Raw genomic sequence first — 214,896 nt, 5'->3', positions numbered from 1 at the left:
TGGCCGGCTTCAAATCGGAATGCTGGCCGGAATGAAATCGGAATGGGTGGCCGGCTTCGTTTCGGAATCAATGGCCGGCTTCATCGGAATACGCATCCAAGCAGCAACGGTAGCCTTCCCACCGCCGTATTCAGTCGGAAGGTCAACTTCCGGATAGAGGTGAGCCAAGCGCTCCAACGCCCTCTCGCGCATCCATTCGCCATAGTATTTGACGTCCTCTGCGAGCCCCTCGGCATTGCGATAGAACTGCCGGTCCTTGGCGCCCGGATGGATGGGCTGCCGGTCCTTGAACTTGGGCGGGATCTCGATCATCGCCTTGCCGATCATCACCGCGACCGGGTTCAAGTCCGAACCGTAAGCGGGCAGACCGAGACGCTGCGCCTCCAGCGGGATCGACCCACCGCCCGAGAACGGATCATAGACCGGCGGCAACTCGCCGCCGCAGCTCCTGCGAATTTCAGCGCGGGCGCGCTCGAGCACTTCCTCGTTGGTCGAGTTCTCCCACTTCACCAGGTCCTCGATGATGGCGAACAACCGCTTGCGTTCGGCCTCCTGCGCCTCGGGCGTGGGGAAGTTTTTCGGGTCGCTTGACGGATCATCCACGAGTTGGGCGAACAGCACGGCCCGGCACGCAGCCAGCGGTCGCCGCGCCCACCACAGATGTAGGGTGCTGGGGTGCCCATGCCGGATCGACTTTTCGCGCACCGACGCCGCATTGATCGCCTCCAGAGGGATCGCGACTTCAATGAGCTTTTTCTTGTACTTATTCTCGGACATCGGATTCTTTCTTACTTAAGTCGCGCGAGTATCGAGGTGTGATGGCAGCCAACCGACCAGAACATGCTGGTCTTCGTCCAACCACGTGAAATAGAGCCTGAAACAGAAGCGCTCTTCGCGGCTGTTGCCCTTTTTGAGATGGCGATCGAGCAGGAGCCGACTTTTGCCCCATCGCACCAGGTAGGTGTCACCATGTTCACCCCAGCCTGCGCCTGCGAAAGACGGTTGCTCGTCGATCCCCAAATGCATGCACTTCGCGTCATAGGCCGCTTTAGCGGCGTCACCGCCGTCCCGACGCATCGGCACGTAGAAGTCCCGTAGCAACAGCAGAGATTGATAGATCAGAGGGACATCGTCCAACTGCGACTTCTTTATCCCTTGGAATGCCCGGCTATGGAGCTCGACTGAACCCGACAGATGCTCACGACACCAAACCTCGAAGCCATCGAGGGTGTCCGGAAGTTCTGGTTCAGGCTGCGCGGATTGAGCCAGACGACTTTCGAGCAAGGAAATCCGATGCCGCAAAAACAGATTGCTCTGGCGCTGCTGCTCGGCTTGCTGTTGTGCTTCCTCACGCTCCTGATCAGCAAGAACAATATAGCTCTCTTGCTCTTCCTTGATCTGCTCAAGCGACGAGGTCAGATCACGAATTTCCTGTTCGGCGAGTGCCAACAGGTCGCGGTCCGACTCACCCTCGATGCGCGCGGTTTGACGTCGCAGTTCGCCCGCAACCCGCTTCGCTTCCAGGAACGGTGGCAATTGCCGCTGGCTGTCACCTCCACTTACCGTGCGGTTCAGCGTTTGGTTGATTAGGAATGCACTGTAGGCCTGTGGGCCACCTGCCCAATTGGCAATCCTGTTGGGCAAACCGAGAGGGTGCGCTGCCGCCTCGTCGAGCGCGGGATCAAAGCCTGGTCGATATGTCCTCACCGCCTGCCGGTAAACGGACAGAGCCTTGCCCACCTGATCGGTCAGCCGAAAACTCGCAGCTTGGGAGACTATCGCAACGTGTGCAGCTCCCGCGAGACGACGCGCAACGTCACGAGCTGGGATGATCGTATCCGCCCAGTTGGTAGAATTCTCTGGCAGCGAAAACACGATGACGTCGCTTCGACGCTGCCCATTCCAAAGCAACTTGCAAAGTTCATCCGCGTCATCCTCCGATTCGACCAGCATCGGTTCAGCGGAAATATTGATGCCATCGAGCCAAGCTCGACCCGATTCCACGACCTCCCTCACAAAACTGGGAACGGAAGCGTCGAACTCAACAAATTGCCCACGTGACACGCATTGCAGCCTCGTACCGAAAAGCACTCGCCCGTCGGCTTGTGGCGCCAAGGCGATTTCGGTCGTCCATGTGCGTTGCGGGACATTCTTGTCCGCATCATCGATGCGCGCAGCCCAATAGCGCGGCGTATCGATTGATATGGCTTCAGTTCGCTGCGACCCAATATCATCGATCACGAAGGATTTTCCGTCGTGGGCGGGTCCTGGTAGCGCTCGCCCTGAACGCCGCTCCATCCATCCGAGTATGGATTGCATCAGATCATTGAATGCTGAAGAATTTGATCCAGCATCGACCAGCAACGTACACTGGCTTACTGGCTGGATTGCCGGTCGCGGCAACCGGCTAGCAGTTAATCGCTGCAGCAATGACTCCCCCATGATCCTCTCCCCGGTAAGTTTCATCTTGGAGCTTCCGCACGTTCGAGCAGCCGCGGCAGGTGAAACTGGATTGCGGTTTCAAGGAACGACGGTTCCCGTTCCACAAGCGGGCCACGCACATAGCGTGGCGCGTGGGCGAAGCCTGCGTTGACGGAGACGATTGCCAGAATGAACTTCTCCGGCTCGTGTAGCGAAGTAATGACCTCCTGGCGCGTGACCATCACGCTGTCCGCGCCGTCGATGCGCCCCTTGACCTCGATGAAGCGTAGATGCCCCGACCTCGGATCATGGGACGCGATGTCGTAGCCGATCTTCTGGGCGGAGACGTCGGCCGGCTCGTTGCCCAGCGCGCGCTCGGCCGCCATGACAGCGGCCATCGCCGCAAGCTCGATCTCGCGGCGCGCGGCCGGGTCTTCCGCAAAATGGTTCGGAATGCTCGGCGCCTGGCGTTGTTGCAGCAGACCCCGGGGGATGACGACCATGCCGCCCCGCACACGCGGGGGCTGCGACGAAATGAAACGCTCCCGCTCAAGCTGGTCCATGCGGCGCTTCTGCCGATCCGCCAGGTCTTCGGCCCGGCGCTGCGCGTTCTGCCAGTTCACCCGCGTCTTCTTGCCAGCGCGCTCCTCCTCCTTCAGCTCGAAGGCGCGAGAGTCCCAGTAATTGATCTCCTTTTTGAGGCGGGCGCGCACCTCCTGCTCGACCTTCTCGATCTCGGGCAGACGCCGAGCCTTGACCTCAGCGACATGACCCTGGGCCAATTCGACTGTCGCAAACCGGATCGCGGCTTTCTCCAGATCAGTGGTCAGCCAACTCTCGTCCAGAAGGTCGCGCACGATGGCGACCTCTTCCGGCTTGGCCGGCCGCAAGTTCAAATGCGGCGCGATGCCGGCGTTGACGGTGTTCCCGGCCTTGTCGATCGCGGCGAACTGGAGGCGCTGCGAGATCACATGCGGTTTGCCTGCGCTGGTGACGCGCCCGTCCTGGACCGTATGCTCCAGCAGGAAAATCGCCGACAGCGCATCACCCGCATCGGTGTCGTCCACAAGGATCGCGCCCTGCCGCATGATCTGCTCATACTGCTCGCGGATCAGGCTGATCACGGCGTCGAGCAGCGGGTGGCCTGGACAAACGAAGGCGGCAACCGGCTGCTGGTTGATCTTGTCCTTCTCGAAGCAGATGCGCTCGTACTGTGTCTGGAGCGGCGCGCCGGTTCCGATCTGACGATCCCGCTCGCGGATGCGCACCGGGACATGCGTGACCTCCCAACGCCCTTCCTCCCGGCGTTTGATCTTGCCACCCAGATGCTGGAACGCTTCGACGAAGAAGCTCTGGATGTGGTGGGGCTGTAGGCGCAGCGCCTCGGCGCGCTCCATTTCGAGCCGCAATTCCTCGACCCTCGCTTCCGGCATGGTGTCGTTGGTCAGGGCGCGGCGGCGTAGCAGCTCGAGCAAGTGCGCCTGATCGACCGCACCATCGACCTGCTGGAAAAGACGCGCTTTCACGTCCTCCTGCTCGCCATACTGGATCGCCTCGAACAACAGATCCTTCAGCGCCACGCCGTCGAACAATTCGCCGAGCACGTCATAGACACGGCCACCCAGCGCCTCGCGCGCAGCTTCCAGTTTCTCCAGCAGCCGCGCGTAAACCTCGCCTTCGCGCGTATCGGCCGCGACGAGATTCCAGAGGTGGCAGACCTCCATCTGGCCGATGCGGTGGATGCGGCCGAACCGCTGCTCGATCTTGTTCGGGTTCCACGGCAGGTCGTAATTGACCATGAGATGGCCGCGCTGGAGGTTCACGCCTTCGCCTGCCGCGTCGTTGGCGATCAGGACCAGCATGTCCTTGTCCTGCATGAAGCGCTCGACGACCTTTCGCCGCTCTTCACGCGACACGCCGCCGTGGATCACCTCGACGGCCTCGGGGTTGCCAAGCCGCGCCCGGACCTTGTCGAGCAGGTAGTGCAGCGTGTCCTTGGGCTCGGTGAAGATGATCAGCTTGCGGCGATTGCCGGCCGCGTCGATCATCAAATCGTCGTCGAGGATACGATTGAGCTGACTCCACTTCGTGTCCACGCCCGAGCGTAGAACGCCGAGCGCCATCGTCTCCAGCCCCTTCAGGGTCTCGACTTCCAGGGCGAGTTGCTCGACCGTCTCGGCCGTCGTCGCGCCTGTCGAGATCAGGTCCTCAAGCTCGTCGATCTCCTCCTGGCCATACTCCTCGATGTTCCGCAGCATGTCGGCGTTGATCGCGGATTCCGATGCGCCGGCCCGGCGGCCCTTGGCGGCAAGGCGCGCTTCGCCCAGCTCGTTTTCCAGCCGCTCGCGGCGGCGCTTGAGGGACTGGTAGATGGCGGCCGGAGACGAGGCGAGACGCCGCTGAAGAATCTGCAAGGCGAAACCGACATTGTTGCGCTTCTTCCCATCGCCCTCGGCGAAGCGCTGCACGCGGTTCATCTCGGTGCGCACATACTCGGTGACAGCGGTATAGAGTGCGGCCTCCCCTTCCGAGAGCTGATACTTGACCGTGCGCGCCCGCCGCTCGGGGAACAGCGGCCGACCATCGAACTTGAGCAGTTCCTCCTTGGTCAACCGCCGCATCATGTCTTCGGTGTCGGCATAGTGGACACCGTCGCGGAACCGGCCCTCGAACCGATCGCCATCGAGGAGCGCCATGAAGAGCTGGAAATCCTCTTCCTTGCCGTTGTGCGGCGTCGCCGACATCAACAGCAGATGGCGGCAGACCTGGCCGAGCTTCTGGCCGACCTGATAGCGCCGCGTATATTTGACCTCCCCGCCGAAATAGGTGGCCGACATGCGGTGAGCTTCGTCGCAGATAATCAGGTCCCATTCGCGCGCGCTCATGAGCTTCTCCTGAAGCTCCTCGTTGCGCGCCAACACGTCGAGACGCACGATCAGCCGATCCCGATCGCTGAATGGATTGCCCGACCGCGAGTTCTCGATCATGTCGCGGGAAAGGATGTCGAACTCGAGATTGAACTTCTGGCCGAGTTCGTCCTGCCACTGCTCAACCAGGCTGCCCGGCGCAACGACGAGGCAGCGTTCCAGATCGCTGCGGGCGATCAGTTCCTTCATCAGCAACCCAGCCATAATGGTCTTGCCGGCGCCGGGATCATCGGCAAGGAGGAAGCGCAGCGGCTGGCGCGGCAGCATCTCGCCATAGACCGCCGAGATCTGGTGCGGCAGCGGATCGACCAGACTCGTGTGAATCGCCAGATACGGGTCAAAATAATGCGCCAGCTTGATGCGGTTGGCTTCCGTCACCAGGCGCAGCAACGCGCCGTCAGCATCGAACGACCACGGTCGGCCGTTCTGCTCGACCTCGAGGCGGTGCTCATCGTCGCGGTAAAGAACAGCCTCGGCCACAGCGCCGTTATGATCGCGGAAAACGACATTGATCGCCTGGTCGCCGATCCAGTCGACCGAAATCACATGCACAGGCTGCGCCGAAGCGACACCGCGCACGGACGCGCCGTTCTTTACCTCCTCAAGCCTTGCCGCCATTGCTCGGCTCCCCCCAGTCCTTCATAGCTGAAGCTCCGCCTTCTCAAGCGCCGCTTCAGTTTCCTTGCGGTTTATTGTTACGATGTGCTGTGTATGTGCGCTCTGTTTCGCAGCGTCACCAAGCAAACCCAGGCGCTTCAAAACATAAAAGAGCATGGCGTAGCGAACCGAGAGCACGCCATTTCCCTGGTCCAGCCCATAATCCTTGGCGACGACCTTCTTCTGGCTCGCCGTAAGCCCCGGATGGGGGCCGATGATGACATCGAAATAATTGTTCCAGAGCCAATCCCGATCCCCGGCCTCGCCGGGCTCGCCCTTCACACCGACGTCGAGGATGCGCGGCAGCAGGAAATCCTTAAACTTGTGTTCGAGGTGGCAATAGGCCCGCGCGTGCCAGCGGAAACCATCGTACCCGAAGGCATGCGGCGTGATCCGCCGCCAAGTGGGTTCAGGCCGCAACTTGTTCATCGACTGGTAGAAGACGTCGACTGAGGCGCCCTCCCGGCTCGCGTCGAGAACCTTCCGCAGAACCTTGATGTCGATGTCCCGCCTGGGGGTCAGCGCCACATCGGCGCTGGGAAGCGCCGCGATCCACGAGTCGCTCGCGGGCACAGCCCCTTCGGCAACCGAGCGTAGCTGCGACAGATAGATGTAGGGGTCCGGCTCAAGGAACCGCAGCACGAATTTTTCGGCGGCGACGTAGCGCTTGGCGCGGGTGTCGTACTCCATGTTGCCGGGCGCCCGCTCCTGATAGAGCGTCAAATCCTTGGAAGCCTGCGGAACCGACACGCCGAACACCTCGACAAGGTCGGCCCGGTTGATCGAGCCCTCCCAGAACAGCCGAAACTCGATGAACTCGAGTCGGCGTCCCACCCCCCACTTCAGCGCTGTCGCGGCTTCCGCCATGTGCCTTGCCTCGCCATAATGAGGATAAAAACTATATGGACAACCCATCGCAGTCCGTGTAATTAGTATTCCCATAAGGGGGATTCGTCAATGGTCTATCGGTCACAACCATCGGTGCAAAGCGTGCAGCGGCACAGCTTGATGGATCGGACCTCTGGCGCAGCGCACACCCGCGCCCGCGAGCTTCTCGTCCTCCCCCGCCTCGACACCACGCCGTCGAAATCGGCATGGATCGGTCTCGTCGATCTATCGCTCGCCGATCTTCCCAGCCTCGATGTCTCGCATCTGCCCGCCAGCCTCACGGCCGCGCGCACGGGAGTGGACAACGCCCAGACACGCGCGATCTTCGCCGCCGAAGCTGAAATCATCGCTGCTGCGCAGACGCGGCTGACCTGGCTTGCACCCAGCCGCGATGAAAGCGCCGCCGGGACCGTGCTCCGGGAAGAGGAGGCGTCCCTCTGGACCGGCTCGGCTGACGACCAGCCCCCCGAACTGGACGTCGTCGCCCCGGTGCAAGGAGGCCGGGAGCGCGGACTGATCCTCCACAAGCTCATCGAAGAGGTGCTGACCGGGGAAACCCCGGAAGCCGAGGCGGCGCTGATTGAGCGGGCGGCCGATCTCATCCGCTCGCTTGGCCGGTCGCCTGTCTCCGATCCAGCCACAGGGCTGTCGGCCGACGAACTGGCGGCCTGTGTCGCTCGCACTTTGGCCCTGCCTGACATCGCGGCCTTGCGACCCGGTCTCCTGGCCGAATTTCCCGTCTATGCCGCCCAGGCGAATGACGGCTTGGAAACCGCGACGGCCGGGATCGCCGACGCGCTGACAGTTGGAAAAGGTGGCCAGCCAGTCGTGGTGGTCGACTGGAAGAGCGACGTGAACCCCGACGCTCAGACGCTCGATCATTATCATGCGCAGGTGCGCGCCTATCTGAACATGACGGGCGCCGAGCGCGGACTGATCGTGCTGATGACGAGGGGAACGGTGATTGCCGTCTCGCCTTCGCCGCAGACCGTGTCGGCCTGACGGAAGGCGACCCGATGGCCTCCCGCACGCGTTCCAACGGCCCCAACCAGGACGACCTTTTCAATCCCGAGGTCGAACTGCTCTTGCCGGCTCGGCTTGTCATCGACGGCAAGGTGCTGGGGAGCCCGGTTCGTCAGTTGGCCGTTCCTGCGCGCCGGGTGCGTTGCCGGCTTCGCCCCTTCGCTATCCGCCGTGTCAAAGGTTACGAGACAACCCTGGAATCCGGCGAAATTCTAAAGGTCATCAGCGCAAAGACGGCCACGCCGCTGGAGGCCGATCTCATTCTGCTCGTGCCCGGCGCAACGGAGCCGGAACAGATCGTCGAAGCACTCGAACTGGGTGCAGGCCGGTGGATGAATGCTTTGCCGATCGGCATCGACACGCTGGATCGTTCCGCGCGCGTCGAGCGGCTCCAGGCGGTTTCTGCCTCCTGGATCGACGCCATTCATTTGCGCGAAGGACGGGCTGCGGCCGATGGTGTGCCGGCGCAGCCTGGCTTGCGGCGGCCCCAGATCGGCGCGCTTCATGCCGCGCTTGCTCATGCGACGCGATCGACGGACCCTGCCACCATCGTCATGCCGACGGGTACGGGCAAGACCGAGACTATGCTGGCGCTCAACGCCAACCGGCGGTTCGAGCGCCTGCTGGTGGTGGTCCCCACCGATGCTCTACGCGAGCAGATCGCAGGCAAGTTCGAGACCTTCGGCGTCCTGAAACAGCAGAAATGTCTCGATGAGACCGCAGCCTTTCCGTTGGTCATGCGGCTCTCGCACATTCCGGCGAGCGAAGCCGAAGTCGATGAAATCTTCGACAGCGCCAATGTCGTCGTCACCACGATGCAGATCGCGGGCCGCGCCGAGGCGCCGGTGCAGGAACGGATGGCGGCCCGTGCCTCCGCACTTTTTATCGACGAGGCGCATCACATCGGGGCACGGACGTGGAAGTCCTTTCGCGGGCTCTTCGCCGAGCACGAGCCGCCCATTCCGGTAATCCAGTTTACCGCCACTCCGTTTCGTGAGGATGGCGGCCGCGTCGATGGGGAGTTCATCTACACCTACCCGCTGAAGAAGGCGCAGCAGGAAGGCTATTTCAAGCCGATCCGCTTCGAGGCCGTATTCGGGCTGGATCAAGCCGACGCCGACCGGGCAATCATCGACAAGCTCGGCGAAGTGCTCGCCTCGGACGTGGACGCCAGCCTCAACCATCTGGCGATGGCCCGTTGCAGCACCATCGAACGCGCCAAACACCTGCATAGCCTCTATGCGGCGGCCTATCCGGACTACCGGCCTGTCATCGTCCACAGCCAGCAATCGCTGAAGGAGCGGCGCGAAAATCTGGCAGCGTTACGCCGCTTTGAGAGCCGGATCATCGTATGCGTCGATATGCTCGGCGAGGGCTTCGACCTGCCCGAGCTGAAGATCGCTGCTTTGCACGATCATCACAAGAGCGTGGCGGTGACAATCCAGTTCGTCGGCCGCTTCACCCGCCAGGATCCGACCCTGGGTGATGCGACGGTGATCGCCAATACCGGCATCGACGATGTCGATCGCGCGCTGGCCAAGCTCTACGCCGAGGACGCCGACTGGAACGCGCTGGTGGAGGCGCTCAGTTCGGCAACGATCGAACGGCAGGTTCGCCGCGCCGAGATGTTCAAAGGCTTTTCGGGGGATCTAAGCGACATTCCGCTCCAGACCCTCGAGCCGAAAATGAACGCGGTCCTCTACCGAACGTCCTGTGACGCCTGGGATCCGTTCCGTGCGGAGGAACTCTACAATCCCGGCGTCTATCTCGGTATGAAACTGAACCCGCATCAACGGGTCGCGATCTTCGTGACTCGGGCTGAGGAACAGGCGCGCTGGACCTCGGCGCAGCAGGCAGTGAACGTCACCTGGGATCTGCACATGCTCCACTGGGATCAGGCCAGTGGCCTGCTCTATATCAGCAGTTCCGCCAAGGGACCGTTCGACCGCCTGGCAAAGGCGGTTTGCGGCGATACGACGCGCCGCGTGGAAGGCGAGGAGGTGTTCCGCAGCCTCCACGGTTTCAAGCGACTCATCCTGCGCAACCTCGGCCTCACCCACCATCAGGGGCGCGGCGTCCGCTATTCGATGTATATGGGCGTGGACGTCGCCGACGGCCTCGACAGCGCAAAATCCCAGTCGCGGATCAAGAACAACATCTTCGCCACCGGCTTTCTCGACGGCGTGCCGGCCTCACGCGGCTGCTCGGCGAAGGGCAAGTTCTGGTCCAGCGCCAAGGTCCATGACCTGACCGACTGGGTGGACTGGTGTCAGGATGTCGGCCGCACGGTGAACGATCCCAGCATCACGACCGACGGCGTCTTCAAAAGCGCGATGCGCCCCCACCAGATCAGCCAGCGCCCGGCTGTTCCGCCTGTGGCGATCCATTGGCCTGAATCTTTGATCACCCAGTTCGAGGAGCGGATCGAGATCTCGTTCGGCGATGAGCCCGTAACCTTCGCGGAATGTGATATCGAGTTGCTCGATAACGCTCGTTCGGGACCACTGCGCTTCGCCGTGCGGAGCGATGAGCACGCGGCCGAGTTCGAGATCGTCTTCAGCGACGGGCATGCCCGCTACCCCCAGCGCGCCGGCCCCAAGGCGACGATCAAGATAGGCAGCAAGGTGCAGACGCTTTCGGAATCCTTCGGTGAGGATTCGCCACAGATCGACTTCGGCGATGGCTCGCTGCTCATCTACAGCCATCTCTACACCCTGCCCGAAGGCGAAACGATCGAGCCATACCCGTCCGACAAGATCGAAGCCTGGGATTGGTCGAAGGCCAATATCCGCGTCGAGTCGCAAGGCACGAGCAAGCGCCCAGACTCAGTCCAACGTCTCGTCATCGACGCGCTGTTGGCGGACCCCGATCCCTATGATGTGATCTTCGACGATGATGGCAAAGGCGAGATCGCTGATGTCGTGGCGCTGCGAATAACCGACAGCGTCGTTTCCGTGACCCTGTATCACTGCAAGTATTCGGGCGCGGATACACCAGGCGCGCGACTCAGCGACCTCTACGAGGTTTGCGGCCAGGCTCAGAAGTCTGCTCGGTGGCGCGACCGGCCAGGCCGCATGCTTCAACACATGTTGAGGCGCGAAAAGATACGCCGGGACCGTGGTCTCAGCTCTCGGATTGAACAAGGCTCAGCCGCCGCGATCAAGAAACTCAAGGTCGGGTGGCAAGATCACCGCTTCGAGTTCGACGTCCGCATGGTGCAACCTGGACTATCCCGGCAAGCAATCGGTGAAGAAGGCTTGCACCTGCTTGCGGGAGTCGAGACCTATTTGCTCGAAACCCGCGCCATGAGGCTGAAAATTATTGGTAGTGAATGATGCCGTAGGGCATCGGCAATATTGTTGAGATGTAAGTTTTTATCACGCCGTGGGGGCAGGCTTCGTGTCATCTTTTGGGTTCACCTTTTTGTCGCGCAAGGCGCTGGGCCAGGCTGAGCAGATGATGTTCGGCGGCGCAGCGGGGGTGCGCGATGAGGTCGGATTCCTCATCGTCCACCAGCGCTATGCCGATCACTTCTTCCCCGGCACGTCGGTTCTGCACACACGGCTGCGCTACGCGCTTCTCATCCCCTGGCTTTACCAAAGCCTTCGGACGAAGCGCCCTGTCCCCAAGGACTTTGGCCAAGCCTTCTCCGATCTCGAACATGAGCTGACCGGCCGCCTCAAATATATCGATGGGGTGGGCGGTGAGAAAGATGGCGTGATCGGAGGCGAAGTCTTCCCCCGCGTGATCAGCCAGCCGCCAGCCTATGTCTATTGGACGGCTCTCGCTAAATGGGGACTGATCAGCGCCCGCCCTGATGGCCGGCCGTGGAGCCGCCCGGATATGGCGAAGCTCCTGGCAGCCTCCGGCAAACGCGCCCTCCATGACGATGACGGGAAGCCCTTCGAGACAGTGGCCTGGCCAATCTCGGGGTTGATCGATGCCCCCGGCGACTGGGATGGCGGAGGAAAGCTTACACTCGACCTTTTGCCGCCGGAGCAGATCTATCTCGCAACCAAGCTGCGCGCCGTTCGCTCGCCGACTGATCCGGGCGAGCCATCGCTCTTGTCGAAGCTGGTCGGAAAGCCTCTCGGCGAGGCCGATCACTGCTGGGACAGCGAAATTCTCGCACTTGCCGGTAAGGAGGCCGCCATGCTGAAGCGGGCCGGCCAGGCGGCGGCGCTGTCCGCGATTGGCAGGGCAATTTATGCGGCTCAGGTCGAGACACTCAAGGAAACACGCGACAAGCGACCACAGCCAAATTTGCACCGCGCCGCGCTGAAAGACGCAGTCGAGCAATGGGGCTGGCTGGCCGCCCGGCTGGATATGGACCTGTTTCTCGCCGAAATCGGGCACCTCCCGCCTGCGGTTGAGGGCGTTTTGAAAGAAACTTCGGCCTGGGTTCGGGCAAATAGCAAGGATCCGATGCCGCTGCTCGACGTGTATGCGCGGGCGGAGGTCAGCAGGAAGGATGATCGCGCGCGTCTCGCCAGCAACCAGTTCGGCGTCGATCGGCGCATGGAATGGCAAGGCGAGCGCCATGGTCGCGCAGAGCCGCTCCATTATCGCTGGGGGAATGTGAAACGGCTCCTGCGTGACCTGGAAGCTGTTGCATGAGCGATCGGCAAGCTTGGCACGGCCAACCCTACCTCGACGAACTGCGGCCCGGGCGATTGGAGACGGTCAAGCTCGCGTTGTTCGCGACCTACTCGGTCGACCTGTCTGCGGTCGCCGCGGCGTTGCTCGCCCTGATTGGTCGTAACAATGACAAGGGCAGTGGAACGGCCGTCGATTTTGCCGAAGCGATCGACAGGCTGCGCGATCACGTCAAGATCATCATCCAGCGCGGGCGGATCGCGCGCCCGGTCGCTCTCCCCCGGATCGCGGGCATCCTCGATCAGTTCATCGTTGAGCAACCCTACGATGAACACGAGCGTAGCTGGCATCCGAAGATTGCTTTGGTTGCCTATAACTGCCCCAAAGGGGAAACCCGCTGGAAGCTCTGGATTGGCAGCCGGAACCTCACGCGATCTCAGGATCTCGACGCCGGCGTTTTGCTGGACGGCAGCGAAAAGCGCGCGAAGGGGCGGGTTCGGCTCCCTGGCGTCGGTGCTCTCGGGAGCACTCTCGCACGCTGCGCATCGCGCGAGGATGCCGATGACATCTCGGAGCAACTGGAGGCGATCTGGTGGGATGCGCCAGACGGTTTTCGCCTACTCGGCCTCCTAAATGGGCTGGATGAAGGTGTTCCCTTGCCAGCGGGGCCGCCATCCGGCGCGGTCGATGGCATAACGATCATCAGCCCGTTCCTGTCGCCCGACTTTCTGAAAAAGGCGGGTAACTGGGGGGCGGCTGGTTCCAGGACGCTGATTTCGTCGATGCCGGCTCTCGCCGAAATAGCCAGCCGATCCAGAACCTCGCTGACGGATTTCTCGAAAATCCTGGCCTATGCGGCGCCCGACGTGCTTGCTGACGAGTCCACGCTCGCTCTGCCCGGCACCGAACCTGTGGCCGAAGATGATGTGGAGCCGGCGCCCCTTGCGCTCCATGCAAAGATCTTCTGCTTCCACTCGGGCGAGAAGACCATCTTGAGGGTCGGGAGCGCCAATGCGACCGAAAGGGCGTGGTCGGGGCGCAACTCGGAAATCATGGTCGAACTCGAGGCGGGCGAAGCGTTCGCTTCCGGCCTGGCGTTCCTGGTCGGTAAAGCGACGCCTGTCACCATAGAGGAACTCGCCGCCACGGACCTGCGCAGCACAAGTGCCGCCGATGCTCTGGAAGAGTCGCGCAAGATGCTCATGGCCTCCTGGGATCCGGTTCTGCGCCGCGATGGGGATTGCTTCTCTATCGACGCGCGAGCGGTTCCTTCGCTCGCCTACCCCGACCATGTGCTGCATGCCGGATCTGCAAATGGCGATCTGCTGCCTTGGCCGACCGATGCCTTCAACCTCGGTCTTGGATCGATCCCGTTGTCACTCCAGTCTGCCTTCATTCAGGTCCGGATAAGCGGCCCAGACGGCGCTTTACGATGGATGCAGCGCGTCACCGTCGATCCGCCTCTCGAAGAGCAGCGGGATCTAGCCGCGCTGGCCAGCCACATGGGGCTTCGCGCGTTTCATGACTGGATGCGTGCGATGCTCGGCGGCGACACGCTTCCGGTCGGTGGCGGTGCATGGGATGAAGATGTCGGATCGCGGGGCAACCGCCCCCAAAGCCTGGGTTATGACCGCCTCACATTGGAGGATATTCTCACGGCTTGGGCACGCGACCGAAAAGCCTTCGGCCGGGTCGATCGCCATTTTGCGCCCTATGTGGATGCGCTTCTCGCCCACGGCGAAAATCTGAGCGAAGCGGAGAGAGCTGACTTGAACGAACTCGCTCAGATCTGGGCCATCGCGCGCACCCGGCTTGCCTCATGAGCGCAAGATCGAAACCCTTCCAGGCCGCGACGGTCAGGGCTGCAACTGTCGCCCTGTCGGGAGGCAACCCGCTGCGCCGGTTCCTTGTCGCGGACGAAGTCGGCCTCGGGAAAACCGTCGTCGCCCGAGACACACTTGCGGCGCTGGCGAGCACAGCGCGCAAGTTTACCGTCTACTATATTACGAGCGGGCTCAAAGTCGCGGACCAGAACAAGGTCGAACTGCTGCGCTTCCTCGAGAAGGACGAAGCCAAGGACGCACTCTCCGTCATCGACCGCGTCGGTCTCATTCCGTTCGAGGAAAAGCGCAAGGGAAAGCTGCGGCTTTATGCCTTTACGCCGACCACATCATTCTCCAGCTCGCAGCGCCTTTACGGCGGAAAGGCAGTCGAGCGCGCGTTCATCAAGCTCCTGTTGGACGAACTATACCCCGGCCTGACCGCCGCCTTTCCTGAAGGCTATGTCGAATATGGCGCAACGTCCGGCTGGCGATGGGCGTGCGAGGAGGCTCAGGGCAAATTCGACAATGTCTCCGCCCTCTTCAAGGCGGCCTATGGCCGAGCGTTGCGCGCGGAATTTGGCAAGCCGGCCCGCGAAAACATTCTGCACGCGATCGATACGAGCAAACATGGTCAGAGCTTGGGCCGGATGCGGAAGGCGCTCGCTCAAGCCGCTCTGGATTCCGCCCCGCCCGATCTCGTAATTTTCGACGAGTTCCAATGCTATCGCGAACTGCTCAATGCAGGTGCCGATAATCCCCTGGCGCGTCAACTGCTGGCGGGAACAGATGGCGGGACGCCGCCGCCGATCCTCCTCCTGTCCGCCACGCCCTACCGTTTCTATGCCGAGCGCTGGGAAAGCGGCGCTGGGGCTGCCCCTCATGTCGAATTTTTCGAGATTATCGAATTTCTGGGCGGGTCGGCTGTACGCGCCGAGGCCGAATCCCAATTTCGTCGTTTTGGCGATCTGTTGCATTTGATCGGCCACCTGCCGCCCGATAGCCGCACGGCGGCGATCGAAGAGGCCCAAGCGCTCAAGCACCATCTCGAGGCGCTTCTCACTCCACTCATGTCGCGGACCGAGCGTCCGGTTTCCGACCATGCCGGAGAGCCTGCGCCGCCGTCCGTAAGGATCGAGCCCCACGATCTCGACGTCTATCGCCATTTCACCGACCATGTGTCGCCCAAGCTCGCAGGTAGCGCGATCGCCTACTGGCTGTCAGTGCCACTCCCTGCGCAAGCGTTGGGGGACCGATACCAGATTTCTCGCGACATAGATTTTCCGGCCACGCGTAGCGTCCCCCGGCTCGGAGTCACCAATTGCTTCAAGCCGCCCAAAGAGGGTTGGGGAAGCGCCAAGCTCCGTGCCCTCAACGGCCTTGTGCCAACGGAGGCCCTTGCCCTCCCGTGGGTGTTGCCGTCGCTGACTTGGTGGGCGCCTTCCGGGCCATGGGCAAAGGTAACGCAATCGCCCAAGATGCTGATCTTCAGCCGGTTCAGGGCCACACCGCAAAGCCTGGCAGCCCTTGTCAGCCTTGAGGTCGAGCGCAAATGCGTGGCGAAAAGCAATCTTCCCTACGCTGCCGCGTGGAAGAAACGCCACCTGAACCCGAAGCCGAACCAAGGCCCCACGCTCGCCCTGTTTCACCCGAGCCCTTTCCTGATCCGCGCTGTCGATCCCCTAGATGTGAAGGGCAAGGCTGCGATCAAGCAGATCCGGGCCAGGGCGCGGCAGCAGATCATTCAGGCGCTGCCCCCGTCCATCGCGCCGGAGGCTCCGAATGCGCGAAGCAACCGACGGCGCAAACCGGCGTGGGCGATCCTCGCGGCCATTGAGCGCGCGCAAAAGGCGCCGCTGGCTCGGGAGTTCGCGGCGGTCCAGAAGAACTGGGGTCGAGTCGCCCCGAAGGATGCAACACTTCAAACCTTGCTCAAGCAGCGCCAAGAGGCCGAGGCGATCACCTGGCTAAGCCGGTGGGAGATGGACGCTCTGGTGGATATGGCTCTCGGCGCCCCTGGCGTCGTGACGGGCCGAGCACTCTATCGCCACCTTCCTGAGCTTTTCGATTACCAGGAGCAGCATTTCGCGCGGCTTGTGCGCTTCTGCTGGACGAGGCTGCGCACCTATCTGGATCGCCCCGTTTTCTGGTCGATCTTGCCCGGTGACGACGCCACGCAGAAATATCAGAGTGCGTGCGTTGATGGCTGCCTGGAAGCCGTCCTCGACGAACATTTCTGGCTGCGCAAATCCAAGGTCAATCCTGATGGACTGATCGAGGATCTGTCGGCGGCGCTCGCAGCGAACGTGGGCACTTTCGGGTTCAAGGGCGCGAAGAAAAAGGACAAGATCCGTATCCGTTGTCACGCTGCGGTGCCGTTTGGGGGCACTGAGACAGAGACGCATCGGCAGGATCATGACGTCAATGAACCGCCACCGGCGCGCTCTGAGGAAATCCGCAGCGCGTTCAATACGCCGTTCTGGCCCCATGTCCTGGCAACGACCTCTGTCGGACAGGAAGGCCTCGACTTCCATAGCTGGTGCGACCGGCTGGGCCACTGGGATCTTTGTTCCAGCCCGGTTGACCTGGAGCAACGAGAAGGTCGCGTCCAGCGCTTCGGCGGACTGACTGTCCGACAACCGCTCGCCCGAAAACTAGGCGAGCAAGCGTTGGCGCAGGCACGCGGCCAAGCATCGTCGCCGTGGGATATTATCGCGCGCGACGCCGACAAGGCGTTCGCGGACGACAAAACCGGCCTCAGCCCCTGGTGGGCGATGAAAGGTGCGGAACTGAAGCGACATTTGTTCGCGCTTCCCCAAAGTCGCGATATTGATCGATTCGCAAAGTTGAGGACGCAGAGGCTGCTCTATCGCCTTGCTTTGGGGCAGCCGGACCAGGAGGATCTTGTTGATCTCCTGACCCATCACGACGTGGAAACGACGCGGTCGCTGCAAGCATTGACCCTCGATCTGTCGGCATTCTCACGACAGAAGCACCGCGATGAATAACGTGCGTGCCGGCCGGCGCGTCCGGCACGCACGTCCTGCTCATGCGGGGCAAGCGCCCCCTCATGCGGCTGGCTATATGTGGACCAGCCTGGTGGGCTTCATGCGGGTTCGCCGCCATTCCCACCACCATGCTTGATCCGCCCCACGGTGCGGCTTCTCCCATGGTCCCCGCGCTTATCGGGTTCGGGTCCCCATATCTGACTCAGGCGCCCGGCGTTTCCGCGATCGGGCCGAGCGTGTCGATCTCGGCGATCTTCTGAAACTCGCCGAGATAGTCCTGTTGATGGGTCGCCAGCCAGCGAACCACCCGGTTGTTCGCCAGTAGCTTGGCGACATAGCCGCGGGCGACGGTCAGATGCAGATTGTCGATGCCGTAGGTTTCCTCGACAGACTTCACCTGGGTCTGGAGCGCGGCCAACTCGCGTTCCATGCGGGCGATCTGCTGGCCCGAGGGCGTTGGCTTGCCTCCCCCTTTTCCTTTGCGGGCGGCGGCGAGTTGGTTCTCGGACGTCGCCGCACGCAGCGCGCGTGCAAACATGACCGTGAAGTTGTTCTGACCGATCATCAGGTCTGCGGCTTCGATCTGCCTGACCGACGTCATCTGGCGCAGGATGTCGAACACCTTCATCGAGCAGGGCGTATCCTTCAACATCTCGGCCGCCTCGGGGCTGATCCCTTCCAGAAGCCGGAAACGCCGCAGCACAGACTCGACCTGAAGGTTCAAGGCTGCGGCGATGTCGGTCGATGACACGCCCCGGTCCATTGCCCGCACGATCATCCGATGCTCCTGGATCGGCGGGATGCGATTGACGCGCTTGTTGTAGGTGTAGGTGTCGTCGTCAGCCGCAAGCAGGCACTCGACCTCGGAGATGCCGAGTTCCTTCAGCGCCTCAAGCCGCAGATGACCATCGAGGAGAAACCAGGTTCCGACATTCTTTTCGTCTGCCATGACGACGGGCGCTTCGATCAGACCGATCGCTTTGATCGAACTCAGCACCTGCGAATAGGATCGGCTCTCCCTGGCGCCGGGCGGCAACGTCTTCAGCGGAACGATCGCCGCGACGGGGATCGTCAGAAAATCGCGGTCGAAGCCAAAATGGATACGACCGTCATCCCGATCCTTCGGTTCTTCAGTCATGATCGTCTCCCGACACACGGGCCTTGAGCGCGCGTGGCATGGTCGCCAGCCCCTCCGCCCTCAACAGATTGATGAAGCCGTCATTGCCGAGCAGATCCTTCAGCGCCTCGACGACGAACAGCAGCCGGGTCTGGGTGAAGTCCGACTTTTTGACCAGCAGACGCTGCTTTTCCGCCTCCCGCTGATAGACCTGCATGAGATCGGCGGCCGTCATCCGACGGACGCCGGTGCCCTTTCGGCCCAACCGCCCGACAGGCAATCCACCCTTGCGCTGGCTGCGCATCCGCATTTCCAGCAGACGTCGAACCGCGGCGAGTTTCTTGCCCCGAAGCTTGCCGGTCTCGTAGGCGTCGAGGAGCAGGTTCTGCGCCTCTTCCGTTTCGGCTTTGGAAATCTCCATTGCCAAGGTGATCGGAATGAGCCCGGTTTCTACGGCGGACACCAGCCGTTCCTCGCCACGCTCGAGTAGCGACGCGATCATGTTCACCCAGGATGCCCCGACACCGATCTTCTCCGCGATGGCAGCGTCATTGTAACCGCGAGATCGTAGCGCGCCGATCTCCTTCATGAGATCGATGGGCCGCGGCGTGCGCCGGGCGATATTCTCGACCAGGCTCATGACGAGGCACTCGCTTTCGCTGGCCTCGATCACCACGGCCGGAATCTCGGTCTGACCAAGCATCTGGAAGGCTTCCAACCGGCCCTCACCACAGACGAGATCATATCTCGGCCCGCCTGCGCCATCGCGGCGGCTCACCGTGATCGGCCTCTTCAAGCCGATGGCTTCGATGTTGTTCACGATCTCCCGATGCTGGCGCTTGTTGCGTGCGCGAGGGTTCAGAACCGTGATCCGGGAGATAGGGATCATTTCGATCTTGTTCGGTCGAACAGCAGGCATCAGGCGGCCTCCCCAAAAGGAACAGGCGCGGCGATGTCATAGAGAAGCTCAAGGTCGTCGAAGCGGTAGGCATCGAGCGCGAGCGCATTCTCCTCTCCTAGCCGCAGCTTTTCGGAGAGCATGTCAATGCGGGGGAACAGATTGGACTTGTAACGGTTTTGTGCCGGTCACTTGAGAGTTTAAGGCTCGTTCAAGGAGACCGACGAGATGATCAAGCATAGTGAAGAGTTCAAGCAGGAGGCGGTGCGTATTGCGCTGACAAGCGGGTTGCCGCGCGAACGGGTCGCATCGGATCTGGGGGTCGGCAAGTCGACGCTGAACAAATGGGTTTCGCATTATCGTCCGTCTGACCTTGTGGCAGCGCCGCAGGCAGATCTGGCGCGAGAGAATGAACGGCTTCGCCTTGAGAACCGTGTGCTCCGGGAGGAGAGGGAAGTCCTAAAAAAGGCCACTCAGTTCTTCGCGAGCCAAAGGCCGTGAGGTTCGCCTTTGTGCACAGCTGGCGGCATCGTTGGCCGGTGGAGTTGATGTGCCGTGTCTTGCACGTCAGCGAACGTGGCTATCGGTCCTGGCGTTCGCGTCCGATCAGTCGCCGGGAGCGGACGGACATGAAGGTGCTGGCGCATATCCGGGAGCAATATAGCCTGAGCCTTGGCAGCTACGGTCGCCCGAGAATGACGATGGAGTTGAAGGAAGCTGGGCTCAACGTCGGCGAACGCCGCGTCGGGCGGTTGATGCGGATCAACGGGATCAAACCCGTTCGCACACGCAGGCACAAGGTTACGACAGACAGCCATCATCGCTTTGGTGTCGCGGCAAATTGGCTGGACGGCGATTTTGCCGCCGACGCCCCCAACCGTAAATGGGCGGGCGACATCACCTATGTCTGGACGTCGGAAGGCTGGCTCTACCTCGCCGTTATTCTCGACCTGCATAGCCGCCGGGTCGTTGGCTGGGCTGTCAGCGACAGAATGAAGAAGGATCTGGCGATCAGGGCGCTGGATATGGCGGTGCGGCTGCGTCAGCCGCCTGAGGGCTGCATTTTCCACTCCGATCGCGGTAGCCAATATTGCTCCTACGCCTATCAAAAGAAGCTGCAGGCCTATGGCCTGCATCCATCAATGAGCGGCAAGGGTAATTGCTACGACAACTCCGCCGTCGAGACCTTCTTTAAATCCCTGAAGGCAGAAATGATCTGGCGGCGGCGCTGGCCAACCCGGCGGCAAGCTGAAGCTGCCATCTTCCAGTACATCAACGGCTTCTACAATTCCCGGCGGCGCCATTCATACCTGGGGGGCATCAGCCCGCTCGCATTTGAGGCCAAGGTGGCATAATGAGATAGGTGACCGGCGCAAAACCGTTACAAGTCCAGAACGCCCGGTAGATTTCGCGAACCAGATCGACTTCCTCGGCCGGGCCGAGTGTCAGAATCACGCGGTCAGTCTGGAGACTCTTCTGCTCGCCGCGTTCAAGACACCCCTTGATAGCGCCGTGCTCATCGATGAGCGTTCGCCGTAGTCCAAAACCCGCCGGGCCTCCCTGACGATACCCTTTCTCGATCAGGCGCCCCTGGCCGGCGAAAACCTTGACGGAAAGCTCACGGCTATATTCCCCGGCCATGGCGCTCTTCACGCCCTTGATGATGGCCGCGATCGGGCTTCCGTCATTCTCGAACTGTTCGGCGCAGTATTGGACACGAACGCCGGCGCGCTTGCAGATATATTCGTAGTAGGCGCTTTCGTCGGTGTCCTGGAAGCGCCCCCAGCGGCTCACGTCGTAGACGAGAATCATCTCAAAGTCGGCGCGGCCTTCCACGACGTCCGCGATCAGCCGCTTGAACGCATCACGACCATCGACGCTGAGCCCGCTCTTTCCTTCGTCGGCGTAGGTACAGACGATCTCGATTCCGCGCGCCTCGGCATAGTGCTTGATCGCGTCGGATTGGTTTTCCGTCGAATACTTCTGATGATCCGTCGACATGCGGACGTATTCGGCAGCCCGAAGAGGACGTTCGGGCTGCTCTGACCGATCATTATCGTAGTCTCTCCGGCTCATCACATTACGCCTCACGAACTTGCCTGCGGCGGTCCGGGCGACCTACCGCCGCAGCGCATGACGGGCCTCTGCCGTCACTCCGCACTGGAACAGTTTAGCTGCGGAGAAAACGGAAGATGTTGCCGAAAACGGGCAGGAAATTACCCCTATGGACAGGCGTTCTTGGCGGACGCGAAGTCTATGCGCGGACCATCGCTGAGCTGCTACGCAAAGAGCATGGCGACAGTCGCCGCGCGATTAAGCAGCTCATGCGCCAGACGGACGCAAGCGAGCGAACCGTCAAGCACTGGCTCTCAGGCCAGCACGGGCCGGACAGCGTCTATTTCCTGCGGCTGGTGGTCTCGTCCCCAGTCATCAGGGCCTTCGTTCTCGGCCTGATTGATGGGCCGGCAGCCATCCCGCTGACCGGGCCAGTGGATCGCATTTCCCTGGTCAGAGCGCGCGAAGCCTATGCCGCCGGGGAAGCCGCAGGGGGACGATCGGCAACGGGCGCGCGGAAAAATGTCCCTGAACGTGTCCCTGAACGCGACCCTATAAATGTCCCTGATCGGGCCGAACTCAACGAGCGGCAGCACTGGTTTCTCGACCGAGTCGCGGCAGGTCGAAGTGACGCACGGGATATTGTGGCAATGTGGGCGGTTAGCCTGAAAACCGCGCGTCGGGACATCGCCGCGCTCAAGGTGGCTGGTCTCATATGCTACGTCGGCTCACGCCGGAAGGGCCGGTATCGACGATCATCCAAATGAACCGATTGGAGGTCTGGCTGGGCGCGGCGATGGCCGCGCCTTATCCGATATGCACGCCAGAGCGCGATACTGTTCTACGCCCCTCAATCCGGGCTTTCTTTCAACGTCGTCTATCGACTTCTATCCGTCGAACCCAATGGCTGACGGAGTCCTCTGATGAAATCACAAGAACCTCTCGCCGTGACACGGACCATCCGGCGCCATGAGCTTCGGCAAATCGTCCCGTTGGCCGACACGACCATCTACGACATGGAGCAGCGCGGTGAATTTCCGCAGCGCTTCTATCTTACGTCTCGCTGCGTGGTCTGGGACCTCGCCGAAGTAGAAGCCTGGCTCGAGGAGCGCCGCCGCGCCTCGCGCGCGAAAACCGTGAAACGCGCACCCATGCCCGATGTCCAGCTTCGCAAGACCCGCCCCATCAAACATCCGGCTCGGGCGTAAGCAGGTCCATTGTCGGCGGATAAAGGGTAGGCGTGTATTTCTCCCCCACGACCCAAGCGTCCACGATGTTGGACCATTCCTGAATCATGTGCCGGCGCTGATGCTCATATTCCGCCTTGTTGTAGATGCCCCGTGAGGATCGGCCATCCTCGTGCGCCAAGCACTTCTCGATCCAGTCGCTGTTGAAGCCCAGTTCGTTCAGCAGAGTCGAGCCGGTGCGTCGGAGATCGTGAACCGTAAAGGACTCCAGCGGCATTCCTTCCTTCTTGGCCCGCACCACCACCGCCGTCGTGACCCGATTGAACGTGGCCCGCGACATCGGCGCGTCAGCATCGTAGCGCGACGGCAGGACGTATTTCGAGTTACCGGCGCAGGTCTTGAGAGCGATGAAGATGTCGAGCATTTGCTGCGATAGATAGACGTTGTGCGCCTTCGAGCGCTTCATTCGCTCCTTGGGGATCGACCAGACGGCGTTCTCAAAATCGACCTCGTCCCAGACTGCATCCTGCAATTCGCTCTTTCGCACCATCGAGAGCAGAATCAGCTTTATCCCGAGACGGATCGTCGGCAGCGTCGGGACATGCTCAAGCTGTCCGAGCATGATGCGGATCTCCGCAGGAGATAGCGACCTGTCCTTCGGCACGAAGGTCGCGATCGACGATGGGCCAACCTCGTCGGCCGGGTTGGCGACCTTCTCCCCGTGCAGGATGGCGAAGGCGAAAACCAACTTCACAATGTCTCTGACGTGGACCGCTGTTGCCGGCGCCCCGCGTTCCTTTACCTTCGCGCACAACCCGCGCAGATCCTCTGGCAGGATCTCGGTTAGCAGTCGATTGCGAAACGCCGGGAGGATGTCGCGCTCGAAGATCGACCGCCGCATCGCGCGTGTACTGTCCGCCATCCTCGCTTCCTGAAGCCAGCGTTCACCGAACTGGCCGAAGCTCTTGGCTTCCTTGATCCTCCGCTTCTCGCGCTGCTTTTCCTGCGCCGGCGAGCGACCCTCGGAAATGGCGCGCTTGGCATCAATCAGCTTCTCACGCGCCCGGGCCAGAGACAGACCCGCCGGGCCATAACGACCCAACGTCAAGGTCTCCCGACGGCCGTTGAGCCGGTAGTCCAAGCGGAACACGATTGAACCCGAAGGTTGGACCACGACGTACATACCGTCACGATCCACAACCTTGTATAATTTATCTTTTGGTTTCAGTGCCTTGATAGCGGTGTCGGTCAGCATCTGCACCCTCCAGACCGGTCAAAAAATGCAGGAGAGCAACCAATTATACCGTCAGGCCAAAATTGCGCCACCTGACAGGATTTTATTTAGCACTTACAGTTGCTTAGGCCAAAAAATATACCGTCAGAAGCTCTCTTGCCCCTGACGGTATATGCGTTTTTCGGTTGAGACAAGACGCGCCATACCGCCGGCCATACCGTCAAACGGGAGGCTAACCCGGCGATAGATGCTGAAAGTCTCGGAGAGATTTTTTCAGCTTTTTCATTGTCTTATGTCGTATTATAGCGCAATTTCGGATACGCTCGGAGGGGCAAAAATTATTCCCACTCGATCGTGCCCGGCGGCTTGCTGGTCACGTCGTAGACGACGCGGTTGATGCCGCGGACCTCGTTGATGATGCGGGTCGCCGCACGGCCGAGGAAATTCATGTCGTAGTGGTAGAAGTCGGCGGTCATGCCGTCCACCGAGGTCACGGCGCGCAGCGCGCAGACGAACTCGTAGGTGCGCCCGTCGCCCATGACGCCGACCGTCTGGACCGGCAGCAGCACGGCGAACGCCTGCCAGATCTTGTCATAGAGGCCGGCCTTGCGGATCTCGTCGAGATAGATGGCGTCGGCTTCGCGGAGAATCTCCAGCTTGTCGCGGGTGATGCCGCCCGGGCAGCGGATGGCAAGTCCTGGACCCGGGAAGGGGTGGCGGCCGATGAAGCTCTCCGGCAGGCCGAGCTCGCGGCCGAGCACGCGCACCTCGTCCTTGAACAGCTCTCGCAGCGGTTCGACGAGCTGCATGTTCATGCGCTCGGGCAGACCGCCGACATTGTGATGCGACTTGATGGTCACAGAAGGCCCGCCGGTGAAGGAGACACTTTCGATGACGTCGGGATAGAGCGTGCCCTGGGCTAGGAACTCCGCACCGCCGAGCTTCTTGGCCTCGTCTTCGAACACTTCGATGAAGAGGCGACCAATGATCTTGCGCTTGGTTTCCGGGTCGGAAACGCCCTCCAGCTCGCCGACGAAGCGATCGACCGCATCGACGTGGATCAGGTGCAGGTTGTAGTGCTCGCGGAACATGGCAACGACATCGGCCGCCTCGTTCTTGCGCATCAGGCCGTGGTCGACGAGGATGCAGGTCAGTTGCTCGCCGACCGCTTCATGGATCAGGAGCGCCGCGACGGAGCTGTCGACGCCGCCCGACAGCGCGCAGATGACGCGCTTGTCGCCGACCTGCTCGCGGATGGCTTCCACTGCGCGGGCGCGATAAGCGGACATCGACCAGTCGCCCTTGATGCCGGCGATCTTGTGCACGAAGTTGGACAGGAGCTTGGCGCCGTCAGGCGTGTGCACCACTTCCGGGTGGAACATCGTGGTGTAGTAGCGCTTCGCCTCGTTGACGCAGATGGCGAAGGGGGCGTTCTCGGAGGTGCCGATGATCTCGAAGCCTTCGGGCGCCACGGTGACGCGGTCGCCATGGCTCATCCAGACCGGATACTTCTTGCCGACTTCCCAGAAGCCTTCGAACAGCGGGCTGTCCTTCAGGATCTCGACGTCGGCGCGGCCGAATTCGCGGGCGTGGCCGCCCTCGACCTTGCCGCCCAGCTGGGTCGCCAGTGTCTGCTGCCCGTAGCAGATGGCGAGGATCGGCAGGCCGGAATCGAAAGCCACCTGCGGCGCGCGCGGGCTGCCCTGGTCCAGAACCGATGCCGGACCGCCGGAGAAGATGATCGCCTTCGGCTTCATCCGGTGGAAGGCCTCTTCGGCCGACTGAAACGGGATGATCTCGCAATAGACGCCTGCTTCGCGCACGCGCCGGCCGATGAGCTGCGTCACCTGGCTGCCGAAATCGATGATGAGAACGCTGTCGGGATGAGCTGTCTGGGTCATGGCGAGCCTTTAATGAAATTTGCCGCACTGCGCAACGGGGATCGCGGCAGATTCCGGGCTCAGAGCGCGATCGTGCCGTCGGCGATCGCCTGCTCCAGCCGCCCGACCGCATCCGCCAGCTTTTCGTCGACGACATGCAGGTATTCCGTCCAGTCGCCGACATGCTTCAGTTCCGCTTTTCCGTCGGAAATTCCCCGCAAGCCGATGAGCGGAACCTCGAAGGCGTTGCAGGCGCGCAGGATCGCAAAGGTCTCCATATCCACCATGTCGGCATCGATCGCCTGATAGGCAGCGCCAGAAACGATGTTTGCTCCCGTCGAAAGCCGCGCTTCGGCGATGCCGGGCACACGCAGCGCCAGCGGTACGGCGATCGGCAGATCGAGAAAAGGCGTCGCACCCTTGGCAAAGCCGAGCGGGGAGGCGTCCATGTCGCGATAGGACACGCTCGTCGCCTGATAGATCCCGGCCTGCTCCAGCGTCGCCGAACCCGCCGAACCGAGCGAGACGACGAGGTCCGGCAGGCTGTCGCGCGCCTGCAGATGCGCAAGCGCGCAGGTCAGTTGCACGGCGGCCTCGACCGGGCCGACGCCCGTCATCAGCGGCGATATCCGGCTTCTGAGGTGCTCGCCGTATTCCGCATCGACGGCCATCACGTAGAGCAGGCTCTTGTCTGCGACTTGTTTCAGTTCGTAGCTCATCCCGCGACATCCTGGCGTCCGCGCACCACCATCATGGTGCCGGTCATCGAGGCGATCAGCTTCGCCGGTCCGTCGGTGATGGAATAGGCCCGTCCGTCGGCAACGATGATATTCGAGCCGGGCTTCGTCACCTCGCCGCGAAACAGGAACCAGTCGCCGCGCCCCGGAGACATCAGGTTGACCTTGAACTCGATCGTCAGGATCGAGGCGTCGGCGTCGATCACAGTGTAGGCGGCGTAGCCGCAGGCGGAATCGAGGGCGGCGGAGATGACGCCGGCATGCAGGAAACCGTGCTGCTGGGTCAGCTTTTCGTCGAACGGCAGTTCGATCTCCACCGTTCCGTGCTCGACGCGGGTCAGTTGCGCCCCGATCAGCCCCATGGCGCGCTGACGCCCGAAGCTTCTGGTGATGCGTTCGCGGAAATCCGCCGGCGGAAGGTCTGTCATGAGGCTCGTCTTGCTTCAGCGGGCTTGTCGCAAAAGTCCGCGCCCGTTTTCGGTCGAAACCCTCGCACGCGCGCCCGCGCGCTGCAAGACGTCAATTGAGCGCCACGATCGCGCCGTTGAGGACGGCTGCAAACGACGTCCAGGCGAGATAGGGAAGGAACAGAAGGGCCGAAGGCCGATCCTGCTTCCAGCTGGACAGAATGTAGAGCAGGACGCTCACCACAAGCCCGATGACGACGATGAGCGCCAGCGCGGGCTCGCGGAGGCCGAAGAACAGTGGCGACCAGGCGAAGTTCAAGGCGAGCGCGGCCCACCATATCCGCATGGCCGAGGTCTTACGGAAACCGATGAAGGTACGCGCACCCGCGACGGCAATCATCGCATAGAGCAGCGTCCAGACCGGCCCAAAGACCCAGTCCGGTGGATTGAAGGCGGGCTTTGCCAGGGATCGATACCAGGCGTCAGGCAGGTTGAAGAGGCCGATGAGCAGGCCGCCGCCGACGACGAGCACGAGAAAGGAGAGGTAGGTCAAGGCTTTGCTGTTCATGGCGCTCAGTTAGGGCGCGGTCTCCCCCGTGTCCAGTCTGCCGGTGCGCGCCATTGCACGGATCGCAAGCCGCCCTACATCTTTTCCATGGATCACGCGATCGAGATCAGGCCGGGACGCACCGCCGACGTCTTCGCGATCGGTAGGGTGCTGGTGGAAACCTGGAGGGCGACCTTTCGGGGCTTGCTTGACGATGCTTTCCTTCAGGGCATGTCGCCGGCCGAGCAGGCCGTTCGCCATATGGGCCGCCGGAACGCGGTGGGCGTCGGCCATTTCGTGGCGATCGAGAGAAAAACCGGCAATCTGGTCGGCTTCGTCAACTATGGTCCGGCCCGTTATGCGACGCCGACCCCCGTAGGCGAGATCTACGCGCTCTATGTGTTGCCGGCCTACCAGGGCCGAGGCGTCGGCGTCGAACTCGTGCGCAGCGTGGCCCGTTACATGGTCGAGGGTGGCGCAATGACGCTCTGCGCGTGGGTGCTCGCCACCAATCCCAACCGGCTCTTCTACGAGCGTCTCGGCGCGTCTGCCGTCGAAACCGGCACCATCACGCTCGGCGGACATCGCTACGAACAGGTCGCCTATGCCTGGCGCGATCTGCACATCCTGATCGCCCGCGACGCCGGGGCAGCCTGAAGCCCGTCCGATCAAGACGCGTCGTCTCCGCGGCGGAGCGGCCGGCCACGCCCGAGACACGACAAAGACACGACAGCTTCAAAGCTTTCCGAAGCGGACGATGTGCTGGTCCCAGGAAAGACCAGCCCTCTGGTCGTCAAAGCGACCGTCATAGGAGGAGACGGTAAAGCCGCGCCTGGAAGCCGCGATGCCGGCCGCATCGGCAATGCGGTCCTCGCGGATGACGCGGCCTGTGGCTGCGTCGATCGTCACGGCCGTGCCGCCCTTGGGCGATGTCAGGCCGACGAGCCCCTGGCTCCGGTTGACCGCGATCGCGCCGACATAGTTGGCGAGCCCATGCGTGGTTTCTGCGGGAAGTTCCAGGAAGGTGATGTCCTCGCCCTTGGCGAAGTGCCCGGCGAGCGGCGGCAGATCGTTGCGCGGCCCCTCGTACTGGCAGGCGAACCAGACGCGCCCCCTGCCGTCGATATCGACATGCCGGGTCGAGAGTTGGCGCAACGCCGGAGGCATCGCATGGCGCTCGATCAGCATGCCGGTGGCGGCATCGATCAATGCCAGCGACGGTTCCATATGGTCGAGGTTCAGCTTGGTGCGGCCGAAATCCGGATGCGTCTCGATGCCGCCATTGGCCACGACCAGCATGCGCCCGTCGTCGGAGACGGTCATGTCGTGCGTGCCTATGCCGTGGGTGTCGAATTCGCCGACGCGGCGGTAGCGGTCGGTTGCGTCGTAAAGCCCGATCACGCCGCGGCTCCCGTCGAAGTCGTTCTCGCTGGCATAGAGGAGGCGTCCGTCCGGTGAAAAGCTGCCGTGCCCGAAGAAATGCCGTCCCTCGCCGGCATGGATCGTCACCGGCTCCGCCTGCCGGCGCGTATCGAAGATCAGGGCGAAGGTGCCCGGGCGCCTTGCGAAGGCTGCGGTATGGCCGCTCTCAGCGCTATAGGCCATGCCGTGGCTTCGCGCGGGAAGCGACACCGTGTCGATGATCGTCCCGTCCTCGGAGAGCGTGGCAACGCCGAAACCGCCATCGCGCGCCATGAAGCCGGAGGCGAACACGGCGTCGCTGCGCTCGAGCGCGTATAGCGCCGAGGGGGCGAGCGTCGCCGTCCAGGCGGCGCCCGCCATCTTCATGAAGCTGCGGCGGTCGAGAAGCGGTGTGCGCATGCTTTCCTCTGTCGTTCGGCGCGGGTCAAAGCCATCCCCGATGCTTGAAATAGAGATACGGCAGCAGGCTGGAAAGCACCATCAGTGCCAGCGCGCCCGGATAGCCCAGATCCCATTGCAATTCCGGCATCATCTGGAAGTTCATGCCGTAGATCGAGGCGACCAGCGTCGGCGGCAGAAACACCACGGATGCGACCGAGAAGATCTTGATGATTTGGTTCTGCTCCAGGTTGATCAGCCCCAGAGTTGCGTCCAGCAGGAAGTTTATCTTGTTGGACAGGAACTCCGCATGCTCGCCAAGCGAGGCGGCGTCACGCTGGATGAGCTTCAGGCGCTGCCGCGTTTCCTTCGGCGCACGCCGGCCGCCACGATCTTCAACCGCGGTGTGATAGGCGATCAGCCGGCCGATGCTGACGAGGCTTTCGCGAACGGCGGTCAAAAGGTCGCCCTTCAGCCCGATCCGGTCGATCAGCGACTGCAGATCGCGTGTCGTCTTCGTCGCGCTGGCGCTCTTCTTACGAAAGACCTCCCGCGAAATCCCGTCGATTTCGAGGCCGGCATGCTCCAGCGCGTCCGCGGTCCGGTCGATCATCGCTTCGATCAGACCCAGCATTGCCGCCTCGCCGGAGCTGCAGGGCGCTCCGTTCGGCTTCTGGCTGCGGGCGGTGAAGGTGGAGAACGGCCGCGGGCTGGCATGCCGGACGGTCACGAGCGTCGGCCCCTTGAGGATGAACGTCACCGGCACCTTGGCGGGCACCTCGCTGTCGAGCGCGGCGACGGCGGTCATCGTCATGAATTGCGCGCCCGCCTCCTGATAGAGGCGATCGGACAGTTCGATCTCCTGCATCTCGTCCCGTGTGGGGATCTCGATGCCGAGATTGTGCTCCACGAGGCGCGTTTCCTCGCCTGTGGGGCTCAGCAGATCGCACCAGATGGCGGGCTGCAATTCTGCGTCGCCGAAGGTATCGACGCGAACGAGGTGGTTGTCGCGATTTTGGAAGATGGACAGCATAGCAGGCTCCATGCGGCGAGTCGGACGACCGCCGGAGCCCTTTGGATCAGGACCTGACGATCGAGAGTTCTGCGACTCGACTTCGACTGTCGGGGTTCATCGGGTTGGTCCTTTTGTCACGTGCCGCAAGTGTCCGGCACGAAAGCCATCTGCGCCTTTGGGGCGCCGTTGTCAAAACCTTTCGCTCAGTCGCCGTCCGAGAAGGAGAAGCCGGCGCCGAGCCCGATCGCGCCGCCGAAATCGTTGCTGAGCCGGAGCACGAGATCGCGCGCATTGATGATCAGGAAGTCGATCTTCTTGCGCTCGGTCGGTTCCGTGACAGCCTTTTCGATGTCGCTGTCGATCTTCGGCGCTGTCCGCTCCAGAGATTTCATCACGAACTCGACCGATCCTGCGATCGAGGCCTCGCCGGGATCCAGCAGCTCTTCCATTCCGGACCTGCGAAAAAGCGTATTCAGCCCGTCCAGATTGCCTTCGATCGATTTCCAGGTGTTGCCGGAGCGCCAGTAGACGGCCGATTTCGGCCGCGGCGGCGTGTCCTCGCCTTTGTAGAAGGATTCGATGCGCTGGTCGCGAATGGTCTCCGCTCCGTGGACGAGAACGCCGAGCAGCGCTGTGATCGCCTCCTTGCCGTCGCGGAAGACCGGGTTGTCGGGGCCGGGATGCTTCCAGTCCTTCTGGACGCCGTCCGGCTTTTCCCACTCGGCGCTGAGCGCGTTTGCCGTGGCGGCGATGTTCTCGGCCACCGCCGCACCGAAACGGCAGCGGAAGCTGTCCTTGCCCGTGTCGAGCGCGTCTGATCCCGTGCCGTAGAGGACGTATTCCAGCGCTCCCAGGCCTTGGACCGCAACGCTCTTTCCGGGAAGCGCGGCAGCGTCGGTGTCCTTTTCGTCCGCCTTTGCAAGGAGCGATTGCACCTGCTTTAGCCCCGTGCTCTTGCGGTCGGGGTAGAAGAGGATGCGTTCGAACCTGTTCTGCTGCAGCACCGGCCCATCGCGAACGATCTCGATGAACGACCATTTCGCGACCGTATCGTCGAAGGCAGCATGCGCCGCAGCCCGGGTGTCGGGCGAGGGGGCCGCGCAGTAGGCTGCAACGGCCTGCGAAAGCCTCGTTGCGGATGTGCTGAGGTCGCGATAGCCGGGGCGGATCACCTCGTCCACCGCGCGTTCCATCACCGGCAGGATCGCCGCATCGGTCAGCTCGGCCGGGGGGATCGGATTGGCGTCCTGCGCCAAGGCTGGCAGCGAGAAGGCTGCGGCAGCAAGACCGAGAAGGGCGCTACGGAGGCGGGGGGCGCGAAGGGGCAGCATCAAAGAGACTCCAGGAATGTAAGCAGAGCGTCACGATCGGCCTTTTCGAGGTCGATGAAGCGTTCGCGGGCGGCCTGCGCCTCGCCGCCGTGCCAGAGGATCGCCTCCGTCAGGTTGCGGGCGCGTCCGTCGTGCAGGAAGAAGGTGTGGCCGCTGACGGTCTTCGTCAGGCCGATACCCCATAGCGGCGGCGTGCGCCACTCCCGGCCGTTCGCCAATCCGACCGTTTGGCCGTCGGCGAGCCCATCGCCCATGTCGTGCAGGAGAAAATCGGAATAAGGCCAGATCAGCTGGAACGCCTGCGCCGTGTCGCGGGCATCGCGACGGGTGACAAATTTCGGCGTGTGGCAGGCAATGCAGCCAATGTCGTAGAACGCCTTCTTGCCCGCAAGCGTCGGCGCGAAGCTCGCCTTGCGGCGGGCGGGAACGGCCAGGTTCTCGGAGTAGAAGGTGACGAGGTCCAGCACCGGGTCGGGCGCCTCGGTGTCGCCCAACCGCTTCTGCACGCCGTCCGGCATGGCGAGGCAGGCCGTCTGTGCCGGTGTGCAGTCGCCCTGGGCGGCGGGTGCCAGCGGGTTGGAAATGCCGATGTCGCCGGCGAAAGCTTCGGCGCTCTGCTTGCGCACGCTGGCGTTCTGCGCTTTCCAGCCGAAGCGGCCGAGCACCAGCCTTCCGCTTTCCTTGTCGCGCACCAGCGCCGCCTTGCCGCTGATGCCGTCGCCGTCACCGTCGTCGGGATCGGCGAGCGCCATGATGTCGGCCTCGTGGATCGCCTCGATCAGCCCAAGCCCGATCATCGGCGGCGTCATGCGCGGCGACAGAGTCGTGGTGGGATCCATCGCGCCGTAGCCGAGATCGGTCACGGAGTAATGCGGCCGGCGCAGCGATACCTTTTCTCCGCCCTTCAGCGTTACGGTCTCTTCGGTGTATTCCACTTGCATCCGCCCTTCGGCGGCAAGCCCCGGAACGGCAAAGTCCTGAAGCTGGCCGCCGTAGACCGGGTCAGGGAAGTTCAGAACCTTCAACGCATCGAGCTGCGCGCGTTCGGCATCGTCAGCGGGCGGCCGGGCCAGCCGGAAGAACGTCGTGCTCGTTGTCGCGCCGGGCTCTGGCGGGCGCCCGCGCCCGTCCTTGAGGTGGCAGTTCTGGCAGGCGCGCGAATTGAACAGAGGGCCGAGGCCGTCGGACGCATGCGTGGAGGAGGGGGAGGACACCCAGACCTTCCGAAACAGCGCGTTTCCGAGCTTGAAGCCCTCTTCCTGCTGAAAGGTGAGATTTTCGGAAAAATGCGAGAAGCTGTCGGCGTTGATGGCCGCGGTCGACGTCGCCGCGCCGCCCGACATAGCCTCGTAGCGTTCGGCTTTCGAGAAATTCCGCGTCGGTCGGGTGATTGTCGCCACCCGCGCCTTGTCGGCTTCGGACAGGTCGGCGCGCCCTCCCGATCCCGGCAACTCGTCGAAGCCGACGGCTGCACCGGCTGCGAGCGACAGCAGCAGCGCGCCGAGGACGGCATGCGGGCGGTTGAAGGGTGCGGCGCTCATTTTGGGATCGGGCCGCACCTATGGGATGCGGCCCGCCTTTTGCATCTTATTGGAAGACGGCGTTAGGATTGTCCAGGCTGTCGGAACCTTCAAGCTCAATCTGGCCGAGGTCCAGCGCCGAGATCACGCGCTCGATCGTCTTCGTCTGGTTCACGAGACCGTCGATGGCGGCCTGCACGACGGCGTTGCCTTCCGCGTTGCCCTCGCCGATCATCTGGTCGTAGGCCTCGACTGTTTCGGCCCGCTTCACCATCGCCTGCATCGCGGCAATCGTCGTGTCGAGCTGCGCCTTCATTTCCTTGTCGAGCGCCGGGTCCTTCGCGGCAACCAGTTCGGAGAGCGACGGACCGGTCATCTTCGTGCCGTCAGCACGCACGTACTCACCGGTATAGGCGCTCTGGATCCCGAGCGCGTCATAGTAGTGAGAGTTGTGGGTGTTGTCGGAGAAGCAATCGTGCTCTTCCTCCGGATCGTGCAGCAGCAGGCCGAGCTTCATCCGCTCGCCGGCGAGTTCGCCATAGGAGAGCGATCCCATGCCGGTCAGGATGGCGCTGACGCCGCTCTTCGGATCGGCGCTGACGGCCTTGGTGGCCTCGCCCTCCGGGGCCCACTTGTCGACCATCTCCTGCAGGTCGGCGACAAGAAGCTCCGTTGCCGACTTCAGGTAGGCGGCGCGGCGGTCACAATTGCCGCCTGTGCAGTTCTTCGTATCGAAGTCGGTTGCCGGTCGGTTGCCGGCGCCCGGCCCGTTGCCGTTCAGGTCCTGGCCCCAGAGCAGGAATTCGACGGCGTGGTAGCCGGTGGCGACTTTCGCCTCCACGCCACCTGCTTCCTGCAGCGTTCCTGCCAGGAATTCGGGCGTCAGGTTGGTGGCGTCCACGTCCTTGCCGTCGATCTTGATCTTCGGGTTGGCGATCACGTTGGCAACGAACAGCGCGTTTTCGTCGCTTTCCGTGCCGTAGTTGGCGTCGACATAGTCGATCAGGCCTTCGTCGAGCGGCCAGGCGTTGACCTTGCCTTCCCATTCGTCGACGACGGCGTTGCCAAAGCGGTAGACTTCCGTCTGCTGGTAGGGAACGCGTGCCTTGATCCAGGCCTCGCGTGCTGCCTTCAGCGTTTCGTCTTTCGGGTCTGCGATCAACGCATCGACGGCGGTCGAAAGCGCCTTGGCCGTCGCAAGCGCGTCGGAGAACTTGGCATGGGCGACATCGACATAGTGCTTGACGACGGCGGCATCGTCGGTTGCGGCAAACGCCGGCTGGAAGGCGAGTGCGGAGGTCGCCGTCAAAAGCGCCAGCACTGCCGTGCGGAGGAAGGACGTCTTCATGTTTTCTCCTGGGGTCCCGTTAAAGGTCTGGTTCCTTCCCGGCGCCCCTCCCCGTGCGGGCGAACGATGTGCCGGGACCTCGCCCGTGGCCGGGCGATGGATAGTATCAGGTGGACTTCTATTCGCTCAAAAATAAACTTGTGTCAAAGTGTATAGTTTAGAACAATTCAACACTCGCTCAGTGCTGCGCATGAGACGCGCAGCGCCTCATGGAACGCAGTATAGATGCGGGGGAATCGTTCAGGCCTTGCGGCCCATGGCGCAGAAGAAGAAGCCGTCCGTTTCGGTCGAGGCCGGGGTAAGGGTGACCGTCTTCATGTCGGCGGACCACGGTTGCGGCTTGTCGGTGCCGAACAGCTCTTCCCAGGCGCCCGCCGCCGACAGGATCTCGAATTCCGGGTTGTCCTCGCAGAAGCTGTAGACCTGGTTTTCGTTCTCCTCAGGCAGAACCGAACACGTCACATAGACAAGGGTGCCGCCCGGGCGAACGAAGGTCGCTGCACTTGCCAGCGCCTCCTCCTGCTGGGCCAGTCTTTCCTCGAGGTTCTTCTCGGTCAACCGCCATTTCGTGTCTGGCCGCCGGCGCCAGGTGCCGGTGCCGGTGCATGGCGCATCGACAAGGACACGGTCGAAGCGTTCGGCAAACGGCGCAAGCGAGGCGAGGTCCTCGTGAACCTGGACGTTGCGGGTGCCGGCGCGCTTCAGCCGCTCGATGATCGGCGCCAAGCGCTTGCGGTCGGCGTCGTAGGCGTGCACCTGGCCCTTGTTGTTCATCGCCGCCGACATGGCGAGCGTCTTGCCGCCGCCGCCGGCGCAATAGTCCAGCACCTGCTCGCCCTCCCGGGCGAGGACGAGATCGGCGACGATCTGCGAGCCCTCGTCTTGGACTTCGAACCAGCCTTTCTGGAAGGAAAGTTCGGCGGTGACGTTCGGCAATCTCGACGGGCCTTCGCCGGCCGGAATGCGGATACCCTGACGCGCGATCCTGGCAGGCTCTGCCCCGCTGCGCTCCAGTGCCCTCAGGACTTTCTCCCGGGTGGCCTTCAAGGTGTTGACGCGCAGATCGAGGGTCGGGCGCCCGGTGAGGGCCTTCGCCTCTTCGAGCCAGTCCTCGGAGAAGTTTTCCTCGAACGAGGGCTGGACCCATTCTGGAATGTCGCCCTGTACGTGCAGCGGCGCATTCTCGAGCCTGCGGCTCGCAAAGGCCTTCAGGCGGTCGGCGGGAAGTTCGGGAGCGAATTTGTCGCCTTCCAGCTCGCGCGCAAGGCTTTCCGGCGTCAGGCCCCATTGCCGCAGCATCACGCCGAGGCCGAGCGAGGCAGCGCTGTCGTCATCCATCAGGTAGGCGTGCGACAGCTTCATCCGGAGCGCGTCGTAGACGATGTTGCCGATCGCCGCCCGGTCGCCGGAGCCGGCGAAACGATGGGCGAGGCCCCAGTCCTTCAGCGCATCGGCGACGGGACGCTTGCGCGCCTCGATATCCGCCAAAACCTCGATGGCTCCCGAAAGCCGTCCGCCCAATCGCATTGCTCAACTCCGTTTTGCCGCCGTGGTAGCGGCGAAGCGCGGCGAGAGCAAGCCGTGGGCGCCGAATTGTGCCGGAACCATCTTTACGGCGTAACCGCACCGGGTGCGCGGCCACGCCGTCATTCAGTCGACCGGGTCGCCGGAGGCGAAGCCGGTCTGACTGTCAGCTTGCGCTGACGATCTGATAACAGACGCTCGCGTGTCCCGCACCGATCATGCCGATCTGCGAGGCGGCCGCCTTGGAAAGATCGAGGACGCGGCCGCGTATGAAGGGACCACGGTCGTTGATGCGAACGACGACGCTGCGGCCGTTTTTGGCGTTGGTGACCTTGACCTTCGTGCCGAAGCGCAGGGTCTTGTGGGCGGCGGTAAGCTTGGCCGGATTCATGCGCTCGCCGGAGGCGGTCTTCGAGGTGAGCGCGTACCAGGATGCACGGCCACAGCCGGCAGCCTCCGCCGTGGATGCGAAGGTAACGGGCGCAGCGATAATCAATGCGGCGAGTGCCACAGTAGAGGACTTGATAGACATGTTGACCCCTCAGTGCTGGTGTCCAGTATCTTCTGACAGGTCTGTCTATTGGGGCGAAAAATGGCGAAAAATGGCCTCGGCCCGTCCGGACTACTTGCCGATGATCTTCGAGAGAATTTGCATAGAATGCTGTCTATCCTTCCGGATTTCGACAACGGTTCCTAAAATGCCTTTAGAATCAGTGCGAATCTCGAAGTGTTGACAAAAGTGGAATTTCCTGCCGACCTCGGCCGAGAAAACTGGAAAAAAGTTGCACATCAGCCGAATTTGGTACGCCAATCCGAAACTTTTTTCTGGTTTGCTCTATCCTTGGTTGCAAAAAAGAGGCCAAACTTGGGCGGGTCAAAGCACTTTTCGGTAATCGTCTGTTAACGAAGTCGTTGGTTCAGCCGCGCCAGCTGTCGTCGTTGCGCATCTGGGCAAGCGACATGCGGTAGTCGGGATAGCGGAAGCGGAAGCCGAGTGCCCGCATCCTGGCATTGGAGACGCGCTTGTTCTCGCCGTAGAAGGAGCGGGCCATGGGCGAAAGCTCGGCCGTCTCGACGGGAACCTCGGGGGGGATTTCCACCCCCAGCAGGCGCGCGGCCTCGGCCACCACGTCCTGCGGCGGACCGGGCTTGTTGTCTGTAATGTTGAACACACCCGAATGCCCGTGCTCGGCCAGAAACAACGCCGCCGCGCCAATATCTTCCACGCGGATGCGGTTGAACACCTGGTCCTTCTTCACCAGTCGCCGCGCCGTGCCCTCCGCGACGTTCCGAAGCGCGTTTCGCCCCGGGCCGTAGATGCCGGCAAGGCGCAGGATCGCGACCGGGACCCCGCTTGCCTGCGAATATGCGAGCCAGCGGTTTTCTGCGTCCACGCGCTCGATCGAGCGGGCGGAGACGGGGTGCAGAGGCGTGTCCTCGTCCACCCACGCGCCCTTGTGATCGCCGTAGACGCCCACGGTGGAAAGATAGCCCGCCCACAGCAGCTTTGGCATCAGCTCGCCGATCGGCGGGACGCCGTCACGAAACAGTGGATCTCCGCTCTTGCCAGGCGCAATCGACTGCACGAGGTGCGTGGTCTCGCCCATGGCCTGGAACAGTGTGTCGGAGATCGCCTCGCCGTCGTAGATTATGGCGTCCATCCCTAGGGCGGCGAGGGCGTCCGCCTTCTCTTTGGAACGCGTTGTGCCGGTCGCGCCATATCCTGCGGCCTGGAAAGCCTGCGCGATCGCACGGCCGGAGAAGCCTGCTCCCAACACCAGAAGACGCATGATCAGACCTCCGTCGCTGCCTCGTATTCCGCCCGTACCTCCGGGTCGGTCTCGTCGGCTGCTCTTCTAGCAAACTTCTCGAAGCTGTCTCTAGCCAGCAATTGCCGAAGCGCCCAGACGGCCATGCCGCGGACGGTCGGGGAGGGGTCGCTTGCCAACGTCGCGCATATCGGTGCGAGCGCGGCATCGCCGCTGTTGCCCGCCGCGATCAGGACGTTGCGCACGAAGCGGTCGCGGCCGATGCGCTTGACGGGAGATCCGGAAAAGCGTGTCCGGAAGGCGGCATCGTCGAGCGTCAGAAGCTCGGCAAGCTTCGGCGCGCGCAGGTCGTCGCGCGCGTGAAACTTCATTTCCGCCGCAACGGCTGCGAACTTGTTCCAGGGGCAGGCGGCGAGGCAGTCGTCGCATCCGTAGATGCGGTTTCCGAGCAGGGGGCGCAGTTCGCGTTCTATCGTCCCCTTGTGCTCGATGGTCAGGTAGGAGATACAGCGGCGGGCGTCGATCCTGTAGGGTGCGGGAAAGGCGCTTGTCGGACAGGCATCCAGGCATGCCCGGCAGGAGCCGCAATGGTCGCGCTCCGGGTCGTCGGCGATGAGCTCGGCGGTGGTGAACATACTGCCGAGGAAGAGCCAGGAGCCGAAATCGCGGCTTACGAGGTTCGTGTGCTTGCCCTGCCAGCCAAGTCCTGCCTGCATGGCAAGCGGCTTTTCCATCACAGGCGCGGTATCGACGAACACCTTAACGTCCTCGCCGGCGCGTGCGGCAAAGCGGGTGGCGACCTCTTTCAGCTTGCCCTTTATGACGTCGTGGTAGTCTCGGTTCTTCGCATACACCGAGATTGCCGCACTGTTCTTCATCGCGAGCACATCGCGCGGGTCCTCGTCGGGCCCGTAGTTCATCCCGAACAGCACGACTGAACGCACCTCGCTCCAGAGCGCGCGGGGATCGGCGCGGCGATCACGCGTCTCCGCCATCCAGTCCATCGTGCCGTGATACCCGGCGGCGAGAAAGTCATCGAGGCGGGCAGGCGCGTCGGGAATGGAATCCGGGCGCGCCACGCGACAGACGTCGAAGCCCTTGTCGGCCGCCTCGGCAAGGAGGAAGGCCTTGAGCTTGTTGCGCTGCCGCTCGATCCGGTCCGCGCTGGTCGCCGCGCCGGCCATGGCCATCGTCGCCCTAGAAGTCGAGGTCCGCGTAGTGCGAGACCGGGGTTACGCCGCGCACGCGCTCGGCAAGCAGCGGCCGGAACGACGGGCGCGACTTGATGCGCTGGTACCAGTCCTTTGCCTGCGGAGCATCCTGCCAGTTGATCTCGCCCATATAGTCGAGCACCGAGACGGCTGCTGCGGCCGCAAGATCGGCGTAGCTCAGCCGGTCGCCGGCGAGATAGGTACGCGAACCGGCAAGCCAGGACAGATACTTCATGTGCTGGCGGACGTTGGCGCGCGAATTGCGCAGGATCTTGCTGTCCGGCGGCCCGCCGCCTTGGTCTGGCGTCATCTGCAGCTTGAAGATCCGCTCACGCACGAGCGGCCTGGTCACATCCTGCTCCATCTTCTGCAGAAACCATTCCACCAGGCGGCGGATCTCGGCCCGCTGGAACGGGTCCTCCGCCAGAAGCCGCCTGTCGCGCTTCAGCACGCCGTGCGTCTCGTCCACATACTCGGAAATGACCGTGGCGCCACAGAGCGCGCGCATGCTGTCGTCGACATAGACGGGCAGCGTCCCTGCCGGGTTCAAAGTCAGGAAGTCGCGCCGGTTTTCCCAGGGCTGCTCCTCGGCGAGATCGGTCTGATATCCGTATTCGGACAGAACCAGCCGGATGAAACGGGAGGAGGAGGACATCGGGTGATGATAGAGGGTCGGCATAAGGCTTTTCTTTTGATGATTGTCGGAGGAAGCGGACCGGCCATCGGCCGGGAAATGCGATTGCGCTGTTCACGACTCCTGACACAAAGCTATAGGAAGATGACAACGCAAACACAAGCGAATCAGTTTTTGATGATCGCTCGCGACATCATCTCTTCAAGGATTTTCCATGGCCGACCAGTCGATTGTCAGCGCCCTCGTTCTCGGAGTGATCGAAGGCCTGACAGAGTTCATACCCGTGTCCTCGACAGCCCACGTCCTGCTCGCAGGCCACTTCATGGGCTTCAAGTCCCCGGGGAACACCTTCGCCGTCCTGATCCAGCTCGGCGCTATCCTGGCGATCCTTGCCGTCTATGCGGCCAAACTCATCCACATCGCACTGGCCCTGCCGACCAGCGCCCAGGCGAGGCGCTTCGTATTCTGCGTCCTGCTTGCCTTCCTGCCGGCCGCGGTCATCGGTGTCTTTGCCCATGATTTCATCAAGACGGTCCTGTTCGAGACGCCGCAGCTCATCTGCATCGTGCTGATCCTCGGGGGTATCGTGCTCTACGTCATCGATCGGCTGCCGTTGAAGCCGCGCTATAAGGACGTGATGGACTATCCGCCGTCGCTGGCGCTCAAGATCGGCTTCTTCCAGTGCCTCGCCATGATTCCCGGCACCTCCCGTTCGGGCGCCACGATCGCCGGTGCACTCCTGATGGGCGCCGACAAGCGCTCGGCTGCGGAGTTCTCGTTCTTCCTCGCCATGCCGACGATGCTCGGCGCGTTCACGCTCGACCTTTACAAGAACCGCGATGCACTGAGCTTCGATGACGGCATCGTGATCGGCATCGGCTTCGTTGCCGCATTCTTCTCAGCGCTGCTTGTCGTCCGCTCGCTGCTGGACTTCGTCTCGCGCCGCGGTTTCGCGCCCTTTGCGATCTGGCGCATCGTCATCGGTGTCGCTGGCCTTATCGGCCTGGCGCTCTGGGGGTAGGGGATTTCGCGAACCCGACCGGTTCGCGACGATGCAGGCGCCTTCGGGCGCAGATATCAGGGGCCGGGCGTTCGTCGTCCGGCCTTTCTTCGTTCAACGCTGGATCGACGAGGTCGTGCAGGGGTCGACGCCATAGGCCGGGGCGCAGCCGTGCTTGCCGGCGGCGACGGTGCTCGGTGCCATGAAGGAGCCTGCCAGGATCACCAGCGCCGCGCAGCCGAAGAAAAGTGCAATTGCCTTGCCCATGTCGAAGAAGTCCTTGAGGAAAGATGTACGCGGGTCTCGCCGGTCCGGCCCCTTGCGCGAGGCGGTGTGTATTCGCCGCCCTGCGAAACATCAATAACCGAACATGTTGAATGCCACGTAAATGCTGTGCTGATTTTCGACAGTGCGGCACAACTGCAACGCTTGGTCCCGGCACTGCGCGCTGCCGTTCACAGAGCCTGCGCGAATGTCCCTCGGACAGCTTCTGACGTCCAAGGAAAACGCCGCCCTATGCCGGGCGGCGGTCATCGTTTGCGCGATGCGCTTGATATGCTGGAAGGCCTCAGGCGGTTCCGCGCGTGAACTGGCCCTGCGGGCGGTACCGGACCAGATAGGACGGCAGGATCGCCTCGGCGAGCACCGGCGCTATGCCGAGCGCCTGGAGGGTACGCCCTTCCTTCTTCGCCTCGTCGGAGACGATGTTGTCCGAACGCAGCAACCGCACCTGGTCCGGCGTCAGCGGCGGCTCGACGAAGGGGACGAGCGAGGCGAACGAGCCGATCATCGAGGCGATGCCGAAGGGCAGCGAGACGAAAGGACGCTTGCGGTCGATGACGTCGAGCATCAGTTCCAGACACTGGCGGAAGGTCAGGATTTCCGGGCCGCCCAGTTCGTAGGTCGCGCCCCTGGTGGCGTGTCCGTCGACGGAGCGCGCCACGGCTTCGGCCACGTCGGCGACGTAGACCGGCTGGAACTTCGTGTGGCCGCCGCCGATCAGCGGCAGGACGGGTGCGAAGCGCGACATGTTGGCGAACTTGTTGAAGAAGCCGTCTTCCGGTCCGAAGACGATCGACGGACGCAGGATCACGGCTTCCGGCAGCACCTCGCGGATACCCAGTTCGCCACGGCCCTTGGACCGGGCGTAGTCGGAAGCCGAGTTGGCGTCAGCGCCGATTGCCGAGATGTGCGTCAGCGTGGCGCCGCGGGCGCGGGCTGCCTCGGCAACGGCGCGTGCGCCGAAATCCTGCAAGGCGTCGAAGCGCTGGCGTCCCTTCTCGAACAGGATGCCGACGCAGTTGACGACGTGGTCGGCATCGTGAACCGCGCGGTCGATCGAGTCGCGGTAGCGCAGGTTCGTCTGAACGAAGGAGATCTGCCCGAGCCCGCCGATCGGCTGCAGGAAACCCGCCAGATCCGGCCGCCGCACGGCAACGCGGATGCGGTAGCCGCGCCTTGCGAGCGCACGCACCACATGACGGCCGACAAATCCGGAACCACCGAATACGGTGACCTGCGGCGGAAGGTTGGAGAGGGTCATGCGGGAAGCTCCTGGAATAGGCGAAGGTAGGTGAGGCCTACATAGCCCAAACCACCGGGGAGGTGAAGGCTTGTCTGCACGTGCCTGGCTGCAACTTGCGCGCCTTAGCTGTCAGTGCGTCAGACCCCTTCGACGACCACCATCTCCGCGTCCGCGACTTCCTGGCGGATGGCGGCGGCGACTTGATATTCGGGGGAGTTGTAGCAGTCGATCGCCGCCTGCAGCGAAGGGAATTCGATCACGACGTTGCGGGCGCGAACCTGTCCTTCAAGCTTCTCGAAGGCGCCGCCGCGGGCGAGGAAATTGGCGCCGTACCTTTCGAAGGCCGGCTTGGCGGCCGCCACATAGTCCTTATAGCGTTCGGCGTCGCGAACATCCACGCGTGCGATCCAGTATCCCTTGGCCATTTTGTCTCTCCCTTGATTATGCTTTGAGCGCGTCCGTCATCTCGGCCAGGATGGCCTCTGCTGCCGCGCGCGGATCGGCGGCCTTGACGATCGGCCGCGCCACGACGAGATGGCTCGATCCGGCCTTCAGGGCTTCTGCCGGCGTCATCACCCGCTTCTGGTCTCCCTTCTCCGCACCGGCCGGGCGAATGCCCGGCGTGACGATCGCCATGCCCGGACCGACAATGCCGCGCACGGCGGCAGCCTCCTCGGCCGAGCAGACGATGCCGCCCATACCGGCGGCGCGCGCCTGTTCGGCCCGGCGCCGCACCAGTGCCTGCGGGGTGTCGTTGTATCCCGCCTCGATCAGGTCTTCAGCATCCATGGAGGTCAGCACGGTGACGCCGAGCAGGCACAGGCCGGAGCCGGCTGCCGCCTCCACCGCTGCGCGCATCGCCTTCGGATAGGCGTGCAGCGTCAGCATCGACATGCCCATCTTCGCGATGTTCTCGACGCCCTTCGCTACCGTGTTGTCGATGTCCAGCAGTTTCATGTCGAGGAAGACCTTCTTGCCGTCCCTGGCAAGATCGCGGGCGAACTCGAGCCCGCCTGCGAAGACCAGCTGGTAGCCGATCTTGTAGAAGACCACGCTGTCGCTGAGCGCGCGGACCTTCTCCTCGGCCTCCGCCACGGTCGGAACATCCAGCCCGACGATCAGTCGTTCGCGCGCTTCCATCCCTAAAACCCCTTCCATGTTTCCATCGCTGTCCAGTCGCATGCGCCGGAGCGATCTTCAAGCCGGAAGGCGAAAAGATTGCCGCCGTCACCGGGCTGGTCGTGACGCCGGGCGATCGGCAGGCCGAAAAGATGGCACTTGAGCAGCGTTCCCACGCCGCCATGCCCGACAAAGGCGATCGGCCCTGCGGTGCCGTGGTCGTTCAGGATGGCCTCCACCCGGGCGACGATCCGTGCCTGCGCGTCGACGGCCCGCTCCCAGCCGCGAAAGCTCTCCGTCGGATGGGCGAAGAACCAGTCGGCAGCCTCCTGGAAGCGCTCTGGTGGGAGAAAGCCGGTGGCGGAGCGGTCGTTCTCGCCCATTCCGTCCACCACCTCGACGGTGAGGCCGCTCGCCTGCGCAAGGATTTCAGCCGTCTCGACCGCCTTCGTCTCGTCACTGGAGATGATACGTTTCAGCGTGCGTGCCCAATCGGCTTGCGCCGCCTGGGTCGCGCGCTCGCGCCCTTTCGCGGAAAGACCCCATCGCGGGACCGGCACGTCCGGTTCTATCCGCACCTGCGGATGGGTGATGTAGAGCGCCAGCATCGGCCTCGCTCAGTGTGACTTGCGATAGGTCCACAGCTGCGCCGGCGGGATGTTGCGCACGACGAAATCGAGATGGCTGATCTGGTATCGGTCCGGCATGGCGGTGACGGGCGACACCGGTCCATAGGAAATCTGCACGACGGGTCTTCCCGCCGGGATGCGCCGCAACAGGTCCTCGATCAGCGAAACGCGCCGGTGCATGGGGAAGTTAAGCAGGGGCACGGCCGAGATCACGCTGTCGAACTGCTGGTCCTTGAGCGCGCCAAGCGTCCGGTCGAGGTCGAAGGCATCGCCGTTGATGAAGTGCACGCCGTCGAAGCGTTCCACCAGGTGATTGTAGAAATCGTTCGAGTATTCGATCGAGACGATCTTGTCGGGCGCCACGCCCCTTTCCAGGATCGCCTTGGTAATCGCTCCCGTTCCGGGACCGAGTTCCAGCACCGGCAGGCCGGAATGCGGGTTGATGACACCGGCCATGCGCCGCGCGGTGAACGAAGACGTCGGGATGATGGATCCGACGGCGCGCGTGTTGCTGATCCAACCCTTGAAGAAGCGGATCTCCTCGTCAAATTTCTTGCCGAGCCGTTCCTTCACCTTCACCCGCAAACTCATTTTGTTTCCCCGGTTGTGGCCGTCAAGGAACTGCTCCGCCACCCCTGCAGCGCAGATGCCTCGAACCGTGTCGATTCTCTGCGCCACTATGTGTGGCTATTTGCGTCAAAAACAAGTCTGATCGCGCCGGATCAACAGTTTGACTTGTAAAGAAAAAGGCGAGCCTTTCGACCCGCCTTCAAGCATTCAGCCTCGATGCGCCTCAAACGCGCATCGGCATCAGCACATAGAGGGCATCGTCGCCCGCAAGATCGCGCACCAATGTCGGTGAACCCGGATCGGCCAGCATGAACACCGCTTCCTCGCCGGAAAGCTGCGAGGTGATGTCGAGCAGGTATTTCGCGTTGAAGCCGATCTCGAGCGGGTCGCTGTCGTAGCCGACTGGCAATTCCTCGGTGGCGCTGCCTGAATCGGGGTTGTTAACCGTCAGTGTCATCTGGCCGTCGCCGATCGCGAGCTTCACCGCGCGTCCGCGTTCGGAGGAGATGGTGGACACGCGATCGACCGCCTGTGCGAAGGACTGGCAGTCGATCTTCAGTTCCTTGTCGTTGTTGGTCGGAATGACGCGCTGGTAGTCGGGGAACGTGCCGTCGATCAGCTTGGACGTGAGCACGACGGAGCCGAGCGTGAAGCGGATCTTCGCGTCCGAAACCTCGATGGTGACGATGAGTTCCGGATTGTCGACCAGCTTCTGCAGTTCGCCGACGGTCTTGCGCGGGATAATGATGCCCGGCATGCCTTCCGACCCCGAAGGTGCCTCCACGTCGGCGCGCGCCAGCCGGTGACCGTCGGTTGCGACGGCGCGCAGCTTCAGTTTGCCGGCGCTTTCGATCGTGTGCATGAAGATGCCGTTGAGGTAGTAGCGGGTCTCTTCCGTCGAGATCGCAAACTGCGTTCTGTCGATCAGCATCTTCAGGTCTGTCGCCTTCAGGCGGAAGGTGTGGCTGAAGCTGCCGGCCGTCAGGTCGGGGAAATCGGACTGCGGCAGGCACTGCAGCGAGAACTTCGAGCGGCCGGAGGCGACCGTCATCGCGCCGCCGTCCGGCGTGTTGGCCAGCAGCACTTCGGAGCCGTCGGGCAGCTTGCGGACAATGTCATAGAGCAGATGTGCCGGAACGGTCGTGGCACCCGCCTGCTCGATCTGCGCGGGCGTCGCTTCGGTGATTTCCAGGTCGAGGTCGGTCGCCTTCATCTCAAGGCCCGCGCCTTCGGAACGCAGCAGCACGTTCGAAAGGATCGGTATCGTGTTGCGGCGTTCGACCACGCGATGGACATGGTTGAGCGACTTCAGGAGATTGGACCGTTCGATTGTGATGCGCATTGGAGTACCGCTTTCGACCGCTCTGCCCGCCGGTCATGCCGGCGCGACGTCTTCTTGTTTGCCGGCTGGCGCCGGAAGGATGTGGACGGGCAAATTGGCAGATTTATCCGTCCAATTGCAAGAGGCATGGCGATTGCCATAGGGGATAGAACCGTCCCCCACCGTTCCCGCGCCCTTGCGGCCCGTCCCGGTCTCGCCCATAAGGAAGCTAGCCCGCCTCGACCGGGACGAAAAGCAGGAACATGACGTCTCGCATGCATGAACAGCCGCAGAGGGAGGCAGCGCCGGCTGCCCGTCACTATCGCGTCCACGGCGCGCTCGTGCCCGCGCGGCCGCTCGAGCCTGCGCTCTATCTGGTTGCGACCCCGATCGGCAATCTCGGCGACATCACGCTGCGGGCGCTGGAGACCATTGCCGGCGCCGATGTACTGGCTTGCGAGGACACCCGCGTCACGCGCGTTCTGCTCGACCGCTACGGCATTGTGACGCGTCCTTACGCCTATCACGAGCATAATGCCGACGAGGTCGGCCCGAAGCTCATCGCCGCGTTGGACGAAGGGCGCTCGGTGGCGCTGGTCTCCGACGCCGGCACGCCGCTCGTCTCCGATCCCGGTTATCGCCTCGGCCAGCTCGCGCTTGCCGCCGGCCATAAGGTCGTGCCGATCCCCGGTCCGTCGGCCCCGCTTGCAGCGCTCGTCGGCTCGGGCCTGCCCAACGATGCTTTCCTGTTTGCGGGCTTCCTGCCGGTGAAGGACAAGTCGCGCCGCGATCGCCTGGGCGAACTCGGCCGCGTGCCGTCGACGCTGATCTTCTTTGAATCGCCGCACCGGATCGGGGCGACGCTCGCCGCTGCCGCGGATGTTCTCGGCGGCGCGAGACAGGCCTGCATCTGCCGCGAACTGACCAAGACGTTCGAAGAATTCCGCCGCGGCTCGCTTGAAGACCTTGCCGCCCACTATGCGGAGAACCCCCAGGTGAAGGGCGAGATCGTGCTCGTCATCGCGCCGCCGGCGGAAGAGCCGCCGCCGGAAGCAGCCGACGTCGATGCACTGCTTGCCGGGCTCATGGCCGACATGCCGGCCGGGAAGGCGGCGACCGAGGCCGCGCGCCAGACGGGACTGCCCCGGCGCGACCTCTACCAGCGCCTGCTCGAACTGAAGGCCGAGCATGGGCGATGAGGCGGGCAGAAAGCTCCGCCGCAAGGCCTTTCGCCGCGGGCATCTCGCGGAATACATCGCCGCCCTCTACCTGATCGCCAGGGGGTATCGCATCATGGCGATCCGCCACCGAACCAGGCTTGGCGAGATAGACATCATCGCGCGAAAGGGCGACCTGGTCGCCTGCGTCGAGGTCAAGGCGCGGGCGAGCGAGGAAAGCGCGATCTTCGCGGTGACGGCCGCATCCCAGCATCGCATCCGCGCGGCAAGCGACATCTGGCTGTCGCGCCAGCCCGACGCACATCGCCTGTCGATCCGCTACGATATCGTCGCCGTCCTGCCGTGGCGTCTGCCCCGCCATCTGCCGGGAGCCTTTTGAAGTAAAAACGAAATCAGTTCGAAAGGTATGTGAAATGTAATCGAACTGACATACTCCTGTTAAGCGATCGTCACGGAAGGGCAATAGGCACTCGCACACCGATGCAACCGGTGGAGAGGATCCTTCCATGATCAAGCAGTTTTCGCTCGCAGCAATTTCGATCGCCCTGACCGCGACCTCGTCGCTCGCCGCGACCAACATCACCTGGTGGCACGGCATGGCCGGCCGCAATGGCGAGGTCATCAACGAGGTGGCCCAGAAGTTCAACGCCGCGCAGACCGCCTGCGCGCTGACGCCCGTCTCCAAAGGCACCTACGAGGAGGCTCTTGCCTCCGGCATCGCCGCCTTCCGCTCCGGCGAGCAGCCGAACATCCTGCAGGTTTTTGACGCCGGCGCGGCCACCATCATCAACGCCAAGGGCGCCGTTGTGCCGGCCGAGGACCTGATCAAGGAAGCGGGCTATGATTTCGACCGCAACGCCTTCATCGAGGGTGTTCGCTACTTCTACGCCGACAGCGACGGCAAGTTCGTCGGCATGCCGTTCAATTCCTCCGCGCCGATCATGTACATCAACGACGAGGCGTTGAAGAAGGCCGGCGTCGAGGCGCCGAAGACCTGGGAAGAGTTCGAGGCAGCCGCGCCGAAGCTGAAGGAAGCCGGCTACATCCCGCTGGTCCAGGCGCAGCTGACCTGGCAGTTCACCGAAAACTTCTTCTCCCGCAACAACATCCAGTTCGCCACCAACAACAACGGCTACGACAGCGTCGTCGACACCAAGCTCAAGGTCACAGACCCGAACCTCGTGATGATGTTCGACAAGCTGAAGTCCTGGGCCGACGAGGGGTATTTCGCCTATTACGGCGCCGGCTGGAACGACAACCAGAAGCCGTTCGAAGAGAACAAGGTCGCCCTCTGGATCGGTTCGTCAGGCTCCTTCGGCGGCCTGCAGAAGACGGCCCAGATGCCGTTCTCGGCCACCTTCCTGCCCTATTGGGGTTCGATCGCCGGCGCCGGCACAAATTCCTTCATCGGCGGTGCGGCCCTCTTCGCCATGGCCGGCAAGCCGGCCGAGGAGAACAAGTGCGTTGCCGACTTCTTCCAGTTCCTGACCTCGCCGGAAATCCAGAAGTTCTACCACCAGGCCACCGGCTACGTCGCGATCACCACCGCCGCCTACGAGCTGACCAAGTCGGAAGGCTACTATGAGAAGACCCCGGTCGCCGAAGTCGGCATCAAGCAGCTGATGCTGCCGGCCGGCGAGTGGTCGAAGGGCTACCGTCTCGGCTTCTATCCGCAGATCCGCGAGATCATGGAGCGCGAATACGGCCGCATCTTCTCCGGCGAGACCACGGTGAAGGACGCCTTCGACACGATCGAGCGCGAGGGCAACGAACTGCTCGCCCGCTTCGCCAAGACGGCGGGTTGAGGCAGCGCCGCTGCCGGCTGGCGGTGCGCCAATGATGGAGTGCATCGGCGTGAACGCTGCAAGCCCACGCGTCATGCGGCCCCCCTCATCCGGCCTGCCGGCCACCTTCTCCCCGCAAGCGGGGAGAAGGACCACTCGCCGCAACGTCTTCATCTCCCTCGCCCCGCTTGCGGGGAGAGGGCTGGGGTGAGGGGCTCTCATCCAAGAGGCGCCCATTGCCCCATCCGCTCGAAGGTTTTCATGAAGCGCGTCCAGTTCTCCTCGCCGCTGCTGCCCTATCTGTTCCTGGCGCCGCAGTTGGCCGTGATCGTCATCTTCTTCTACTGGCCGTCGGTGCGGGCGATCCAGTCCTCCTTCTATCTGGAGGACCCCTTCGGCTTCGGCTCGACCTTCGTCGGTTTCGACAACTATCTGGGCGTGCTGCTCAGTCCCGAATATCTGTCCATCGCGCGCTTCACGGCTCTCTTTACCGCGCTCGTCACCTTCTTTTCGCTGGCGCTCGGCCTGCTGCTCGCCGTCAAGGCGGATGCGGTGATCCGCGGCAATGCCGCCTACAAGACGCTGCTGATCTCCGTCTATGCCATCGCCCCGCCGGTCGCCGGCCTGATCGGCATGATGTTCTTCGACCAGCACATCGGCCCCTTCGTCAAGATCGCCGCCTTTTTCGGCTGGGAGATGAAGGTGGGCCTCAGCTATTTTGACACCGCCTTTGCCATGATCTTCGTCGCCGTCTGGAAGCAGATCCCCTACAATTTCATCTTCTTCCTCTCCGGCCTGCAGGCGCTGCCGGCGTCCGTGCGCGAGGCGGCCGCCATCGATTGCCGCTCCGGCATCAAGCGTTTCTGGACAGTGATCTTCCCGCTACTCGCGCCGACCGCCTTCTTCCTGCTGATCATCAACGTCACCTACGCGCTGTTCGACACCTTCGGCGTCATCGACGTGATGGTGAAGGACAAGGCGGCGAACAACCCGATCACGCTGGTCTACAAGGTCTACATGGACGGCTTTCGCGGCAACGACATCGGCGGCTCGTCGGCCCAGTCGGTGATCCTGATGATCGTCGTCTTCGTGCTCACCGTGCTGCAGTTCCGCTTCATCGAGCGGCGCATCCACTACACCTGAGGCGCCCATGCACCGAACCCGCATCCTCGACCATGCCGTCCTGATCCTCGGCGCCCTGTTCCTGACGCTTCCGGTGGTCGTCGCCTTCATGACCTCGACGCACGAGGCGGCCGCGATCCACTCCACGGGGCTGATGCTCTCGCCCGGCGGCCATCTCGTCGAGACCTACGAGACGGTGCTGACGCGAAAGGGCGGCTTCACCGGCCAGGTGACCGGCGCGCGGATGATGATGAATTCCTTCATTCTCGGCATCGGCTTCGCGGTCGGAAAGATCGCGCTTTCGATGCTCGCCGCCTATGCGATCGTCTATTTCCGCTTCCGGTTTGCAACGCTCGCCTTCTGGGTGATCTTCACCACGCTGCTTTTGCCGCTCGAAGTCCGCATCATGCCCTCCTACGAGGTAATGAGCAGCCTCGGCCTGATCAACAGCTATACCGGCCTGATCGTCCCGCTGCTCGCATCCGCGACCGGCACCTTCTATTTCCGCCAGTTCTTCAAGTCGGTGCCGGAGGAGTTGCTGGAGGCCGCCCGCATCGACGGCGCCGGGCCGTTCAAGTTCTTTATCGACGTGCTCGTGCCGCTGTCGAAGACGATGATCGCGGCGATCTTCATCATCATGTTCGTCTATGGCTGGAACCAGTATCTCTGGCCGATGCTGATGACCACCGACGAGCGCTTCTTCACCCTGATGCGCGGCATCAAGCAGATCCTCCAGGTCTGGATCGGCTCGCAGATCCCCGACTACAACGAGGCCTTTGCACTGGCGGTCCTCGCCATGCTGCCGCCGGTCCTCATGGTGGTGCTCTTTCAGAGCTGGTTCATCAAGGGCCTCACCGAAAGCGACAAGTAAGGATAAGTCGATGGCAACGATCGAGATCGACAAGGTATCGAAGGTCTATCATGGCAACGTGCCGGCGGTGAGCGAGGTCGATATCAAGATCACCGACGGCGAGTTCATCGTCCTGGTCGGCCCCTCCGGCTGCGGCAAGTCGACTCTCTTGCGCATGGTGGCGGGGTTGGAGAACATCTCCAGCGGCACAGTGCGTATCGGCGGCCGCATCGTCAACGACGTCGAGCCGGCCGACCGCGACATCGCCATGGTGTTCCAGAACTACGCGCTCTACCCGCACATGACCGTGCGTGAGAACCTCGCCTACGGGCTGAAGAACCGCCGCACGCCCAAGCCGGAGATCGAGGCGCGTGTCGCCGAGGCCGCCCGCATGCTGGAGCTCGGCCCCTATCTCGACCGCAAGCCGCGCGCGCTCTCCGGCGGCCAGCGCCAGCGTGTCGCCATGGGCCGCGCCATCGTCCGCCACCCCTCCGCCTTCCTGTTCGACGAGCCCCTGTCCAACCTCGACGCCAAGCTGCGCGTGTCCATGCGCGGCGAGATCAAGCGCCTGCAGCGCCGCGTCGGCACCACCTCGCTGTACGTTACCCACGACCAGCTGGAGGCGATGACGCTGGCCGACCGGCTCGTCGTCCTCAACGGCGGCCGGATCGAGCAGATCGGCCGGCCGCTCGACGTCTACCACGCGCCCGCCTCCACCTTCGTCGCAAGCTTCATCGGCTCGCCGGCGATGAACCTCGTTCAGGGTGAACTGCACGGCAGCAAGCTTGCGATCGGGCCTGCACTGATCGACCTTGGCGACACGCTGCCCACACAAGGCGCCGTCACCGTCGGCTTCCGTGCCGAGGACCTGCAGGCGGTCGGCGCCCCCGTCGACGCAAGCGCCCAGATCGGCTCCGCCACGATGCCGCTGCGCGTCGACTATGTCGAGGAGCTGGGTTCGCAGCGCCTCGTGCATGGCACGCTCGGCGATCAAACCATCACGGTCGCGATGTCCTCCGACGCGCCGCTGACCAGTGAGATGCAGGTCGCGGTTCCGCTCGGCCGGCTGCACTTCTTTGATGCCGAGAGCGGACGCCGCCTTGTCTGGTCGTCGGTCGAGCCGAACCGCTCGACCACGGCCGCAGACCTTCTGGAGACCGCCCGATGATCCGCACGACCGTTCCGGCACTCGTGGGCGTGCCCGAAGAGGCGCGCTTGCAGGTCGCTGCCCTGCCGCGCACCGTCGAAGCCCATGACGACAAGATGGCGTCGCTGCCCTTCATGAACGCGATCGAGACCGGTGGCAGTGCCGTTTCCGCCGGCCCGCTCGCCCTTCCCTTCGAGGTCGGCGCCTGGAACCTGGAACGCTGCCTGTTTCCCGAAGCGACCGCAGGCCTGCTCCGGCGGGCGACGCCGGCACCCGTCGTGCTCGTCTCGGAAATGGACAGCGGCATGGCCCGCACCGGCCAGCGCAACACCACGGCTGAACTCGCCGGCCATCTTGGCATGGCCTATGCCTACGGCGTCGAGTTCCTCGAGCTTGGCCTCGGTTCGCAGACCGAGCGAGATTTCTGCCGGGACGATTTCAATCTGCACGGCTTCCACGGCAACGGCCTGATGGCAGCCGTGCCGCTGACGCAGCCCTTCATGCTTCGCCTCGAAGGCGGGCGGCTGTGGTTCGTCGACGGCGGCGACCAGCCGCGGCTCGGAGAGCGCATGGCGATCGGCGCGATCATCGAGACGGAAGCCGGCCCCTTCGTCGCCGTTTCCGTTCATCTCGAAAGCGCTGCCACTGCCGCCTATCGCGAACGCCAGGTGGTGGCCCTGATCGACGCTCTGGATCACGCCTTTCCCGGCCTGCCGGTCCTGATTGGCGGCGATCTCAACACCGGCAACCACACGGGCGGCGACTTCGAGGCCGAGGGCCTGTTCCGGGAGGCCGCCCTCCGCGGCTTCTCCCGCCACGGCGGCCCGCTGGACCAGATGACCACCCGGCCGAGCCTGATCACCCGGTGGCCGGACCGGGCGATGAAGCTCGACTGGTTCCTGGCCCGCGGCCTGGTCATTGGCGGGGCCTGGATCGTCCCCTCGCTCGACGAGACCGGGCGGCCGCTCTCCGACCACGACCTCATCGTCTGCACCGTCGAGGGGTTCGCATAGGTCTTGCTCGCTCTTCGCGGCCGCCTTTGGTGATCTCTGCCCGGTCGCTGCCGTGCGGGACGCGGTCGGGCGTCGGCCTGCGGGCGGGCGCGCGATCGATGCGGTGTCCTTGCAGGGGGCTATCGGAAGCCAGTTACGAGAACACCTTCCGTCCCGTCACGCCAAATCCGCACGATTGCTAAAATTGTAGCAAGCGCATGAACCCACCTCGAACCTTCTTGTCCTATGGTCGCGCGAATGGCGGAGAGGGGACTTCGATGGTTCTGAAACTGATGCTCGCAAGCGCGATCGGCATGGCGGTACGCACGATTCCGGCAAGGGCGCTGCCTCCGAGGCCGTTGATCGCGGCCTCCATGGACGAGATGGAGATGGTGGACGCGCCGATCGAGCCGTCCTGGATCCTCGAGGGCGCTCCGCGCGCGCGTCTCGCCCTGCATTCGCGCGGCCACGACGACCAGTCGACAACCGCGGTCTGGGATTGCACCGCCGGCGCCTTTCGCTGGTATTTCGGCTGGGATGAGACGGTGATGATCCTGAACGGCGAGGTGCACGTCACCACCGAGGACGGCGTCGAGCGGACGCTGCGCGCCGGCGACATCGCCTATTTCGCCGGCAAGACCTGGGCAACCTGGCGCGTCGATGACTATGTCCGCAAGATCGCCTTCTGCCGCAAGCCGTTCCCTGCGCCCGTGGCTGCCGCATTCCGCCTGCGCGACATGATGCGCCCCGGTGCCGCACGCGGCGGCCTCGCCGCCTGAGCGCCTGTCGACGGCGGGCGATCCGACCTGCCGGATCTGCGCGGATGGCGCGTTCCTGCCCTGAGCGAGCGCTGCCCTCGTAGACCGCGCGCGGGGTCATCTGCGAAAGTGGGTCAAAGACGTGTCTGCATGCCATGCCCGCCCGTTGCGTTTGCCGGGCCGCAGCCCTAAATGTGACGGGCAAATTCCTGAGGGCAATTACATGGCGAAGATCAAGAACGTCGCGGTCCAGATGGACCATGTGTCCACCGTCAATATCGCGGGCGATTCCACCTTCGCGATGAGCCTGGAAGCCCAGGCGCGCGGCTACAATCTCTTCCACTACACGCCTGAAAAGCTCAGCCTGCGCGACGGCAAGGTCTTTGCCACCGTCGAGCCGATGACCCTTCGCGACATCAAGGGCGATCACTACGAGCTCGGCGAGCCCGAGCGTATCGACCTCTCCACCATGGACGTGGTGCTGCTGCGCCAGGATCCGCCTTTCGACATGGCCTACATCACCTCCACCCACCTTCTGGAGCGCATCCATCCGAAGACGCTGGTGGTCAACGATCCGGCCTGGGTACGCAACTCGCCCGAGAAGATCTTCGTCACCGAATTTGCCGACCTGATGCCGGCAACGCTGATCACCCGCGACCCGGCGGAAATTCGCCGTTTTCGCGAGGAGATGGGCGATATCATCCTCAAGCCGCTCTACGGCAACGGCGGTGCCGGCGTTTTCCACTCCACCCGCGACGACCGCAATCTCTCCTCCCTCCTGGAAATGTTCGGCCAGATGTTCCGCGAGCCCTTCATTGCGCAGCAGTACCTGCCGGACGTGCGCAAGGGCGACAAGCGCATCATCCTCGTCGACGGCGAGCCGGTCGGCGCGATCAACCGCGTTCCCGCCGAGCACGACAGCCGCTCCAACATGCATGTCGGCGGCCGCGCCGAGGCGACCGCGCTGACGAAGCGCGAGGAGGAAATCTGCGCCCGCATCGGGCCTGCCCTGAAGGCTCGCGGCTTCCTGCTCGTCGGCATCGACGTCATCGGCGACTACATGACCGAGATCAACGTCACCTCGCCGACCGGCATCCGCGAGGTGAAGAAGTTCGGCGGCGCCGACATCGCAAGCCTGCTGTGGGACGCGATCGAAACCAAGCGGTAGGCAATCGCGCCGATATTCCAAGCGGCGGTCGCGCCCGAGCGTTCAGCCGGCGCCCGCAATGCCGGGCGCAGGTACGGATGATGGACAAGGGTCGACCATCGTTCCTGCGTTCCGCTTCCTTCCGTTGATACCCGCGCGTGCACATGTGCCCGTGGACATCATCCGTCGGCGGGCAGGGGCCCCGTGACGCAGAAGGAAACGGACCGTGTGTTCTCCCATTGCAACCTGATGCAGCCTGAGCGGGAAAAATACGCGCGTTTGTTCGATAATTGTTCTTGTTATATTCCGCGTCCCGTGTAATCGTGTCAACCGCAACTTGAAGATTGGTTGTGGTGGGCGGATGCAATTGTGGGAAGCCGCAAGCTCGCTTCCCGTCATGCGCACTTCTTTCGCCAGCACGTTCGGCGGCATGAGGCCGCCGCAGGGGGCATTCATGGTGGCACGGGTCAGTACGGTTGCATTTCAGGGCATCGACGGCGTTCCCGTCGATGTCCAGGTGATGGTGGCGCCCGGCAAGGTCGGCATGCAGATCGTCGGCCTTCCGGACAAGGCGGTGGCGGAAAGCCGCGAACGAGTCCAGGCCGCCCTTCATGCCTCGGGGCTGTCGCTGCCGGCCAAGCGCGTGACGGTTAATCTCGCGCCTGCCGACCTGCCGAAGGAGGGCAGCCACTTTGATCTCCCCATCGCCCTGGGCCTGATGGCTGCGCTCGGCGCCATTCCCGCCGATGCCCTGGAGGGCTATGTCGTGATCGGCGAACTCAATCTCGACGGCACGATTGCCGCCATCGCCGGAGCGCTGCCGGCCGCGATCGGCGCCAACGCCCTCGGCAAGGGATTGATATGCCCCGCCGACAGCGGCGCGGAAGCGGCGTGGGCGGGGAGCGAGCTCGACATCCTCGCGCCGCGAAGCCTGATCGCGCTGGCGAACCATTTTCGCGGCACCCAGGTGCTGTCGCGTCCCGAACCCGCAATTCGCGCAGCGCCCGCGAACCTGCCCGATCTCGCTGACATCAAGGGCCAGGAAAGCGCCAAGCGTGCGCTGGAGGTCGCCGCCGCCGGCGGACACAACCTCTTGATGGTGGGGCCCCCGGGATCCGGCAAGTCGATGCTCGCTGCGCGCCTGCCGTCGATACTGCCGCCACTGGCGCCTGCCGAACTTCTCGAAGTCTCGATGATCCATTCCATCGCCGGCCAGCTGGCCGGCGGGCGTCTGTCCGACCGCCGCCCCTATCGCGCGCCGCACCATTCGGCGACCATGGCAGCTCTCGTCGGCGGCGGTTTTCGCGCTCGCCCCGGCGAGGCGTCGCTGGCCCATCACGGCGTTCTGTTCCTTGACGAGTTCCCGGAGTTTTCTCCTCAGGTTCTGGATGCGTTGCGCCAGCCGCTCGAAACCGGCGAATGCGTCATTGCGCGTGCCAATCATCGGGTCAGCTATCCCGCCGCAATCCAGCTGGTCGCTGCGATGAACCCGTGCCGTTGCGGCATGGCGGGCGAGCCGGGGCAGACCTGCGCGCGCGGTCCGCGCTGCATGGCCGACTACCAGTCCCGTATCTCCGCGCCGTTGATGGACCGTATCGACATCCGCATCGATGTGCCGGCTGTCTCGGCGAGCGATCTGATCCGGCCGATGGCGGCGGAGGCCAGTGCCGCGGTGGCCGCACGCGTGGCGCGGGCGCGTGAGGCGCAGCGTGACCGGTTTCTAGCCCTCGGCCACTCCGGGATTTCCACAAATGCCCGGGCGTCGACCGCGCTGATCGAGCGTATCGTCGAACCCGATCCCGGCGGTCTGCAATTGCTGCGGGACGCGGCCGAAAAGATGCGCTTTTCCGCCCGCGGCTATCATCGTGTGCTCAAGGTCGCCCGCACGCTCGCCGATCTCGACGGCAAGGATATCGTCGGCCGCATACATCTCGCCGAAGCGATTTCCTACCGGATTGCAGGGGAGCGTCTGGCCGCGGCGGCCTGAGCGCGAACAACACGCGTCTCGATCCGATCGTCGATCCGCGGGGGCCGTGCGTAGGCCACAAGCCCATCTCCTGAGCCGCGCACGGCTTTGCAGAGTTGCGCCATTCCCCCGCGCGACCGCTCGCTGCGGCGGTAGCGACACTTGAGAGGCGGCGCCGAGCGGGAAAGACGGGGCGCATCCTGGGCGGAGCGCCCGTCTCACGGCAAGCTCGGCGGCTTGGGATCAGCCGCCCAGACCCTCGAACAGTGCGGTTGAGAGATAACGTTCGGCAAAGGAGGGAATGATGACGACGATGGTCTTTCCCGTATTCTCGGGGCGGCTGCCCACCTTGATGGCCGCGGTCAGTGCCGCACCGGAGGAGATGCCGACCGGCACCCCTTCGAGCCGCGCCACCAGCCGGGCGTTCTCGAATGCCTCGTCGTTGCTGACGGTGACGACCTCGTCGTAGATCTTGGTATCGAGGATCGCCGGCGCAAAGCCGGCGCCGATTCCCTGGATCTTGTGCGGTCCGGGATTGCCGCCGGAAAGGACCGGGCTGTCTGCGGGCTCGACCGCGACCACCTTGAGGCCCGGCTTCTTCTGCTTCAGCACCTGACCGGCGCCGGTGATCGTGCCGCCGGTACCGATGCCGGAAACGAGGATGTCGACCTGGCCCTCGGTATCGTTCCAGATCTCCTCGGCCGTCGTCTTGCGGTGAATTTCCGGATTGGCAGGATTTTCGAACTGCTGCGGAATGACGGCATCGGGAAGCGTCGATGCCAGCTCTTCCGCCTTGGCGATTGCCCCCTTCATGCCTTTCGGCCCTTCGGTGAGTACGAGTTCTGCACCCAGCAGCGCCAGCATCTTGCGGCGCTCGATCGACATTGTCTCCGGCATGGTGAGGATCAGCTTGTAACCCTTTGCGGCCGCGGCAAAGGCGAGCGCGATGCCGGTGTTACCCGATGTCGGCTCGATCAGCGTGGTCTTGCCGGGGGTGATTTTGCTCTGTGCCTCCAGCGCCTCGATCATGGCGACGCCGATGCGGTCCTTCACCGAGGCGATCGGGTTGAAGAATTCCAGCTTTGCCAGAAGATTGGCCTTGACGCCCTTCTCCCTTGCGAGCTTGTCGAGGCGCACGATCGGCGTATCGCCGATCGTCTCGGTTATGGAGGCGTAGACGCGGCCGCGGCCGGGCTTGCGGGTCTCAGGCATTTCAATCTCCCTTCAAATCTGCATTGAGGGGAGAATAGGTTTCGACGGCAGCCGAGACCAGTGGGGGATCACCCATGTGTGGCCGACGGAGTGGAAAAAACGCTTCGCAATCCGGTTGAATGGAAATCTTTATTTCAAGCAGCGCGCGTTGCGATGTAGGCCGCGGTGCTGGCAAGGATGCCCGCTGCCACGCGGTTCAACGTACGTAGCGCGCTCGGCTTCTTCAAAAGCGTGCGCGCCCGCGAGGCCAGCGCCATGTAAGGGATCAGCACGACGAGAAGCACGACGAAGGTCGCCCCCAGCAGCAGCCCATAGTCGTTCAGGCCGATCGCGCCGAGATCGATGAGCGTCGGCACGAGCGCCACGTAGAATAGCATCGTCTTCGGATTGCCCAGCGTGACCAGCAGCCCGGAAAGAAACGACATCGCGACGTTCGATGAGCGGCGTGCCTGGATTTCCTGCGGCACGAGGCCCGTGGTCCAGAGCTTCCACGCGATATAGCCGAGATAGAGTGCGCCCGCGATCTTGATGACCATGAAGGCGGTCGTAAACGTCTGTGCGATGAAGGCGAGCCCCAGGATCACCGCCGTGAGGTAGATCATGTCGCCGAGGATCAGCCCCAGTCCCATGAAGAACGTCTCTCGGAAGCCCGAGCCGAGCGCGCGGGCAACGATCGCGGTGATGCCCGGGCCGGGGATCACCGCAGCAATGAAGAGGGCTCCGCTATAGGCAAGAAGGGCGGCAAGGGTCATGTCTGGATCTCTCTTCTGTGTTCTCTCTACGCCTCGGCAGATGGGCTTTCAAGCGCCCGGCAGGGAGCGCGTTTGGCGGCAAAGAAAATCGGGCGCGGCCGGCATGCCGGACAAGGCGCGCGACAGGCCGAAGGCCGTTGAAGATTGCGCCCTTCGCTCTAGCTTTGGTGCGGTCGTCAACCGCCGAAGAGCGGCCCGATTTCGATTTCCCGACGAGCGCCAAGTGCACGTTGCGTCGGTTCATTGCCTTATCTGTCCCAACAAGGAGAGCCCGCATGTCTTCCTCCTCTGCCGAAAAACGCAGGATTGCACCACTCAAGACCCCCTCCGGTTTGCCCTCGAATGCGATCACCGATATCTCGGCCGCGCTCACCACCCTCCTTGCCGACATGTTCGCATTGTACCTCAAGACGAAAAATTTCCACTGGCACGTCTCAGGCCCCCACTTTCGTGATTACCACCTGCTGCTGGACGAACAGGCCGAGCAGATCTTCGCGACGACGGACGACATTGCCGAGCGGGCCCGCAAGATTGGCGGAACAACCCTGCGTTCCATCGGCCATGCGGCACGGCTGCAGCGGATCCCCGACAATGACGCCGACTACGTGACGCCCGGGGACATGCTGGCCGAACTGCTGGAGGACAACAAGCACCTGGTCTCCCTCCTACGTGAAACGCACGACCTGTGCGACGAGCACAACGACGTCGCCACCGCCAGCCTCCTGGAAAACTGGATCGACGAGGCCGAGCGCCGCACCTGGTTCCTGTTCGAGACGACCCGACAGGCGAAGTGAAGAATCCGGTTAACGTCCGGCGTGTTGCCGGACGTTACCCGCCCAGGCGTAGGAATGGATCGGGCCGCACGCCGGCCGGCCAAGCGCCACGCCCGCCGCAGGATGACTGCGGAGCCTGCAAACTGTACCGGCTGCGGGACATGCCGGGGTCCGTTCCACATCTTAAAGTGGATGGTCCAGGAGATGCCGCAATGCGTGGAATGCGGCAAGGTCACCGGTGGCGACCGTTTCAAGGCGCGCATCTTTGCACGCATGGAAGAACTTCGACGGGCTTTTGGCTGGCAGTGCAGAGCGCGCGAAGACCAGCAGGTCGACGGTCGTGCCGACCTCGGCAAAGCGGCGGCTGCCGGGGGCTTAGCCCTTAAATGCGGCTCAGAACTCTGCCATGGGCGAAAGCCGGCAAGGACCATTCGGGGAAAGGCCGGGCTGGCTGCGCAGCATGAAGCGCAGATCGCCGTCTTCGGGAATGCCTTCGCCCTGCCAGCCAAGCTGATCCGGGGCGAACAGAACTTCGACCCTTTCCGGCTGCCTTCCAATGGCCTGCAGGATCTCGCAAAGCGATGGCATGCTGGCAGCCACCACGTCGTGCAGCGTGAAAACGGTGCCCTCTGCGTTTTCGCTCCAGGCAACGACGGCCGAATGCTGCGGCAGGAGGCTGAACGTCACGCCCTGCACGAGCACGGTGTTGAGCAGGAACGTCTGCATGTTCCGGATCACGGCAAGTCGCTGCGAGACCGCAGCGCGGCTTTCCAGTAGGCCGCGAACAAGGGAAACGTCGTCGGCATCGTTCATGTCGAGCGTGCGGAAGGACGGCGATGCCGCGCTCACGGCCGGCGCACCCCCGGCAAAGCGATGTTCCGGCAGGATCCCGAAACCGTAGGGTTCGTAGAGCTGCGGCTTGTCGGTGTAGAGCAAGATCGCTTCGAAGCCCTGCGCGTCGCAGCGCTGCAGCACGCGGCGGACGAGATCGCGGAAGAGGCCACGACCACGATATTGCGGCAGCACTGCACCGGATTGCAGCGCGGCCGCTTTCACCGGGCGCCCATCGATCACGAGCGGCATCGAAAAGGCGGAAAAATTCGCCACGCACCGCGCGCTTTCGTCGAACCAGGCCGACGACATCAGTGTCTGGTCAGGTCCGCCCAGCCGGTCGAGCGGGCTGACATCGACGCCGAAGACGTCGACAAGCAGCGCCTTCACCGCCGCCCAGCCGGCGGGATCGCCGAAATAGTCCTCGCGAAAGATCAGCCCGGCCCGATCGTCAGTCATCTGCCGGTTGTTCCTTAGACCCCGGTCGAACCGAAGCCGCCCGCACCCCGCTCGGTCGCGCCCGCCTCCGTCACCTCGCGCACCTGCGCCTGCACGACCGGCGCGATCACCATCTGGGCGATGCGCATGCCGCGATCGATGACGAAATCCGCCGCACCGAGGTTGACCAGCAGCACCTTCACTTCGCCGCGATAGTCGCTATCGATCGTGCCGGGCGTATTCAGGCAGGTAATGCCGTGCTTGAAGGCGAGGCCGGAGCGTGGGCGGATCTGTGCCTCGTAGCCCTCCGGTATCTCGAAGATGAAGCCGGTCGGCACCAGCGCGCGGCTGCCCGGGGCAAGCACCAGCGTCTCGCCGGTCTCGACCGCGGCGCGCAGGTCCATGCCGGCAGCGCCGGCCGTTTCGTACGCCGGCAGATCGAGGCCGGCGCCATGCGGCAGGCGGACGAGGTTCAGGGTCGGGTGGGGAGCGTGTCGGATGTTCATCCCCCATTTGCGGATCGGCTGCTGTCCGGGTCAAACGCGAATTGAAAGTTTTCCACGGAACCGTTACATAGCGCGCGATCAACAGGATTTTCACGACATGGCAGAAAGTCTCGCCGAGGCGGTCTCCCGCCGCCGCACCTTTGCTATTATCGCCCACCCGGACGCGGGCAAGACGACGCTGACCGAAAAGCTGCTGCTGTTCGGCGGCGCGATCCAGCTCGCCGGCGAGGTCAAGGCCAAGAAGGACCGCATCCAGACCCGCTCGGACTGGATGAAGATCGAGCGCGAGCGCGGCATCTCGGTCGTGACCTCGGTGATGACGTTCGAATATGAAGGCAATGTCTTCAACATTCTCGACACGCCCGGCCACGAGGACTTCGCCGACGACACCTACCGCACGCTGACGGCGGTCGACGCGGCTGTCATGGTCATCGACGCGGCAAAGGGTATCGAGCCGCGGACGCTGAAGCTGTTCGAGGTCTGCCGCATGCGCGACATCCCGATCATCACCTTCGTCAACAAGATGGACCGCGAGAGCCGCGATCCCTTCGAGATCCTGGACGAGGTCGAGGAGAAGCTGGCGCTCGATTGCGCGCCGGTGACCTGGCCGATCGGCCGCTCGAAGACCTTCTGCGGCTCCTACCACCTCTCCACCAACGAGGTGCGCGGCTCGGATACGCAAGAACGCCTGACCCGCGTCAACGATCCGGAGACGGCCTCGCATCGGCTGCCGGAAAACGAGCGCGCGGCGTTTGTCGACGAGCTTTCCCTGGCGATCGAGGCCTGCAAGCCGTTCGATAAGAAGGCTTTCCTCGAAGGCCACCTGACACCCGTTTTCTTCGGCTCGGCCTTGCGCAATTTCGGCGTGCGCGACCTCATCAATGCGCTCGGTGCCTTTGCCCCGCCGCCGCGCGACCAGGTTGCCGACACCCGCACCGTGCATGCTGCCGAAGACAAGATGACTGCCTTCGTGTTCAAGATCCAGGCGAACATGGACCCGAACCACCGCGACCGCATCGCCTTCGCCCGCGTCTGCTCCGGCAAGCTGGAGCGCGGCATGAAGGCGCGGCTGTCGCGCACTGGAAAGCAGCTTGGTCTCACCGCGCCGCAGTTCTTCTTCGCCTCGCAGCGCCAGCTTGCCGATACGGCCTATGCCGGCGACGTGGTCGGCATTCCGAACCACGGCACGCTGCGCATCGGCGATACGCTGACCGAGGGCGAGGCGCTGGTCTTCGAGGGCGTACCGAACTTCTCGCCGGAAATCCTGCGCCGCGTCCGCCTCGAGGACGCGATGAAGGCGAAGAAGCTGAAGGAAGCCCTGCAGCAGATGGCCGAAGAGGGCGTCGTGCAGCTGTTTTCACCGGAGGACGGTTCGCCTGCGATCGTCGGCGTTGTCGGCGCGCTGCAGCTCGACGTGCTGAAGGAGCGCCTGCAGGCGGAATACGGTCTGCCGGTGTCTTTCGAGATGTCGCGCTTCTCCGTCTGCCGCTGGATCTCGGCCGACAGTCCCGTTGACCTGGACAAGTTCGTCACCGCGCGGCGTGGCGACATCGCCCGCGATCTCGACGGCGACCCGGTGTTCCTGGCGCAGGACGCGTTCTCGCTGCGCTACGAGGCCGAGCGCTATCCGGCGATAAAGATGGCAGCGATCAAGGAGTATCACGTCGCCAAGGCGGCGTGAGGCCCCTCATCGCCGCCTTTGTCGGCTGCTCCGGCGTAGTCGAAGGAAGAAGATCGTGGACGCCCGCGTGGTATTTGATCCACGCGGGTGTTTTCATGCCGAGAGCCGCCAGCGACAGCCGCTGCAGCGGTTCCGCGTGCGCCATCCCGCGCAGCATCAGCCATGCGCCGGCGGCTATCAGAACGACGCCAGCGGCGCGGCCCATGCGGTCGCCGCCGGGCAGAAGCTTCTCCGCCAGCACGAAGATTGCGATCACGGCGATCCACAGGATGTTCATCACCCCGCCGACGAACAGCAGCAGCATCAGCGGCCAGCAGCAGCCGACGCAGTAGGCGCCGTGGCGCATGCCCATGAGAAACGCACCGGCCGCATCGCGCCTGAAGCCGCCGGCGGCCTGCAGGAAGGCGGCCGGCGCGCGGCACTTGCCGAGGCATGCGCTCTTCAGCGGTGTCCATTGGTAGAGCCCGGCCGTGATCAGAAGGGCTGCGCTGAGAAGGGGGCTCGCGCTGTCCAGCATCGGCGTGATCAGCACCGCCTGCTCCAATATCCACTGTGCCAGCGTCGCTGCGAGCGAAAACAGGAACCAGACTGCAAGATAGCCGGCGCAGAACACGCCGGTTGCCGCAAAGGGGGCCCCCTTCGCGCTCGCATGGCGCCCCACCCGGGCATAGAGGAGAATCATCGGCGCGGCTGACGGCAGCATCATACCGACCATCATCACGAACCACATGGCGACCACGAGCACCGTATTGTCCGAGTTCCATCCCGCCGGCGCCACGTCGGAGGTCTGCATACCCGACATGTCCATCCCCGGCATATCCTCCATTCCCGGCATGCCTTCCATGGTGCCCGCGCCGTTCACCGGCACGTGGGCCGCGCCCATGGATCGGGCGAGCGAGAGCAGGTAGAGCCAGGCTAGCACCGTCATGACAACCAGGCACACGGCGACGATTGCCCGGTCGCGCTTGAGCAGCCTTTCGAGTGCTGGGTCTCCCATGATGTTTCAGCCGTGGACGACGCCGGCGCCGGTCATGTGCAGCCTGCTGAAATGGGCGTGGCTGTCGGCAAGCGAGAGCTCGATCGGTCCCTTCGTCTCCGCCCAGCCGCGCCCCACCTCGCATGTGTCGTATTCGAACCCGTGCGGCAGGGTGATGCGGGCGCGGTGGTCTTCTCCCGTCACGGGATTGCGGATGGGCTCGCCACGCGTATCCATCCATCCGGGGATGACGATCCGGGCGGTGCGAGCGTCGATGTCCAGATCGAAGTCGATCCGGCTGAAAACCGGGTCGTGTACCGTAGCGAAGGTGGTGGCGAAGACGGCGAAGAAGGTCGCGCCCGGATCGGTGTCCTCTCCGCTCATGATGCGCAAGAGCGCTTCGCGCTGTTGCGGCGTCGCCCGCTCGTCGACGATCGGCACGCATTGGCCGCCGCCCTCGTGGATCGCGCCGGGCCATGCGACGATCATGGCGATCCGCAACCCGTCGAGCCGGGTTTCGCCGTGAAAACCATCTTCGATGTCGATCGCACCGACCGCATAACAAGTGCCGTGCGTCGGCAGCGCGTTGAACTGGCACGGGCATCCGTAGGCGCAATTGCAGTGAATGAACTCGCGTCCCTGAAGCTTCCACTCGACGTTCGCCATGACGCCCTCCGAAGCCGTATTTAATTGATTGCTAATTAAATACCCGCATCTTCACCTTGTCCAGCCAAGTCCGGGTCTCCCGCCATCCCGAAAAGCTGTTGAAGCACACGACAGGCGCCGGCAAAGCCCTCGCCGGGCAAGTACGCCTGAGAGGGGATGTCGCGCGGTGCTCCCGTCGTGACTGGAGGAGCGAACATGGTTTCCGGAAATTTACTTTCGTTAACGCATTTTTACCCATTTTCGATGATTCTGACACCAGCACATGCATGCATTCGTCCCTTCGGCCGCTATGGCCGGCAGCCAAGCGAGTTGAGCCTATGTGCCGTTGGGCAGCCTATCGCGGTGAACCGCTTTTCCTGGAGGAAATCGTCTCCTCGCCGGCGCATTCGCTGATCGTGCAGTCGCATTGCGCCACCCGCGCCAAGACGGCGACGAACGGCGACGGCTTCGGCATCGCTTGGTATGGCGAACGCCCGGAGCCAGGCCGCTACCGCGATATCCTTCCGGCCTGGTCGGACTGCAATCTCAAGAGCATTGCGCGGCAGATCCGCTCAAGACTGTTCCTCGCCCATGTCCGTGCGGCAACCGGCGGCGGCACGCGCCGCGACAATTGCCATCCTTTCGTCCATGGGGTCTGGTCGTTCATGCACAACGGCCAGATCGCCGATTTCGAACATCTGCGCCGGCCGATGGAGACGATGCTCGACAACGATCTCTATGCGGCCCGCACCGGGGCTACGGATTCGGAACTTCTGTTTCTGCTCGCCCTGCAGTTCGGCCTCGCTCACGATCCCCTGACCGCCATCGCAGAGGCGATTTCCTTCGTCGAGCGGCTGGCGCAGCATCTGGAGCGTAAGGTGCTGGTGCGCTTCACGGCCGCCCTTTCCGATGGAAAGACCCTCTACGCGATCCGTTACGCCACCGATGATCGCGCGCCCACGCTCTACGCCGCGCCAATGGGCGGGACGGGTGGCTATTGCCTTGTCTCCGAGCCGCTGAACGACGACACCGAGGCGTGGGTGGAGATTCCGGACGGAAGCGCTGTGGTGCTCGGCGAGGACGGCGTCGACGTCCGACTGTTTTCGCCAGCCGCCCGCCTGGCGCCAAAGACGGCGCAACGGCGACCGGACCTTGCTGTCGTGGGTTGAGCGGGAAGAGGTGAGCCTTTAGGCGAGGGCGCTAGCGAAGCTCCGTCAGCCGTGTTGCAATAAGGTTCGCCAGCCTTTCGGCGACCTCTTGCTTCGACAGCTCGGGCCATGCGTCGATGCCGTCGCTGCTGACGATCTTCACGTTGTTGCGGTCGCCGCCCATGATGCCGGTAGCAGGCGACACGTCGTTGGCGACGATGAGGTCGGCGCCCTTGCGCTTCAGCTTGTCGCGGGCATTCGCCTCGAGGTTCTGGGTCTCAGCGGCAAAGCCGACGACGAGCCTGGGCCGCGCCGCATGGTGGCCGATCGTCTTCAGGATGTCGGGATTTTCTGCCAGTTGCAGCGGCGGCGGCGCCTCGCCGGGCTTCTTCTTGATCTTCTCGCCCGCCGATGCCGCCACGCGCCAGTCGGCGACGGCTGCGACCATCACGGCGATGTCGGCGGGCAGGGCCGCGACAACCGCGTCCAGCATCTCCTCGGCGCGTTCGACGTGGACGACGCGGACGCCTGATGGGTCGGCGATTTCCACCGGACCGGAGACGAGCGTGACCTCGGCCCCGAGCTTCGCAAGGGCTGCTGCGATCGCATGGCCCTGCTTGCCCGAGGAACGGTTGGCGATGTAGCGCACGGGGTCGATCGGCTCGTGCGTCGGTCCTGACGTGACGATCGCGCGCCTGCCTGAAAGCGGCAAAGGCTGGCCGCCTGCGCGGGCATCAAGGAGCCCTTCGACGGCTGCCACGATCTCCAGCGGTTCGGCCATGCGGCCAAGTCCCGCCTCACCGCCTTCGGCCATCTCTCCGGCCTTGGGGCCGACGAAGCGGATGCCGTCGCCGGCAAGCGTTTCGGCATTGCGCAAGGTTGCGGGATGGGACCACATTTTCGGGTTCATCGCCGGCGCGATCAACACCGGCCGGTCGGCGGCGAGCAGCACTGTCGAGGCGAGGTCGTCGGCCAGGCCGTTTGCCATTTTCGCCATCAGGTCGGCAGTTGCCGGCGCGACCAGCACCAGATCGCAGTCCCGTGCCAGCCGGATGTGGCCGACGTCCTGCTCGTCCTCGCGCGAAAAGAGATCGGTGAAGACGTGGCCGGACGAAAGCGCGCCGACCGCAAGCGGCGTCACGAACTGCTGCGCGCCGGCGGTCATGACCGGAATGACCCTGGCGCCGCGCTCGCGCAGGCGGCGGATCAGGTCGAGGCTCTTGTAGGCCGCGATCCCGCCAGAGATGATCAGAAGAATGCGCGTGTCCTTCAGGGTCATCGGCCGTTCCTGTCCTTCAATCGTTCGCCTGCAGCACGATGGGCAGGCGTCACCGTTCCTATCGCCTAAGTCGGCCTTTTCCAAGCACAAGCGCGTCGCCCGAAAGGATAGCCGCGTTTTCGACCGCCGGCGTCACGTGCCCTCGTCGGGAATGTTCAGCACGTGGCCGCAGGCCTTGCAGTGGACCGCGTCTGCGTCATGGCGCTTCAGGCCGCATTGCGGGCAGGGAAAGGGCACCTTGTGCGGCTTGACGATCGTCTGAGCCAGTCGAACGAACAGCGAGATGCCGATGATCATGGTGACGATCGAGGTCAGCTTGCCGAGCGTGCCGGGGAGCGTGATGTCGCCGAAGCCGGTGGTGGTGACAGTGGCGACGGTGAAATACAGCGCATCGACGAAGCCGCTGACGTTCTCGCCATAGAAGAAGGTCGAATAGACGAAGCCGGTGACGAGGAACAGGAAGACCAGGAAATTGACGCAGGCCTGGATCGTATCCTCGTAGTCGGAAAGGCCCTGACGGCGAAGGAGCAGCGAGAACAGCCGGCTCTGGCTGATCGACCAGATGCGCAATGCCCGCAGGAAGGCGAAGTTGGCGAGCTGGTTGGGAAAGAGCAGGGTGGCCAGGATGACGAGGTCGATCCAGGTCATCGGCCGGGCCAGCCAATAGCGCAGGTTTGGCGCCACCAGCATGCGTGCCACGGTCTCTAAGGTGATGATCGCGGCCACGACGTAGTCGACCAGGAGATAGGCATTGCCGGCGCGCAGATAGGGGCCGGCGATGAAGAAGACGATGATGGCGAGGTCGATGACCATCATCGCCAGCTGGAAGGCGAGCGCGCGCGGATCGCTGCCGAAATAAAGGCCGCGCAGGTGCCGGCGCAGCGCCTGCATCGTCGTTACGGGCCCTGCACTGTCGTCTCGCTCTGCCATTTGCTGCAATTTAAGGCGCGCGTTCTCCGGGTCAAGCGGCACAGGCGCGCTGGCCGGTGCGCCCGGCGGAAGTCGCCCCGGTGGGATGTTCCGCCGCCGGCATTGCCGCCCCGCCCGGACGCAAACTGCTAGCCGGGCCGGGCGGCGTGTTACTGCGCGCGGTGCTGCAGCACGTCGTCGAGCATGTTGTTGAGGCCGCCGCGGATGCGCTCGAGATCGAGGTTCTGCTTCAACGCCTCCCTGCGCTTGATGCCGTCGAGCGTCGATTCCATCACGTTGGCGGGATTGAAGCTCGGCGGGAAGGAGCGAGGCGGGAAGTCCTTGAACGTCGCCACGAACGTGAAGACGTCGTCCATCATCCCATAGGCGCTGCCGACGTGGTTGAGCTGCCAATCCCAGAACGTATTGGAGGTGATGTCGGCGCGTTCGAACGGATCCTGATAGAGGTTGAAGATCTTCTGCAGCCGCAGCGTGGTGAAGGGTTCCGCCCAGACCCCCATGGTCCCTTCCTTGCGCTGCTCGGAGAAGACGTACTTGTAGTCGCCGTGCCGCATGGCTACCAGCAGCCCGTCGTCGTCGGAATAGAAGAACTTGTCGCGGGCGCTCTTGACGCCGTTGTTGACGGTCGCCGTCCCGCGTACGGTGCGCAGGAACGTCGACTGGTCGTAGCCGTCCAGGTGTACCTTGTAGTTCAGTCCGTTGGCGGTATAACCCGCCTTCAGCTTTTCGACGATCTGCGGCTCGCCGGCGATCGCGCAGAGCGTCGGCACCCAGTCGTTGTGACTCATCAGTTCGTTCGTCACCGTCCCCGGCTCGATGACGCCCGGCCAGCGCACGAAGCATGGTACGCGGAAGGCGCCTTCCCAGTTGGTGTTCTTCTCCGAGCGGAACCAGGTCATCGCGCCGTCCGGCCAGGTGTTCATGTGCGGGCCGTTGTCGGTGGTGTAGAGGACGAGGGTGTCGTTCGTCACCCCCATGTCGTCCAGCGCCTGCAGCAGCGTGCCGACCGTGTCGTCATGCTCCATCATGCCGTCGATGTATTCGCTGTCGCCGTGCTGGTAGCGGCCGCGGTGGCTGTCGCGCACATGGGTGCGCAGGTGCATCCGCGTGGAATTGAACCAGCAGAAGAAGGGCTGGCCGGCGGTCTGCTGCCGCTTCATGAAATCGATCGCTGCCGCAGAGGTCTCGTCGTCGATCGTCTCCATGCGTTTCTTCGTAAGCGCGCCGGTGTCCTCGATCGTCTGCTTGCCGACGCGGCCGAAGCGCGGATCCTCGGTCGGATCGTCGACGTCGGTCGCCTTGCAGCGCAAGACGCCGCGCGGGCCGAACTTGGCCAGGTAAGCGGGGTCTTTCGGATAGTCCGGCAGTTCCGGCTCCTCCTCGGCGTTGAGGTGATAGAGATTGCCGAAGAATTCGTCGAAGCCGTTCACCGTCGGCAATGTCTCGTTGCGGTCGCCCACATGGTTCTTGCCGAACTGTCCGGTTGCATAGCCGAGGTTCTTCAGCAGCCCGCCGATCGAGGGATCGAGCTGGCTCATGCCCATCGGCGCGCCGGGAAAGCCGACCTTTGTCAGGCCGGTGCGGATGCCGTGCTGTCCGGTCAGGAAGGCCGCCCGGCCCGCCGTGCAGGATTGTTCGGCATAGTAGTGGAGGAACATCAGACCCTCGCTGGCGACGCGGTCGATATTCGGCGTGGGGTAGCCCATCAGGCCGTGCGTGTAGGCGCTGATGTTGGCGATCCCGATGTCGTCGCCGAAGATGACGAGGATGTTGGGCTTGCCGGATGCCGTGGACGGCTGCTGTTGATCCTGTGATTGCGTTTGGGCATTCGCCGCCGAAGGCACCACCAGAGATGCGGCGGTCAGTGCGCTCCCCGCAAGCAGAAGGTCGCGGCGGCTGAGTGCGCGCTCGCTATTGGGTCTGTCGTCGTGATCATTTCGCTGCATAGTCACGTGCTCCATTTCATGATGGGAATCAGTCATGATGCATGCGTGCTGCTGGATCGGTTCTCCTCCCGTCGACGATCGGTTTCGCGTGGCATTAGTCCGCGTAATTGCCGACGATGCAACCGGAATATCGGTTGAACCATTTTGGCACACGCGGAAGGCACCGCGCGTTGCGGTGCAGCGCGGAAGGAGCAAAAAGCGTAAGTTTTTACTAACCTAACGACCAGGCGATGTAGGTCAACGCCGCCGCGATTATCCAAAGTGCCACGCGGCCGGATCGGCCGTGCCGCGCCTCGGACCTGCCGATCGCCTCTGCGGTGGCCTCGTCGAACCGGAACCCCTTGTCCGCCATCGTCGCAAGATCGAGCGAGAGCTTTTCCGCCTTGGCGGCGATCTCCGGTGCGGCCTCGGCAAGACGGAGCGCCGCATGTGCGCCCTCGCGCAGGTCGGCGAGGATGCGCTTCGGCCCGAGATTGTCGCGGATCCAGCCGCCGACGACGGGTTCGGACGCCTTCCACATGTTGAAGCGGGGGTTCAGCGTGCGCGCCACCCCTTCCACGACGACCATCGTCTTCTGCAGCATGACGAGTTCGGTGCGTGTCTCCATGTCGAACAACTCCGTCACCTCGAACAGGAGCGTCAGGAGCTTCGCCATCGAGATCGTCTCGGCCGGCTGGCCATGGATCGGCTCGCCGATGGCGCGGATCGCCTGGGCGAAGCTTGCGACGTCATGGTGCGAGGGGACGTAGCCGGCCTCGAAGTGGACGTTCGCCACGCGCACATAGTCGCGTGTGATGAAGCCGAAGAGTATTTCGGCGAGGAAGCGGCGCTCCTTGCGCCCCAGCCTGCCCACAATGCCCATGTCGACGGCGACGATGTGTCCCTGCGGATCGACGAACAGGTTGCCCTGGTGCATGTCGGCATGGAAGAAGCCGTCGCGCAGCGTATGGCGCAGGAACGACTGTATCAGCGTGTCGGCGAGTGCGTTCAGGTCGTGGCCTGCCGCACGCAGGCCCTCGATGTCCGACATCTTCACGCCGTCGATCCACTCCATGGTGACGACGTCACGGCCGGTGCGCTCCCAGTCGACCTTTGGCACGCGGAAGCCTGGGTCGTTCGCCGTATTCTCCCCGAGTTCGGAGAGGGCGGCGGCCTCCAGCCGCAGGTCCATCTCCACCTTGGTGGTCTGCTCCAGCGTGCGCGTCACTTCCACCGGTTTCAGCCGGCGCGTATGCGGCAGCAATCGCTCCTGCAGGTGCGAGGCGGCATACATGGCCTGGAGGTCATGGACGAAGCGCTGGCGCACGCCAGGGCGGATCACCTTGACGGCGACGCGGCGCTCGCCATCCTTGTCGCGGACGACGGCGGGATGCACTTGGGCGATGGAGGCGGCGGCGATAGGTTCGCCAAAGCTTACATAGAGGTCGCCGATCGAACGCCCCAGCGAGCCCTCGACGGTCACCTTCGCCGCAGCCATCGTGAAGGTTGCCATGCGGTCCTGCAGGGAGGAAAGATCGTCGGCGATCGCCACCCCCACGACATCGGGCCGGGTGGCGAGAAACTGACCCATTTTCACGTAGGACGGGCCGAGCCGCTCGATCGCATGGGCGAGGCGGGCGCTCCGGCCTTCGTCGGGCTTGCGCCTCCGGGCGAAAAGCCCGGCGACGCGGGCGAGAAAGCGCGCGGAGGCCGGCAGATCCTGCAGCGGCAGTTCGGTGACGACGCCCTCGCGCACAAGGACCCATCCGACGCGGGCAAGCCGGAGATAGGCAGCGGGGCTGCTCATGCACGTGCACCGCGGGCGTGCGGGGCGCCAGTGAGAGCGGACGATCTCATGCCAACGGCCGCAGCATCACGCAGGGCGCGCTGGCACACGATCGCGGTATTGAAGCAAGCCTGCATGCGTCAGAGCTTCCAGCCGGAATGCAGTGCCGCGATGCCACCGGTATAGTTGGTAAAGCTGACGCGGGAAAATCCGGCCGTGCGGATCATCTCGGCGAAATCGGCCTGGTTGGGAAACTTGCGAATCGATTCGACCAGGTACTGGTAAGGCTCGGCCTCGCCGGTGACCATCTTGCCGAACTGCGGGATCGCCTTGAACGACCAGGCGTCGTAGAACCGATCCAGCAGCGGCATCTCAACCTCCGAGAACTCCAGCACGAGCAGCCTGCCGCCGCGCTTCAGCACCCGGTAGGCTTCCGACAGCGCCACGTCGATGCGGGGCACGTTACGGATGCCGAAGGCGATCGTATAGGCGTCGAAGGTGTTGTTCTCGAACGGCAGTTCCTCGGCATTGGCCTCGACGAAGTCGAGATTGGCGGAAAGCCCTTTCTTCGCGGCCCGGTCGGCGCCGACGGCCAGCATCGAGCCGTTGATGTCGAGTACGGTGGCGTGCGCCAGCCGGTTCGACGCCTCGACGATGCGGAACGCGATGTCTCCGGTGCCGCCGGCAACGTCCAGCGTGCGGTAGGCGGCGTCCTTGCGCGGGTTGAGGGCTGCAATCATCGCATCCTTCCAGGCCCGGTGCAGGCCGGCAGACATGATGTCGTTCATGATGTCGTAGCGCTTGGCCACCTTGTGGAAGACGTCGTTGACGAGCGCCTGCTTTTCGCCCTCGGCCACCTTCCGGAAGCCGTAGGAGGTTTCCATGCCGCCATTGGCCGAGGTGCGGTCCCGATCGCTCATCATCGTTTCTCCTGCTTTTGCGCGTTGGGGCGCGTGCCGCCCCTTTCGCGCCGCGATTGCAGCACAGAACCCGTAGCGGCATCCCGCCCCGACCTGCGGCATCGTCGCGCTGGTATATAGGATAAAGATGGGCAATAGGGAATTGCCAGCCCGCGGCAAATCCGCCGCAGGGTTAAATCGCACGCGTGAAACAGCATCAGGAGTTTGTGATGCCGGAATTGCCGGAGGTGGAAACGGTCAGGCGCGGACTGGCGCCGGTGATGGAGGGTGCTGTGATCGACCGCGCCGAATTGCGCCGCCCGGACCTGCGCTTCCCCTTTCCCGCCCGTTTCGCAGAGGCGCTTTCGGGCAAGCGCGTCGTCGCACTCGGTCGGCGCGCAAAGTACCTGCTGATCGATCTGGACGGCGGTGACGTCGTCATCGCCCACCTTGGCATGTCCGGCTCGTTCCGGGTTGTGGGGGCGGGGGAAGAGGTCGCGCCCGGTGACTTCCATATGCCGCGGGGAAAGGACGAGCGGCACGACCACGTGGTGCTGCATCTTCAGACCCCGAACGGTGCGTGCCGCGTCGTCTATAATGACCCGCGCCGCTTCGGCTTCATGGACCTTGCCCGCCGCGAAAGCCTTGCCGAGCATCCCTATCTTCGCGAACTCGGCATCGAGCCTACTGGCAACGCTCTCGATCCCGCCTATCTCGGCGCGCGATTCCGTGGCCGAAGCCAGCCGTTGAAGGCCGCCCTGCTGGACCAGAAGACGATTGCCGGCCTCGGCAACATCTATGTATGCGAGGCCTTATGGCGCTCGCATCTCTCGCCGGAGCGGGCGGCAGGCAGTCTCGTGACAGCGGCGGGAAAGCCAAGAAAGGAACTCGTGTTGCTGACGGAGGCGATCCGCACGGTGATCGCCGAAGCGATCGAGGCGGGCGGCTCGACACTGCGCGATCACATCCGAGCAGATGGCTCGCTCGGCTATTTCCAGCATTCCTTTTCCGTCTACGACCGCGAAGGCGGGGCATGCCGCACGCCGGGCTGCGCCGGCACGATCGGCCGTCTTGTCCAGTCTGGCCGTTCGACCTTCCACTGCACCGTGTGCCAGAAGTAGATGATGCGGCAAGGCCGACATCAGGCACGGCTATCTGGCTATAGCTCCTTGGCCTGGAGGCGCCGCCCGGGGCAGGGTGGCTCAAGTGCCGCATTTTGAATCGGTTCGGCGCATTTCGCGTCCCGATTTCTTCAATTTGCGCGTTGACGGGCCGGCCAATTCCCGCTATACGCCGCCCCACAGTTTGGAAAGCCGCTTCCAAGGTTTTCCGAGATTGCTCCCGAATTGCTCAGATGACAGGTCGCAGTGACCCGGCACGGCGAAGGCGGAGTTCGCGTCCGGTTTCTGAAGAGAGGCATCCATGGCCAATACCACTTCGGCGAAAAAGGCGACCCGCAAGATCGCTCGCCGCACCGATATCAACAAGGCTCGCCGTTCGCGCGTTCGTACCTTCGTTCGCAAGGTCGAAGAGGCGCTGGCAGCAGGCGACGCCGCAGCAGCGGCTGCAGCCCTCAAGGCCGCACAGCCCGAACTGATGCGCGCTGCGACCAAGGGCGTTCTTCACGCCAACACCGCGTCCCGCAAGGTTTCGCGACTCGCTCATCGCGTAAAGACGCTCTCTGCCTGATTTGACGGCACGAGCTATGCAATTTTGATGGAGCCCGGCGGTTGCGCCGGGCTTTTTCTTTGCCTTTTTGTCGCCGCTATGGTTAACGTGCAAAGCTGCGCCCATGTCAAAGGCATGACAGGAAAAATCATTTAAAATCAGTTATTTATAAAAGGATGGCCGCGGAGTTGTCGCCATCGCTGGGAGCAATTGGGGCGCCCTTGGAGTCAAGAAAATTATTATTTTTCTCGATTCGCGCGCGCGTTGAAACGACCCCAAAAACAAAGCCATTGATTCATAACGGATTCTTCCGCAGTCCCCCATTTCCGAGGCAAATTGCACAGTGTGAGTCAACGGCTGCGTCTTAATCTCGTGTAAAATTCGCCATTGATCTTACCGGGTGATCCTGCCTAAATGCCTTCCACAGGGGGCGCACACATAAGTGCATACGAGACACCGAACATCAGCCTTACGGGCCGGTGGGAAAGAGTTTCGGCCCTGTGCGGAGCGCATAGCTCCGTTTCATCTGAAATCCGAAGCAGTCGACTGGCCGCCGCAAGGCAAGGGCCGGAGCGGTGAAACTTTCGCCGTTGTTCGACTGCATCCTGCGGAGGCCGCGAGGACGGCGCCGAAGGAAATCGGAGAGGAAGTGAAAGGCAGAAGACGGTCGCGCGATCTGTACGAGGAGTTCGCGTTGTCCGGGCGGCAGGAAGTTGGAGCGGTCGAAAGGCAGGTTCCGGCAGATGGCCCGTTGTGCTGGTCGCGTTCGGAGTGGGGCGTGCGACCGGCAAGGCCGAGATCGTATCGCCGATGGCTCCGGTGATGCGGCCTGGGACGAATGAACATGGGCCCGGCATGACGTGCCGGTGCGTCGAATGAACTTGAAAGGCGGCAAAATGCAAGCAAACACGGCCACGTCTGTCGGTGCATATGCGAATGGGGAAAGCGTACTCAAGGCAGTCCCGGCAAGCAGTGAGAAGCCAGGGGACAAATCCGAGACCAAGCATGACGCCCTCTTTGAACGGGTCAGCACGCGCCTCAAGGCGCAGGTCGGCCAGGACGTCTTTGCGAGCTGGTTCGGCCGGCTCAAGCTCCATTCCTATTCCAAGACCGTCGTCCGGCTCTCAGTGCCGACGACCTTCCTGAAATCCTGGATCAACAACCGCTACCTCGAGCTCATCACCTCGCTGTTCCAGCAGGAAGAGCCAGAGATCCTGAAGGTTGAAATCCTGGTTCGTACGGCGACCCGCGGCGCCCGGCCCGTGGGCGTCGAGGAAACGGCGGCGATCGCCGATGCGGCCCCGGTCGCCCAGGCCCGCCGCTCGACGGGTCCGCAGCCGATCGCACAGGCCGTCAGCGGTCTGACGCCGCCGGCGCCGCTGCGTCAGCCGGCGCAGACGCCGCTCTTCGGTTCGCCGCTCGACGCGCGCTATACCTTCGACAGCTTCGTCGAGGGCTCGTCCAACCGTGTGGCGCTTGCCGCGGCCAAGACGATCGCGGAGGCGGGTGCCGGTGCGGTGCGTTTCAATCCGCTGTTCATCCATTCCAGCGTCGGCCTAGGCAAGACGCACCTGCTGCAGGCAATCGCCAATGCAGCCCTTTCCAGCGCGCGCAGCCCGCGCGTGGTCTATCTGACGGCCGAATACTTCATGTGGCGGTTTGCCACGGCCATCCGCGACAACGATGCGCTGTCGCTGAAGGAGACGCTGCGCAACATCGATCTGCTCGTCATCGACGACATGCAGTTTCTGCAGGGTAACTCGATCCAGAACGAGTTCTGCCATCTGCTCAACATGCTGCTCGATTCCGCCAAGCAAGTCGTGGTCGCTGCAGACCGCGCGCCCTGGGAGCTGGAATCGCTCGATCCGCGCGTCCGCTCCCGTCTTCAGGGCGGCGTGGCGATCGAGATGGAAGGACCGGACTACGAAATGCGTCTCGAGATCCTGCAGCGTCGCCTCGAGGTTGCCAAGCAGGAGGACGGCTCGCTCGACATTCCCGCGGAGATCCTCAGTCACGTCGCGCGCAACATCACCGCCAGCGGTCGCGAACTGGAGGGCGCCTTCAATCAGCTGCTGTTCCGGCGTACCTTCGAGCCGCAGCTGACGGTGGAACGGGTTGACGAGCTGCTCGCCCATCTCGTGGGTGCCGGCGAACCCCGCCGCGTACGTATCGAGGATATCCAGCGCGTCGTCGCAAAGCACTACAACGTCTCGCGCCAGGAACTGGTCTCCAGCCGCCGCACGCGCGTTGTCGTCATGCCGCGCCAGATCGCCATGTATCTGTCCAAAACCCTGACGCCGCGCTCCTTCCCGGAGATCGGGCGTCGGTTCGGCGGACGCGACCATACCACCGTGTTGCACGCCGTGCGCAAGATCGAGGATCTGGTCGCCTCCGATACAAAGCTCAGCCACGAGATTGAGCTTTTGAAGCGCCTGATCAACGAATAGCTGGCATACGCGCCTGGGGGTGCGGCCCTTGAGCCCGGGAGCGCGAGGCCCCGGGCTCTTTTTTTGTGCGGTTGCTGAGCTGGCTATGGATGCGGCCGAAGCTTGCGAATCCGGCTTTCTCGGGTGGTTCGCCGGGGCGAAGGCAGCACGCGTCGGCTTCGGTCAGGGAGACCGTCATGCCTGTCTGTCGATCACAATCGCGGCCGCCTTTCAGGTGTGGACAGCAGGAGGGCATCGGGGTCGGCGGCTACCCCCTCCTGAAGAGCCGGTTCAATCCGGTCGCGAGAAACATCGCCGTCACGACCGGCCGGCACATGGGGCCGGTGGTCGAAGGCAGCGTCTGTTTCAGGCTGGTGTGAGCGTTGCTGCTTGCTGGAACGATCTCGGCCTCAGCAGGCGAGATCCGCCACAACGGCGTCGAGGATCAGCATGCCGGCGGGCGTGCAGCGCAGGCGGGAATTGCCGAGGCGCTCGAGGAAGCCGTGGTCGATGAGGAATTGCTCGCGCGCCGGATCGGGGTCATGGCCCGAAAGCGCCTGCCAGCGGGCGAGATCCACCCCCTCGGTGAGGCGCAGCCCCATCAGGAGCAGTTCGTCGGCCTGTTCCGACAACTCCAGCACCGCCTGATCCACCATGCCGTGCGCATTTTCCTCCACGAGCGAGAGCCAGGTCTCCGGATGGCGCTCGGTGGCCGTCGCTATCTTGGCTCCACCGGTCGACAACCGGCCATGGGCACCGGGGCCGATGCCGACATAGTCGCCGTAGCGCCAGTAGGTGAGGTTGTGCCGGCTTTCGGCGCCGGGGCGGGCATGGTTGGACACCTCGTAGGCGGGCATGCCCTCGCGCGCCGTGATCTCCTGCGTCGCCTCGTAGAGGACGGCCGACTGTTCGCCGTCGGGAACGATCAGTTTGCCGGCCTTGTGCAGCCCGTAGAACGGCGTCCCCTCCTCGATCGTCAGCTGGTAGAGGGAGAGGTGGTCGACGGCATAGGATACAGCCTGCTTCAGCTCGGCATCCCATTCTGCCACCGTCTGGTTCGGCCGGGCATAGATCAGGTCGAAGGACATGCGCGGGAAGATCTCGCGCGCCAGACCGATCGCCTTCAGCGCGTCTTCGACGTCGTGCAGCCGGCCGAGGAATTTCAGATCGCGGTCGTTCAGGGCCTGGACGCCGAGCGAGACGCGGTTGACACCGGCCCCGCGATAGCCGCGGAAGCGCTCGGCCTCGACGCTGGAGGGGTTGGCCTCCATGGTGATCTCGATACCGTCGGGCATATGCCACTGGCGCGCGATCCCCGACAGGATCGCGTCGACCGTCGACGGTCGCATCAGGGAAGGTGTGCCGCCGCCCATGAAGACGCTTGTGACCGTGCGCGGGCCGGTCAGCCGCCGCATCGTCTCCATCTCCTTCAGGAAGGCGGAGACGAACCGGTCCTGGTCGACCGGCTGATGGCGGACATGACTGTTGAAGTCGCAATAGGGGCATTTGGCGGCACAGAACGGCCAGTGCACATAGACGCCGAAGCCGGGGTCCAGCGGATCGTCCGCAATCGGCTGTCTCGGTGCGAAAGGGGTGACCGCCGTCATCTGCTGCTCTACGCTTCCAGGCAGGTTTCGACGAAACGCTTGAAGGCGCGGGCGCGGTGCGACAACGCCTGGGCCTCGCCGGGCTTCCAGCCGTGCTTTTCCTCAGCACTCATCTCGCCAAACGTGACCGTGTGGCCTTCCGGCTGGAAGATCGGATCATAGCCGAAGCCCTGGCTGCCACGCGGCGGCCAGACGACGGTACCGTCGATCTCGCCGCGGAACATCTCGGTATGCCCGTCCGGCCAGGCAAGGCAGAGGACGGATACGAAGCGGGCGGTGCGATCGGCCGGTGCCGTAGCCCCTTTCTCGCCCAGCGCGTTTTCGACTTTCTCCATCGCCATGGCGAAGTCGCGGCTGCCGTCTTCCTTTTCTGCCCAGTTGGCGGTGTAGACGCCGGGTGCGCCGCCGAGCGCATCGATGACGATTCCCGAATCGTCCGAGAGGGCAGGCATGCCGGCAGCCTTGGCCGACGCCAGCGCCTTGATAGCCGCGTTCTCCTCGAATGTCGTGCCCGTCTCGTCCGGTTCGACGAAGTTCAGGTCGGCGGCCGACCTGGCCTCGAAACCGAGCGGGCCGATCAGATCGCGGATTTCGCGGATCTTGCCGGCATTGTGGCTGGCCACGACGATCGTACGGGTATCGAGCTTGCGCATGTCTGTTCCTGTCAGGTCGGGTCGCCAGGGTTGAGGCCCCAGAGGCCGGGTTCGGCGCATTCGAGGCTGTTTCCGGCGGGATCACGGAAATAGATGGAGCGGGCGCCATTCGGCCAGCGGAAATCCGCCTCGATGGCGACATCTGCTTCTTTCAGCTTTTCCACCCAGAAATCAAGCGCCGTGGCCGATGCGCGAAAACAGACATGGCCTTGTCCCGTCATTCCGTGCACGGGCACGGGAAAAGCCTGCGGGGGCGGCGGCACCACGGTCTCCTTCGGATTGAAGATCAGAAGGACGCCGGGCCCGCAGCGGAAGAAGACATGGCGGTTCGCCTGTCGCGTGATTTTCTCAAGGCCAAGCAGGCCGCCATAGAAGGCTTCGGCCGCGTCGAGGTTCTCTGCGTAGAGCGCGGTCTCGAGGATGCCGGCGAGGAGGTTGTCCGGATCGGCCATCTATGTTTCTCCCGCCTCGCGTCTTTCCGGGGAGGCTGAGAGGTGCCGCCGGCGCCTCTCTGCCTCCAAGGGAAAGGGTGCCCGAAGGGCAGGTGAGGGGCAAGGGAGAAGTTCCGCGGCCCTGCGGCATCTCACCCCCGGGTGGGGGCAAGATGCCGCAGGGTCAAGGCAAGAGAGATGCGCTCCGCATGCGCCGCAATCCTCTGGACCCTCACCGCCTCAGCGCTTCTGCCCTCGCGAAGAGGAACTGGGGCCGGCCTCTCAGGCGACTGCCTGCTTCTGCATCTCGACAAGCTCGGCGATGCCGGTCTTGGCAAGACCCATCAGGCTGGCGAACTCTTCTTCCGTGAAGGGCTTGCCCTCGGCCGTGCCTTGGATCTCGACGATGCCGCCCGAGCCGGTGATGACGAAGTTTGCATCGGTTTCGGCAGCCGAATCCTCGAGGTAGTCGAGGTCGATCACCGCCTGGTCGGCAAAGATGCCGCAGGAGATGGCGGCGATATGGTCCTTCAGCACCTTGTCGACCTTGATCATGCTGCGCGTCTCCATCCATTTCAGGCAGTCGTGCAGGGCGATCCAGGCGCCGGTGATCGATGCCGTGCGTGTGCCGCCGTCCGCCTGGATGACGTCGCAGTCGATGGTGATCTGGCGCTCGCCGAGCGCGGTCAGATCGACGATTGCGCGCAGCGACCGGCCGATCAGGCGCTGGATCTCCTGGGTGCGCCCGCCCTGCTTGCCGGCTGCCGCCTCGCGCCTCATGCGCTCGCCGGTGGCGCGCGGCAGCATGCCGTACTCGGCCGTTACCCAGCCTTTGCCGCTGTTGCGCAGCCACGGCGGCGTCTTTTCCTCAAGGCTTGCGGTGCACAGCACATGCGTGTCGCCAAATTTTACCAGACAGGAACCCTCCGCATGCTTGGAAAAATTGCGCTCGAAGGTGACCTTGCGCATCTGGTCGGTCTTTCTGCCTGACGGCCGCATCGCGTACTCCGTTGTTCATCTTTGAGGTCTGCGGTGCTTCTAGCGCATAAGACCGAGAATCGAAATCGATTTCGCGGGCGCTCTTCCACCGCGCTTGCAGGCGAATGTGCTTGTGCGGCACGGTGGGCAGCCCCTATATTGAGGTCAATGAGAAGGTTTGTTCGATCGGCATGGTACTGAGGACTCCCGCGGACACGGACGTATATGCGGCGCTGGACGAGCGCGCCGGCGAGATTTTCCGCCGGATCGTCGAGAGCTATCTGGAGCACGGCGAGCCGCTCGGCTCGCGCAATCTCTCCCGCATCCTGCCGATGTCGCTGTCGCCGGCTTCGGTTCGCAACGTCATGAGCGACCTCGAGGCGCTTGGCCTGATCTATTCTCCGCATGTCAGCGCCGGCCGTCTGCCGACGCAACTGGGCCTACGCTTTTTCGTCGATGCCTTCATGCAGGTCGGCAAGGTCTCCGAGGAGGATCGGGCGTCGATCGACCGGCATGTCCATCGTCCCAGCCACGGCCAGAGCGTCGAGACGATGATGGCCGAGGCGAGCCGCATGCTGTCGGGCATGTCGCGCGGCGCCGGCATCGTCATCACGGCGAAGAACGATACGGTGCTCAAGCACGTGGAGTTCATCCGGCTGGAACCGACCAAGGCGCTGGTCGTGCTCGTCGGCGACCATGACCAGGTGGAGAACCGCATCATCGAGCTGCCAGCGGGAACGACCAACTCGCAGTTGACCGAGGCGGCGAACTTCCTGAACGCCCATCTGGCGGGCAACACGATATTCGAGGCGCGCACCAAGCTCGAAAGGCTGCGCCAGCAGGTGCGCGGCGAGCTGGACGCGCTGTCGCAGGATCTCGTCGAGCGCGGCCTTGCGGTGTGGTCCGGCGGCGATGAGGAGGAAACCAAGCCCACCCGGTTGATCGTTCGCGGCCGCGCAAACCTGCTGGAGGGGCTTGCCGGTGCCGAGGACGTCGATCGGCTTCGGATGCTGTTCGACGACCTGGAAAAGAAGGACAGCCTGATCCAGCTCCTGAACCTCGCCGAAAGCGGGCCGGGCGTCCGCATCTTCATCGGCTCGGAAAACAAGCTGTTTTCGCTTTCGGGCTCGTCGCTGATCGTCGCGCCCTATCGCGACAGCGACGAGCGCATCGTCGGTGCTGTCGGGGTGATTGGCCCGACGCGGCTGAATTATTCGCGGATCGTGCCGATGGTGGACTATACTGCACAGTTGATGTCCCAGCTTTCGCGCTGATGCGCCGCCGACCGGCGGATGAGTTTTCCAATGAGCCTTGATTTTTTCGGTGCGAAGCTCGATATCCGCCTCAACTCCCGTCATTTGCCCGGGCGCCGTTGGGCGGCACGGACCTTGCGGGAACACGTGAGCGCCGCCCAGCCGAGAGGTAGCGGCAGGTCGCTTTGACCCATCAACCCATGCATGGCCGCAGGGCGGGAGCGCTCCGCGACATGTGTGATTTCTCAAGCCGGAGAAACCGATGACCGACGATACGAGCAAGCACGCCCCCGAGGCCCCGAATGACGAGGCCGAAAGCGCCGCTGTGTCGCCCGAAACCAGCCAGACGGAACAGGGCGCCGAAGGCGCGGCCGATCCCGTCGAACTCCTGAAGGCGGAAAATGCCGACCTTCGCGACAGGTATCTGCGCCTGGCGGCCGAGATGGACAATCTGCGCCGGCGTACCGAGCGCGACGTGAAGGATGCGAAGTCTTATGCGATCGCCGGCTTTGCCCGCGACATGCTGGCCGTTTCCGACAACTTGCGCCGCGGCCTGGATGCCATTCCGGCCGAGGCGCGCGAGGCGGCCGATGCCGGCCTCATGGCGCTGATCGAGGGTGTCGAGATGACCGAGCGCTCCATGCTTTCTGCACTCGAGCGTCACGGCGTCCGCAAGCTGGAGCCGATTGGCGAGAAGTTCGATCCGAACTTCCATCAGGCGATGTTCGAGGTGCCCAACACCGAGGTGCCGAATGCGACCGTTCTCCAGGTCGTCCAGGACGGCTACAAGATCGGCGATCGTGTGCTGCGTCCGGCAATGGTCGGCGTGTCCAAGGGTGGCCCGAAGGCCGCCGCCGCAGCGGACAAGCCCGAGCAAGGCTAAGGCACGCTCTATCGGCATTCAAAAAGCCCGGCAGCCACACGCTTGCCGGGCTTTTTCGTCACCGCTAACTGACGCGCTGACCGGAGGTCATCTCGTCTGTCTGGAACGAAGCCCGCCATCGTGCATGAAAAAACCGGCTCGCCACAAGGCTGCCGGTTTTTGCTGTTTCCTTACACGCAGCCGCCGCAAGGCAGGCGGCAGGGTGAGGGCAGAGGCGGATGCACAATAGCGTCAGACAGGGACAAACGCCACGGGCGTTCCCTTGTGCCGGCACGTCGGCCCGAGCCGCGTCAGGCGGCGTTGGACGCCTGTTCCTCGTTCAGGCAGGCATAGATCGCCGTCGCCGAATCCGAGGTCCTGAGCTTTGCCACCATGGCGGGATCGCGCAGCACGCGGGCGATGCGCGACAAGGCCTTGAGATGATCGGCACCCGCTCCTTCGGGCGCCAGCAGCAGGAAAACGAGATCGACCGGCTGGTCGTCCAGGGCCTCGAAGTCCACAGGTGTTTCAAGACGGGCAAAAAGACCGGTGATCTGGTCCAGTTCCTTGAGCTTCCCATGCGGGATGGCGATACCGTTGCCGACCCCCGTCGAGCCGAGACGCTCGCGTTGGAGGATGACGTCGAATATCTCGCGCTCCGGAAGTCCGGTTAATTTCGCCGCTTTTATTGCCAGTTCCTGAAGTAGCTGCTTCTTCGAATTGGCCTTCATAGCCGGGATAATTGCGCTCTGCTGCAGCAAACCTGCCAATGCCATTCTTTTGTCCTCGTGAGCCGCAGTGAAAGGAATGAAGCGGAAAGCGCCCAGCCCCGGGCGCTTTCCCCTGCCACCTTAGCTTTTGATACTGGCTGCATCTATCCAGCCAATATTTCCGTCGTTTCGCCTGTAGACGATATTGAGCTGTTCCTGGCCGACACTACGAAAGAGAAGAACCGGTTCATCCGTCATGTCGAGTGCCATCACGGCACTGGCGACAGACATCGTCTTGAGCGTCTTCGTGCTTTCCGCAACGATGGTCGGCGCATAGTCGGCCGGGAGTTCGTCCGAATCTTCGGGGACGGCGTCCATCACCGTGTAGGCCACTTCCGCATAGGCGTCATGACCATTCCCGTTATGATGATCCTTAAGTTTGCGCTTGTAGCGGCGGAGGCGTTTTTCGATCCGATCGGAAGCCGCATCGAAAGCGACAATCGGATCGTTCGCCTCACCGTTGGCCTGCAGGGCCGCCCCGGTATCGAGGTGAACCTTGCAGTCGGCGCTAAATCGCGAACCGGACTTTTCCACGGTGACCTGGCTCGAATATCCTCCATCGAAATACTTGGTAACCGCCGATCCGATCTGCTCTTCAATTCGCAGTCGGAAGGTTTCACCGATTTCCATATGTTTGCCGGATACACGCACACTCATGGAGTTTCCTCTCTCATTGTGATTTGCGTGTCACAGTCTATTCCAACCGGACCCGTCATCCAAGCACTTCACGCGAGCAACACCCTTTCGCCTGCCGTACCGTGGAAAACGGGGGTTCTGGGACCGGCCTGTCTTCGCTTCGGAATTGGGGCGGGCATCTATCCGTTCCTTTACCGAGAGTCAACAGCGCCGGGTGCAGGACACGCGTCACGTTTTCGTCGGCAGGTATAACGACGCAGGCGAAAAATCGATCCAACCCTGGCATGCCGGGCCGTCGCAGAGTGCCGCGGCGCCCCGCCGCGTGAGGCGGAAAATGCTGTGAGCAGCCGGGCTTAAAGAGGATCGTCACGCCCGGTTCAGGTCGCGTGCACGATTGCGTGAAGTTGCGCTCCTGGCGAGCGATTTGGGTCGAAAGTCTAAAAGCCGGAAGCCTTCGCCAACGCGCGCTTTTCCCGCCGTCTCTGGACGGAGGAGGGGATATTCATCGCCTCGCGGTACTTCGCCACCGTGCGCCGGGCAATGTCGACGCCGCCTTTTTTCAGGATATCGACGATGTCGTCGTCGGAGAGCACGCCGTCGGGCGCTTCCTGGGCGATCATCGTGCGGATGCGGTGGCGCACCGATTCGGCGGAATGCGATTCGCCGCCGCCCGAAGAGCCGATCGATACGGTGAAGAAATACTTCAGCTCGAACAGGCCGCGCGGCGTCAGCATGTACTTGTTCGACGTCACACGGCTGACGGTGGATTCGTGCATCTTGATCGCATCGGCGACCGTCTTCAGGTTCAGCGGCCTGAGGTGATCGACGCCGTGCATCAGGAAGGCGTCCTGCTGGCGTACGATTTCGGTTGCGACCTTCATGATGGTCTTGGCGCGCTGGTCCAGGCTCCGTGTCAGCCAGTTCGCGTTCTGCAGGCATTCGTTGAGAAAGGCATGGTCTTCGCTGGCCCGCTCCGTGCGCCGCGATACGGAGGCGTAGTATTCGTTGTTCACAAGCACGCGCGGCAGGGTCTCCTGGTTGAGCTCGACGTGCCAGCTGCCATCCGGAGCAGCACGGACGATGATATCGGGCACGACCGACTCGGAGACGCCGGGCTGGAAACGGGTGCCTGGCTTCGGGTCCAGCTTGCGAATCTCCGCCAGCATGTCGATGAGGTCCTCCTCGTCGACGCCGCACAGTCGCTTCAGCGTCGCGAAGTCGCGCCGTGCCAGGAGTTCCAGGTTGCCGACCAGTGCGGCCATCGCGGGATCGAAGCGGTTTCGCGCACGCAGCTGGATCGCCAGGCACTCGGCCAGCGAGCGGGCGAACACGCCCGGCGGGTCGAGCTGCTGCAGCGCATCGAGCACCCGCTCGACCTCGGCAAGTGGCTTGCCGAGCTTCAAGGCCGTCTCGGCGATATTGGCCGTCAGATATCCGGCCTCGTCCAGCAGGTCGATCAGGTGGCTTGCGATGAGGCGGTCGACTGGCGAGGCGAGCGTGAAGGGCACCTGTTCGCCCAGATAATCGCGCAGGCTGGTCTGGCCGGCGACGAAGTCGTCGAGATCGTAACCCTCGCCGTCGGCGGCGCCGGGCATCGACTTCCACTGCCCGAGAAGTTCCGGCGCATCGGCCGCGCGCGGCCCTGCATCGTCGGGGAAGACGTTGTCGAGGCTCGCGTCGAGCGTGTCGGAAATGGCCTCGGCCCGGCCGGCCGTCGCGGTATCGTAGAGATCGCTCGCATAGGCGCCGTCGACCGCACCGTCATCGTGGCCGGACCGCTCTTCATTGACGGAATAATAGTCATTGTCCGAGGCCGCTGCCTCGTCGCCGCGCGCTCCGTCGTCGCCTGCGGTGAGCTCGAGAAGCGGATTGCGCTCGACCTCGCTCTCGATGAACTGCGTCAATTCGAGATGCGTCATCTGCAGCAGTTGGATCGACTGCATCAGTTGCGGCGTCATGACCAGAGACTGGCTCTGCCGCAGAAGAAGGCTGGCTGCGAGTGCCATGCGGACGCTTAAACTCCCTGGCGCAACTTCAACGTCGACAGACGCTTAAGGACGCCGCACACAAAAACATGCACCCTCCGGAAATCGAGGTTGATTTTCCCGAGCGGAAGATGCGCAGATTGTTGTTCTACTGCCTCCTCGGAACGTCCTTTTCGGACGTGTGGTGCAGCATACATCCTGGCCGCCGCCCCAAAACCCCCGTCTCGGACAGGTGCGCCAATGCCGGATTTCCAAGCGGCAAGACCGAAATCTTCGCCCTGAATTTCAAGCTGGCCCAAAAATTGCTTTTTTATCCGGTTTGGTCAAGCAGCCGTTGGGCGATAAGGTGAATTTCATTGCCCGCACGGTGCTGGAATTTTGAATTTTTCGTGATTGCGGCCGCGCTTTCGCGCAATTTAGTTGCCCGCCACCCCTGAAATTTGAGTGGCGGGTCCAAAATCAGCAATGTGAGCTTTTGGGCCTAGAGGCTGAAATTGTCGCCAAGATAGAGGCGACGGACGTCGGGATTGGCGACGATGTCGTTAGCGCGGCCATGGGTGAGGACCTCGCCCGCATGGATGATATAGGCGCGGTCGATCAGGCCCAGCGTCTCGCGCACGTTATGGTCGGTGATCAGCACGCCGATCCCGCGCGACGTCAGGTGGCGCACCAGCGCCTGGATGTCGGCAACCGAGATCGGATCGACGCCGGCAAACGGTTCGTCGAGCAGCATGAAGGTTGGATCGGTAGCAAGTGCGCGGGCGATTTCCAGACGTCGGCGCTCGCCGCCGGACAGCGCGATCGCCGCCGATTTCCGCAGGTGCGAGATCGAAAATTCGGCAAGCAGGCTATCGAGCTTGCGCTCCCGGCGCGCCTTGTCGCGGTCGTGCACTTCGAGCACGGCGCGGATATTCTGCTCCACCGTCAGGCCGCGGAAGATAGACGCCTCCTGCGGCAGGTAACCGACGCCGAGGCGGGCGCGGCGATACATCGGCATCGTCGTCACGTCGTTGCCGTTCAGCTCGATCGTGCCCTCGTCCACCGGCACGAGCCCGGTGATCATGTAGAAACATGTGGTCTTGCCGGCGCCGTTGGGCCCCAGCAGGCCGACCGCTTCGCCCCTGCGCACGACGAGCGACACGCCATTGACGACGCGCCGGCCGCCATAGGTCTTCGTAAGGTTGCGGGCGATCAGCGTGCCCTCGTAGCGGGACGTGTCGGCGGTCCGCTTGATGACCGGTTCGGCCTTCTTCACGCGGCGCGACATGCGGGATATGGAAACGAGGGACACGGGCGTCGTCAGTTCGTGGTTTTGCGGGACTTGGGGTCGAGCTGGATCATCACCCGGCCGCCGCAGGCGTCGAGCTTGGCCTCACCGGTGCGCATCAGCACGGTCAGCTGGCATCCCACGAAGACGTTCTTGCCTTCCGAAAGCACGACCTTGTCACCCTTGAGGACAAAAACTTCGTCTACGAGGTTGAACGTGCCGGTGTCGGCGGTCGCTTCCTGCGTTCCGGACTGGAGGAACACCTTTTCGGAAACGTCGATTTTCTCGATGTTGGCGTCGCCGCTCGAGATCGAGCCGCCGCCCTCGGCGCTGTAGTGCACGACCATATTGCCGGCCTGCAGGGTCGTCGTCCCCTGGACGACCTTGACGTTGCCAGTGAACTGGGCGGTGTTCGACTGCTGCTGGATTTCCAGCTTGTCGCTCTGAATCTGGATTGGCTGGTCGTTGGACAGCTGAAGCCCCTTCAGCTGGCTCTTCGTTTCCTGCGCTCCCGCCCCTGTGGCAACCAGCAGAAAGCCGGCGGCGAGAAGCGGGAGAATGGCATGTCTTTGCGCGGGTTCAGAAAATGCGGACATCGTGGCCCTACTTCTCTCGGTTGCGGATGGCGGCGGGATCGACATTCACGACGACGTCTCCCTCGAAGACGACCGTCCGCCCTTTATCTGTCATTCGCAGCGACTGCGCAACAATCGAAGCTTCCTTCGATTGGATGGTCACGGGCTGCTGGGTGGCCATGCGGCCGGCGTTGATGTCGAGATGGGCGTCGCGGAAGGCCGCCTCCAGCCCGGTATTGAGGCGGATGGTGAAGGGTGCGGTCATGTCGAGTATGTTGCGGCCGCGATCGTAGATGCCGGTGACTGCGTCGACCTGCGCGATCATCGTTTCGTTGACCGGCATCTGTGCCCGGATGTTCTCCAACTGGATGATGTCCGGATTCTTCATGTCCTGCAGCGCCCGGTCGGCCTTCATCGAATAGCTGATACCGTCGCGGTTTCGGCCGGCGATTGCGGGGTTCTTCATCACCACCTTGCCGTCCTCGATCGTGGCGCTCTCGACGTCGAGCTGATCGGGTATGTAGGTGCTGATGATGGACACGATCGCGAAGATGGCCGCGATCAGCAGGCCGGCGATTGGAAGGGCGATCTTAAGGAAGCGCACGCGCGCGGAATGCCGCGCCGCCAGACGGTAGGCTTCCGTCGACCGGGCATTCGGTTCGGCATGCATGTCTGCGACTGTTGTCAGCATGTACCTTGTTCGAAGTTCTCGGGCCTGCGGGCCCGCGCCGGCTCAGCCGCCTGTTCCCTGCACCACATTAACGCGCCCCATATGGCGATTATTCCTGAACAAACAATGGATGTCCAAATTTTGGTATAGATGATTTGCCATTTGCCCGGGTAATGCCATATCGATGAGGCACTTGGCAAATGGCCTTGATGCCGTTCGCCACGCTGAATGACCGCACGGGAACCTCGCGATGGACCAGTCTGCCATAGCCGACCGCCGCCAACTGCGCCGGAAACTGACCTTCTGGCGTGTTGCCGCAGTACTTATCGCCGCCATCGCCGCCTTTGCAGCGATAGCATCCAGCTATCCGGCGGCTTCCGGCCAGAATCACGTCGCCCGCGTCTCCATCAGCGGAATCATCCAGGACGACCGTGAACTTCTGGAGCGTCTGGACCGCATCGCCCGGAACGAACACGCCAAGGCGCTCGTCGTCTCCATCACGTCGCCGGGCGGCACGACCTACGGCGGCGAGACGATCTTCAAGGCGCTGCGCCGGGTTGCGGAGAAGAAGCCGGTCGTCTCCGACGTGCGCACCCTTGCCGCCTCTGCCGGCTACATGGTCGCAGCCGCAGGTGACCGGATCGTCGCCGGCGAGAGCTCGATCACCGGCTCTATCGGCGTTATCTTCCAATACCCGCAGGTCAAGGACCTGATGGACAAGGTTGGTGTGTCGCTCGACGAGATCAAGTCGGCGCCGCTCAAGGCCGAGCCCTCGCCCTTCCATCCTCCCAGCGAAGACGCCAAGGCGATGGTCCGGCGCATGGTGGAGGACAGCTTTGCCTGGTTTGTCGATCTCGTCGCCGACCGTCGCAAGTTGCCGCGCGAAGACGTGCTCAAGCTTGCCGACGGCAGCATCTACACCGGTCGCCAGGCGCTTCAGGTCAAGCTTGTCGATGCGCTTGGCGGTGACCCGGAGATCCGCGACTATCTGGAAACGCGCGATGTGGCGCGCACCTTGCCGGTCGTCGACTATGAGCCCCCGCGCCGCACCAGTCTGTTTGGCATCGGCATCGATTCCGCGGACCTTTTGAAGGGCATCTTCGACCTCGGTACCGGCAGTACGGACGCTCTCAAGAAGCTGGGCGGCGAAAAGTTGTTCCTTGACGGTCTTGTTTCGGTTTGGCAGGTTGGACGTGATTGAAAAGACAAGAGTTTTGAGGGGGCAACAGTGATCAAGTCTGAATTGGTACAGATCGTCGCCGCTCGTAATCCGCATCTTTATCATCGTGACGTCGAGAATATCGTCAATGCCGTGCTGGACGAGATTTCCGATGCTCTTGCTGCCGGAAACCGGGTGGAACTGCGCGGCTTCGGCGCCTTTTCCGTCAAGAACCGGCCGTCGCGTTCCGGGCGCAATCCGCGCACGGGCGACAGTGTCTTCGTCGAGGAAAAGTGGGTGCCCTTTTTCAAGACCGGCAAGGAGCTGCGCGAGCGGCTGAACCCCGACCATCTCGATGACGGCGACGCCGACTGACGCACGGTCGCCGACCGGCAGTAAGGCCGCCGATCTGATTCGGCGGCCGTGCCGTTCCCGCTATTTTTGCGGTTCCAGACGCAGCACCCCGCGTGCGCTCTTGGAATTGCTCCAGAGCCAATCCATCGCGTGAGGCGGCCATGCTGAAGAAAATCGTCAATCTCGTCGTGCTCGTGCCGATCGGCATCATCCTGATCGTGCTGTCGGTGGCAAATCGCCAGCCGGTGCGTATGGCGTTGAACCCGTTCCGGCCCGAGGACACGCTGCTGTCGATGACGGCGCCGTTCTTCGTCTTCCTGTTTCTCTCGCTGATCCTCGGCATGATCCTCGGCGCCGTCGCCACCTGGGTCAGCCAGCACAAGTACCGCAAGCGCGCCCGCGTCGAGGCGACCGAAGCCGTCAAGTGGCAGACGGAAGCCGACAAGCAGAAGGCGCGCGCCGAAACGCTCGCCGCTCAGTCGCTGCTGTCGGCGCCGAAATAGGGCCGGGATCTGCGTGGGGCTGGACGGGCGCTGCAATGCGCTTTTGCCCCTCATCCGCCTGCCAGGCGGGGGCAAGGGTGTGAGCCTCACCGTTCCTTATCCCTCTCCCCGCGTGCGGGGAAAGGGTTAGGGCGAGGGCTATCCCCGGAGCGCTGGGAATGAGGTTGGGGGCAGGCTGTCGACACAGGCGAAGTGCGGGAAAAACCTGTAGACCTCAGGCGTTATGCCCGCCGTTGAGCCGTTGTGTCAGATCGGCGAAAAACTGCGAGGCAAGTTTCTTCGAAGTGGAATCGATCAGGCGTGCGCCGAGCTGGGCCAGCTTGCCGCCGATCTCGGCGCGCACGGTGTAGGACAGCAGCGTTTCACTTCCCTCCTCGGTCAGCGTGACGTCCGCGCCGCCCCTGGCAAAACCGGCGATCCCGCCCTTGCCTTCACCCGCGATCGTGTAGCTTTCCGGCGGGTTGAGGTTGGACAGGGTCACTTCGCCGTTGAAGGTGGCGGAGACGGGGCCGACCTTGATCTTCACCGTGGCTTCGAGCTCGGTGGGCGACTTCATCGTCAGTGACTGGCAGCCCGGAATGCAGGCCTTCAAGGTCTCCGGGTCGTTCAGCGCGGCCCATACGGCCTCCCGCGGTGCGGCTATTCGCTCCTCACCTGTCATGTCCATGGCGTCCCTCCTCCTCGACTGCGCAAAGGATTTATCGCAGATCGGAAACCGCTTTGCCAAGTAGGGCAGGGGTGCTATTTGGTCTCGCTTTCGTGCGGATCTTCGTCCGCTTCCTTGAGATCAAGAAACCGGACCGCGACGTGAAGGACAAGAACCGCCGGCAGAAGAAGGGACCCGCCGCGACAGGGCCGGCACGGCCTGGCGAACGCTCGCGCGCATCGGCGCCGCGCACCGGCCAGTCTCGCGAGGGCCAGTCTCGCGAGGGCCAGTCTCCGAAGGGCCAGGCTCCCAAAGACCCCAAAGGCCAGTCTTTCAAGGGCCAGTCTCGCTCCGAACCGAAGGCCGGCGCAACGCACGCAGGCGCTTCCCGCTCCTCTGGTCCAGCCTCGAAGGCCGCCGTATCCCGCGAGATGCAGCCGCGACCGGTCAAGGTGGAGCCGCAGCCGGCCGAGCCGCTGCGCAAGATCGCCGCGCACACCGGCGAAAAGCCGGCCGAGCGGGTCCCGGTCATCCTCGAAACGGCCGGCACGAACGACTATCGCCTGATCGACAGCGGTACCGGCGAGAAGCTTGAACAGTACGGCCCCTACCGCATCGTGCGGCCGGAAGCGCAGGCGCTATGGCCACGTAGTCTGCCGGCGCAGGTCTGGGACAATGCCGATGCCGTCTTTACCGGAGACACTGACGAGGACGGCATGGGGCGCTGGCGCTTTCCGGGCGCGGCACTCGGCGAGACCTGGCCGATGCGGCTTCTGGATACCGACTTCCACGGCCGCTTCACCGCCTTCCGCCACGTCGGCGTGTTCCCCGAGCAGCTTGCGCACTGGAGCTGGATGAAGGCGCGGATCGAGGCGGCCGGCCGGCCGCTGAAGGTGCTGAATCTGTTCGGCTACACCGGCGTCGCATCGCTTGTCGCCGCCCGCGCCGGCGCCGAAGTTACCCATGTGGACGCCTCGAAGAAAGCGATCGGCTGGGCACGCGAGAACCAGGCGCTCGGCCGCGCAGAAAAACTGCCGATCCGCTGGATCTGCGAGGACGCCATGAAGTTCATCCTGCGCGAGGAGCGTCGCGGGAGCCGCTACGACATCATCCTGGCGGATCCGCCGAAGTTCGGTCGCGGACCGAACGGCGAGGTGTGGCAGCTCTTCGAGGGGCTCCCGCTGATGCTGGACATCTGCCGCGAGATTCTCGCGCCAAAAGAGTCTGCCCTTGTGCTGACGGCCTATTCGATCAGGGCGAGCTTCTATTCGATCCACGAGCTGGTGCGCGAGACGATGCGCGGCCGCGGAGGGCTGGTCGAATCCGGCGAGCTTGTCATCCGCGAAGGCGGCCTCGACGGAAGCGTTCGCGGCCGCGCCCTATCCACATCCCTCTTCAGCCGATGGACGTCCGCATGAGTGAGCACCGCGAACACGATGATGGAAAGGGCCGCGAAAAGGGGCCCCATCGCGTTGGCCAGGTCAAGGAAGTGACCAGCCTCGCAAATCCGATCGTCAAGGACATCAAGGCGCTTGCGCAGAAGAAGACGCGCGACGAGACCAGGACCTTCATCGCCGAAGGGCTGAAGCTCGTCATCGACGCGCTCGAACTCGGCTGGACGATCCGCACGCTCGTCTATGCCAAGGCGGCCAAGGGCAAGTCCCAGGTGGAACAGGTCGCCGCCCGCACTTTCGCCAAGGGCGGCCTTGTCCTTGAGGTCAGCGAGAAGGTCATGTCGGCGATCACCCGGCGCGACAATCCGCAGATGGTGATAGGCGTGTTCGAACAGCGCTACCGGCCGCTGAAGGAACTGCGCCCCGGCAGGGGCGAAACCTATGTGGCGCTGGATCGCGTTCGTGATCCCGGCAATCTCGGCACGATCATCCGGACCGCCGATGCGGCCGGAGCCTCCGGCGTCATCCTCGTCGGCGACACGACCGACCCGTTCTCGCTGGAGACCGTGCGGGCGACGATGGGATCGGTCTTTGCCGTGCCCGTGACGAAGACCTCGCTTGCTGATTTTCTGCGCTGGAAGAAGGATGCCGGCGTCCAGGTCGTGGCGACCCACCTCGCCGGCGCTGTCGACTATCGGACCATCGATTATGCCAAAAAGCCCGTGGTTCTGCTGATGGGCAACGAGCAGGCGGGCATTCCCGACGAGCTGGCGCGGGAGGCGGATGCGCTCGCCCGCATTCCCCAGGCAGGTCGTGCCGATTCCCTGAACCTGGCGATCGCCACCGGCATCATGCTGTTCGAGGCGCGGCGCCATCTCCTGTCTCTGGAAGCATCCGAATGACCGATCGCGTCCCGCTGTTTTCGAGGCCCGTCCCGGTGGTCGTCTTCATTGTGCTTGCGATCGCGCTCGACCAGGTGGTCAAGCTGATGGTCGAGGCATGGCTGCCGATGGAGCAGGCGGTCCACGTCGTACCGATGCTGGCGCTTTACCGCACCTACAACTTCGGCGTCGCCTTCTCGATGCTGTCGGGCATGGAGGACTGGTTCATCGTCGGCCTGCGGCTCGTCGTCGTCGCGTTCGTCAGCTGGCTCTGGCGGCAGACGCCCAAGGAACGCGGCCTTGCCCATGCCGGCTACGCGCTGATCATCGCAGGCGCCATCGGCAATCTCATCGATCGCCTGCTGTTCGGCTATGTCATCGACTACATCCTGTTCTACACCGAGACGTGGTCGTTTGCCGTGTTCAACCTGGCCGATACGTTCATCACGCTCGGAGCAGGCTGCATCCTTTTTGACGAGCTGCTCCTGACGCGCCAGCGCAAGAGCGCGCCCGATCGTTAAAATGTGACTGGTTTGCTGAAGCGGATCTGAACGCTTGGCGTGCTATTGCGCACGCATGAGCGAACCAGCCAAGCTACAGGACCGGCTCCGGGCGGAATTCGCTGAGGGGCCTAGACACGAAGGGGATGCGCGCCGGATAAGTGGCGTTGCAGTGGACAGCCCGCGTTCGTCCGCGGCTGCGGCAGACGCACCCACGCCCTTCGATCAGCATTTCGCGTCCGGACTCGTGGCGGGCCTGACTTTGATCTCGGCCTGCCTGGTCCTCGTCTCCGGCATTCTGCAGGAGTTCTACGTGGCCGGCAGCGGCCTGGCGGCCGCCGGCTTCGCAGCCTCGATCCTGCTATGGCGGGGAAGGTTTCGGGCCGAGCACCGTGTTTTGAACCACGCCGAGCGCCACCACGATCGCAATTGGGAGGAGAAGGAGACCGCCGCCGTCACGGCAGCGATCCACGACATCCTGCGCGACATCGTCATGGTGCGTTCGCTCGACGGACGGATCATTCGCGCCAATGCAGTCCTCAGTGATCTGGTCGGCATCGTCGATCCGACCGGACTGTCCTGCAGCGAGCTCGGTCTCGATTTCCGTTCTCAGACGCTGCCCTATCACTACGACGTGGAAATCACGACGCCTGGTGGCATGCGCATCTATGCTTGGCACGACATCACCATTCGCGATCCGGCGACGGGCGATCTCGTGATCCACAGCATCGCCCGCGACGTGACCGAGGAACGCAGGGCGGAGAACGAGCGCGAGATCGCACGCCGCCGCGCCGAGATGGCCAACGAGACAAAGTCGCGCCTGCTGGCCACTGTCAGCCACGAGATCCGCACCCCCTTGTCTGGCATTCTCGGCATGTCACATCTGATCGGCCAGACGCGGCTGACCGCCGAACAGAAGAACTATCTCGCCGGCATACGGCAGTCCGGCCACGCGCTGGTGCAGCTCGTCGACGATCTTCTCGATTTCTCCAGCATCGAGGCCGGGCGCTTCCAGCTGCGGCCCTGCGAGGAACCGGTGCGGCCGCTTCTGGAGAGCGTCGTGGAAATGCTCTCTCCGCGCGCCCATGAGAAGGGCATCGAAATCGGCTCGTTCGTTTCAGTCGAGGTCCCGTCGGTCATGCTGTTCGACGGCCCGCGCCTGCGGCAGGTGCTCTATAACGTGATTGGCAATGCCGTGAAATTCACCTCCAGCGGCGGCGTCTATCTGGAGACCGGGATCGAGGGCGAACAGATCGTGATCCAGGTGAAAGACAGCGGTCCGGGCATGACCGCGGAAGAGCAGGCGCGCGTCTTCGAGGCATTCGAGCAGGCCGGCGGGGCCGCACAGCGCCGCGGCGGAACCGGGCTGGGTCTTGCGATTTCCGCGCGGATCCTGCGCGAGGCGGGTGGGGCGCTGACGCTGTCGAGCGAAGTCGGGCGCGGCTCGACCTTCACCATCCGCATGCCGGCGGCGCTGACGCTGGCGCCGACGAGCCGCCGGGCGGGGCCGCTGCGCGGTTCGACCGTCTTCCTCTATGCGCCTGACGGGCCGGCCTCGAATGCGCTGAAGCGCACCATCGAGACGCTGGGCGGCGCCTGCCGTCACATGTCGGTCCTCAAGGATGCGCTCGAATTCACCCAGAGCACGATCGCATTCCCGCTGACGGACATCATCGTCGACAACCGGCTTTCGGGCGAGTTCCGGCGCGAGCTCGCCCATCTTTCGCCCTTTGCCGATCCGCAGGTCCGGCGCGTCTATCTGGTCAATCCGGAAGAGCGGACCGGCCGGGCCATCGGCAACTGCGAAGGCTATGACGCCTGGCTGATCCGCCCCTTGCGGGAACGTTCGCTTGTCGAGGTGCTGCGCGGGCGCATGAAAGGCATCGAGGTCCGCGACGCCATCAACGACAACCGTCCGATCCTCAAGGAGCCGCCGCAGGAGGAGGAGATCACTGCGCCTGCGGCGCGGGTGCTGCTTGCCGAAGACGATCCGATCAACGCCATGCTGGTGCGGTCCATGTTGTCGAAGGCGGGTTTCGAGGTTCAGGTGGTCGAGGACTTTCCTGCTTTGCTGCAGGCGACGTCAGCAGGCGCCCAGAGCGTGGACGTCATCATCACCGATCTCGGCATGCCGGGAGGCGAGGGGCGCGAGGTCGTGCGCCGTCTCGCCGCCGGAACGGGCTGGCCCCCGGTGATCGTGCTGACGGCCGATCGCCGTCAGGGCTTGCATCAGGAATTGCTGGCCTGCGGCGCCGCTGCCGTACTGGCCAAGCCTGCTGAACCGCCCGCGCTCCTGGCCGAGGTCTCGCGTCTGGCCGCGGCGCGGCAGAGGTAGCGCTGTGCCTTCCGGTTGCGCCTTGGTTTTGCTTGCCCGCGAGGCGGCGTGCCCCTAAGGTCGCAAGGCTCCGGTGTCACTCTCCTGTCGCAGATTCGTGTTTAAAGACACGCACCTGACATGGATGGGAATTGGACGATGACCGTGGAGATCGCTGAACCAAACGTGGTGACCGAAACCGTGCTGTCGACGTGCCGCCTTCCTGCCCGCAGGCCAGCCGAAGTGCTGGGCCGGATCGGCAGCCTCGAGACGAGGCTGGCGGTGACCAACAGCGAGATCGACGCCGCACAGGCCGTGCGTTATCGCGTCTTCGTGGAAGAAATGAACGCGCAAATCGCTCCGGACGCCATGCGCCGGCGGCGCGACATAGATGCCTGGGACATGGTCTGCGATCATCTCCTCGTGCTCGACACCGCGATCGAGGGCGACAGTGAGGAGCAGATCGTCGGAACCTACCGCCTGCTGCGCCAGGACGTGGCGAAGGGGTCGGGCGGATTCTATTCGCAGTCGGAATTCGATGTCGATGCGCTGATCGCCCGCCACGCCGACAAGCAGTTCATGGAGCTCGGGCGGTCCTGCGTGCTTCCCCAGTATCGCACCAAGCGGACGGTGGAATTACTCTGGCAGGGCGCTTGGGCCTATGCCCTCAAGCACGGCATCAGCGCCATGTTCGGCTGCGGTTCGTTCTCGGGTGTCGTGCCGGAAGAACACGCCCTGGCCCTTTCCTTCCTGCACCAGAATGCCCTCGTGCGCGGGGAATGGACCGTCAGCGCGCACGAAGACCAGTATCGCACCATGGACCTGATGCCGAGCGAGGCGGTCAATGCCCGCAAGGCGCTGTTCGCCATGCCGCCGCTGATCAAGGGTTATCTGCGACTCGGCGCAATGATCGGCGACGGCGCCGTCGTCGACCATGCGTTCCGCACCACGGACGTGCTGATCGTGCTGCCGATCGGCAGTATTTCCGGCCGCTACATCAACTACTACGGCGCGGATGCGGGACGGTTCGCAAGCTGAAGGGTCCCACAAGCCGCTCGGCGGAGAGAATTTTTCACTGCGCCGCTGAACGCTTCGACAATGCGGACGATCCCGGACGCAATTTTGCGTCGTGTTGCGAGAAATCGGGGGGCTAGAGCATTTCCGGCGTTTGCTTCGCCGGAAATGCTCAAATGGTCGTTCAGACCCCGGCGTTATACGCCGCCAGCGCCGCCATGTTGACGATGTCGCTGTCCTTTGCGCCCATCGAGACGATCTGGACCGACTTGTCGAGGCCGACGAGCAGCGGGCCGATCACCGTCGAGCCGCCAAGCTCCTGCAGCATCTTCGTCGAGATTGCGGCGGAGTGGAAGGCAGGCATGACCAGCACGTTGCCCGGACCGGAGAGGCGGCAGAACGGGTACTGTTCCATGATCTTGGGGTTCAGCGCCACGTCGGCGGCCATTTCGCCGTCATACTCGAAATCGACGCGCCGCTTGTCGAGGATCTTGACCGCTTCGCGGACGCGCTCGGAGCGTTCGCCCGACGGATTGCCGAAGGTCGAATAGGCCAGCATCGCCACGCGCGGCTCATAGCCGAGCTTGCGGGCGAGGCCTGCTGCTTCCTCGGCGATGTCTGCCAGTTCCTCCGCAGACGGCATGTCGTGTACCGCCGTATCTGCCACGAGCACGGTGCGGCCGCGGCAGAGGGCCAGCGAGGCGCCGATAATGCGGTGGCCGGGCTTGGGGTCGATGCAGCGGCGAACGTCTTCCAGCGCAGTCGAATAGTTACGCGTCAGCCCGGTCACCATCGCATCCGCATCGCCGAGCGCCACCATGCAGGCCGCAAAATGGTTGCGGTCGTTGTTGATCAGGCGCTGGGCGTCGCGGAAGAGGTAGCCCTTCCGCTGGATGCGGGCATACAGGTAGTCCGTATAGGCGTCGTTGCGCTTGGAGATGCGCGCGTTCAGAAGCGCGATGCCGGGGCGGTCGAGGTCGATGCCGGCACGCGCAGCAGTCTCGCGCATGCGGTCCTCGCGGCCGACCAGTATGGCGGTGCCGAGCTGCTGGTTGGCATAGGAGACGGCGGCGCGCATCATCTGTTCCTCCTCGCCTTCGGCGAAGACGACACGCTTGGGATGCCGGCGCACGCGGGCGTAGATGTTCTGAAGCGTCGAGGCGATCGGGTCGCGCCGCGCCTTCAGTTCGCGCGCATAGGCATCAAGGTCGAGCAGCGGCCGGCGGGCAACGCCCGTCTCCATCGCAGCCTGTGCGACGGCAACGGGGATGGCCGAGATAAGCCGCGGGTCGAAGGGGACCGGAATGATGTATTGCGAGCCGAAGCGCGGCCGATTGCCCTGGTAGGCGGCGGCGACGTCGTCCGGCACGTCCTCCTTGGCCAGATTGGCGAGCGCTTCTGCGGCCGCGATCTTCATCGCGTCGTTGATCGTAGTCGCGCGCACGTCCAGCGCGCCGCGGAAGATATAGGGGAAGCCGAGAACGTTGTTGACCTGGTTGGGATAGTCCGAACGTCCCGTTGCCACGATCGCGTCGTCGCGGATGCGGGCCACCTCTTCCGGGGTGATTTCCGGGTCCGGGTTGGCCATCGCGAAGATGATCGGCTGCGGCGCCATCGACTGCACCATCTCGCTGGTCAGCGCGCCCTTCGCCGAAAGGCCGAAGAACACGTCGGCACCGTCCAGCGCTTCCTTCAGCGAGCGCCGGTCGGTCTTGACGGCGTGTGCCGACTTCCACTGGTTCATGCCGTCTTCGCGACCCTGGTAAATCACGCCCTTGGTGTCGCAGAGGATGACGTTCTCCGGGTTGAAGCCCATCGCCTTGATCAGCTCGATACAGGCGATCGCAGCAGCACCCGCGCCGTTGCAGACCAGCTTCGTGGTCTTGAAGTCGCGTCCGGTCAGCGTCAGCGCATTCATCAGTCCGGCCGCGGCGATAATGGCGGTGCCGTGCTGGTCGTCATGGAAGACGGGGATGTCCATCAGCTCGCGCAGGCGCTGCTCGATGATGAAACAATCGGGCGCCTTGATGTCTTCGAGGTTGATGCCGCCGAAGGAGGGGCCGAGATAGCGCACGCAGTTGATGAACTCTTCGACGTTCTCCGTATCGACCTCGAGGTCGATGCTGTCGACGTCGGCGAAGCGCTTGAACAGCACCGACTTGCCTTCCATCACGGGCTTGGAGGCGAGCGCGCCCAGATTGCCGAGGCCGAGGATGGCGGTGCCGTTGGAGATGACAGCGACCATGTTGCCGCGCGAGGTATAGTCATAGGCGCGCGAGGGATCCTCGGCGATCGCCTTGACCGGAGCGGCCACGCCCGGCGAATAGGCCAGCGAAAGGTCGCGCTGCGTCGCCATCGGCTTCGTCGGCGTGATTTCCAGCTTTCCCGGCCGGCCGCGTGCATGGAAATCCAGCGCCTCCTGATCGGTCACGCTTGCAACAGCCCGTTTTGTCTTGCTGGTTTCCGCCATCGGTCCTTCCCACTCCATTCTGGCCAAGCTCCTGTGGGCATCGCGTTCCGCGCGCTCCCAGGGTGTTGTCTTCTATAGCGAGGCGCGGCTAGGGTGACACCTGTTTTTTTGGGATGAACTATCTTTCCGTGGACGACCAAATCCTGCGCAAAAGCGACATACTGACGACAGCCGAACTTGCCAGCGGGGCAAGTCGCGCATCGGCGACGCCGATGATGGAGCAGTATATCGAAATCAAGGCCAATAATCCGGACAGCCTGCTGTTTTACCGGATGGGCGATTTCTACGAGCTGTTTTTCCAGGACGCGGCGGATGCCTCGCGCGCGCTCGGCATCACGCTGACCAAGCGGGGCCAGCACATGGGGCAGGAAATCCCGATGTGCGGCGTGCCGATCCATGCGGCGGACGACTATCTGCAGAAGCTGATCGCGCTCGGCTTCCGCGTTGCCGTCTGCGAGCAGGTGGAGGATCCGGCGGAGGCCAAAAAGCGCGGATCAAAATCGGTCGTCCGCCGCGACGTTGTTCGTCTCGTCACCCCGGGCACGCTGACGGAAGAGAAGCTGCTGTCGCCGTCCGACGCCAACTATCTCATGACGCTGTCGCGCATCCGCGGCGGCGCCGAGCCGGCGCTGGCGCTCGCCTGGATCGATATTTCCACGGGCGTCTTTCGCCTGGCCGAGACGACGCAGCAAAGGCTTCTGGCTGACATCCTGCGCATCGAGCCGCGTGAACTGATCGTTCCGGACACCCTGTTCCATGACCCCGAGTTCCGGCCGGTGGTCGACGTGCTCGGGCGGGTGGTCGTGCCGCAGCCGGCGGTTCTGTTCGACAGCGCCACCGCGGAGGGGCGGATCGCGCGCTATTTCGACGTCGGTACCCTCGATGGCTTCGGCACCTTTTCGCGCGCCGAGCTTTCGGCGGCGTCTGCTGCCATAGCCTATGTTGAAAAGACGCAAATCTCAGAACGCCCGCCGCTCGGGCCGCCGGAGCGCGAAAGCTCAGCCTCCACGCTCTTCATCGATCCTGCCACGCGCGCCAATCTCGAGCTGGTGCGCACGCTTTCCGGCGAACGCAGCGGCACGCTGCTCAAGGCGATCGACCGGACCGTGACCAGCGGCGGCGCGCGGCTGCTCGCCGAACGGCTTATGTCGCCGGTGACCGATCCTGATCCGGTTAACGCGCGGCTGGATTCTATTGCCGCGCTGGCCGATCGTCCCTCCTTTACGTCCGACCTGCGCGACGCATTGAAGCTTCTGCCGGACATGCCCCGCGCCCTGTCCCGGCTGGCGCTCGGCCGCGGCGGCCCGCGCGATCTCGGCGCGCTGCTGCAGGGTATGCGGGCGGCTTCGGCAGTCGCCGGCCTGATGGCGGGCGAGGCGCTCGCCGATGAGCTGGCGGCGGCCCAGCGGGATATCGCAGCGCTTCCGGTCGCGCTGTCGGAACGGCTGAGCGGCATGCTCGCCGATGAGTTGCCGCTCCTGAAGCGCGAAGGCGGCTTCATCCGCGAGGGCGCTGACGCGGAACTCGACGAGATGCGGGCACTGCGCGACCAGTCGCGCCGGGTGATCGCCGGCCTGCAACTGCAATATGCCGAGGAGACCGGCGTCAGGTCGCTGAAGATCAAGCACAACAACGTGCTTGGCTACTTCATCGAGGTTTCGGCCGGCAATGCCGCGGCGCTGACGGAGACGGACGAGGCGAAGGCGCGTTTCATCCACCGGCAGACGATGGCAGGCGCCATGCGCTTTACCACGACCGTGCTTTCCGAGCTGGAGACGAAGATTGCGAACGCCGCCGACCGGGCGCTGTCGATCGAGCTTGCGGCTTTCGACGCCCTGACGGAAGCCGTCGTCGCACAGGCGGATTCCATCAAGGCGGCGGCGCGAGCCCTGTCGGTCATCGACGTTTCGCAAGGGCTTGCAGTGCTGGCCGAGGAACAGGGCTATTGCCGACCGGTGGTCGACCGTTCGAAGATGTTTTCCATCGTTGGCGGGCGCCATCCGGTGGTCGAGCAGGCGCTGCGCAGGCAGGCCGGCAATCCCTTCGTCGCCAACTCTTGCGACCTTTCCCCCGTTGCCGGCAAGGGCGACGGCGCGATCTGGCTGCTGACCGGCCCCAACATGGGCGGTAAGTCGACCTTCCTGCGCCAGAATGCGCTGATCGCCATCCTCGCCCAGATGGGCAGCTACGTTCCCGCCGAAAGCGCCCACATCGGTATCGTCGACCGGCTGTTTTCGCGCGTCGGTGCCTCGGACGACCTCGCCCGCGGCCGGTCGACCTTCATGGTCGAGATGGTCGAGACGGCGGCAATCCTCAACCAGGCGACCGAGCATTCGCTGGTGATCCTCGATGAGATCGGCCGTGGCACCGCCACCTTCGACGGCCTGTCGATTGCCTGGGCCGCAGTCGAGCATCTGCACGAGGCCAACCGCTGCCGCGGCCTCTTCGCCACCCATTTCCACGAGCTGACGGTTCTGTCGGAAAAGCTTGGCCGCCTCTCCAATGCCACCATGCGGGTCAAGGAGTGGGACGGCGAGGTGATCTTCCTGCACGAGGTCGGGCCGGGTGCGGCGGACCGCTCCTACGGCATCCAGGTGGCGCGGCTTGCCGGCCTGCCGGCTTCGGTCGTGGCGCGGGCCAAGGACGTGCTGGCGAAGCTCGAGGATGCCGACCGCAAGAACCCCGCAAGCCAGCTGATAGACGACCTGCCACTGTTCCAGATGGCGGTGCGGCGCGAGGAGACGGCTAAAGCGGCCTCCACCTCGAAGGTGGAGGAAATGCTCACGGGCCTGAACCCCGACGACATGTCGCCCCGCGAAGCGCTTGAAGCGCTCTATGCCCTGAAGAAGGAAGCAGCCGGTCGATAACACGTGACTGTCGCTTGCAGCCAAAAAGGGCTATAGCGCTTCAGCACCGGCGGGTGACGAAGGACAGAAGGGCAGCAGGCGGTCGCAATTTTATGGACAGCAAAGTAACGGTTCCGGCCCATTCCGGCCTGCTCGACGTCGCCACACTCCGGGCAAGGTGCGAATTCATCGCCAGCGCGCATGCCGAATATCGCGACCGCATGCGGGCGGCCCTTCTCGCCGAACTCAAGAGCGCCTATCAGCAGGGGCGGGAGCAGGCCCGCGAGCTTCTGTTTAACGACGGCAGCGGCCTTGCCTGCGCCGCACGGCTTTCCTGGCTGCAGGACCAGATCATCACTGTTCTGCACGATTTCGCGCTGAACCACGTCTTCAGCGCCGCAATGGCTCCGGAGGCCGCCCGCATCACCGTGACCGCCGTCGGCGGCTACGGTCGCGGCACGCTGGCGCCGGGTTCGGATATCGACCTTCTCTTCCTGCTTCCGGCGAGGCCCCAGCCATGGAGCGAGCCGGCGATCGAATTCATGCTTTACGTGCTGTGGGACATGGGCTTCAAGGTCGGCCATGCGACCCGTAGCATCGAGGAATGCATCACGCTCTCAAAGAGCGACATGACGATCCGCACAGCGATCCTCGAGGCGCGTTACCTGTGCGGTTCGCACCTCCTCTTCGACGAGCTGGCCGTGCGCTTCGAGCGCGAGATCATGCGCGGAACCGGCCCCGAGTTCATTGCCGCCAAGCTTGCCGAACGCGACGAGCGCCATCGCAAGGCCGGTGACACGCGCTATCTGGTGGAGCCGAACGTCAAGGAAGGCAAGGGCGGCCTTCGCGACCTGCACACCCTGTTCTGGATAGCCAAATACTACTATCGCATCCGCGACCCCGAGGACCTGATAAAGCTCGGCGTCCTTTCCCGTCACGAATACAAGCTGTTCCAGAAGGCGGACGATTTCCTCTGGGCGGTGCGCTGCCACCTTCATTTCCTCACCGGAAAGGCGGAAGAGCGCCTATCCTTCGACGTCCAATCCGAGATCGCGGCCTGCCTGGGTTACCAGCCGCATCCCGGCCTTTCGGCCGTCGAGCGCTTCATGAAGCACTATTTCCTCGTGGCAAAGGACGTGGGCGACCTGACGCGCATCTTCTGCGCCGCTCTGGAGGACCAGCAGGCCAAAGAGGCGCCGGGCTTCACCGCAGCGATCAGCCGCTTCACCCGGCGCAGCCGCAAGATTGCCGGCACGCTGGATTTCGTCGAGGATCGCGGCCGCATCACGATCGCCAATGCCGATGTGTTCAAGCGCGACCCGGTGAACCTGATCCGGCTTTTCCACATCGCCGACATCAACGAGCTGGAGTTTCATCCCGACGCCCTGAAGCTCGTGACGCGCTCGCTGAGGCTGATCAACAATGCGCTGCGGGAAAACGACGAGGCGAACCGGCTTTTCCTGTCCATCCTCACGTCGCCGCGCGATCCGGCCCTGATCCTCAGGCGGATGAACGAGGCGGGCGTGCTGGGGCGCTTCATCCCCGATTTCGGCAAGATCGTCGCGATGATGCAGTTCAACATGTATCATCACTATACGGTCGACGAGCACCTCATCCGGTCCGTCGGCGTGCTGGCGGCGATCGACCAGGGCCGCGAGACGGAGCTGCATCCGCTGGCCGGCCAGATTATACCGGGGATCGAGGACCGCGTACCGCTCTACGTGGCGGTGCTGCTGCACGACGTCGCCAAGGGCCGGCCGGAGGACCATTCCGTTGCCGGCGCCCGCGTCGCGCGCAAGCTGTGCCAGCGCTTCGGCCTGACGCCGAAGCAGACCGAGCTGGTGGTCTGGCTGATTGAGGAACATCTTGTCATGTCGCTTGTGGCGCAGACACGCGACCTGAACGACCGCAAGACGATCGTCGACTTCGCCGACAAGGTGCGGTCGATGGAGCGGCTGAAGATGCTGCTCGTGCTGACGGTCTGCGATATCCGCGCAGTCGGCCCCGGCGTGTGGAACGGCTGGAAAGGTCAGTTGCTTCGTACCCTTTACTACGAGACCGAGCTTCTGCTGTCTGGCGGCTTTTCGGAAGTGTCGCGCAAGGAGCGCGCCAAGGCTGGCCGTGAACGGCTCTACGAAGCCCTCTCCGACTGGAGCCAGAAGGACCGCAAGGCCTATAGCCGCCTGCACTACGATCCCTATCTGCTCACCGTCTCGCTCGAGGACCAGGTGCGGCATGCGGGCTTCATCCGCGATGCCGACAAGGCGGGGCAGGCGTTGGCGACGATGGTGCGCACCGACTCCTTCCACGCCATAACCGAGATCACGGTGCTGTCGCCGGACCATCCTCGACTTCTGACGGTGATCGCCGGCGCCTGTGCCGCGGCCGGTGCCAACATCGTCGATGCGCAGATCTTCACGACGTCCGACGGGCGCGCGCTGGACACGATCCTCGTCAACCGCGAATTTCCCAACGACGCCGACGAGATGCGCCGCGCCGCCAACATCGGCAAGATGATCGAGGACGTGCTGTCGGGTCGCAAGCGCCTGCCGGAGGTCATTGCCAATCGCACGCGCGGTCGCAAGCGCTCGAAGACCTTTACCGTGCCGCCTGCCGTGACGATCTCCAATACTCTGTCGAACAAGTTCACCGTCATCGAGATCGAGTGCCTCGACCGTCCGGGCCTGCTTTCCGAAGTCACGGCGGTGCTGTCCGACCTTTCGCTGGACATCGCCTCCGCCCACATCACAACCTTCGGCGAGAAGGTGATCGATACGTTCTACGTCAACGACCTGCTTGGCCACAAAATCACTAATGAGAACCGGCAGGGCAACATCGTTGCGCGACTGAAGGCCGTGATGGCCGAAGAGGCGGACGAGGCGCGCGACAGGATGCCGCCGGGCATGGTCGCGCCCTTGGGCGCGCAATCAGGGACCAGGGAATGAGCCTCGTCAGTAAATTCGCCACCGTCGGCGGCGCAACGCTTGGCAGCCGCGTGCTGGGTTTTGCGCGCGAAACGCTGATGGCCGCCGCCCTCGGCACCGGCCCGATGGCCGATGCCTTCTACGCGGCATTCCGCTTTCCCAATCTTTTTCGCAGGCTGTTTGCCGAAGGCGCGTTCAACGCGGCCTTCGTTCCGCTATTTGCCAAGGAGATAGAGGCAGGTGGCATCGACGGCGCCAAGCGTTTTTCCGAAGAGGTGTTCGGTGTCCTCTTCACTGTCCTGATGATCATCACCATCGCCATGGAACTGGCGATGCCGCTGCTGGTTTCATGGATCATCGCACCGGGCTTCGTCGGCGATGCGGAAAAGTTCGATGTGACGGTGGAACTCGCCGTCATCATGTTCCCATACCTGATGTGCATGTCGTTGACGGCGATGCTGTCGGGCATGCTCAATTCGCTGCATCACTATTTCGCCGCCGCGGTCGCGCCCATCTTCCTCAACGTGGTGCTGATCGGCGCCCTCGGTCTCGCCCTGCATTCCGGCGCCTCTCCGCTGGAAACGGCCCGGTATCTCTCCTGGGGCGTGCTTGCCGCGGGCGTCTTGCAGATGGCGGTTCTCTATGCCGGGGTGCTGCATGCGGGCATGCGCATCGGCTTTCGCTGGCCGCGGATCACGCCGAACGTCAAGCGCCTGCTCTGGCTCGCGCTGCCGGCTGCCGTGACGGGCGGCATAACGCAGATCAACCAGATCATCGGACAGATGATCGCCTCCACCAAGGACGGCGCGATCTCGGTCCTCCAGTATGCGGACCGCGTCTACCAGTTGCCGCTCGGCGTCGTCGGCATCGCCGTCGGCGTCGTGCTGCTGCCGGAACTGGCCCGCGCGCTGAAGGCTGGGCACGAGAAGGAAGCGGCCAACCTGCAGAACCGCTCGATGGAATTCGTGCTGTTCCTGACGCTGCCGGCCGCCGGCGCGCTGTGGGTGATATCCGACGAGATCGTGCGCGTCCTCTACGAACGGGGCGCCTTTTCGCCGGAGACGACTTCCGTCGTCGCCGGCACGCTCGCCATCTACGGCCTCGGCCTGCCGGGCTTTGTGATGATCAAGGCGCTCAATCCGGGCTTCTTCGCGCGCGAGGACACCAAGACGCCGATGCGCATCACCATGTGCTCGGTGGTGGTCAACTGCGTCCTCGCCGTCTCGCTCTTTCCCTTCTTCCACGAGCGCGGCATCGCCACGGCGGAGGCGACGTCGGGATGGCTGACGGCGATCTTCCTGTTTGTGACACTGGTGCGCCGGGGGCACTGGCCGCTGGACAAGGCGCTGGCCTGGCGCATCGCCCGGCTTCTGATCGCGACGCTCGTCATGGCCGTCAGCCTGAACTATGCCGCCGATGCCTTGGCTGCCCGGCTCGCGCCGACGGCGTCGCTGCTGGAACAGGTCGCAGCGCTCGGCGCATTGGTGGGGCTGGCCATGGTGATCTATTTCGGCGTGGCCTTTCTTATCGGCGGTGCCGACATCGGCATGATCCGCCGCAACGTCAAGCGCAAGGCCAAGCCCGCGCCGGAGAGCGGAGAATGACCCGCAGGATCGCGCTGGTGACGCTCGTCGTGCCCGACTACGACCGGGCAATCGCCTTCTATTGCGGCGCGCTCCGCTTCGACCTTGTCGAGGATACGCAGCTTCCCGACGGCAAACGCTGGGTGGTCGTGCGTCCGAACGGCGGCGAGGGACCCGGGCTACTTCTGGCCCAGGCGTCCGGCGAGAGGCAGCAGGCGGCCATCGGCAACCAGGCCGGCGGCCGGGTCGGCTTCTTCCTTCACACGGATGACTTCGAACGCGATTTCGCCTCCTTCGTCGCCGCCGGCGTCCGCTTCCTCGAGCAGCCGAGGACCGAGGCTTATGGCAAGGTCGCCGTGTTCGAGGACGTCTTCGGCAACACTTGGGACCTGCTGCAGCCCGCCGGCTGACGCGTACTCAGCGCATCGCAACAACTTTGGCCTTTGCCTGGTGCAGGCGCGCAAGGCCCCGTCCCCGGCCGCTGCAATAGTTCCACCGCCGCTTCGGCCCCACGTCGACATGGACGATGCCGTTGCAATAGGTGCCGATACCGCCGATGCCCGGAGCCGACTTCGCCGCGGCGACAATCCGGCTCACCGAGACGCCGGGGACCCTGATGTCGGCCGCCATGCATTTGCGGTGGTACGAGCCGCGGCGACCGCCCGAGCGATGCCCCGAGGTGACGAGGGGGCGTCGTCCGGTCTGGGCGGCGATGTGCGCGAGGACTGCGTGCAGCCGTCCCGGGAAGCAGCCGTGTCGTACCTTCGACGTCTGCGTCGCATAGGCCAGTGTGATCCGCGCCTTGTCCTTCTTGAAATTCAGCTTCTTTTCGTCGTCGGCCTGCGCATCATCGCTCGTCACGAGCGTCGAGAGCGCGAACAAGCCAGCCAGCAGCATGGAGCATGCTTTCCGCATGATACCTCTCCCTGATCGGACCGGTCAGCAATGCTGATCGGCTAGCCACCATCCCCGGCAGAGAACTGAAATCCTAAAATAGGCTTTTGTGAGGATTTTATTGCTAATATTAGATACCGCTTATGGGGTATGCTGAAAATGCCAGATCGTGTCGGCATTTCACCGGTGGTGTTGCCCATGCCGGTGCTCAATTCCGGCCCTTGATTGTGCCGTGGCCCGCGTGCATAAGCGCCGGCGTGAACCAGTTGCAGCGACCGCTGCTTGGGCCCTCCACCAGCCTCACGAGGACATCATGACCGCGTTCAAGCCGCTCGTCTTTTCCGGCGTCCAGCCGACGGGCAACCTCCATCTCGGAAACTATCTCGGCGCCATACGCAAGTTCGTGGCCCTGCAGGAAAGCAACGACTGCATCTACTGCGTCGTGGACCTGCATTCGATCACCGCTCAGCTCGTTCACGAGGATCTGATCGGCCAGATCCGCTCGATCGCCGCCGCCTTCATCGCCTCTGGCATCGACCCCGAAAAGCACATTGTTTTCAACCAGTCGGCGGTACCGCAGCATGCGGAACTCGCCTGGGTGTTCAATTGCGTCGCCCGCATCGGCTGGATGAACCGGATGACCCAGTTCAAGGACAAGGCCGGCAAGGACCGCGAGAACGCCTCGCTCGGTCTGCTGGCCTATCCGAGCCTGATGGCCGCGGACATCCTCGTCTACCGCGCCACCCATGTGCCGGTCGGCGACGACCAGAAGCAGCATCTGGAGCTCGCCCGCGACATCGCCATGAAGTTCAATCTCGACTTCAAGGAAAAGATCCGCGCCACCGGCACAGGCGTCGACATCGTCGTCGGAGAAGAGCCGGTGCATGCCTATTTCCCGATGGTCGAGCCGATGATCGAGGGCCCGGCGCCGCGCGTCATGTCGCTGCGCGACGGCACGAAGAAAATGTCGAAGTCCGACCCGTCGGATCTGTCCCGCATCAATCTTATGGATGATGCCGAGGCGATCTCGAAGAAGATCCGCAAGGCCAAGACCGATCCGGATGCGCTGCCGAGCGAGGCCGAAGGTCTCAAGGGCCGGCCGGAAGCCGACAATCTCGTCGGCATCTATGCCGCACTTGCCGACACCTCCAAGGCCAACGTTCTGGCGCAGTTCGGCGGTCAGCAGTTCTCTGCCTTCAAGCCCGCCCTCATCGATCTGGCCGTCAGCGTGCTCTCGCCGGTCACGACGGAGATGCGTCGCCTGATGGACGATACCGCCCATATCGACGCGATCCTGCGCAAGGGCGGCGAACGGGCGCGCGCGCGCGCCGAAAAGACGATGGCCGAGGTCGCAGACATCATCGGCTTCCTTCGGTAGGGGCGGCCGGACGCCGGTGCGCTTCGGCCGGAAAGAAGCTTGATCGTCCGCCGGAAGGAGGACGATCAGCCCTGTGGCGACAGGCCGCGCGGGCGGACGTGATGCATCGCGACATCCGCCCTGACCAATTCCCATTGCCGGGATTTGGTATAAGCTGTGGCGTAAACATGGCGAAAGCGAGTGAGCAATGGTATCGACACGACTGTCACGTCTGGAAGGGCATCGCCGCAAGTTCCTGGCGATCGTTGACGAAACGCCCGAATGCCAGCGTGCCACTCACTATGCCGCGGCGCGCGCGAAGAATTCGAATGGCGGCGTGGTTCTGCTCTACATCATCCCGGCGGGCGATTTCCGCGAATGGCTCGGCGTCGAGGAGATCATGCGCGCGGAGGCGCGCGAGGAAGCGGAGGCCGTCGTCGCCAAGGCAGCGCAGAGCATACGGGAAACGCTCGGCATCGAACCCGAGATCGTGATCCGTGAGGGCATCGCGTCCGAGCAGATCAATGCGCAGATCGAGGACGACCGAGACATCGCGATCCTGGTTCTGGCGGCCGGTTCGGCGAAGGAGGGGCCTGGACCGCTCGTCTCTTCGATCGGCGGGCGGGGGGCGGCCTTTCCAATTCCCGTAACCGTCATCCCGGAAAACCTCAGCGACGAGGAGATCGACGCGCTGAGCTGAAGGGTATCGCGCAGCGATGCTTTTTATCCTGCACTTATCCTGCAACGCGGCTTGATGCGGGAGCCGGAAATGCCTATTTTCTTTTGAATAGTTCTAAACAGTTGGCCGCGGAGCCTTGAACCCGACGGTACGGAGACGAGACGATGTTCATTCAGACCGAAACGACGCCGAACCCGGCAACCCTGAAGTTCCTGCCCGGAAAGATCGTGCTGGAAGAGGGCACGGCCGAGTTTCGCGACGCCACCGAAGCGCAGGCCGCTTCGCCGCTCGCTGCACGCCTGTTCGCCGTTCCCGGCGTTACCGGCGTCTTCTTCGGTTACGATTTCATCACGGTGACCAAGGACAGTGCCGACTGGCAGCACCTCAAGCCGGCGATCCTCGGCAACATCATGGAGCATTTCATGTCCGGCCAGCCGATCATGGCGGGTGGGGCGCTCGGCGGCGACGAGAGCGAGGAGGGTGAGTTCTACGATGAGGGCGACGAAGCGATCGTCGCGACGATCAAGGAGCTCTTGGCGACCCGCGTTCGTCCCGCAGTCGCGCAGGACGGCGGCGATATCACCTTCAAGGGCTACCGCGACGGCCGCGTCTATCTCAACATGAAGGGCGCCTGCTCCGGCTGCCCGTCCTCCACCGCCACGCTGAAGCACGGCGTGCAGAACCTGCTGCGCCATTTCGTACCGGAAGTTCAGGAAGTTGAAGCCGTCATGTGAAGACCGGCACCCTTCATGCGGGTGCCCACGATGATCCTGCTGGCCATCGATACGTCCGGCAGCGGCTGCTACGCGGCCATCCATGACAGTGCACGCGACGTCACGCTCGGCATGGCGGGCGAGGATATCGGCCGCGGCCATGCCGAGCGCTTGATGGACTTCGTCGACCAGGCCCTGGCGAATGCCGGGATCGAGATGGGCGCCGTCGAGCGTATTGCCGTCACCGTTGGTCCGGGCTCGTTCACGGGTATCCGCGTCGGCGTTGCTGCCGCGCGCGGGTTGTCGCTCGCGCTCGGCGTCCCCTCCGTCGGCATCTCGACTTTGGCGGCGATCGCCGCCGGATACCGGCAGAGCCACCCGGGCAATCCCGTCTTCGTAGCTGTGGATGCAAAACGCGGCGAGGCTTACTGCCAGGCATTTTCCGCAGACGGCGCGCCGCGCGGCGAGGCGTCCGTTCTGTCGCTGGATGACGCGAAGGCCGCAGCCCTTGCGGCAGGCGGTGCGATCGTCGGTTCGGCAGCTGTCCTGCTCGGTTCGGGCGATGAGGGTGGAGCAAATGATGCTGTCGCCATCGAGATGGTGGCGCGGCTCGGCGCGCTAGCCGATCCCCGGGCCGACAGGCCGAAACCTCTTTACCTGCGCGGCCCGGACGCCAAGCCCCAGGCCGGTTTTGCCATTGCGAGGGCCTGAATTCCGTGTCGCTGACCGATTTTTTCATCCGCAAGCCCGAGTTCGAAATCTTCCCGATCGAATCGGGGGATCGCGGTGTTCTGGCAGGTCTGCACAAGGCACGATTCGCGCGCGCCTGGAGTGACGGCGAGTTTCACGCGCTGTTGTCACAGGAAACCGTCTTTGGCTTCGTGGCCTGGCAGATGAACGCTTCGGGTCGGCCCGCCGGCGGTTTCGTGCTGGCGCGTGCGGCAGCGGGCGAGGCCGAGATCCTTACCATTGGCGTCGATACGCGCTTCGAGCGAACCGGACTTGGCTGGCGTCTGATGCAGGCGGCCCTGCGCGAGGCCCGCATGCGTGGCGCGGACGAAATTTTCCTGGAAGTCGACCAGGGCAATCTGGCAGCGCTTCGGCTCTACGAGAAGCTCGGCTTTGCCAAGGTGGGCGAGCGCAAGGCCTACTATGAGACTGTCGGCGGGCGGTCCACGGCGCTTGTCATGCGGCGCGATCTTCGCTAGTCCCGATGGATGGGATACGCATCGGTGCGTTCCCAGGCATGCGAGACAGGGGAGCCGGCGCGAAATGGGGCAGGTCGAAAAAACGCTGGAAGAGCTCTGCGTCGAGCGCGGCATGCGCATGACCGAGCAGCGCCGCGTGATCGCCCGCGTGCTGGAGAGCTCCGCCGACCATCCGGATGTCGAGGAGCTCTACCGTCGCTCCGCCGAGGTCGATCCTCGCATCTCTATTTCGACGGTCTATCGCACGGTGAAGCTGTTCGAGGACGTCGGGATCATCGAACGCCACGATTTCCGCGATGGCCGTTCGCGGTACGAAACAGTCCCGGAAGAGCATCACGATCACCTGATCGACCTGAAAAGCGGCACGGTGATAGAATTCCACTCGCCCGAAATCGAAGCGTTGCAGGAGAAGATCGCCCGCGAACACGGGTTCAAGCTCGTCGATCACAGACTCGAGCTCTATGGCGTTCCCCTGAAGAAGGAAGACGAGTAGGCCGGCCGTCTGACGGCCGCCTGCTCGCAGGTTCCACTTGATAGCCAAGCTCCGCGTCGCGATCGTGCTGCTCGGTCTGGCGGTGGTCACGCTGATCCTGTTGCCGGCGCAGCTTGTCGGTCTGTGCCTTGACTTGAAGCTTCGCCGCCGCATTCCGCGGCTCTGGCATCGCGCCGCCTGTCGCCTGCTCGGCCTGAGGGTGCGCGTGCACGGCACGCTGGAAAAACGCCGGCCGCTGATGCTGGCGGTCAATCACGCGTCCTGGAAGGACATTCTCGTCCTAGGCTCGGTGGCCGACGTCGTCTACATCGCGAAGTCCGAGGTGCGGGATTGGCCGGTCTTCGGCATCCTCGCCCGCCTGCAGGCGACGATCTTCGTCGTGCGCGAGGAGAAACGGAAGACGGGAGAGCAGGTGGGCGAGATCGCGACGCGGATGGCCGCCGGCGAGATTGTCGTTCTCTTTCCGGAGGGAACCACCTCGGACGGCAACAGGCTATTGCAGGTGAAGACCTCGCTCTTCGGGGCGGCTGCCAGTGCGGCCGCACAGGTGCCGGGAGGGACCGTGCACGTGCAGCCCGTCTCGATCGCCTATACCGGCATTCACGGCATGCCGATGGGGCGCTACCACCGGCCGATTGCCGCATGGCCCGGCGATATCGAGATGCTGCCGCACCTGCTCGGCATCCTTCGCGAGGGGGCCTTCGACGTCGATGTCGATTTCGGCGAGATGATCCCCTACGATGTGAGCGGCAACCGCAAGGCGCTCAGCCGCGAGGTCGAGACGCGCATTCGCGCGATGCTGGGCGACCGGCTGCGCGGGCGAAGGATAGATTGAGGGCGCGGGGCTTCATTCCCGAGCCGTTTTCCACTAAAGAGCCGGCATGAGCGAACAGATTTCCACAAGCGAGACGGCAGGGCAGGCCGCTCCGGCTGCGCGCAACACCCGCAAGGTGTTCGTGAAGACCTACGGCTGTCAGATGAACGTTTACGACAGCGAGCGCATGACCGACGCGCTGTCTAAGGACGGATACGAGGCGACCACGACGCTGGAAGACGCCGACCTCGTGCTTCTCAATACCTGTCACATCCGCGAGAAGGCGGCCGAGAAGGTCTATTCCGAGCTGGGCCGCCTTCGCGACATGAAAAAGGCGCGGGCCAAGGACGGGCGCGAATTCGTCATCGGCGTCACCGGCTGCGTCGCCCAGGCGGAAGGCAGCGAAATCCTTCGCCGGGCGCCGGCCGTGGACCTCGTCATCGGACCGCAGACCTATCACCGCCTTCCCGACGCCCTGAAACGCGCCAAGGCCGGCGAGCGCGTGGTCGACACCGATTATGCGATCGAGGACAAGTTCGAGCACCTTCCCGCACCGAAGAAGGCGCAGACGCGCGCCCGCGGCGTCGCGGCGTTCCTGACGGTGCAGGAGGGCTGCGACAAATTCTGCACCTTCTGCGTGGTGCCTTACACCCGCGGCTCCGAAGTCTCCCGGCCGCTGGCTCAGATCGTGGCCGAGGCCGAGCGTCTGGTCGACGCCGGCGTGCGCGAGATCACGCTGCTTGGTCAGAACGTGAATGCCTGGCACGGCGATGGCGCCGATGGCAGGGCGTTGGGACTCGGCGCGCTGCTCGCCCGGCTTTCGCAGATCGAGGGTTTGGCGCGTATCCGCTACACCACCAGCCATCCGCGCGACATGGACGAGGCGCTGATCGCCGCTCATCGCGACCTGCCTAAGCTGATGCCCTATCTGCACCTGCCGGTGCAGTCCGGCTCCGACCGCATCCTGAAGGCGATGAACCGGCGCCATACGGCCGCCGAATATGTCGCCCTGATCGAACGCATCCGCGCCGTGCAGCCCGATCTCGCCATCTCCGGGGACTTCATCGTCGGATTCCCCGGCGAGACCGACCAGGATTTCGAGGACACGATGGAACTGGTGCGCACGGTCGGCTATGCGCAGGCTTTTTCCTTCAAGTACTCCATCCGTCCGGGCACGCCCGGCGCGGAGATGGACGGACACGTCCCGGAAGGTGTAAAGTCCGAGCGCCTTGAGAGGCTGCAGGCGCTGCTGTTCGAACAGCAGACGGCTTTCGCTGCAGGGTGTGTTGGCAAGGAGATCGAACTTCTGCTGGAGAAGCCGGGCCGCATGCCCGGTCAGCTGGTCGGACGATCCCCCTGGCTGCACCCTGTTAATGTTGATGCAAACGGCTCCGAAATCGGTGACATTATAAGGGTGCGAATCACCGGTGCCGGCCCGAACAGCCTTTTCGCCGAGGCGATTGGTTGACGGGCGGCCAGCAAGGGAGCGTTGCCGCTTGAACGGACACGAATTGATGACGACATCGCCGCGCCAGTCGAAACCACCTGCGACAGACGCAAATCACTTCGTGCTCACCTTCGAAAACAACCGATATGCCAGCGAGCTGTTCGGCCAGTTCGACCAGAACCTGAAGCTTCTGGAGCAGCGGCTGCAGATCGATGCCCGCCCGCGCGGAAATTCGGTGGCAATCACCGGCGACGTGGTGGCGACCAACCAGGCCCGCCGCGCGCTCGACTATCTCTACGGGCGTCTGCAAAGCGGTGGTTCGGTGGAGCTCTCCGACGTCGAGGGGGCGATCCGCATGGCCGTTGCCGCCGACGACCAGCTGCTGCTGCCGACCATGGAGCGCAAGGCCAAGCTGACCATGGCGCAGATTTCCACGCGCAAGAAGACGATCGCCGCGCGCACGCCGATGCAGGATGCCTATATCCGCGCGCTGGAGCGCTCCGAGCTCGTCTTCGGCGTCGGACCCGCCGGCACCGGCAAGACCTACCTCGCCGTCGCCTATGCCGCCCAGCTGCTGGAGCGCGGCGCGGTCGACCGCATCGTGTTGTCGCGGCCCGCCGTCGAGGCCGGCGAGCGGCTCGGCTTTCTTCCCGGCGACATGAAGGAAAAGGTCGATCCCTATCTGCGGCCGCTCTACGATGCGCTCTATGACATGATGCCGGGCGACAAGGTCGAGCGCGCGATTACCGCCGGTGTTATCGAGATCGCCCCACTCGCCTTCATGCGCGGCCGGACGCTCGCGAACGCCGCCGTCATCCTGGACGAGGCCCAGAACACGACATCGATGCAGATGAAGATGTTCCTGACCCGTCTTGGCGAGAATGGCCGCATGATCGTCACCGGCGACCCGAGCCAGATCGACCTGCCGCGCGGCATGAAGTCCGGCCTCGTGGAGGCGTTGCAGATCCTGCGCGGGGTCGAGGGCGTGTCGGTGGTACGCTTCAAGGATGCCGACGTTGTGCGCCACCCGATGGTGGCCCGCATCGTCCGCGCTTACGAATCCCAGACCGCCGTGCAGGACGAAAGCGAGCACATGGACCGCTGAGGCGGTCCATTGCCGACCGAGCGATGACCGAAATCGAAATCCAGATCAGCGTCGAGGAAGGCCCCTGGGCCGACGAAGAGGCGCTGCTTTCCCTGAGCGAGCGCGTGATCGGAGCCGCGGCGCGACATCTCGTGCGCGAAGAGGGCCAGCCTTTTCCGGCCGCCCCGCCAGAGCTGTCTTTGGTCTTCACCGACGATGCCTCGATCCGCGCCGTCAACGCGGAATGGCGTGGACAGGACAAGCCGACCAATGTGCTCTCCTTTCCGGCCTTTCCGGTCGAACCTGGCGACATGCCCGGCCCGATGCTCGGCGATATCATCATGGCGCACGAGACGCTGGCCCGCGAAGCGGTCGAATTGGGCAAGCCTTTCGACGATCACCTGACGCATCTTTTGGTGCATGGATTTCTGCACCTCTTCGGTTATGATCATATGGAAACCGACGAGGCCGAAGAAATGGAGGGGCTGGAGACTCGCATTTTGAGCGAGCTTGGCCTATCTGACCCCTACGGGGATGACCCGGTTTGACAGTTTGGAACGATGAGCGATTTTAAATCACAGCCGCTTTCGGCTGAAGCGAATGAGGCTGATGCCTCGGAACTGGACGACGGGGGCAGTACGCCCAGGCCGGAGCCGCATGCGAATCCGGCAAGGAATCTCTGGTCGCGCGCGATGCGCTTCTTCAGAAGCCCCGACGCCACAAGCCTCCGCCATGATCTTGCCGAGGCCCTGAAGACCTCCGATCCCGAAGGCGATGCCGCCTTCTCGCCCGAAGAAAGGGCGATGTTGCACAACATTCTTCGTTTTCGCGAGGTGCGTGTAGAGGACGTCATGGTCCCGCGCGCTGACATCGAGGCCGTTGAACAGGACGTCACCATCGGCGAACTGATGATGATCTTCGAGGAATCGGGCCATTCGCGCATGCCTGTCTACTACGACAGCCTCGATGATCCCCGCGGTATGGTGCATATCCGCGATCTCCTGGCCTACGTCACCAAGCAGGCGCGCAACAAGCGACGCAATGGGGCAAAGGCGGTAAACGGTTCTCCGGCCGCCCAGGCTGGCGATAAGCCGACCAAGGCGCCGAAGGCGGAATTCGACCTCGCGCGCGTCGATCTCGGAAAGACGGTGGCGGAGGCGGGTATCATCCGGCCGGTCCTCTTCGTTCCTCCGTCGATGCTCGCCTCCGACCTGATGGGGCGCATGCAGGCGGCCCGCACCCAGATGGCGCTGGTGATCGACGAGTATGGCGGCACCGACGGCCTTGCCTCGCTGGAGGACATCGTAGAGATGGTCGTCGGCAACATCGAGGACGAGCACGACGACGACCAGGCGATGATCACGCGCGTTTCCGACGACGTCTTCATTGCCGATGCGCGCGCCGAACTGGAAGAGATCGCCGGAACGATCGGCAGCGACTTCGACGTTCGCGAGCAGCTCGAGGACGTCGATACGCTGGGCGGGCTGATCTTCGGCTCGCTTGGCCGCATTCCTGTCCGCGGCGAGGTCGTCCAGGCGCTGCCGGGCTTCGAGTTCCACGTGCTCGATGCCGATCCCAGGCGCGTCAAGCGGGTGCGCATCACTCGCAAGCGCCCGTCGGCGCCGCGACGTCGTCCGCACAAGGCGGAGGGCGAGGTTCCACCGGCTGAGCATTACCCGGTTCTGACCGAGAACGACGAGACGAAGGGAAACGCCTGATCGCTTCTCCCCCGGTGGCGTCCGTGCCAGCTTGTATCCGGACCTGAAGACCGGCGGGCATGGCAGTCTCATGCATGTGTCTGATCTTCGGCCATGTCTCGCACCGCTTGGCTCGGCACGGTGATCCCTCCTGCACCAACGGGATGGTGGGGCTGTGCCTTCTCGGCTCCGCGCTTGCCCTCTTGCCAGTCTTCCTGCGCCGCGCGACAAGCGGTGCGAATTTTGGAAGACTTGCCGCGCTGATTCGCGGTCGGGTTCGAGAGGGACGGAATGGGGCGACTGGCAGGCAGGGTGATGCTTTTGTCCGGCTGGATGCGTGCGCTGACGGCCTTCGTCGCCGGGCTTTTCGGGGTGCTCGCGCTGCAGCCATACGGATTCTTTGCCGCGCTGTTCGTCTCTTTCACGCTTTTGACCTGGCTGATCGACGGCGCAAGCGGGGATCCCGATGCCGGCTTCGTGCGCCGCCTGGCGCCAGCGTTCCGCATTGGTTGGTGTTTCGGTTTCGGCTATTTCGTCGGCAGTCTTTGGTGGCTTGGAAACGCGATGCTGGTCGATGCCGACGAGTATGCCTGGGCGGTGCCGTTGGCCGTCCTCGGCCTCCCGGCCTTCCTGGCGCTTTACTATGGCTTTGCCGTCGCGCTGGCGCGCCTGTTCTGGTCGGATGGCGTCGGACGGTTGTTCATGCTGGCCGCGGCTTTTGGTATTGCCGAATGGCTTCGCTCGGTCCTGTTTACCGGCTTTCCCTGGAACGCGGTGGCCTATGGGGCCATGCCGATACCGCTGCTGATGCAGGCGGTGCGCCCCATCGGCGTGCTCTGCATGAACGTGCTGGCGGTTTTTGTGTTTGCCGCTCCCGCTTTGTTGTGGACGGGGCGTGGCAAGCGGATCGGCCTTTCGCTGGCCGCTTTCATTCTGGCGTTGCAGGTGGGCTACGGCTTCTACGCTCTACGGGTACTTCCCGAGGCCTCCGACACTGGCGTGACGGTCCGCCTGGTACAACCTTCGATCGACCAGGCGACGAAGTGGGACGATGCCAACCGCACGGCGATTTTCGAGAAGCATCTCGCACTCAGCGCAGCGCCCCCTTCGGGCCAGAAGCGGCCGGATGTCATCGTCTGGCCGGAGACGTCCATACCTTTCATCCTCACCGACAATCCCGATGCGCTCTCGCGCATCGCCGAGGTTCTCGACGACGATCAGGTGCTGATCGCCGGCGCCGTCAGGACAGAGGATGCGGGCGCGGGTCGGGAGCCCCGCTACTACAATTCGATCTATGCGATCGACGGCACGGGCCAGATCCTCGGCGCTGCCGACAAGGTCCACCTGGTGCCGTTCGGCGAGTACATGCCGTTCGAGGATCTGATGAATTCCTGGGGCGTCGCCGCTGTCGCATCGCTTCCGGGCGGCTTCTCGGCGGCGCGCTCGCACGAGTTGCTGAAGCTGCCTTCGGGGCGGTCGTTCTATCCGCTGATCTGCTACGAAGCGATCTTCCCCTACGAAATCGCCCCCACCGCTTTCTCGACCGATGCGCTTCTGAATGTCACCAACGACGCGTGGTTCGGCGACACGCCGGGGCCAAGGCAGCATTTTCACCAGGCGCAGGTCCGCGCGGTGGAGACCGGGCTGCCGCTGATCCGCGCCGCCAATACCGGCATCTCCGCGGTTGTGGACGCGAAGGGGCGTGTCGTATTAGGGCTTCCTTATGATGCGAGCGGATTCGTTGATGCAACTATTCCGGGAAAAAACGCTGCGTTTCATGACAATATGTCACAAAACCTAAGGTTTTGGGCCTTAGTTGCAATCTTTTTTGGAATAGGGGCTATTTCACGCAATGGTTTTATCCGGCGTGCGAATTGACCGAAAACCCCTAAAATTGCATAGTGGCAGTTGCCGGCATCGTTGCCTACTATCAAGTCCGAAGTATTTCGGTTGCAACGTGACGTTAGTGCTTATGATTGATGCCGGGTAGCAAAAGCCATTGCGCGCGTTAGGACAAAGTAACGATGGAAAACAAGAAGAAGCCGAACCCGATCGACATCCATGTCGGTAGCCGGATCCGCCTTCGCCGAACCATGCTTGGTATGAGCCAGGAAAAATTGGGCGAAAATTTGGGGATCACCTTCCAGCAGATCCAGAAATACGAGAAAGGCACGAACCGCGTCGGCGCAAGCCGCCTGCAGAACATTTCCAGCATACTCAACGTGCCGGTTTCGTTCTTCTTCGAAGATGCCCCGGGCGAAAATACCGCCGGCCAGTCCGGCATGGCGGAAGCGTCCAGCTCGAATTACGTGGTCGATTTCCTCTCCTCCTCCGAGGGGCTGCAGTTGAACCGCGCCTTCGTCAAGATCGCCGATCCGAAGGTCCGCCGCAAACTGGTGGATCTCGTCAAGGCGCTCGCCGCCGAGGCGGAAGTGGAATAGCCACCTCGCCTTGCGTTGAAAATCTAGCGCAAGAAAGCGGCTCCTTTTGGAGCCGTTTTTCTTTTGTGCGGCATAAAGGGGAATAATTAGACATAAAGATATGTTTATGTCGTTCTGCGCTTGTTTTTCCCGTCTGAACTGACTAATACGGAAGCGTCTTCATTGAGGGGAATCCCGTATGCGCAGCAACTATCTCTTCACCAGCGAATCCGTGGCCGAGGGACATCCCGACAAGGTCTGCGACCGGATTTCCGACGAGATCGTCGACCTGGTCTATCGTGAGGCCAACAAGACGAATTTCGATCCCTGGACCGTCCGGATTGCCTGCGAAACCCTGGCGACGACCAATCGCGTCGTGATCGCCGGCGAGGTGCGCCTGCCGCCGAGCCTGCTTAAGAAGGACAAGGACGGCAACGACGTCATCAACCCCTCCAAGTTCAAGGCCGCTGCCCGCAAGGCGATCCGTGACATCGGTTACGAGCAGAGCGGCTTCCACTGGAAGAGCGCCAAGATCGACGTGCTGCTGCATGCCCAGTCGGCCGATATCGCCCAGGGCGTCGACAGCGCCGCCGACCAGCAGGGCGACGAGGGTGCCGGTGACCAGGGCATCATGTTCGGCTACGCCTGCCGCGAAACGGCCGAACTGATGCCTGCTCCGATCTATTATTCCCACCGCATCCTCCAGCTCCTCGCCGAGGCGCGCAAGAAGGGTGATGGCGACGTCGCCAAGCTCGGCCCCGACGCCAAGAGCCAGGTGACGGTCAAGTATGTGGACGGCAAGCCGTCCGAGGTCGTATCGATCGTACTGTCGACCCAGCACCTGGATGACAGCTGGGATTCGGCAAAGGTTCGTCAGGTCGTCGAGCCCTACATCCACGAAGCTCTGCACGACATCAAGATCGGGGCGGACTGCAAGTGGTACATCAATCCCACCGGAAAGTTCGTCATCGGCGGACCGGATGGTGATGCGGGCCTCACCGGCCGCAAGATCATCGTGGACACCTACGGTGGCGCTGCCCCGCATGGCGGAGGCGCCTTCTCCGGCAAGGACACGACGAAGGTGGACCGCTCTGCGGCCTATGCCGCGCGCTATCTCGCCAAGAACGTCGTTGCCACCGGGCTGGCCGATCGTTGCACGATCCAGCTGTCCTACGCCATCGGCGTCGCCCAGCCGCTGTCGGTCTATGTCGACCTGCACGGCACGGGCAAGGTGACGGAAGATCAGGTCGAGGCTGCGATCCGCACCGTCATGGACCTGTCGCCCTCCGGCATCCGCCGCCACCTCGACTTGAACAAGCCGATCTACTCCAAAACGGCCGCCTACGGCCACTTCGGCCGCAAGGCCGGGCGCGACGGCTCTTTCTCCTGGGAGAAGCTCGATCTCGTCAAGCCGATCAAGGATGCCTTGAGGGCCGAGACGCTGAAGGCCGCCTGATCGGCCTTTACGGATCGCGCGTGAACACTGTAAAGCGGGTGCCTCGCAAGAGACGCCCGCTTTTATCGTGAGAGATGGAGCCCATGACAGAACAGCCGCATCCGACCCGTGCCACCGAAGCCTTCTTCGGCCGCCGCAAGGGAAAGCCGCTACGCGAGCGGCAGGCGGAAGGCATGGCGACGCTGCTGCCTGCTCTCAAGCTCGACATCGAAACGCCGGTACAGCGGCTGGCGGACCTGTTTCCAGAGCCCGTCGAACGGTTACGGCTGGAGATCGGCTTTGGCGGCGGCGAGCATCTTGTTCACCGAGCGCAGGAGAACCCGACGACCGGGTTCATCGGCGTGGAACCGTTCGTCAACTCCATGGCGAAGCTCCTGTCGCGCGTGGGCGAACTCGGCTTGAACAATGTGCGCGTCTATGACGACGATGCGACCGAGGTTCTGGATTGGTTGCCGGAAGCTTCGCTGGACCAGATCGATCTGCTCTACCCGGACCCCTGGCCGAAGCGGAAGCACTGGAAGCGTCGGTTTGTCTCGGCCGTCAATCTCGACCGTTTCGCGCGGGTGCTGAAGCCAGGCGGGCATTTCTGCTTCGCGTCCGATATCGACACCTACGTCAACTGGACGCTGCTTCATTGTGCAGGCCACCCGGCCCTCGAATGGACGGCCGGGAACGCCTCGGACTGGTTGACGCCCTTTGCCGGCTGGCCGGGCACGCGCTACGAGGCGAAGGCCCGGCGTGAGGGCCGCAGTTCGGCCTATCTCACCTTCCGCCGGGTTTGAACGAGGGCCGGCTCTTCTTCCGAAAGGGAAAGCGGCGGAACACGATGCGCACCGGAGCCTGACGCGTGAGGCGTTTCAGTGCAGGCTGACGGTGCGCAGTTCGTCCTCGGCTGCCTTATAGAAGGTGCTGGAACGGTTGTCCGTCAGAAGGATTGGCGTGCCATCCGCGCCGAACAGAGCCCACAGATCGAGGTTGGGATCGATATCGGGCGCTTCCGGGAAGCAGCGCGACACTTCGTCTGCGCGCATCTTGCGGATGTAGCCGACTTCGCCTGCGCCGAGATGTGCAAGGTCGGTCTTCGATACTTGGGGGGAGATGGTCTTCAGTCCCATGGTTTGCCTCCTGGCAATGTGCCGGATTGGGTGCCGGCCCGCCGGATGCCCGCTGCCATCGTGGCCCGTCGGTGCGTCCGGTTGATCAGTCTGTCGGTGAAGCTCCGGCGGAGGTGCCCGCAGGAACGGCACTTGGCCTAGTCTGGTACGGAAATGTTAATTTTCCTTACCATGCGTTCCGGTTCGGGACGCGCCAGATCGACGGCGAGAAGACCGTTGCGCAGCTCGGCACCCAACACGCGCATTCCGTCCGCAAGGACGAACATGCGTTGGAATTGCCGCGCGGCAATGCCTCGGTAGAGGTAGTCTCTTTCGCCGCTGTCGACTTGCCGGCCGCGAACGATGAGCTGGTTCTCCTCCGTCGTGACCTCGAGCTCTTCTTCGGAGAAGCCTGCCACGGCGAGCGTGATCCGGAGCCGATCGGGAGCGCCGGAAGCGCTGTCGGCGAGAATGCGCTCGATGTTGTAGGGAGGATACCCGTCATTCCCCTTGGCAATCCGTTCAAGGGTCTTTTCCATGGCGTCGAAGCCGAGGAGAAGCGGGCTGGCAAAAGGCGTAATGCGGCTCATTGCGTTAGTCCTTGCTTTCAAGCGACTGTTTCGGGACCCGAATTTCAGCATCCCGACAGAAGGCAATATGGGGATTGCCATACGCACGTGCAAGACGCTTGCAGAGCGCCCCGGGGTAAATATAGTCCCGGTTTCGCCGCGAGAGGCGGTGCAAGAACACGATTCGGAGAAGTGAAGGCCCATGTCGCCGCGAAGAAAGATCATCATAGATACCGACCCGGGCCAGGACGATGCCGCCGCCATCATGCTGGCCTTCGGCAGTCCCGCAGAACTGGATCTGCTCGGCATCACCACCGTTGCCGGAAACGTTCCGCTGAAGCTGACGGCGCGCAATGCGCGTATTCTGTGCGAGTTGTGTGGCCGTCCCGACGTCAAGGTCTTCGCCGGCGCCGACGCGCCGTTGCAGCGCCCGCTGGTCACGGCCGAACACGTCCACGGCAAGACCGGCCTGGATGGTCCCGAACTCGATGAGCCGACCATGCCGCTCCAGGAGCAGCATGCCGTCGATTTCCTGGTGGACACGCTTCGCAGTGAGCCCGCGGGCACGGTGACGCTCTGCGCGCTCGGTCCTTTGACCAATGTCGCGCTTGCACTGCAGAAGGCTCCCGAGATCGCCGGCCGCGTGGCCGAGATCGTCATGATGGGCGGCGGCTTCTTCGAGGGCGGCAACATCACGCCGGCTGCCGAATTCAACATCTATGTCGATCCCGAAGCGGCCGATATTGTCTTCAAGTCCGGCATTCCGATTGTGATGATGCCGCTGGACGTCACCCACAAGGTGCTCACGCTTCGCACCCGGGTGGAAAAACTGAAGGCGATCGGTTCCCGTCCGGCCAAGGCGCTGGTGGCGATGCTGGAGTTCTTCGAGCGGTTCGACGTCGAGAAGTACGGCTCCGACGGCGGCCCGCTGCACGATCCGACGGTGATCGCCTATCTGCTGCGCCCCGAGCTTTTCGGCGGACGCGACTGCAACGTCGAAATCGAGACAGCCTCGCCGCTGACGGCCGGCATGACGGTGGTCGACTGGTGGCAGGTGACTGGGCGCCAGCACAATGCGCGGGTCATGCGCGACATTGATGCAGACGGCTTCTTCGAGCTTTTGACGGAGCGCGTGGCTCGGCTTTGAGCGCAGGGGCATCCGATATGTAAAATGAAAACGGCGCCCGGAAGGGCGCCGTTTCGTTCGTTGCGGGACGCTTGCGCTCAGAATTCTTCCCACTCGTCCTGCGCCAGTGCGGTGTTGCCGACGACTTGCGGGATCGACCGGGAAGGCGCCGGACGCGGTGCCGTTGCGGCGGGTGCCATCGCCTGCGCAGTCCGCTGCGGCTGGGCCGCCATCGCGGTCTGACCCGTGCGGAAGCGGGCGACGAGCGACTGCAGCGTTCGTGCCTCTTCGTTCAGCGCGACGCTGGCCGCGGTGGTTTCCTCCACCATCGCTGCGTTCTGCTGCGTCACCTGGTCCATCTGGTTGACGGCCGAGTTGATCTCCTTCAGGCCGACTGCCTGCTCGGAGGCGGACGAGGAGATCTGGCGGATGAGGCCGTTGATCTGCATGACCTGCTGGGCGATCTTTTCGAGCGCGTTGCCGGCCCGGCCGACGAGGTCCACCCCGTCGCGCACCTGCGTCTCCGAGGCGTTGATGAGGTTCTTGATCTCCTTGGCCGCATTGGCGGAGCGCTGTGCCAGTTCGCGGACCTCCTGGGCGACGACGGCGAAGCCCTTGCCGGCCTCGCCTGCGCGCGCCGCTTCGACGCCGGCATTCAGCGCCAGAAGGTTGGTCTGGAAGGCGATCTCGTCGATCACGCCGATGATGTTTGAGATCTCACCGGAAGACCGCTCGATGCCCTTCATCGCGGCAATGGCCTTCTGAACCACTTCACCGGACTTGGCCGCGTCGTCGCTCGCCGACGAAACGGACTGGGCGGCGACACGGGCATTGTCGGCGCTCGAGTTGACCTGCGAGGTCAGCTCGTCCAGGGCCGCGGCAGTCTCCTCGAGGCTTGCCGCCTGCTGCTCGGTACGGTGCGACAGGTCCGCTGCACCGTTGGAGATCTCGTTGGTGCCGTTGGTGATGCTGTAGACCGAGCTGTTGACGGTCCTGATCGTCTCTTCGAGGCTGCCCATCGCCGAATTGAAATCGCTCTTGAGCTTCGCATATTCGCCGGGGAACTCGCCGGAAAGCCGGTAGGACAGTTCGCCGGAGGAAAGGCGTGCAAGGCCCTCGCCGAGGCGCGAGACGATATCGCGCTGCAGCGCACTGCTTGCCTGGCGCTCCGCTTCCGAACGGCCACGTTCGGTTTCAGTCATCTGCCGCTGTGCGTCGGCCTCGGCTTCAAGGCGCTTCGTATCGGCGAGCTGATGACGGAAACCTTCGAGCGCCTTGGCGACCTCGCCGGTTTCGTCGGTCCGGTCCTGGCCGGAAACCGGCTCGGCATAGTCGCCCCTGCCAAGGCGCGCTACGTCGCCGACGAGGCCGGCGAGTGGCCGCTGGACGTAGTTGCGAACCGCAATCCACAGGCCGAGGAGCACGACGGCGAGGACGATGACGCCGCCCGCGATCATCATGTAGGTCTGGTCCCGCACCGGTGCTCCGATGACCGAACGCGGGACATCGACGAGGACGACCCAGGTTGCGTTCACGTCGGGCAGGGCGACCGGATAGACGATGCGGTCGAAGGGCTCGTTGTCGTCGAAGCTCAGGTCGGCAACGAAGCCGGGCTTGTTCGAAGCGATGGCTTCCTTGACGGTATCCAGGCCTGTGCCCTCATAGTCCTGCATCGCAAGTTCGGGGCGCGGTGGAACCAGCCACTTGCCCGTCTGCGTCAGGAGAAGAACGCGGCCCGATCCGAACGGCTTAATCTGGGCGACGCGCTCGGCGAGCGTCGAAAGCTTGACGTCGGCGCCGGCAACGCCGATCAGCTTGCCGCTCGAATAGACCGGGTAGCCGATGGACGACATCGACGTGCTTTCGCCCGTCGTGCTTTCCTGGTACGGCGGCGTCATGGCGCCCTTGCCGCTCTTTGCGGCGAGCGCATACCAGGCTCCTTCATAGTCCGACTCGAACGGGGTGAACTGGATCGTTCCGGTCTTGTCTTTCGTCCAGTAGGGATTGAACGTCCCGTTCTTGTCGCCGGCGAACTCCTTGTTGCCGACATATTCAGCCGACTTGCCGTCGAAACTGTCTTTCTCCGCGGCGTACCAGCTGCCGTAGGCGGCCGGATTTTGCTCGACGTTGACCTTGAGAAGGTCGATGACCTGCTTGCGGTCGAGCGTTCCGTTCTCATGCGCCTTGCCGATGATGGCGGCGGATGTGCGCGCACTGCTCACCAGTTCGCCGATGGCGCCCGATACGTCCGACGCGATGGACCGCGCCTGACTGTTCGCCTCGTCGAGGATCAGCGACTGAACGCGGTCGCTCGACTGCGAGATCAAAAGATAGTTCGATGCAATGAGAACGAGCGCAATCGTGCCGCCCGTAACTGCGATCAGCTTGGTCGCAAGCGACTTTGGCTGTAGTCTAAACATGCAATCCTCACGAGCTCTGGCAGTCGCCATGGCGCCCATGGAGACGGCGTTCAGTCAAAATGGTGTGGAGGCTCCATCATGGAGAGTGCGGATGCCGACCGGCATCCGGGGCCAGACCCGTTGGATAGGGAGTCTGCGCGTCGATATTCTAGATATCTTCAACATCTTAATGAATTTGTTAAAATGCCTTACTAACTCGCGGAGGGCGCCATGATGAGGCCCCGGGTCCTGTTCGTCGATCGGGCCGATGCCGGTCGCCAGTTGGCGGCCGCACTTTCGGTGCAGCCTATCGATGATCCGGTTGTGCTGGCCGTGCCGAGGGGTGGTGTCGCCGTCGCGGTGGAGGTCGCCCGCGCTCTCGGCGCAAAGCTCGACCTTCTCTTCGTGCGCAAGATCGGCGCGCCGCAGAACCGCGAGGTCGCTATCGGCGCCATTGCAGGGTCGGATGCGCCGCAACTCGTGCTGAACGAGGAACTCGTCGCGTCCTGCGGCGCCAGTCAGGCCTATATCGAAGCGGAAGCCGCCCGGCAGAAGGCGGAGATCGCGCGTCAACGCAAGCGCTATCTTGCCGGCCGGCTGCCGGTGGATCTGAATATGCGACACGTGATCGTCGTCGATGACGGCGTGGCGACCGGCGCAACGCTTGCGGCGGCATTGAAGGCGCTTCGGCTGCAGTCCGTTGCCTCGACAACGCTGGCCATTCCGGTTGCGCCGCCCGAGGCGCTCGAAGCACTCGGCGGCGCGGTAGATCGCATCGTTTGCCTGCACAAGCCCGGTGATTTTTGCGCGGTCGGGCTGTGCTATCGCGATTTTCTGCAGGTCTCTGACGAGGAAGTCATCCGTGCGCTTGCGCCGCCCGATGTTTCCGGCCGGACGACGACCGATGGATCGTAAAAAGGCGGCCCGTCATCGCGAGCCGCCCGATGCCTCTTCACTCCTGGCCGGATCAGCGGACCCAGAGAACCTTGCGCGAGCTTCGCTCGATCAGGACCGGACGCTCGTCGACATAGATGTAGCCGTAGTCCGGACTGTCGGGAACGGCGACAATCTCGACGTCGTCAGGGACCACCGTGCCGGCGGCCACCGGCCCTTCCAGAACGACCGGACCGACCGGGTGGCGCTCGATATAGGTGATGGTTGTTTCCGGTACCGCGGGCGCGATGCTGCCGGTCGTCTGCACGTCTTCAGCATAGATCACCTGCCGGTCACGGGTCCGTACGATGACCGGACGGTTCTCGACATAGACATAGCCGAGATCGGGGTGTTCCGGGATCGGCGTCAGGACGACGTCTTCTCGCAGCCGGGTTTCGGCGGATATGGGACCGTCCAGGACGACCGGTTCCACCGGGTTTTCGATCACGTAGGTGCGTGCTTCTTGCGGAACCGAGGCCGCCGCGCCAAGGGTTGCGCCTGCGACACCGCCGATGGCGGCACCGACAGGGCCGCCGATAAGCGCGCCGGTCAATGCTCCGGTCGCGCCGCCGGTTGCAGCACCTATGGCCGGGTTGGGCTTCTTCTCCTCGGCGTGCGCCATGGCAGTACCTGCGATGACAAGCGCAACACCTGCGATAAGAACCTTCTTCATGCCATTCTCCTTCTGAAACGGTTTCTGAGCCCTTCGGATCACCAAACGTGTTCGGCGCTCCTGTGTTCCCCGATCAGCCCAGGCAAGAAGCTCACGAACTATTACGCAGTGACACTATCGCGCCGCGCGATCTCATAGTCTTCGGTATGTACCTGCAGGCCGTCGGGCGTAACCACGACGATGCCGTAGGCACCCGGCTCATCGACTGATAGCGACGGGTCCGGCGTGTCGAACGGCATTGGCTGCTGGTGGACGGGGCTCTTGAAAATGGAGAACGGAATGCCGCGATGCGAGCCGCCGATCGTTCGGTGCACGTGTCCGGCGAAGATGTGACGCACGTTGCCGTGGCGAAGGATCAGCTCGTAGAAGGCCTGTTCGTTTGTCAGCCGGATCGTGTCCATGCCGGTAAAGCCCGTCTTGTGCGGGGGATGATGCATGAACAGCAGCACGGGCTTGTCCGTCTCCGACAGGCGCCGGTCGAGCCAGCCCAGCCGGCGCTCGCAGAGCAGGCCGGCATGGCTTGCAGGGTATTCGTAGGGCGGGGCGAACAGCGTGTCGAGCAGGATGGCGCGGCAATCGTCGAAATCGATCGACTGCTGGACGAAACCGTTGTCGTCGGCTGCGACATGGTCGAAGATATCAAGGAAACGATCGCGGTTGTCGTGGTTGCCGATGGTGATCGCGGCTGGAGGCGCCAGCGTGCCGAGGAGCGCCTTCAATCGCAGGTAGGAGGCGGTATCAGCGCGATGCGTGAGGTCGCCTGTGAAGACCACCCGGTCGGCGTCCGCGTGATAGCGGTTGACGTGGTCTATTCCTCTGCCGAGGCGCTCGTAAGGATCAAGCCCGATGATGGTGGTGCCCTCGGGCGTCATGTGCAGATCGGTGAAAACGATGAGTTTGGTCATGAAAATCGGCCGTTTGAGAAGGATGCGCGCACTGTTTCCGCGACAATCGCGCCGGTCAAGGCAGAAGGTCGGCCGAACCGGACAAATTGTGTGGGCGGAAAGTGCAAGCTGCGACATCAAACCGATTGGCTTGCCCCGCGCCGTGATGTAGCACCGTCGCCGACGGGCGATGGCGTACGGCAGAGATGCCTGCGTCGCCGCCACAGGCGATTATCCGGTGAAGGAAATGGGAAAAGCGCAGCAACCGTGCATCTTCATGCAACGGTCACGCCGTTTCTCCAACCGCGCCGGCGCGAGGCGGCATCGCCAGCTATCGTCGTCTTCGGCTCGCGCGGTCGGCGCGAGCCGGGTGCGACACATTTCGAAGACGAGTGGAGTCGAAGAGCATGAGATGGAAACGCACGATCCAGTTGCTGGACGTTCATTGCGAGGGCGAGATCGGCAAGGTTGCCATCGGCGGCGTACCTAAGATCCCCGGCAATACGATCGCCGAGCAGCTGCACTACATCAACACCGTGGATGACAGCCTGCGCCGCTTCCTCTGCCTGGAGCCGCGTGCGGCAGCGACCGGCTCGGTGAACCTGCTTCTTCCGGCCAAGCGCCCGGAAGCCGATGCCGGTTTCATCATTCTCCAAGCCGACCAGGCGCATGCATCCTCGGGCTCCAATTCCATCTGCATCACCACGGCACTGCTCGAGAGCGGCATCGTCGAGATGAAGGAGCCGGAAACGGTCGTCGTCCTCGATACCGCCGCGGGCCTGGTCAAGGCCACGGCCACCTGCCGCGACGGTCGCTGCGAGAAGGTAAAGCTGACGATGGTTCCCTCCTTCGTGCAGGAGCTCGACGCCGAGATCGACACGCCGGAGTGGGGGCGTGTGCGCTTTGACATAAGCTATGGCGGCATCTTCTACGCGCTGGTCGACGTCGATCAGATCGGCACGAAGATCGAAAAGGCCAATGCGCGCAAGCTCGTCGATGCCGGCATGGTTCTGAAGGACCTGATCAACCGGCAGATGCCCGTCGTTCATCCGGAGATCCCGGAAATCAACGGCGTGGCCTACGTCATGTTCCGGGATCGGGAGGAAGACGGCACCATCCGCACGGCAACCACGATGTGGCCGGGCCGCGTCGACCGCTCGCCCTGCGGCACTGGCAATTCGGCCAACCTCGCGACCCTGCACGCCCGTGGCAAGGTCAAGGTCGGCGACAGCTTCAAGTCACGCTCCATCATCGGTTCGCAGTTCGAGGTCGGTCTGGAGGCCGAGACCGAGGTGGCCGGCCGCAAGGCGATCATTCCGACGATCACCGGCCGTGGCTGGACCTTCGGCCTGCACCAGATCGCGCTCGATCCCACCGATCCCCTGGCGGACGGCTTCGCCATGACCGACACGTGGGGTCCGCAGGCCGGCGAAATCGTCTGAGGATCGGTGGCCGACAGAGTCAGCGGCTGCCGGTCCCGGCGGCCGCGCCATCCTGGTGCGCGAACTTCGTCTTGAGCGCTGCAACTTCGTAGCCGCCGGAAGCCGCCGTATCGAACCAGAGCGCCGCCTTCCGGGCATCGGCGGGAGCGCCTATGCCGTCGCGATAGGCAAAACCGAGCGCGTAAGCGCCGCCGGGATCGCCAGCTTCCGCCGCACGCCTGTAGAGTGCAAAGGCGCCGCTGGGGTCGCCCTTTTCCTGGAGCATCCGGCCGAGGCGGACCATGGCCGCAGTATGCCCTCGCGTCGCCGCCTCGCGGTAAAGGCCTTGCGCGGCAAGCAGTTGCCCGCCTTGCTCCAGCGCCCGGGCAAGCTGGAAGGTGATGCGCGGCTTGCCGCCGGCCTTGTAGGCTTCGCGGCAGGCGGACAGAGCCATTCCGAGCTTGATGCCACCGTCTTCGACGGGCGCGAAGTCCGTGTTTCGGGTCCTGTCGTCGCGGCTGCCGGCAGCGGCATCGCATTGCGCCTCGATGGGCATGCCATTCCCGCCGGCCTGTGCCTGCGACACCAAGACAGCGCCGGTGAAGAAAAGCGCCATCGCGCCCGTTTTCATTGCATGGACAACATTCTGCAAAGTCCGTCTCCCTTCATGCCCTGAGGATAGACGTCTTTGGGGGGCGTAATTGTTCCGAAGGGGACAGGCGCGGCAACGTCTATGGTAAACGTCGGTGGGCGGGGAGGGTGCGATGTCAGTTGCACGGCAAGGTGTTCCGGTCCGCCGCAGGGCCTTTCTCGCCGCTGCCATCTGGGCGGCTGCGGCCTTTCCCGGACGCACGGCGCGAGCCAGTGCGGTCATCGGTTCGGTCGACGAGGTCCGCGGGAAGGTAAGCCGCAGGAAAGGCGAGGCGCTATCGGCCATTCGCGCCGGTGCCGATATCATGGACCGTGATTTCATCGTCACCGGCGAGGGGAGCTTTGCCGAGATGACGCTGGGTGAGGCGACCAAACTGATGCTTGGAAGCCGGACCGAGTTGCTGGTCGACAGCTTCATCGCTGCCCAGGGTGGCACCATCGAACTCGGCACAGGCGGGATGATCTTCGACCGACCGGATGAGGCGCCGAAGATCGACCTGACCGTACGGACGGCCTTCGGCATGATCGGCGTCCGCGGCACGAAGTTCTTCGCCGGCCCCAATCGCGGTGCGTTCGCCGTTTTCGTCGAACGCGGGCTGGTCCGTTTCGAAGGGGGCGGTGTCGCCCGAGAGGTCGGTGCAGGGCAGGGGATCGATGTGCCGCCGGCGACCGGCATACCGGGCGAGGTGCAGCAATGGGGAGAGGCCCGCATCCGCGAAGCCTATGCCAGCATCGGCGTTCGCTGAGGCGTCGATCTCTAGCCGTCGTCGGCGATCGTGAACAGCGCCAGTGGACCCGCGCCGCGGATCTCATGCACACCAAGCGAGCGCAGGCGTCGCGTGGTTTCGCCTGCCGCCGCGGGGCCGATGCAAATGGCCGTTCCGAAGACCTTGTTGGCTTCCTGCAGACGTGCGGCGATGTTCATCGCCATCCCGTGCGCGGTATAGTCCAGCGTACCGCCGGTGCCCACTTCGCCCAGGATGACGAGACCTGTCTCGATGCCAATGCGCGTCCGGCCGAAACCTTCGGCAGCGAAGTCCGCCCTGCCGCGCATTTCCTCGGTCAGCGCATGGATTTCCCGCGCGCAGTCGATCGCCCGGTCCACATGCCGGTCCAGGTCTTCCGGCGCGTTGAACAGTGCATGCACCGCATCGCCGACCACCTTGTTCACCATCCCGCCGTGGCTGGCCACCAGCGCGTTGACCTCGCGGAAGTAGATGTCGAGCAACGGCACCAGCCTTTGCGGGCCGATACGGCCAGAGAGAGCGGAAAAATCCTCGATGTCCGTGAAGAGCGCAGTCACCTGCCGCTCCTCCGCGGCGACGCGTTCCAGCTTGGGATTGTCGAGATAGCGGGAAACGACGGAGGGCGGGAGATATTGTCCGAAACGGGCGCGAGCCGTCTGTTCGGCGCGGCGGACCTGCGCGAACTGCAGCACGCCGGTGACGAGCAGAACGGTAGTCAGCGCCATCGCAATCGCCGTCGCGTCGAGCAATAATCCGGTTTGTCTATAGACGAAAGCCGCGCCGGCAATCGTGCCGGCGATCGCGATGAGACCGGCGATCGCGGCATATGTCGGACGAAGACGGGTGATGAGGGTTGCGACCCCGATCCCTGCCAGAAACGCGTATCCCGCCTCCCATGGTATCTGGGAGCTCCTGCGATGGGGGATAAAGCCGGTGAGCACAGCGGTCGCCACATCCGCATGGATCTGCATGGAGGGCTCAAGCGGAAGCGACGCGCTGGCTCTCAGGCCGCCGAGCGTCGGAAGGCTGCTCCCCACCAGGACCACCTTGCCGCGGATGCGTTCCGGCAGAGAGACGCCGTTCAGGACGTCGGCGGCGGAGATGGTACGTCGCGCGATGCGACCCGGATGGGCGGCCACGAAACGCAGGTTGCCGTCATCGTCTGGCCATAGCAGTCGCTGGTCCTGGCGGATCCACGGCGGCATGCCGCCGATCACGGAGGCGCCGGCGCCTGCTGCAAGCCGGGCCGCTTCGAGGCCGAGCGCGGGATAGGCCGCATTGCCCAGGATCGCATAGGCCTGGCTGCGCCGCACGACCGCATCGTCGTCGCCGATGAGAAAGGCTGCCGCGGCCGCGGCCGCACGCTCCTGGAAGATCGGGCACGAGGCGTCGGCACCATTGATGAACCACAGCGGCGGAATCGCGATCGGCCGCTGCACCGCCAGTTCGGGCGCCGGGCCTGGTGCTGCACTCGTCTGCTCGCCGATAAGGAAGCCGAGGATCGCAGGCGCACGGCCGAGCGCCTCGGCTAGCGCCCCGTTCGCCGGGTCGCTCAGATCGCAGTCTTTGCTGAAGACGAGGTCGATTGCGACGGCAGCGGGCCGGGCTGTCGCGATCGCCGAGATAAGCGCTGCCGAGTGCGCGCGCGTCCATTCCCCGCTGGCCCACCGTAGCGCCTTGCGATCGATATCGACGACAACGAGGCGGTCGGTTTCCGGGCCGGGAAAGGCCTGCGTTAGCGCGTCGAAGAACAATTCGCGCGGCCGCTCCAGCACGGCTTCGGAAAAGTGGAAGAGGAGGAATGCGCAAACAAGGCTCGTGGCGACGCCGGCCAGAAGCGGCTTGCTGCTAAGCGCTCTGAGCCGGGGCGTCATGGCGGCTACTTGTCTTCGGGCTCCGCGACGGCGAGCAGCCTGCCCGTGTGGCAGAAGATGATGCCGTCCGTACGGCGGATCGCTCCCGCCTCTTCCAGCGCGAGGATGGAGCGGTTGATCTTCGGCCTGCTGGCGCCGACGATGCTGGCGATTTCGGTCTGGCTGAGAGAGAGCTGCAGGTTGGCGCACTCCGGAAGATCGCTGCCATGGATGTTGCGCAGCATGGCGAGAAAGAAGCGCGCGACGCGGGAATCGAGATCGTACAGCGCGATCGTTTCCAGCTGTTCGGTCGTCTCCCTGAGCTTTGTGCAGAGATAATGGATGATCGCCTGGTAGGATTGCGGATTGCGTGACAGGACCTCGAGGAAATCGCGCTTGCTGATCACGTAGCCTTCGGTGGCAACTGCAGCGGTGGCGTCGGCTGAGCGCGGCTGCCCGTCGAGGATCGCCATTTCGCCGAAGATGGAGCCGGCCTCCAGGTGACGTAGGGAAAGCTCCCTGCCTTGGGGCGTGATCAGCGAAATCTTGATGCGACCGGAGATGACCACGATGAGATAGGTCCCGTCGTCGCCGCGCTGGAACAGCACCGTGCCTGCATTCCATTTCCGATAGGTGGCGATATCGGCAATCTCGGCGAGCGTGTCCTTGTTGAAGCCTTCGAAGATCGGAAACGAACGCCAAAAGGCGACACTCCTCGTAACCTCGGTCATCTGTCCGTCCCCGCGCGCCTGGCGCCCCGTGCCTGTCGTCGACGAATTCTTCCTGCACTCCGCCGGTGGTTGCAACCGAAAAGAGTCCGGCAGGGTCTCTGTGCGTTGGTCGGCCGTGCTCGGACGGCGCATCCATCGTGCGCAAAAGGTGAACGATGTGTCCACCCGGTGGCGGACTAGTGTAAACGCAACGTTCTGCTAACAATTAGCGCCAGTGAAACCAACGGCCCAGGAGCCAGCCATGTCTCAGAACCTCGTCGTCCTCGTGGGACGCATTCTTCTTGCCTCAATGTTCATCCTCGCCGGTTACCCGAAGCTGCTCGATCCCTCGGGCACCGCCGGCATGATCGCCGGTGCCGGCCTGCCGGCCGCAACCGCGCTCGCCTACATCGCCGGCCTCTTCGAACTGGTCGCCGGCCTGTTCATTCTTGTCGGCTTCCAGACGAAGATCACCGCGCTGTTGCTCGCCGCATTCTGCGTGTTCACCGCCCTCGTATTCCACAGCGGCCCGATCAACGTTCCTGATTTCCCGGAAGGCGCAAACGGCCTGCTCACCATGTTCAACGGCCTGATGATGATGAAGAACCTGACGATTGCCGGTGGCTTCCTCGTTCTCGCCGCCTTCGGCCCCGGCGCGATCTCGATCGACGCCCGCCGCGGTGCCGTCGCTGCCACCGCCTGATCGACCCGCATAGCCGAAACGTCCTTCGAACCTCCCCGTCCGCGGGGAGTTTTTTTGTTGCGTGTCCGCCAGGTTCGGGTGCCCATCGGCTGGCATCTGGCGCCTTCACCTGCTATGCGCTGCAAAACGGCCAGCAGGGAGAGGCGACAATGTTTTCCAATTCGTTCCCGGAACGCGATACCATGGCGGAGCTGCTCGCCCGCATGCTGTGGGAAATCAAGGCGGTGCACTTCCGGCCGGAGGAGCCCTACAAGCTCGCGTCGGGCATGGCGAGCCCGGTCTACATCGACTGCCGCAAGCTTCTGTCCTATCCGCGCATCCGCTCGGCCGTGATGGAATTCGCCGCCGCCACGATCACGCGCGATGCCGGCTTCGAGCAGTTCGATGTCGTCGCCGGCGGCGAGACTGCGGGCATCCCCTTCGCAGCACTCCTGGCCGATCGTCTGGCTCTGCCGATGGTCTATGTCCGCAAGAAGCCGAAGGGGCATGGCCGGAATGCGCAGATCGAGGGCGAAATGCGGGAAGGCGCGCGCGTGCTCGTCATCGAGGACCTGACGACGGCCGGCGGCTCGATGTTCACCTTCATCGATGCGATCCGGGCCGCAGGCGGCGTCGTCGATCATGGCATGGCCCTGTTCTTCTACGGCATCTTCCCGGAAGCCGAAGCCCGCTTCGCCAACGGCAAGGTCAAGCTCCATCACGTCTCCACCTGGCGCCAGGTTCTGGCCGTCGCGCGGTCGCAGAAGCTGTTCGACGAGGCGACCCTGAGCTCGGTGGAGGCGTTCCTGAATGCGCCCCTGCTCTGGTCGTCGGAGCATGGCGGCGTCAGCGCGTTGCCGACCAGCTGAGCGAAAGCCGCTGGCATTTTCCGCTATGCTCGTTTAAATCGATTGAATGAACGTTCGGAGGAGGCATTCATGATCCTGTGTTGTGGCGAAGCGTTGATCGACATGCTGCCGCGTCAATCGACGCTTGGCGAGGACGCCTACGCGCCCTACGCCGGCGGCGCGATCTTCAATACCGCGATCGCGCTCGGCCGCCTCGGCGTACCCGCCGGCTTTTTTACCGGCCTCTCCGACGACATGATGGGCGACCTGCTGCGTGACACGCTGCGCAGGAGCGACGTCGATTTCAGCTATTGCGCCACGCTTTCCCGACCGACCACCATAGCCTTCGTCAAGCTGGTGGACGGGCATGCAACTTACGCCTTCTATGACGAGAACACTGCAGGCCGGATGATCGGACAGGACGACCTGCCCGTGCTCGGCGAAGAGTGCGAAGCGCTGCACTTCGGCGCGATCAGCCTTATCCCCGAACCTTGCGGCTCCACCTACGAAGCGCTGATGCAGCGCGAGCAGACCGCGCGCGTCATCTCGCTTGACCCGAATATCCGTCCCGGTTTCATCAAGGACAAGGACGCGCATCTGGCCCGTATCCGCCGCATGGCGTCCATGTCAGACATCGTCAAGTTTTCCGACGAGGATCTTGCCTGGTTCGGCCTCGAGGGAGATGAGGAAACGCTGGCGCGGCACTGGCTGCACCAGGGCGCCAAGCTGGTCGTGGTGACCCGCGGCGCGGAGGGGGCGGTGGGTTACACCGAACGCCATAAGGTCACCGTGCCGAGTGAGCGCGTCTCGGTGGTGGACACGGTTGGTGCCGGCGATACTTTCGACGCCGGCATCCTTGCGTCCCTGAAGATGCAGAACCTGTTGACGAAGGCGCAGGTGGCGAGGCTGGACGAGCAGCAGATCGGGAACGCCCTTGCGCTTGGTGCGAAGGCCGCTGCCGTCACTGTCTCGCGCGCCGGCGCAAATCCCCCCTGGGCGAGAGAGATCGGGCTTTAGGCCCGGTCGTTCCGAGACCCGGCTTCTCTCCCCGACAGGCGGGGAGAAAACAAGTCGGAGGTTGGATAGACCTTCTTACTTCGCAGCCTTCAGCAGCGCGGCCACGAGGCCAGCCGTCGAGGAATCGTGCCCGGCGGCACTTTCTTTGCCTTCCACCACCGGCAGCAGGCCGGTCGCCAGCTCCTTGCCGAGCTCCACGCCCCACTGATCGAAGGAGTTGATGTTGAAGAGGGCGCCTTCGACGAAGACGCGGTGCTCGTAGAGCGCGATCAGGCGGCCGAGCGCGAATGGGGTGAGTTCGTCGTAGACCATCGTAATCGACGGGCGGTTGCCCGAAAAGACCCGGTGCGGCGCGATCTTGTCGGCCTTGGCTTCGTCCACGCCCTTGGAGGTCAGCTGCGCCTTTGCTTCGTCGAACGTGCGGCCCTTCATCAGCGCTTCGGACTGGGCCAGGCAGTTGGCGATCAGAAGCTCGTGCTGGTGACGCAGATCCTTCTCGTGGCCGTTGGCGGCGATCATGAATTCGGCCGGGATCAGGTCGGTGCCCTGGTGGATCAGCTGGTAGAAGGCGTGCTGGCCGTTGGTGCCGGGTTCGCCCCAGACGACAGGCCCCGTCTTCCCGTCCACCGGCGTGCTGTCCATTGTTACCGACTTGCCGTTCGATTCCATGTCGAGTTGCTGCAGATAGGCCGGGAAGCGCAGGAGCCGTTGGTCGTAGGGCAGGATTGCGCGAGAGGGGTAGCCGAGCACGTTGCGGTGGTAGAAGCCGATCAGGCCAAGCAGCATGGGAATGTTCTGGCGGAACGGCGCGCTGCGGAAATGGTTGTCGATCGCATGGCCGCCGGCGAGGAACTGGCCAAAGTTTTCCTTGCCAATCGCGATCATCAGCGGCAGCCCGATCGCCGACCAGATCGAGTACCGGCCGCCGACCCAGTCCCAGAAGCCGAACACGCGCTCGCCGGCGATGCCGAAGGCGGCGACCTTGTCGAGTGCGGTGGAGACCGCGCAGAAATGGTGGCCGACGGCTGCTTCGCCCAGCTTGCCGGCGATGAACCTGCGCGCCGTATCGGCGTTGGTCATCGTCTCGATCGTCGTGAAAGTCTTGGAGGCGACGATGAACAGCGTCGTCTCGGCGTCCAGCGTCTTCAGCGTATCGGCGATGTGCGCGCCGTCGATGTTGGAGACGAAATGCAGCCGGGGGCCGTCGTGATAAGGAGCAAGCGCCAGCGTCGCCATCACCGGGCCGAGGTCAGAGCCGCCGATGCCGATGTTGACGACATCGGTGATCTTCTTGCCGGTCGCACCCGCAAGCGCGCCCGAGCGGATACCATCCGCAAAGGCGCCCATAGCCTCCAGCACCGCGTTGACGTCGGGCATCACATCCTTGCCGTCGACAAGGACCGGCACATTGGAGCGGTTTCGCAATGCGGTATGCAGGACGGCGCGATCTTCGGTGATGTTGATTTTCTCGCCCGCAAACATCGCATCGCGCTTCTTCTCGACGCCGCCTTCCTTGGCGAGTGCTTCGAGCCCGTCGAGCACCTTGTCGTTCACCGCGCACTTGGAGAAGTCGAACAGGAAGTCGTCAAGCGAAACGCTGAAGCGGGAGAAGCGTTGCGGGTCGGCGGCGAAGGCGCCGCGAATGTTGGTGGCGTCGGTGTCCGCTACGGTTGCTTTCAGCGTTTCGACAAGCGCGTTCATGGTACTCTCCCTGCATCGCAACATGGCTGGTGCGATAACTAGGCGGTTTGCATGAGGCGAATCAAGGGCAGCCTCTCGCTTTCAGGCGGATGCGGCCGCTTTTCAGACCGTTTTTTAAATCGATTTATATGTCGCCGCTCCGAACTACGGCCGCAACTCCCGGCGGAGGATCTTGCCGACATTGGATTTCGGCAGCTCGTTGCGGAATTCGATGTAGCGCGGGCGCTTGTAGTTGGTCAGGTTGTCTGCGCAATGGGCCCTGACGTCAGCTTCGGTCAGGTTCGGGTCCTTGCGCACGACGAACAGCTTCACGGCCTCGCCGGAATGCTCGTCGGGAACGCCGATCGCAGCGCACTCCAGCACGCCCGCAAGCGTCATCGCCACCTCTTCGACCTCGTTGGGGAAGACGTTGAATCCGGATACCAGGATCATGTCTTTCTTCCGGTCCACGATCTTGATCAGGCCCTGCTCGTTCATGAAGCCGATGTCGCCGGTGCGGAAGAAGCCGTCGGCGGTCATCACCTTGGCGGTCTCGTCGGGACGGTTCCAGTATCCGGCCATCACCTGCGGCCCGCGGATGCAGATTTCACCGATCTCGCCGATCGGCAACGAAGCCCCTTCATCGTTGCGAATGTCCACGTCGGTGGAGGGGATCGGCATGCCGATCGTGCCGGTGAATTCGGATGTGTCCAGCCGGTTTGCGGTCGCAACCGGCGAGGTTTCGGAAAGCCCGTAGCCTTCCGCGATCGGGCAGCCGGTCATTTTTCGCCAGCGTTCGGCGACCGGCCGCTGCACCGACATGCCGCCGCCGAAGGTGAGCGCCAGGTTGGAAAAATCGACTTTCTGAAAATCCGGATTGTTCATCAGCGCGTTGAACAGCGTGTTGAGTCCGGGAAAGACGTTGACCTTGTAAGTGGCCATGTCCTTCACGAGCGAAGGGATGTCGCGCGGGTTGGCGATCAGGATGTTCGTCGCCCCGGTCAGAAGGCCGGCGAGCGAGTTCACCGTCAGTGCGAAGATGTGATAGAGCGGCAGCGCGCAGAGAAAGACCAATTGCTCGGGCCGCTTCTTGCCGATGAAGGCCGTTTCCAGCCACAGGCCCATCTGTTCCATGTTCGACAGCAGGTTGGCGTGCGTGAGCATTGCCCCCTTGGAAACGCCGGTGGTGCCGCCGGTATATTGCAGGAAGGCGATGTCGGTACGGGTAACGTTGGGGGCTGCAAGCGTCTTTCCGGCACCTGCCGCCATCACGGCCTTGAAGGTATGATGGCCCGGCAGCGACCACATGGGCACCAGCTTCTTGATCCGGCGCACCACGAGATTGACCATGTGGCCCTTGAGGCCGAGCATGTCGCCCATGCTGCACACGACGACGTCCTGAACCTGCGTCCTGGCGACGACCTGCTGCACGGTGTGGGCGAAGTTCTCCAGCACGAACAGCACCTTTGCACCGGCATCGTTCAACTGGTGCTCCAGCTCCCGCGGGGTATAGAGCGGGTTGACGTTGACCACGGTGAAGCCGGCACGCAGGATCCCGTAGACGACCACCGGGTTCTGCAAGATGTTCGGCATCATCACCGCCACGCGGTCACCCTTGGAGAGCCCGCGTGACTGCAGCCACGCGCCGATCCTGGCCGATTGCGCTTCGAGGCCGCGAAAGCTCAGGCTCTTGCCCATGCTGATGAAGGCCGGGCGCTCCCCATGGACGGCGCAGAAATGCTCCAGCGCCGCACCGATCGATTCATAGGCCAGCGGAGGAATCTCTGCCGGAAATCCGGAAGGATATGAGGCCAGCCAGATCCTTTCGGGAATGGTGGCGGTCCGACCCTCGACGCTTGCTGACATGAATGCGATTCCTCCCAGTCGTCTGTTCGCCCATGGCCCCATTTATGCGTCCGGGAGCGTTCCTCCAACTTCCCCGACGCCGGCAGCATGATGCCTTTGGACCATGGCTTCAACCCCAATTGCTAGATAACATTGACGTAAACGTCAATATTGTGAATGTCTGTCCGGATTCTGGCCGTGATGCTGCGACACGCTTCGAAGCGGACTGGAAACAGCCGGCCCCGCGTGAGAATATGGATCAGCTGCCCTCGAGGAGTGGCGTCATGGCTCTTTGGTCAAAATCCGCATTCCTGCTTTTCGGCCTGTCGCTTGCGACCGCAGTGCCTGCGGTTGCGATCGATGCCTTGCGCCCGCGCAACGGCCCCGTCGTCGTCGGCCAGGATCCGGTCGATATGTTTGGTGGACGCGACCCCGTGGATGCCCTGCGCAGGCCGCCGCTTTATCGCGGTACGCGCGGCTATGCCACCTATCGCGAAGGCTACTATCGCCACCCCAACGGCTATTGGTATCCGCGCGCCGTGTTCGGCACCGGTGAGATGCTGGGAGACGTGACCGTCGGCCCGCGGGCCCCCGTCTACGGCATGACCGCACAGAGCTGGTGTGCCAACCGTTATCGCAGCTACCGCCTGTCGGACAACACCTACCAGCCGTTCGGCGGCGGACCGCGCGTGATCTGCGTGCCGCGATGACGTCGCCGCCGGTCAGCCGAGGTCGGTCGCTATTATGACGTCCATGGGGATGTCGTGTGCCTGCGGGCGGATCGTGGCGATCTTCTGGCTGCCGTAGCCGACCCCGATCGCAAGCGGCTTTCGCTGCAGTGCCGCCAGCGTACGGTCGAAGAAGCCGCCGCCATAACCGAGCCGGTAGAGGGCAGGGTCGTAGCCGACAAGCGGAGCCACGACGATATCAGGCTCGAGCACCTCTCCCCCGGCGGGTATGGGGATGTCCCATATGCCGCGCGCAAGCGGTTCGCCTGTCCGCCAGCTTCGGAATTGCAACGGTTGCCGCTTTTCAACGACCACCGGAAGAAGCGCCACGCCGCCCGCCTGCCAGAACTCCTCGATCCATGGGCGAAGGTCCGGTTCGCCGCGGAATGGCCAGTAGAGACTGACCCGCCTGCCGTCCATCGCGCCGACCGTCTCGCGCAGGCGCTTGAGGATGACGGAAGACGCCGCAAGCCGACTTTCGGGTGAACCGGACAGGCGTTCGGCGATCAGCCGCGTACGCTCGCTCGTCCGCCAGGCTGCCAATTTGGCAACGCCGTGCGATGTGTACGCGTCAACGCCGGCCATGCCACGGATATGCTCGTCCCGCATCGGGTCCGTTCCCCTTGACGTGCACGAAACCCAAAAAAAAGTCGCACACGCAAGCTTTTCTTTGCGATGACATCAGACACTGTTATCACGATATAAGCCAATGCGTCCCGAGAGTGCGACAAGTGCGGAGCCGCATCGAGAGGAGTTACACGGTGCACGAGCCCCAACTGCGCAATCTTCGTCCGGAACCCCGGCTGCTGGGCGCCGCCCGCGCGTCGGGCGTGGCCCTGATCTCCTCCATCTCCGCCGCCCGCTGGCTGCTGCTGCTCGTCATCGTAGCCGGAATCTATTTCTTCTACGGCTTTGTCGTGCCGGTGCTCGCCGCCCTGGTGATCGCAACGGCCAGCTGGCCGCTGTTCTGCAGGCTTCGCGGAGCGCTCGGCGGGAGGAGGACGCTGGCCGCCGCCATCGCCATCCTGCTGATCCTGACATTCATCGTCGTGCCGATAATGTTTGCGGTCACTTACGCATTCCAGGAGGTGCGCGAGTGGATCGGCTGGGCGGTGGCGATGAACAAGACGGGCGCCCCGGTGCCGGAATGGATCCGGGCGCTGCCTGTCGTCGGCGAGTGGATGGCGAACCGCTGGACACAGCTCCTGGATCACCCCGGCGCAATCGGCGAGCTGAGCCAGATCGTCAGCGGCGCGAACATCGGCAACATCTACCGCGTCGCGCTTGCCGCCGGCGGCGCCGCGTTCCATCTGCTGCTCACCATGCTCTTCATGCTGATCGCTCTGTTCTTCATCTATCGCGACGGAGAGAGCTTCATGCGACAGGTGGATGCGATTGGCGAACGCATCCTGCCGATGCGGTGGGAGCGGATCTCCCGCATCGTTCCAGCCACGATCAGTTCCACCGTGACCGGCATGACGCTGATCGCGATCGGTGAGGGCATCGTGCTCGGCATCGCCTACTGGGTCGCGGGCGTGCCGTCCGCCGTCACGCTGGGCGTGATCACGGGCCTGATGGCGCTCTTTCCCGGCGGCGCGCCCTTGGCGTTTTCGCTCGTGTCGATCTATCTCGTCTCCAGCGGTTCGCCGTTCGCGGGCATAGCACTGTTCTTGTGGGGCTCAATCGAGCTCTTTATTGTCGACAAGACGCTGCGTCCGAAGCTGGTCGGCGGGCCGATCAAGTTGCCTTTCCTGCCGACGTTCTTCGGCCTCATCGGCGGCGTGAAGACGATGGGCTTCCTCGGCCTGTTCATCGGGCCGGTCCTGATGGCGCTTCTGGTCGCCATCTGGCGCGAATGGGTGCGCGAGGTGGAGATGACCGAGGAAAGCCCGATCATCGAGAAGCGGGCGGCCGAGTAAGCCCGAGCGCCTCGAAGGGAAAGGCCTGCAGGATCGGCCTCGTATCGATCTGCACCATAGCGAGATCTGCCGCTTCCAGCGCATCCTCGATCGTCAGGTGAAAGGCGTATTGCGAACGCCCCACGCCCTCGAAATAGTCCACATATTTGAAGATGGGCTCGAAGGCGCTCAGATGCGGACGGCAGGGAACGCCGCAGGCGTCCGCGAAGACCAGACCGTGTAGGGAACTCGATATCACCAGCCGCGCCTGCGCCACCATCGCCGCAACCTCGATGGGAGCTGCCGTCGGCGACACCAGCGTCACGCCCTCGGGCAAATGAGAAAAGCGCTCGGGCAGCAGGCTCTCGTCGTTCAGGTTCGGAATGTAGATGACGTCCGCCTTGCCGTACTTCCTGCTCACCGTCTCGCCGGCCTGCGCGATCTCGTCGCGAAAGAGCTCGGGAAAGAGGAGACCCGGATCTCCGAAAACGGCAGGGACCTCGAACCCGAAGCGTTGGAGCGCGCGCCGCGTCAGCGGGCCGCGCACGGCGGCGACGTGCAGGCTGTCGATCGTCTTCAGACGGCGTGGCCAGCTCTTGCCGTTGATGCCGGCCCCCCATACGACATCACCTTCGCGTGCCTGCTGCAGCACCGAGCCGACCGCCAAGAGTTTCGGCCCATCGCCGGATGGTTGGAGGGCGATATCGGCAAGACCGCTGCGGTCCAGTATGCGCCGCACCAGCAAGGGCGCCAGCTCGTCGCCGAAATTGGTCTGGCCCGCCTCCCGCGGCGTCCAGTGATAGAGGCTCACTGTCTTTCCATCGAATGAGCCGAGGGGCGAAATCCGTGACTTTTCCGACTTCTTGGCAGCGGGTCGGGGAGCGGTCGTCTGGGGGGTGGGTTGAGAGATGCTTTTGTTGCCCTTGAGGAAACTCCCGAAAATCATAGACCGAACCTCGCCTTCAGTCGTTTGTGCAAAGGAAGACCTTTCTTCCTGGCAATGTTGGCAATGTAAAGTTCGCGGTGCTTCGCAGCGATGCGAGGCCATGCGAGAACCGTGGCGCTGTAGTCCAGGATGCGTTCACGCAGCCGCTCGCGCGCCTCCTGTTGCATCGACAGGGCCTTGCGGATCGCCGCGGCGGCCGTCGAACAGTCCCCCGGCGTGTAGACCATGCCGCCGAACTTTCGGCTCATCTCGCCGATCACGCCTTCGTCGGGAGCAACCACGGGAACGCCGAACGTAAACGCCAGCGGCACCACACCGGAGTTCAGCCGGCCGGAGCGCGGAATGAAGACGGCCCGGCAGCTCTTGAACAGGGGCGCGATGAGATTGTCCGGTATCCGCCTGTGCAGCCGGGTAACGCTTTTGTCCGGATTGGGAAGGTTCTTGCGCACTTCGGCCGGAAACGCCTGCGGGGACAGCGCCCCCGCGAAGACCAGGCGCGACGTCGTTACGTTGGCTTTGGCGAACGCTTCGCGTGCCAGCGCTTCCTCGTGGACACTCCGCAGCGCTCCGAACACAAGCAGTCGCTTCTCCTTCGTCAGGAGCGCGGGGGGTAGGCCGGCTTCCGGCGGCTTGAACGTCTTGTAGAAGTCATAGTTGCCATGCGGGATGACGACATGGACTGCCCGCCCGGCCCAGTCATCCCCGGAATGCGCCTGGCGAAACGTATCGCGCGAACGCTTGCCGAGATGGACGAAGACGTCGGTGTGGCGAAAGACCGTGGCGTAGAGCGCCCCTCCGAGTTCGCCGCTGTCTTCGTCGGGGACATGATTGTGAACGGTGTGGACGATCAGCGCGCGGGCGGCGAGCCGCGACAGGGCGACGTCGATGTCTTCTATGGTGATCTCGCGTTCGTCCTTCCAGCCGATCAGCGCATCCGGCCACTGGATATGGACGACATCCCAGTCACAGTTGCCGTGGAAGAGATGAATGGGACCGTGCGCAACGAGCTCGACCATCGGATCTTGCAGCAAAGCCTGCATGAGTTGCAGCACATAAGGATTGCGCGGGTACATCGTGGACATGTCCGCGGGCAGCAGAATTCTGAGTTTCAACCCGGTCCCTCCGAAACATGCCCGCAAAAAGCGATAATGAATTTAGGCGGTTGAACCGAAACGAGAAAAGTATGGTTAAGGATGGAGCAGGCTCAGCAATTGATCTGGGCGGCTCATATGATTGCACCGCCGCTTGCCCGTTCGAATAGGCGGGGCGACCGGGCTCAATCTTAGGTATGCTTCCGGCTACCTCCGAAAACGGTAGCCGTCGCTGATATAGGCCAGCCCCGTCACGGCGCGCCATGGTTTCATCATACACCCGAAGCGTCGAGCATGAAATCGCAACGATGATCGGTTTCGGCCGCGTCGTGCCGAAGGTCGCTCATTCCGCCTCCGGCATGTCCTTGTCGGTGCTGGGAAACGAGGACCGCAGCGCCGTCGCGTCGAAGCGCAGCTGAAGGTCGGGGACCTCATCACGCATCGAGGCGGTAATATCGTGGTAGTGCGACAGGTCGAGTGCGTGCTGTTCGGGCATCTGGACGGAGAGGAAATAGTCGAGGAACTTCGTCCCGTCGCCGCTGATTGCAGCCCCGTCACTGAAGGTGCACCAGCGCGCGGGAATGCCGTAGGCATGCGCCACGATCAGGCCGTGCAGCGAGGTGGAGAGGATCATCTCGCATTCGCAAAGTTCATCGATAAACGCCTCGATCTCTTCATACCCGCAGCGGACGATGGAGATTTCCTTGACGCCGGGCCCGAAATTGCGTTCGCCGCGATGGACTACATGCTGAATGACGCCAAGTCGGTATTTCTTCTCGACCTTGCGGGGCGTGTAGAGCTGCGGCAGCAGCAGGGCTGGATCGCCGAAGACCTCGGGGCATTCGCCGCCGGACTTCAGCACGAGTTCGCGCGTCAGCGGCCCGCGCACGGCGAGATAGCGGGCGTCGGGCGCCAGAACATCCGTCATGCGCGGCGTTCCGGTGCCCCAGACGATGGTACCCGTCGTTGCGAACTTGATCACGCTGCCGATGCAGAGCATGCCCTTGCCGCGCGGCGCATAGCGCGGCGGGATGCCGGTCAGCTTCTCGATCAGATAGGGGTTCAGGATATCGCCGAAATTACCGGGATAGGGTGTCTTCATCCACCAGATACGCTGGCGCTGCGACGGTCTCAGCTTGCGCTCGAACGCGCGCTTCTCCAGGTCGAGGTCGAACTGCAGAGATTTGCCGTGGTCGCGCCACGCCTCGTTGTCGCTGTGGAGCAGTTCGTCGACGGCTTGTCGCGCCTTCTCGAACTTCCGCGCCTGTACCGCGATCGAGATCCGCTTCTGCCGCACATCCATGGAATCCGGGTTCTGTTCGACCGCCTGATCCAGGAAGTCGAGAGCGTCCTCCTTGCGGTTCAGCAGTTTCAGGGTCTCGGCGTAGTGGGCAACGATACGCGTATTGGTGGGGTCGAGCAGGTTTGCTTCCCGGTAGAGCCACAAGGCGCGCTTGAGATCGCCTTCCTTGCGAATGTTCGACGCCACTTCGCTGAGCACGGTCGCCTGGTGGCTGGGCATGCGGCGCGGCACGTCGTGCTGGATCACCTGGCTGCGCCACTCGGTGACGTTGCCGCTGGAGCCGAAGAGAATGGAGGACCGCTCGTTGACGTCGTCTGGCGTACGCGCCACGGTCTCCGGCCGGAGCATGCCGACGCTCAACTGTTCCTCGAACTGAAGCCAGGCTTCCTGCAGCACATAGTCGTCGGTGACATTGCCGGGCGCTTCGGCCTCGATCTTGCCCATCAGTTCGACGAAGCGAACGACCTTTTCGTTGTAGTTGAAGAAGAGGATGCTGGGTGTCCAGAAGCGGGAGTTGGAAAGCGGATCGAAGTCGCGGACATAGCGAAACGCGCGCACATATCCTGCGATGTCGAAGGCGCAGGCTCGCAACTCCTCCGGCAGCGACCGGATGCGGCAATCCACGTCGACCCAGAAGATCGGCCGCTTGTGCTTCTTCAGCATCTCCTGGAAGAAGGCCACCTTCAGCTTGCAGATCTGCGCCCAGTTGAAATCCTTCGGGATGGTGAGTTCGGAGATATCGTAGTCGATGCCGGCCTGCCGGCAGTCCGCGCGTAGCAGCTCCGCCGCGTCATAGTAATAGGTATCGCCGCAGTAGAAGCTGACGAGTATCGGTTTGAAGCCGGATGCGCCCTCCGCGGTGTCCTGCGCTGCGCCTTCCGGCGCCTGGATGTTCAAGCCTTGCATCGTTCCTCGATCGTTGTTTCCGGCATGGGAAAGACGGCGGCCCTGCCGACGCGGTCGTCGTGCGTTCGCTCTCGCAGCGAAGATAGCAGCTTTTGCTATTTTTCTAATGTAGCTCTGTCAACTTAACTCGATTTGACGGCTTTGCGAACAACGATACCCTTTAGAACCGGCATCCGATCGGCCGTCAGGTCGAAAGGGGTGAGGATCACGTTCAGTCGATGCAACGTCGTTTCCATTTCTGAGCGTTCGCGTCGGAGGCTGCAGCAGCCACGTCATATAGTCCGGCCTCATTGATGAGGACTGCCTAATGGACGTGCAATGCGATATTGATATGGCGACGTTGTGTTCGCAAATGGGATTGCGGCTTGGAGGCTCGACTTGAGTTCCAGATCCAGAAGGCTTGCCGATCTGATCTTTTTCAATCGCTACGCGCGCCCGCTTTCCGAAAAGCTCGCCGATTACCTCGTCACGAAAGGCCGCCACAGGAAAGAGCGCGACGCCGACAAGCGCCGTTTGGCGGCCTTAAGCAGCAAGCTGGAACAGTTGCAGCAGAAAATCGGCAATCTCTCCTTGCGCAACAAGACCTTGAAAGAGGGGCTTGCTGCGGAGCGCCAACACGCTCAGGAGCAATATGCCAGGCAGTCGGAAGCCATCGATAGACTGGAGCGGCGGCACGAAGCGCTGGAGCAGTTGCGTTCGGAACTGCACCACCAGCATGCGGATCTGGAAAAGCGACATGCCGGCCTGCAGCGCCGCTACGCCGAGATGGAAAAGCGGCTTGCCGCCGAACAAAAGCGCCTCGAAACCGTGCGGCAACAGAGAGCGGCGCTGCGTGCGGGCCGCGACAGCGATGCCAGAAGCTTTCAGGAAACCATCGACATCTTGCGCCGACAGCGCGGCGATCTGCAGGAGCAGCGTTCGTCGCAGGCAAGCGTGAACCGTGAAATCGCCGGCCGTCTGCGCGCGCTGCAACAGGAGGCCCGGCCTTTGCAGTTGCGAGCGTCACTTGTCGACGCGATCGCCCGCGGCAGCTTGCTGCAGCAGGCAGGGATAGCATTCGTCGAGGCGAACTTCGCCGAAAACAGACTGTTGACGCGATCCTTCTGCCAGAGCCTTCTGCAGGGGAAGGATACGCGCGCCCTCGGCCATCTGCTGTCGGGCGTCTACTATCACCTCGACGGCTTCCCGGAGACCGCGCTCGATCATTTCGAGCGTCTGGGAACCGACGTGGCACAGGCATTGTGTCCCTATGCTTTCTTTTCATCGCTGATGGAGGAGGATCCGGAAGGCGGCGGCCGGCGGTTGCGGCGGTTCCTCGATGAGGCGGACGACCTGCCGGCATCGGTCCGCGCCCGCCTTCTCAACCTGTTTGCGAAGCATCTGCAGTTTCACGGCCTGCGCGAAAGGGTGGCGCACGAACTAGCCTCTTCTTCGACGCCGACTACCTCGGCGGGCGAACGACGGCAGCTCGAATGGTTGCTGGAGCGGCTGTCCAGCATCGACACAGTGGCGACCGGTCAGCGGGGGGTGAGCATCGCGCTGATGGACTACAAGTTGCCGGACCGGCAGCGGACCTCCTCCAACAAGGGCGACTATGTGCAGACCCTGGCAGTGCTCGCGAACATTTCCCGCTTTGCCGACGTGGACTTTGACGACGGCAGCGACCTCGGCCGCCTGGTCACGGAAACGCAGCAGCGGGTGCAGCCGGATCGCCGTATTCACGGCGTCACCGGCAGCGTCGGCGTCGTGGCCCTGGATCGCGATTTCGCATCCGGTCGGACTTACGCCCGCCCCACGTGGCTGATCGCCAACGGCTGGTTCATGCACCGCAGCTTCCATGGTGACTTCGACTTCCCTTTCCCCGAGCACATCCGTCCGATCTTTCTTTCCTTCCATGTCAACAATCCCGACGTGCTCACGCCTTCCGCGGTCGGCTATCTGAAGACATACGAGCCGATTGGTTGCCGGGACTGGAACACGGTGTACCGCCTGCGCGATTTCGGCATCGCGGCTTTTTTCTCGGGGTGTCTGACGACGACCATCGGACAGATCTTTCCGCCGCATCGCCCTGCAGCTCAAGACAGGCTCGCGGTGGTGGAGGTGGCGCTGGAGCCGGAGGATTACCCGAACTGGAGCCGGACGTCCTTCATTCAGTATGGTGACGAGGTGCGCGACGGAACGCTCGTCGAAAATCTTGAAGCGGCGCGCGCGATGCTGACGGGCTATCTCGACTTCTCGCGCCTCGTGACGTCGCGGCTGCACTGCTATCTTCCCTGTCGCTCGCTTGGCCTCCCGGTCGACTTTCGCCCCAGGAACCGTGCCGATGTTCGATTCGAGGGCCTGCTCGACCTTGGAGAGGAGGAATTCGCGCGCATGCGCGCGCGGCTTGAGGAAAAGCTCGAGGCCGTTCTGACGCTGATCTTTTCTGGCGCGGACGAGGCGAGCGTCCGGGCCCGCTGGGCCGAGCTCTGTGCGCCCGACCTGGCCGAGGCCGACCGGTACACAGCCGACGTGGTTCCGTTGCCCGCGCCTTCCTTCGACGTCGAAGCTGTATCCCGCGAGGTTTGCGGGAACGTCTATCACAGGGGGGCGGCTGAGGAGCGCGGTAACGAGGTCCACGTCGCGTTCGCGCTTGACCGGAACATGGCCTCCATCCTGCCGGTGACGATGGCCTCGATGTGCGAACACAGCAAGGCAAATATCACCGCCCATATCCTGAGCCGGGATCTTCCGACCGGATATGTCGATGAACTTCACCACTTCTTCCCGCAATTGCGCATACGCCGGTACGACTTCAGCGGCATCGACTATGGCGATACGCTGCACCTGCTGTCGCATACCACCATCTCGACGATCGACCGGCTTCTGCTGCCGGAGCTTCTGAGCGGCCTCGGCAAGGTGCTCTATCTCGACATCGACGTGCTCGTTCAGGCGGATGTTGCCGACCTCCTCCGCACGGAGCTCGGCGATGCGCCGCTTGCCGCCAAGCTCACCCGCTTCGAATACTGGAAGTCCGGGGCGCGGCTCGTCGGCAAGGCGTCGCTGGCTCTCGATCCCGAACGCGCCTGGGATCTGCGGCGCAGGCTGCACAAGCAGGGCTCCCTGGCGTTCCCCACCTTCAATGCGGGCGTCATCCTGATGAATCTTGCACGGATGCGCCGGGACGACTTCTCGCGCCATCATGTCCCGCTGGTCGAGCGATATGCCATGAACGACCAGGATGCGTTGAACGTCTACGCCCGTTCCGAGATCGTCGTCCTGGGCGAGGAGTGGAACTACGTGCCCGCCCAGGACTACTGCGACAAGCCGAAAATCATCCATTGGGCGGGTCAGGTCAAACCCTGGGGGGACCTGTACGTCCTCGATCAGGAGAAATTCCGGGCCTACGCCGGCCGTTACAGGCTGCGGGAAGACTATGGCGGTCCCCGGGAGGAAGACGCCACGCAGCCGGAAGACGACTTTTTCGAGCAGGAGACCGTAGGCCGGCAATGACGCCGTCCCGCCAGGCGCACTGGCCGGCAGAATGCTGTCCCGCCGGCATGTGGAGAGTTGCATTGAATATCCGCCGCGGAAGTTGCAGAGTTCGTTTGCCGGAGGCGCCGACACGGCCCTCAGTGCTTCCGATGATGACGCGAAAAGCTTGCGGGAGCGGCATGCTCCGCCCCGACTGGAAACGGAACGGCGCCGCCGGTATCGGCGGCGAGCCAGGGCCTTGGCGTTAAGGAGGGTTCGATGAACACGGTAGCCTTTGTCACGCGACGTGCATTTCTGGTCTTCGCCGCTTTTCTTACCTGCGCCTCAACAGTGATGGCTCAGGCCGATCCCCTGCCTTCCTGGAGCGACACTGCTCCGAAGAAGGCCATCGTCGCCTTCGTAGAGCGGGTGACCAGGGAAAATACCCCCGACTTCGTTCCCGAGCCGGACCGTATTGCCGTGTTCGACAACGACGGCACGCTCTGGGTCGAGCATCCGATGTATACGCAGCTTGCCTTCATACTCGACCGCGTGAAGGTCATGGCCAAGGAACATCCGGAGTGGAACGAGCAGCAGCCGTTCAAGGCGGCCCTGGAGGGGGATCTTTCGGCGCTTGCCGCTTCGGGCGAGAAAGGCCTCCTCGAGCTCGTGATGACGACGCATGCCGGCATGACTGTCGATGACTTCCAGAAGATCGTAACGGACTGGATCGCGACGGCGCGCGATCCGCGCTTCAAACGTCCTTATACGGAGCTCGTCTACCAGCCGATGCTCGAACTGCTTGCCTACCTGCGGGCAAACGGTTTCAAGACCTTCATCGCCTCGGGCGGAGGCGTCGAATTCATGCGGCCATGGACGGAGAGGGTTTATGGCATTCCGCCCGAGCAGGTGATCGGCTCGTCCGTCAAGACCGAGTTCAAGGAGCGCGACGGCGTGCCGATCCTGTTCCGACTGCCGGAGGTGAACTTCATCGACGACAAGGCCGGCAAGCCGGTCGGCATCAACCAGTTCATCGGCCGGCGTCCCATCGCGGCCTTTGGCAATTCTGACGGCGACCTGGAAATGCTGGAGTGGACCACGTCCGGCGGATCCACGCCGCGTCTGGGGATGATCGTTCACCACACCGACGCCGATCGCGAATATGCCTATGATCGCAAGACCGATTTCGGCCGCCTGGACCAGGCGCTCGATGTTGCGACGGACAACGGATGGGTCGTCGTGGACATGAAGAATGACTGGAAGGAGATCTTTCCGAAGCGGTGATAAAAAACTGGCTTGCCGGCATGCGGCGAGCCGCTCTCCCGCCTTAGGGGAGGGTACTGCGGTTGTCCCTTTGGCCCCGCCCGGTTCGGGCGGGGCGTTTCAGAGTGCGATGCTATTCCGGGGGTTCTTCGAGCGGACGCTTCGATCCCGTCACCATCGAACCAACGAGATTCTCGCGGTGTTCGATGCTGGCCAGAACGACGCCGGCGACGTGGAGGCAGACGAGGCCCAGGGTGACGTTGACAAAGGTCTCATGCGCGATCTCGACCCATTCGACGCCCCAGTAGGCGTCCGTGGTCATCATGTAGCCCGTCGTCGCAATGCCCGCGATCATGAAAAGCAGTGCCAGGATCATGGCGCCGCCGGCCGGGTTGTGTCCGAGATAGCGTCGCGCCCGTCCCCTGAGCGCATCGACGAGGAAGCCAAGTGTCGCCCTCGGGGGATACGCAAAGTCGGAAAAGCGCGCATGTCGTGATCCGAAGAAACCCCATACTACCCGGGCCAGCAGTAGTGCCATGATCACGTAACCCGAAAAGAGATGCGCAGCCCGCCACTCGTCTCCGGTCAGGTAGGATATTAGCAAGAGAGCCACCATCGACCAGTGGGAGATGCGGACGAAGGGGTCCCAGACCCTGACCGCGCGCGTTGGAAGACGTTCTGCCGCTTTCGTCTCACGCCCCGGCATGATCAATCGTCCTCTGTGCCAACGACCTCGCCAGTGCCTGGATTGACGAGCATCTCGACCTTGCCGCCCTTGGCATCGACCGCGTAGAGTTCGTAGCACCCGTCTTCGACCTTGACCTTGCGCACCTCGTAGCCGTCCTTTTCCGCCTTGGCCTTGACTGCATCCTCGGTCAGCCATTTATCTTTTGGCGTGTCACCGCACATCTTGTTGTCTTCGGCGTGCACGACGCCTGCGGCCGACACGAGTACGAACAATGCGATTGCGACGTTCTTCATCTCAGTCTCCTCGGTTCCGGGGCGAGTTTCGCCCGCTGCAACAAAAGAGCTAAGATGGCACGCTGACATTGCCCTGAACGACACAGGGCGCATTGGCGCGGCAACGCCCCGTGGCGTCGGTTGCCGGTTTCCTGCTGTTCTGCGCGTGCACAGTGCCTTTCAGGTTGCCTTCCGGCGAGCGGTCGCCGCCCCTCAGATCAAGTGAACGTTGAAAGCTGAAAGCTTGACGGTGCTGCTTTCCCGGCCGACCTCGAACGAGATTTTTTGGCCGACGGAGAGGCTGCTTATACCCGCCCGATGCAGCGCCGAGATGTGAATGAAAACATCCGACGACCCGTCGTCGGGCTGAATGAAACCAATGCCTTTGTGGGCGTGGAACCATTTGACGATGCCAGTGACCATCGCACACCTCGCGTGGGGGTTCGTTGTGGACAGCTGCGGTGGATGTTTTGCGCCGAGCGCGGACTACCATTTGTCCGGGGGACCCTGCATGGCAGGGTGGCTCGGCCGTGATGGCGTGCCCACGGTGTTGCGGTTAAAGAGCGCGGCCAACTCTCTGGCGTCCAGTTCGGTCAACCGGGTTGCGCGATAAAATCCCAACTCTGCAACTTTCCCGGACATGGTAATGAACACCGTCCAGGTGCGGTTTTGCTCCAAGCGACATCCGTAGGGAAGCAGCGACTGGCCCGCGCCAGTCATTGTACCGGCACCTGCAAGATCGTCGTTGAAAAGCGGCAAAGTATCATTTTCGAGCGAAGGAAAAGGGGGCCCTCCAGCGGACGCAGGTTCCCGGTCAGGTGTGCCTGCTTACGCATTTGTTGAAGAATTCGGATGTCACTCATCCGGAAATCGACATACTGCACGTTGGAAGACATTGAGTCCTCCTTTCGCGTCGGGGCTAGGGTGTGAGGGCCCTTAAGCAGCAGCGCCCTTAATATCGACTGCTGACGGTGCGACAGTGCGCGTAACCGGATCGATTGGCAAGGAAACGATCCAGACCAATTGAAGTAGTTGCGATATCTGGGCTCTGACTTGTTTCCAACACAATGTCCCTCTACAAGCGCGGCATCGGTATCGCTGATGAGCGCTGGAATGCATCTGCCGCTCGCGAAACCGCAATTACCGTCTGCCTTTGACCACGGATGTACTGGCACTGGACGAGAGGTGATTGGTGAGGAAGGTCGGTGCGTTTACGCCCCGGCCTTTTTTGTTGTGTGATCACGGCGTTCGCACTGGCGGCGGTCAAAATCTGGAACTGCCGCAGGCACGTTGCGCAGTCAGAACGGCAGGAACACGAATTAAACCGTGGGGCGCTTGCGTTCGGCCCGTTCGGGGAGCATGCTTCGCGTGTCGGTAGCCATGTCACGGGCGCTACTGGTTGAGGGCTCGTTACCCTGGCCCCAACATAAGGAGGACGTCATGTCTTCCGCCCCCAGAACCAGTTCCATTTCACCTTCCGACATGAACATGCTCCAGACTGTTTTGAACGAAGCGGGCTATGACGCCGACGTTCTCAGCGTCGATCGATCGCTCTTCAACGCGGCCGCGTTACTGGTGACGAAGCTGTTCCTTTCGGGAGAAACATCTCCATACGCTCTCGCCGCGCAGCTGGAACGGAATTTCGGCAGATCAGATCGCGCGCGTGTCCCCTACAAATCGATGCTTCCGCGCCATGCCATCCAGGGTCTGCCCGGTATCAGGACTTTACGGAAGGCGAAGCAATCCGACGAGTCGGACCTGCAGGTATGGGAAAACGAAGGCGGCGTGATCCACGGTCGATACCCGAGGTCGGGCTTTTCAGTAAAGCGGCTGAGGCCTCTGAGCTGATGTGGGCTTTCGCCAGCAATCCGGCATGGCCGCAGCCCGATTGTCGCCCCCGCCAGACAATGTGAAACCGAGGTCACCTACACGAACCCATGCCTGTGGAGCTGCCTTGTGGCGCCCCTGGCGGACTGCTTGAATTTTCCAGAGAAAAGTGGTGCCGCTTACGGGCATTGAATTCCACAATCGTTGGCTTTCGTTTAGTCTCAGTGACTATCAAAGGGCGCAGAATTCAAGAAATGTTCCAGTTCTGTTCATACTCATAGGCTATCTTGTGAACTCAATTCATGCCAATCTCAAGGGTGGATAGAAGGGGGATTGGCGTTTGGTCCGCATGCTAAATAAGTTGACGGCGATGGAAACCAAAGGGAACCCACCCGGAAAGTACTCGGATGGAGGCGGCCTATGGCTTCACAAGCGCGAGGACGGTGGCGGTCATACGCGAGTTGGTGGCCAATGCTTTGTACATCAGGATTTCACTGCCACTGGCGCGGGCCCGATGATCGAGATCTATGCCAACCGGGTGGAAATCTCTAATCCGGGGAAACCCATCGTGCCGGTCGAGCGCTTCATCGACGGGTATCAGTCGCGAAACGAAAAGCTGACCGACCTCATGCGGCGCATGTATATCTGCGAGGAGCGAAGCAGCGGAGTCGACAGGGTTGTACATACGGTCGAGCAGGTCACCATCCGAGATGAAATGATGTAGGCGGTCGTAGCGATCAGGCGCAAGCCGTTCCGCCATCGGCAAATAGACGCCACAGACACTGATCAGTCGGAGGCGGCGCATGATTGAAATGATGCCTCTGACTGATCACAGCGAATATACGGGAGGCGGCTCGTCACAACTAAGCGTCAAGTCAGGTTCTTCTTTGGACTCCGGTTCCACGCTCAAATTCCAACAATCGGGTCGCCACCGTTCGGCGTCAGAACTTGCCCGGTCATAAAGCCGCCGTCGGGTCCAGTTACAAACACCAGCCACGCGGCGATCTCTTCAGGTTCAGCCCAGCGTTTGACAAGGTTGGTCTGCGCCTCATCGTGGAGAGCTTCCTCGCCGTAACCCAAAGTCATTGCGGAGCGGACGACTCCAGGTGCAAGCGCGTTCACTAGAATCCCATGCGGGGCAAGCTCGCGCGCCCAGGATTTCGCAAGTCCTATAGAAGCGGCCTTGGCTGAAGCGTAGTGACTTGAACGTTCGAAACCGACCTGGCCGCGGTTCGATGCAATATTGACGATCCGGCCGAACCGTCGCTCCTTCATCTCGGGCAACACCGCGCGTGTGGCGGCGAAGCAGCCCCAGACGTGAATATCGTAGAGGCGTTGGTACGCGGCGTAGTCGATTTCCTCGATCGATGCATTGAAACCGGGAACGCCGGCGTTATTGATCAAGATATCCACGCCGCCGGCAGCTTCCACCGCAGCCCTCAATGCTTCTTCATTCGTCACACTGCAAACGCAGCCAGATGCGTCATGTCCGGCGCTGGTCAGCTCTCCGACCACGCGTTCAACTCGAGCGGCGTCGACATCCTGGACAAGAACGCGTGCGTAAGCATTCGCGAACGCTTTTGCAGTAGCCTCACCGATACCGCTTCCTGCTCCTGTGATCAGCACCGATCTTTTTGTTGGATGGTTCACTCTGCATTCTCCTTCCCTGGCGGTATAACTCCCACAAACACTGGTGCGAGTTGCCGCTCCACAGCTGCCTTCAATTCGTCGAGCGTCATGCCGTCTTCAGCAACCAGGCGCGCGAAATTGTGGGTGCCGATCGCCGTCAAAAGTTCGGCAAGCGCGTCCACATCGATTTCACGCCGGATCTTGCCCTCATCCTGAAATGGGCGAAGCATGATCTTGTAATGACGGCGAATAAGTCCGTTGAAGCGTAGTGACATGCGTCTGGCCCTGCTGCGCGGATCAAGCATCGAAGCCGCCAGGATTGCGCACCAGCTTTCCCGTGTGAGCGTTCGCAACGCTTGATCAGCAAGCAAACTTTCGAATCCCTTTATTGCTTCAATCGGATTTTCGGGCGGGTTGCGCACGAAGGCGCTACGCTCCGGAATGGAGCTTCTGACATGTCTGACAGCCAGAGCAATCAGGATATTCGGTTTGTTGGCAAAGTAGTTATAGACCGTCTGAGCCGAGACCTTGGCGAGATCCGCGACCTCTTCTATCCGCGTCGTTTCGTAACCCTGTCGACGAAACAGTTCCGCGGCTGCGTCCAGCACTTGAGCCTCGCGGGCCAACCTGTTTCTTTGCCGTAGTCCTGACATGCTTCCCCCAATTTTCCCAGGATCGTAGCCTCAAAAAAAGTTTTAGTCGACACATAAGTTTGTGTTGACTCAATTATTTTCTCCGTTAGCCTCACCCCAGTTCCGCAAGAGACCCTGCTTGAAGTTTCTTCTCGCTATGCAGGGCGAAGACGGACGGGGAAGTGGCTGTGACGCAGCCTTCAAACAGGGAGTATATTATGCCTCGTCAAACATTTGGTCAGGACCTCTTGGAGTTGGCCGCACAAGAGATGGTCGCCGGGCGGCTCAACCGTCGAGATTTTCTGTCGCTTCTCGGGGCAACAGGCGCCGCGGCAGCATTTGCCGCAGGAACGTTGTCGTCCACCCCTGTGATGGCGCGGGCCAAGGAGATTGTGATTGCGAATCACGGTGGTGATGCCGTGACCGGAATGGCGGAAGCTTGGGGCGCGCCATTTACTGCGGATACAGGAATTCCGGTTCGCGTCGATGGTGCTGGTCCCTTGGCGGGGAAGATCACCGCGATGGTCGAATCAGGAGCTGTGGCTTGGGACGTTTGCGATGCAGACGGATTTCTGTGCGGGCAGCTTGGCAAGAAGGGCCTGCTCGAGGACGTCGATTACTCAGTGGTGGACAAATCGATGGTTCGCGCCGGCTGGGCCTGGCCGCAGGGTATCGCGAACTACGCCTATAGCTTCGTCCTGGCGTATCGCAAGGACATGTTCCCTGACGCGCCGCCGACCTATGCCGACTTCTTTGACACGAAGAAGTATCCTGGAAAACGCACGATGTGGAAATACCAGATGGGCGCGATGGAAGCCTGCCTTCTGGGCGACGGGGTCCCTAAGGATCAGCTTTATCCTGCCGACGTTGACCGCGCGATCGCTAAGGCACGCTCACTGGGAGACGATATCATCTATTGGGAATCCGGTGCTGCGAGTCAGCAGATGTTTCTCGATGGTGAAGTCGTCATGGGGAATATCTGGAACACCCGCGCATCAGTTCTGGATCGCGATACGAATGGCGATGTCACCTGGACTTGGAATGACGGCCTGTATCAGCCGTCGGCATTCATAATTCCGAGGGGCAATCCGGCGGGTGTTGAGGTGCAGCGATTTCTAGCTTCCGTCTTGGAGCCAAAGCGCCAGATTCGACTTCTTGAATTGCTCGGCAATGGGCCTTCCAATCCCGCTGCTTCCGCTATGCTGCCCCCTGAGCTGCAGCGGCTCGATCCGGGATTCGAGCCTAATTTCGCCGTGCAGGTTCTGCGCGACGAAGATTGGTACGAGCAGCATTACGATGCCGCTGTGGAACGCTGGATTGATGGCATCTCAGGCTGACCAAGCTAGAATGGGGTAAGCTGCCGTGCCAGCCGGAATTATATCAAAAGAGCCATATCTGCCTTTCTTGGCGCCTGCCATCATCCTGATTGGCGGATTGTTTCTGATACCCGTTGGCCAGCTCATCATCTTGTCATTCGATGGTTTCGCGGAGCCATCGTTGCAATTCTATCGTCAGATAATGGCGACGGAGTCGATCCATCGCATCATTCTGACGACGCTTCGCATCACGGCATTGACGAGTATTATTGCCGTGGTGCTGGCCTATATTGTTGCCTATGCCCTTGCCCATATGGGGCCACGCCAGAGAATGCTGCTGCTTTTATGCGTTCTCATACCTTTCTGGCTGTCGGTGCTCGTTCGAGCTTTGTCCTGGTTGATCCTCCTTCGCAACAACGGCCTGGTAAACAGTGCTCTTCTGGAGACAGGACTCATCGGTTCACCGCTGCCGCTCGTCCGAAACGAGACGGGGGTCATTATCGGTATGGTCCACTATCTGGTGCCTTATGCGGTGTTCCCGATCTATGCCGCGATGCAATCGCTCGACAGCCGCGTGTTCATGGCCGCACGCAGTGTCGGCGGCCGGCCCTGGCGCGTGTTCTTCGACGTCTACCTGCCTCTGACGGTGCCATCCGTTCTCGGTGCGGGACTGCTGGTATTCGTTTTTGGTCTCGGATTCTTCATAACGCCTGCCATCCTTGGCGGTGGACGTGTCGTGATGCTCAGTGAGTATGTCAGCATTTCCGTGTTGCAGACCGTGCGCTGGGGGTTGGCGGCTGCGTTATCGGTACTGCTGTTGGTCACGACACTTGCTTTGATCGCACTCGTCCGGCGCTTTGCCGGAGCCGGCAAATTGCTCGGAGCAGCGCGATGAACTTGTCCGGGAACGCAAGGATTGCAGTCTTCTCTTGTGCCTGGCTTATTGCCGGCTTCCTGTTGCTGCCCGGATTCGTGGCGGTACCTGTTGCCTTTAATGACAGTCGGTTTATCGCCATGCCCCAGGGCAGTTGGTCGTTCCGGCATTTTGAAAATCTCCTTGCGTCGTCCGCATGGTGGCAAAGTGCCTGGGACAGCCTGAGTGTGGCGCTCGCTGCAACCACGGTCGCAACGACGGTTGGAACCCTCTGCGCAATCGGCCTCTGGCGGGTACGCCCTTGGCTTGCGACAGGTGTCGGCGCCTTGATGCTGGCTCCGATGATCTTCCCACCCGTCGTATCGGCTTTGGCGTTATACCGGGTATGGGTGGCAATAGGCCTGTACGATACCTGGATCGGTGTGGTTCTGGCCCATAGTATCCTAGCGCTACCCTATGTTTTGATTGCGGTTTCCAGTTCGTTGATGCTTCTCGACAGACGCCTAGAGCAGGCGGCCCGCAGTCTCGGCGCCTCGCCTTTGAGAACGGCAGTCGAGATCATTGCGCCCAATATTCGTGTGGGCATCTTCAGCGGCGCAATCTTCGCCTTCATTGCTTCATGGGATGAGGTTGTCGTGACGATGTTTGTATCAAGCCGCAGCGTCTACACGCTTCCGCGGCGAATGTGGGACGGGCTCCGCGAAAACGTGGACCCAACGATAACAGCGGTCGCAACCGTCCTCATCTTACTGACCCTAGTCGGAATGCTTGCGTCGGGGATCTATTCACTCCGAAGCAAAGCGCGCAATCGATACACCCATGAAAGGTAGTCGTGCCATGTCCAAAGCGTTGATCGCAAACCCCCCGAAGTGGCCCAACGGTGCGCGTTGCGCGGTCTGCTTCAGCTTCGACATGGACGTGGAAAGCCTGCTGCACATCAATCATCCCGATACCGCGCGCTCCAGGATTGCCGTATCCTCGGCCCTTCGCTACGGCCCTAACGTGGCGATCCCCAGACTGATCGACATCTTCGCCCGCTTCGACATGCGGCAGACGATATTCACTCCAGGTTGGTGCATCGAGACGTATCCGGATGCCGTCAAGGCGTTGATGGACGCGGGCCATGAGATAGCCCACCATGGCTGGTTGCATGAGCGCCCGTATAATCTCACCAGATCGGACGAGGAGCGAGTGCTGGACCGCGCAATTGAGGCGTTCCGCAAGGTGACGAATACAGAACCCGAAGGCTATCGGGCGCCGGCTTATGCACTCTCCGAACACACACCGGAATTGCTGCTGGATCGCGGCATTAGGTACGATGCATCCCTCATGGGAGATGACGTTCCCTACATTCTCGACACTGCACGCGGTGACCTGATCGAGCTTCCTGCCGACTACGCGATGGACGACTGGATACAATATGTGAACATGAAGGAATTCGGGTTCTCGATGCAAATCCAGTCGCCCGAGCAAGCCATGCGCCTCTTCCGCGCGGAATTCGATGCCGCCTGGAAGCATGGCGGCCTTTGGGTTTCAATCTGGCATCCATTCGTGTCAGGGCGTCTTGCCCGCGCAGATGCCATGCTGGAGTTGATCGAATACATGCATCAAAAGGGCGACGTCTGGTTCGCCCCCATGCGGGTAATAGCGACACACATCAGGGGCCTGATTGACAGAGGAGAGTGGGCACCGAGACGAGAGCGTGTGCCGCATTGGGAACAACCGGTCCCACATCTGGTCGAGCCTGCAAGGAAAATCTGAGATGGCCGATATTTCCGAAGCATCTGCCTCGAGCCTTTCCCTTGTTGGGCTGCGTAAGACCTATGGCAAGGTAACTGCGATCGATAATGTTTCATTCGAGTTTGCAGCGGGAGAGTTCGTCAGTTTGCTTGGCCCGTCGGGGTCGGGCAAATCGACCGTCCTAATGGCAATGGCGGGATTTGTAACGCCGGACTCCGGCTCGATCTTGCGGGACGGGCTCGACATCACCAACCTGGCGCCCGAGCATCGCCAATTCGGTGTTGTGTTCCAAGGATACGCTCTATTCCCGCATATGACCGTGCGGGAAAACATCGCCTATCCGTTAAAACTACGTGGTTACGAGAAACAGCGGCGTCTCGAAAGAGCCGAAGAAATTATGTCGATGGTTCACCTCGGTGCATTTGGAGATCGGATGCCGTCGCAATTGTCCGGTGGACAGCAGCAGCGTGTGGCCTTGGCGCGAGCATTGGTCTTCGACCCCAAAGTGGTTCTCCTCGATGAGCCCCTTTCTGCATTGGACAAGAAGATGCGCGGCGAATTGCAGATGGAGCTGAAGCGCCTGCATCGCCGGCTTGGCGTTACGTTTGTGAACGTCACGCATGATCAGGAAGAAGCCATGACGATGTCCGATCGTATCGTGGTGTTGCAGGACGGCGGCATACAGCAGACAGGCACGCCGGACGAACTATACCGCGCTCCCGTCAATCGCTTCGTGGCCGACTTTCTCGGCAGCGCTAACTTTTTTTCCGGAACCGTCAAGTCAACGCATGGCGACGATCTCGTCCTTGATATTTGCGGACAAACGATTGTGCACACTGCTCCATACAGCGCGTTCAAGGTCGGCGAGCGTGTCGAGTTGGCCGTTCGGCCCGAAAGTCTCCGCACTTGCGAAGAACTCGACACGAATGACGAACGTAACCAGCTGGTCGGTGAAGTGGTCAACTCCAGCTATACCGGTCGCGAGTTTGTAACCTTCGTCGAGACGGGTCTGGGTGTAATCGAACTGCGCGAGCGATCCGATTATGCCGTCCAGGCACCGATCGAAGGTGCGCGGGTCGCGATACGATGGGACAAGGCAGCTGGACGCCTCCTCCAAGGAGTTTAGTGCATATAACGGGCCAGATTGGGTTTCGTGACACGGCCGTCAGTTGATGACGGGCACTTCACTGGATGTGTCGATTTACAGACCGTGGCCCTGAAGAACGGCTGTTGGCGTGTTTGTTTTCAGGAGGCGTCTTGATTAAACTTCTCCCCTTAACCCATTCGGGGTTTGCGAGATATGGTCGTGTAATCGATAGCGCAGGCGGACGATCATTCCCCACCAATCGTGGGGAGGTAACCCGAATTCACGAGCTGTCTGATATTGACTGCTCGGCTGAAGATGGCCGGGCGATCATTAGCATTTTTCAAGTTCACCAGCCAACCGCTGCCACGCGGCTGCGATTGATGGAACGCCATCCGATTTCGAGTCAGGCGTTCGTTCCTTTGGATTTAGTGCCGACAATTGTGGTTGTCGCGCCTGCCGATGAAACACCGTCTCACGAAAACATCCAGGCATTTCTCACCGACGGGAGACAGGGCTTCAGCTACCTGCGCGGTACGTGGCACCATCCGCTGATTACTCTGTCTGCCGGTAGATTCCTTGTTATCGATCGGGTGGGTTCTGACAACCTACAGGACTACGAGGAGGTAAAGGTTGAAAGCCTGGATATCAGGGTCGACACCAAGATAGCGCCCGGATCAGATTGATCGGTGTTATCAACTTTCTCAGTCAGGATTTGCGGCATGAATGCGATGGCATGAAGACCGCAACCCTCAGCTACAAGCGCCATCGTTTCCCCGCCGCAGATCATGGCCCATGCAGTCTGGCTTTATTTCCGGTTTCCGCTGAGCCTGCGCCTGGTCATGGAAATGCTGCCGGAGCGAGGCATCGTGGTCTCCTACGAAACGATCCGCCGCTGGTCCAAGAAATTCGGCCCGACTATGCTCCCCGTTTCCGCCGAAAGCAGCCACGCCGCGACGATGTTTGGTACCTCGACGAGGTGGCCATCAGGATCGCCGGCAAGAAGCATTGGTTGTGGCGCGCCGTCGATCAGGACGGGTATGTGCTCGACGAGATCGTGCAGACCCTCCGCAATGCCAAGGCCGCCAAGCGATTATTGAAAGCGCCTCTTGAGAAGCAGGGCATCGCGCCAAAGCGCATGATCACCGACAAGCTGCGCTCGTGCGGAGCGGCAAAACGACAGGTGATGCCGGATGTCGAGCATCGCTCACACAAGGAATTGAACCACCGCGCGGAGAATTCCCATGTGCCGCTGCGAAAACTGAAGCGGAAGATGCAGGGCTTCCGATCACCAGGCGCACTGCAACGCTTCGTCTCGATCTTTTCGGCTCTGCGCAATCTCCTCGTCCGGCCCCGCTCAAAACGCTCCGCTCTCAATATACATATTCACCGCCTGCAGGCCATGGCGGAATGGAAAGCCGTGACCGGCGTCAGCTGACAACGGCGCCGCAGGTCGCATTGCGTTCAGATGTAGACAACGTGACATCGCCGGTCGCGAAGCTCACTAGTTGTGCGACAGATGGCGATAACGTTGGTAGTTGACGGAAAGCTGGACCATGGTCGCGACTACAATCTGACATCACCTCCGCAGTCGAGTTCGCGCCTGCGCGGCCATGAACTCCTCGCCGACCGTCAGCGCGATGGCGCGGAAGGCGCGCAGCGACGGCGTTTCGCGGCTCGTCCGCCAGGCCAGCACGACGCTGACCGGCGGCGGGTCCTCCTGGATGCGCAGGAAGGCGACCCCGGAGACCTGCATGTTCTTGGCGGTCACCGGCACGATCGCGACCCCCATGCCGGCGCTGACGAGGCCCACGACGGTGTGCACCTGCGTCGCCGTCTGGATCGCCTGCGGGGTGAAGCCGGCCGCCTCGCACATCCTGAGGATCGAGGCGTTGAACAGCGGGCTGCTGGCGCGGGGAAAGAGAATGAACGGCTCGTTCGAAAGCCGCGCCAGCGGGGTGGACGCCGACGAGGCCAGCGCGTGATAGGCCGGCACCGCGACTACGAAATCCTCCTCCATGATCGACAGCGTCTCGATGCCCGGCGCATAGCGGGCCGGCCGCGTCAGTCCGACGTCGATATGGTCGCGGCCGAGCGCCGTGGCCTGGTCGGCGATGCTCATCTCCCTCAGTTCAAGCTCCACGTCCGGGTAGAGATCGCGGAAACGCTGCAGCGTTCGCGGCAGGAGCCCGTAGGTCGAGGAATGGATGAAGCCGATGGTGAGCCGTCCGAGTTCGCCCTTGCCGGCGCGGCGCACGTCCTGCTCCAGCTGCTCGAGTTCGCGCAGGATGGAGCGGCTGCGCTCCAGCATCAGCGCGCCGGCGGCCGTCAGTTCCACCTTCCGCTGGGTGCGCACGAAGAGTGCGGCACCCGTCTGCTGCTCGATCTGCTGGATCTGCCGCGACAGCGCCGGCTGGGCGATGTGCAGCCGTGCCGCCGCCCGGCCGAAATGCAGTTCCTCGGCCACGGCCTGCACATAGCGCAGTTGACGGATTTCGAGCATCGGTAATACCTCCAGGGCATCAATAGAAGGCTCATAATGTATTGGACGTCAATAGAAGGGCTGCCTACGATCCCCCCACACGAACAAAAAACGTGACTGCGTTTCGGGAGGTTACATTGCTAGGATTTCGCGTAGCGGAGGACTTCGGTCGTCCGTCGAAGGAACTCGTCGAAAAATTTCGCACGATCCCCACCGCCATCGTCAGCGACAACATGCACCGCATCTTCGCCGGCGGCACGGGCCTGCGGCCCTTCCACGGTGATGCCGTGCTGTGCGGCTCAGCGCTGACCGTGCGCACTCGCCCAGGCGACAATCTCATGGTCCACAAGGCGCTCGATATCGCCAGGCCGGGTGACGTGATCGTGGTCGACGCCAGCGGCGATCTCACCAACGCCATCATCGGCGAGATCATGCTCAACTACGCAATCACCCGCGGTGTCGCCGGCTTCGTCATCGACGGCGCGGTACGCGATACCGGCGCGATCGCAAACGGCGGCCTTCCGGTCTATGCCCGCGGCGTCACCCATCGCGGCCCCTACAAGGACGGCCCCGGCGAGGTCGGCGTGCCGGTCACGGTCGGCGGCATGGTGGTCTCCTCCGGCGATATCGTGCTCGGCGACGAGGACGGCGTGCTCGCCGTTCCGCAAAGCCACGCGGAGGAGATCCTGGCGCTCGCGGTCGCCCAGCAGGCTCGCGAGGCCGGCATCCTCGCCAGCATCGCCGACGGCACCGTCGACCGCACCTGGGTCGACCAGACGCTGCGCACCAAGGGACTGTGAGCGCCATGGCCCACAGCGTCTCGAAACTCGTCGATTTTTCCACGAAGCTACTGACGGCGGCCGGTGCGCCGGACGCCGTGGCCCGCGCGGTCTCTGAAAGCCTTGTCGCGGCCGATGTGCGTGGCGTCAGTTCCCATGGCGTCGTGCGCCTCGGCGTCTACCTGAAGCGCATGGCCGAGGGCATGATCGATCCGAAGGCCGAACCCCAAATGGAGCGCGACGACGGGCCGGTCGGCCTGCTCGACGGCCGCAACAATTTCGGCGCCTATGTCGGCGCCCGCGGCCTCGACATCGCCATGGCCCGCGCCAAGACCCACGGCGCCTACATTCTCGGCGTCCGTCACTCCAACCACTTCGGCACCGGCGCGCATTACCTGCAGCAGGCGGTGTCGCAGGGGCTGGCGATGATCGTCATGTCCAACGCGTCCCAGACGATGCCGCCGACAGGCGGTGTGCGCCCCTTCATGGGAACGAACCCGATCGCCTTCGGTTTTCCGACCGGCACCGACGTCCCCTTCATCCTCGACATGGCGACGAGCCTCGTCGCCCGCGGCAAGATCATCGTCGCGGCCAGCAAGGGCGAGGCGATCCCGCTCGGCTGGGCGGTCGATAAGGACGGCAATCCGACGACCGACGCCCATGCCGCTCTCGACGGCGCTGTGCTGCCGCTCGGCGGGCCGAAGGGTTCGGGCCTCGCCATGGCGATCGACATCCTGTGCGGCGTGCTGACCGGCGCGGGCTTCGGCCCCTCGGTGAACAACATGTACGACAACTGGGAGGAGCCCCAGAACGTCGGCCACATGTTCATCGTGCTCGACATTGCGCGCTGGATGCCGCTCGAAACCTTCAAGGGCCGCCTCGATGATTACATCCGCCTTCTGAAGCTGGAGCCCCGGGCGGGCGGCGTAGAAGAAATCTTCTACGCGGGCGAGATCGAAAGCCGGCTCGAGGCCTGTCGCCTCCGCGACGGCATCACGCTGCCGGCCAAGGTCGAGGACGAACTCAACGCTCTCGGCGCGGCCTACGGCCTTTCGCTCAACGAACTTCAATTGTCCTGAAAGAACGAACCATGCGTGCATTCTCCTACCACATCCCGACGCAGATCGAATTCGGCAATGGCGCGATCGCCCGGCTGCCGGAGTTCGTCAAGGTCCTCGGCGGCTCGCGCGTGCTGGTCGTCGGCGACCCCGGCGTGCAGCGCGCCGGCCTTATCGATCGCGTCCAGGCGATCCTCACCGGCGCCTCGATCTTCAACGCGGTCTTCGCCGACGTCGAAAGCGATCCGGCGACCCGCTCCGTTGATGAGGGCACCGTCCACGGCAAGGCGAACGGCTGCGACCTCGTGGTCGGCATCGGCGGCGGCAGCGCGCTGGACACCGCAAAGGCCATCGGCCTGATGTTGGTCAACGACGGCAACATCAAGGATTATGTCGGCATCGGCAAGGTACCGAGGGCCGGCGCGCCGGTGATCGCCGTACCCACCACGGCCGGTACGGGCAGCGAACTCACCATTTGGTCCGTGCTGTCCGACAAAGTCGCGAAGGCCAAGATCAGCGTCGGCAGCGTGCTGAACTGCCCGGCGATCGCGCTTCTCGATCCGGAACTGACGCTTTCGCTGCCGCCGCAGATCACCGCCGCCACCGGCATGGACGCGCTGACCCACGCGCTGGAGTCTTACGTCAACACCGCGACGCAGCCGATCTCGGAGGCGATGTCCGACCAGGCGATGACGCTAATCGCAAGGAGCCTGCGCAAGGCGGTCGCCGATGGCTCCGACGTCGAGGCGCGTGGCGACATGCTGCTCGCCAGCACCATCGCGGCCATGGCCTTCAACAGCACGCGCCTGGGCTTGGTACATGCCTTCGCCATGCCGCTCGGCGCCAAGTTCGGCATTCCCCACGGCCTGGTCAACGCGATCATGCTGCCGGAGGTGATGCGCTTCAACCATCTCGCCAACCCCCGCAAGTTCGCCCGCATCGCCGAGATCTTCGGCGAGAAGACCGCCGGTCTTCCGGTCGAGGAGGCTGCCGCGCTCTCCGTCTCGGCCATCGAGAAGCTGAAGCTCGATGTCGGCATCACCGCAAAGCTCAGCAATTTCGGCGTCACGGAAGGCCGCTTCAACGAGATTGTCGATGAGGCGATGCTGTCCGGCAACGTGCCGGTCAATCCGCGACAGCCGACCAACGACGACATGAAGGCCCTGCTTAGGGCCGAACTGGTCTGAGCGGCCGGGGAGGAGAATGACGATGTCCGACATGTTGAGCTGGCTCGCCGGAGCCGTTGGCGGAACCTACGGAAACTTCATCGGCGGCGAATGGAAGCCTGCCGGCGACAAGACGTCCCAGATCTTCAACCCCGCAGATCGCGACCAGTCCCTCGGCCGTTTCTCCGACAGCGGCGCGGCGGAAGTGGACGAGGCGGTCGTCGCGGCCCACAAGGCATGGCTCTCATGGCGGCAGGTGCCGGGTCCGGATCGCGGCGCGATCCTGTTCCGCGCCGCCGACCTTCTGGAGCAGCGTATCGACGAACTCGCCTTCATCCTTGCCGCCGAGCAGGGCAAGGTGCTGGCGGAGGCGCGCGGCGAAGTCGGCCGCGCCGCCAAGGAGCTGCGCTTTTCCGCCGGCGAGGCGAGCCGTATCGACGGTGACGTGCTGCCCAGCGAAAAGCGCAACGGCTTCGCCATGACGCTGCGAGAGCCGATCGGCGTCGTCGCCGCCATCGGCCCGTGGAACTTCCCGGTCGTCACCCCGGTGCGCAAGATCGGCCCGGCGCTTGCCTTCGGCTGCAGCGTCGTCCTGAAATCGTCGAACCTCACCCCGTGGTCCGCCGTCAAGCTCATGGACGTGTTCCGTGACGCCGGCGTCCCGGCAGGCGTCGTCAGCCTCGTGCTGGGTTCCGGCCGCGCGGTCGGCGAGGCGCTGATCCGCCACCCGCTAGTGCGCGGCGTATCCTTCACCGGTTCGACCGGCACGGGCGTCGCGATCAACGCGGAGGCCGGCCGCCGACTGGTGCGCACCCAGCTGGAGCTCGGCGGGAAGAACCCCGCCGTCGTCCTCGACTACGACAATGCTGCGACCATCGCCAGGCAGATCTCCGGCGCCGCCTTCGCCTGTTCGGGCCAGCGCTGCACGGCGCTGAGCCGCATCGTCGTGCTGGAGAAGAACGCCCGCGAGATCACCGAGGCGCTGGAAGCAGAAATGGCGGCGATCAGGGTCGGCCCTGCCTGGCAGGCCGGCGCCACGATGGGCCCGCTGATCACCGCCCAGCACAAGGCCTCCGTCATGGGGCATATCGCCAATGCGCGGGAGGATGGCGCGACGCTCGCGCTCGGCGGCACATCCATGGAGGACGGCGATTTCGCCAGGGGTCATTTCGTCGTGCCGACGCTGTTCACCGGCGTCGCCAAGACCTCGCGGCTCGCGCTGGAGGAGGTCTTCGGTCCGGTGCTCGCCGTCATTCCAGTCGGCTCGATCGATGAGGCGATCGAGGTGGCCAACAGCGTCGAATACGGGCTGGCGGCCTCCGTCTACACCAACGACGTCAACCTCTCGCTGCGGTTCGCCCGCGAGAGCCAGTCCGGCATGGTCCATGTCAACCACGGAACGGCCAGCGAGGCGCACATGCCCTTCGGCGGCGTCAAGGCGTCCGGCTTCGGCGCCTATTCCATCGGCCATTCCAACCAGGAGTTCTTCACGACCGTCAAGGCCGTCTATTTCCAAAGCTAGTGTTCAATCGGGAGGAGACCAACATGAACATGAAACTGAAAACGGCAGCCCTGCTGGCCGCCGTGGCTCTCTTTGCCACCGGTGCATCCGCAGAAACCGTCCTTCGACTCGGCCATGTCTGGCCGGATTCGGAAATCCACGCAGCGGCGGCGAAGAAGTTCGCCGACGACGTCGCGGCCGCCACGAACGGCGAGGTTAGGATCGAGATCCACGGCAACAGCACGCTCGGCAGCGACCGCGAACTGCTCGAAGGCATCAAGTTCTCATCCAACGACATCTGGGTCGGCGGCGCCGGCGTGCTATCGACGGCATCCGAGACCGCTCGTATCTTTACACTGCCATTCATGATCCGCGACGTGAACCATTACAACGCCGTCTATGGCGGTCCGGTGGGTGGCGAGATCACCAAGCGCATCCGTGACGAATCCGGTTACGAGGTCGTCGCCTACTGGCTGCGCGGCCCGCGCTGGCTGACCACGAAGGTCCCGGTCGAAAAGCCGGAAGATCTTTCCGGCCTGAAGATCCGCGTTCCCGACAGCCCGGTCACCGTGCAGTCCTGGAACCAGCTCGGCGCCTCCGCGACGCCGATGAACTTCGGCGAGGTGTTCAACGCCCTCCAGCAGGGCGTCATCGACGGGCAGGAAAACCCGCTGTCGCTGATCCTGTCTTCGAAGTTCTCGGAAGTCGTGAAGCATCTCGTGCGCACCGAGCATGCCTACGAGCCGGTGGTGGTCGTCATGGATGCCGGTCGCCTGGTCGCTATGCCGGAAGACCAGCGCAAGGCGATCGTCGATGCCGCGAACGGCGCCGCCAAGGCCTATGCCTCAGAAGAGGTGCTGAAGGGCGAACAGACCTTCGTTAAGCAGCTTCAGGACGCGGGCATGACACTGAACGAGCCGGACAAGAAGCCCTTCCAGGAGCGTGTCGGCACGGAGTTCGTCCACAAGACGTTCGCTCCCGTCGCCGATCTCTACGACAGCGTCGCCGCTGTCGAGGCCCCGACCGGGCAGTAAGCCCGCCTAACCGGAAGATGCTTTGATGAAACCCTCGTCCAACGAGGCCGTTGTCGGCCTTTCGACGAGCCAGCAAGATCATCGCCCGAAATGGGCGATGATCCGCTGGCTCGACATGCTCAACGCCCTGATCCTCAATTTCCTGGCGGGCGTCATGGGCCTTCTTGCCTGTCTCGGGATCGCCCAGGTCGTGGCGCGCTACGTGTTGAAATCGCCTTTTTCCTGGTCGGAGGAGTTCATCCGTTTCGCGCTGATCTGGTGCGTTTTCCTCGGCGCAGGCGTCGTGGTGCGCCGCGGCATGTTGGTCGCCGTCGAAGCGATCTACATCGCCGTGCCCGCCTCCGTGGCGCGGATCATAGGCGTCTTCAGCGTCGCCGTCAGCATCGTCTTCTGGGCAATCCTCATCTACTACGGCTGGACCGTCAGCGGCATGGTCGGAACCCTGATGTCCGGCTCGCTCGAACTGCCGATGCGCTACGTCTACCTCGCCATTCCGGTCGGGGCGCTCCTCGCCCTCGTGAACACCATCGCTGTCGCCGTCGATCCGCCGCCGAGCGTGATCGTTCAGGCCGCAAGCTGAGAGCATCGCCATGTTTCCCGTCGCGCTCACCGCTTCCATGCTCGTCTTCTTCACCTGCGCGGTGCCGATCGCCGTCACGCTCGGCATGGTCTCCGCCATGACCATGTACGGCTCCGGCATCCCGCTGCAGGCCATGATCCAGCGCATGTTCGCTGCGCTCGATTCCTTCCCGCTGACAGCCATTCCCTTCTTCATCCTTGCCGGCGCGCTGATGGAAGTGAGCGGCATCTCCACCCGTCTGGTCAATTTCGCCCAGTCGCTCGTCGGCCGCGCCACCGGCGGCCTCGGCCTCGTCGCCGTGCTGTCGGCGATGTTCTTCGCCGCGATTTCCGGATCGAGCGCCGCGACGACGGCGGCGATCGGCGGTATCCTCATCCCGGCCATGGCGGCGCGTGGCTATTCGCGGCCCTTCGCCACTTCCGTACAGGCGTCTTCCGGCGAGCTCGGCGTTATCATCCCGCCGTCGATCCCGATGATCATCTTCGCGCTGACCGCCGGCGTGCCGGTCTCGATCGGCGATCTCTTTCTCGCTGGTATCCTTCCCGGCCTGCTGGTGGCCGGCGGTCTGATGCTGACCGTCTACCTCGTCACCAAGCGCAAGGGCTATGGCAGGGCGAAACCCGGCGCGACCGGCGACGGCCTCGGCCCGCAGCCCGGCGTGTGGGAAAGCTTCAAGGCGGCCATACTGCCGCTCATGCTGCCCGTACTGATCCTCGGCGGCATCTACGGCGGCGTCTTCACGCCGACCGAAGCCGCGGCGGCCGCCGTCTGCTTTGCGCTGATCATCGGCGTCGTCGTGTTCCGCACCATCACCGTTGAGAAGCTGGTGACGGCTCTGCGCTCGTCTCTGCTCAACACCGTCGTCATCTTGCTGATCATCTCGTCTGCCAGCGTCTTCGGTTGGGTGCTGACGGCAAACCGCATCCCTGAGCTGATCTCGCAGGTCTTCGTGTCGATCTCCGACAATCCGCTGGTCTTCCTGCTGTTGATCAACCTGCTGCTGCTTCTCGTCGGCATGTTCCTGGAGACGGGTGCCGCGATCACCGTGCTGGCCCCCATCCTGACGCCGGTGGCGCTGAAGATGGGCATCGACCCGATCCATTTCGGGATCGTCATGATCGTCAATCTCGCGGTCGGCATGACCACGCCGCCGGTCGGCGTCAATCTCTTCGTCGCCTGTCAGGTAGCGGGGCTGAGGATCGAGCACATCATCCGCAGCATGCTGCCCTTCTACCTGTCGCTGCTCATCTGTTTGGCGATCATCACCTATGTGCCGGGCCTCACCCTCTGGCTTCCGCAACTGTTCAAGTAGTCGTCACGCCGACCAACGAAGGAGGATTTCCATGCCGGCCGCACAGCAGAAGAAATCGATCTACGAACCCGATCAGGAAGGCCTGCATTTCCCCCGCGAACCGGTCTTCCAGACGCTGGCGGAGGGACGCCAGCATCGCCGCGAGCGGCTGGCCGCCGTCTGCCGGATTTTTGGCCGCTACAAGTTCGAGTACGGCTTCGCGGGCCACGTCACGGTGCGCGATCCCGAGCACCACGACCTGTTCTGGACCAACCCCTTCGGCATGAGTTTCTCGCGGGTGCGCGCCTCGGATCTCATCCTCGTCGATCACGCCGGCAAGGTTGTAGAGGGCACCTGGGCCGTTAATCGCGCCGGCTTCGTGCTGCATTCGGCGATCCACGAAGCGCATCCCGACATCGTGGCCTCCTGCCATGCCCACACCGTCAACGGCATGGCGTGGGCGGCTCTCGGGCGTCCACTCGATCCGATCACCCAGACCGCCTGCGGCTTCTACGGTCATCAGGCGGTGATCACCGAGGAGGCCGGCGCCGTGGTGGTGGAGAAGGGGGCCGGCAACACCGTCGCCAACGCCTTCGCCAACGCTAAGGTCGCCATCCACCAGAACCACGGGCTGTTCAGCGTCGGGCGGCACAGCATCGACGAGGCCGCCTGGTGGTTCATCGCGCTGGAACGCGCCTGCGAAATCCAGCTGAAGGCCGAGGCGACCGGCTCGCCGCTGAAACTGGTCGCGCCGGAAAAGGCCGCCCATTCCGCCAAGCACCTTGCGACGCCTTTCATGGGGTGGCTACACTTCCAGCCCATCTACGACTGGATCATCCGGACCGATCCGGATCTGGTGAACTGAGCCTGACGCACCTCAACGACCGGCCGAGAGGACGAAACCATGCATGACACTGACGCCCGCCGGACCTACCGGATCCTCATCTGCGACCTGGTGGGCCTGCGGCCGGGGCCTGACGGGCGGCCGGACTGCTCCGAGGTGCGCCGACACGTCGAGCAGGCCGGCTGCACGTTCCACGACGGCGACGGCATCGTCGCGGCCGACATAGGCGGTGGCGGTATCCACTTCGTTTACCGGCCGGACCTGAACACCGCCGCCGACCTCGTCGCCGAAGCGGGTGATGGCCTGTACGACGCGGTGATCGCCGCAGCGACCGTGGTGCCGGCCGACACCGTCTTTTCCGAGGGCGGCGTTCGGATCGGGGCGGGCACGGGCAACATGCAGTCCCGCTCCTGGGGCGGCGGATCGGGTGCCGGCGGCGCGGCGCCGCTGATGAACACGCCCGGCATCAACAGCCGCGCCACCGCGCAGATGGTGATGAAGGCGATCCTGCGCTTCCTGCCGGATCTGCCGTTCGACCTGTTGCACGAACGCTCCGTGTCCGGGCGTTTCGATACGGGCCGCGACCTCAAGCATTTCCCTACTGGGAAGCTGGAAGGCAGGCGCATCGCCGTGCTCGGCTACGGCAATATCGGCCGCGAGGTGGCGCGCCTTGCCGACGCCTTCGGCATGCGGCCTGTGATCTATGCCCGCGAGCGGCATCGCCGCTGGATCGAAGCCGAAGGCTTCAGTTACGCGGCGAGGCCCGTCGAGGCGTCCGCCGGCGCCGACATCGTTTCCGTCCATCTCGGCCTCGGCGAGGCCGATGCCACGAGCGGGCGCTTCGCCAATGCCGGCCTTATCGGCGAGGCGATCTTCGATGCGGTCAGCCCCGGCGCGACGCTCGTCAATTTCGATCGCGGCGAACTGGTCGACGCCGCAGCCCTCGACACCGCGATGGGCGACGGCCGCATCCGCTTCGCCGCGATCGACGCCGACATCTTCAGCGAGGCCGCGGCCGGCGAGGTCTCCGGCCCGCTCGCGCCCTATCTGCCGCTGATGGAACGCCATGGCGGCCGCCTGCTGCTTCTGCCGCATGCGGTTGCCGACACCGACCATCCGTCGCGGGTGGCGGGCGCGAAACAGGCCGTAGACCAGATCCTCGAGGCGATTCGTTTCCGTCGCGTGGGCAATCTCAAGGGTGATCTCCCTGATGGCTATACCGCCGTGCCCGGCCGCGCGATCCACGGCATCGGCGGCGTTTCCGCCGGCACGTTGGCGGGCGTTGCCGAGGACGCTGACGTCGTGAAGGAACTCGCCGGTATGGCCGGTCGACTCCATGATTTCTGGACACGTCTCGCCGCCGCGGCGGATGCCGAAGAGCGGCAGGCCCTCTGCGCGGCGATGGGCGACGGCTTGATGCTGGACGTCAATCGGCAGGCCGCCCTGATGCGCGCACTCGGCCTTCATGGCCCCTTCACCGGCAAGCCGCGGGACTGAGCGATGGACAAGCCTTTCCTCGCCGCCCTCTTCGACGTGGCCGTGCAGGCGGCCGATCCCCTGACCGGCATCCGCGCCCACCTGCCGGAGCCGCCGCCGAGCGGCCGCACGGTCGTTATCGGGGCGGGCAAGGGCGCGGCACAGATGGCGGCGGCGCTGGAAACGCTCTGGCCCGGCCCACTCACCGGCATCGTCGTGACGCGCTACGGCTATGGCTGCGAGACGCGTGGCATCGAGGTACTGGAGGCGGCGCACCCGGTTCCCGACGAGGCCGGGCTTGCAGCCGGCGCGCGGCTCCTCGATCTGGTTTCCGGCCTGACGGAAAGCGATCTCGTCATCGCGCTGGTCTGCGGCGGCGGATCGGCGTTACTGCCGGCGCCACCCGAAGGGCTGACGCTCGCCGACGAGATCGCCGTCAACGAGGCGCTGCTCGCCTCCGGCGCGCCGATCTCGGCGATGAACATGGTGCGCAAACACGTCTCGCGCATCAAGGGCGGGCGGCTCGCTTCCGCGACCCGCGCCCGCGTCGTCAGCCTGCTGGTCTCCGATATTCCCGGCGACAATCCGGCCGCCATCGCCTCCGGCCCGACGATCCCCGACGCCTCGACGCGTGCGGATGCGCTGGCGATCGTCGCGCAGTACCGCCTCGATCTGCCGGCCGCCGTCATGGCGCATCTGAACGGGCCGGCAGCCGACGCACCGATGCCCGACGATCCGGTCTTCGCCCGACACGAGCATCACATCGTCGCCTCGGCGCGCGTTTCGCTGGAGGCTGCTGCGGCCGAGGCACGGGGCCACGGCGTCATGCCGGTCATCCTGTCGGATGCGATGGAAGGCGAGGCGCGAGACGTCGCGCTCGTCCATGCCGCGATCGCCCGTGAGGTGCTGGCGCGCGGCCGCCCGTTTTCGCGACCGGCCGTGCTGCTCTCCGGCGGCGAGACGACGGTGACATTGCGGGGAAGGGGCGGGCGGGGCGGCCGAAACGGTGAATTCGCGCTCGCCATGGCGCTTGCCATCGACGGCCACGCCATCGAGGTTCTGGCGGCCGATACGGACGGCATCGACGGCTCCGAGGACAATGCCGGCGCTTTCGCCGACGGAACGACAGTGCGACGTCTGCGCGCCGCCGGAATCGATCCGCGCGAAATATTGGATCGCAACGATAGCTACACCGCATTCTCCACCATCGGCGACTTCCATGTGACCGGACCAACCGGCACGAACGTCAATGATTTCCGCGCAATCCTTATCCGCTGACCTCGGGTAGATCTATCTTTCGCGCAGAACGGCGTGGTCGAGCTGCTGCGGAGCAACTTCCACGGGGTTAGAGCGCGCCCGGCCAAGCCCGGCGATCACACGACAGCCGGTCGCGATAGCAATCTGCCACCGGCTGCGGCACGATCCTTCAGCGCACAGCCGATGGCAGCCACGCTGAAGGGCCTTTGGGCCTGCCAACGACGTCATTCTGAATTTCTCCCGGCCGGCATCCCCGGCGGTCCAAAAATTGGTGTCAGAGCAAGAGCCTGGAACCTCCAATGTCCCATCCTCCAAACTCGGTCTCAGAGCAGTTCCCAGTCGGGGGCGGTAAATCGTCTAGCGCACTGGGAGCCAGATACGCAATGGGCTGGACTGCGAGGTCGGCAATCGTTATTTCCTGGGCCCGCGGCGACACTGAGATGCCGTCGAAAAACCTCCTTGGATACGTAGGGCCTCCAACTTTGAAAAAAGTCCAACGGAGCTTTGCTGTCGAATATAAATCCGGTCGGCGAAAACCAGATCCCAAGTCGAACTCGATCTGGGGTGACATGGATCTCAAGTCCGTTGCCCGCGATGTCGAGAAAGAGGCGATGCCATTTGTGCCGGGCGAGCAACTGGATGGCAATTCCGCGGGCGACGTGTGTCCATCGAAAGCTGAGCCAGCAGGGCCGCTGTTGACGCAACCGGTCCGGCAGCACACAACTGCAGCGGCTACAGAGGAGACGCTCATGGGCGACGAAAGCGATACGATGACCAATACAGATGCACCGGCCGTTGTTGAAACGCCCATTGCGCCGAAGAAGCAACGCAAACCCCGCGCCAAAAAGGTAGCTCCTGAAGCGACATCTGTTGACGTTGCAGCAGAACCGACAGTCGTTTCACCCGGCGCAGTTGGAAAGCAGAAGCGAGGACGCAAGCCGAAATCGATCGACGGTGCGGGCACCGCAAAGCGTGCGCCCATGAAGCGTGGCCCGAAGGTGGTGCAGGCGGCGTCTGTCGTGCCGGCAGCGGTTGACGAGATGGCGGATCTGCTGCAGCTGGAAGCAGAAAACCAAAGGCTGCGCAAGCTGCTGGCCGAAAAGCTTCGCGCTGAAAACGCTGATCTGCGTAAGCGGCTGAAGCTCGATTGATAGCAGGCAGGTAACCAATCGCCGGCCGCATTTTCATGTCTTTTGAGACGAGTATTCTGGTGGCGGTCACGGCCGCCACCAACACGTGAACTCGCGGCCTGCATGCGGGATAAAACGCGAGGTCGAATAAATGGCGTCTCCGTGGAATTTCCTTGCCCGACTAGTGTCGCCGCGACGCCAGAAAAGGCAGGAAGATGGCCCGATCGAGGACGCGAATCCGGACGTGCTGGGGATCGCGGGTTCGACCGAGAAGCCCGCCGAAGAGCGCCTGAATAGCGTCGGTCTGCCGGGAGGAGAAAAGCCGCAGCCCTTCGATCGATCCGATGCGCTCTCCGCCGCACTGGGGCCGTTGGAAGAAACGGGCGGTGATGTTCACGGCACGATGGACAGAGATAGTGCCGCCGAGGTCGTGAAAGTCTCTGGCCCGGCTTCGTCTGACGTCGGCGTCGCCCTCGCATATGGCACTTCGAAGGTCGAAGAGACTCCTGAAGCCGCGTCGGCCAAGCGGAGACGTCGTGCCCGGTCAGTCAAAACGGGCGTTGTCGTGTCGCAGAATTCTCCAGCCATCCCCATCATTTCCGACGAAATGACCAGCCTGGATGGAGAGATCAGGATCCTGCGGGGGCAGTTGGCAAGCAAGCTTCGCCTGCAGAATGCACAACTGAGGAAGATGCTGGAGCGGTTCGAACGTTGAACCAGTCACGATATCAGTTCGTTTGAACGAAGCTCAAGGGCGACCGCGCTGCCTGTCATTGAGTTTTTCCAGATAGGCCGCCATTCGTCCCCGTCGCGCAATAAGAAAATTTCCTGTCCTCGGTGGCTCGATATCTCCCTGATCTAGCTATCGGATTCGTCTCAATGACTTAGCTGCGGCAGGATTTTGTGGACCGCGGCCCGATTGACAGAAGAAATCAATCGGAACAAAGAATGAACATATCAACTTGAAACCCCGCTGCAAACCCCTGAACGGAACCGTATTTGGAATGCCCGAGACCGCCGCCAATCCCGTCATTGCAGAGCTTCGCGCGCGCATTGAGCGCTCTTGAAGGCGGGCAGGGACGGGCGCGCAAGGTCCTGCCGTTTGGGGTTCGGGAAATCGAAACTTCCGGGAGGAGGGCTGGCATTGGGGTGCCTGCATGAGGTTGCCGGCGGCGGCATTGTTTGGCGCCGGCATCGCCGCGCGCACGAAAGGCAAGATCCTCTGGGTAGTAACGCGCCGGGATCTATTCATGCCGGCGTTCGCACAGGCCGGCTTCACCCGGACCGGCTGGTGGATCTGGAAGCGGGTGACGAGAAGGCGCTGCTCGCCTGTTTTGAAGAAGGGCTGCGCCATGGCGGTCTCGGCGCGGTTGTCGCGGCGACCGCGTCACGGCGCCTGCAGCTTGCGGCCGAGAGCTCGGGCACGATCGGTATCGCTGTTCGCCACTGCTCTTCGACTTCGAAAGCTCGGCCGTCGATTTGAGGTAGGCATCGCGCTCGCCGGCTCCGGGATTGTTGACGAAACCGGTGCTGGCTGCGACAACGGCCCCCATGCAGACACCGATCAATATCGACCCGGATTATCTCAGGAGCCGGCTGAAGGCGCTGCTCGACATCCCGAGCCCCACCGGTTTCACTGACGAAGCCGTGCGTTACACAGCGCGCGAACTGGAACGCCTCGGGCTGGAGGTCAGGCTGACGCGCCGCGGTGCAATCCGTGCACGCCGTCCCGGCGCTGCGGAGCGGCCGGCCCGTGGCATAGTCTCGCATCTCGACACGCTCGGCGCACAGGTCAAGTCGCTGAAGGACAATGGCCGGCTCGAACTCGTTTCGATCGGCCATTGGTCCGCGCGGTTTGCGGAAGGCGCCCGCGCCTCGATCCTGTCCGGCAAGGGGATCTATCGCGGCTCCATCCTGCCGTTGAAAGCGTCGGGCCATACCTTCAACGAGGAAGTCGACACGCAGCCAACGGGATGGCGCCATGTCGAGTTGCGTATCGATGCGCTTGCGCGTGACCGGAAGGACATCGTGCAGCTCGGAATTGATATCGGCGATATCGTCGCCATCGACCCGCAGCCGGAATTTCTCGACAATGGTTTCATCGTTTCGCGCCATCTCGATGACAAGGCCGGGGTAGCGATCATGCTGGCCGCGCTTGAGGCGATGCAGCGGGAGGCGATTGAAACGCGGGTGGATACCTATTGGCTATTCACGATCGGCGAGGAGGTCGGCGTCGGCGCGTCGGCGGCTCTCGTTCCGGATATCGCCTCGCTGGTTGCCATCGACAACGGGACGACCGCGCCGGGCCAGAATTCCGACGAGTTCGGCGTGACGCTCGCCATGGCGGACCAGACCGGCCCGTTCGACTATCACCTTTCCAAGAAACTGTACGAGCTTTGCGGCGAACATGGCATCCGCGTCCAAAAGGATGTTTTCCGATATTATCGCTCCGATGCTGCTTCGGCGGTGGAGGCCGGGCATGACGTGCGCACCGCGCTTCTGGCCTTCGGCGTCGATGCCTCGCATGGCTATGAGCGCATCCACCTCCATGCCCTGATGTCGGTCGCCAAGCTGGTGGTGCACTATGCGATGAGCGAGGTGCAGATCGAGCGCGACGCCGAGGAAGTCTCGGGCCTGCGAGGTTTCACTCACCAGAAAGTCGAGCGTGCCGATCAGGATCTTAGTGCGGACGAGCCCGACGTGCACTGATCACTCATTTTAAGGTAATTATCTGTTTTGTCACGGTTTCTTGACTTCCCGCGAAGTGCGGGAAGGGCTGGATGCGTGCAAACTCCAATTTCAATCATGATAAATTATTGCATTGAGTTTATTTATATCTATAAATAGCGGTTCACGAACGATGCCAAATCGAAAGGATCTTCCCCATGAAGAGGCTGTTTCGGAGCGCCCTTGCGGCTGCTGCCCTTGCCTGCGCCGCCCTTGCCACAGGGCCGGCCGCCGCACAAACACCACCCAATGTTTTGGTCGTCGGCCAGATCGCCGAGCCCCAGTCTCTCGATCCGCACACGGTTACCGCGACCAACGATTTCCGGATCCTCGTCAACATCTATGACGGCCTCGTGCGCTTCAAGGACGGCACGCTGGAGGTCGAGCCGGCGCTTGCCGAAAGCTGGGACATTTCCGACGACGGTAAGACCTACACGTTCAAGCTTCGCCAGGGCGTGAAGTTCCGTGACGGCTCGGATTTCAATGCCGAGGCGGTGAAGTTCAATTTCGATCGCATGCTGAAGCAGGACCATCCCTTCTACAACACCGGACCGTTCCCGCTGTCCTTCAACTTTGCCTCGGTGGAATCCGTCAACGTGGTCGATCCGCAGACCGTCGAGTTCAAGCTGAGCGAGGCTTTCGCGCCGTTCCTTTCCAATCTGGCCTATCCGACGGGACTGATCGTCTCGCCCGCCGCGGTGGAGCAACATGGCAAGGACTATGGTCGCAGCCCCTCGGGCACCGGGCCGTTCAAGTTCGTCGAGTGGCTGTCGAGCCAGCGCGTCGTCATCGAGCGCAATCCGGACTACTGGGATGGCGCAGCGAGCCTCGAGGCCGTCGTGTTCCGGCCGATCACCGATGCCAATACGCGCGTTGCGGAGATGATGGCCGGTGGCATCGATGTCATGGTGGAGGTCCCGCCGGACAATCTCGCGACCTTCAAGAAGGACGCCAATTTCGCCGTTGCGGAACAGGCTGGCCCGCATGTCTGGTTCGGCATTCTCAACACCAAGACCGGTCCCTTCGCCGACAAACGCGTGCGCCAGGCCGCCAACTTTGCCGTGAACAAGGAAACGCTCGTCAACGATGTCCTGCAGGGGACCGCGACGGTGGCCGCAGGCCCCATTCCGCCGGCCTTCAACTGGGTGGAAAGCGCGGTCGAGCCCTATCCCTACGATCCCGAAAAGGCCAAGGCGCTGCTCGCCGAGGCAGGTGTCGAAAATCCACAGCTGACCTTCTACGTCACCGAGGGCGGATCGGGCATGCTTGATCCGATCACCATGGGCGCGGCGATCCAGGCGGACCTTCAGGCCGTCGGGTTCACGGTGAAGATCGAGACCTACGAGTGGAACACCTTCCTCGGCCGGGTCAATTCGGGTCTCGAGGGCAAGGCGGACATGGCCGAGATGGCCTGGATGACCAACGATCCGGACACGGTGCCCTATCTGACGCTGCGCACGGACGCGATGCCGGAAAAGGGTGGCTTCAACTCGGGCTATTACTCGAACCCGAAAGTCGACGAGCTTCTGCAAAAGGCGCGCGTATCGACGGAGCAGGCCGAGCGCGGCAAGCTCTACGGCGAGGTGCAGGCGATCGTGCATGATGATGCGCCCTGGCTCTTCGTTGCCAACTGGAAGCAGAACGCGGTCACCACGGCGGCCGTGCAGGGCTTCAAGCTGCAACCCTCCTTCCTGCTCGATCTCCATGGCGTGACGAAGCAGTAGTCCTCGTCTGTAAAACCACTGCCGGCAGAAACGCCGGCAGTGCCACGGATGTCCGGGAGGTTCCATGCCGGCCTATATCCTGAAACGGCTGATCGCCGTCGTGCCCGTGCTGTTCGGGCTTTCCATCATCGTCTTTCTGGTGATGGCGCTGATTCCGGGCGATACCGCCACGGCCATTCTCGGTGCCTATGCCACGCCGGAAAATGTCGAGCGCATCAACCGTGATCTCGGACTCGACGAACCACTGGTGCAGCAATACCTGATCTGGATCGGCAATGTCGTGCATGGCGATTTCGGGCGGTCCTTCGCCCTCAACCGTCCCGTGCTCGACGAGGTGCTGGAGCGCTTCCAGGCAACACTCGTGCTGGCCGGCGTATCGCTCGTGCTGTGTTCCGTGATCGGCCTGCTGGCTGGGGTGGTTTCGGCGGTGCGGCAGTTCGGCTGGGCGGACCGGGCGATCACCTTCTTCGTGCTCGCAGGCATCTCCATGCCGTCCTTCTGGCTCGGGCTCCTGCTCATCTATCTGTTCGCCATACATTGGCGCATCCTGCCGGCGTCCGGCATGTATGCGGTCTATGGCGGCGGGGATCTCAAGGACCTTCTGATCCATCTGATCCTACCGGCAACCACGCTGGCAGTCGTTGCCGCCGGGGTCATCGCCCGGCTGACGCGCGGTGCAATGCTGGAGGTGCTGCGTCAGGACTATGTGCGCACGGCCCGCGCCAAGGGACTGCCCGAACGGCGCGTGATCTATGGCCATGCCTTCCGCGCGGCGCTCGTCAGCATCATTCCCGTCATCGGCATCCAGGCCGGATTCGTGCTCGGCGGTGCGGTCTATATCGAAACGGTGTTCCAGTGGCCGGGTATCGGGGCGATGCTCGTTAAGGCGATTTCGACCCGCGACATCCTGCTTGTACAGGGTGGTGTCCTCGTTGTCGCGGCGAGCTACGTGCTGTTCAACCTTGTCGCCGACGTGCTTCAGTCGATGCTCGATCCGAGGATCCGCACATGAGCGCGGTTGCAGAAGCATCAGCGCCGAAAGCGCCCCGGCGGATCACGTCCTGGCACCTGCTGCTCAACAACCGTCTGGCGACGGCAGGGCTGGTGCTGCTCGGCCTGGTCGCCCTCATGATCCTGCTGGTGCCGATCCTGCCGCTGCCCGATCCCGACGTTACCGCGCCGGCCGACCGGCTGAAACCCCTGTTTACGGCAGGCCACCTGCTCGGCACCGACCAGCTTGGTCGAGATATCCTGAGCCGTTTGCTCTGGGGCACACGCGTGTCCGTCGCAGTCGGTTTTGCCGCAACGCTGATCGCTGCCTTCGTCGGTTCCGCGATCGGCATCGTGGCGGGCTATGCCGGCGGGCGCACCGACAATGCAATGATGCGCGGCATCGATATGCTGATGGCCTTTCCCTATATCCTGCTGGCGCTGGCAATCGTCGCAGCACTTGGTCCGGGCTTGATGAACGCGCTCTACGCCATCGCCGTCGTCAACATACCCTTCTTCGCCCGCAATGTGCGTGGGGTGACACTGGGCTATGTGCATCGAGAATTCGTCGATGCAGCCCGCCTTTCCGGCAAGGGAAACCTCTCGATCATCCTCACCGAGGTCCTGCCGAATGTCCTGCCCGTGATCGTCATCACCATGTCGACGACGGCGGGCTGGATGATCCTTGAGACGGCCGGCCTCAGCTTCCTCGGCCTTGGCGCGCAGCCGCCGCAAGCCGATCTCGGCTCCATGCTGGGCGAGGGACGGGCGCAGCTGTTCACGGCGCCGCACGTCTCCATCGTGCCGGGCGTGATGATCTTCCTCATCGTCATCAGCCTGAACGTGCTCGGCGACGGGGTCCGCGACGTGCTCGACCCGCGCCTTCGTTCGGGGGCGCTTGCGCGGCCTGGGCCGGTGACCGACGTCGCGAGCGGCCGTGCCGTGCCGGCAAATGCCGCGGCCGATGCCGCTCTTTCGATCGCGTGTCTCGAAACCGGCTTCCAGCGCGGTTCGAAAATCGTGCCGGCGGTGCGCGGCGTCTCGCTTTATGTGAAGCCCGGCGAATGCCTCGGCCTCATCGGCGAAAGCGGCTCGGGCAAGAGCGTCACGGCGCTCTCCGTCATGGGGCTGGTGGCGTCTCCGCCGGGGCTGATCCGCAACGGCGCGGTCTATCTCGGAAACGAGGACGTGCTGGCGATGCCCGAGACGCGCCTGATCGCCAGCCGTGGCAGCCGCGTCGCCTATGTCTTCCAGGATCCGCTGACGACGTTGCACCCGATGTATCCGGTCGGGCGGCAGGTGGAGGAGGCGATCGCCGCGCACCAGTCGATTGGTGCGGCGGCGTGCCGGGAGAGGGCGGTCGCCCTTCTCGAAAAGGTTGGCATCCCGGAGGCGCGGGAGCGGGCAAAACACTATCCGCACCAGCTTTCGGGCGGCCAGCGCCAGCGTGTCGGCATTGCCATGGCGCTTGCCAACGACCCGGACGTGATCATCGCCGACGAGCCGACGACCGCCCTCGATGTCACCGTGCAGGCCCGCATCCTCGAACTCCTGCGCGATTTGCAGCGCGAGCGCGGCATGGCCCTGCTGTTCATCACCCACGATTTCGGTGTCGTCTCGGAAATCTGCGACCGGGTGGCGGTGATGAAGGACGGCGAGATCGTCGAGACGGGTGAAACCCGCGCGGTGCTCGCCAATCCGCAGCATGCCTATACCAAGCGGCTGATCGCCTGCGTGCCCGAACTCGGCACGGGGGAGCGCTTCCTGGAGCGTGTCACCGGGCTCTTCGCGGGCGGCAAGGAGCAGGCATCATGACGGTCTCCGCCATTCAGATCCGCGACCTTTCCAAGACGTTCGGCGGCGGCAGGAGCCTGCTCGGCAAGGCGCGCCACGAGGTCAGGGCGGTGAAATCCGTCTCGCTCGACGTGGCGCGCGGCGAAACGCTCGCCGTCGTCGGCGAAAGCGGCTCCGGCAAGAGCACGCTTGCCCGCATGCTCGTCGGCCTTGAAGCGCCGACCGCCGGCAGCCTGCTGATCGGCGGAAAGGATGCGGGTGCGTTGCGGCGCGAGGGGCCGCGCGCTTTCGGCAAGATGATCCAGTACGTCTTTCAGGACCCGGTCGCCTCGCTCAATCCGCGCAAGACCATTCGGGATATCCTCGAAACGCCGCTGAAACTCCTGTGCGGCTACGAGGCCGCAAGGCGTGCCGTGCGCATGAAGGAATTGCTTGATGCCGTCCAGATGCCGGAGGATACGCTTGCCCGCTATCCACACGAGTTTTCCGGCGGGCAGGCGCAGCGCATCGCGATCGCCCGGGTCTTGGCGGCGGAAGCGGAAATCATCGTGCTCGACGAACCCGTCAGCGCGCTCGACGTCTCCGTGCAGGCGCAGGTCCTTTTGCTTCTGCGCGACCTGAAGACGCGCTTCGGCCTGACCTACCTCTTCATCAGCCACGACCTTGCCGTCGTCGAGGCGATCTCCGACCGCGTCGCGGTCATGTACTTCGGTGAGGTGGTCGAGATGGCGCCTGCGGCGCGTCTCTTTGCCAATCCCGGGCACGCCTATACACAGCGGCTTGTCGCGAGCGCGCCTTGCATCAGGAGAGAGTGATGGTTCTGCCAGGCATCAGGGAAAACCGGAAGATTTCCGGCGAAGACGGCAAGCGTTTTTTCACGCCTGCCGGCAAGACGAAGCGGCGGCCGGAGGCGATTGCTGACCGCATGAAGGACTATATCCGATCGGAGGGCCTTGCTCCCGGCGACCGCCTGCCTCAGGAGCGCGAACTGATCGACCGCTTTAAGGCGGCGAAGGGTACTGTGCGGGAAGCGATGAAGGCGCTGGAGACCCAGGGGCTCATCTTCACGCGCAGCGGTCCGGGTGGCGGTGCCTTCGTAGCGGCCCCATCCGCCCAGCACGCCATGGAATTGCTGTCGACGCATTTCTTCTTCGACCAGCCGAGCCTTTCCGACATCTATGCGATCCGCAAGGCACTGGAGCCGGAGGTTGCGGCCCTGCTCGCGGGGCAGATGACGGCGCAACAGCTTGCATCGCTCGAAAGCACGATCCGCATCTATGATCACCCGCCGGTCGATCCTGAGGAGCAGTATCGCCAGCGGGTGGCGGAGCTCGACTTCCACTCGCAGCTGGCGCAGCTCAGTCCCAACCCGCTGCTCGGCTTCCTCTGCGGCCTGATGCACAACCTGTTGCGCGAACTTCCGCTGGCCAGAAAGATCTATGCCGATCCTGCGCCGAGTTCCCGGGAGGAAGGGCTGTCGTACCAGTATCGCCTGATGGCCGCATTGAAGGACGGCCGAACAGACGATGCGCGCCGCATCGCGGCCGAACACATGGCTTTCGCTGAGGCTTACATGCTGGCGCGTGCAGAAACGACCGGACAGTAAATACGGTCAAAACGGGAACGCCTGGCCGCGTCGTGCATTTAACTTTTTCGTACGACGTCAGGGCCGTGGACCTTTTCACGGCCCTAACGTTGCATTCTGTACAAACAAAGGAGGTTTCGACCCAGTTCATGTGTGGAATTTGTGGAGAAGTCAGGTTCGATGGCGGGTCACCGTCTGTTTCGGCGGTCTCGATCATGGCGGACGTTCTCGCCCCTCGCGGGCCGGATGCGTCAGGTATCGTGGTACGGGGGAATGTCGGGCTGGGACACCGGCGATTGCGCATCCTCGACCTGTCGGACAAATCGCAGCAGCCGATGGTCGATCCCGATCTCGGCCTCTCGCTGGTCTTCAACGGCTGCCTCTATAATTTCCGCGAACTCAGGGAGGAACTCGAAGCAAGGGGTTACCGCTTCTTTTCCGACGGCGACACAGAAGTTGTCCTCAAGGCATGGCACGCCTGGGGAGAAAATTGCGTTTCGCGCTTCCACGGCATGTTCGCCTTCGTCATTCATGAACGCGACAGCGGCCGCGTGGTCATGGCCCGCGACCGCTTCGGCATCAAGCCCCTCTACGTCGCCGAGATCGCGGGCGCGCTGCGTTTTGCGTCCAGCCTGCCGGCTCTCGTCAAGGCGGGCGGGGTCGACACGTCCATAGACCGGGCTGCACTGCACAACTACATGACCTTCCATGCCGTCGTGCCGCCGCCGCGCACTATTCTCAACGGCGTGCGCAAACTGGCGCCCGCAACTATCCGCGTCTACCAGCGCGACGGCACCTTCAAGGATCGTCGCTACTGGGATCCGCCATACCGTCGCCAGACCGGCGATACCGCGATCCGGCGCGAGGAATGGCAGGAGAAGCTTCTCGAAGCTCTGCGTCTCGCGGTGAAGCGCCGTATGATCGCCGACGTGCCGGTTGGCGTGCTGCTTTCAGGGGGTGTGGATTCCAGCCTGATCGTCGGCCTGCTTGCCGAAGCCGGCCAGCGAGACCTGATGAGCTTTTCCGTCGGTTTCGAGGAGGCCAATGGCGAGAAGGGCGATGAATTCGTCTATTCGGACCTCATCGCCCGGCACTTCGGCACGGATCACCATAAGATCTTCGTGCCCTCCGCCGATCTGATGGGCGCGCTGCCAGGCACCATCGCGGCAATGTCCGAGCCGATGGTCTCCTATGACAATGTCGGCTTCTACCTGCTCTCCAAGGAAGTGTCGAAGCACATCAAGGTCGTGCAGTCGGGCCAGGGCGCGGACGAGGTCTTTGGGGGCTATCACTGGTATCCGCCGCTGGTGAATTCCAACGATGTCGTCTCCGACTACGGCAAGGCGTTTGCCGACCGGTCGCATGACGTTTTGCGCACGCAGCTCTCGGGCGACTGGATCACCGATCACGATGCGAGCGGCGCGCTGCTTGCCGAACACCTGTTGCGCGACGGCGCCGATACGCCCGTCGACCAGGCGCTCCGTCTCGACAGCAATGTCATGCTGGTAGACGACCCCGTGAAGCGGGTCGACAACATGACCATGGCCTGGGGTCTGGAAGCCCGCGTGCCCTTCCTCGACCATGAGCTGGTAGAGCTTGCCGCGCGCATTCCGCCGGAAGAGAAGCTGCGCGACGGTGGCAAGGGCATCCTCAAGGACGTCGCCCGCAAGGTCGTTCCAAGCGAGGTGATCGATCGCAAGAAGGGCTACTTCCCTGTTCCGCAGCTCAAGTATATCGCAGGCCCCTATCTCGACATGATCCGCGACACCCTGCGTTCGCAAAAGGCCCGCGACCGCGGCTTCTTCCGCGACGATTATCTCGATCGCCTGCTCGACAGGCCGTCGGACCATATAACGCCGTTGCGCGGTTCCGAACTCTGGCAGGTCGGGCTTCTGGAAATGTGGCTGCAGGCACAGGGGGTTTGACATGAAGAAGGCAAGGGAGCTGACATCGCCGCGCCAGCGCAGCAAGGGAACCAAGGCGGTCAGTCATCGACTGGAGCAACTGCGCACGCGTGCGCAGCCAGGGCGGCATGTCGGGCGGCCGGAAATCTCCGGCGAGCAGAAGAAGGACGTGGTGCTGGACTGCGGATGGGGACGGCTCGTCTTCGCCCAGACGTTTTCCGACGATGAGACGCTGCTGTCGGAGCTGCGCGACGAAGCGCCGTCCAGCCGGGACATCGCCTTCTATGTGCGTGATCCGCATGTGCTCTTGTCGCGCGCGCCGCAGGAGATTTTCCTTGATCCGTCGCACACGTTCCGGCTCAACCTTTCGATCTATCGGGCAAAACCGCGCCGCATGCGCGGTATCACCATCCGCCGGCTGGCGACGGAAGCCGATGCCGAGGGCATCAACCATGTCTATGCCGCTTGCGGCATGGTGCAGATTCGTTCGGATTTCTTCTCCTCCGAACGGGACAACCGGTCGCTCACCTATTTTGTTGCCCAGGACGATGCCACCGGCGAGATCGTCGGCACCGTGACGGGCATCGACCATCAGCGGCTGTTCGACGATCCCGATCGAGGCGCTTCGCTCTGGTGCCTTGCCGTCCATCCGCATGCGCGCCAGCCTGGCATCGGCGAGAAGCTGCTCTGCAAGTTGGCCGAACATTTCCAGGCGCGCGGCCTCTCCTACATCGATCTGTCGGTGATGCACGACAATGCACTGGCGATAAAACTCTACGAAAAACTGAACTTCCAGCGCATGCCGCTCTTCGCCATCAAGCGGAAGAACGCCATCAACGAGAAGTTTTTCGCGATGCCGCATCAGTCCTACGATGCCCTCAACCCCTATGCGCGGCTAATCGTGGATGAAGCGACGCGACGCGGTATCCACGTGGACATCACCGATGCCGAGTGCGGGTTCTTTCGCCTGACCCACGGCGGCCGGTCCATCCATTGCCGCGAAAGCCTCTCGGAACTGACCTCCGGTGTCGCGATGTCGATCAGCGATGACAAGGCCATCGCGCGGCGCGTCGTTTCCTCCGCAGGCCTTGCCGTTCCCGACCAGATCGAGGTTGGCGGGGACAGAGCAGCAATTCAGGCTTTTCTCAAAAAGCACGGCAAGGTCGTGGTGAAACCCGCGCGCGGAGAACAGGGGCGTGGGATCTCGATCGGCATAACCTCGATGGACGGACTGGACGCGGCGATCGACTCGGCGCGTCAGGTCTGCGAGCGGGTGCTGCTCGAAGCGTGCTTCGAGGGGCAAGACCTGCGCCTCGTGATCATCGGCTATGCGCTTGTCGCCGCCGCCGTCCGCCGCCCCCCAGCTGTCACCGGCGATGGCATCAGCACGATTGCTGCCCTCATCGAGAGACAATCCCGCCGCCGGCAGGCGGCAACGGGCGGGGAGAGCCGGATCCCGATCGACTCGGAAACCCAACGCTGTCTTGCCGGGCAGGGGCTCGAGCTGGAAACCGTGCTGGAAGAAGGGCGGGAGATCATGGTGCGCAAGGCCGCCAACCTGCACACCGGCGGGTCGATCCACGATGTGACCGACATGGTGCATCCCGATCTTGTTGCGGCTGCTTGCCGGGCCGCACGCGCAATCGACATTCCGGTCGTCGGTATCGATTTCATGGTCGATGATCCTTCGAAACCGGATTACGTGTTCATCGAGGCCAATGAGCGTCCAGGCCTCGCCAATCATGAACCGCAACCGACGGCGGCCCGTTTCGTCGACCTGTTGTTTCCCGGCACGCGCATGAAGCCTGACGTGGGGAATTTCCCGTGATACGAACCTTCCTTCTTTTGATCTTCATGTTCGTGGCAGGCGTCATCCCGGCGGCCGCGCAGCAATCTCTCCTGCCTGGCGCCAAACAGGAGCAGCCGGCCCAGGCCGCGAAGCTTCAGGATCTCATCGATGTCCTTCGCGACGATAGGACTCGAGAAGCCTTCCTTGGCGAATTGCAGAAGGCTGTGGATGGCGATGCGTCGTCTCCCGGAGACGCTACACAACCCGCGACCATGCGCGAACCCTCGCTCGGCCAGAAAATCGCCGAAGTCACCCGGCAATCCGCCGAGAAGGCGGTTTCCTCCGTGATCGTGTTCTCACGGCAACTGGCCGCGGCGCCGGCGATGTTTGCCAATCTGAGTGGAGACGAAGGCGAAGTGTTGCTGCGCACCATGCGCGACCTCGTTCTCGTGATCGTCGTGACTTACGGGGTCTTCATGGTCCTGCGATTCGTCACCTGGCGGATTGACCGATCGTTCGGCGCGCGCGCCGTTACGGCCGGATTTTTCGAGAAGATCATTCTGATCGCTGCGTCTGCAGCACTCGATGTCGCCATCGTCTTCGCCGCCTGGGCTGCGGGGTACGTTGCGGCTCTGACGGTTTTTGGCGAACTGGGGCGGATGGACATCCAGCAGACGCTTTACCTGAATGCCTTCACTGTGGTGCAACTGGCGAAGGTGGCAATCACAACAGTCCTTTCGCCCTCGACCGGCGAATTGCGGCTCGTGCGCATATCGGATGAAGCCGCAAGGCGAACCAGCCGCATACTCGCATGGATCGTCGGCATTCTCGGCTACGGCCAGCTTCTTCTCCAGCCGGTGCTCTCGCAAGCAGTGTCCGTTGCCTCCGGGCGAGCCGTGTCTGGTCTCGTGGCGCTCGCCGCCCTCATCACCGCCATATCTGCGACCTTAATAAACCGGCGGGCCGTGACCGACTGGCTGTTGACGACCCCGGACCATAGCCCTCGCCATCGGCAAGTCCGTTTCATTGCCACACGCTGGCATTGGCCGGTGCTCGTCTATCTCGCGTTCCTGTTTTTTGTCGTGCTGGTCGGGTCTGCCGATCGCCTGTTTTCGGTACTGGCCGCGAGTGCCCAGGCCTGTGCGGCCATCATCATCGGTTTCGTCGTCGCCGATTGGCTGGCGCGCGCGGTAACAAAGGGCGTGCGGTTGCCGGAAAATGTCAACGAACGGCTCCCGCTTCTCGAAAGGCGCGTCAACGGTCTGGTGCCGCGTTTCCTGACGATCCTTCGCCTGGCCATCCTCGCGGTGGTTGTCGGGGTTGTCCTGTCGGCGATGGGGATTTTCGACTTGGCCGCGCTGATGCAATCGCGTCTCGGGCTGGCTTTTACCGGCGCTATCGCCTCGGTCTGCGTCATCCTGCTGGTCGCCTATATATGCTGGCTCGCGCTGACGTCATGGGTCGACTATCGCCTGAACCCGGCGTTCGGCTCCATCGCCACCGCGCGTGAATCCACCCTCCTGACGCTTCTCAGAAACGCAGCCACGATCGCGATCGTGGTGATCGCGCTGATGTTCTCATTGTCTCAGATGGGACTGGACATCGCGCCACTCCTGGCATCCGCCGGCGTGATAGGCTTGGCAATCGGTTTCGGGGCGCAGAAGCTCGTGCAGGACGTTATCAACGGCGTGTTCATCCAGCTCGAAAATGCGATCAATGTCGGCGACGTCATCACGGTTGGCAGCACGACGGGTACGGTGGAGCGCCTGACGATCCGCTCCGTCAGCCTGCGCGACGTCCAGGGCGCCTACCACATTATCTCGTTCTCCTCGGTGGATATGGTCACAAACCTGATGCGTGACTTCTCCTATCACGTCGGCGACGTCGGGATCGCGTATCGCGAGGATGTGGAAGAAGCCCGCGCGGCACTGTTCGATGCGTTCGAGGAGGTGCGCGGCGATCCGGATTTGAACGGCGTCATTCTTGGCGACATGGAATGGTTCGGCGTTCAGGAGCTTGCCGATAGCGCTGTCATCGTTCGAGTGCGCATCAAGACGCTGCCGGGAAAACAGTGGGGTGTCGGCAGGGCCTTGAACGGCGCCGTCAAGCGCGTCTTCGATGCCCGCGGGATCGAGATCCCATTCCCGCATCAGACGCTCTATTTTGGCGTTGACAAACATGGGAATGCCCCGCCGGCCTTCCTCTCCATGAAGGAGCAAAAAGCTGCGAAGGCCGAGAAAACCCAAGGGAAATCTGTTGGTATATCCGACCGCGATCACCAGGCCCAAGAGACCAATTGATCTTCTATTCGCCTCGAATGTTCAAAGAATATGGATGGCAATCCTTGGCCAACGAGAATGCCCCTCGTGGGTTGGGGAAGGGGGCGGCGAACGATGATTCAGGCGGAAGCCTAGGGCCTGAGTGCTCGACCGCTCGGAGAGCATGTCTTCCGCGACGGCCGCTACAATCGGTGAAGGCGTCAAGTGGCCGGGATGCGGGGGGCGTTTAGTTGGAATTTCAAGGTTCGCACTAGCTGGTGCGTGATTCCGTTCTGCCCTGCACCACCAAGATGCTGTACGAGGGGTCTGCAGCAGCCACTGAAACTCAGATCAAGCTAGGTGGAGGGGCGTCCGCGGTGTTTGCCGGACGGATACTTTGTATCGCGGCCTCAATTTCCTCTTCTTGCATGAGCGACTTAGGTGCAGAGGGTTGTTGCGTCGAGCTGATTTCCATCTCGATGTCCGCCCTTATACGATGGAACTCCTTCGCTCTTTGATGGATGTCCCGTATCCCTCGAACGCGCCACTTCGCCATGGCCTCCGGGCTATCCCAATCAGGGTCGTAATCAGATTCCGTCAGTATCGATTCGCGGCGCCTTTGCTGTGCATGATCCGCCGGATCATTTTGGATGCTGGCTTCTTGAGTTCGGGCGGCAGTGTCAAGAGCGTGGCCAGCTATCGTCTGTCGTTCACGCATTGGGTCCCGTCAAATTTGAACTGTTTTGGCTATGGAGAAATTTTTCCAAGGTCGCCTCAATCGTGCACAGGTGGAGACGGAGCCTCCAAAGGTATCACTCCAGGAGACAGTTTTCCGGCAATCACAATCGGATGCAATGGTCCGACGGCCGTTTCGCGTGGGGCATAGCGAAAGATCTAAGGTGGGTTAAAAGGGGGGGCTGACTTCAGGTCGGCCAACCTAGGTGATTGTTATCGCTATCTTATTTATAAGGAAATGGTGCCGCTTACGTGACTCGAACACGTGACCCCATCATTACGAATGATGTGCTCTACCGACTGAGCTAAAGCGGCCCGCATCGGCCCGCGAACTGTCGTGGGCCGGAATGTGAGGGGCTGATAGCCGCATTGCGCGGAGATTTCAAGTGATCTGTTGGCACTTGGTCATTTTTCTCAAAGCTGCTGTGGAGCGGGCGGAGCTCATGGTGTGCGAAGGCGGTCGCGGGCGGCTCGATATTCGGCCTCCAGGCGCGCCACGAGCGCTTCCGTCGCGACGATATCCTTGACGGCACCGATTCCCTGACCGCAGCCCCAGATGTCCTTCCAGGCCTTCGGCCCGCTTTCGGCCTTTTCGAAGTCCATGATGCTCACGTCGGCTTCCGGCAGATTGTCGGGGTCGAGGCCGGCGGTGCGGATCGACGAGCGCAGATAGTTGCCGTGCACCCCGGTAAAATGGTTGGAGTAGACGATGTCGGCGGCGCTGCCCTCGACGATCGCCTGCTTGTAGGGGGCGCCGGCGCGCGCCTCGGTGGTGGCGATGAAGGGCGAGCCGATGTACGCCATGTCCGCGCCCATCGCCTGCGCGGCAAGGATTGCGCCGCCGGTCGCGATCGCGCCGGAGAGAAGCAGAGGACCCTCGAACCATTCGCGGATTTCCTGCACGATGGCGAATGGCGAAAGCGTGCCTGCATGCCCGCCCGCGCCCGCTGCCACCGCGATGAGCCCGTCGGCCCCCTTGCGGATTGCCGAGTTGGCGTGGCGGTTGTTGATGACGTCGTGCAGCACGATGCCGCCGTAGGAATGGATCGCGTCGTTGACCTCAGGCACGGCACCAAGCGAGGAAATAACGATCGGCACCTTGTATTTCACGCACAGCATCAGGTCCTGTTCGAGCCTGCGGTTCGACTTGTGGACGATCTGGTTGACGGCGAACGGTGCAGCCGGGCGGTCGGGATGGCTGGCGTCATGGTCGCGCAGCGTCTCGGTGATCTCGGCTAGCCATTCGTCGAGCTGCGACTGCGGTCGCGCGTTCAGCGCCGGAAAGGCCCCGACCACGCCCGCCTTGCACTGCGCGAGCGTCAGTGCCGGATGCGAAATGATGAAGAGCGGTGCTGCGACCACGGGCAGGCGCAGGTTGTTTCGTAGGATGGCGGGCAGGGTCATGTCTCGGTCCGGCTTAAGTGACGTTTACGCAAACGTAAGCTAACAACATTCGTTCCGGATGGAAAGCCGCCCGGTTGTCGCCGCGTCGCCCGGTTTCCCGCTCACTCCGCCGTCCGTCCTTTCGCGTGCACGTTGGCCATGCCATGCCGGCATATGCGGCGTTATCCCCGGCAGCGCTGGCGGCACATGACCGCAACACTTGCGGAACGCGGCGTCAACGTTTACCGAATTCTTAACAGACAGAGACATGGACGCCGTGGCTTCGTTTGCCCGCGCCGCATGCAGGCGTGCGCGGAGCCCAAGGAGGCAGAGTGAGCGGACTGGAACAAGCGATCAGAAATGCTTTGGCGCGCGCCGAAAGCAACAATCCCGAAACGCGCGCCCGGATCTACCAGTCGGCGCGCAATGCACTGGAGGCCGGCCTGCGCAAGCAGGAGGTCAACGATCCCGAGACGATAGCAGCCCAACGCCACCGCCTGGAAATGACGATCCGCCAGATCGAAACCGAGCAGCGTGCGGCGGCAAAGGCGCCGCCGGCGGAGCAGGTTACCGTTGCCGCGCCGGACCGTCCGGTCGCCGCTGCCGGCAAGCCGGCCAACGGACCGGGCCCAGATCGGGTCGAGCCCGAAGTGCTGCCGGAAAGCCGGTCGCCCGCCGCCCCCCGCCGGAGCGGACAAGATGCGGAGCCGCAATTGGGCGATATCCGCCCCGACCGCGCCGAGGGCTTCGGGCCGGCCCACAGGACGTCGGCGAAGGCCGATGCGCGGTCGCGCAGCGCGTCGCTGGAAGGCGAGGAGGGCATGGTTGCCGCATCGCCGCGCATGGCCAAGGCGCCGAAGCGCCGCGGGCGGCTGTTCTCCCTCCTGCTGGTGGTCGCCACGCTCATCGCCGCCGTGGGTACGGCGGCCTGGTGGGTGCAGACGAGCGGGCTGCTTTTGCCGCAATCGGCTCGCGACGGCAGCGTCGCCAATCCGAAGCAGACGGTGACCGGCGACGACTTCTCCTCAAGCGATCCCCTCAAGGAGGCGCTCGACACCCATAACAGCTTCTCCGCCGAATGGCGCGAGGTTCTCAGCCCCTCGGATGCAAGCGTGCTGTCGGCCGGAGCGAAGGGACGCTTCGAAGCCATAAGCACCGACGAGGGGCCCGCGATCCGTGTCGTCTCGTCTGCGCCTGACCGCGAAGGATCTGTCGCGATCGCCGTGTCGCCAGCGGTGCTGCAGGCAATGGCCGGCAAGACCTCGACGGTCGCGCTCACTGTGGAAGCGGAAAACGGCAAGCCCGCCCAGCTCGCCGTCGAGTGCGATTTCGGCACGATGGGCGACTGCGAGCGCCACCGCTTCACCGTCTCCGAACGCACCGACCTTCTGTTCCAGGTCCAGTTCGAGGGGTCGCTTTCGCCGAGCGAGGCGGGCCGCCTCTTCGTCAACAGCGACGTTACCGGCGGCGGTGCGGGGGTCAACCTGTACGCCGTCCGCATCCTGCCCGGCGAATGAAGGTCGCCGCGCCGCGGTGGCGCGTTACCGCGTCTTGCTGACGGTCACTTGAGGAATTTCGGCCCTGCACCGATGATCCGCTCGTCGATCTCGCCGATCGCTTTCTTGTCCTTGCCCTCGTAGTCGAGTCTGTGAAGGATGTAGCGGATGGCATTGACCCGCGCGCTGCGCTTGTCGTTTGCGCGTATGATGGTCCACGGTGCCCAGGACCGGTGTGTCTCCTCCAGCATCCGGTCGCGCTTTTCAGTGTAGTCGTCCCACTTGTTGAGCGCAGCAATGTCCATCGGGGAGAGCTTCCAAGTCTTCAGCGGATCGTGTCGGCGGTCGTGGAAGCGTTTGATCTGCATCTCCCGGCCGATATCAAGCCAGAATTTGAAGAAGATGATCCGGTCGGTGATGACCATCCGCTCGAAATCCGGCGTCTCGATGAGAAACTTTTCGTATTGCTCCGGTGTGCAGAAACCCATCACCGGTTCCACGCCGGCGCGGTTGTACCAGGAGCGGTCGAACAGGACAAACTCGCCGGCCGTCGGAAACTGGGCGACGTAGCGCTGATAATACCACTGTCCTTGCTCGGCTTCCGTCGGTTTGGCGAGGGCGACGACACGGGCAGAGCGCGGGTTGAGAAAGGCGCGGGTGACGAAGATGAGCCCTCCCTTGCCGGCCGCGTCGCGCCCCTCATAGACGGAGATGATCCGCTTTCCCGTTGCCTGCAGCCAGTACTGCACTTTGACCAGTTCGATCTGCAGCTTTTCCAGTTCCGCCGCGTACTCGTCCTTGTTCATTTTATTGTCGTAGGGGAAGCCGCCGGACGACAGGCTCTTGTCGTCGATCCAGTTTGGCAGCTTGGGGTCGTCGATGTCGAAGGATCGCTTCTTGCCGCCAATCTCGATTTCCACTGGTTTGATGTCGGGAAACGTCACCATGTTTCGGCTCCTGCGGGCAGAGGTAGGGGGAGGAGGCCATAACCGCGTTGCGATTTCAAGCGCACCGTGAAAAACATGTCATGAAATCGCGCTATCGCTTCGTGTTGCATTGGCAAATCGCGGAGCAGACTGATGAAGGCGAGAAGGGAAATCGTGGTGGAAGAGCGCGGATCGACAATCCGGTGGCTCATGACGCAGCTTTGGGACGAGCGCGTGCTGCTCGCGGCTGTCGTCTTCACCGCCTTCCTGATGTGGCTTGGCGGTATTCCGGCCGGCTGGATCGCTTTTGCCGCCACGCTCCTGGTCCTTGCCGGCTTCGCCCGGACGGAAAGGCTGGAGGGTCCGCCAGCGGCCGCGGCAACGGCGGCAATTCGGCCTGAAGCGGATGCCTCCGAAACCCTCGATTCCATCGCCGCGCTCATCGATGCGCTCGACATGCCGGTGCTGATCGTCACGGCTGACGAAACTGTCCGGCTGCAGAACCGGGCCGCCACCCTGCTTTTTGGTCCTATTCCACGCAATGCCGATCTCGCCGGGCGGATTCGCGCCCCGGGCATCCTCGACATGGCGCGCGACGTGATCGCGAGCGGCCAGGCCAAGGAGATCGAGCATTCCGACCGGTTGCCGTCCGAGACGGTCTATATCGTTCGCGTCGCGCCGATGCAGGCACTCGGCCAGCGGCTTGGGGGCACGCGCTACTTCCTCATTACCTTCCGCGACGTCTCGCAGGCGCGCCGGATCGACCGGATGCGCTCGGATTTCGTCGCCAATGCCAGCCATGAGCTGCGCACGCCGCTCGCCTCGCTGAAAGGTTTCATCGAGACCATCCAGGGGCCGGCGCGGAACGATCAGGCCGCGCAGCAGCGCTTTCTCGGCATCATGCACGAACAGGCGACGCGGATGAGCCGCCTCGTCGACGACCTGCTGTCGCTGTCGCGCCTCGAGATCAAGTCGCACGTCCCCCCGGACCAGAGGGTGGAACTGGCGCCGCTTCTGGGGCACGTTCGCGACAGCCTGCAACCTTTCGCCACCGAGCTCGGCGTTGAGATCGTGCTCGATCTGCCGGACGGCAAGGTCGAGGTTGCCGGCGACCGCGACGAACTGATCGAGGTGTTCGAGAACCTGATGGAGAATGCCTGCAAATATGGCCAGGAGGGCGGGCGCGTCGAAGTCCGGCTCGCGCCGGGCGAGGGCGGCCATCCTGAAGTCTCCGTCACCGATTTCGGCCCCGGCATTCCGCCAGAACATGTGCCCCGCCTGACCGAACGGTTCTACCGTGTCAATGTCGAGGCCAGCCGCTCCAAGAAAGGCACCGGACTGGGCCTTGCCATCGCCAAGCACATCCTCACACGCCACCGTGCGCGCCTCAGCGTGAAGTCCGAACTCGGCAAGGGAACCGTCTTTACCGTCAAGTTTTGACACATAAGATGGCAGGGGCGTCGTCTCTGGAAAAATATATAAATTATTTCAACGCATTAGTCTGTCACAAATGTTTCGTCAAAGTGACATAAAAGCTATGACGATCGGGCGCTAGACAGGGGCCGCTGATCGACGTCGGTCATGAACGACCGGCGCCGCACCCACACAAGCCCATAACGGGAGAACTTCAGATGAAATCTCTTAAACTCACCGTAGCCGCTCTGGTCGCTTCGGTTGCCTTCGTAGGCGCTGCCGCTGCGCGTGACCAGGTCCAGATCGCTGGCTCCTCCACGGTCCTGCCTTACTCCAAGATCGTTGCCGAAACTTTCGGCGAGACCTTCGGCGACTTCAAGACGCCGGTCGTAGAATCCGGCGGCACGGGCGCCGGTCTGAAGGAATTCTGCAAGGGTGTCGGCGAAGACACGATCGACATCGCCAATGCATCGCGCCAGATCAAGGATTCCGAGCTGGAAGCCTGCAAGGCAGCCGGCGTGACCGACGTTCAGGAAGTCAAGATCGGCTATGACGGCATCGTCTTCGCAACTGACGCCGGCAACCCGGACATCGCTTTCGTTCCGGCCGACCTCTACAAGGCCCTCGCTGCCGAAGTCGTCGTCGACGGCAAGCTCGTCGCTAACCCCTACAAGAAGTGGTCCGAAGTGAATTCGGCTCTTCCGGATGTCGCGATCGCCGCCTACATCCCGGGCGAAAAGCACGGCACCCGCGAAGTCTTCGAAGAGAAGATGCTTGCCCAGGGCTGCAAGGACGCCGGCGCAGCAGACGCCATCAAGGCCGCCGTTTCCGACGAAAAGGAACAGCATGCCAAGTGCGTCGCCGTCCGTAAGGATGGTCTGGCCGTCGACATCGACGGTGACTATTCCGAAACTCTCGCCCGCATCGCTGCCAACAAGACCGGCGTCGGCGTGTTCGGCCTGTCGTTCTATGAAAACAATGCCGACAAGCTGAAGGTTGCAACCGTCAGCGGCATCACCCCGTCGGTAGAGACCATTTCCTCGGGTGAATATCCGGTTTCCCGTCCGCTGTTCTTCTACGTCAAGAAGGCGCATCTCGGCGTGGTCCCGGGCCTGAAGGAATTCGTCGAGTTCTTCGTATCCGACCAGATGATCGGCCCGGACAGCCCGCTGGCTGAATACGGCCTCGTCGCTGCTCCGGACGCCGAGCGCGAAGAAATCCGCGCCGCCGTCGAAGCCGGCAAGAGCATGTAAAGAAACGGAAACCGGCGCAGACCTGTCTGCGCCGGTTCTCGTTACCGCACCGTATCCGCATGAGGCGGCTGGGAAAAACGCATGAGCACGACGCTTCTAATCGGCATTCTCCTTGCAATTGCCGCCGTGGCCTACACTCTCGGTCGCATGCGGGCAAACGCCGTGGCGGGGGGGAAGTCTTCCGCGCTTCACTCTCGACCCAACTATTACGGCGCCTACGTGGCGCTTGCGGCATTCCTGCCGCCCCTGATCGTCGTTGCCGCCTGGCTGGCGATCAGCCCGTTCATCGTCAATTCTTCGGTCCGCGATACCTTCCCGGATGAGGTCAAGGCTCAGTCGCCCGCACAGCAGAGCCTCGCCTTCGGGATGGTCGCCACGATTGCCCGGGGTCTGCCGAAGCTGACGGAGGAAGAGCTTCGCGCGATCCAGCAGGATCCTTCCACCTTGCAGGCGGTGTTCGCCACCAAGGGTGTCGCGGTCGCCGCCGAGGCGCGGCCCTACATGCTGGAATCGGCGGCGACATTGAACGGCATGACCCGGACGAGCCGGCTGGCGCTTGCGGCCGTTGCCATCGGCCTGTCGCTCGCCGGCGCCTTCTTCTCGCTGCGCTCCGTTGCGCCGCGCTTCCGCGCCCGCAACAAGGTCGAGCGCGTCATCCTCTGGGCGCTGCTGCTGGCCTCGTCGATCGCCATCCTAACGACGATCGGCATCGTTGCTTCGATGGCTACCGAGGCACTGCACTTCTTCACCATGGTGCCGGCGCACGAATTCTTCTTCGGTACCGTCTGGGATCCGCGCTTTGCGGGTGCCGGTGCGACCTCGAGCGGGCAGTTCGGCCTCATCCCGCTTCTTGCCGGCACGCTCTACATCGGTTTCGTCGCCATGCTGGTCGCGGTTCCGGTGGGGCTGTTCGCCGCCATCTACATGGCCGAATACGCGACCCCGCGCATGCGCTCGCTGGCAAAGCCGCTGCTGGAAGTCCTGGCCGGCATTCCGACGATCGTCTACGGCTTCTTCGCACTCGTCACGGTTGGCCCGTTCCTGCGCGACCTCTCCGCCCAGCTCAACGGGCTGGCGACCGGTAACTACGCCAACTTCATTCAGGCGCAGAGCGTCATCACGGCCGGTATCGTCATGGGCATCATGCTGATCCCGTACGTTTCGTCGCTGTCGGATGACATCATTACGGCCGTGCCGCGCGCCCTGCGCGACGGATCGCTCGGTCTCGGCGCCACGCGCTCCGAGACGATCAAGCGGGTCATCCTGCCGGCCGCCCTGCCGGGCATCGTCGGCGCACTGCTGATGACCGCCTCGCGCGCCATCGGCGAAACCATGATCGTGGTTCTCGCCGCCGGCGTGGCCGCCCGCATGCAGATCAACCCGTTCGAACCGATGACGACCGTGACCGTCAAGATCGTCAACCAGCTGACCGGCGACCTTGAATTCACCTCGCCGCAGACGCTGGTGGCCTTTGCGCTCGGCATTACCCTCTTCTGCATCACGCTCGCGCTGAACATCTACGCGCTCTACATCGTTCGCAAGTACCGGGAGCAGTACGAATGACCGACATCGTTTCTCAGGCTTCCGGCAAGGTGGTATCGGCCGCACCCCCGCGCCGCGACATCGGCATCCGTCGTCGCTACGCCGCCGAACGCCGGTTTCGCTTCTACGGCCTCGCTGCCATCGCCTTCGGTCTCGTGTTCCTGTTCATCCTGCTCTGGACCGTCGTCAGCAAGGGCTACACCGCGTTCCTGCAGACCGAGATCACCCTTCCGATCACGTTCTCCGAACAGTTGATCGACCCCGGCAACAAGCGCGAGAGTGATCCGAAGGTCTTGCAGACGGCCAACTATCCGCTGCTCGTCCGGGACGCTCTCGCCGAGAAGCTCGGCATCGCCTCCAGCGACCGCCCGGCGCTCCGCCAGGTTTCCGGCCTCTTTTCCGATAGTGCCCGCGTCACGCTGCGCGACATGGTGGTCTCCGACCCGTCGATCATCGGCAAGACGGTGCCCGTGACGGTGCTCGCCAGTGCCAACATCGACAGCGCCTTTAAGGGCCAGTTCGACCTGACCGTCGATGAAGGCAGCCGCAAGGTCTCCGATCAGCAGCTCGGCTGGGTGAACACGCTCGCCGAAGAAGGCGTGCTCTCCAAGGGCTTCAACACGGGCCTGTTCGTCAACGGCAATTCCAGCCGCCCGGAAGCTGCCGGTCTCGGCGTGGCGCTGGTGGGGTCGCTCTACCTGATGGGGATCGTGCTGGTGCTGTCGCTTCCGATCGGGGTCGCCGCCTCGATCTATCTGGAGGAGTTCGCACCGAAAAACCGGCTGACGGACCTGATCGAGGTGAACATCAACAACCTCGCCGCCGTTCCCTCGATCGTCTACGGTCTGCTGGGCCTTGCGGTGTTCATCAACTTCGCCGGTCTACCCCGGTCGGCGCCGCTCGTCGGCGGCCTGGTGCTGACCCTGATGACGCTACCGACCATCATCATCGCCACGCGCGCAGCGCTCCGGGCCGTCCCGCCGTCGATCCGTTCGGCCGCACTCGGACTGGGTGCGTCGCGCATGCAGACGATCTTCCATCACGTACTGCCGCTCGCGATGCCGGGCATCCTGACCGGCACGATCATCGGCCTGGCGCATGCGCTCGGCGAGACCGCGCCACTGCTTCTGATCGGCATGGTCGCCTTCGTCGCCAACGTGCCCGCCACGCCGCTCGATCCCTCGACTGCGCTGCCGGTGCAGATCTACATGTGGGCAAACGAGGCGGAGCGTGCCTTCGTTGAACGGACCTCGGGTGCGATCATCGTGCTGCTCGCATTCCTGATTATCATGAACCTTGGCGCCATTCTGCTGCGGCGTCGTTTCGAACGCCGTTGGTAGTGGGGTATTAGAAGATGAACATCATGACAGAAGCCGCGACCGAGGAAGCGCTGGAAAAGAAGATGAACACCGTTCCCCTGAAGATGGTCGGCAAGGACGTTTCGGTCTACTACGGCGACAAGCGCGCCCTGTACGACGTGAACCTCAATGTCCGCGAGAACACCGTGACCGCGCTGATCGGCCCGTCCGGCTGCGGCAAGTCCACCTTCCTGCGCACGCTCAATCGCATGAACGATACGATCGACGGTTGCCGCGTCACCGGCCTGATCACGCTTGATGGCGGCGATATCTACGACCCGGCGATCGATGTGGTGGAACTGCGCGCTCGCGTCGGCATGGTCTTCCAGAAGCCAAACCCGTTCCCGAAGTCGATCTACGAGAACGTCTCCTATGGCCCGCGCATTCATGGACTAGCCAGGACGAAGGCCGAGCTGGACCAGGTTGTGGAGCAGAGCCTGCAGAGGGCTGGCCTCTGGAACGAGGTGAAGGATCGCCTGCATGAATCCGGGACCGGCCTCTCCGGCGGCCAGCAGCAGCGCCTGTGCATCGCGCGGGCCGTCGCCGTCAGCCCGGAGGTGATCCTGATGGACGAGCCCTGCTCGGCGCTCGACCCGATTGCGACCGCCAAGGTCGAGGAACTGATCCACGAACTGCGCGCGAACTTCACGATCGTCATTGTCACGCACTCGATGCAGCAGGCCGCGCGCGTTTCGCAGCGCACCGCCATGTTCCACCTCGGCAATCTCGTCGAGGAGAACGACACCGACAAGATGTTCACCAATCCCGACGACCAGCGCACCCAGGACTACATCATGGGCCGCTTTGGCTGACGCATGATGTCGTCAGCAGCGCGGCCCGGCGCATCTGCGCCAGTTGAGGAAACAGAGACATGTCATCGACCCATATCGTTTCGATCTACGACGAAGAACTGAAGTATCTCGCCCGCCGCATCTCGGAGATGGGGGGTACTGCCGAGCAGATGGTCGGCGACAGCGTGCGCGCGCTTGTCGATACCGATGCGGCGCTGGCCCAGAAGGTCATTTCCGAGGACGTCGTCCTCGACAATGCCGAGCGTCAGATCAATGAAAAGGCGATCATCACCATTGCCAAGCGCCAGCCGATGGCCGCCGACCTGCGCGAGATCATGGGCGCGATCCGCATTGCCGCGGAACTGGAGCGCGTTGGCGACCTCGGCAAGAACACCGCCAAGCGCGTGATCGCCGTCCAGAGCTCGGGCATGCCGCGCAAGCTCGCCCGCGGCCTCGAGCATCTGGCCGAACTGGCGCTGATGCAGCTGAAGGAAGTGCTCGACGTCTACGCCTCGCGCAATATCGAGAAGGCGAAAGAAATCCGCGAGCGCGACGACGAGATCGACGCGATCTACACCTCGCTGTTCCGCGAGCTCCTGACCTACATGATGGAGGATCCGCGCAACATCACCCCCTGCACGCATCTTCTTTTCTGCGCCAAAAACATCGAGCGCATCGGCGACCATGCGACCAACATCGCCGAGACGATCTTCTACATGGCGACCGGCGCGCAGCCGGAAGGTGAACGTCCGAAGGACGACAACACCACCTCCGTGGGCGCAGTGCAGGAGTAGCCGGCCTCCGGCCGGAGCGAAAACCAGACCCCAGGAGTTGGCAAGGAATGGTTCCCAAGATTACCGTGGTCGAAGACGAGGAGGCGCTGAGCGTTCTCCTGCGCTACAACCTCGAGGCCGAAGGCTTCGAGGTGGACACAATCCTGCGCGGTGACGAAGCCGAGATCAGGCTTCAGGAGCGGCAGCCGGATCTTCTGATCCTCGACTGGATGTTGCCCGGCGTGTCCGGCATCGAGCTGTGCCGGCGGCTGCGCCAGCGCTCCGAAACCGAGCGGCTGCCGATCATCATGCTGACGGCGCGCGGGGAAGAGAGCGAGCGGGTGCGCGGCCTGGCGACCGGTGCAGACGATTATGTGGTCAAGCCGTTCTCCACGCCGGAATTGATGGCGCGGGTAAAGGCGATGCTGCGCCGCGCCCGCCCCGAGGTCGTCTCGACGCTGCTGAAGTGCGGCGACATCGAGCTCGACCGTGAGACGCACCGCGTTCACCGCCGATCGCGCGAAGTCCGCCTCGGCCCGACCGAGTTCCGCCTGCTGGAGTTCCTTATGTCCGCTCCGGGACGGGTGTTCTCGCGCTCGCAGCTGCTCGATGGCGTCTGGGGTCACGACATCTATGTCGACGAGCGCACCGTCGACGTCCATGTCGGCCGCCTGCGCAAGGCGCTCAACTTCTCCAACATGCACGACGTGATCCGCACGGTGCGTGGTGCGGGATATTCGCTGGAGACCTGACGCCGGCATAGAGCGATCAGCGTCAAAGAACACAAACGAAAAACGGGCCTCAAGAGGCCCGTTTTTCGTTGTCGGCTTGCTCGCTTTTGAGCGGGCGTACCGCTCAGCGCATCCGGCGGCGCTCGGCAGACGGCTGGTAGGCCAGCCGCTGGTGATAGGCGCAGTAGGGCGAGTTGTCCGGAGACTCGTTGCCGCAGAAGTGGAAATCGTCCTTCAGCGGATCGCCGTTCGGCCATTTGCAGGTACGCTCGGTCAGCTGGGTCAGCTCGAGATTGCGAGACATCGGCACGACGACGTTGGAAACGACGCGGGTCACGGGCTCTTCGTCGTACTCGAAGGCAACCTCTTCCTTGAGGACGGTTGCGCCAGCCGGACGGGCCACCGTGCGGGTGGCAACGCGGGCGGTGAAGGTCGCCGGACGGGCAGGGGCTGCCGGCCGCTTCGGCCTTGCCGCCGTCGGAGCGCCGCCGGCCTTTGCGCGGCCGGGCAGGGCAAGGCGGTGGACCTTGCCGATGACGGCATTGCGGCTGACCCCGCCGAGCTGTGCTGCGATCTGGCTGGCACTCAGTCCTTCGGACCAGAGCTTCTTGAGCTTCTCGACCCGCTCGTCTGTCCAGTTCATCTCAATCGCCTCCGTTCCGGGCTTCGCTACCGAGAATCCATTCTCGCTGCCCCGAATGGTTCCGGAGCACGAAACGCCTTGATACTGTTGGTGACTAGTTCCGCCGCATGCAGTCTAGTAATTGGCTTTTAACCTACTGACAGGGGGACTCTGTGACAAGAGTCGCCGGAATCCGCCCGAATCGATTTTCCAGTTTTCCCCAACTTGCTCGTCGGGTGTGACTCACTTGCGACAGTTCCATCAGTGTCGTGAATCCTCACGTAGCGGCATATTGAGGCGGATTGAGTGCGGCGACTTTTGTTGACATCGCCCCCTGAAATGCCGATAGTGCCGCCGCCGCCGTAAGGCGGCATTTTCGATTTTCCCGGGCGACCCCGGGACCCTGATTTCCGCATCCGCTGCGAAGGAGATACGCGCCATGGCTGATGCCACGCCGCTCTACGACACCTATATGCGTGCGCCGCTGCGCTTCGAGCGCGGCGAAGGCGCCTGGCTGATCGCAGAGGACGGGTCGCGCTATCTCGATTTCGCCGCCGGTGTCGCCGTCAACTCGCTGGGCCATGCGCATCCGCACCTCGTCGAAAGCCTCAAGGCGCAGGCCGACAAGGTCTGGCACCTGTCGAACCTCTATGAGGTGCCGGGCCAGGAACGGCTCGGCAGGCGGCTGACCGAAGCGACCTTCGCCGACAAGGTCTTCTTCACCAATTCCGGAGCGGAGGCGCTGGAATGTGCGATCAAGACGGCGCGTCGCTACCAGTTCGCCAAGGGCTATCCCGGCAAGTTCCACGTCATCACGTTCGAGGGCGCCTTCCATGGCCGCACACTGGCGACGATCGCTGCCGGCGGACAGGAAAAGTATCTGGAGGGCTTCGGGCCCAAGGCGCCCGGCTTCTATCAGGTTCCCTTCGGTGACATCGGTGCCGTCCGCGAGGCGATCACGGAAGAAACGGCAGCCATCCTGATCGAGCCGGTGCAGGGCGAGGGCGGCATCCGCGTGGTGCCGAGCGAGTTCCTGAAGGAGCTGCGCGCGCTTTGCGACGAATACGGCCTGCTGCTGATTTTCGACGAGGTTCAGACCGGCGTCGGGCGCACGGGCAAGCTGTTCGCCTACGAGTGGGCCGGCGTGGCGCCGGATATCATGGCCGTGGCGAAGGGTATCGGCGGCGGCTTCCCGCTCGGCGCCTGCCTCGCGACGGCCGAGGCCGCCTCGGGCATGGTCGCCGGCACGCACGGTTCCACCTATGGCGGCAATCCGCTCGCCATGGCTGTCGGCAATGCCGTTCTGGACGTGGTTCTCTCCGAGGGCTTCCTTGAACACGTGCGCGACGTGGCTCTGGTGCTGCGCCAGGGGCTGGCCTCGTTGAAGGATCGCTTTCCCGATGTCATCGAGGATATTCGCGGCGAGGGCCTCATGCTCGGCATCAAGGCCAAGGTTCCGTCGGCGGACCTTTTGAAGGCGGTGCGTGCCGAGCATATGCTCCTCGTGCCGGCCGGCGAAAACGTGCTGCGGCTGCTGCCGCCTCTGGTGATTTCCGCAGAAGAAGCGCGCGAGGGGCTTGCACGCATCGAGCGGGCGGCGGAAAAATTGAGCGCAGAGAAGAAGAGCGCCTGAGGTCGAGACCCGGGGCAGAACAGCAGGACTGACATAGAATGGCAGGCACCAGACATTTCCTCGATCTCTCCGCCATGACGGCCGAGAACCTTCGCGTGATCATGGACGACGCCAAGACCCGCAAGGTTGCGACGAAGGCGGGAACGGCGGACAAGCCGCTGGCCGGCAAGATGCTGGCGATGATCTTCGAGAAGCCCTCGACACGGACCCGCGTTTCCTTCGATGTCGGCATGCGCCAGCTGGGTGGCGACACGCTGTTTCTGTCGGGCACCGAGATGCAGCTCGGTCGTGCCGAGACGATCGGTGACACCGCCAAGGTGCTGTCGCGCTATGTCGATGCGATCATGATCCGTACGACCGACCATGCCCGCCTGCTGGAAATGGCCGAGCACGCCACCGTTCCGGTCATCAACGCCCTGACGGATCTGACCCATCCCTGCCAGATCATGGCCGACATCATGACGTTCGAGGAGCATCGCGGGCCGGTCAAGGGCCGCACCATTGCTTGGACGGGCGACGGCAACAACGTGCTTCACTCCTTCGTCGAAGGCGCCGCCCGGTTCGGCTACCGCATGAACATGGCGGTACCGCTCGGCTCGGAGCCGGAAGACAAGATCCTCAACTGGGCGCGCAACAATGGCGGTGACATCAGGCTCTGCCACGATGCCGACCAGGCGGTCGCCGGCGCCGACTGCGTCGTCACCGATTGCTGGGTGTCGATGAACCAGGAGCACCGCGCCCGCGGCCACAACGTCTTCCAGCCCTACCAGGTCAACGAGACGTTGATGAGCAAGGCCGACAAGGATGCGCTCTTCATGCATTGCCTGCCCGCCCATCGCGGCGAAGAGGTGACGGACGAGGTGATCGACGGACCCCAGTCGGTGGTGTTCGACGAAGCCGAAAACCGGCTGCATGCGCAGAAGTCGATCCTGGCCTGGTGCCTGAACGCGATCTGAGGCGTCCCGGCGCTATTGAAATGCGCCGGCGCGGCCACAATGTATGGCGCAACCCGATGTCGCCGCGGTGCCTTGCTGGCATCGCGCCGCCGGATGTGAAAACATCGCGGCGGTCATGGCGCAGAATCACTGATGAACGCACCCGTCCCTGGCAGATGTGAAAAGCATCCCGCCCGGGCCGGTCTATGGCGTCGAAGGAGCGAATGATGGCTCAGCCAGTCCCCACACTCGGCGAACTCGATTTTGCCGGCGACGATCACGTCGTGCCGTTTCAGGTCGAAGGCCTCGACGTGCGCGGCCGCGCGGTCCAGCTCGGCCCGATGCTCGACACCATTCTGGAACGGCACGATTACCCCGAAGCGGTGGCGCGCCTGCTGGCCGAGGCGATCGTGCTGACCGTCCTGCTCGGCACGTCGCTGAAGTTCGAGGGCAAGCTGATCCTCCAGACGAAGGGCGATGGTCCGGTCGATCTTCTGGTCGCCGATTTCTCCAGCCCCGAGAACGTTCGCGCCTATGCCCGTTATGACGCCGAGGCCCTGGAGCAGGCGATCGCCGATGGCAGAGGCGCACCGCACGAGCTTCTCGGCAAGGGCGTGCTTGCGTTCACGATCGACCAGGGCGCCCATACCCAGCGCTACCAGGGCATCGTGGCGCTCGACGGCCATACGCTGGAGGAGATTGCCGGCGTCTACTTCCGTCAGTCGGAGCAGATACCGACGCGCGTCCGCCTGGGCGTTGCCGAGCTCTACGATCGCGACGGTGACGGCAAGAGGCGCCATCGCTGGCGTGCCGGCGGCGTGGTCGCCCAGTTCCTGCCGGAAGCGCCCGATCGGATGCGGCAGGCGGATCTGCCGGGTGGCGATGGTGATGAGGCCGGACACAAGATCGCCGAAGACGACAAGTGGATGGAAGCCCGCACCCTGGTCGAGACGATCGACACGGACGAGCTGACCGATCCCAACGTCGGCACCGAGCGCCTGCTGTTCCGGCTGTTCCACGAGCAGGGCGTGCGCGTCTATCCCCCGCAGAAGGTCCTCGACCGCTGCTCGTGCTCGCGTGACAAGCTGAAGGCCGTCATATCGGGGCTTTCCGCAGACGAGATAGAGCACACCGCGACCGACGGGCATATCGAGGCGACGTGCGAGTTCTGCTCGACGACCTATCGTTTCGATGTTGCGGAAGTGTCGCCGGCCTAACGGCGCGCGCCACGTCGATGACCCTGTCGCCCGCCTCCGGCGGGCGATTTCAGTTCAGCGTTCTCGCCTGGCCGGGCGTGTCGAGGGAGAAGGCCGGAATGGCCACGTTGAACGCTTCGCCGGACGGTGTTTCCATCTGGTAGTGCCCGAACATCACGCCGGAGGGCGTGTCCAGCGGGCATCCGGACGAATATTCGTACGTGTCGCCCGGTTCGAGGACGGGCTGCTCTCCGACAACCCCCGGTCCGCTGACCTCGTCGACGATGCCGTTTTGGTCCGTGATGTGCCAGTAGCGCGTCACGAGCTTGACGGTCACGTCGGAATGGTTGGCAATGACCACCCTGTAGCCCCACACATAGCGGCTGTCGTCCGGATCGGATTGCTCCTCCAGAAAGTAAGGCTCCACCGTTACCTCGATGTCGCGGGTCAGGGCTCTGTACATTTCAACGCCTTGGCTCGAACGCGTTATTGTTATGGCGCGGCGCCCTTGCAGGCGGCCGCCACCGGGCCGATGTGCAAGCCGTACATGCGCGCCCGCTTATTCGTTGCCACGTCTGACGCGGCTGGATCAAGTTAATTTACTGAAATAACGTTGCCGGCAGCGTCCGGCACAAAGATCGTCGCGCACTGCCGCAGCAATGCGCGACCAGACATGCGAGCGCTTACGCCTTCACCTTGTCGAGGGCCTGGGCGAAGTCGGCCAGCAGGTCGTCGCCGTCCTCGATGCCGGCAGAGAAGCGGATCGTGCCCGGCGAGATGCCGAGTTCCGCACGGGCCTCGTCGGTCAGGTTCTTGTGCGTCGTGGTTCCAGGATGCGTGATCAGGCTCTTTGCATCGCCGAGGTTGTTGGAGATTTCCACGATCTCCAGCGAATTCTGGAAGGTGAAGGCCGCTTCCTTGCCGCCCTTCAGGTGGAGGCAGACGAGGGTCGAACCGCCAGACATCTGCTTGGCCACGATATCGGCCTGCGGATGGTCCTTGCGGCCTGGATAGATGACGCGCTCCACCTTGGGGTGGCTGGCGAGGAAATCGGCCACGCGCGCGGCGTTCTCGGTCTGCTGCCTGACACGCAGCGGCAACGTCTCGATGCCCTTCAGGAGCGTCCACGCGTTGAACGGAGACATCGCCGGACCGGTGTGGCGGAAGTAGTCCTGCAGGCTCTCCTCGATCCACTGCTTGTCCGAAAGCACGATGCCGCCGAGGCAGCGGCCCTGGCCATCGATGTGTTTGGTGGCGGAGTAGACGACGACGTGCGCACCGAGCTCCAGCGGCTTCTGGAACATCGGCGTGGCGAAGACATTGTCCACCACGACCTTGGCGCCGATCTGGTTGGCAAGCCTGGCGACGCCGGCGATGTCGACCACTTCGAGCGTCGGATTGGTCGGGCTTTCGAGGAAGAAGACCTTGGTATTCTTTTGGATTGCCTTTTCCCAGTTCGCCAGGTCCCGTCCGTCCACCAGCGTGCATTCCACGCCGTATTTCGGCGCCAGCGTCTCGACGATATAGCGGCAGGAGCCGAACAGGGCGCGCGCGGCGACGATATGGTCGCCGGCCTTCACCTGGCAGAGGATTGCGGCGGCGACAGCGGCCATGCCCGACGCCATCGCCCGGCCCTCCTCGGCACCTTCCAGCAGGCACATGCGGCGTTCGAACATGTCGTTTGTCGGGCTGCCGTAGCGGGCGTAGATAAAGCCGTCCGTCTCGCCCTTGAAGCGTGCCTCGGCGGCTTCCGAACTCTCGTAGACGAATCCCTGCGTCAGGAAGATCGCTTCGGAGGTTTCAGCGTGCTGCGAACGGGTAGTGCCACCGTGGACGAGTTGGGTTGCCGGGCGCCAGGACTTGCTCATGGGATCATCGCTTTCCAAACAAAAAAACCGGCCGCAATACGGGCCGGTTCTGCACCCGGCCTTTTTAGCTACTTATTTAACGTGGCTGCAAGCCGACCGGCCAAATCACCACGGGATATCCGGTCCATACTGCCTGGAGGCGCTTGCGTCAATTGCCTGCATTTGGTTTTGTCTGCCAGTTTTAAGGATAGGGTCATGGCAAACGCAACGGGAATTCTGGCGGACCGCGCCATCGCCGAACTGTTCGAGGGCGGGAGACTGGCAAGCGAGGCGAAGCTCGACCAGGATCAGATCCAGCCCGCTAGCCTCGATCTCAGGCTCGGCTCGAAAGCGTTTCGCGTGCGCGCAAGTTTTCTGCCCGGACCCGCGCATCTCGTCTCCGACAAGCTCGACCGTCTGAAGCTGCATGTCATCGACCTCTCCGAAGGTGCCGTGCTGGAGACGGGATGCGTCTACATCGTGCCCTTGATGGAAAGCCTCGACCTGCCCGCGGAGCTTTCGGCCTCCACCAATCCGAAGAGCTCGACCGGCCGCCTCGACATCTTCACACGCGTCATTACCGACCGCGCCCAGGAATTCGACAAAGTCCCGGCCGGCTACAGCGGCCCGCTGTATCTGGAAATCTCGCCGCGAACCTTCCCGATCGTCGTCCGACGCGGCTCGCGCCTGTCGCAGATCCGCTTCCGCCGCGGCAACGCGCTGCTTTCCGATGCCGAGCTTCTGGCCTTGCACAAGAGCGACACGCTGGTGGCAAGCGAGACGCCGAACGTCTCCGGCGGCGGGATCGCGCTGTCGATCGACCTGCAGGGAACCGGTCCCGACGGGCTGATCGGCTATCGCGGCAAGCATCACACGGCCGTCGTCGACGTAGACAAGAAGAACCAGCACGACGTCTTCGATTTCTGGGAGCCGCTCTTCAGCCGCGGTCGCAACGAACTCATCCTCGACCCCGACGAGTTCTATATCCTCGTCTCCCGCGAGGCCGTCCACGTGCCCCCGCTCTATGCCGCCGAGATGACGCCGTTCGATCCGCTGGTGGGCGAATTCCGCGTCCATTATGCCGGCTTCTTCGACCCCGGCTTCGGCCACGCGGCCGCCGGCGGCTCCGGCAGCCGGGCGGTCCTGGAAGTGCGCAGCCATGAAGTGCCCTTCATCCTGGATCACGCACAGATCGTCGGCCGCCTCGTCTACGAGCGCATGCTGGAACTCCCCGAGAGCCTCTATGGCGCCGGGCTCGGCTCCAACTACCAGGCACAGGGGCTGAAGTTGTCCAAGCATTTCCGTGCGGGGTGAGGGGAAGGCCGTCGCTCGTCAAACAGGCCGCCTCCGGTTTCGATCGATAAGTCGATGGCCAGCCTGAACGAGACGCTCTCCGCTGCATCCTTGCTATCAGCTCGGGGTGAACCGGGCCGGACTTGGTATGACAGGGTACGGCAGGCAGGTTGAGAAGCGGTACGCCGCTCACTGTGCAAGATCTTCATGAAGTCTAAACGTTGATGTGATTGTATCGGCGTCGCTGCTCAACTATTTATTGCGCGATATACATGGCGGATATGGAACATCCTTCATCCCTTGTCGATTCGATCTATGAGGCGGCCGTTTTGCCGAGCCTCTGGCCCGGCGTGATCGAGAAAGTGGCCGCGGCAACGGGCTCTTTTGGCGGATCGCTGTTCACGGTGGGGCCGAACCACTCCGCCGTAGCCGCGTCGGAGAATTGCGTCGAGCATCTGGACGCTCTGTTGAAGGGCCATTGGAGCGCGATCAACATTCGCGCGCAGCGCGTCGTCGCCATGGCGGAGATGGGGTTCGTTTCAGACGAAGACTTCGCCAGTCCAGAGGAAATCGCCCACCATCCCATCTATACCGAGTTTCTCCGCCCGCGCGGCCTGGGGTGGACCGCGGCTACCCATATCATGGGGGCCGGCGACGACATTGCGATCTTCTCGATCGACAGGCGCCATGCTCAGGGCGCATTCGACCGGGATGCGATAGCTTTCCTGGATACCTTGCGACCGCACATATCTCGTGCGGTTCTGCTGGCGAGCAAGTTCCAGGCGCAGGCCGTCACCGGATCGCTGCAGGGGCTGCAGACGGTCGGCATTCCGGCCGCCGCGATCGATGCGCGTGGCCGGGTCCGATTGATGAACGAGCCGTTTTCGCGCCTGCAATCCCAGATCGGCGCCGGAGCGCTTGATCAGATTCGCGTGGCTGACGAAGCGGCGAACAGGCTTCTTCGTCGGGCCCTGGGCGAAGCGGATCTTCACAACGGGGCGCCGATGTCGATCGGCGTCCGTGGCACCGGGGACGAGGCGCCGTTCGTGCTGCATCTGACGCCGCTGCGCGGGCAGGGCCGCGACGTCTTCAGCGGCGTTGCCTTCATCGTGGCGATCGTGCCGCTGACGCAGCCGGGCCTGCCGTTCCGGTTGCTGGTGCAGAGGCTTTATGATTTCACCCCGGCGGAAGCGCGCGTCGCCGAAAATCTGGTCGCGGGCCGTTCCGCAGCCCAGATTGCGTTGCTTTACCGCATATCGCAGGAGACCGTTCGCACGCAGACCAAGAGCATTCTTGCAAAGACGGGCATCTCGCGCCAGGCCGAATTCGTCGCGCGCTTCTCGTCGTTTCGGAATGTCGCCAGCGAATAACTGGCCTGCCGCCTTACCGATGACGCATCGGCGTCGAGTTCGCCGCTCTCTCAGTTCTTCGTCAGGGTGACTTTGAGCGCGTCGGGGCCGGTGTTGTCTGTGTAGACGAATACCAGTTTGTTGCCTTTCTGACCCTGCAATACGACTTTCGCGCTTTTGTTGGTGCGCAAGCCGAAGGCCGCCTTGCCGCCGGAGACTTTCCCACCGATCCCGCCCTGGGATTTGCCTTTGAAGTAGTAGGATTTGGCTTGATTATTGGCGACGACGACCTTGATCGATGACCCTCCCGGTGTCGCTCCCGTCCAGGTCCCGTCCAATTCGCCCGCGGCCGCCAGCGCGGCACCGGAAAGAACCATCACGAATGAGAGTACGATTGAAACCGCACGCATGCCTCACCTTTCATTTCTGATTTTGACTGACATGCCTGCCTTGCAGGTTGCAGGTCCCGTGTCGTCCCCAATTTGGGTGAGCGTCACGAATAGACCTTCCCAGACATGGGAGGGCGATGAGGCGGCGGAATGGAATGATTGGGTCCCTGTTGGCGCCGGACTGAACGATGGGCCGACCGCAAATCGCTCCCTCCTGTCTGGATATCGCGTCTCTTACCTGTGCACCCCTGCGCGTTTCCGAAGCACACGCCTCGTTTGCGACCACGCGGGTTTCTCGCTACTGATGCACGTGTCACTTTTCGAACATTGCCCCTCGTGCAGATGACAAAGGACGGACGCCGTGTCGCACAAACCCAAAGAAGGCCTTGATCGCCGCAAGTTCATGCTGGCCTCCCTTGCCTCGGCAGGAGCGTCGGCGGTTATCGCCGGAAGCGCAGGCGCAACCTATGCGAAGGAGACGGCCACCTCCTCTGGTGATGCGGTATCAGAAAGTTCGCGGGGGACGATCTACACGGGCGATGTGGTCGACGGAAAGAAGGTTGTCAGCACGCTCGACGTCAACGACCTGGAGCCGGGGCAGAGGCACTATTTGTACTTCCAGGGCGTCGCGATGCCATCCGGACAGCATTGGCATGTCTCTGTGACGGTCGCCCGGGGAGCGAGGCCGGGCAGGCGCGCCGTTCTGGTCAGTGGTGTGCATGGCGACGAAATGAGTTCCATACACACGGTTCAGACCGTGATGAACCAGCTCGATCCGGCGCAGATGTCGGGCACGGTTATGGCGGTCACGGACGTGTCCCGCCCCGCGGTGGAAGGCATGCAGCGCAGATGGCCCAATCAGGGCAGAGGCATCGATCTGATCGATATGAACCGGGAGTGGCCCGGAAACGAGAACGGCGCCACGGCCCCCAGCCGACACGCCGGTCTCCTGTTCAACCGGCTGCTGCGGCCGAACGCGGACTTCGCAATCGACTTCCACACCGGGACAACCGGCTTCGATGTCACCGCGTTCAACATTGGCGGCATGGATGTCCCCGAGGTGAAGGCGATGGTGGAGCTCTATCCCGTCGGCCAGATCTTCGACAACCACGTCTATCCAGGCGTGCTCCACAACGCCTTCATGGATGTGGGCATACCCGCCTTCACGCCGGAGATCGGCGCCGCCCGCGTGCTGGATCTCGAGATGGTCTCGCTGTTCGTGGAAGGCACCATGAACGTGCTCAAGCATCATGGCATCGTTTCCGGCCCGATGGGACGCACGGGTAAGGACGTGAACGTCTTTGTCGGCAACAGTGCGTTCCCGATCCTTGCCACCGCGGGCGGTCTCGTCGAGCATCTGGTCAAGCTTAACGACAAGATCGAAGCCGGACAGACGGTGGCCGTTCAGCGCAACGGCTTTGGCGAAGTGGTCGCGGAATACGTCAGCGATGTCGCCGGGGAGGTGACGGGCCAGCGCAGCGATGCGATGGCCGAGCCGGGAAACCCCTTGGTGTTCATCCTCTTCAAAAGGCCGGCGCCGGATGGCGTCGAGGCCTATCCCGAGTAGCCTGCCGGGAGAGGTGCGATGGTGCCGCGCATTCGCGGTTCGCGAAAGTCGAAGTTGCCGATGATGCCTCCGTCGGGGTAAGGGGGTGTTCGAACGGCCGCGATGCCTCTCGTGCGAAGCGCCAGCGAGGCTCGGATCGGCAGTGGCTTGCTTTACAACCACGGTGCCCGCAGGCGTGCATCGCTTGATGCATGCGGAAAGCGTTGAGAAAGCGCGCCCACGTGAGTTTGCCCGGCCCTGGACCGTTGACGCGGGCGTGGCACGCCACTAGCGTGCGCCGAACTTTTTGAGGCGGGAAAACGCGAAAGTCGTACGTATGAATGCCAATTCAGTGCTGGTGCAGGTTGGTCTGCCCCCTGAAAAGTGATCCTTCTTGAAGTATGGCTATTGAGCCGAGGAAGGACATTGAAATGGCAGGGAAAAGACACAAGGCAGAAGAG

The 214,896-nt window shown here is 63.2% G+C and carries 188 protein-coding genes, 1 tRNA gene, 4 pseudogenes and 1 riboswitch; of the genes and pseudogenes, 111 read left to right on the top strand and 82 right to left on the bottom strand.

What is annotated here, in order from left to right; genetic code table 11:
* Positions 1 to 9 precede the first annotated feature (9 nt).
* From CRO48_RS19480 to CRO48_RS19465, 4 genes are read right to left on the bottom strand one after another with little or no spacing between them, the layout of a single operon-like run.
* Positions 10 to 777, bottom strand: coding sequence for a DUF1156 domain-containing protein (locus tag CRO48_RS19480; RefSeq protein ID WP_245423575.1), 768 nt, complete (start codon positions 775 to 777; stop codon positions 10 to 12).
* Between the two features lie 15 nt (positions 778 to 792).
* Positions 793 to 2,466 (bottom strand): hypothetical protein, encoded by a 1,674-nt coding sequence (locus CRO48_RS19475; protein WP_141402076.1) that lies wholly within the window; start codon positions 2,464 to 2,466, stop codon positions 793 to 795.
* Complete coding sequence (locus tag CRO48_RS19470; protein ID WP_097141527.1) at positions 2,463 to 5,966, bottom strand: helicase-related protein; 3,504 nt, start codon at positions 5,964 to 5,966, stop codon at positions 2,463 to 2,465. The genes CRO48_RS19475 and CRO48_RS19470 overlap by 4 nt, the downstream gene beginning before the upstream one ends.
* Before the next feature lie 21 nt (positions 5,967 to 5,987).
* A complete protein-coding gene (locus CRO48_RS19465; protein ID WP_097141526.1) occupies positions 5,988 to 6,872 on the bottom strand; it encodes a WYL domain-containing protein in 885 nt (294 codons plus the stop codon).
* A 141-nt stretch (positions 6,873 to 7,013) separates the two neighbouring features.
* On the opposite strand from CRO48_RS19465, the gene CRO48_RS19460 reads away from it, so the two are divergent.
* The 5 genes from CRO48_RS19460 (at position 7,014) to CRO48_RS19440 (ending at position 17,340) form a co-directional block, all read left to right on the top strand.
* On the top strand, positions 7,014 to 7,895 hold the full coding sequence (locus tag CRO48_RS19460) for a PD-(D/E)XK nuclease family protein (protein WP_342588283.1): 882 nt from the start codon (positions 7,014 to 7,016) through the stop codon (positions 7,893 to 7,895).
* Between the two features lie 353 nt (positions 7,896 to 8,248).
* The gene (locus CRO48_RS19455) at positions 8,249 to 11,251 is read left to right on the top strand and encodes a DEAD/DEAH box helicase (protein WP_245423576.1); all 3,003 of its coding nucleotides are present in this window, start codon (positions 8,249 to 8,251) and stop codon (positions 11,249 to 11,251) included.
* Positions 11,252 to 11,339: 88 nt separating this feature from the next.
* Positions 11,340 to 12,533, top strand: coding sequence for a DUF6361 family protein (locus CRO48_RS19450; protein WP_245423574.1), 1,194 nt, complete (start codon positions 11,340 to 11,342; stop codon positions 12,531 to 12,533).
* Positions 12,530 to 14,335, top strand: a complete 1,806-nt coding sequence (locus CRO48_RS19445; protein WP_097141524.1) for a phospholipase D family protein — start codon at positions 12,530 to 12,532, stop codon at positions 14,333 to 14,335. The genes CRO48_RS19450 and CRO48_RS19445 overlap by 4 nt, the downstream gene beginning before the upstream one ends.
* Positions 14,332 to 17,340, top strand: coding sequence for a helicase (locus CRO48_RS19440; RefSeq protein WP_097141523.1), 3,009 nt, complete (start codon positions 14,332 to 14,334; stop codon positions 17,338 to 17,340). The genes CRO48_RS19445 and CRO48_RS19440 overlap by 4 nt, the downstream gene beginning before the upstream one ends.
* Before the next feature lie 202 nt (positions 17,341 to 17,542).
* Here the strand turns inward: CRO48_RS19440 and CRO48_RS19435 are convergent, their stop codons facing one another.
* Genes CRO48_RS19435 through CRO48_RS33255 form a run of 3 tightly spaced genes read right to left on the bottom strand, consistent with a single transcriptional unit; the run spans position 17,543 to position 19,498 of the window.
* Positions 17,543 to 18,478 (bottom strand): plasmid partitioning protein RepB C-terminal domain-containing protein, encoded by a 936-nt coding sequence (locus CRO48_RS19435; protein ID WP_097141522.1) that lies wholly within the window; start codon positions 18,476 to 18,478, stop codon positions 17,543 to 17,545.
* A complete protein-coding gene (locus tag CRO48_RS19430) occupies positions 18,471 to 19,376 on the bottom strand; it encodes a plasmid partitioning protein RepB C-terminal domain-containing protein (RefSeq protein WP_097141521.1) in 906 nt (301 codons plus the stop codon). The genes CRO48_RS19435 and CRO48_RS19430 overlap by 8 nt, the downstream gene beginning before the upstream one ends.
* Entirely contained in the window at positions 19,376 to 19,498 is a 123-nt protein-coding gene (locus CRO48_RS33255; protein ID WP_280952677.1) for a hypothetical protein, read from the bottom strand. Before CRO48_RS33255 ends, CRO48_RS19430 begins: the two co-directional genes overlap by 1 nt.
* A gap of 85 nt (positions 19,499 to 19,583) precedes the next feature.
* On the opposite strand from CRO48_RS33255, the gene CRO48_RS19420 reads away from it, so the two are divergent.
* Positions 19,584 to 20,710 (top strand): IS3 family transposase gene (locus CRO48_RS19420; protein ID WP_210202004.1). Its coding sequence is split into 2 segments (ribosomal slippage): positions 19,584 to 19,815 and positions 19,815 to 20,710, totalling 1,128 coding nucleotides; the frame shifts between segments, so codons are not numbered across the junction.
* Positions 20,711 to 20,747: 37 nt separating this feature from the next.
* Here CRO48_RS19420 and CRO48_RS19415 read toward each other — a convergent pair.
* A pseudogene (locus tag CRO48_RS19415) lies at positions 20,748 to 21,431 on the bottom strand (recombinase family protein); the annotation flags it as partial.
* 116 nt (positions 21,432 to 21,547) lie between these two features.
* Between CRO48_RS19415 and CRO48_RS19410 the strand changes: the two are divergent.
* Both CRO48_RS19410 and CRO48_RS19405 read left to right on the top strand, forming a co-directional pair.
* Positions 21,548 to 22,177, top strand: a complete 630-nt coding sequence (locus tag CRO48_RS19410; RefSeq protein ID WP_082064470.1) for a Fic family protein — start codon at positions 21,548 to 21,550, stop codon at positions 22,175 to 22,177.
* A 156-nt stretch (positions 22,178 to 22,333) separates the two neighbouring features.
* Positions 22,334 to 22,618 carry a helix-turn-helix transcriptional regulator gene (locus tag CRO48_RS19405; RefSeq protein WP_097141520.1) on the top strand — a complete coding sequence of 95 codons (285 nt, stop codon included), beginning with the start codon at positions 22,334 to 22,336 and terminating at the stop codon, positions 22,616 to 22,618.
* Here CRO48_RS19405 and CRO48_RS19400 read toward each other — a convergent pair.
* The 5 genes from CRO48_RS19400 to CRO48_RS19380 form a co-directional block, all read right to left on the bottom strand.
* Positions 22,596 to 23,852, bottom strand: coding sequence for a tyrosine-type recombinase/integrase (locus CRO48_RS19400; RefSeq protein ID WP_097141519.1), 1,257 nt, complete (start codon positions 23,850 to 23,852; stop codon positions 22,596 to 22,598). The two genes, CRO48_RS19405 and CRO48_RS19400, sit on opposite strands and share 23 nt — an antisense overlap.
* Before the next feature lie 317 nt (positions 23,853 to 24,169).
* A complete protein-coding gene (gene guaA, locus CRO48_RS19395; protein ID WP_097141518.1) occupies positions 24,170 to 25,732 on the bottom strand; it encodes a glutamine-hydrolyzing GMP synthase in 1,563 nt (520 codons plus the stop codon).
* A gap of 59 nt (positions 25,733 to 25,791) precedes the next feature.
* Entirely contained in the window at positions 25,792 to 26,430 is a 639-nt protein-coding gene (locus tag CRO48_RS19390) for a 5'-methylthioadenosine/S-adenosylhomocysteine nucleosidase (protein WP_097141517.1), read from the bottom strand.
* Positions 26,427 to 26,876, bottom strand: a complete 450-nt coding sequence (locus CRO48_RS19385; RefSeq protein ID WP_097141516.1) for a PaaI family thioesterase — start codon at positions 26,874 to 26,876, stop codon at positions 26,427 to 26,429. Before CRO48_RS19385 ends, CRO48_RS19390 begins: the two co-directional genes overlap by 4 nt.
* Before the next feature lie 91 nt (positions 26,877 to 26,967).
* Positions 26,968 to 27,423: a TspO/MBR family protein gene (locus tag CRO48_RS19380; RefSeq protein ID WP_097141515.1), complete on the bottom strand. Its 456-nt coding sequence runs from the start codon at positions 27,421 to 27,423 to the stop codon at positions 26,968 to 26,970.
* An 87-nt stretch (positions 27,424 to 27,510) separates the two neighbouring features.
* On the opposite strand from CRO48_RS19380, the gene CRO48_RS19375 reads away from it, so the two are divergent.
* On the top strand, positions 27,511 to 28,059 hold the full coding sequence (locus tag CRO48_RS19375; RefSeq protein WP_097141514.1) for a GNAT family N-acetyltransferase: 549 nt from the start codon (positions 27,511 to 27,513) through the stop codon (positions 28,057 to 28,059).
* Between the two features lie 78 nt (positions 28,060 to 28,137).
* Here CRO48_RS19375 and CRO48_RS19370 read toward each other — a convergent pair whose 3' ends face one another.
* From CRO48_RS19370 to CRO48_RS19320, 10 genes are all read right to left on the bottom strand, one after another.
* Positions 28,138 to 29,223 carry a DUF1513 domain-containing protein gene (locus tag CRO48_RS19370; protein WP_097141513.1) on the bottom strand — a complete coding sequence of 362 codons (1,086 nt, stop codon included), beginning with the start codon at positions 29,221 to 29,223 and terminating at the stop codon, positions 28,138 to 28,140.
* A gap of 25 nt (positions 29,224 to 29,248) precedes the next feature.
* The gene (locus CRO48_RS19365) at positions 29,249 to 30,235 is read right to left on the bottom strand and encodes a magnesium transporter CorA family protein (RefSeq protein ID WP_097141512.1); all 987 of its coding nucleotides are present in this window, start codon (positions 30,233 to 30,235) and stop codon (positions 29,249 to 29,251) included.
* Between the two features lie 185 nt (positions 30,236 to 30,420).
* Positions 30,421 to 31,548, bottom strand: a complete 1,128-nt coding sequence (locus CRO48_RS19360) for an imelysin family protein (RefSeq protein WP_097141511.1) — start codon at positions 31,546 to 31,548, stop codon at positions 30,421 to 30,423.
* On the bottom strand, positions 31,548 to 33,089 hold the full coding sequence (locus CRO48_RS19355) for a di-heme oxidoreductase family protein (protein ID WP_097141510.1): 1,542 nt from the start codon (positions 33,087 to 33,089) through the stop codon (positions 31,548 to 31,550). Before CRO48_RS19355 ends, CRO48_RS19360 begins: the two co-directional genes overlap by 1 nt.
* A 46-nt stretch (positions 33,090 to 33,135) precedes the next feature.
* Positions 33,136 to 34,416, bottom strand: a complete 1,281-nt coding sequence (locus CRO48_RS19350; RefSeq protein WP_097141509.1) for an imelysin family protein — start codon at positions 34,414 to 34,416, stop codon at positions 33,136 to 33,138.
* Positions 34,417 to 34,656: 240 nt separating this feature from the next.
* Positions 34,657 to 35,943, bottom strand: a complete 1,287-nt coding sequence (locus CRO48_RS19345; RefSeq protein WP_097141508.1) for an RsmB/NOP family class I SAM-dependent RNA methyltransferase — start codon at positions 35,941 to 35,943, stop codon at positions 34,657 to 34,659.
* Between the two features lie 163 nt (positions 35,944 to 36,106).
* Positions 36,107 to 36,472 (bottom strand): septal ring lytic transglycosylase RlpA family protein, encoded by a 366-nt coding sequence (locus tag CRO48_RS19340; protein ID WP_097141507.1) that lies wholly within the window; start codon positions 36,470 to 36,472, stop codon positions 36,107 to 36,109.
* Between the two features lie 385 nt (positions 36,473 to 36,857).
* Positions 36,858 to 37,730 (bottom strand): SDR family oxidoreductase, encoded by an 873-nt coding sequence (locus CRO48_RS19330; protein ID WP_097141505.1) that lies wholly within the window; start codon positions 37,728 to 37,730, stop codon positions 36,858 to 36,860.
* Positions 37,731 to 37,732: 2 nt separating this feature from the next.
* Complete coding sequence (queG, locus tag CRO48_RS19325) at positions 37,733 to 38,893, bottom strand: tRNA epoxyqueuosine(34) reductase QueG (RefSeq protein ID WP_097141504.1); 1,161 nt, start codon at positions 38,891 to 38,893, stop codon at positions 37,733 to 37,735.
* A gap of 13 nt (positions 38,894 to 38,906) precedes the next feature.
* Positions 38,907 to 39,599 carry a glutathione S-transferase family protein gene (locus tag CRO48_RS19320; RefSeq protein WP_097141503.1) on the bottom strand — a complete coding sequence of 231 codons (693 nt, stop codon included), beginning with the start codon at positions 39,597 to 39,599 and terminating at the stop codon, positions 38,907 to 38,909.
* Positions 39,600 to 39,768: 169 nt separating this feature from the next.
* Here CRO48_RS19320 and CRO48_RS19315 point away from each other — a divergent pair, with 169 nt between their 5' ends.
* A complete protein-coding gene (locus CRO48_RS19315; RefSeq protein WP_097141502.1) occupies positions 39,769 to 40,575 on the top strand; it encodes an undecaprenyl-diphosphate phosphatase in 807 nt (268 codons plus the stop codon).
* A gap of 93 nt (positions 40,576 to 40,668) precedes the next feature.
* Here the strand turns inward: CRO48_RS19315 and CRO48_RS32275 are convergent, their stop codons facing one another.
* The 7 genes from CRO48_RS32275 to dnaN all read right to left on the bottom strand — a co-directional run bounded on the left by CRO48_RS32275 (position 40,669) and on the right by dnaN (position 45,739).
* Positions 40,669 to 40,821: a metallophosphoesterase family protein gene (locus CRO48_RS32275; RefSeq protein ID WP_097141501.1), complete on the bottom strand. Its 153-nt coding sequence runs from the start codon at positions 40,819 to 40,821 to the stop codon at positions 40,669 to 40,671.
* Between the two features lie 301 nt (positions 40,822 to 41,122).
* Positions 41,123 to 42,097 carry a complex I NDUFA9 subunit family protein gene (locus tag CRO48_RS19305; RefSeq protein ID WP_097141500.1) on the bottom strand — a complete coding sequence of 325 codons (975 nt, stop codon included), beginning with the start codon at positions 42,095 to 42,097 and terminating at the stop codon, positions 41,123 to 41,125.
* Between the two features lie 119 nt (positions 42,098 to 42,216).
* The gene (locus CRO48_RS19300) at positions 42,217 to 42,504 is read right to left on the bottom strand and encodes a DUF1330 domain-containing protein (protein WP_097141499.1); all 288 of its coding nucleotides are present in this window, start codon (positions 42,502 to 42,504) and stop codon (positions 42,217 to 42,219) included.
* A 16-nt stretch (positions 42,505 to 42,520) separates the two neighbouring features.
* Complete coding sequence (pyrF, locus tag CRO48_RS19295; protein WP_097141498.1) at positions 42,521 to 43,219, bottom strand: orotidine-5'-phosphate decarboxylase; 699 nt, start codon at positions 43,217 to 43,219, stop codon at positions 42,521 to 42,523.
* 2 nt (positions 43,220 to 43,221) lie between these two features.
* Complete coding sequence (locus tag CRO48_RS19290; RefSeq protein WP_097141497.1) at positions 43,222 to 43,806, bottom strand: histidine phosphatase family protein; 585 nt, start codon at positions 43,804 to 43,806, stop codon at positions 43,222 to 43,224.
* A gap of 9 nt (positions 43,807 to 43,815) precedes the next feature.
* Positions 43,816 to 44,418 carry a phospholipid N-methyltransferase PmtA gene (gene pmtA, locus CRO48_RS19285; protein WP_097141496.1) on the bottom strand — a complete coding sequence of 201 codons (603 nt, stop codon included), beginning with the start codon at positions 44,416 to 44,418 and terminating at the stop codon, positions 43,816 to 43,818.
* Positions 44,419 to 44,620: 202 nt separating this feature from the next.
* Entirely contained in the window at positions 44,621 to 45,739 is a 1,119-nt protein-coding gene (gene dnaN / locus CRO48_RS19280; RefSeq protein ID WP_097141495.1) for a DNA polymerase III subunit beta, read from the bottom strand.
* A 254-nt stretch (positions 45,740 to 45,993) separates the two neighbouring features.
* Between dnaN and rsmI the strand changes: the two genes are divergently transcribed.
* The 10 genes from rsmI to CRO48_RS19230 all read left to right on the top strand — a co-directional run bounded on the left by rsmI (position 45,994) and on the right by CRO48_RS19230 (position 56,683).
* On the top strand, positions 45,994 to 46,917 hold the full coding sequence (gene rsmI / locus CRO48_RS19275) for a 16S rRNA (cytidine(1402)-2'-O)-methyltransferase (RefSeq protein WP_097141494.1): 924 nt from the start codon (positions 45,994 to 45,996) through the stop codon (positions 46,915 to 46,917).
* Entirely contained in the window at positions 46,907 to 47,275 is a 369-nt protein-coding gene (locus tag CRO48_RS19270) for a YraN family protein (RefSeq protein WP_097141493.1), read from the top strand. Before rsmI ends, CRO48_RS19270 begins: the two co-directional genes overlap by 11 nt.
* 127 nt (positions 47,276 to 47,402) lie before the next feature.
* Positions 47,403 to 48,701: an extracellular solute-binding protein gene (locus tag CRO48_RS19265; protein WP_097141492.1), complete on the top strand. Its 1,299-nt coding sequence runs from the start codon at positions 47,403 to 47,405 to the stop codon at positions 48,699 to 48,701.
* 240 nt (positions 48,702 to 48,941) lie between these two features.
* Positions 48,942 to 49,823, top strand: a complete 882-nt coding sequence (locus tag CRO48_RS19260; protein WP_097141491.1) for an ABC transporter permease subunit — start codon at positions 48,942 to 48,944, stop codon at positions 49,821 to 49,823.
* A 7-nt stretch (positions 49,824 to 49,830) separates the two neighbouring features.
* Positions 49,831 to 50,673, top strand: a complete 843-nt coding sequence (gene ugpE, locus CRO48_RS19255) for a sn-glycerol-3-phosphate ABC transporter permease UgpE (protein WP_097141490.1) — start codon at positions 49,831 to 49,833, stop codon at positions 50,671 to 50,673.
* Positions 50,674 to 50,683: 10 nt separating this feature from the next.
* A complete protein-coding gene (locus CRO48_RS19250) occupies positions 50,684 to 51,820 on the top strand; it encodes a sn-glycerol-3-phosphate import ATP-binding protein UgpC (protein WP_097141489.1) in 1,137 nt (378 codons plus the stop codon).
* Positions 51,817 to 52,812, top strand: coding sequence for an endonuclease/exonuclease/phosphatase family protein (locus CRO48_RS19245; protein WP_176526816.1), 996 nt, complete (start codon positions 51,817 to 51,819; stop codon positions 52,810 to 52,812). The genes CRO48_RS19250 and CRO48_RS19245 overlap by 4 nt, the downstream gene beginning before the upstream one ends.
* A 257-nt stretch (positions 52,813 to 53,069) precedes the next feature.
* A complete protein-coding gene (locus CRO48_RS19240; protein WP_097141488.1) occupies positions 53,070 to 53,570 on the top strand; it encodes a cupin domain-containing protein in 501 nt (166 codons plus the stop codon).
* 202 nt (positions 53,571 to 53,772) lie between these two features.
* The gene (gene gshB / locus CRO48_RS19235) at positions 53,773 to 54,717 is read left to right on the top strand and encodes a glutathione synthase (RefSeq protein ID WP_097141487.1); all 945 of its coding nucleotides are present in this window, start codon (positions 53,773 to 53,775) and stop codon (positions 54,715 to 54,717) included.
* 433 nt (positions 54,718 to 55,150) lie between these two features.
* Positions 55,151 to 56,683 (top strand): YifB family Mg chelatase-like AAA ATPase, encoded by a 1,533-nt coding sequence (locus CRO48_RS19230; RefSeq protein WP_097141543.1) that lies wholly within the window; start codon positions 55,151 to 55,153, stop codon positions 56,681 to 56,683.
* Positions 56,684 to 56,905: 222 nt separating this feature from the next.
* Here the strand turns inward: CRO48_RS19230 and cysK are convergent, their stop codons facing one another.
* Positions 56,906 to 57,874 (bottom strand): cysteine synthase A, encoded by a 969-nt coding sequence (cysK, locus tag CRO48_RS19225; protein WP_097141486.1) that lies wholly within the window; start codon positions 57,872 to 57,874, stop codon positions 56,906 to 56,908.
* Positions 57,875 to 58,008: 134 nt separating this feature from the next.
* The gene (locus CRO48_RS19220) at positions 58,009 to 58,626 is read right to left on the bottom strand and encodes a LysE family translocator (protein ID WP_097141485.1); all 618 of its coding nucleotides are present in this window, start codon (positions 58,624 to 58,626) and stop codon (positions 58,009 to 58,011) included.
* Positions 58,627 to 58,901: 275 nt separating this feature from the next.
* On the opposite strand from CRO48_RS19220, the gene CRO48_RS19215 reads away from it, so the two are divergent.
* A complete protein-coding gene (locus CRO48_RS19215) occupies positions 58,902 to 59,420 on the top strand; it encodes a Dps family protein (protein ID WP_097141484.1) in 519 nt (172 codons plus the stop codon).
* A 372-nt stretch (positions 59,421 to 59,792) separates the two neighbouring features.
* Here CRO48_RS19215 and CRO48_RS19210 read toward each other — a convergent pair whose 3' ends face one another.
* On the bottom strand, positions 59,793 to 60,689 hold the full coding sequence (locus tag CRO48_RS19210) for a GNAT family N-acetyltransferase (RefSeq protein WP_097141483.1): 897 nt from the start codon (positions 60,687 to 60,689) through the stop codon (positions 59,793 to 59,795).
* A gap of 14 nt (positions 60,690 to 60,703) precedes the next feature.
* Positions 60,704 to 61,174 (bottom strand): dUTP diphosphatase, encoded by a 471-nt coding sequence (dut, locus tag CRO48_RS19205; RefSeq protein WP_097141482.1) that lies wholly within the window; start codon positions 61,172 to 61,174, stop codon positions 60,704 to 60,706.
* 97 nt (positions 61,175 to 61,271) lie between these two features.
* Between dut and CRO48_RS19200 the strand changes: the two genes are divergently transcribed.
* Positions 61,272 to 62,855, top strand: coding sequence for a peptide chain release factor 3 (locus tag CRO48_RS19200; protein ID WP_097141481.1), 1,584 nt, complete (start codon positions 61,272 to 61,274; stop codon positions 62,853 to 62,855).
* A gap of 139 nt (positions 62,856 to 62,994) precedes the next feature.
* Here CRO48_RS19200 and CRO48_RS19195 read toward each other — a convergent pair.
* Together CRO48_RS19195 and CRO48_RS19190 are read right to left on the bottom strand one after the other, a co-directional pair.
* Positions 62,995 to 63,855, bottom strand: a pseudogene (locus tag CRO48_RS19195) (DUF2182 domain-containing protein); the annotation flags it as partial.
* A gap of 3 nt (positions 63,856 to 63,858) precedes the next feature.
* Positions 63,859 to 64,497 carry a DUF1326 domain-containing protein gene (locus CRO48_RS19190; RefSeq protein WP_097141479.1) on the bottom strand — a complete coding sequence of 213 codons (639 nt, stop codon included), beginning with the start codon at positions 64,495 to 64,497 and terminating at the stop codon, positions 63,859 to 63,861.
* Positions 64,498 to 64,814: 317 nt separating this feature from the next.
* On the opposite strand from CRO48_RS19190, the gene CRO48_RS19185 reads away from it, so the two are divergent.
* On the top strand, positions 64,815 to 65,645 hold the full coding sequence (locus CRO48_RS19185; protein WP_097141478.1) for a class II glutamine amidotransferase: 831 nt from the start codon (positions 64,815 to 64,817) through the stop codon (positions 65,643 to 65,645).
* A 31-nt stretch (positions 65,646 to 65,676) separates the two neighbouring features.
* On the opposite strand, the gene coaBC is transcribed toward CRO48_RS19185, so the two are convergent.
* The 5 genes from coaBC to ubiE all read right to left on the bottom strand — a co-directional run bounded on the left by coaBC (position 65,677) and on the right by ubiE (position 72,464).
* The gene (gene coaBC / locus CRO48_RS19180) at positions 65,677 to 66,903 is read right to left on the bottom strand and encodes a bifunctional phosphopantothenoylcysteine decarboxylase/phosphopantothenate--cysteine ligase CoaBC (protein WP_097141477.1); all 1,227 of its coding nucleotides are present in this window, start codon (positions 66,901 to 66,903) and stop codon (positions 65,677 to 65,679) included.
* A gap of 132 nt (positions 66,904 to 67,035) precedes the next feature.
* Positions 67,036 to 67,833 carry an ion channel gene (locus CRO48_RS19175; protein WP_097141476.1) on the bottom strand — a complete coding sequence of 266 codons (798 nt, stop codon included), beginning with the start codon at positions 67,831 to 67,833 and terminating at the stop codon, positions 67,036 to 67,038.
* A 149-nt stretch (positions 67,834 to 67,982) separates the two neighbouring features.
* Positions 67,983 to 69,779, bottom strand: coding sequence for an arylsulfatase (locus CRO48_RS19170; protein ID WP_097141475.1), 1,797 nt, complete (start codon positions 69,777 to 69,779; stop codon positions 67,983 to 67,985).
* Between the two features lie 211 nt (positions 69,780 to 69,990).
* Positions 69,991 to 71,565, bottom strand: a complete 1,575-nt coding sequence (gene ubiB, locus CRO48_RS19165) for a 2-polyprenylphenol 6-hydroxylase (protein WP_097141474.1) — start codon at positions 71,563 to 71,565, stop codon at positions 69,991 to 69,993.
* Positions 71,566 to 71,684: 119 nt separating this feature from the next.
* Positions 71,685 to 72,464, bottom strand: coding sequence for a bifunctional demethylmenaquinone methyltransferase/2-methoxy-6-polyprenyl-1,4-benzoquinol methylase UbiE (gene ubiE, locus CRO48_RS19160; RefSeq protein ID WP_097141542.1), 780 nt, complete (start codon positions 72,462 to 72,464; stop codon positions 71,685 to 71,687).
* A 209-nt stretch (positions 72,465 to 72,673) separates the two neighbouring features.
* Here ubiE and mutM point away from each other — a divergent pair, with 209 nt between their 5' ends.
* The 3 genes from mutM to dnaA all read left to right on the top strand — a co-directional run bounded on the left by mutM (position 72,674) and on the right by dnaA (position 76,558).
* The gene (gene mutM, locus CRO48_RS19155) at positions 72,674 to 73,564 is read left to right on the top strand and encodes a bifunctional DNA-formamidopyrimidine glycosylase/DNA-(apurinic or apyrimidinic site) lyase (protein ID WP_097141541.1); all 891 of its coding nucleotides are present in this window, start codon (positions 72,674 to 72,676) and stop codon (positions 73,562 to 73,564) included.
* Positions 73,565 to 73,865: 301 nt separating this feature from the next.
* On the top strand, positions 73,866 to 74,132 hold the full coding sequence (gene rpsT / locus CRO48_RS19150; RefSeq protein WP_097141473.1) for a 30S ribosomal protein S20: 267 nt from the start codon (positions 73,866 to 73,868) through the stop codon (positions 74,130 to 74,132).
* A gap of 875 nt (positions 74,133 to 75,007) precedes the next feature.
* The gene (gene dnaA, locus CRO48_RS19145; RefSeq protein WP_097141540.1) at positions 75,008 to 76,558 is read left to right on the top strand and encodes a chromosomal replication initiator protein DnaA; all 1,551 of its coding nucleotides are present in this window, start codon (positions 75,008 to 75,010) and stop codon (positions 76,556 to 76,558) included.
* A 389-nt stretch (positions 76,559 to 76,947) separates the two neighbouring features.
* Here the strand turns inward: dnaA and hemW are convergent, their stop codons facing one another.
* The 4 genes from hemW to rph all read right to left on the bottom strand — a co-directional run bounded on the left by hemW (position 76,948) and on the right by rph (position 80,227).
* The gene (gene hemW, locus CRO48_RS19135) at positions 76,948 to 78,144 is read right to left on the bottom strand and encodes a radical SAM family heme chaperone HemW (protein ID WP_097141471.1); all 1,197 of its coding nucleotides are present in this window, start codon (positions 78,142 to 78,144) and stop codon (positions 76,948 to 76,950) included.
* An 8-nt stretch (positions 78,145 to 78,152) separates the two neighbouring features.
* Positions 78,153 to 78,797: an RdgB/HAM1 family non-canonical purine NTP pyrophosphatase gene (rdgB, locus tag CRO48_RS19130; RefSeq protein ID WP_097141470.1), complete on the bottom strand. Its 645-nt coding sequence runs from the start codon at positions 78,795 to 78,797 to the stop codon at positions 78,153 to 78,155.
* A gap of 11 nt (positions 78,798 to 78,808) precedes the next feature.
* Positions 78,809 to 79,249: a VOC family protein gene (locus tag CRO48_RS19125; protein ID WP_097141469.1), complete on the bottom strand. Its 441-nt coding sequence runs from the start codon at positions 79,247 to 79,249 to the stop codon at positions 78,809 to 78,811.
* A 261-nt stretch (positions 79,250 to 79,510) separates the two neighbouring features.
* Entirely contained in the window at positions 79,511 to 80,227 is a 717-nt protein-coding gene (rph, locus tag CRO48_RS19120; protein WP_097141468.1) for a ribonuclease PH, read from the bottom strand.
* 170 nt (positions 80,228 to 80,397) lie between these two features.
* Between rph and hrcA the strand changes: the two genes are divergently transcribed.
* Together hrcA and grpE are read left to right on the top strand one after the other, a co-directional pair.
* Positions 80,398 to 81,480: a heat-inducible transcriptional repressor HrcA gene (gene hrcA, locus CRO48_RS19115; protein ID WP_097141539.1), complete on the top strand. Its 1,083-nt coding sequence runs from the start codon at positions 80,398 to 80,400 to the stop codon at positions 81,478 to 81,480.
* A 241-nt stretch (positions 81,481 to 81,721) separates the two neighbouring features.
* Positions 81,722 to 82,342: a nucleotide exchange factor GrpE gene (gene grpE, locus CRO48_RS19110; protein ID WP_097141467.1), complete on the top strand. Its 621-nt coding sequence runs from the start codon at positions 81,722 to 81,724 to the stop codon at positions 82,340 to 82,342.
* A 290-nt stretch (positions 82,343 to 82,632) separates the two neighbouring features.
* Here the strand turns inward: grpE and ptsN are convergent, their stop codons facing one another.
* The 6 genes from ptsN to lptC form a co-directional block, all read right to left on the bottom strand.
* Positions 82,633 to 83,097 carry a PTS IIA-like nitrogen regulatory protein PtsN gene (gene ptsN, locus CRO48_RS19105; RefSeq protein WP_097141466.1) on the bottom strand — a complete coding sequence of 155 codons (465 nt, stop codon included), beginning with the start codon at positions 83,095 to 83,097 and terminating at the stop codon, positions 82,633 to 82,635.
* A gap of 75 nt (positions 83,098 to 83,172) precedes the next feature.
* Positions 83,173 to 83,748, bottom strand: a complete 576-nt coding sequence (gene hpf, locus CRO48_RS19100) for a ribosome hibernation-promoting factor, HPF/YfiA family (protein WP_097141465.1) — start codon at positions 83,746 to 83,748, stop codon at positions 83,173 to 83,175.
* A 416-nt stretch (positions 83,749 to 84,164) separates the two neighbouring features.
* Complete coding sequence (gene rpoN / locus CRO48_RS19095; RefSeq protein WP_097141464.1) at positions 84,165 to 85,733, bottom strand: RNA polymerase factor sigma-54; 1,569 nt, start codon at positions 85,731 to 85,733, stop codon at positions 84,165 to 84,167.
* 460 nt (positions 85,734 to 86,193) lie between these two features.
* The gene (lptB, locus tag CRO48_RS19090) at positions 86,194 to 86,979 is read right to left on the bottom strand and encodes an LPS export ABC transporter ATP-binding protein (RefSeq protein ID WP_097141463.1); all 786 of its coding nucleotides are present in this window, start codon (positions 86,977 to 86,979) and stop codon (positions 86,194 to 86,196) included.
* Between the two features lie 32 nt (positions 86,980 to 87,011).
* Complete coding sequence (locus CRO48_RS19085; protein WP_097141462.1) at positions 87,012 to 87,575, bottom strand: LptA/OstA family protein; 564 nt, start codon at positions 87,573 to 87,575, stop codon at positions 87,012 to 87,014.
* Between the two features lie 7 nt (positions 87,576 to 87,582).
* Complete coding sequence (gene lptC / locus CRO48_RS19080; protein WP_097141461.1) at positions 87,583 to 88,245, bottom strand: LPS export ABC transporter periplasmic protein LptC; 663 nt, start codon at positions 88,243 to 88,245, stop codon at positions 87,583 to 87,585.
* A 229-nt stretch (positions 88,246 to 88,474) separates the two neighbouring features.
* On the opposite strand from lptC, the gene sppA reads away from it, so the two are divergent.
* From sppA to CRO48_RS19065, 3 genes are all read left to right on the top strand, one after another.
* Positions 88,475 to 89,425, top strand: a complete 951-nt coding sequence (sppA, locus tag CRO48_RS19075; protein WP_097141460.1) for a signal peptide peptidase SppA — start codon at positions 88,475 to 88,477, stop codon at positions 89,423 to 89,425.
* Positions 89,426 to 89,452: 27 nt separating this feature from the next.
* Positions 89,453 to 89,758, top strand: a complete 306-nt coding sequence (locus CRO48_RS19070; RefSeq protein ID WP_097141459.1) for an integration host factor subunit beta — start codon at positions 89,453 to 89,455, stop codon at positions 89,756 to 89,758.
* Positions 89,759 to 89,898: 140 nt separating this feature from the next.
* A complete protein-coding gene (locus tag CRO48_RS19065) occupies positions 89,899 to 90,240 on the top strand; it encodes a DUF1049 domain-containing protein (RefSeq protein ID WP_097141458.1) in 342 nt (113 codons plus the stop codon).
* 214 nt (positions 90,241 to 90,454) lie between these two features.
* On the opposite strand, the gene CRO48_RS19060 is transcribed toward CRO48_RS19065, so the two are convergent.
* Complete coding sequence (locus tag CRO48_RS19060; RefSeq protein WP_097141457.1) at positions 90,455 to 90,907, bottom strand: SRPBCC family protein; 453 nt, start codon at positions 90,905 to 90,907, stop codon at positions 90,455 to 90,457.
* A 140-nt stretch (positions 90,908 to 91,047) separates the two neighbouring features.
* Between CRO48_RS19060 and CRO48_RS19055 the strand changes: the two genes are divergently transcribed.
* The 5 genes from CRO48_RS19055 to CRO48_RS19035 all read left to right on the top strand — a co-directional run bounded on the left by CRO48_RS19055 (position 91,048) and on the right by CRO48_RS19035 (position 97,013).
* Positions 91,048 to 92,304 carry a class I SAM-dependent methyltransferase gene (locus CRO48_RS19055; RefSeq protein WP_097141538.1) on the top strand — a complete coding sequence of 419 codons (1,257 nt, stop codon included), beginning with the start codon at positions 91,048 to 91,050 and terminating at the stop codon, positions 92,302 to 92,304.
* On the top strand, positions 92,301 to 93,182 hold the full coding sequence (locus CRO48_RS19050; protein WP_097141456.1) for a TrmH family RNA methyltransferase: 882 nt from the start codon (positions 92,301 to 92,303) through the stop codon (positions 93,180 to 93,182). Before CRO48_RS19055 ends, CRO48_RS19050 begins: the two co-directional genes overlap by 4 nt.
* The gene (lspA, locus tag CRO48_RS19045; protein ID WP_097141455.1) at positions 93,179 to 93,682 is read left to right on the top strand and encodes a signal peptidase II; all 504 of its coding nucleotides are present in this window, start codon (positions 93,179 to 93,181) and stop codon (positions 93,680 to 93,682) included. Before CRO48_RS19050 ends, lspA begins: the two co-directional genes overlap by 4 nt.
* Positions 93,683 to 93,737: 55 nt before the next feature.
* A complete protein-coding gene (locus CRO48_RS19040; protein ID WP_097141454.1) occupies positions 93,738 to 95,996 on the top strand; it encodes a hybrid sensor histidine kinase/response regulator in 2,259 nt (752 codons plus the stop codon).
* A 138-nt stretch (positions 95,997 to 96,134) separates the two neighbouring features.
* Complete coding sequence (locus tag CRO48_RS19035) at positions 96,135 to 97,013, top strand: GNAT family N-acetyltransferase (RefSeq protein WP_097141453.1); 879 nt, start codon at positions 96,135 to 96,137, stop codon at positions 97,011 to 97,013.
* Positions 97,014 to 97,173: 160 nt separating this feature from the next.
* On the opposite strand, the gene CRO48_RS19030 is transcribed toward CRO48_RS19035, so the two are convergent.
* Complete coding sequence (locus CRO48_RS19030) at positions 97,174 to 99,459, bottom strand: NADP-dependent malic enzyme (protein ID WP_097141452.1); 2,286 nt, start codon at positions 99,457 to 99,459, stop codon at positions 97,174 to 97,176.
* 113 nt (positions 99,460 to 99,572) lie between these two features.
* Here CRO48_RS19030 and mutS point away from each other — a divergent pair, with 113 nt between their 5' ends.
* From mutS to CRO48_RS19010, 4 genes are all read left to right on the top strand, one after another.
* Positions 99,573 to 102,326 (top strand): DNA mismatch repair protein MutS, encoded by a 2,754-nt coding sequence (gene mutS, locus CRO48_RS19025; RefSeq protein ID WP_097141451.1) that lies wholly within the window; start codon positions 99,573 to 99,575, stop codon positions 102,324 to 102,326.
* Between the two features lie 92 nt (positions 102,327 to 102,418).
* Positions 102,419 to 105,250 (top strand): [protein-PII] uridylyltransferase, encoded by a 2,832-nt coding sequence (locus tag CRO48_RS19020; protein WP_097141450.1) that lies wholly within the window; start codon positions 102,419 to 102,421, stop codon positions 105,248 to 105,250.
* Complete coding sequence (gene murJ, locus CRO48_RS19015) at positions 105,247 to 106,833, top strand: murein biosynthesis integral membrane protein MurJ (RefSeq protein WP_097141449.1); 1,587 nt, start codon at positions 105,247 to 105,249, stop codon at positions 106,831 to 106,833. Before CRO48_RS19020 ends, murJ begins: the two co-directional genes overlap by 4 nt.
* Complete coding sequence (locus CRO48_RS19010) at positions 106,830 to 107,222, top strand: VOC family protein (RefSeq protein WP_097141448.1); 393 nt, start codon at positions 106,830 to 106,832, stop codon at positions 107,220 to 107,222. The genes murJ and CRO48_RS19010 overlap by 4 nt, the downstream gene beginning before the upstream one ends.
* Before the next feature lie 7 nt (positions 107,223 to 107,229).
* Here CRO48_RS19010 and CRO48_RS19005 read toward each other — a convergent pair whose 3' ends face one another.
* A complete protein-coding gene (locus CRO48_RS19005) occupies positions 107,230 to 107,727 on the bottom strand; it encodes a YcbK family protein (RefSeq protein ID WP_097141447.1) in 498 nt (165 codons plus the stop codon).
* A 292-nt stretch (positions 107,728 to 108,019) separates the two neighbouring features.
* On the opposite strand from CRO48_RS19005, the gene trpS reads away from it, so the two are divergent.
* The 15 genes from trpS (at position 108,020) to trmB (ending at position 121,856) form a co-directional block, all read left to right on the top strand.
* Positions 108,020 to 109,084: a tryptophan--tRNA ligase gene (gene trpS, locus CRO48_RS19000; RefSeq protein ID WP_097141446.1), complete on the top strand. Its 1,065-nt coding sequence runs from the start codon at positions 108,020 to 108,022 to the stop codon at positions 109,082 to 109,084.
* 187 nt (positions 109,085 to 109,271) lie between these two features.
* Positions 109,272 to 109,763 carry a universal stress protein gene (locus tag CRO48_RS18995; protein WP_097141445.1) on the top strand — a complete coding sequence of 164 codons (492 nt, stop codon included), beginning with the start codon at positions 109,272 to 109,274 and terminating at the stop codon, positions 109,761 to 109,763.
* A gap of 143 nt (positions 109,764 to 109,906) precedes the next feature.
* Complete coding sequence (locus CRO48_RS18990; protein ID WP_097141444.1) at positions 109,907 to 110,476, top strand: NifU family protein; 570 nt, start codon at positions 109,907 to 109,909, stop codon at positions 110,474 to 110,476.
* 30 nt (positions 110,477 to 110,506) lie between these two features.
* Positions 110,507 to 111,166: a tRNA (adenosine(37)-N6)-threonylcarbamoyltransferase complex dimerization subunit type 1 TsaB gene (gene tsaB / locus CRO48_RS18985; RefSeq protein ID WP_097141537.1), complete on the top strand. Its 660-nt coding sequence runs from the start codon at positions 110,507 to 110,509 to the stop codon at positions 111,164 to 111,166.
* A gap of 5 nt (positions 111,167 to 111,171) precedes the next feature.
* Positions 111,172 to 111,663, top strand: coding sequence for a GNAT family N-acetyltransferase (locus CRO48_RS18980; RefSeq protein ID WP_097141443.1), 492 nt, complete (start codon positions 111,172 to 111,174; stop codon positions 111,661 to 111,663).
* A 64-nt stretch (positions 111,664 to 111,727) separates the two neighbouring features.
* Positions 111,728 to 112,156, top strand: coding sequence for a Fur family transcriptional regulator (locus CRO48_RS18975; RefSeq protein ID WP_097141442.1), 429 nt, complete (start codon positions 111,728 to 111,730; stop codon positions 112,154 to 112,156).
* A gap of 37 nt (positions 112,157 to 112,193) precedes the next feature.
* Positions 112,194 to 112,991 (top strand): lysophospholipid acyltransferase family protein, encoded by a 798-nt coding sequence (locus tag CRO48_RS18970; RefSeq protein ID WP_097141441.1) that lies wholly within the window; start codon positions 112,194 to 112,196, stop codon positions 112,989 to 112,991.
* Positions 112,992 to 113,037: 46 nt separating this feature from the next.
* Positions 113,038 to 114,438 carry a tRNA (N6-isopentenyl adenosine(37)-C2)-methylthiotransferase MiaB gene (miaB, locus tag CRO48_RS18965; protein WP_097141440.1) on the top strand — a complete coding sequence of 467 codons (1,401 nt, stop codon included), beginning with the start codon at positions 113,038 to 113,040 and terminating at the stop codon, positions 114,436 to 114,438.
* A gap of 28 nt (positions 114,439 to 114,466) precedes the next feature.
* On the top strand, positions 114,467 to 115,522 hold the full coding sequence (locus CRO48_RS18960) for a PhoH family protein (protein WP_097141439.1): 1,056 nt from the start codon (positions 114,467 to 114,469) through the stop codon (positions 115,520 to 115,522).
* A 23-nt stretch (positions 115,523 to 115,545) separates the two neighbouring features.
* The gene (ybeY, locus tag CRO48_RS18955; protein WP_097141438.1) at positions 115,546 to 116,049 is read left to right on the top strand and encodes an rRNA maturation RNase YbeY; all 504 of its coding nucleotides are present in this window, start codon (positions 115,546 to 115,548) and stop codon (positions 116,047 to 116,049) included.
* Between the two features lie 12 nt (positions 116,050 to 116,061).
* Positions 116,062 to 117,219, top strand: a complete 1,158-nt coding sequence (locus CRO48_RS18950; RefSeq protein ID WP_097141437.1) for a hemolysin family protein — start codon at positions 116,062 to 116,064, stop codon at positions 117,217 to 117,219.
* 270 nt (positions 117,220 to 117,489) lie between these two features.
* Positions 117,490 to 119,076 carry an apolipoprotein N-acyltransferase gene (lnt, locus tag CRO48_RS18945; RefSeq protein WP_097141436.1) on the top strand — a complete coding sequence of 529 codons (1,587 nt, stop codon included), beginning with the start codon at positions 117,490 to 117,492 and terminating at the stop codon, positions 119,074 to 119,076.
* Positions 119,077 to 119,222: 146 nt separating this feature from the next.
* Entirely contained in the window at positions 119,223 to 119,639 is a 417-nt protein-coding gene (locus CRO48_RS18940) for a helix-turn-helix domain-containing protein (RefSeq protein WP_097141435.1), read from the top strand.
* A 178-nt stretch (positions 119,640 to 119,817) separates the two neighbouring features.
* Positions 119,818 to 121,074 (top strand): methionine adenosyltransferase, encoded by a 1,257-nt coding sequence (gene metK / locus CRO48_RS18935; protein WP_097141434.1) that lies wholly within the window; start codon positions 119,818 to 119,820, stop codon positions 121,072 to 121,074.
* Between the two features lie 83 nt (positions 121,075 to 121,157).
* A complete protein-coding gene (gene trmB, locus CRO48_RS18930; RefSeq protein ID WP_097141433.1) occupies positions 121,158 to 121,856 on the top strand; it encodes a tRNA (guanosine(46)-N7)-methyltransferase TrmB in 699 nt (232 codons plus the stop codon).
* Between the two features lie 75 nt (positions 121,857 to 121,931).
* Here the strand turns inward: trmB and CRO48_RS18925 are convergent, their stop codons facing one another.
* Together CRO48_RS18925 and CRO48_RS18920 are read right to left on the bottom strand one after the other, a co-directional pair.
* Positions 121,932 to 122,189: a BQ00720 family protein gene (locus CRO48_RS18925; protein WP_097141432.1), complete on the bottom strand. Its 258-nt coding sequence runs from the start codon at positions 122,187 to 122,189 to the stop codon at positions 121,932 to 121,934.
* Positions 122,190 to 122,326: 137 nt separating this feature from the next.
* Entirely contained in the window at positions 122,327 to 122,758 is a 432-nt protein-coding gene (locus CRO48_RS18920) for an Hsp20 family protein (RefSeq protein ID WP_097141431.1), read from the bottom strand.
* A 181-nt stretch (positions 122,759 to 122,939) separates the two neighbouring features.
* Here CRO48_RS18920 and CRO48_RS18910 point away from each other — a divergent pair, with 181 nt between their 5' ends.
* Positions 122,940 to 123,884 carry a nucleoside hydrolase gene (locus CRO48_RS18910; protein ID WP_097141429.1) on the top strand — a complete coding sequence of 315 codons (945 nt, stop codon included), beginning with the start codon at positions 122,940 to 122,942 and terminating at the stop codon, positions 123,882 to 123,884.
* A 77-nt stretch (positions 123,885 to 123,961) separates the two neighbouring features.
* Here the strand turns inward: CRO48_RS18910 and CRO48_RS18905 are convergent, their stop codons facing one another.
* Entirely contained in the window at positions 123,962 to 126,283 is a 2,322-nt protein-coding gene (locus CRO48_RS18905; RefSeq protein WP_097141428.1) for a methyl-accepting chemotaxis protein, read from the bottom strand.
* A gap of 210 nt (positions 126,284 to 126,493) precedes the next feature.
* Between CRO48_RS18905 and CRO48_RS18900 the strand changes: the two genes are divergently transcribed.
* Complete coding sequence (locus CRO48_RS18900; protein WP_097141427.1) at positions 126,494 to 127,177, top strand: phosphoribosyltransferase; 684 nt, start codon at positions 126,494 to 126,496, stop codon at positions 127,175 to 127,177.
* Between the two features lie 52 nt (positions 127,178 to 127,229).
* On the opposite strand, the gene CRO48_RS18895 is transcribed toward CRO48_RS18900, so the two are convergent.
* Both CRO48_RS18895 and spdA read right to left on the bottom strand, forming a co-directional pair.
* Positions 127,230 to 127,868, bottom strand: a complete 639-nt coding sequence (locus CRO48_RS18895; RefSeq protein ID WP_097141426.1) for a DUF1236 domain-containing protein — start codon at positions 127,866 to 127,868, stop codon at positions 127,230 to 127,232.
* 101 nt (positions 127,869 to 127,969) lie between these two features.
* Complete coding sequence (gene spdA, locus CRO48_RS18890) at positions 127,970 to 128,773, bottom strand: 2', 3'cyclic nucleotide phosphodiesterase SpdA (RefSeq protein WP_097141536.1); 804 nt, start codon at positions 128,771 to 128,773, stop codon at positions 127,970 to 127,972.
* Between the two features lie 386 nt (positions 128,774 to 129,159).
* Here spdA and CRO48_RS18885 point away from each other — a divergent pair, with 386 nt between their 5' ends.
* Positions 129,160 to 130,194, top strand: coding sequence for a proline racemase family protein (locus CRO48_RS18885; RefSeq protein WP_097141425.1), 1,035 nt, complete (start codon positions 129,160 to 129,162; stop codon positions 130,192 to 130,194).
* Between the two features lie 19 nt (positions 130,195 to 130,213).
* Here the strand turns inward: CRO48_RS18885 and CRO48_RS18880 are convergent, their stop codons facing one another.
* Complete coding sequence (locus CRO48_RS18880) at positions 130,214 to 130,789, bottom strand: tetratricopeptide repeat protein (RefSeq protein WP_097141424.1); 576 nt, start codon at positions 130,787 to 130,789, stop codon at positions 130,214 to 130,216.
* 148 nt (positions 130,790 to 130,937) lie between these two features.
* On the opposite strand from CRO48_RS18880, the gene CRO48_RS18875 reads away from it, so the two are divergent.
* Positions 130,938 to 131,570: a FecR family protein gene (locus CRO48_RS18875; RefSeq protein ID WP_097141423.1), complete on the top strand. Its 633-nt coding sequence runs from the start codon at positions 130,938 to 130,940 to the stop codon at positions 131,568 to 131,570.
* Positions 131,571 to 131,581: 11 nt separating this feature from the next.
* Here CRO48_RS18875 and CRO48_RS18870 read toward each other — a convergent pair whose 3' ends face one another.
* Positions 131,582 to 133,444 carry a CHASE2 domain-containing protein gene (locus CRO48_RS18870; RefSeq protein WP_097141422.1) on the bottom strand — a complete coding sequence of 621 codons (1,863 nt, stop codon included), beginning with the start codon at positions 133,442 to 133,444 and terminating at the stop codon, positions 131,582 to 131,584.
* Between the two features lie 5 nt (positions 133,445 to 133,449).
* On the bottom strand, positions 133,450 to 134,154 hold the full coding sequence (locus tag CRO48_RS18865) for a Crp/Fnr family transcriptional regulator (protein ID WP_097141421.1): 705 nt from the start codon (positions 134,152 to 134,154) through the stop codon (positions 133,450 to 133,452).
* A 241-nt stretch (positions 134,155 to 134,395) separates the two neighbouring features.
* Between CRO48_RS18865 and CRO48_RS18860 the strand changes: the two genes are divergently transcribed.
* The 3 genes from CRO48_RS18860 to CRO48_RS18850 all read left to right on the top strand — a co-directional run bounded on the left by CRO48_RS18860 (position 134,396) and on the right by CRO48_RS18850 (position 136,680).
* Positions 134,396 to 134,836 (top strand): DoxX family protein, encoded by a 441-nt coding sequence (locus CRO48_RS18860; protein ID WP_097141420.1) that lies wholly within the window; start codon positions 134,396 to 134,398, stop codon positions 134,834 to 134,836.
* A 149-nt stretch (positions 134,837 to 134,985) separates the two neighbouring features.
* On the top strand, positions 134,986 to 135,684 hold the full coding sequence (locus CRO48_RS18855) for an orotate phosphoribosyltransferase (RefSeq protein WP_097141419.1): 699 nt from the start codon (positions 134,986 to 134,988) through the stop codon (positions 135,682 to 135,684).
* A gap of 69 nt (positions 135,685 to 135,753) precedes the next feature.
* Complete coding sequence (locus tag CRO48_RS18850) at positions 135,754 to 136,680, top strand: carbohydrate kinase family protein (RefSeq protein WP_097141418.1); 927 nt, start codon at positions 135,754 to 135,756, stop codon at positions 136,678 to 136,680.
* 75 nt (positions 136,681 to 136,755) lie between these two features.
* Here CRO48_RS18850 and pgi read toward each other — a convergent pair whose 3' ends face one another.
* Positions 136,756 to 138,381 (bottom strand): glucose-6-phosphate isomerase, encoded by a 1,626-nt coding sequence (pgi, locus tag CRO48_RS18845; RefSeq protein WP_097141417.1) that lies wholly within the window; start codon positions 138,379 to 138,381, stop codon positions 136,756 to 136,758.
* A 144-nt stretch (positions 138,382 to 138,525) separates the two neighbouring features.
* Positions 138,526 to 140,226 (bottom strand): long-chain-fatty-acid--CoA ligase, encoded by a 1,701-nt coding sequence (locus CRO48_RS18840; RefSeq protein WP_097141416.1) that lies wholly within the window; start codon positions 140,224 to 140,226, stop codon positions 138,526 to 138,528.
* Positions 140,227 to 140,489: 263 nt separating this feature from the next.
* Here CRO48_RS18840 and CRO48_RS18835 point away from each other — a divergent pair, with 263 nt between their 5' ends.
* Entirely contained in the window at positions 140,490 to 140,915 is a 426-nt protein-coding gene (locus CRO48_RS18835) for a BA14K family protein (RefSeq protein WP_245423572.1), read from the top strand.
* A 12-nt stretch (positions 140,916 to 140,927) separates the two neighbouring features.
* On the opposite strand, the gene CRO48_RS18830 is transcribed toward CRO48_RS18835, so the two are convergent.
* A complete protein-coding gene (locus tag CRO48_RS18830; RefSeq protein ID WP_245423571.1) occupies positions 140,928 to 141,542 on the bottom strand; it encodes a 5-formyltetrahydrofolate cyclo-ligase in 615 nt (204 codons plus the stop codon).
* 152 nt (positions 141,543 to 141,694) lie between these two features.
* On the opposite strand from CRO48_RS18830, the gene CRO48_RS18825 reads away from it, so the two are divergent.
* Positions 141,695 to 142,852, top strand: a complete 1,158-nt coding sequence (locus CRO48_RS18825) for an AI-2E family transporter (RefSeq protein ID WP_245423570.1) — start codon at positions 141,695 to 141,697, stop codon at positions 142,850 to 142,852.
* Here CRO48_RS18825 and CRO48_RS18820 read toward each other — a convergent pair.
* From CRO48_RS18820 to CRO48_RS18810, 3 genes are all read right to left on the bottom strand, one after another.
* Positions 142,827 to 143,642, bottom strand: coding sequence for a polysaccharide pyruvyl transferase family protein (locus tag CRO48_RS18820; protein WP_176526814.1), 816 nt, complete (start codon positions 143,640 to 143,642; stop codon positions 142,827 to 142,829). The genes CRO48_RS18825 and CRO48_RS18820 overlap by 26 nt on opposite strands.
* Before the next feature lie 131 nt (positions 143,643 to 143,773).
* Complete coding sequence (locus CRO48_RS31825; RefSeq protein WP_141402075.1) at positions 143,774 to 144,889, bottom strand: glycosyltransferase; 1,116 nt, start codon at positions 144,887 to 144,889, stop codon at positions 143,774 to 143,776.
* Positions 144,890 to 145,211: 322 nt separating this feature from the next.
* Positions 145,212 to 147,077, bottom strand: a complete 1,866-nt coding sequence (locus CRO48_RS18810) for a polysaccharide pyruvyl transferase family protein (protein WP_097141411.1) — start codon at positions 147,075 to 147,077, stop codon at positions 145,212 to 145,214.
* Positions 147,078 to 147,455: 378 nt separating this feature from the next.
* On the opposite strand from CRO48_RS18810, the gene CRO48_RS18805 reads away from it, so the two are divergent.
* The gene (locus CRO48_RS18805) at positions 147,456 to 150,569 is read left to right on the top strand and encodes a glycosyltransferase family 8 protein (protein ID WP_097141410.1); all 3,114 of its coding nucleotides are present in this window, start codon (positions 147,456 to 147,458) and stop codon (positions 150,567 to 150,569) included.
* A gap of 240 nt (positions 150,570 to 150,809) precedes the next feature.
* The gene (locus CRO48_RS18800) at positions 150,810 to 151,814 is read left to right on the top strand and encodes an HAD family hydrolase (RefSeq protein ID WP_097141409.1); all 1,005 of its coding nucleotides are present in this window, start codon (positions 150,810 to 150,812) and stop codon (positions 151,812 to 151,814) included.
* 112 nt (positions 151,815 to 151,926) lie between these two features.
* Here the strand turns inward: CRO48_RS18800 and CRO48_RS18795 are convergent, their stop codons facing one another.
* From CRO48_RS18795 to CRO48_RS18780, 4 genes are all read right to left on the bottom strand, one after another.
* Positions 151,927 to 152,499 (bottom strand): cytochrome b/b6 domain-containing protein, encoded by a 573-nt coding sequence (locus CRO48_RS18795; RefSeq protein WP_097141408.1) that lies wholly within the window; start codon positions 152,497 to 152,499, stop codon positions 151,927 to 151,929.
* Between the two features lie 2 nt (positions 152,500 to 152,501).
* Positions 152,502 to 152,774: a PepSY domain-containing protein gene (locus CRO48_RS18790; protein ID WP_097141407.1), complete on the bottom strand. Its 273-nt coding sequence runs from the start codon at positions 152,772 to 152,774 to the stop codon at positions 152,502 to 152,504.
* 192 nt (positions 152,775 to 152,966) lie between these two features.
* On the bottom strand, positions 152,967 to 153,176 hold the full coding sequence (locus tag CRO48_RS18785; protein WP_097141406.1) for a cold-shock protein: 210 nt from the start codon (positions 153,174 to 153,176) through the stop codon (positions 152,967 to 152,969).
* A 293-nt stretch (positions 153,177 to 153,469) separates the two neighbouring features.
* Positions 153,470 to 153,649, bottom strand: coding sequence for a hypothetical protein (locus tag CRO48_RS18780; RefSeq protein WP_097141405.1), 180 nt, complete (start codon positions 153,647 to 153,649; stop codon positions 153,470 to 153,472).
* 544 nt (positions 153,650 to 154,193) lie between these two features.
* On the opposite strand from CRO48_RS18780, the gene CRO48_RS18775 reads away from it, so the two are divergent.
* Both CRO48_RS18775 and CRO48_RS33625 read left to right on the top strand, forming a co-directional pair.
* On the top strand, positions 154,194 to 154,601 hold the full coding sequence (locus CRO48_RS18775) for a hypothetical protein (protein ID WP_097141404.1): 408 nt from the start codon (positions 154,194 to 154,196) through the stop codon (positions 154,599 to 154,601).
* A 328-nt stretch (positions 154,602 to 154,929) separates the two neighbouring features.
* Entirely contained in the window at positions 154,930 to 155,304 is a 375-nt protein-coding gene (locus CRO48_RS33625) for an ATP-binding protein (RefSeq protein WP_455363836.1), read from the top strand.
* A 182-nt stretch (positions 155,305 to 155,486) separates the two neighbouring features.
* Here the strand turns inward: CRO48_RS33625 and CRO48_RS18765 are convergent, their stop codons facing one another.
* Positions 155,487 to 156,230 carry an SDR family NAD(P)-dependent oxidoreductase gene (locus CRO48_RS18765; RefSeq protein ID WP_176526813.1) on the bottom strand — a complete coding sequence of 248 codons (744 nt, stop codon included), beginning with the start codon at positions 156,228 to 156,230 and terminating at the stop codon, positions 155,487 to 155,489.
* On the bottom strand, positions 156,227 to 156,835 hold the full coding sequence (locus CRO48_RS18760; RefSeq protein WP_176526812.1) for a TetR/AcrR family transcriptional regulator: 609 nt from the start codon (positions 156,833 to 156,835) through the stop codon (positions 156,227 to 156,229). The genes CRO48_RS18765 and CRO48_RS18760 overlap by 4 nt, the downstream gene beginning before the upstream one ends.
* 224 nt (positions 156,836 to 157,059) lie before the next feature.
* Between CRO48_RS18760 and CRO48_RS18755 the strand changes: the two genes are divergently transcribed.
* The 7 genes and pseudogenes from CRO48_RS18755 to CRO48_RS18725 all read left to right on the top strand — a co-directional run bounded on the left by CRO48_RS18755 (position 157,060) and on the right by CRO48_RS18725 (position 163,293).
* A complete protein-coding gene (locus CRO48_RS18755) occupies positions 157,060 to 158,178 on the top strand; it encodes an ABC transporter substrate-binding protein (protein ID WP_097141401.1) in 1,119 nt (372 codons plus the stop codon).
* A 67-nt stretch (positions 158,179 to 158,245) separates the two neighbouring features.
* Positions 158,246 to 159,052 carry an ABC transporter permease gene (locus CRO48_RS18750; protein ID WP_210202002.1) on the top strand — a complete coding sequence of 269 codons (807 nt, stop codon included), beginning with the start codon at positions 158,246 to 158,248 and terminating at the stop codon, positions 159,050 to 159,052.
* A complete protein-coding gene (locus CRO48_RS18745) occupies positions 159,049 to 159,861 on the top strand; it encodes an ABC transporter permease (protein WP_097141400.1) in 813 nt (270 codons plus the stop codon). Before CRO48_RS18750 ends, CRO48_RS18745 begins: the two co-directional genes overlap by 4 nt.
* Before the next feature lie 7 nt (positions 159,862 to 159,868).
* Positions 159,869 to 160,792 (top strand): polysaccharide deacetylase family protein, encoded by a 924-nt coding sequence (locus CRO48_RS18740; protein WP_210202001.1) that lies wholly within the window; start codon positions 159,869 to 159,871, stop codon positions 160,790 to 160,792.
* Between the two features lies 1 nt (position 160,793).
* Positions 160,794 to 161,897, top strand: a complete 1,104-nt coding sequence (locus CRO48_RS18735; protein ID WP_097141399.1) for an ABC transporter ATP-binding protein — start codon at positions 160,794 to 160,796, stop codon at positions 161,895 to 161,897.
* Between the two features lie 131 nt (positions 161,898 to 162,028).
* Positions 162,029 to 162,541: an ureidoglycolate lyase gene (locus CRO48_RS18730; RefSeq protein ID WP_176526811.1), complete on the top strand. Its 513-nt coding sequence runs from the start codon at positions 162,029 to 162,031 to the stop codon at positions 162,539 to 162,541.
* 50 nt (positions 162,542 to 162,591) lie between these two features.
* Positions 162,592 to 163,293 (top strand): annotated as a pseudogene (locus CRO48_RS18725) (IS6 family transposase).
* Between the two features lie 141 nt (positions 163,294 to 163,434).
* Here the strand turns inward: CRO48_RS18725 and CRO48_RS18720 are convergent.
* Positions 163,435 to 164,358, bottom strand: a complete 924-nt coding sequence (locus CRO48_RS18720; protein WP_097141397.1) for a LysR substrate-binding domain-containing protein — start codon at positions 164,356 to 164,358, stop codon at positions 163,435 to 163,437.
* Positions 164,359 to 164,474: 116 nt separating this feature from the next.
* Between CRO48_RS18720 and CRO48_RS18715 the strand changes: the two genes are divergently transcribed.
* The 22 genes and pseudogenes from CRO48_RS18715 to CRO48_RS18610 all read left to right on the top strand — a co-directional run bounded on the left by CRO48_RS18715 (position 164,475) and on the right by CRO48_RS18610 (position 191,266).
* Positions 164,475 to 165,137: an RraA family protein gene (locus CRO48_RS18715; RefSeq protein WP_097141396.1), complete on the top strand. Its 663-nt coding sequence runs from the start codon at positions 164,475 to 164,477 to the stop codon at positions 165,135 to 165,137.
* Between the two features lie 5 nt (positions 165,138 to 165,142).
* Positions 165,143 to 166,195 carry an Ldh family oxidoreductase gene (locus CRO48_RS18710; protein ID WP_097141395.1) on the top strand — a complete coding sequence of 351 codons (1,053 nt, stop codon included), beginning with the start codon at positions 165,143 to 165,145 and terminating at the stop codon, positions 166,193 to 166,195.
* Between the two features lie 11 nt (positions 166,196 to 166,206).
* Complete coding sequence (locus CRO48_RS18705) at positions 166,207 to 167,361, top strand: iron-containing alcohol dehydrogenase (RefSeq protein WP_097141394.1); 1,155 nt, start codon at positions 166,207 to 166,209, stop codon at positions 167,359 to 167,361.
* Positions 167,362 to 167,383: 22 nt separating this feature from the next.
* Complete coding sequence (locus CRO48_RS18700) at positions 167,384 to 168,862, top strand: aldehyde dehydrogenase family protein (protein WP_097141393.1); 1,479 nt, start codon at positions 167,384 to 167,386, stop codon at positions 168,860 to 168,862.
* A 23-nt stretch (positions 168,863 to 168,885) separates the two neighbouring features.
* Positions 168,886 to 169,875 (top strand): TRAP transporter substrate-binding protein, encoded by a 990-nt coding sequence (locus CRO48_RS18695; RefSeq protein ID WP_097141392.1) that lies wholly within the window; start codon positions 168,886 to 168,888, stop codon positions 169,873 to 169,875.
* A 25-nt stretch (positions 169,876 to 169,900) separates the two neighbouring features.
* Entirely contained in the window at positions 169,901 to 170,455 is a 555-nt protein-coding gene (locus CRO48_RS18690) for a TRAP transporter small permease (RefSeq protein WP_097141391.1), read from the top strand.
* Positions 170,456 to 170,465: 10 nt separating this feature from the next.
* The gene (locus tag CRO48_RS18685; protein ID WP_097141390.1) at positions 170,466 to 171,767 is read left to right on the top strand and encodes a TRAP transporter large permease; all 1,302 of its coding nucleotides are present in this window, start codon (positions 170,466 to 170,468) and stop codon (positions 171,765 to 171,767) included.
* A 31-nt stretch (positions 171,768 to 171,798) separates the two neighbouring features.
* On the top strand, positions 171,799 to 172,611 hold the full coding sequence (locus CRO48_RS18680) for a class II aldolase/adducin family protein (RefSeq protein WP_097141389.1): 813 nt from the start codon (positions 171,799 to 171,801) through the stop codon (positions 172,609 to 172,611).
* 39 nt (positions 172,612 to 172,650) lie between these two features.
* Positions 172,651 to 174,087 (top strand): NAD(P)-dependent oxidoreductase, encoded by a 1,437-nt coding sequence (locus tag CRO48_RS18675; RefSeq protein WP_097141388.1) that lies wholly within the window; start codon positions 172,651 to 172,653, stop codon positions 174,085 to 174,087.
* A 3-nt stretch (positions 174,088 to 174,090) separates the two neighbouring features.
* Positions 174,091 to 175,344 carry a glycerate kinase type-2 family protein gene (locus CRO48_RS18670; RefSeq protein WP_097141387.1) on the top strand — a complete coding sequence of 418 codons (1,254 nt, stop codon included), beginning with the start codon at positions 174,091 to 174,093 and terminating at the stop codon, positions 175,342 to 175,344.
* 461 nt (positions 175,345 to 175,805) lie between these two features.
* Positions 175,806 to 176,474 (top strand): transcriptional regulator, encoded by a 669-nt coding sequence (locus CRO48_RS18665; RefSeq protein ID WP_097141386.1) that lies wholly within the window; start codon positions 175,806 to 175,808, stop codon positions 176,472 to 176,474.
* 130 nt (positions 176,475 to 176,604) lie between these two features.
* Complete coding sequence (locus tag CRO48_RS18660) at positions 176,605 to 177,168, top strand: hypothetical protein (RefSeq protein ID WP_141402074.1); 564 nt, start codon at positions 176,605 to 176,607, stop codon at positions 177,166 to 177,168.
* A 289-nt stretch (positions 177,169 to 177,457) separates the two neighbouring features.
* Positions 177,458 to 177,897, top strand: a pseudogene (locus CRO48_RS18655) (ImuA family protein); the annotation flags it as partial.
* A gap of 107 nt (positions 177,898 to 178,004) precedes the next feature.
* The gene (locus CRO48_RS18650; RefSeq protein WP_097141384.1) at positions 178,005 to 179,162 is read left to right on the top strand and encodes an osmoprotectant NAGGN system M42 family peptidase; all 1,158 of its coding nucleotides are present in this window, start codon (positions 178,005 to 178,007) and stop codon (positions 179,160 to 179,162) included.
* A 176-nt stretch (positions 179,163 to 179,338) separates the two neighbouring features.
* Positions 179,339 to 180,904 (top strand): ABC transporter substrate-binding protein, encoded by a 1,566-nt coding sequence (locus CRO48_RS18645; RefSeq protein ID WP_097141383.1) that lies wholly within the window; start codon positions 179,339 to 179,341, stop codon positions 180,902 to 180,904.
* Between the two features lie 64 nt (positions 180,905 to 180,968).
* On the top strand, positions 180,969 to 181,916 hold the full coding sequence (locus CRO48_RS18640; RefSeq protein WP_097141382.1) for an ABC transporter permease: 948 nt from the start codon (positions 180,969 to 180,971) through the stop codon (positions 181,914 to 181,916).
* Positions 181,913 to 183,709 carry a dipeptide/oligopeptide/nickel ABC transporter permease/ATP-binding protein gene (locus tag CRO48_RS18635; RefSeq protein ID WP_097141381.1) on the top strand — a complete coding sequence of 599 codons (1,797 nt, stop codon included), beginning with the start codon at positions 181,913 to 181,915 and terminating at the stop codon, positions 183,707 to 183,709. Before CRO48_RS18640 ends, CRO48_RS18635 begins: the two co-directional genes overlap by 4 nt.
* Complete coding sequence (locus CRO48_RS18630) at positions 183,706 to 184,503, top strand: ATP-binding cassette domain-containing protein (protein WP_097141380.1); 798 nt, start codon at positions 183,706 to 183,708, stop codon at positions 184,501 to 184,503. Before CRO48_RS18635 ends, CRO48_RS18630 begins: the two co-directional genes overlap by 4 nt.
* Complete coding sequence (locus CRO48_RS18625) at positions 184,503 to 185,294, top strand: FadR/GntR family transcriptional regulator (protein ID WP_097141379.1); 792 nt, start codon at positions 184,503 to 184,505, stop codon at positions 185,292 to 185,294. Before CRO48_RS18630 ends, CRO48_RS18625 begins: the two co-directional genes overlap by 1 nt.
* A 128-nt stretch (positions 185,295 to 185,422) precedes the next feature.
* Positions 185,423 to 187,198, top strand: a complete 1,776-nt coding sequence (locus tag CRO48_RS18620) for an N-acetylglutaminylglutamine amidotransferase (protein ID WP_097141378.1) — start codon at positions 185,423 to 185,425, stop codon at positions 187,196 to 187,198.
* 1 nt (position 187,199) lies between these two features.
* Positions 187,200 to 189,005 carry an N-acetylglutaminylglutamine synthetase gene (gene ngg / locus CRO48_RS18615; RefSeq protein ID WP_097141377.1) on the top strand — a complete coding sequence of 602 codons (1,806 nt, stop codon included), beginning with the start codon at positions 187,200 to 187,202 and terminating at the stop codon, positions 189,003 to 189,005.
* Entirely contained in the window at positions 189,002 to 191,266 is a 2,265-nt protein-coding gene (locus tag CRO48_RS18610) for a mechanosensitive ion channel domain-containing protein (protein ID WP_097141376.1), read from the top strand. The genes ngg and CRO48_RS18610 overlap by 4 nt, the downstream gene beginning before the upstream one ends.
* Before the next feature lie 932 nt (positions 191,267 to 192,198).
* Here CRO48_RS18610 and CRO48_RS18600 read toward each other — a convergent pair.
* Both CRO48_RS18600 and CRO48_RS18595 read right to left on the bottom strand, forming a co-directional pair.
* Positions 192,199 to 192,274: transfer RNA gene (locus CRO48_RS18600), tRNA-Thr, on the bottom strand.
* Between the two features lie 126 nt (positions 192,275 to 192,400).
* Entirely contained in the window at positions 192,401 to 193,363 is a 963-nt protein-coding gene (locus CRO48_RS18595) for an NAD(P)H-dependent flavin oxidoreductase (RefSeq protein WP_097141375.1), read from the bottom strand.
* A 311-nt stretch (positions 193,364 to 193,674) separates the two neighbouring features.
* Here CRO48_RS18595 and CRO48_RS18590 point away from each other — a divergent pair, with 311 nt between their 5' ends.
* Complete coding sequence (locus CRO48_RS18590; RefSeq protein ID WP_141402073.1) at positions 193,675 to 194,859, top strand: biotin transporter BioY; 1,185 nt, start codon at positions 193,675 to 193,677, stop codon at positions 194,857 to 194,859.
* A 44-nt stretch (positions 194,860 to 194,903) separates the two neighbouring features.
* On the opposite strand, the gene ppk2 is transcribed toward CRO48_RS18590, so the two are convergent.
* Entirely contained in the window at positions 194,904 to 195,785 is an 882-nt protein-coding gene (gene ppk2, locus CRO48_RS18585; protein ID WP_097141373.1) for a polyphosphate kinase 2, read from the bottom strand.
* Between the two features lie 132 nt (positions 195,786 to 195,917).
* Between ppk2 and phoR the strand changes: the two genes are divergently transcribed.
* The 7 genes from phoR (at position 195,918) to phoB (ending at position 203,646) form a co-directional block, all read left to right on the top strand.
* Positions 195,918 to 197,204 (top strand): phosphate regulon sensor histidine kinase PhoR, encoded by a 1,287-nt coding sequence (gene phoR / locus CRO48_RS18580; protein WP_176526810.1) that lies wholly within the window; start codon positions 195,918 to 195,920, stop codon positions 197,202 to 197,204.
* 191 nt (positions 197,205 to 197,395) lie between these two features.
* Positions 197,396 to 198,430 carry a substrate-binding domain-containing protein gene (locus CRO48_RS18575; RefSeq protein ID WP_097141372.1) on the top strand — a complete coding sequence of 345 codons (1,035 nt, stop codon included), beginning with the start codon at positions 197,396 to 197,398 and terminating at the stop codon, positions 198,428 to 198,430.
* Between the two features lie 81 nt (positions 198,431 to 198,511).
* Entirely contained in the window at positions 198,512 to 199,993 is a 1,482-nt protein-coding gene (pstC, locus tag CRO48_RS18570; RefSeq protein WP_097141371.1) for a phosphate ABC transporter permease subunit PstC, read from the top strand.
* Complete coding sequence (gene pstA, locus CRO48_RS18565; protein ID WP_097141370.1) at positions 199,990 to 201,312, top strand: phosphate ABC transporter permease PstA; 1,323 nt, start codon at positions 199,990 to 199,992, stop codon at positions 201,310 to 201,312. Before pstC ends, pstA begins: the two co-directional genes overlap by 4 nt.
* Positions 201,313 to 201,326: 14 nt before the next feature.
* On the top strand, positions 201,327 to 202,142 hold the full coding sequence (gene pstB, locus CRO48_RS18560) for a phosphate ABC transporter ATP-binding protein PstB (protein WP_097141369.1): 816 nt from the start codon (positions 201,327 to 201,329) through the stop codon (positions 202,140 to 202,142).
* Positions 202,143 to 202,201: 59 nt separating this feature from the next.
* Complete coding sequence (gene phoU / locus CRO48_RS18555) at positions 202,202 to 202,915, top strand: phosphate signaling complex protein PhoU (protein WP_097141368.1); 714 nt, start codon at positions 202,202 to 202,204, stop codon at positions 202,913 to 202,915.
* 47 nt (positions 202,916 to 202,962) lie between these two features.
* A complete protein-coding gene (phoB, locus tag CRO48_RS18550; protein WP_097141367.1) occupies positions 202,963 to 203,646 on the top strand; it encodes a phosphate regulon transcriptional regulator PhoB in 684 nt (227 codons plus the stop codon).
* A 103-nt stretch (positions 203,647 to 203,749) separates the two neighbouring features.
* Here phoB and CRO48_RS18545 read toward each other — a convergent pair whose 3' ends face one another.
* Positions 203,750 to 204,268: a GcrA family cell cycle regulator gene (locus tag CRO48_RS18545; protein WP_097141366.1), complete on the bottom strand. Its 519-nt coding sequence runs from the start codon at positions 204,266 to 204,268 to the stop codon at positions 203,750 to 203,752.
* Positions 204,269 to 204,686: 418 nt separating this feature from the next.
* Here CRO48_RS18545 and CRO48_RS18540 point away from each other — a divergent pair, with 418 nt between their 5' ends.
* The 3 genes from CRO48_RS18540 (at position 204,687) to CRO48_RS18530 (ending at position 208,032) form a co-directional block, all read left to right on the top strand.
* A complete protein-coding gene (locus CRO48_RS18540) occupies positions 204,687 to 205,880 on the top strand; it encodes an aspartate aminotransferase family protein (RefSeq protein WP_097141365.1) in 1,194 nt (397 codons plus the stop codon).
* A 38-nt stretch (positions 205,881 to 205,918) separates the two neighbouring features.
* The gene (gene argF / locus CRO48_RS18535; protein WP_097141364.1) at positions 205,919 to 206,836 is read left to right on the top strand and encodes an ornithine carbamoyltransferase; all 918 of its coding nucleotides are present in this window, start codon (positions 205,919 to 205,921) and stop codon (positions 206,834 to 206,836) included.
* A gap of 206 nt (positions 206,837 to 207,042) precedes the next feature.
* Positions 207,043 to 208,032 carry an Hsp33 family molecular chaperone gene (locus CRO48_RS18530; protein ID WP_097141530.1) on the top strand — a complete coding sequence of 330 codons (990 nt, stop codon included), beginning with the start codon at positions 207,043 to 207,045 and terminating at the stop codon, positions 208,030 to 208,032.
* A gap of 49 nt (positions 208,033 to 208,081) precedes the next feature.
* Here the strand turns inward: CRO48_RS18530 and apaG are convergent, their stop codons facing one another.
* Entirely contained in the window at positions 208,082 to 208,474 is a 393-nt protein-coding gene (gene apaG / locus CRO48_RS18525; protein ID WP_097141363.1) for a Co2+/Mg2+ efflux protein ApaG, read from the bottom strand.
* A 220-nt stretch (positions 208,475 to 208,694) separates the two neighbouring features.
* Positions 208,695 to 209,879, bottom strand: coding sequence for an O-succinylhomoserine sulfhydrylase (locus CRO48_RS18520; protein ID WP_097141362.1), 1,185 nt, complete (start codon positions 209,877 to 209,879; stop codon positions 208,695 to 208,697).
* A gap of 43 nt (positions 209,880 to 209,922) precedes the next feature.
* Positions 209,923 to 210,001: riboswitch (SAM riboswitch) on the bottom strand.
* Between the two features lie 73 nt (positions 210,002 to 210,074).
* Here CRO48_RS18520 and CRO48_RS18515 point away from each other — a divergent pair.
* Together CRO48_RS18515 and CRO48_RS18510 are read left to right on the top strand one after the other, a co-directional pair.
* Positions 210,075 to 211,172, top strand: a complete 1,098-nt coding sequence (locus CRO48_RS18515; RefSeq protein WP_097141361.1) for a 2'-deoxycytidine 5'-triphosphate deaminase — start codon at positions 210,075 to 210,077, stop codon at positions 211,170 to 211,172.
* Between the two features lie 251 nt (positions 211,173 to 211,423).
* On the top strand, positions 211,424 to 212,521 hold the full coding sequence (locus CRO48_RS18510; RefSeq protein ID WP_097141360.1) for a helix-turn-helix transcriptional regulator: 1,098 nt from the start codon (positions 211,424 to 211,426) through the stop codon (positions 212,519 to 212,521).
* 50 nt (positions 212,522 to 212,571) lie between these two features.
* On the opposite strand, the gene CRO48_RS18505 is transcribed toward CRO48_RS18510, so the two are convergent.
* Positions 212,572 to 212,910 carry a hypothetical protein gene (locus CRO48_RS18505; RefSeq protein WP_097141359.1) on the bottom strand — a complete coding sequence of 113 codons (339 nt, stop codon included), beginning with the start codon at positions 212,908 to 212,910 and terminating at the stop codon, positions 212,572 to 212,574.
* Positions 212,911 to 213,250: 340 nt separating this feature from the next.
* Here CRO48_RS18505 and CRO48_RS18500 point away from each other — a divergent pair, with 340 nt between their 5' ends.
* Positions 213,251 to 214,456 carry a M14 family metallopeptidase gene (locus CRO48_RS18500; RefSeq protein ID WP_176526809.1) on the top strand — a complete coding sequence of 402 codons (1,206 nt, stop codon included), beginning with the start codon at positions 213,251 to 213,253 and terminating at the stop codon, positions 214,454 to 214,456.
* Positions 214,457 to 214,896: the final 440 nt, after the last annotated feature.

Source organism: Rhizobium subbaraonis (genome assembly GCF_900220975.1).
GTDB lineage: Bacteria > Pseudomonadota > Alphaproteobacteria > Rhizobiales > Rhizobiaceae > Mycoplana > Mycoplana subbaraonis.
Note: the sequence above shows the minus strand (reverse complement) of the source record. Positions and strands in the feature narration are given on the sequence as shown.

What these genes read in the sequence shown, in the direction of transcription:
- CRO48_RS19480 (WP_245423575.1), bottom strand. Translation starts at nt 777, where the DNA reads ATGTCCGAGAATAAGTACAAGAAAAAGCTCATTGAAGTCGCGATCCCT.
- CRO48_RS19475 (WP_141402076.1), bottom strand. Translation starts at nt 2,466, where the DNA reads ATGAAACTTACCGGGGAGAGGATCATGGGGGAGTCATTGCTGCAGCGA.
- CRO48_RS19470 (WP_097141527.1), bottom strand. Translation starts at nt 5,966, where the DNA reads ATGGCGGCAAGGCTTGAGGAGGTAAAGAACGGCGCGTCCGTGCGCGGT.
- CRO48_RS19465 (WP_097141526.1), bottom strand. Translation starts at nt 6,872, where the DNA reads ATGGCGGAAGCCGCGACAGCGCTGAAGTGGGGGGTGGGACGCCGACTC.
- CRO48_RS19460 (WP_342588283.1), top strand. Translation starts at nt 7,014, where the DNA reads ATGGATCGGACCTCTGGCGCAGCGCACACCCGCGCCCGCGAGCTTCTC.
- CRO48_RS19455 (WP_245423576.1), top strand. Translation starts at nt 8,249, where the DNA reads ATGAATGCTTTGCCGATCGGCATCGACACGCTGGATCGTTCCGCGCGC.
- CRO48_RS19445 (WP_097141524.1), top strand. Translation starts at nt 12,530, where the DNA reads ATGAGCGATCGGCAAGCTTGGCACGGCCAACCCTACCTCGACGAACTG.
- CRO48_RS19440 (WP_097141523.1), top strand. Translation starts at nt 14,332, where the DNA reads ATGAGCGCAAGATCGAAACCCTTCCAGGCCGCGACGGTCAGGGCTGCA.
- CRO48_RS19435 (WP_097141522.1), bottom strand. Translation starts at nt 18,478, where the DNA reads ATGACTGAAGAACCGAAGGATCGGGATGACGGTCGTATCCATTTTGGC.
- CRO48_RS19430 (WP_097141521.1), bottom strand. Translation starts at nt 19,376, where the DNA reads ATGCCTGCTGTTCGACCGAACAAGATCGAAATGATCCCTATCTCCCGG.
- CRO48_RS33255 (WP_280952677.1), bottom strand. Translation starts at nt 19,498, where the DNA reads ATGCTCTCCGAAAAGCTGCGGCTAGGAGAGGAGAATGCGCTCGCGCTC.
- CRO48_RS19410 (WP_082064470.1), top strand. Translation starts at nt 21,548, where the DNA reads ATGTTGCCGAAAACGGGCAGGAAATTACCCCTATGGACAGGCGTTCTT.
- CRO48_RS19405 (WP_097141520.1), top strand. Translation starts at nt 22,334, where the DNA reads ATGAAATCACAAGAACCTCTCGCCGTGACACGGACCATCCGGCGCCAT.
- CRO48_RS19400 (WP_097141519.1), bottom strand. Translation starts at nt 23,852, where the DNA reads ATGCTGACCGACACCGCTATCAAGGCACTGAAACCAAAAGATAAATTA.
- guaA (WP_097141518.1), bottom strand. Translation starts at nt 25,732, where the DNA reads ATGACCCAGACAGCTCATCCCGACAGCGTTCTCATCATCGATTTCGGC.
- CRO48_RS19390 (WP_097141517.1), bottom strand. Translation starts at nt 26,430, where the DNA reads ATGAGCTACGAACTGAAACAAGTCGCAGACAAGAGCCTGCTCTACGTG.
- CRO48_RS19385 (WP_097141516.1), bottom strand. Translation starts at nt 26,876, where the DNA reads ATGACAGACCTTCCGCCGGCGGATTTCCGCGAACGCATCACCAGAAGC.
- CRO48_RS19380 (WP_097141515.1), bottom strand. Translation starts at nt 27,423, where the DNA reads ATGAACAGCAAAGCCTTGACCTACCTCTCCTTTCTCGTGCTCGTCGTC.
- CRO48_RS19375 (WP_097141514.1), top strand. Translation starts at nt 27,511, where the DNA reads ATGGATCACGCGATCGAGATCAGGCCGGGACGCACCGCCGACGTCTTC.
- CRO48_RS19370 (WP_097141513.1), bottom strand. Translation starts at nt 29,223, where the DNA reads ATGCGCACACCGCTTCTCGACCGCCGCAGCTTCATGAAGATGGCGGGC.
- CRO48_RS19365 (WP_097141512.1), bottom strand. Translation starts at nt 30,235, where the DNA reads ATGCTGTCCATCTTCCAAAATCGCGACAACCACCTCGTTCGCGTCGAT.
- CRO48_RS19360 (WP_097141511.1), bottom strand. Translation starts at nt 31,548, where the DNA reads ATGCTGCCCCTTCGCGCCCCCCGCCTCCGTAGCGCCCTTCTCGGTCTT.
- CRO48_RS19355 (WP_097141510.1), bottom strand. Translation starts at nt 33,089, where the DNA reads ATGAGCGCCGCACCCTTCAACCGCCCGCATGCCGTCCTCGGCGCGCTG.
- CRO48_RS19350 (WP_097141509.1), bottom strand. Translation starts at nt 34,416, where the DNA reads ATGAAGACGTCCTTCCTCCGCACGGCAGTGCTGGCGCTTTTGACGGCG.
- CRO48_RS19345 (WP_097141508.1), bottom strand. Translation starts at nt 35,943, where the DNA reads ATGCGATTGGGCGGACGGCTTTCGGGAGCCATCGAGGTTTTGGCGGAT.
- CRO48_RS19340 (WP_097141507.1), bottom strand. Translation starts at nt 36,472, where the DNA reads ATGTCTATCAAGTCCTCTACTGTGGCACTCGCCGCATTGATTATCGCT.
- CRO48_RS19330 (WP_097141505.1), bottom strand. Translation starts at nt 37,730, where the DNA reads ATGCGTCTTCTGGTGTTGGGAGCAGGCTTCTCCGGCCGTGCGATCGCG.
- queG (WP_097141504.1), bottom strand. Translation starts at nt 38,893, where the DNA reads ATGGCCGGCGCGGCGACCAGCGCGGACCGGATCGAGCGGCAGCGCAAC.
- CRO48_RS19320 (WP_097141503.1), bottom strand. Translation starts at nt 39,599, where the DNA reads ATGCCGACCCTCTATCATCACCCGATGTCCTCCTCCTCCCGTTTCATC.
- CRO48_RS19315 (WP_097141502.1), top strand. Translation starts at nt 39,769, where the DNA reads ATGGCCGACCAGTCGATTGTCAGCGCCCTCGTTCTCGGAGTGATCGAA.
- CRO48_RS32275 (WP_097141501.1), bottom strand. Translation starts at nt 40,821, where the DNA reads ATGGGCAAGGCAATTGCACTTTTCTTCGGCTGCGCGGCGCTGGTGATC.
- CRO48_RS19305 (WP_097141500.1), bottom strand. Translation starts at nt 42,097, where the DNA reads ATGACCCTCTCCAACCTTCCGCCGCAGGTCACCGTATTCGGTGGTTCC.
- CRO48_RS19300 (WP_097141499.1), bottom strand. Translation starts at nt 42,504, where the DNA reads ATGGCCAAGGGATACTGGATCGCACGCGTGGATGTTCGCGACGCCGAA.
- pyrF (WP_097141498.1), bottom strand. Translation starts at nt 43,219, where the DNA reads ATGGAAGCGCGCGAACGACTGATCGTCGGGCTGGATGTTCCGACCGTG.
- CRO48_RS19290 (WP_097141497.1), bottom strand. Translation starts at nt 43,806, where the DNA reads ATGCTGGCGCTCTACATCACCCATCCGCAGGTGCGGATAGAACCGGAC.
- pmtA (WP_097141496.1), bottom strand. Translation starts at nt 44,418, where the DNA reads ATGAGTTTGCGGGTGAAGGTGAAGGAACGGCTCGGCAAGAAATTTGAC.
- dnaN (WP_097141495.1), bottom strand. Translation starts at nt 45,739, where the DNA reads ATGCGCATCACAATCGAACGGTCCAATCTCCTGAAGTCGCTCAACCAT.
- rsmI (WP_097141494.1), top strand. Translation starts at nt 45,994, where the DNA reads ATGCATGAACAGCCGCAGAGGGAGGCAGCGCCGGCTGCCCGTCACTAT.
- CRO48_RS19270 (WP_097141493.1), top strand. Translation starts at nt 46,907, where the DNA reads ATGGGCGATGAGGCGGGCAGAAAGCTCCGCCGCAAGGCCTTTCGCCGC.
- CRO48_RS19265 (WP_097141492.1), top strand. Translation starts at nt 47,403, where the DNA reads ATGATCAAGCAGTTTTCGCTCGCAGCAATTTCGATCGCCCTGACCGCG.
- CRO48_RS19260 (WP_097141491.1), top strand. Translation starts at nt 48,942, where the DNA reads ATGAAGCGCGTCCAGTTCTCCTCGCCGCTGCTGCCCTATCTGTTCCTG.
- ugpE (WP_097141490.1), top strand. Translation starts at nt 49,831, where the DNA reads ATGCACCGAACCCGCATCCTCGACCATGCCGTCCTGATCCTCGGCGCC.
- CRO48_RS19250 (WP_097141489.1), top strand. Translation starts at nt 50,684, where the DNA reads ATGGCAACGATCGAGATCGACAAGGTATCGAAGGTCTATCATGGCAAC.
- CRO48_RS19245 (WP_176526816.1), top strand. Translation starts at nt 51,817, where the DNA reads ATGATCCGCACGACCGTTCCGGCACTCGTGGGCGTGCCCGAAGAGGCG.
- CRO48_RS19240 (WP_097141488.1), top strand. Translation starts at nt 53,070, where the DNA reads ATGGTTCTGAAACTGATGCTCGCAAGCGCGATCGGCATGGCGGTACGC.
- gshB (WP_097141487.1), top strand. Translation starts at nt 53,773, where the DNA reads ATGGCGAAGATCAAGAACGTCGCGGTCCAGATGGACCATGTGTCCACC.
- CRO48_RS19230 (WP_097141543.1), top strand. Translation starts at nt 55,151, where the DNA reads ATGGTGGCACGGGTCAGTACGGTTGCATTTCAGGGCATCGACGGCGTT.
- cysK (WP_097141486.1), bottom strand. Translation starts at nt 57,874, where the DNA reads ATGCCTGAGACCCGCAAGCCCGGCCGCGGCCGCGTCTACGCCTCCATA.
- CRO48_RS19220 (WP_097141485.1), bottom strand. Translation starts at nt 58,626, where the DNA reads ATGACCCTTGCCGCCCTTCTTGCCTATAGCGGAGCCCTCTTCATTGCT.
- CRO48_RS19215 (WP_097141484.1), top strand. Translation starts at nt 58,902, where the DNA reads ATGTCTTCCTCCTCTGCCGAAAAACGCAGGATTGCACCACTCAAGACC.
- CRO48_RS19210 (WP_097141483.1), bottom strand. Translation starts at nt 60,689, where the DNA reads ATGACTGACGATCGGGCCGGGCTGATCTTTCGCGAGGACTATTTCGGC.
- dut (WP_097141482.1), bottom strand. Translation starts at nt 61,174, where the DNA reads ATGAACATCCGACACGCTCCCCACCCGACCCTGAACCTCGTCCGCCTG.
- CRO48_RS19200 (WP_097141481.1), top strand. Translation starts at nt 61,272, where the DNA reads ATGGCAGAAAGTCTCGCCGAGGCGGTCTCCCGCCGCCGCACCTTTGCT.
- CRO48_RS19190 (WP_097141479.1), bottom strand. Translation starts at nt 64,497, where the DNA reads ATGGCGAACGTCGAGTGGAAGCTTCAGGGACGCGAGTTCATTCACTGC.
- CRO48_RS19185 (WP_097141478.1), top strand. Translation starts at nt 64,815, where the DNA reads ATGTGCCGTTGGGCAGCCTATCGCGGTGAACCGCTTTTCCTGGAGGAA.
- coaBC (WP_097141477.1), bottom strand. Translation starts at nt 66,903, where the DNA reads ATGACCCTGAAGGACACGCGCATTCTTCTGATCATCTCTGGCGGGATC.
- CRO48_RS19175 (WP_097141476.1), bottom strand. Translation starts at nt 67,833, where the DNA reads ATGGCAGAGCGAGACGACAGTGCAGGGCCCGTAACGACGATGCAGGCG.
- CRO48_RS19170 (WP_097141475.1), bottom strand. Translation starts at nt 69,779, where the DNA reads ATGCAGCGAAATGATCACGACGACAGACCCAATAGCGAGCGCGCACTC.
- ubiB (WP_097141474.1), bottom strand. Translation starts at nt 71,565, where the DNA reads ATGAGCAGCCCCGCTGCCTATCTCCGGCTTGCCCGCGTCGGATGGGTC.
- ubiE (WP_097141542.1), bottom strand. Translation starts at nt 72,464, where the DNA reads ATGAGCGATCGGGACCGCACCTCGGCCAATGGCGGCATGGAAACCTCC.
- mutM (WP_097141541.1), top strand. Translation starts at nt 72,674, where the DNA reads ATGCCGGAATTGCCGGAGGTGGAAACGGTCAGGCGCGGACTGGCGCCG.
- rpsT (WP_097141473.1), top strand. Translation starts at nt 73,866, where the DNA reads ATGGCCAATACCACTTCGGCGAAAAAGGCGACCCGCAAGATCGCTCGC.
- dnaA (WP_097141540.1), top strand. Translation starts at nt 75,008, where the DNA reads ATGCAAGCAAACACGGCCACGTCTGTCGGTGCATATGCGAATGGGGAA.
- hemW (WP_097141471.1), bottom strand. Translation starts at nt 78,144, where the DNA reads ATGACGGCGGTCACCCCTTTCGCACCGAGACAGCCGATTGCGGACGAT.
- rdgB (WP_097141470.1), bottom strand. Translation starts at nt 78,797, where the DNA reads ATGCGCAAGCTCGATACCCGTACGATCGTCGTGGCCAGCCACAATGCC.
- CRO48_RS19125 (WP_097141469.1), bottom strand. Translation starts at nt 79,249, where the DNA reads ATGGCCGATCCGGACAACCTCCTCGCCGGCATCCTCGAGACCGCGCTC.
- rph (WP_097141468.1), bottom strand. Translation starts at nt 80,227, where the DNA reads ATGCGGCCGTCAGGCAGAAAGACCGACCAGATGCGCAAGGTCACCTTC.
- hrcA (WP_097141539.1), top strand. Translation starts at nt 80,398, where the DNA reads ATGGTACTGAGGACTCCCGCGGACACGGACGTATATGCGGCGCTGGAC.
- grpE (WP_097141467.1), top strand. Translation starts at nt 81,722, where the DNA reads ATGACCGACGATACGAGCAAGCACGCCCCCGAGGCCCCGAATGACGAG.
- ptsN (WP_097141466.1), bottom strand. Translation starts at nt 83,097, where the DNA reads ATGGCATTGGCAGGTTTGCTGCAGCAGAGCGCAATTATCCCGGCTATG.
- hpf (WP_097141465.1), bottom strand. Translation starts at nt 83,748, where the DNA reads ATGAGTGTGCGTGTATCCGGCAAACATATGGAAATCGGTGAAACCTTC.
- rpoN (WP_097141464.1), bottom strand. Translation starts at nt 85,733, where the DNA reads ATGGCACTCGCAGCCAGCCTTCTTCTGCGGCAGAGCCAGTCTCTGGTC.
- lptB (WP_097141463.1), bottom strand. Translation starts at nt 86,979, where the DNA reads ATGTCGCGCCGCGTGAAGAAGGCCGAACCGGTCATCAAGCGGACCGCC.
- CRO48_RS19085 (WP_097141462.1), bottom strand. Translation starts at nt 87,575, where the DNA reads ATGTCCGCATTTTCTGAACCCGCGCAAAGACATGCCATTCTCCCGCTT.
- lptC (WP_097141461.1), bottom strand. Translation starts at nt 88,245, where the DNA reads ATGCTGACAACAGTCGCAGACATGCATGCCGAACCGAATGCCCGGTCG.
- sppA (WP_097141460.1), top strand. Translation starts at nt 88,475, where the DNA reads ATGGACCAGTCTGCCATAGCCGACCGCCGCCAACTGCGCCGGAAACTG.
- CRO48_RS19065 (WP_097141458.1), top strand. Translation starts at nt 89,899, where the DNA reads ATGCTGAAGAAAATCGTCAATCTCGTCGTGCTCGTGCCGATCGGCATC.
- CRO48_RS19060 (WP_097141457.1), bottom strand. Translation starts at nt 90,907, where the DNA reads ATGGACATGACAGGTGAGGAGCGAATAGCCGCACCGCGGGAGGCCGTA.
- CRO48_RS19050 (WP_097141456.1), top strand. Translation starts at nt 92,301, where the DNA reads ATGAGTGAGCACCGCGAACACGATGATGGAAAGGGCCGCGAAAAGGGG.
- lspA (WP_097141455.1), top strand. Translation starts at nt 93,179, where the DNA reads ATGACCGATCGCGTCCCGCTGTTTTCGAGGCCCGTCCCGGTGGTCGTC.
- CRO48_RS19040 (WP_097141454.1), top strand. Translation starts at nt 93,738, where the DNA reads ATGAGCGAACCAGCCAAGCTACAGGACCGGCTCCGGGCGGAATTCGCT.
- CRO48_RS19035 (WP_097141453.1), top strand. Translation starts at nt 96,135, where the DNA reads ATGACCGTGGAGATCGCTGAACCAAACGTGGTGACCGAAACCGTGCTG.
- CRO48_RS19030 (WP_097141452.1), bottom strand. Translation starts at nt 99,459, where the DNA reads ATGGCGGAAACCAGCAAGACAAAACGGGCTGTTGCAAGCGTGACCGAT.
- mutS (WP_097141451.1), top strand. Translation starts at nt 99,573, where the DNA reads ATGAACTATCTTTCCGTGGACGACCAAATCCTGCGCAAAAGCGACATA.
- CRO48_RS19020 (WP_097141450.1), top strand. Translation starts at nt 102,419, where the DNA reads ATGGACAGCAAAGTAACGGTTCCGGCCCATTCCGGCCTGCTCGACGTC.
- murJ (WP_097141449.1), top strand. Translation starts at nt 105,247, where the DNA reads ATGAGCCTCGTCAGTAAATTCGCCACCGTCGGCGGCGCAACGCTTGGC.
- CRO48_RS19010 (WP_097141448.1), top strand. Translation starts at nt 106,830, where the DNA reads ATGACCCGCAGGATCGCGCTGGTGACGCTCGTCGTGCCCGACTACGAC.
- CRO48_RS19005 (WP_097141447.1), bottom strand. Translation starts at nt 107,727, where the DNA reads ATGCGGAAAGCATGCTCCATGCTGCTGGCTGGCTTGTTCGCGCTCTCG.
- trpS (WP_097141446.1), top strand. Translation starts at nt 108,020, where the DNA reads ATGACCGCGTTCAAGCCGCTCGTCTTTTCCGGCGTCCAGCCGACGGGC.
- CRO48_RS18995 (WP_097141445.1), top strand. Translation starts at nt 109,272, where the DNA reads ATGGTATCGACACGACTGTCACGTCTGGAAGGGCATCGCCGCAAGTTC.
- CRO48_RS18990 (WP_097141444.1), top strand. Translation starts at nt 109,907, where the DNA reads ATGTTCATTCAGACCGAAACGACGCCGAACCCGGCAACCCTGAAGTTC.
- tsaB (WP_097141537.1), top strand. Translation starts at nt 110,507, where the DNA reads ATGATCCTGCTGGCCATCGATACGTCCGGCAGCGGCTGCTACGCGGCC.
- CRO48_RS18975 (WP_097141442.1), top strand. Translation starts at nt 111,728, where the DNA reads ATGGGGCAGGTCGAAAAAACGCTGGAAGAGCTCTGCGTCGAGCGCGGC.
- miaB (WP_097141440.1), top strand. Translation starts at nt 113,038, where the DNA reads ATGAGCGAACAGATTTCCACAAGCGAGACGGCAGGGCAGGCCGCTCCG.
- ybeY (WP_097141438.1), top strand. Translation starts at nt 115,546, where the DNA reads ATGACCGAAATCGAAATCCAGATCAGCGTCGAGGAAGGCCCCTGGGCC.
- CRO48_RS18950 (WP_097141437.1), top strand. Translation starts at nt 116,062, where the DNA reads ATGAGCGATTTTAAATCACAGCCGCTTTCGGCTGAAGCGAATGAGGCT.
- lnt (WP_097141436.1), top strand. Translation starts at nt 117,490, where the DNA reads ATGGGGCGACTGGCAGGCAGGGTGATGCTTTTGTCCGGCTGGATGCGT.
- CRO48_RS18940 (WP_097141435.1), top strand. Translation starts at nt 119,223, where the DNA reads ATGGAAAACAAGAAGAAGCCGAACCCGATCGACATCCATGTCGGTAGC.
- metK (WP_097141434.1), top strand. Translation starts at nt 119,818, where the DNA reads ATGCGCAGCAACTATCTCTTCACCAGCGAATCCGTGGCCGAGGGACAT.
- trmB (WP_097141433.1), top strand. Translation starts at nt 121,158, where the DNA reads ATGACAGAACAGCCGCATCCGACCCGTGCCACCGAAGCCTTCTTCGGC.
- CRO48_RS18925 (WP_097141432.1), bottom strand. Translation starts at nt 122,189, where the DNA reads ATGGGACTGAAGACCATCTCCCCCCAAGTATCGAAGACCGACCTTGCA.
- CRO48_RS18920 (WP_097141431.1), bottom strand. Translation starts at nt 122,758, where the DNA reads ATGAGCCGCATTACGCCTTTTGCCAGCCCGCTTCTCCTCGGCTTCGAC.
- CRO48_RS18910 (WP_097141429.1), top strand. Translation starts at nt 122,940, where the DNA reads ATGTCGCCGCGAAGAAAGATCATCATAGATACCGACCCGGGCCAGGAC.
- CRO48_RS18905 (WP_097141428.1), bottom strand. Translation starts at nt 126,283, where the DNA reads ATGTTTAGACTACAGCCAAAGTCGCTTGCGACCAAGCTGATCGCAGTT.
- CRO48_RS18900 (WP_097141427.1), top strand. Translation starts at nt 126,494, where the DNA reads ATGATGAGGCCCCGGGTCCTGTTCGTCGATCGGGCCGATGCCGGTCGC.
- CRO48_RS18895 (WP_097141426.1), bottom strand. Translation starts at nt 127,868, where the DNA reads ATGAAGAAGGTTCTTATCGCAGGTGTTGCGCTTGTCATCGCAGGTACT.
- spdA (WP_097141536.1), bottom strand. Translation starts at nt 128,773, where the DNA reads ATGACCAAACTCATCGTTTTCACCGATCTGCACATGACGCCCGAGGGC.
- CRO48_RS18885 (WP_097141425.1), top strand. Translation starts at nt 129,160, where the DNA reads ATGAGATGGAAACGCACGATCCAGTTGCTGGACGTTCATTGCGAGGGC.
- CRO48_RS18880 (WP_097141424.1), bottom strand. Translation starts at nt 130,789, where the DNA reads ATGGCGCTTTTCTTCACCGGCGCTGTCTTGGTGTCGCAGGCACAGGCC.
- CRO48_RS18875 (WP_097141423.1), top strand. Translation starts at nt 130,938, where the DNA reads ATGTCAGTTGCACGGCAAGGTGTTCCGGTCCGCCGCAGGGCCTTTCTC.
- CRO48_RS18870 (WP_097141422.1), bottom strand. Translation starts at nt 133,444, where the DNA reads ATGACGCCCCGGCTCAGAGCGCTTAGCAGCAAGCCGCTTCTGGCCGGC.
- CRO48_RS18865 (WP_097141421.1), bottom strand. Translation starts at nt 134,154, where the DNA reads ATGACCGAGGTTACGAGGAGTGTCGCCTTTTGGCGTTCGTTTCCGATC.
- CRO48_RS18860 (WP_097141420.1), top strand. Translation starts at nt 134,396, where the DNA reads ATGTCTCAGAACCTCGTCGTCCTCGTGGGACGCATTCTTCTTGCCTCA.
- CRO48_RS18855 (WP_097141419.1), top strand. Translation starts at nt 134,986, where the DNA reads ATGTTTTCCAATTCGTTCCCGGAACGCGATACCATGGCGGAGCTGCTC.
- CRO48_RS18850 (WP_097141418.1), top strand. Translation starts at nt 135,754, where the DNA reads ATGATCCTGTGTTGTGGCGAAGCGTTGATCGACATGCTGCCGCGTCAA.
- pgi (WP_097141417.1), bottom strand. Translation starts at nt 138,381, where the DNA reads ATGAACGCGCTTGTCGAAACGCTGAAAGCAACCGTAGCGGACACCGAC.
- CRO48_RS18840 (WP_097141416.1), bottom strand. Translation starts at nt 140,226, where the DNA reads ATGTCAGCAAGCGTCGAGGGTCGGACCGCCACCATTCCCGAAAGGATC.
- CRO48_RS18835 (WP_245423572.1), top strand. Translation starts at nt 140,490, where the DNA reads ATGGCTCTTTGGTCAAAATCCGCATTCCTGCTTTTCGGCCTGTCGCTT.
- CRO48_RS18830 (WP_245423571.1), bottom strand. Translation starts at nt 141,542, where the DNA reads ATGCGGGACGAGCATATCCGTGGCATGGCCGGCGTTGACGCGTACACA.
- CRO48_RS18810 (WP_097141411.1), bottom strand. Translation starts at nt 147,077, where the DNA reads ATGCAAGGCTTGAACATCCAGGCGCCGGAAGGCGCAGCGCAGGACACC.
- CRO48_RS18800 (WP_097141409.1), top strand. Translation starts at nt 150,810, where the DNA reads ATGAACACGGTAGCCTTTGTCACGCGACGTGCATTTCTGGTCTTCGCC.
- CRO48_RS18795 (WP_097141408.1), bottom strand. Translation starts at nt 152,499, where the DNA reads ATGCCGGGGCGTGAGACGAAAGCGGCAGAACGTCTTCCAACGCGCGCG.
- CRO48_RS18790 (WP_097141407.1), bottom strand. Translation starts at nt 152,774, where the DNA reads ATGAAGAACGTCGCAATCGCATTGTTCGTACTCGTGTCGGCCGCAGGC.
- CRO48_RS18785 (WP_097141406.1), bottom strand. Translation starts at nt 153,176, where the DNA reads ATGGTCACTGGCATCGTCAAATGGTTCCACGCCCACAAAGGCATTGGT.
- CRO48_RS18780 (WP_097141405.1), bottom strand. Translation starts at nt 153,649, where the DNA reads ATGTCTTCCAACGTGCAGTATGTCGATTTCCGGATGAGTGACATCCGA.
- CRO48_RS18775 (WP_097141404.1), top strand. Translation starts at nt 154,194, where the DNA reads ATGTCTTCCGCCCCCAGAACCAGTTCCATTTCACCTTCCGACATGAAC.
- CRO48_RS33625 (WP_455363836.1), top strand. Translation starts at nt 154,930, where the DNA reads ATGCTAAATAAGTTGACGGCGATGGAAACCAAAGGGAACCCACCCGGA.
- CRO48_RS18755 (WP_097141401.1), top strand. Translation starts at nt 157,060, where the DNA reads ATGCCTCGTCAAACATTTGGTCAGGACCTCTTGGAGTTGGCCGCACAA.
- CRO48_RS18745 (WP_097141400.1), top strand. Translation starts at nt 159,049, where the DNA reads ATGAACTTGTCCGGGAACGCAAGGATTGCAGTCTTCTCTTGTGCCTGG.
- CRO48_RS18740 (WP_210202001.1), top strand. Translation starts at nt 159,869, where the DNA reads ATGTCCAAAGCGTTGATCGCAAACCCCCCGAAGTGGCCCAACGGTGCG.
- CRO48_RS18735 (WP_097141399.1), top strand. Translation starts at nt 160,794, where the DNA reads ATGGCCGATATTTCCGAAGCATCTGCCTCGAGCCTTTCCCTTGTTGGG.
- CRO48_RS18720 (WP_097141397.1), bottom strand. Translation starts at nt 164,358, where the DNA reads ATGCTCGAAATCCGTCAACTGCGCTATGTGCAGGCCGTGGCCGAGGAA.
- CRO48_RS18710 (WP_097141395.1), top strand. Translation starts at nt 165,143, where the DNA reads ATGGCCCACAGCGTCTCGAAACTCGTCGATTTTTCCACGAAGCTACTG.
- CRO48_RS18705 (WP_097141394.1), top strand. Translation starts at nt 166,207, where the DNA reads ATGCGTGCATTCTCCTACCACATCCCGACGCAGATCGAATTCGGCAAT.
- CRO48_RS18700 (WP_097141393.1), top strand. Translation starts at nt 167,384, where the DNA reads ATGTCCGACATGTTGAGCTGGCTCGCCGGAGCCGTTGGCGGAACCTAC.
- CRO48_RS18695 (WP_097141392.1), top strand. Translation starts at nt 168,886, where the DNA reads ATGAACATGAAACTGAAAACGGCAGCCCTGCTGGCCGCCGTGGCTCTC.
- CRO48_RS18690 (WP_097141391.1), top strand. Translation starts at nt 169,901, where the DNA reads ATGAAACCCTCGTCCAACGAGGCCGTTGTCGGCCTTTCGACGAGCCAG.
- CRO48_RS18685 (WP_097141390.1), top strand. Translation starts at nt 170,466, where the DNA reads ATGTTTCCCGTCGCGCTCACCGCTTCCATGCTCGTCTTCTTCACCTGC.
- CRO48_RS18680 (WP_097141389.1), top strand. Translation starts at nt 171,799, where the DNA reads ATGCCGGCCGCACAGCAGAAGAAATCGATCTACGAACCCGATCAGGAA.
- CRO48_RS18675 (WP_097141388.1), top strand. Translation starts at nt 172,651, where the DNA reads ATGCATGACACTGACGCCCGCCGGACCTACCGGATCCTCATCTGCGAC.
- CRO48_RS18670 (WP_097141387.1), top strand. Translation starts at nt 174,091, where the DNA reads ATGGACAAGCCTTTCCTCGCCGCCCTCTTCGACGTGGCCGTGCAGGCG.
- CRO48_RS18660 (WP_141402074.1), top strand. Translation starts at nt 176,605, where the DNA reads ATGGCGTCTCCGTGGAATTTCCTTGCCCGACTAGTGTCGCCGCGACGC.
- CRO48_RS18650 (WP_097141384.1), top strand. Translation starts at nt 178,005, where the DNA reads ATGCAGACACCGATCAATATCGACCCGGATTATCTCAGGAGCCGGCTG.
- CRO48_RS18645 (WP_097141383.1), top strand. Translation starts at nt 179,339, where the DNA reads ATGAAGAGGCTGTTTCGGAGCGCCCTTGCGGCTGCTGCCCTTGCCTGC.
- CRO48_RS18640 (WP_097141382.1), top strand. Translation starts at nt 180,969, where the DNA reads ATGCCGGCCTATATCCTGAAACGGCTGATCGCCGTCGTGCCCGTGCTG.
- CRO48_RS18635 (WP_097141381.1), top strand. Translation starts at nt 181,913, where the DNA reads ATGAGCGCGGTTGCAGAAGCATCAGCGCCGAAAGCGCCCCGGCGGATC.
- CRO48_RS18630 (WP_097141380.1), top strand. Translation starts at nt 183,706, where the DNA reads ATGACGGTCTCCGCCATTCAGATCCGCGACCTTTCCAAGACGTTCGGC.
- CRO48_RS18625 (WP_097141379.1), top strand. Translation starts at nt 184,503, where the DNA reads ATGGTTCTGCCAGGCATCAGGGAAAACCGGAAGATTTCCGGCGAAGAC.
- CRO48_RS18620 (WP_097141378.1), top strand. Translation starts at nt 185,423, where the DNA reads ATGTGTGGAATTTGTGGAGAAGTCAGGTTCGATGGCGGGTCACCGTCT.
- ngg (WP_097141377.1), top strand. Translation starts at nt 187,200, where the DNA reads ATGAAGAAGGCAAGGGAGCTGACATCGCCGCGCCAGCGCAGCAAGGGA.
- CRO48_RS18595 (WP_097141375.1), bottom strand. Translation starts at nt 193,363, where the DNA reads ATGACCCTGCCCGCCATCCTACGAAACAACCTGCGCCTGCCCGTGGTC.
- ppk2 (WP_097141373.1), bottom strand. Translation starts at nt 195,785, where the DNA reads ATGGTGACGTTTCCCGACATCAAACCAGTGGAAATCGAGATTGGCGGC.
- phoR (WP_176526810.1), top strand. Translation starts at nt 195,918, where the DNA reads ATGAAGGCGAGAAGGGAAATCGTGGTGGAAGAGCGCGGATCGACAATC.
- CRO48_RS18575 (WP_097141372.1), top strand. Translation starts at nt 197,396, where the DNA reads ATGAAATCTCTTAAACTCACCGTAGCCGCTCTGGTCGCTTCGGTTGCC.
- pstC (WP_097141371.1), top strand. Translation starts at nt 198,512, where the DNA reads ATGAGCACGACGCTTCTAATCGGCATTCTCCTTGCAATTGCCGCCGTG.
- pstA (WP_097141370.1), top strand. Translation starts at nt 199,990, where the DNA reads ATGACCGACATCGTTTCTCAGGCTTCCGGCAAGGTGGTATCGGCCGCA.
- pstB (WP_097141369.1), top strand. Translation starts at nt 201,327, where the DNA reads ATGAACATCATGACAGAAGCCGCGACCGAGGAAGCGCTGGAAAAGAAG.
- phoU (WP_097141368.1), top strand. Translation starts at nt 202,202, where the DNA reads ATGTCATCGACCCATATCGTTTCGATCTACGACGAAGAACTGAAGTAT.
- phoB (WP_097141367.1), top strand. Translation starts at nt 202,963, where the DNA reads ATGGTTCCCAAGATTACCGTGGTCGAAGACGAGGAGGCGCTGAGCGTT.
- CRO48_RS18545 (WP_097141366.1), bottom strand. Translation starts at nt 204,268, where the DNA reads ATGAACTGGACAGACGAGCGGGTCGAGAAGCTCAAGAAGCTCTGGTCC.
- CRO48_RS18540 (WP_097141365.1), top strand. Translation starts at nt 204,687, where the DNA reads ATGGCTGATGCCACGCCGCTCTACGACACCTATATGCGTGCGCCGCTG.
- argF (WP_097141364.1), top strand. Translation starts at nt 205,919, where the DNA reads ATGGCAGGCACCAGACATTTCCTCGATCTCTCCGCCATGACGGCCGAG.
- CRO48_RS18530 (WP_097141530.1), top strand. Translation starts at nt 207,043, where the DNA reads ATGGCTCAGCCAGTCCCCACACTCGGCGAACTCGATTTTGCCGGCGAC.
- apaG (WP_097141363.1), bottom strand. Translation starts at nt 208,474, where the DNA reads ATGTACAGAGCCCTGACCCGCGACATCGAGGTAACGGTGGAGCCTTAC.
- CRO48_RS18520 (WP_097141362.1), bottom strand. Translation starts at nt 209,879, where the DNA reads ATGAGCAAGTCCTGGCGCCCGGCAACCCAACTCGTCCACGGTGGCACT.
- CRO48_RS18515 (WP_097141361.1), top strand. Translation starts at nt 210,075, where the DNA reads ATGGCAAACGCAACGGGAATTCTGGCGGACCGCGCCATCGCCGAACTG.
- CRO48_RS18510 (WP_097141360.1), top strand. Translation starts at nt 211,424, where the DNA reads ATGGCGGATATGGAACATCCTTCATCCCTTGTCGATTCGATCTATGAG.
- CRO48_RS18505 (WP_097141359.1), bottom strand. Translation starts at nt 212,910, where the DNA reads ATGCGTGCGGTTTCAATCGTACTCTCATTCGTGATGGTTCTTTCCGGT.